Raw genomic sequence first — 202,749 nt, forward strand, 5'->3', positions numbered from 1 at the left:
GGGGGCGTCTGCAGAGCCTTGCGGTTGCGCAGGCCCCACCCCAACCCCTCCCCTGAAGGGGAGGGGCTTTTGGAGTGCCCCATCGATCGCCGCCTGCGCATCCTCATAGGCAATATTAGCCGCGAGCCTCACCAGCGCGCGGGTGAAGCGCCAGCTCTTGAGCTTACCCGCCTTGTCGATGACGAGGTGGCAGACCATCGCCGCGCGGTCCTGCCCCGCCTTCAGCGAGCACATATCCGCCGAAAGGACCTCAGGCAGCATCGGCACCACCCGGTCGGGGAAATAGACGCTGTTGCCGCGCTTGCGCGCCGCGCGGTCGATCGCGCCGCCGGGGCGGACATAATAGCTCACATCCGCGATCGCGACGATCGCACGATAGCCGCCTTCGTTGGCCGGATCGTCATCGGGCGTCGCCCAGATGGCATCATCGTGGTCGCGCGCATCGACCGGATCGATCGCAACGATCGGCAGATGGCGCAGGTCCTCGCGATGGTCGGCGGACAGCGGCAACTTCGCCGCGCGCTCGGCCTCTTCGATGGCGTCTGACGGAAAATCGTGCGGAATGCCGTATTTGTGAATCGCGATCAGGCTGAACGAGCGCGGCGCGAATGGTTCGCCCAGCACCTCGGTGACCTTGGCGCTGACCCGATCGCGCTGGCCATGCTGCTCGGCGAGCACGAGCTGGCCCGGCTCGGCATTCCCGGCATCGGAGATCGGCACCATACGGCGGATGCGCTTGTCGACGGGCTTGAGCCACAGCTTGCGCCCTTCGCCCCTCTCCACGACGCCGAGCAGCTGCTCGCTCGCGCGCTGCAGCTTCTTCATCACGAAGGCGCGATAGCCGCTGCCGGCCTCTTCGGTGCGCGCCAGCACCCGGTCGCCCACTGCCAGCGCGCCGGACCGCCCGCGCTCGGACAGGCGCACGCGCGGCATCGGCACGCCCTCGGCCTGCCAGTTGTCCGGGACCGCGATCAGCTCGCGGCCCTCCACCTCGATCACCTTGAGCACGGTGACCTTGGGCAGGCCGCCCATCTTGTGGAACGCGCGGCCCTTGCTGCTGTCGATCAGGCCTTCATCGGCCATGTCCTTGAGCAGCGCCTTGAGCGCAATCTTCTCCGCGCCCTTGAGCCGAAAATGCTTGGCGATCTCGCGCTTGCCCGCCTCGTCCTGGCTCTCGCTCAGGAATTTGAGGATATCGTCGCGGCTGGGCATGCCCGCTGCCGCGCGATCCGGTTTCCCCTTGCCTGAGCGAGCGCCCGCCACCCCGGGCTCAATAGGCCCGGGCGAGCAGCACGCGCTCGACCGCAGGACCACCGGTGAAGAAGCAGGTCGCGCCCGCCGGGGACGAACCCTCGGGCGTGTTGCGGATGGTGAGCTTCAGCGCCTTCAATTGTTCGACCACCTCGTCCAGAGCCTCGCCGGTCGGGCGGCACCAGTCGACCGCGACCCAGCCGGGATATTTGCTGCCCTCGAAATGCGCCTTGAGCCCATCGAGATCGGTGACGTCGTTGCGGATCTCGGCATCGAGCCGCTGCTTGGCTGAGCAGAACATCAGCGTCTGGATCTGGTCGAGAAGTGCCGGGGCCTGGCCGACGAACGATTCCCAGTGCATCGCCTGGTTGGCGAGCTTGCCGTCCTCGCCATAAAGCGAGTCGCGGCGCAGCATCGTCACCTGTTCGCCCGCCGCATCGCGTCCGCCGATCTCGAGGATGATCGGCGCGCCCTTCTTGACCCAGCCCCAGCGCTTGGGACCCGCCTTGCCCGGCTTCTTGTCGATCAGCACGCGCAAGGGCTCGCCGAAAGCCGAGGCGTCGATCAGCGCGTTGCGGATCCTGGTGCAATAGGCGAGCAGCGCTTCGTCCTCGGGCGCCTCGCGCAGCATCGGCACGATCACGATCTGGTGCGGCGCGATCTGCGGCGGCACCTTGAGGCCATCGTCATCGCCATGCGTCATGATGACCCCGCCGACCAGACGCGTCGATACGCCCCAGCTGGTGGTGTGCGCGAACTGGAACTGGCCCTCGCGGTCCTGGAAGCGGATGTTCTGCGCGTGCGCGAAATTCTGGCCGAGATAATGCGAGGTGCCGGCCTGCAGCGCCTTGCCGTCCTGCATCATCGCCTCGATCGAATAGGTCGCAACTGCACCGGGGAAGCGCTCGTTCTCCGGCTTTTCGCCTGCGATCACCGGCATGGCGAGCGGCCCTTGCGCGAAATCGCGGTACATCTGCAGGATGGTCAGCGTCTCGGCCATCGCATCCGTTTCGTTCTCGTGCGCGGTATGGCCTTCCTGCCAGAGGAATTCCGAGGTGCGCAGGAACATGCGGGTGCGCATTTCCCAGCGCACGACATTGGCCCATTGGTTGACCATGATCGGCAGGTCGCGCCAGCTCTGCAGCCAGCGTGAAAAAGCGGTGCCGATCACCGTTTCCGATGTGGGGCGCACGACCAGCGGTTCTTCGAGCTTGGCTTCAGGATCGACGACCAGCGCGCCGTCCTCCATCTTCAGCCGATGGTGCGTAACGACCGCCATCTCCTTGGCAAAGCCTTCGACATGCTCCGCCTCCTTGGCGAAATAGCTCAAGGGAATGAACAGCGGGAAATAGCAGTTCTCGTGGCCGCTTTCCTTGATCTTGCGGTCGAGAAGCATCTGGATGCGTTCCCAGATGCCATAGCCCCAGGGGCGCATGATCATGCAGCCGCGCACGCCCGATTCCTCGGCGAGATCGGCTTCCTGGATGACAGCCTGATACCAGGCGGCAAAATCTTCCTGCCGGGTGACGGGCAGCGCGTTCTTCTGGCTCACGTGAATTTCAGTCCTGCAATCAAGATAGGCCCGCGTGCCTAGGCTCTGCCGAGCCAACAGGCAATTGCCTGTTTCCGTTCCAGGCGGCCTATCGGTTATTTCTTGTCGACAAGATCGTCGATCTTGCGCTGCATGGCCGACAGCTGGGCCTTGAGCGCGGCGATTTCGTCATCGGACGACGCGGCGACCGGCTGGGCCGGGCTGGCCGGCTTGTCCTTGCGCGGAGTGAAGGCGCTAGATGCCGCTTCGAACATTGCCAGATTCTGCCGAGCGAGCTGGGCGAACGGGCTGTTCTTGATGCTGCCTTCCATCGCGCTCTGGAACTTTTCCTGGTTCTTGCGAAAGGCTTCCATCGAGGCTTCGAGATATTGCGGGATCATCGACTGCATCGAATTGCCGTACATCGAGATCAGTTCGCGCAGAAAGCCGACGGGCAGCATCTGCTGGCCGCTCGATTCTTCTTCCATGATGATTTGCGTGAGGATGTTATGGGTGATGTCGTCGCCGGTCTTGGCATCAACAACCTGGAAATCCTTGCCTTCGCGGGTCAGCTTGGCAAGGTAGTCCAGCGTGATATAGCTCGACGACCGGGTGTTGTAGAGGCGACGGTTGGCGTATTTTTTGATGATGATGACATCATCCGAATCCGAGGTGCCAGATTTGGCCATGCGTGCATCTCCCGTTCAATCCCATGAGACTGTAGCACCGCAGCATAGTGCACTGCAACATGCACCCCGCCCTTTACCACTTTTCCTGGCACTGGCACGCCAGCAGCTCGCGGACGATCCGCCGCGACTGATCCAGCTTTTGCAGGCGCTTGACCGCTATGGCCGCGCAGATCGCAGCTTTTTGCGCCAACCCGGGACAGTCTTGCTGCAACACGGCAAGGCCATGTTGCGCAGTGCAGCAGGCGAAACGGCGCAGGGCGATGCCGCGCCCCCGCAGATCGTGTTCGTCCCCTCTCCGATCAACGCGCCGCATGTGCTCGACATGGATGCCGATTGCTCGCTGATGGGCTGGCTGGGCGGGCATGGCCTGTCCTCGGCCCTGGTCGACTGGGGCACCACGACCCCCGAACACCGGGACCATGATCTCGATCATCTCGCCACCCGGCTGCTGCTGCCGATGCTGCAGAAGATCGGCCGCCCGGTGCATCTGGTGGGCTATTGCCTGGGCGGAATGATCGCCATGGCTGCAGCCTGCCATATCGAGGTGCGCAGCCTGACGATGATCGCAACGCCCTGGCATTTCAGCGGCTATCCTGCGAGGCGCCGGGCAGAGCTGACCGCGATGTGGCAACACCATCGCCCGGCGTGCGAAGCGATGGGGCTGGTGCCGATGGAGGTGATGCAGCATGGCTTCTGGACGCTTTCGCCTGCCAAGCTGATCGAGAAATATCTGAAATTCGGAGCCATGCCCGAGGACAGTTCCGCCGCGCGCCGCTTCGTCGCGGTCGAGGACTGGGCCAATGGCGGCGAGCCCCTGCCCTTCGCGCTGGGCGCGCAGTTGTTCGAGCAGCTCTATCGCGATGACCGAAGCGGCAGGGGCAAATGGGTGATCGAAGACGTAACCATCGCACCCGACAAGGTGCGCGGTCCCGTAATGGAATTCGCTTCGGCGAGCGATGCCATCGTTCCGCTGGCCTGCTCGCCGGATGTGCCGGGGCGCGAGGTGCTGGCTTCGGGCCATGTCGGCATGGTCATCGGCGGCAGCGCGCCGACCACGCTGTGGCCAATGGTCAGGCGGTGGATATTGTCACACGAAGCTTCTACATAACGAACACGATCGAACCTCCCCAGCCATTGGAGAACGCCCATCATGTCGAACATCGTCATCACCGCCGCCAAGCGCACCCCTGTGGGCAGCTTTCTGGGGGCCTATGCCGCGACCCCCGCACACGAACTGGGCCGCATCGCGATCGAGGCCGCGCTGGCGCAATCGGGGCTCTCGCCCGAGGAAGTTTCGGAAGTGATCCTCGGCCAGGTGCTCACCGCAGCCCAGGGCCAGAACCCGGCACGCCAGGCCTCGCTCAACGCGGGCGTGCCCAAGGAAGTCCCCGCCTATGGCGTCAACCAGGTCTGCGGATCGGGCCTGCGCGCGGTCGCGCTCGGGTTCCAGTCGATCGCCAATGGCGACGCGGATGTGGTGATTGCGGGCGGACAGGAAAACATGTCGATGTCGCCGCACGCGCAGATGCTGCGCTCGGGCCAGAAGATGGGCGACATGAAGCTGGTCGATACCATGGTCTATGATGGCCTCACCGACGTGTTCAACCAGTATCATATGGGCATCACTGCCGAGAACCTGGCCGAGAAATACCAGATCAGCCGCGAGGCGCAGGACCGCTTTGCGGTTCGCTCGCAGAACCTCGCCGAGGCCGCGCGCGCCGAGGGCCGCTTTGCCGACGAGATCGCGCCGGTCACGATCAAGGGCCGCAAGGGCGATACGATCGTCGACCAGGACGAATATATCCGCGCCGGCGCGACCTATGACAGCGTCGCTGGCCTCAAGCCCGCGTTCAAGAAGGACGGCACCGTCACTGCCGCCAATGCCTCCGGCCTCAACGACGGCGCGGCCGCGCTGGTGCTGATGCGCGAAGAGGACGCCGCCAAGCGCGGGCTCACCCCGCTGGCGCGGATTGCCAGCTGGGCGTCGATGGGAGTCGACCCGTCGATCATGGGCATCGGCCCGGTCTCGGCGAGCCGCCGCGCGCTCGCCAAGGCGGGCTGGAAGGTCGAGGACCTTGATCTCATCGAATCGAACGAGGCGTTCGCTGCGCAGGCGCTCTCCGTCACGCAGGAAATGGGCTGGGACCCCGAAAAGGTGAACGTCAATGGCGGCGCGATCGCCATCGGTCACCCGATCGGCGCCAGCGGCGCGCGCGTGCTCACCACTTTGCTCTACGAAATGGGCCGCCGCGACGCCAAGAAGGGCCTGGCAACCCTTTGCATCGGCGGCGGCATGGGCATTGCGCTGACGGTCGAGCGGTAAGGCCACGCCGTCGTCCGGCAACAGCCGGGCCCAGGCGCTCAATCTACCCAGATCCGGTCGAACCGTCGGCCGATCTGGGTGAGCCATTCATACTGGCTGATGCCGGTCGCCTGCTGTACTTCGGGAAGCACCACATCAGCGGCAATCCAGTCCCCCTCGCCCAGATAGGGTGCGGCGCTGAGGTCGATGCACGTCAGGTCCATCGACACACGCCCCAGGATCGGCAGGCGTGCATCGCCATGCCGGAACGCGCCGATCGACGACAAAGCCCGCTTGAAGCCATCGGCATAGCCCAGCGCCAGGGTCGCGGTGCGCATGTCATGCTGCGCGACAAAGGTTGCGCCATAGCCGATGCTGTCGCCCGCGCGGACATGACGCACCTGCAGGATTCGCGTCTCCAGCCGCATCACAGGCCGGATATGCTCAGCCAGCACATCGCAGGGCACGCCGCCATAGAGCGCCAGACCCGGCCGGGTGCTGTCGAAATGATAGGCATTCCCCAGCGCAATCCCTGCACTGTTGGCGAAGCTGTAGCGCAGCGCCTTCACACCATGCCGCACCTGCTCGAAGCGTTCGAGCTGCTGAGCGTTCTGCGCGCTGTCTTCGTCCGCCGATGCCAGATGGCTCATGCACAGATCGACATCGAGCCCGGCGCACAGGGCGGCAAGATCGTCGCGCCAGTCCAGCCCCAGTCGGCTCATGCCGGTATCGATCATCACATGACAGCGCCCGCCACCTGCGTCGCGCCAGCGGGCGATCTGTTCGGCGCTGTTGAGCACAGGCACCGCCCATCCGGCGAGCGCTGCGGCCTCCTCACCCGGCGCGATACCATGCAGCACGGCGACCCGCGCCGGATCGACCTTCCCGGCCAGCGCCTGCGCCTCGCCCCAATGCGCTACGAAGAAATCGCGGCATCCCGCGGCCGACAGCCGCCGCACGACCTCGGCCGCGCCCAGGCCATAGCCATCGGCCTTGACCGCTGCGCCCGCAGAGGCGCTTCCGCTCAATCGATCGAGCGCGCGCCAGTTGGCGACCAGCGCCCCGCCATCGAGCACCAGCCGCATGTTTGCCTGTGCTGAAACGGCCTCAGCCAATATCGTCCTGCCCCGAGGTTTCCGGCAGCCAGATCAGCGACACGGTGAACGCCATCACGACCACGGCAATGGTGTACCACAGCCCCGAATAGGCATCTCCCGTGCGCGCGACGATATATTGCGAGATATAGGGCAGGAATCCGCCAAAATAGCCGGTGCCGATATGATAGGGGATCGACATCGAGGTATAGCGGATCTTGGCCGGGAACAGTTCGACCATGATCGCGGCGACCTGACCATAGGTCATCGCCGACAGCGCCACCATCAACGCGACCGACAGGATGATCAGCAAGGGCTGGCGCGAGGCCGGATCGGACTTGTCGGGATAGCCCGCCTTTTCGAGCGCGGCGACATAGGCCTTTTCGTCATAGCCGCGCACGACCGTGCCGCCGACGCTCAGCGCCACGGCATCGCCATCGACCTTGGTATAGCTTATGCCGCGCTTGCTGAGGAAATTGAGCGCCTTGCCGCACTCGGTGGTCTGCGTGCGCTGCAACGCATTGAACGCGCATTCGGGCATGGCGAGCGTGACCGGCGAGGTCTTGGTCGCGGCTTCGAGCGCGGGATTAGCCGCTTGCGCCATCAGGTGGAACAGCGGGAACAACAGTACCACCGTCAGACCATAGCCGATCAGCAGCAACCGCTTGCGCCCCACCCGGTCGGACAGCCAACCGAAGAATACATAGAGCGGCGCGGCCAGCGTGGCGCCTGCGGCCATGTATAGCAACGCATCTTCCTCTGCGACGCGTGCGGTGCCGGTAAGAAAATAGAGCGTGCCGAACTGCGAGGTGTAGTAGATCACCGTCAGACCCGCGGCGACGCCGAACAGCGCGACCATCACCCGCTTGATATTGCCGGGATAGCGCAGGCTGTCCATGAACGGGTTCTTCGACGTGGAGCCTGCGGCCTTCATCGCCTGGAAGACCGGGCTTTCGGATAGCTTCATGCGGATATAGAGCGAGATCGCAAGCAGCAGGATCGAGATCAGGAACGGCACGCGCCAACCCCAGGCGTTGAAATCCTCAGGGGTCATCAGCTTGCGCGTCGCCAGCACGCAGATCACCGCGAGCAGGAAGCCGCCCGCGACCGATGCCTGGATCCAGCTGGTATATTGCCCGCGCTTGCCCGGCGGAGCGTGCTCGGCGACATAGATGGCAGCGCCCCCATATTCGCCGCCCAGTGCCAGCCCCTGCAGGCAGCGCAGCACCAGCAGCAGTGCCGCGGCCCAGACTCCTGCGGTGGCAAAGGTCGGCAGCAGACCGATCGAGGCGGTCGCGCCGCCCATCAGCGAAATGGTGACGAGGAACGTGTACTTGCGCCCCACCTTGTCGCCCAGATAGCCGAACAGCACCGCGCCCAGCGGACGCACACCGAAGCCCGCGCCGAAGATCGCCAGCGAGGCGAGCGTGGCGGCGGTAGGATTGTCCGACGGGAAGAACAGCTGGCCGATCAGCGTCGCCAGGATCCCGTAGACGAAGAAATCATACCATTCGAATACCGTGCCGAGCGAGGATGCGACGATCACCAGCCGGTCGCGGCTAGCGTCGAAATCCTGCCCGTCTGCTGCAGCCGTTGCGGCCATCCAGCGCTCTCCCCATCCAGTCCCTAGGGCGTCAGTCTATGGAGAGGATTTCGAGCGCAATCAACTGTCCAGCCCGTTCCCTGACCGGACAGCGATCACTTCCTCTATGGACCGCTTATTCCAGCTCCAGGATCACCGCGTCGACCGCCAGGCTGTCGCCTTCCGTCGCGCTGATCGTCTTGACCGTCGCGGCCTTTTCGGCGCGCAGGATGTTCTCCATCTTCATCGCTTCCACGATCGCGAGCGGTTGGCCGGGTTGCACCTTGTCGCCTTCGGCCACGTGCAGCTTCACCAGCAGGCCGGGCATCGGGCAGAGCAGGAAGCGCGACAGATCGGGCGGAACCTTCTCGATCATGTGCCGGGCGTGCGCGGCAACATGTGCGGGCAGCACCTCGAAACTGTGCGTCGCACCGCGGGCGGTCAGCGCAAAGCCGGTGCGGGTGCGCTGGACCTTGACCGCGAGCTCGTCGCTTTCTTCCTCGTCGCCGAAATCGGCCACCGCGAGCCGGTCGCCCGGGGTGTAGCCCATCGACAGGTCGACGACTTCACCATCGACGACGATGGCATCCTCGCTGACCGAGACCTCCATCGCGATATCGCCCTTGCGCACGCGCCATTCGGACGGCGGGGTCAGGCGGTTGCCGAGCTGATCGGAGACGCGCAGTGCACGATCGGCCTCTGCGGTGGCGATGAAAGCCGCCATCGCCGCCAGACGCCGCAGCAATTCAGGCGAGGCCGGCGCACCGTGGAAGCCATCGGGATATTCCTCGGCGATAAAGCCGGTGGTGATATTGCCCGAGCGGAAGCGCTCATGCTGCATCAGCGCCGAGACGAAATCGAGATTGTGCCCGGGCCCCTCGATCTCGAAGCGGTCGATCGCGGTGATCTGCCGGTCGATGGCGTCGAGCCGGGTTTCGCCATAGGTAATCAGCTTGGCGATCATCGGGTCGTAATGGATCGAGACCTCGCCGCCCTCTTCCACGCCATCGTCGACGCGCACGCCCTTTTTCTGCTTGGGCGGGTTGTAACGGACCAGACGCCCGATCGAGGGCAGGAAGCCGCGATAGGGGTCTTCGGCATAGACGCGGTTCTCGACCGCCCAGCCGGTCAGCTTGATGTCGTCCTGCGTGAAGGCCAGCGGCTCGCCCTGCGCGACGCGGATCATCTGTTCGACCAGATCGAGCCCGGTGACGAGCTCGGTCACGGGATGCTCGACCTGAAGCCGGGTGTTCATCTCGAGAAAGTAGAAGCTGTCGCCGGTGGTGTCCGCGCCCGAGACGATCAGTTCGACCGTGCCCGCGCTGTAATAGCCCACTGCGCGCGCGAGGGCCACGGCCTGTTCGCCCATCTTCTTGCGCATTTCGGGGCTGACGAAAGGCGATGGCGCTTCCTCCACCACCTTCTGGTGGCGGCGCTGGATCGAGCACTCGCGCTCGCCAAGATAGACGATATTGCCATGCTGGTCGCCGAGCACCTGGATCTCGATATGGCGCGGCTGTTCGATGAACTTTTCGATGAACACGCGGTCGTCGCCAAAACTGTTCAGGCCCTCGCGCTTGGTCGCCTCGAAGCCTTCGCGCACGTCCTGTTCGCTATAGGCCAGGCGCATGCCCTTGCCGCCACCGCCCGCCGAGGCCTTCATCATCACCGGATAGCCGATCTCGCTGGCGATGCGCACCGCATGCTCGGTATCCTCGATCTCGCCGACAAAGCCGGGGACGACATTGACGCCCGCCTGAAGCGCCAGCTTCTTGGATTCGATCTTGTCGCCCATGGCAGCGATCGCGCCAGGGGGCGGGCCGATAAAGGTGATGCCTGCCGCTTTCAGCGCCTCGGCAAAGCTGGTGCGTTCGGAGAGGAAACCATAGCCGGGATGTACCGCATCCGCGCCGGTCGCCTTGCATGCCTCGATAATCTTGTCCGCCAGCAGATAGGACTGCGCGGCGGGCGACGGCCCGATATGCACCGCCTCATCCGCCATCTCGACATGAGGGCTGCGCGCATCGGCATCCGAATAGACGGCGACGGTCTTGATGCCCATCTTGCGGGCCGTGCGGATAACGCGGCAGGCGATCTCGCCCCGGTTTGCGATCAGGATTTTGGTGATTGGCATATCAAGGCCCCGTTTGAGTATGACATGATTGACGTGTCATGGGTTGCATGAGATGAAGGCAAGGTGATCGTCAGCTTTGCCAATCGCGCCACGGAACGCTTTGCCCAAACGGGCAAATCCAAATTCGGCGGGTTGGATGTAGCCAAAGCCATGGCGCGTTTGCAGTTGCTGCATGCGGCAACCGCGCTGGAAGACATTCCGCCGTTGAAATCGGTGGGGTTGCACAGCCTTTCGGGTGACAGGCAAGGCCAATGGGCGATGACCATCAACGGCCCTTGGCGACTGGTCTTCCGATTTCGCGATGGCCATGCCGAAGATGTTGAGATTGTGGATTATCATTGAGGACGTGAGATGACCGACTTTGCCTTTACCCAGGTTCATCCCGGCGCGGTGCTCAAGGAAGAGCTGGAAGCGCGCGGCCTTTCTGCCAACGCCTTTGCGCTGAAACTGCGCGTACCGCCGCAGCGGATACAGGATATTGTCGCCGGAAGACGCGGCATCAGCCCCGAAACCGCATTGCGGTTGGAGGCTAGCCTCGGCACCCCGGCCCGGCTGTGGCTTAACATGCAGGCGGCCTACGATCTGCATCAGGCGCAGGCCAAATATGGCGAGGCGGTGAAGCGCGAGGTGGCAGCGGCGTAACCCATACTTACTCCGCCGCCTCCAGGTGCCCGTGCGGCTGAGCGGCCATCGGTTTCATGCCCAGCTTGGCGAGCAGCGCACCATCCTTGTCGTCGCCGGCATTGGGTGCGGTGAGCAGCTTGTCGCCGGTGAAGATGCTGTTCGCGCCAGCCATGAAGCACAGGGCCTGGCAGCTTTCCGACATGCTCTCGCGGCCCGCGCTCAGGCGCACCATCGAATGCGGCATGGTGATGCGCGCGACGGCGACGGTGCGGACGAACTCGATCTCATCGATCTTCGCCAGCGGCGTATCGGCGAGCATGTCGCCGAGCACCGTGCCCTTGACCGGGACCAGCGCGTTGATCGGCACGCTTTCCGGGTGCGGCATGGTGGCGAGCGCGTGGATGAAGCCGATACGGTCGGCGCGGGTCTCGCCCATGCCGACAATTCCGCCGCAGCACACGTTGATGCCCGCCGAGCGCACGTTTTCCAGCGTTTCCATCCGGTCCTCGAAGGTCCGGGTGGTGATGACATTGGCGTAGTTCTCGGGCGCGGTATCGATATTGTGGTTGTAGTAATCGAGCCCCGCATCGGCGAGCGCCTTGGCCTGCGACGGGGTGAGCATCCCCAGCGTCATGCAGGTTTCCATGCCCATTTCGCGCACGCCCTTGATCATCGCGGCAAGCTTGGGGATGTCCTTGTCCTTGGGGTTGCGCCAGGCCGCGCCCATGCAGAACCGGCCCGAGCCATGGTCCTTGGCTTGCGCCGCCGCCTGCAGCACCGCCTGCACGTCCATCAGCTTGGTCGCCTTGACGCCGCTATCGGCATCCTTGGACTGGCTGCAATAGCCGCAATCTTCCGGGCAACCGCCGGTCTTGATCGACAGGAGGGTGGAAAGCTGCACCTCGTTGCGCGGGAAATTCGCCCGATGCACGCTCTGCGCCTCGAACATCAGGTCGTTGAACGGCAGATCGAACAGCGCGGTGATTTCCTCGCGGGTCCAGTCGGTTCGGGCTATCATCATCAATTCTTCCATTTCATTCGAACACATTGACCCAATTGGACAGGAATGCCCCCGTCCCAAGCGTCAGCAACCACATACAGGCGCCACGCGACCAGCTTACCGTGCGATCGACCGGCTTGCCCTTCATCCGCAGCACGACAACCCGATCGGCGGCAACGATGGCGATCAAGGCTGCGGCCGCGACGACGAAGATCACGATCGCAAGGTTGCGCTTGGAGAAGCTGCTGTCGGAACCGGACAATGACAGGACAGCGCCGAGGATCAGCAGCGCCAGCGTCGCGAGATATTTGAGGAAATCGTAGAGCAGCAGCTCGGGATCCCCCTCGCCGGGCTTGACGCCTTCCGTTGGCGCATCATCGCTCATTCCGCAGCTTCCTGCAGCGGCGGCATATTGTGGCCGAGCAGGCGCAGCACGTCCGCCGCACACTCGACGACATTCGATCCCGGGCCATAAATGCCCTGCACCCCAGCATCGCGCAGATACTCGTAATCCTGCGGCGGAATCACCCCGCCCGCGATCACCTTGATGTCGTTGCGCCCGGCTTCCTTGAGGCCGCGAATGAGTTCGGGGATCAGCGTCTTGTGTCCGGCGGCAAGCGAGGATGCACCGACGACATCGACGCCGGTCTCGAGCGCCAGCACCACCGTTTCTTCCGGCGTCTGGAACAGCGGACCCGACACGACATCAAAGCCCATATCGCCAAAAGCCGAGGCGATCACGTTCGCGCCGCGATCATGCCCATCCTGGCCCATCTTGGCGACGAGCATCTTCGGCTTGCGCCCCAGGCGGCGCTCGACCGCCTTGACGCCATCGACCACCTGCGCCCAACGGCTGTCGTCCTCGTATGGCGCGGCGTACACGCCCTTGACCGGGGTCGGGCGCGTTGCATAGCGGCCGAACACGTCCTCCATCGCCGCGCTGATCTCGCCCAGCGTCGCGCGGGCGCGTGCGGCCTCGACCGCGAGTTCGAGCAGATTGCCCTTGGCTCTGGCACCTCCACGCAGCGCATCGAGCGCCGCCTGGCACGCGGCCTCGTCGCGCGCGGCCTTGACCGCGTTGATCCGCGCGATCTGGCCTTCGCGCACCTTGGCGTTATCGACCTCGAGCGTTTCGAGCAGGTCTTCGTTGGCAAGGCGGTATTTGTTCACCCCGACGATCACGTCATCGCCGCGGTCGACCCGCGCCTGACGGCCAGCGGCGGCTTCCTCGATCATCGCCTTGGGCCAGCCCGCTGCGACCGCCTTGGCCATGCCGCCTTCGCTCTCGACTCGCTCGATGATCTCCCAGGCCTTGTCGACCAGTTCCTGCGTCAGGCTCTCGATATAATAGCTGCCGCCCAGCGGATCGACGACCTTCGTCATCCCGGTCTCTTCCTGGATGACGATCTGCGTGTTGCGGGCGATGCGCGCGGAAAAATCGGTGGGCAGCGCGATCGCCTCATCCAGCGCATTGGTGTGCAGCGATTGCGTGCCGCCCAGCATCGCGGCCATCGCCTCGATCGTGGTGCGGATGACGTTGTTGTACGGATCCTGCTCGGTCAGCGATACGCCCGATGTCTGGCAGTGCGTGCGCAGCATCTTCGAGCGTTCGTCCTTGGCGCCCAGCTTGGTCATCACCCGATGCCACAGCACACGCGCGGCGCGCAGCTTGGCGATTTCCATGAAGAAGTTCATGCCGATGGCGAAGAAGAACGACAGCCGCCCGGCGAACTTGTCGATATCGAGGCCCGAGGCGACGCCGTATTTCACATATTCCATGCCGTCGGCGATGGTGAAGGCGAGCTCCTGCACCTGCGTCGCGCCGGCCTCCTGCATGTGGTAGCCGGAGATTGAGATGCTGTTGAACTTGGGCATCTCGCGGCTGGTATAGCCGAAAATATCCGAGATGATCCGCATCGAGGGCTCGGGCGGGTAGATGTACGTGTTGCGGACCATGAACTCCTTGAGGATGTCGTTCTGGATGGTCCCGTCGAGCAACCTGCGCTCGACCCCCTGCTCCTCGCCCGCGACGATGAAGAAGGCGAGGATCGGGATCACCGCGCCGTTCATCGTCATGCTGACCGACATCTGATCGAGCGGAATCCCGTCGAACAGGATCTTCATGTCCTCGACGGTATCGATCGCCACGCCCGCCTTGCCGACATCGCCGGTGACCCGCGGATGATCGCTGTCATAGCCGCGATGCGTGGCGAGGTCGAAGGCGACCGAAAGCCCCTTCTGCCCGGCGGCGAGGTTGCGGCGATAGAAGGCGTTCGATTCCTCGGCGGTCGAAAAACCGGCATATTGCCGGATCGTCCAGGGCCGACCCGCATACATGCTGGCGCGCACCCCGCGGGTGAACGGCGCGAAGCCGGGAAGGCCGGGATCGACCGATACGTCGTCCGCCGTGTAGAGCGGCTTGACCGCGATCCCCTCCGGCGTCTGCCAGGTAAGATCGCGCCCCTTGACCTCCTTTTCGGCCAGAGCCTGCCAGTCGGTGATATTGGGTGTATCGGTCATTCTATCGGTCCCGTGTGGTTAGGTTCAGCTGCCGGTGAAGTTCGGCTTGCGCTTTTGCAGGAAGGCGATCGCGCCTTCGCGTGCGTCGTTGGTGTCGCCCGCGATCCGCTGGCCCTCGGCCTCGCGTGCCAGCGCGGTATGGAAATCGCATTCGAGCGCCTCGACCAGGTTCTTGCGCATGATGCCGAGCGCGACGGTCGGCATCGCGGCGAGCCGCTTGGCCAGCGCCATGGCCTCGTCCATCAGGCTGTCATGCTCGACCACCTTGTAGACCATGCCCCAGTCATGCGCCTTGGCGGCGGGGATTTTCTCGCCCAGCATCATCATCTCGGTCGCGCGCGCCTTGCCGATCAGCCGGGTCAGCATCCAGCTCGCGCCGCCATCGGGCACCAGGCCGATATTGACGAACGCCTGCAGGAAATAGGCCTTGTCGCTGGCGATCACGAAATCGGGGGCCAGGCCGATCGAGCAGCCGACACCGGCGGCAGGGCCATTGACCGCACTGATCGTCGGGATGTGCAGCCGGTGCAGTTTGAGCAGCATCGGGTTGTAATGCTGGGTCAGCGCCTTGTAGCTGCCCTGCCCGCCCGAGATCGAGCTGTCCCGCCCGCCGGAGAGGTCCGCGCCCGAGCAGAAACCCTTGCCCGCGCCGGTGATGACCAGAGCGCGCGCATCGCCGAGCCGGTCGAGCGCATCGTTGATCTCACCCGCCATGGGGAGCGAACAGGCATTGAGCCGCTCGGGCACGTTGAGCGTGATCGTGGCAATCTGGTCGGCAATATCGAGCTTTATGGTTTCGTAGGTCATGGTCGCAACTCTCTCCTGTTATCCCCCTCCCCCTTGCCGGGAGAGACATCCCCACCCCTCTCCCTCGATGGGAGAGGGCTGCGAAGACTTGGTGCTCAAAGCACCTAGTCGAAGCTGGGTGAGGGTGAAAATGCGCCAATATCCGCGCCCATCACCCTCATCCAACTGCGCCTAGCCGGCTCCGCCGACAAGGCTCCGTATCCTTCTCCCTTCAAGGGAGAAGGTTTGATGCTCAATGCCCCTCGCCCTTGGGCGTCTCCATGATCTCGGTCAGCACCCCGCCCATGTCCTTCGGGTGCACGAAGAAGATCAGCGTCCCATGCGCGCCGATGCGCGGCTCGCCCAGCACGCGCTTGCCTAAGCCCTCGAACTCCGCCTTGGCCGCGTGAATATCGGGCACCTCATAGCAGACATGATGCTGCCCACCGCTCGGGTTCTTCTCAAGGAACGACGCAATCGAGGCATTGCCCGGCAGCGGCTCGATCAGCTCGATCTGCGTGCCATTCAGCGCGCCATCCGCTCCCGGCGTATCGACAAAGCAAACCTTCACCCCCTGTTCGGGCAGGTCGAAAGGTTCATGAATCTTGGTCGCGCCCATGACATCGCGGTAGAACACGATCGAGTCCGCTATGGAGGGCGTAGCAACCCCGATGTGGTTCAGTCTTCCCAGCTTCACTGGCGTATTCCTCTCTCAAATCCCGTCAAGCTGAACTTGTTTCAGCATCCAATCGGCTCCCCGTAACGTCGGCGCGTGGGGCGAGCTGGACCCTGAAACAAATTCAACCCGAAGCCTTGGGGCGCGGGTCATACACCGCATCGAAAAATTCGATCATGAATACCTGATGACCATGTAGACGATAGCGCCCACGGTGACCCCAAGGGCTAAAATTGCGACCTGAGTCGCATCTTTGCGTGAGGAGTTGTTGTTCACGCGCTGCTCCTAAAGCGGAATATTGTCATGCTTCTTCCACGGGTTCTCGAGGCTCTTGTTCCGCAGCTTGCGTAGCCCCAGCGCGATCCGCCGACGGGTCGAGTGCGGCATGATCACCTCGTCGATAAAGCCCTTGCTTGCCGCCACGAACGGGTTGGCGAAGCGCGCTTCGTATTCCTTCGTGCGCTCGGCGATCTCTTCGGGCGTACGCCCACGGAAAATAATCTCGACCGCGCCCTTGGCCCCCATCACCGCGATTTCCGCAGTCGGCCAGGCGTAGTTCAAGTCGCCACGCAGGTGCTTGGATGCCATCACGTCATACGCGCCGCCATAGGCCTTGCGGGTGATGACGGTGATCTTGGGCACGGTCGCCTCGGCATAGGCGAAGAGCAGCTTCGCGCCGTGCTTGATGATGCCCGAATGCTCCTGCGCGACACCGGGCAGGAAGCCTGGCACGTCGACAAACGTGATGATCGGAATGTCGAAGCAATCGCAAAACCGAACAAAACGCGCGGCCTTTTTGGACGAGTTGATGTCGAGACAGCCCGCCAGCACCATCGGCTGGTTGGCGACCACGCCTACGGTGCGGCCCTCGATGCGCCCGAAGCCGGTGATGATATTGCCCGCATGCGTGGGCTGAAGCTCGAAGAATTCGCCCTCGTCGAGCGTCTTTTTGATCAGCTCGTGCATGTCATAGGGCATGTTCGGATTGGCCGGGATCAGCGTGTCGAGGCTGTTCTCGATCCGGTCCCAGGGGTCGGCGGTCGGGCGCTCGGGCAATGCTTCGCGGTTCGACAGCGGCAGATAGTCGATCAGGTCGCGCGCGGCGAGCAGCGCCTCGATGTCATTATCGAACGCGACATCGGCGACGCCCGACTTGGCCGTATGCGTCACCGCCCCGCCCAGTTCCTCCTGCGTCACCACCTCGTTGGTCACCGTCTTCACCACATCGGGGCCGGTGACGAACATGTAACTCGAATCCTTCACCATGAAGATGAAGTCGGTCATCGCCGGGCTGTAGACCGCGCCGCCCGCGCAAGGCCCCATGATCACCGACAGCTGCGGCACCACGCCAGAGGCCAGCACGTTGCGCTGGAACACCTCGGCATAGCCGCTCAAGGACGCCACGCCTTCCTGGATGCGCGCACCGCCGGAATCGTTGAGGCCGATCACCGGCGCGCCGACCTTCATCGCCATGTCCATGATCTTGCAGATCTTCTGCGCGTGCCGTTCGGACAATGAGCCGCCGAACACGGTGAAATCCTGGCTGAACACGAAGACCAGGCGGCCATTGACCGTTCCCGATCCGGTGACCACGCCATCGCCGGGGATCACCGTGTCCTGCATGCCGAAATCGACGCAGTTATGCTCGACATACATGTCATATTCTTCGAAGCTGCCCGGATCGAGCAGCACGTCGATCCGCTCGCGGGCGGTGAGCTTGCCCTTGGCGTGCTGTGCCTCGATGCGCTTGGTGCCGCCACCCAGATGCGCCTTGTCGCGCCGGGCTGCCAGTTCTTCCAATATGGCCTGCATCGCATCCTCTTCAGCTGAAATCGGGACCCTTCCTTTCCAGCCTTTGACCCGACACGCAAATGTTAAATAGCGAACTTGCAAACCGCCAGTTTGCAAACTAGTCGATCGGCACGATGTCTCGCCGCAAACGCCTTTATGCCGGAGCCCGCGTCCGCGCCGTCCGCCGCCATTCCGGCCTCAACCAGGCCGCGATGGCCGAGGCCTTGGGTATTTCGACCAGTTACCTCAGCCAGATCGAAAATGACGAGCGGCCGATCACGCCGCAGGTGCTCACCCAATTGTCGCGGCACTTCGCGTTCGAGCTGGAGGACGCGCCCGAGGGTGCGCCGTCGCTCAACTGGCAGAGCCTGCTCGACGATCCGGTGCTGGGCGGGCTGGAGATCGATCCGGTGCGCTTTGCGCGGCTGCGCGACAGCCATCCCGAGATCGCGCACCTCATCACCAACCTCTATCAGGGCTATCGCCAGGCGCAGGAGCGCTCGGCGATGCTCGATGACAGCCTGGCGGCGACCGGGCAGCACAATGCGCGCCTGCCTTGGGAAGAGGTGCGCGACTGGTTTCATGAATCGGGCAACTATATCGACCAGCTCGATCGCAATGCGGAGCAGATTGCCGGGGAACTGGGCGAGGACCTCACCCCCGATGGCCTGATCGCCCGGCTGCACCGCGACCATGGCATCACAGTGAAGCCGCTGCGCGCCGCCGATCCCAATGCCCCGCTCAGCCAGTACGATGCCGCAAGCCGCACGCTCTATCTAGCGGAAGGGATCGCACCGGAATCGCGCTATTTCATGCTCGCGCACCGGCTGATGGCGCACGAGATGCGTTTTGCCATCGCGATCCTCGCCGCCAATGCCAAGCTCAAGAGCGAGCAGGCGCAGAAGCTGGTCTCGGTGGGCCTCGCCAATTATGCCGCCGGAGCGCTCGTCATGCCCTATGCGCGCTTTCGCGAGGCGGCGATGGCGTGCCGCCATGATATCGATCAGCTGACGCACCGCTTCGGTGTGAGCTTCGAACAGGCCTGCCACCGTCTATCGACGCTGCAGCGCCCCGGCGCGCGCGGGCTTCCGGTCTTCTTCTGCCGGGTGGACATGGCGGGCAACATTACCAAGCGGCACAGTGCCACCCGGCTGCAGTTCGCCCGCTTCGGTGGCGCGTGTCCGCTCTGGGTGGTGCACGAGGCCGCCGCCATCCCCGACCGTATCCTGGTGCAGATGGCCGAAACGCCTGACGGGCTGCGCTACGTGTCGATGGCCAAGGGGCTGGTCAAGCCGTCGGGCAGCTATGGCCGCAAGCCGCGCCGCTACGCGGTCGCGCTGGGCTGCGAGGTCGAGCATGCCCGCCATTTCATCTATGCCGACGGGCTCGATACCGCGGCCGCCGGGGCCGTGACCCCGATCGGCATCAGCTGCCGCACCTGCCCGCGCGACAATTGCGACCAGCGCGCCTTTCCGCCGACCGATCGCCCGCTGGTGATCGATCCCGACCGGCGCGGCATGGTGCCGTACCGGATCGGGTAACGATCAAAAGCGCAGCGGCGCTTACTTCATCAGCACAAGCTCTTCGGCCATGCTGGGGTGCAGGGCAACGGTATCGTCGAACGCCTGCTTGGTCAGCCCCGCCTTGACCGCGATCGCGGCGGCCTGAAGGATTTCCGGCGAATCCGGGCCGATCATGTGCAGCCCCAGGATCTTGCCCGAGGGCTCTTCGGTGATCATCTTGTAGAGGCCACGTTCGGCGCGGTGTGCGAAGACGTTGCGCATCGGGCGGAAATCCGCCGAATAGACGCGGATATTGCCATAGCGGTTGCGCGCCTCGCCTTCGGTCAGCCCGACCGAGGCGATCGGGGGCTGCGAGAACACGGCGGTCGGGATGCAATTGTAATCCACGGTCTTCGGCTTTCCGCCGAACACGGTGTCGGCGAACGCCTGGCCCTCGCGGATCGCCACCGGGGTCAGCTGCACCCGGTTGGTGACATCACCCACCGCATAGATGCTGTCGCACGCGGTCTTGCTGTATTCGTCGACAGGGATCGCGCCCTGATCGTCGGTCTCGATGCCGACATGCTCGAGCCCCAGCCCCTCGACCTTGGGCACGCGGCCCGTGGCGACCATCACGATATCGGTGTTGATCGGGTCATGCCCCTTCAGGAACACGTCCAGCGTGCCGTCCTCGCGCTTCTCGATCTTCTCGAACGGGGCCTTGAACTTGAACTCGATACCCTTGGTCATCGAAATCTGCAGCAGGCGATCGCGCAGCGATTCATCATAGCCGCGCAGGATCGTGTCGCCGCGATTGACCACGGTGACGCGGGTGCCGAGCCCGTTGAGGATGCCGGCGAACTCGTTGGCGATATAGCCACCGCCCGCGATCACCGCACGGCGCGGCAGTTCCTCGAGATGGAACATCTCGTTCGAGGTGAGACAATGTTCGGAGCCCGGGAATTCGGGCACATAGGGCCGCGCACCGACCGCGATCAGGATATATTTCGCGCTGATCTCCTGCCCGCTCGCCAGCTTCACCCGGTGCGGCGCGATGATCTCTGCGCGCTCCTCGATGATCGTGACATTGTGGTTGGTCAGCGTCGACTTGTATGCCGCATTGAGCCGGTCGACATCGCCCAGCACGCGGTCGCGCAGCACCTGCCAGCTGAACTTGGTGCCCTCGATGTCCCAGCCGTAATTCTGCGCATCTTCAAGGTCCTCGGCGAAGTGCGATCCATAGACCAGCAGCTTCTTGGGCACGCAACCGCGGATGACGCAGGTGCCACCGACGCGATATTCCTCGGCGACGGCGACCTTGGCGCCATAGGACGAGGCGATACGCGAGGCGCGCACCCCGCCGGACCCTGCTCCGATGACGAACAGGTCGTAGTCAAACTCACTCATGCGAAAAAACTCCTGGGTTCGTGTCCCTTACAGGCCCGCCGCCTCGATCAGCGCAGCGGTGGAGGGGTCGAAATCGCCGGACTGGCGGTTGCCCATGGATTTGGCGATTTCCTTGCCCAGTTCAACACCGAACTGATCAAAAGGATTGATCCCCAGCAGCATGGCATTGGCGAAGGTGCGGTGTTCGTAGAACGCGATCAGCGCACCCAGGCTTTGCGGATCGACATTGTCGAGCAGGATCGTCATCGAAGGCCGGTCGCCGGGATAGCTGCGCTGCGGATCGTCGCTGGCCTTGCCCTGCATCAGCGCCGCGCCCTGCGCGAAGCAGTTGGTCAGCAGCGCGCGGTGATGCGCCTCGTCGAATTCGTGCGCGCTGAGGCGCGACGCGATGAACTCGACCGGCACCAGATGCGTGCCCTGATGCAGCAGCTGGAACACCGCATGCTGCGCATCGGTGCCGACGCCACCCCAGGTGATCGGCGCGCTGGCGCGGCCGAGCGGCGATCCGTCGCGGCGCACGCCCTTGCCGTTGCTCTCCATTTCCAGCTGCTGGAGATAATCGGGGAGCAACCGCAGCCGCTCGTCATAGGCGAACACCGCACGCGTCTGGCAATGACGGACCTGCGCATAATAAAGGTCCGCAAAGGCCGCGAGCACGGGCATGTTGGCAGAGAGCGGCGCAGTCGCGAAATGCCGGTCCATCGCCAGCGCCCCGGCGCGGAACTCGGCAAAGCCGTTATTGCCCAGCGCCATCGCAACGGGAAAGCCGATGCTCGACCAGACCGAATAACGCCCGCCCACGGTCTCGGAAAAAGGCAGGATGCGCGTCTCGTCGATGCCGAATTCCATCGCCTTTTCGGGCGCGGCGGTCAGTGCGACGAGCTGGCCATAGGGATCTTCCACCCCGCCGCCGCGCAGCCAGTCGATCGCACTTTCCGCATTCATCAGCGTCTCGGTGGTGGTGAAGGTCTTGGACGCGATCGCGACCAGCGTCTTTGCGGGATCGAACCTGTCCACCGCCTCGGACAGCGCCTCGCCATCGACATTGGCAACGACCGCCACATCATAGCGGTCGCTGTCGCGGCACAGGGCATCGATGATCAGCTTGGGCCCAAGCGCCGAACCGCCGATGCCGATGTGCAGCACATGCTTGATCTCGCCGAACACGCCCTGGTCGATCGCTTCGACCAGCGCCGCCATGCGCTGGTGCAGCCGCTGCGCGTTCTCGACCGAATCCTCGGCGCCCATGCCACGCTCGGCCGGGTGCTCGGCGGCGCGATCCTCGCTGGTGTTGATCTTGGCGCCCGCGAGCAGCTGATCGCGCATGCCCGCCAGATGCATCGCTGCGGACAGTTCCTCGAACTTCTTGATCAGCGCGGCATCGAGATGCGTCTTGGAAAAATCGAACAGGATGTCGGTGCCCGCCAGCGGGATGCGGTGCGACAGGTTCGATACTCGCGCCGTATCATCGGCAAACAGCGTGGCGAGGGTCGGGCGCGGCATTTCTGCAATCGATTGCCAAATGGCATCGGCTTGGACGGACATCGTGTACCTTTCAGGCTGGGGGCGCTGGGGCGGGGTTTAGCGGGCCGATCCCGGCTTGGCGAGAGGCTTTGCCCGCTCGCGATGGGACTTGACGCCGGATTGCCGGGTCATCAAAGGGGAAAAATGACCGAAACCGCCGCCACATCGCCCAAGCCCAAGTCGGAAACGGCGGACTTTCTGCAATTTCTGGTCAAGCTTGCGATCTTCTTCTTCATTCTGCGTAGCTTCATCGTCTCGCCGTTCAATATCCCTTCGGAATCGATGCAGCCCCGGCTGGTGGTCGGCGACTATCTGCTCGTGTCGAAATGGTCCTATGGCTATTCGCGCTACAGCCTGCCGTTCAACCTGCCGCTGATCCCCGGACGCATCTTTGCCAGCCAGCCCGAGCGCGGCGACGTGGTGGTGTTCAAGGCGCCGCCGGGTGCCAGCGCGGACTATATCAAGCGCGTCATCGGGTTGCCTGGCGATACCATCCAGATGCGCGATGGCGTCGTGTGGCTCAACGGCAAACCGATTGCGAAGAAGCGTATTTCCGATTTCGTCATCCCCGTCTCGCCCAATACGCGCTGCTATGACCGCAGCTTCGAGCTTCCGCGGCCCGATGGCAGCGCCGTGTGCAGCTATCCGCGCTTTCAGGAAACGCTTCCCAACGGCAAGACCTACAATGTGCTCGACCTGATCGACGCGCCGCGCGACACGACCGAAGCGATCATCGTTCCGCAAGGTCACATGTTCCTGATGGGCGACAATCGCGACAACAGCCTCGACAGCCGTTTTCCCGCCGTCGAAGGCCAGGGCATCGGCATCGTACCGCAGAAATATCTGGTCGGCCGCGCGCTGGTCACGGTGTTCTCGACCGATGGCTCGGCGAGCTGGTTCCTGCCCTGGACCTGGTTCTCCGCCGCGCGCTGGGACCGCATCGGGGAAGGCTTTTGAGCGCTGAGCCAGACCTTGCGGCGCTGCTGCCCATCCTCGATTACAAGCCGCGCCAACCTGCCCTGTTCGTCCAGGCGCTGACCCATGGCAGTACGGGGGTGACTCCCGATTATCAGCGGCTCGAGTTTCTGGGCGATCGCGTCCTGGGCATGGTGATCGCGGAACTGCTCTACACGCGCTTTCCCAAGGCGGCCGAGGGGCAGATGTCGGCCTTTCTCAACCGGCTGGTCTCGCGCGAAAGCTGCGCGCAGATCGCCCGCGCGTGTAACCTCGGCCCGCTGATCCGGCTGGGCAAGCAGGCGCGCGACGATGGCGGCGCGGGCAGCACGAACATCCTGGGCGATGTGGTCGAGGCGCTGATCGGCGCGCTCTATATCGATGGGGGTCTTTCGGTCGCGCGCGCGTTTGTCGAGCGGCACTGGGCCGACCGGATCGGCGCGATCAGCGAAGCGCCGCGCCATCCCAAGTCCGAGCTGCAGGAATGGGCCGCCGCGCGCAATCGCAAGACCCCGGTCTATACGCTGTTGCGCAAGTCGGGGCCTGACCATGATTTGCGCTTTACCGTGCAGGTCGAGATCAAGGGGCTGGGCATCGCCGAGGCCACCGGCACCAGCAAGCAGGAGGCCGAAACGCTGGCCGCAAAACAGTTTCTCGCGGAGCATGGACGATGAGCGAAGATACCAATCCCACCCGCTGCGGCCTTGTCGCGGTGCTCGGTGCACCCAATGCGGGCAAATCGACCCTGGTGAATCAGCTGGTCGGGCAGAAGGTCGCGATCACCAGCCCCAAGGCGCAGACCACGCGCACCCGGCTGCTGGGCATCGCGCTGGCAGGCCCGGCGCAGATCATGCTGGTCGATACGCCCGGAATTTTCGATCCCGATCGCCGCTTCGATCGCGCGATGGTCAATGCCGCCTGGGAAGGATCGGACGGCGCAGACGTGATCGCACTGGTCGTCGATGCCAAGGCCAAGCGCTCCGACCGGCTCGAGCGACTGGTCGAGCAGGTCGCGATGCGGCCCGAGCGCAAGATCCTGGTGCTCAACAAGGTCGATATCGCCGCCAAGGACAAGCTGCTGGTCCAGGCGCAGCATCTGCACGCGGCGGGCGGGTTTGATGAAGTGTTCTTCATCAGCGCGCTGACCGGCGATGGGGTCGAGGAACTCAAGGCCTGGCTTGCCGCTGCGATGCCCGAAGGCCAGTGGCATTTCCCGGAAGACCAGGTTTCCGACGCCAGCGAGCGCCTGCTCGCCACCGAGATCACACGCGAGCAGCTGTTCAACCAGCTCCACGCCGAACTGCCTTATGCCAGCGCGGTGGTCCCCGAAAAGTATATCACCCGCAAGGACGGCTCGATCGAGATCCACCAGCAGATCCTCGTCGCGCGGGACACCCAGCGCGCGATCGTGCTGGGCAAGGGCGGTGCGCGGATCAAGGAAATCGGCGAACGCGCGCGCGCAGAGCTGTCAAAGGTGCTCGGCGTTCCCGTCCATCTGTTCCTGCACGTCAAGGTACAGGAAGGCTGGGACGAGGACCGCGAGATCTACGAGACGATCGGCCTGGGCTGGGTGAAGTAACCAAAGCTATGCGTTAGCCGCCCGAATCCCTATCTGGGATGGCATGATGACTCGCGTCCGCGTTCTCCTGTTCAACTCGGCGGTCGGCCCGTTCGATTACAGCGTGCCTGCGGGCATGGACCTCCCCGTCGGCAGCGTGGTGCAGGTGCCGCTGGGGCCGCGCCGGATCGATGGTATCGTCTGGGATGCTGGCGCTTTCGGCGCCGAGGAGATCGAGGCGAGCCGCTTGCGCCCGGTGCTCGCGCGCTATGACATGCCGCCATTGTCGCAAGCCCTGCGCCGCCTGATCGAATGGACCGCAGATTATTATCTTGCCAGCCCTGCCGCGGTCGCGCGAATGGCGCTGCCTAGCGGATCGCTGCTCGGGCCCGGCCGGTCGATCACCGAATATCGGCTGACCGGCGAGCCCCCTGCCCGCATGACGCCGCAGCGTCAGCAGGTCTATGACAGGCTGGCCGGAGAGCAGGCGACGGTACGCGAGCTGGCCGCGCTGGCGGAGGTGTCCGAAGGGGTGATCCGCTCGCTGGTGACCTCGGGCGCGTTCGAGGCGGTGGAGGTACCGAACGACCGCCCCTGGCCGCGCCCGGATCCTGACCATATCGTGCCTGCCCTCAACGATGAACAGCAGGCAGCTGCCGACCGGCTTGCCGAGGCAGTCCGCAACGCCGAACCGATGCCCTTCCTGCTCGACGGCGTTACCGGATCAGGCAAGACCGAGGTCTATTTCGAAGCTGTCGCCGAAGCGCTTCGACAGAACAAGCAGACACTGTTGCTGCTCCCCGAAATTGCGCTGACTCAGCCTTTCCTCACCCGCATCGAGGCGCGCTTCGGGGCCGCGCCGGTGCCATGGCATTCGGGCCTGAAGCAGACCGAACGGCGGCGCGCATGGAACGCGATCATCAGCGGCGACGCGAAGATCGTCGTCGGCGCACGCTCGGCGCTGTTCCTGCCTTATGCGAATCTCGGCGTCATCATCGTCGACGAGGCGCACGAGACCAGCTTCAAGCAGGAGGACGGCGTGCGCTACAATGCGCGCGATGTCGCGGTGATGCGCGGGCGGTTCGAGGGCTGCCCGGTCGTGCTTTCGAGCGCGACGCCTGCGCTCGAAAGCCGGGTGATGGCCGAGGCGGGACGCTATGAGCCGCTTACCCTTACCCACCGCTATGGCGGCGCGCAGCTGCCGCGCATCGGCTTGATCGACCTGACGCAGAACCCGCCGCCCCGCCACCAGTGGATCGCGCCGCCGCTGCTCGAGGCGATGCAGGAACGGTTGGCGCGGGGCGAACAGTCGCTGCTGTTCCTCAACCGGCGCGGCTATGCCCCGCTGACGTTGTGCCGCCATTGCGGCCACCGGTTCAAATGCCCCAATTGCAGCGCCTGGATGGTCGATCACCGCCTGTCCGGGCGGCTCGCCTGCCATCATTGCGGCCATGCCGAGCCCTCGCCCAGCGCCTGCCCCGAATGCGGCGAGACCGATTGCCTGGTCGCTTGCGGCCCTGGCGTCGAGCGGATCGCCGACGAGGTCGCCGCGCTGATGCCCGAGGCACGCCGGGCGATCGTGACATCGGATACCATCTGGTCGCCCGAAAAGGCCGCCGAGTTCGTCGCACAGGTCGAGGCAAGAGCGATCGACGTCATCATCGGCACCCAGCTGGTCACCAAGGGCTATCACTTTCCCGACCTGACACTGGTCGGGGTGATCGATGCGGACATCGGCCTGGAAGGCGGCGATCTGCGCGCGGGCGAGCGCACCTTCCAGCAGATCGCGCAGGTGGCCGGCCGCGCGGGCCGCGCCGCAAAGCCTGGCGAGGTCTTCATCCAGACCCGCCATCCCGAGGCGCCGGTAATCGACGCGCTCGTCCAGGGCGACCGCGAGGCCTTCTATGCCGCCGAAACCCAGGCGCGGCGCGATGCGAACGTGCCGCCGTTCGGCAGGCTGGCGGCCATCATCATCTCGTCCGAAGACCATGCCGAAGCCCACGAGGCGGCGCGCCAGGCCGGGGCCGTCGCGCCCGAGCACGATGGCTTTGCCGTCTATGGCCCCGCCCCTGCCCCGCTCTCGCTGCTGCGCGGACGGCATCGATTCCGGCTGCTCGTCCATGCCAGGCGCAATGTCGAGATGCAGCGGATCATCCGCGAGTGGCTGCAGCCGATGCGCTGGGCTCCGGGCGTGCGCGTGGCGGTGGACGTCGATCCCTATAGCTTTGTCTGACAGCAGCGCTATGAGGTTCTCCTCATGAACCCGATGCGCTTTATCGTCCTGCTGATCGCCGCATGTGCGGCGCTCGTCGCCGTGCCGCTCGCCGCCGATCCCGCCGATATCCAGGCCGCCAGCCGCTCTGTCGTGCGCGTCGTGCTGGTCGCGGAGGAAGATGGCGAGACCTTCTATGTCGGCCATGGCAGCGGCTTTGCCGTCGCGCCGGACAAGATCATCACCAATGCCCATCTGGTCGCCCCGCTGCGCGAGGATGCCAGCATCCGCATCGGCATCATCCCGTCCGAGGGCACCACCACCTATGGTGGCCGTCTCGTGGCATTATCGCCGCGCAACGACCTCGCGCTGATCCAGCTGGAACGCGGCCGCCTGCCTGCCCTCGCCTTGCTGCAGACGCCGCTCGACGATGGGGCTTCGGTGATGGCGATAGGCTATCCGGCAGCTGTGGACCGCGCGCAGGGGCTCGATGCGCGCGAGACGATCGCGCCCATGGCCCCGGTCAAGGCGCCAGGCGTGGTTTCCGGCGGCAGGACCACTCGGGATTTCGACACGATCCTGCATACCGCTGCGCTGGCCAAGGGCAATAGCGGCGGCCCGCTGGTCGATATGTGCGGCCGCGCGGTCGGGGTGAACAGCTTCGGCTCGCTGTCCGACGGCAATGATGCCGAATATGGCTTCGCCGTTTCCAACCGCGAGGTGCTCGGCTTCCTGCGTTCGGCCAAGGCCGATTATCAGCTGGCCGATTCCCCCTGCCGTTCGGTCGCCGAGTTGTCTGCGGAAGAGCGCGAGCGGTCGGCCGAGGCTGCCGAAGCGGCGCGCGAAAAGGCACTGACCGAGAAGGCCGAGCGGCGCGATCTGGAAGAGCGCGCACTGCGCGATGCCGAACATGCGGTAATCAGCGCGCGCGAGAACCATATCGCCTTTGCCGCTTTGTTCCTGGTTCTGGCCGGGCTGGCAAGCGGCGCGACCTGGGTGTTGCACGATCGCGGCGAGATGGAGCGGCGCAAGATCGCCGCCGGGGCCACGGGCGCGCTCGCGCTGACGGCAGTCCTGATCTTTGTGCTGCGGCCCGGCTTCAACAAGGCCGAAGATATTGCCCTTGCAATGGTGAAGAAGGAACTGGGAGGCAAGGACGAGCTCGCGGCCAGTCGCGACGGCACCTATATGTGCCGGATCGTTCCCGAGCGCAGCAAGATCACCACGTCCAGCCCCGATCCGGTCGAAATCGCCTGGACCGCGAGCGGCTGCGTCAACAATCGCACGCAGTACGGGCAGGATGTCGACGGCTGGACGCGGGTGTTCGTGCGCAACGAGGACCAGCTGGTCGCGATCAACCAGTTCAGCCCCGACACGCGCGAATTCCGCACCGAGAATTTCCAGCTCGGACTCGACGCGATGAACAACGCCCGCAAGATCCGTGCGCGCTATGCGGACAAGAGCTGCACCGCCGAGCCCGATCGCATGGCCGAGCTGGAGGACATGCAGAAGGCGCTGCGCCAAGCGCTGCCGGCACAGCCCAACGAGGTGCTGACCTATAGCTGCACGCTCAAGCCTGGGGCCAAGCCCAAGGAATGAGCTTGCGGCGGGTCACTCGCCTTCGCGCTTGAGCAGTTCGGTCTTGATGCCCAGGCCATAGGCATAGCCCCCCAGCGTGCCATCGGTGCGCAGCGCGCGGTGGCAGGGAATCAGCACCGCGACCGGGTTCGCCCCGCAGGCCGATCCCACCGCGCGCACCGCTGCGGGCTTGCCGATGCTGGCCGCAATCTGCGCATAGCTGCGTGTCTCGCCCGGCGGAATGTCGGACAGCGCCTTCCACACCGCTTCCTGGAACGCGGTACCGCGTACATCGACCGGTATCTCGGCGCCGGTGCGCGGGCTTTCCACCTCGGCGACGATCGCGGAGACGAATTGCGCCGCTTCCTCGCCCGCCGCTTTCAGCTCGGCCGCAGGAAAGCGCCTGGCCAGCGCCTCGGCCTCTTCCTCGAACGACAGGCGGCACACCCCCTTGTCGGTCCAGGCGACCAGCATGCGGCCCAGCGAGGTAGCCGCCTGGGTCCAGTGGATCAGCACCCCCTGCCCGCCATTCTTCCAGACGCTTGGTTCCATCCCCATCCGTCCCTTCATCGAATCGTAAAAGCGCGACGGCGCACTGAACCCTGCTTCGTAGATCGCATCGACCACCCGCTCGCTGCCGCTCAGCGCGTCGCGGGCGCGCTCGGTGCGCAGTGCTCGGGCATAGGCGCTGGGCGACAGGCCGGTATGCCGGGTAAACACGCGCTGGAAATGCGCGGGCGAATAACCGCATTCGGCCGCCAGCGACGCCAAGGCCAGTGGCTCCTCGCTCGCGCGGATCGCGCGGATCGCGGTGAGCACCGCCGTCTCATCGCGCGCGACATCATCGGGCAGGCAGCGCTTGCACGCGCGCAAGCCAGCGGCTCTGGCGGCAGCGCCATCGGCGAAGAAACGGACATTGGCGCGCGCAGGATGCCGCGCAGCGCATGATGGGCGGCAATAGATGCCGGTGCTGAGCACGCCGGTGACGAAGCGCCCGTCATGGCTGCGGTCGCGGCGCAGAACGGCAGCCCAGGCCGCATCCTCGTCCAGATCGATCAGCCCGCTCATGCCCGGTCCACCCTCGCCACAAAGCAGCCATGTGCCGCGTTGTGGGCGTGGATATAGGCGATCTCCGGATCGCCGAACAGATCGCGGATGCCCGCATCGGCCTCACCGGGGGGCGCGAGCCTGGCATCGCGCAGCATTCCCGCTGCATCGAACCCGCGCAGTCCCAAAGACCGCCCCTGCATCACCGGCGGAAGAACCTCCCGACAATCTGCCGCAATGTCGGCCTGACTGACATAGATCGCAAAGGCGCTGCGATAGGGCGTCGCGACATCATGGCTGACATGGTGGAGCAGGATCAGTTCCTCGCCCACCGGCGCATCGCGGAGCGTTACGCGGCAGGGATAGCCGGGATGCTGGCTCGCAGTGACGCGCACGGCGCGGTGCTGAGCAAGCTCGGCATCGGATAGCGCGAACAGCGGCAGGAAGTCGGCTGGCGGCAGGCCAGCTATGCGGTAGGTCATCGAACATCTCCGTGTGAATGGGATGTCTGCAGTCCTATCGAGAGCGGATTTTCGGCGCGTCCCGCTTCATGCGGTCAAAGCGGCGATCACGCCGCTCGCACTGCCTGAGCCAATTGCCGCATCTGTTCGCGCAACTCCTGCGATTGGCGCGCGACCGCTTCGGCTGTCTGGCTCAGCGCCTCGGCCGAGAGATTGGCATAAGCCGACTTGTCCGTCAGCTCGGCGATCTGATCCATCACCTCGTCCCCATTGGTCATCAGCGAGCGGAGCGCATCAAGGATATCCCGGCTGGCGTCATGCTGCTCGCTCACGGCCTCGTCGATCCGATCCGCATTGTGTCGGATCATGTCGACATGCCCGTCCACCGAATTGACCGCATGCGACACTTGCTGGGTCATCGCCGAAACGCTGCCGAGGCGTTGTTCGACCAGCGCCGCTGCTGCCTGAGTCTGGCTGGCAAGATTCTTCACCTCCTGCGCCACGACGGCAAAACCCCGACCGGCCTCGCCCGCACGCGCGGCCTCGATCGTCGCGTTCAGCGCCAGCAGGTTGGTCTGCTTGGCGATATGCGTGATCATCGCGAGAATACCAGAAATTTCGCCAGCGACCTCGTGAAGCTGGTCTGCCGTCTCGCGGCTCAGGCGGCTGGCATGATGCGCGTCATAGATGTTGCGCGAACTGTCGGCGACGAGTTCACGCACGCCCCCACCCGTCTGCTGCAGCCGGCGTCCATGGCGGTCTATGACCTTCATCGATTCGGCTGCGCGGGTTGCCCGGTCGGCGAAATTCTGGCTGAAGGTCTGATGCTGCGCAGCGTTGCGCTGCATGTCCTGCGCACCTTCGCGCATGCCGTTCGCCGCCTTGGCGAGCTGCTCGGACAATTCGGAGAGCTTGGCCTCGTAGCTCGCGAACAGCGCATCGATCGTCACCGCGCGGCGATGGCGTTCCTCCTGCCACTGAAGCTGCTCGCGCTGGAGCTTGAGTTCGGCCAGCCGTCGTTCCTGCTCGGCCTTGAGCGCCCGCTCGGCCTTGCCGTGCGAACGGTGAATGGCGCGGGCAATGGCGCCGATCTCATCGCGCCGGCGCAGCCCGAGATCATGGGCTTTCACGCTGTTGCGCCTTTCCGGCAGCGCATATTGCGCCAGCGCCACCAACGGCACCAGAAAATCGCGCATGGCATAGCCGATGCACCAGCGCACGAACAGCCCGGCACCCAGCATCAGCAGCGAACAGAAGATCAGCGCTGCGATCTGGATGACGTTCAGCCACACCAGGGTGGTCCGCGCAAGGCCGCGCATTTCGGTAACGGCGGCCTGGCTTTGGGCCAGCAGAGGATCGATCTGTCGATGCAGCGCTACCGGCGGATCGACACGCCTGCCGTGACGGTTGAAAGCCACGATCTGCCTGCGCAACTCGTCGATAGCGCCGTCAGCCGGCACCCTTGCGCGGCGCAGCTGGACAATCCTCTTCGGGAATTCATGGCCGAACGCACCGTCTTCTATCCGCTTCCAGTCGCCGGTAATCCGGCGCTTGCGCGCATCCAGCTCGATCAATGCCTCCTTGCCGCTTATTAGGCCCCAGCGCACCTTGGTCGCAAGGCGCATTGTCTCGCGATAGCCATCACCCAGGGACTGCATCTGCATCGTCGGCTGGATGCGAGCCGTTACCAGATGGCGCGTCGTATACTGGGTGACGCCAACCACACCGATCGCCACAAAGGCCAGCAGCGCGAGCATGGCAAGCATGGCCGTCAGGCTGAAGCGAACCTTGGCTTCCACGCCCATGCTCGCAAAGCCCTTGGACAGATCAGAGCGCAAATCTTGAATTTTCCGCATCGGCAAGGCGATTCCATGGTTGGCCTAAGACAAAATGCCATGCTGGCCTCATGCCCGCCCGATGCGAAAATTTGGTAAACGCCGCCTTCACGTTGAAGCAAAAAATCCCCATTTTTTGCGGGGGAAGACCGGCTGGACCCGATGTTTGCCGGGCGTCTTGCAATGCAGCAATATGAGTGCTAACCGCCGCGCCGACAGGTGAGGGAGGCTGGCGTCTCCCGCCCAGCGCCTGACGCAATATCATAACGGCAAGGGAAAGCATTCGCGTGGACATTTCCGGCGGGATACAGGCCAGTCTGGCAGGGCGTTACGCCTCGGCGCTCTTTTCGCTCGCGCGCGACGAAAAGCAGCTTGCCGAAGTCGAAACCAGCGTCGCGACGCTGCGCGCCGCGCTGAACGAGTCGGAAGATTTCGCTGCGCTGACCAAGAGCCAGACGATCAGCCGCGCCGCGGCCGAGAAGATCGTCGCCTCGCTCGCCGAAACGATCAAGCTCGACAAGATGACCGGCAACCTGCTCGGTGTGCTGGCGACCAACCGTCGCCTGGGCCAGCTTTCGTCGATCCTCGCCGCCTTCGACCAGCTCGTTGCCGCCCATCGCGGAGAAGTTACCGCCGAAGTCACATCGGCCTTCCCGCTTTCGGAAGCGCAGCTCGACGAAATCCGCAAGCAGCTGAAGGACCGCGCCGGTCGCAGCATCAAGATCACCGCGAAAGTCGATCCGTCCATCCTGGGCGGCCTGATTGTCCGCATGGGCAGCCAGATGATCGATTCCAGCATCAAGACCCGTCTCAACACGCTCAGCCAAGCGATGAAAGGCTAACATTCTCATGGACATTCGTGCCGCAGAAATCTCCAAGGTTATCAAGGATCAGATCGCCAATTTTGGCACGGATGCGCAAGTGTCCGAAGTGGGCAGCGTGCTGAGCGTCGGCGACGGCATCGCGCGCATCCACGGCCTCGACAACGTTCAGGCCGGTGAAATGGTCGAGTTCTCGAACGGCGTGCAGGGCATGGCGCTCAACCTCGAAGCCGACAATGTCGGCGTCGTGATCTTCGGCTCGGACGCCGAGATCAAGGAAGGCGATGTCGTCAAGCGCACCGGCACCATCGTGGACGTGCCCGTCGGCAAGGGCCTGCTGGGCCGCGTGGTCGATGGTCTCGGCAACCCGATCGACGGCAAGGGCCCGATCGTCGCCGAAAAGCGCATGCGCGTCGAAACCAAGGCACCGGGTATCATCCCGCGCACCTCGGTGCACGAACCCGTGCAGACCGGCCTCAAGGCGATCGACGCGCTCGTTCCCGTCGGCCGCGGCCAGCGCGAGCTGATCATCGGTGACCGTCAGACCGGCAAGACCGCCGTCGCGATCGACACCTTCATCAACCAGAAGGGCGCCAATGCCGGCGACGATGAAGGCAAGAAGCTGTACTGCATCTATGTCGCCATCGGCCAGAAGCGTTCGACCGTGGCGCAGATCGTGCGTCAGCTCGAGGAATCGGGCGCGATGGAATATACCATCGTCGTCGCCGCGACCGCTTCGGAACCGGCTCCGCTTCAGTTCCTGGCACCGTATACCGGCTGCACCATGGGCGAATATTTCCGCGACAACGGCATGCACGCGCTGATCGTCTATGACGATCTGTCGAAGCAGGCCGTTGCCTATCGCCAGATGTCGCTGCTGCTGCGTCGTCCTCCGGGCCGCGAAGCCTATCCCGGCGACGTGTTCTATCTCCACTCGCGCCTGCTGGAGCGCGCCGCGAAGATGAACTCGGCCAACGGCTCGGGCTCACTGACCGCGCTTCCGATCATCGAAACCCAGGCGGGCGACGTGTCGGCCTATATTCCGACCAACGTGATCTCAATCACCGACGGCCAGATCTTCCTTGAAACCAACCTGTTCTACCAGGGCATCCGTCCGGCCATCAACGTCGGCCTGTCGGTGTCGCGCGTGGGATCGGCGGCTCAGACCAAGGCGATGAAGAAGGTGTCGGGCTCGATCAAGCTCGAGCTCGCGCAGTATCGCGAAATGGCCGCGTTCGCCCAGTTCGGTTCGGACCTCGACGCTTCGACCCAGAAGCTGCTCAACCGCGGCCAGCGCCTGACCGAGCTGCTCAAGCAGCCGCAGTTCAGCCCGCTGCCGTTCGAAGAGCAGACTGCCTCGATCTTCGCCGGCACCAACGGCTATCTCGATGCGCTGCCGGTCAACCGGGTGAACGAATATGAAGCCGCGATGCTGAGCTTCCTGCGCACCGACCATGCCGACTTGCTCGCCACGATCCGCGAAACCAAGGATCTGGGCGACGATGCCAAGGCTGGCCTCAAGGCTGCGCTGGACGCGTTCGCGAAGACGTTTGCTTGATATCACATAGCCCTCTCTCCTTGAGGGGAGAGGGTTGGGAGAGGGGCTGCCGCGCCAGCGGTGCATGGTCCCCCCTCCCCGACCCTCCCCCCTGAAGGGGAGAGGGAGTGGAAGGACAAGAATGGCCAGTCTGAAAGAACTCAAGGGCCGGATCGCCTCGGTCAAGTCGACCCAGAAGATCACCAAGGCCAAGCAGATGGTGGCATCCGCCAAGCTGCGCAAGGCGCAGGCCGCGGCCGAAGCTGCGCGCCCGTATTCCGAGCGGCTTGAGCGCGTGATGGCCTCGCTGGCGTCGAAGATCTCGATCAGCGACTCGAGCCCGAAGCTGCTCGCCGGCACCGGCAAGGACCAGGTCCATCTGCTGATCGTGACCTCGTCGGATCGCGGTCTGTGCGGCGCGTTCAACTCGAACATCGTCAAGGCCGCCAAGCTGAAGGCGCGCGAGCTGGAAGCGGCGGGCAAGACCGTGCTGTTCTATCTCGTCGGTCGCAAGGGCCGCGGCATGATCATCCGCGAATATCCCAAGCAGATCGTGCGCTATTTCGACACCACCGCGCTGAAAAATCAGGGCTTTGCCGAAGCGCAGGCGATTTCGGCCGAACTGATCGCAATGTATGAAAAGGGCGAGTTCGACGTCGCCCATCTGTTCTACAGCAAGTTCCGTTCGGCGCTGCTGCAGGAGCCTGTCGGCCGTCAGATCATCCCCGTCGCCATTCCGGCGGGCGATGCTGTCGCCAGCGAAGCGGCTGTGGAATACGAGCCGGATGAGGAGGAAATCCTCGCCGAGCTGCTGCCGCGCAACGTCACGACGCAGATCTTCGGCGCGCTGCTCGAAAACGCCGCGTCGGAACAGGGTGCCTCGATGACCGCGATGGATAACGCGACGCGCAACGCGGGCGACCTCATCAACCGGCTCACCATCGAATATAACCGCAGCCGCCAGGCCGCGATCACCACCGAACTCGTTGAAATCATCTCGGGCGCCGAAGCCCTCTAACCGTCCGAAAGCAGGAAACAGCTCATGGCAACCACCAACAATATCGGCAAGATCAGCCAGGTTATCGGCGCGGTCGTCGACGTGACCTTTGACGGCGAAATCCCCGCCATTCTGAACGCGCTGGAAACCGAGAACAACGGCCAGCGTCTGGTGCTCGAAGTCGCCCAGCACCTGGGTGAAAACACCGTGCGCTGCATCGCCATGGACGGCACCGACGGCCTGGTTCGCGGCCAGAACGTCACTGATACCGGCGCGCAGATCCGCATGCCCGTGGGTCCCGAAACGCTCGGCCGCATCATGAACGTGGTCGGCGAGCCGATCGACGAGCGCGGTCCGATCAACGCGAAGGCCTCGGCCCCCATCCACGCCAAGGCTCCCGAATTCGTCGACCAGTCGACCGAATCGGAAATTCTGGTCACCGGCATCAAGGTCATCGACCTGCTCGCCCCCTATGCCAAGGGCGGCAAGATCGGCCTGTTCGGCGGTGCCGGCGTGGGCAAGACCGTGCTCATCCAGGAACTGATCAACAACATCGCCAAGGGCCATGGTGGTACCTCGGTGTTCGCCGGCGTGGGTGAGCGTACCCGCGAGGGCAACGACCTCTATCACGAATTCCTCGACGCCGGCGTTATCGCCAAGGACGCCGATGGCAACGCGATCAGCGAAGGTTCGAAGGTGGCGCTGGTCTATGGCCAGATGAACGAGCCCCCGGGTGCCCGCGCCCGCGTCGCGCTGTCGGGTCTGACCATCGCGGAATATTTCCGCGACCAGGAAGGCCAGGACGTGCTGTTCTTCGTCGACAACATCTTCCGCTTCACCCAGGCGGGTTCGGAAGTGTCAGCGCTGCTCGGCCGTATTCCTTCGGCCGTGGGCTATCAGCCGACCCTGTCGACCGACATGGGCGCGCTGCAGGAGCGCATCACTTCGACCAACAAGGGTTCGATCACCTCGGTGCAGGCGATCTACGTGCCCGCGGACGACTTGACCGACCCGGCGCCCGCCACCTCGTTCGCGCACCTTGACGCGACGACCGTGCTCAACCGCGCGATCTCGGAACTCGGCATCTATCCGGCGGTGGACCCGCTCGATTCGACCAGCCGCGTTCTCGAGCCCCGCGTCGTCGGCGTCGAGCATTACGAAACCGCCCGTGCGGTCCAGTCGACGCTGCAGAAGTACAAGTCGCTGCAGGACATCATCGCCATTCTGGGGATGGACGAGCTTTCGGAAGAGGACAAGCTCACCGTCGCCCGCGCGCGCAAGATCCAGAAGTTCCTGTCGCAGCCCTTCCACGTGGCCGAAGTGTTCACCGGCATCCCCGGCAAGTTCGTCTCGCTGGAAGACACCGTGAAGAGCTTCAAGGCCGTGGTCGATGGCGAATATGACCATCTGCCCGAAGCAGCCTTCTACATGGTCGGCGGCATCGACGAGGCCATCGAAAAGGCCAAGACGCTGGCAGAAGCGGCTTAATCTGCAAATGCTCTCTCCCCTTCAGGGGAGAGATACGGAGGCTTGCGAGCTTGCTCGCTAGCCGAAGTTGAGAGGGGCGGCACCCTTGCGCACCTCCCCTCTCCCAACCCTCTCCCCTCAAGGGGAGAGGGCTTAAAGGAAGTTGAAATGGCACTGCATTTTGAACTCGTCACCCCCGAAAAGCTGGTCCGCTCCGAAGCGGTCCACATGGTCGTCGTGCCCGGCGCTGAGGGCGAGTTCGGCGTGCTCGAAGGCCATGCGCCGCTGATGTCGATGGTCCGCGACGGCCTGGTCTCGATCTACAAGAGCGATGGCGCGCAGCCCGAGACGATCGCGATCGAGGGCGGCTTTGCCGAGGTCAACGAGAAGGGTCTGACGATCCTGGCCGAGCGCGTCTCGGGCTGATTTTAGACATTCAAACACAAAGCTTTACCGTCACCCCCGCGAAGGCGGGGGGTCCCGCTTCTGACGCGACGTTGAAGAAAGAGCGGGATTCCCGCTGGCGCGGGAATGACGAAGTCCGTGCCCGTCGCTACTTGATCCGCTTGTACCGCCAAGCCTGCGGTTTGCTGCCATCGCGCATGCTTGCCTCGGCCATCAGCATGTCGCCTTGCATCCAGTAGCGGATGCGTTGCGGATATTCGTGGTTGGCGTTGACGAACACGATCTCCGCCGGGCCACCCTTGACCGCGCGAAACGCTGCTGCCGGGTTGCCGAACGGCGCGCCGTAGAACATCAGGTCGCCATTCTCGTTGCGCGCGATGCGCATGAATTCATAGGTGGTGATCTCGCCACCACGTCCGCCGCGACCGGTACCGAGCATCGTCTCGGCGCGACAGCCGGTCCAGTTCTCCTCGGTCCAGCGTCCGTCCGCCTCTTCTGACACCCAGCGGCCCTCGATCCAGCAGGGCAGCGGCGGCGGAGCAGGCAGGCTTGCCATCTGCATCGCCAGCCCGATGATCCAACCCGTCAGCGCCATGATCGCCCTTCCCTATCTGCGTCCGTCGCGCAGCAGATAGATTCCGCTCGCGATGATCACCCCGGTACCGGCCAGTGCGACGAGATCGGGATAGTCGCGATAGAAGACCACGCCGATCGCGATGGCAACGATGATCTGGACATAGACCATCGGCGCCACGGTCGCCGCCGAGCTGCGCGCGGTGGCTAGATACACGAACATGTGGCTGAAGCTGGCCGATACGGCCACGGTGGCACAGACGATCACGACATACCAGCTCGGCCAGCCGATGTGCAGCGAGGGCATGCCCGACAGATGCCCCAGCACGGCGTAGAGGATAAGCAGCGGCGCGGCGACGGCGGCGACCAGAAACTGCATCAGCAGCACACTGCCCGATCCGGCAGCGCGCGCATTGCTCATCATCAGCCCGCTCATCCCGAACGCGGCGGCAAGCGGCAGCAGCGCCGCAGGGCCCAGATCGGCAAAGCTGGGCCTGAGCACGATCATCACGCCGACAAAGGCGATCAGCGTCGCCACCCATCTCCCCGGGCTCAAGCGTTCCTTGTAGAGGATCGAGGAGATCACCGCTGTGAGCAGCGGCGCCATGAACTGGATCGAGGTCGCAGTGGCGAGCGGCATCAGGAAGATGCTGGAGAAAAAGGTGACCGTCGCCCCGGCAAGAAAGAAGCCCCGCGCCAGCTGCACCTTGGGTCGCGGAAAACGGAAACCTTGCGGCCCCTCCCGGATCAGCAGCACCAGTCCCAGCCCGATCGCACCCAGCGTGAAGCGCAGTGCCGCCACCGCCATGCCCGGCCATTGGCCTGCGGTCGACTTGATCAGCCCATCGCCGCAGGAAAGCAGTGCAAAGCCGAGCAGCGCAAACAGCATTCCCGCGCCGCGATGGCGGCTTGCAGCATCGCTCTTCTCGGCGTTCGTCGTATTTTCGGCCAAGTCGTCGCGCCTGCTGGTGGGTTGTTAACTTTTGCCCGGCTTAATGCCCAATATTGGCACGGATGCAAGCACCAACGGGGCAGTCGCCCCAAGGCAAGGGTCCGACAGCGTCGCCTGTTAGGACATTGTCAAAGTTTCCGGGCTATTCACCATGAGATATCAGGCGGCTTCCGGCTGCCACCGACACAATCCGGGAAAATCGGTCACCATGAGCGCTTTTGGCAGAAAGAATGGGATTGGACAGATGGGGCCCGGCGCACGGCCGAGCTTTGGCGTCGCCCGCCCGATGAAGGGGGGTGCCCCCACCCCGCCGCCCGAAGCGCGGCTGGGCCTGTCGCTCGACATGGGTGGCGATCAGTTCCCCGACCTCGATAGCGTCGATCTGCCCGGTCTCGACATGATCGACATGACGCCGGAGAGCGCCGCACTGAACGACGCGATGACGCGCCTTTCGGATCGCGCCAACTCGGTCGCGGACACCGGCCCCAAGGTCGAAGGGTTCGAAGCGTCGGTCCACAAGATCAAGGAACAGGTGCTGCCGCGCCTGCTCGAACGCGTCGACCCGGAAGCTGCTGCCACGCTGACCAAGGACGAGCTGGCCGAGGAATTCCGCCCGATCATCCTCGAGGTGCTCGCCGAGCTCAAGCTCACCCTCAACCGGCGCGAGCAGTTCGCGCTGGAAAAGGTGCTGATCGACGAGTTGCTCGGCTTCGGGCCGCTCGAGGAACTGCTCAACGATCCCGAGATCACCGACATCATGGTGAACGGCCCCGAGCAGACCTATATCGAAAAGAAGGGCAAGCTGCAGATCGCGCCGATCCAGTTCCGCGACGAGGAACATCTGCTGCAGATCGCGCAGCGGATCGTCAACCAGGTCGGTCGCCGCATTGACCAGACGACGCCGCTCGCTGACGCCCGCCTCAAGGACGGCAGCCGCGTCAACGTCATCATCCCGCCCTTGTCGCTCCGCGGCACCGCGATCTCCATTCGTAAGTTCTCCGAAAAGCCGATCACGCTCGACAATCTGAAGGATTGGGGCGCGATGTCGGAAAAGATGGCGACCGCGCTCAAGATTGCGGGTGCCTGCCGTTTCAACATCGTCATCTCAGGCGGTACCGGTTCGGGTAAAACCACCATGCTCAACGCGCTGTCGAAGATGATCGATCCGGGCGAGCGCGTGCTGACCATCGAGGACGCGGCCGAACTGCGCTTGCAGCAGCCGCATTGGCTGCCGCTGGAAACGCGCCCGCCGAACCTCGAGGGCAAGGGCGCGATCAGCATCGGCGATCTCGTCAAGAACGCGCTGCGTATGCGCCCCGACCGGATCATCCTGGGCGAAATTCGTGGCGCGGAGTGCTTCGACCTGCTCGCCGCGATGAACACCGGTCACGACGGATCGATGTGTACGCTCCACGCCAACAGCCCGCGCGAGGCGCTCGGCCGTATGGAGAACATGATCCTGATGGGCGACATCAAGATTCCCAAGGAAGCCATCAGCCGCCAGATCGCCGAGTCGGTCGACATCATCGTCCAGGTCAAGCGTCTGCGCGACGGTTCCCGCCGCGTGACCAACGTTACCGAGGTGATCGGCATGGAGGGCGAGGTCATCGTCACCCAGGAACTGTTCAAGTTCGAATATCTGGACGAAGGCAGCGACGGCAAGATCATCGGCGAATATCGCTCGACGGGTCTGCGCCCCTATACGCTGGAAAAGGCGCGCCAGTTTGGCTTCGAACAGGCGTTTCTCGAGGCCTGTCTCTAATCAGAGACCCTTCAGCGCAAGGGCGGCCGAAATGATTGCGCCGGTGATCGCCAGCATCGAGATGCTGGTCCACGGCATGAAGCCAACTTGGTCGAAATTGGTGCGCCGCATGCGCCGCGCGTCTGCAAGTGCGGCGGTGCCGGCGAGTGCCGACATGGCAAGGGCCAGCTGAGCCCAGAGACTGTGAAACATGCGCGCTCCCTTTTGGTGCGCGTCATTTGGGGTGCGCCGCACCAATGTCCAGCCCGATTTGCCCAATCTGCCATTAATCTTGACGCTACGCGGCGTTGGGATCACCCTCACCTTCCGTAGCGTCTGCAGGGGGAGGCACGGCATATGCGCGGAACGGGTTTTGTCTGGGGACTGCTGGCCAAGGCCGCGCCCGATACCATCCATAAATCCGGGCCGGGGCTGGACCGACGGCAGGTGCTCGCCGGTATTGCCGCAATGGGCCTGCCCCCTTCCCTGGTCGAACCTGCAGAAGCCAGGATCAGCAAGCGCAGCCGCATCGCGATCATCGGAGCGGGGCTCGCCGGATTGGTCGCGCTCGATCGGCTGGTCGCCGCCGGTTTCGATGCGACCATCTACGAGGCGCGCGGGCGTGTCGGCGGACGCGTCCTGACATCAAGCGGACTGCCCGAACCGGGACTCTATGTCGAGGACGGCGCGCATCTGGTGAACACCAACCATGCCGATATCCTGGCGCTGGCCAAGCGCTTCGACATCGGTCTGATCGATCGCGGCGCGATGGTGACGCACGAGGTGTTCGTGGTCGATGGCAAGGCGGTGACCGAGGCCGATCTAATCGCCGAATTCCGCCCGCTGGCCACGCGCATCGCTGCAGACGCCGCGCTGGTGGACGAGGATTTCGACACCCATGGCGCGCGGTTCGACACGATGTCGGTGCGGCAGTATCTCGATGCCGCCGGGGCCGCGGCAAGCCCCCGCGCACGGGCGCTGATCGAGGCGACGATCCGCACCGAATTCGGATCGGAGCCGGACGATGTCTCGGCGCTCGAGCTGTTCTTCAACCTTCCCGCGATCGATACCGACCGTGTAGCCCTCATTTCGGGCAGCGACGAGCGCTACAGCCTCGCGGGCGGCTCCTCGACCATCCCGCGCGCGCTGGCTGCGCCGCTGATGGAACGGATAAGGACCGGCCATGCCCTGCTCAGCGTTCGGCGCGAGGGCAAGGCGGTGGAGCTGCGCTTTGCCAATGGCGCGGTGATCATCGCAGACCGCGTCATCGTCACCGTGCCCGCGCAGGTGCTGCGCAGCATCGATTTCGGCGACACGCTCCCCGCCCCCTGGCTGGCGCTGACGCGCGAGCTGAGCTGCGGGCGCAACGAGAAGATCAACGCCGGCTATGCCACGCGCCCATGGGAGCCGGTCACCGGGGCGGGCGGTGCAGCCTGGGCCGCACGTACCGGCGGCGATCCGGGGCTGTTCAGCGAATTCTGGGGCGCGAGCGCGGGGCAGGATGAAGTCCCGGCGGGCGTGCTCACCTGGTTCTTCGGCGGCAACCAGACCTCAGGCCTGGCCGACCTCTCGCCGGAAGCCATGGTCCGCGTTTGCGAACGCGAGATCGCGCCCGCCGTGCCCGGCCTATCCGCGCGAAGCGTCCGCCGCACCGCGTGGGCGATGGACCCGTTCGCGCAAGGTGCCTATTCGCGCTTCCTGCCGGGCCAGCTCACCCGTTTTGCCCGGCATTTCTGGGTGGAGGAAGAAGACGGCACGGTCACCCCGCCCCTGCCCTCCGGCCCGATCCTGTTTGCAGGCGAGCATCTTTCCGATGCGCACACTGGCTATATGAACGGCGCGGCGCAGACCGGGCGGCTGGCGGCGGAACAGCTGATCGGAGTGAGGCGCTAAGCTCAGTCCGCCTTGACTGACCCGAACAGCAGCCCGCGCCAGCCCGAGCGGTCGAAAGGCTGCCAGGCGTCCTCGGCCTGCGCCAGACGGTCGGCGATCGCGTACATCACCATCGGATTGACGCCGAGGCCGCAATGGCTGGCGAGAACCTTGATATTGTCGGTCTGCGGGCCGGGCTTCTGCACCGATCCGCGCCAGGCGACGATGCCGTCGGTCTTGCTCAGGATCGAGGTGGTCGGCACCGGCGGCGCTTCGTCGAGATTGCGGAAGCGACCGGCCTGCAGAGGCTCGGGCTCGGGACCATTCAGCCGCTCGAACAGGCGGCGCGCGTTGGTATGGCCGCGATCGTTCGAGATCGGACTGCCGAGCGAGATCACCTGTCGCACCTTGTCCGGCGCGTTCTTGGCGATCTCGCGCGCGAACACGCCGCCCAGGCTCCAGCCGATGATGGAGACCTTGCGGCCCGAGCTCGCATGGATGCGATCGAGCAGATCGTTCATCTGCGCCTCGCGCGCATTGTCGATCCGGATATTGCGGCCCATGTCCCAGCCATGCGCGTCATAGCCAAGGCTCTTCAGCAGATCGCGCATCGGCTTGGTCGACCGGTCGCTCGCGAGAAAGCCCGGAAGCACCAGCACGCTGTGCCCATCACCCCGCGGCAGCATCGCAAGCGGGCCGCGCAAGGCATAGAATGCGCCGAGTTCGACCAGGGCACGCCCCTCGCTGAGGGTCCAGAAAAGGTGCGGCGGCCTCGCGGCACTCGGATTGGCAGAAGCAGCGGTAGCGGTCATGAAGTCTCCGATCTGTCACACAATATGGAGCTGCGCTCCGCAAATGCCAGCGCAATCACGCTGACGCGGCTGCCTTGCTCTTCCCCTTGCGCTTCGCCGCAGGCTTCTCGGCCGCTTCGGACCCACCCGATGCCAAAGCCGCCATGAGCTCTTTGAACGAGGCCTGCAGGCATTGGGAGTAGAATTCGGGATCGGGCATCGCCTTGCGACAGGCGGTAAATCCGATCGTCGCCTGGTCGACATAGCTCTGCACGACATGGCCGAGCGCCAGACCGTCGGTGAGGCACAGCAGACCGTGCATGCTGATCATCTTTGCGCCGGTTGAATAGATCGGCACCGGCGGGCCGGGCACGTTGGTGACGACCGTGCTGAACGGCGGCTTGACGTAATTGGCGAGGCCCAGCCGGGTGTAGAGCTGCGCCCCCAGTGCCATGAACAGCGCCGGCGAGACTTTGCTCATCTCGGTCATCTGCCGCGCGCCAAGCGCATCGGTCATCGCCTTGGACTGGATCGTCTGCTCATGCACATAGGCAAGCCGAGCGACCGGATCGGCGATATGGCTGCCCAGCGGCACGACCATCGCCGACACCTGGTTGCCCATGGTGTTCTTTTCCTTCTCCGCGCGCACGGAGATTGGCGCCATGGCGGTCAGGCTCGCCTCGGGCAGTTCGTCATGCGCCTTGAGATAGCGGTGCAGGCCGCCGCCGATGATCGCGAGGAACACGTCATTGATCTTGCAGCCGGGCGACAGCGCTCGCAGCGCCTTGACGTCAGCCAGCGTGAACGTGCGTCCCTCGACCACCCGGTTGGGCGAAACCGGAACGTTGAAGCGCGTGCGCGGTGCGGAGATCGCCGGATTGAGGCTGAACTCGCTGGTCACCAGCCCCTTGGCGGCGCGGTACAGCCCCGGCGCCGCCTTGGCGATCACCCCGGTCTGCCGCCAGGGGTTGAGCCAGGCCCGCGCATAACCCTTGAGGAACAGCCCCAGCGGATCGGGCACGCGATCGGGTCGCCATGCCCTGGAGGCCGGCGGCGGCGGATCGCCGGGGCGCAGCGTGTGCAGCGCATCCATCAGATCGATCCCCGACATGCCGTCGATCGCGGCATGGTGCACTTTGGTGATCATCGCGAAGCTGCCCTTGGGCACGCCCTCGATATTGTCGAGCCCCTCGACCACGCAGAACTCCCAGGGCGGGCGCGTGAGATCGAGCGGGCGCGAGAAGATGCGCGCCGCCTGGATGCACAGCTGCCGCCAGTCGCCCGGCTTGGGCAGCGCGACATGGCGCACATGATATTCGAGATCGAAATCCGGGTCCTCGATCCAATAGGGATAATCGAGATTGAGCGGGACCTTGACCAGCCGTTGCCGCATCGTCTGCGACAGGTGCATGCGCGATTCAAAAAAGGCCAGGATATCCTTGAACCGGACGAACCCGCCGGGTGCTGTCGACGGATCGTAGATCAGGATCGATCCGATATGCATCGGCGCGTTGCGCTGCTCCAGCGCGACGAACGATGCGTCCATGCCCTGCAATTGCCGCATGACGTCCCCTCCCAAGGATGGCACGCCGGCTGTACCGGTCGCGCGATTGGGTAGAGGCTAACAGATTGCGGAGGGAGGACAAGCACCCCGAGGCCCGGCCTGCACCGGCGAGATAGGCGGGTGGCGCATCGGAGGCTAAGCTGCGACCTCGGCGGACCGATGCACCACCCTATCCGCAGCTTTGGGGTGTCCGTTCAAGCTGCGGCATCTTTCAAGCAGTTGGGTTGGAGCGGTTCGGGGAGGGGTTTGCTCCGCTGCTTGTTGTGCATGGTATATGGCACAACGTATCATTGTTTCCATTTGAAAGGACGACGATGATTCGATAGACATTCTCTATCGAACAGGGGGTCGCACATGCCTAGTCTTCGCCAATTGCAATATCTGGTCGCGCTGGACGACCACCGCCATTTCGGACGGGCGGCCTTTGCGGTCCATGTTTCGCAGCCGACGCTCAGCCAGCAGCTGCGCACGCTGGAGGCGCGGCTGGGTGCATCGCTGATCGACCGCAGCGGCCAGGACGTCCAGCTTACCCCATTGGGGCGCGACATAGCGGCACGCGCGCGCGGCATCCTTGTCCAGGTACGCGACCTTTCCGACCTCGCGCGGCGCGCAGGCAAGGGCATCGGCGGCACCTTGCGCTTCGGCGTGACCCCGACGCTTGGCCCCTATCTGATGCCCGCAATCGTGGCCGGGCTGCACCGCGAACAGCCCGACCTGCGCCTGCACATCCGCGAAGGCATTCCCGACGATCAGGTCCGGCAGGTGATGCGCGGCGAGCTCGACATGATGCTGTGTCCGATGCCGGTCGATGCGACGGGAATCGTGGTCGAGCCGCTGTTCAGCGAACGGATGTTCGTCATCGCGCCGCCCGATCACCGGTTGGCCGGGCAGAAGAATATCCCGGCGGAGGCACTCAAGGGCGAAGGTTTTCTGACGCTTGACCGGCGTCACCATTTCCACCGGCAGACGCGCGACATCTGCGAGCAGGTCGGCGCACACATCCTCCACGACTACGAAGGCACCAGCCTCGACAGCATCCGCCAGATGGTGGGCTCGGGCATCGGCCTGGCACTGCTGCCGGAACGCTATATGGCCGCCGAAACTCAGGCGGCGGAAGTCGTGGCAACGCTCGACATTGCCGGATGGAATGCACGCCGCTCGATCGCAGCCCTGTGGCGCACCGGCGCGGCATTCAGCGACGGTTTCCATGCCATCGCCGAATTCATCCGCAGCTATGTCAATGAGACCGGCTGACCAGGCACCTCACGCGTCCGCAGCGACCATCCTGCCCATCTGCCACATCAGGTTGTAGATGAGGTTGCGTGCATCCTCGCCGAGCATCTCGCGCGTCTGCCGGTCGAAGGCAGCGCGATTGCCGCGCGCGGCGCTGCGCACCATCGCGACAAACATTGTCTCATCGGGCGAGAGCCGTGCGCAGCACGGGCGAGAAACGCAGAACGGTTCTGGCCAGGCCTGGCCCATCGCCTCGACAACCAGCGACAGCTGGTTGGACAGCGCGGTACTGCCCAGCCTTGCCGCGACGTGCGGCGCGGGGTCGGTGCCGGACTTGTGCGCGAACACCGCAATTCTGAGCGCCACGACCAGCCTTGCCTCGACCAGCGTTGCAGATCCCAGTTCGGCTGGTCGATCCAGCATGTCTTGCCACCAAAAGCCCATGACCACTCCTTCGCTTTGCCGTCGCCGCGCTTCATCGCAGCGACTGGCTCAGGTTATTGCGACTCGCTCGCATTAGCAAGAATATTCGCATGGGCAGAAATTTTACCGTTCCAGCCATTGAAGTCGGCCAGCGATTGTCCTAGATTATGGGTGTCGGGATGCTTCCCCCCCTTTCGCATTCCGACAGGTGCACTAGTGCACCTCCTCCCTGAACCTTGGCCGCCTCGTGATCCGTCACGAGGCGGTTTTTTCATGAATTCAGCAGGTTATTCGGCGGCGATGGCGAGGTCGGGACCGCGATCGCTGCGCAGCAAATCCTGCGCCAGGGTGCCGACGAGATGCGCCAGCGCAGCGCTGACCCGGGCAAGACCCAGCCCTGGCTGCTTGAGATCCGCTGCAAGATAGAGGGTGCGGTCGATCTCGACCTGCAGCGCATGGATTCCCCTTGCAGGACGTCCGTGCCGATCGAGCACATAGCCGCCGGCATAGGGATGGTTGAGCGCGACCTCGAATCCCGACCGCGCCATGGTCCTCAGCGCCAGATCGCACAGAGCCCCGTCGGCCGATCGCCCGAACCGGTCACCAAGCACGATCTGCGGCGGTCTGGCCGGGCCTTCGGGCCGCAGCGGCGGCATGGAGTGAAGGTCGATCAGCAGCGCACAGCCGAATCGCGCCTTGAGGCTCGCCAGCGCCTGGCCGAGCGTGCGGTGATAGGGATCATGCAGCTGCGCGATCCGCCCGGCGATCGCCGATTGCGCAAAGGGCCGGCGCCAGAGTTCCCCATGGTCGGCCAGACGGCGCGGCACCAGCCCCAGGCCGCCGCGCACCTTGGCGCTAGGCTGGGCAAAGGCAGTACGTGGTGCGTCCGCGACCATCTGCGGATCGATTTCGCTCGGCGCGCGATTGAGGTCGATCCAGGCGCGCGCGGCATGCGCGACCAGGGTAGGACATCCCAGCTTCACAAGATCGGGCAGCAGCATGTCGGCATGCCGATCTTCGAGTCGCTCCAGGATCTCGGGTGCGACGCGCGAATTCTGCAAAATTTCGTCGGGATAGTCGCGCCCGGCATGCGGAACCGCGACCAGAACCGGCAGCCGCGCGCTTTCCACCCCTTCCAGGCTGAAATGGCGCGATGGCATCGCGGCTTGGCTGGGCGCGTCGTCCATGGCGCAAGGGCATGCGCCAAAGCGTCGGCCAAGTCAAAGGCGCAGGCCATGCAACGGCCGCTGCCAGCCTGCGTTTACTTCCGCTCCAGTCGCTGTCCTGCTTCGGGGCATCGTGCAAACAAGGTATCCGGTTGGCTGGAAAATCTTAACTGCCTGCGGCATACAAGGTCCGGACAGCTTCCATGGAGGACAGTGGCGATGTTGCGGATTTTGCTGGCGGAAGACGATGCAGCCATGCGGACCTATCTGCAGCGTGCACTGGAAAAGGCCGATTATGAGGTCGTCTCGGTAGATCGTGGCACGGCGGCACTGCCGCTGCTGCAGGACGAGCATTTCGATCTGCTGCTGACCGATATCGTGATGCCCGAAATGGACGGGATCGAACTGGCCCAGCATTGCGGGCGCATTTCACCCAACACCAAGGTCATGTTCATCACCGGATTCGCGGCGGTCACACTCAAGGCCGAGCAGGCCGCGCCGAGCGCGCGGGTGCTCTCCAAGCCCTTCCACCTCAAGGATCTGGTGCTGGAAGTCGACCGCGTCTTCTCGCGCGGTACCTTCGCGCAGAGCCTCTGAGGCAATAATCGGCGAGCGGCATCATTTACCGCTTGCACGAGTGCCAAGCTCTTTGTAATGGACCGCCCTTGCCGCGGCGCACAGCACCGGCAGCAAGGCTAAAGCGTGGGCGTATAGCTCAGTGGTAGAGCACTGTGTTGACATCGCAGGGGTCGGAAGTTCAATCCTTCCTACGCCCACCAGCCTTCCCCTTCCCTGACATCCAGCGATCCGTAGCGGCAGCCGATTATCGGCAAATTTCCGGTGGATTCGCGCCGGAATCTCTGGTCTTAATCGCGCGATGAATCTCGCTCAGACCCTCGCTTCGTTTGTCCGCGCCGACAATGGCTGGACCGTTTCCGTCGCTCCGTGCTGGATGCAGGGGCGGACCTGCTATGGCGGCCTGTCCTCCGCGCTCGCGCATCATGCCGCGCGGCTGACCGTGCCCGATGCACCGCCGCTGCGCTCTGCCCAGGTTGCGTTCGTTGGCCCGCTGGCAGGCGAACTGACGATCTCGACCGACCTCTTGCGCCGCGGGCGCAACACCGCCTTTGTCGAAGTAAAGATCCGCAGCGCCGAGGGCCTCGGCTTTATCGGCACCTTCATCTTCATGAGCAAGCGCGAGAGCAAGATCGAGTTCGAAGGCGTCCACCGCCCGGACGTCGCGCCACCGCCTGCAGAAGGCACGACGCGAAGCGGCCCGCCCGAATTCTTCACGTCGCAAATGGAATATCCCGAAAAGCGGCTCGAACTGGGCATGAACACGCCGCGCCTCGCCAACTGGCACCGCTTGGCCGAGCGCGACGGGCTCGATCCGATGACCGAATTGCTCGCCATCGGCGATGGACTGCCGCCCTCGGCCATGGGGCTGATGGATGTTGCGGGGCCGGTGAGCAGCATGAACTGGCAGGTCAACCTGCTCACCGACGCACCCGAGACCGTGAATGGCTGGTGGCTGCTCGAATCGGTCACACACCACGCGCATCATGGCGCGGCAAGCCAGTACATGACGGTATGGAACAGCAGGCTCGAACCGGTGATGACCGCGATGCAATCGGTCGCCCTGTTCGTCTGATCTGCCCCGAATCACAAAGATAAAGGAGAGAGCCTCATGAAGACCCGCATCACCGAGCTGTTCGGTATCGAGCATCCGATCATCCAGGGCGGCATGCACTATGTCGGCTTTGCCGAACTGGCCGCAGCGGTGTCGAACGCGGGCGGGCTCGGCATCATCACCGGGCTTACGCAGAAGACTCCGCAAGATCTCGATGCCGAGATCAAGAAGTGCAAGGCGATGACCGACAAGCCGTTCGGCGTGAACCTGACCTTCCTGCCCGTGCTCACCGCGCCCGATTATCCCGGTTATGTGCGCGTCATCATCGAGAACGGCGTCAAGGCGGTGGAGACCGCGGGCAACAATCCGCAATCGGTGCTGCCCTATCTCAAGGACGCGGGCGTCAAGGTGATCCACAAGTGCACCAGCGTGCGCCACGCGCTCAAGGCCCAGGCGATCGGCTGCGATGCGGTCTCGGTCGATGGCTTCGAATGCGGCGGCCATCCGGGCGAGGACGATGTGCCCAACATGATCCTGCTGCCCCGCGCCGCCGACGAGCTCGACATTCCCTTCGTCGCCTCGGGCGGCCAGGCCGATGCACGTTCGCTGGTCGCATCGCTCGCCATGGGCGCCGATGGGATCAACATGGGCACGCGCTTCATCGCCACCAAAGAAGCCCCGGTGCACGAAAACGTGAAACAGGCGATCGTGGCCGCATCCGAGCTCGACACCCGGCTGGTGATGCGCCCGCTGCGCAATACCGAGCGCGTGCTGACCAACGAGGCAGTCGAGAAGCTGCTGGTGATCGAGAAGGAAAAGGGCAAGGACCTTCAGTTCACCGACATCATCGAGCAGGTCGCGGGCGTCTACCCCCGGATCATGATGGAAGGCGATATGGATGCAGGCGCGTGGAGCTGCGGCATGGTCGCCGGCCTGATCCACGATATCCCCACCTGCAAGGAGCTGATCGACCGTATCATGGCCGAGGCCGAGCAGATCATTCGCGGGCGGCTCGAAGGCTTTCTCGCCGCCTGAGCTTCATCGCCCTCCGCGCCGCAAAGCCGGGGGGCGATTGCCGCCTCGCATCACTTGCAGGGGAATTTCTTCTTCATCAGGTCATAGACCGCGACCCGAAACGGCTTTTTCTGCGCCGACGGAGGAAGGCTGCTGAGATAGACGCGCAGTTCCTCGCCGGTCATCTTCGGGCGATCGCTGGCCGGTGGGCAGCTGTGCATCTTGCCGCCCGCCTTTTTCTGCCGGGTAATGTCGGCCACATACAGTTCGCGTACCCGGTCCGACTCTGCCCGCAAGGCGCGCACGTCGCTTGAGAGCAAGGCAGCCGGGCCCATGCTTTCGGCCTTTTTCATTCCCGCCAGAAACTCGCCCACGGTCATTTCCGATGCCGCTCCGGTCGACAGCATCACCACCGCTGCAAGAATGCCCGCCTGAATGCCCCGCTTCATGCCCATGCTCCCTCCATGATCTCGCAGCCTGTCTATCATTGCCTGATGAATGGCCAATGACCTCATTTCTGCGCCGCAGCGCAAGGATAACGCAAGGTCATGACCAGCGCAAAGGCGGTGGTGACGGGCATGTCGCGATTGGCGTCCGGGAAAGCCTGAAAGTCACCGATCAGATCGGGAATGGTAAGCTGTGCCTGGCCAGGCGGTGGAGGGCAACTGGGCGCCGCTTCGCCGCGGCTGGCGCTCTCCGCGAGCGCGGCACGATAGGCCCTGGCGGCGTCCTGCACGGCCTGCCGTACCGCGTCCGCTTCGGGAGTCCTTACCCCGTCTGCTCCTTTCGCCATAAGGGCCTCTGCTGCAGTGAGGAAATCGCGCACGGTCTCGATCGACGGGGTGGCCGGATGCAATGACGGCGCCGGTGCCTGAAGCGCCAGCGCCGTCATCAGAGTTCTAGCAATACCCACGCTGTCGGCCTTGCCCGACCCGCTCGGGCTCGATCAGGCGCCCTGCGGCTTGGGATCGTGGAACGGCCCCTTGCGCTTGCCTGCGCGGGGGATGACCGCACCGATACCCGGCGCGACATCGGGCTTGGCCTTGCTGCCATCGGGCCGGTCGAGCTTGCCGCTGTCGAGCAGTTCCTTGATCTCGTCGCCGCTCAGCGTCTCGTACTCGAGCAGAGCCTGGGCCAGCGTATGGAGCTGGTCGACATGGTCGCTCAGCACCTGCTTGGCGCGGTCATAGCCCTGATCGACGACCTTGCGGATTTCCGCATCGATCTTGCGAGCAGTCTCGTCCGACATCATCAGCCGCTGAGACTGACCATAGCCGAGATAGCCTTCCGACTGCTCTTCATACTGCAGAGGACCGAGTTCATCCGACATGCCCCATTTGGTGACCATGTCGCGCGCCAGCTTGGTCGCATACTGGATGTCGCCACTCGCGCCCGAAGAGACCTTGTCATAGCCAAAGATCACTTCCTCGGCGACGCGGCCGCCCATCGAGACAGCGAGGTTCGCATACATCTTGTCGCGATGATAGCTGTACACGTCGCGCTCGGGCAGACGCATGACCATGCCCAGCGCGCGACCGCGCGGGATGATGGTCGCCTTGTGGATCGGATCGGATGCGGGCTCGTGCACCGCGACGATCGCGTGGCCTGCCTCGTGATAGGCGGTCATGCGCTTTTCGTCCTCGGTCATCACCATGGACTTGCGCTCGGCACCCATCATGACCTTGTCCTTGGCAGCTTCGAACTCGCTCATCGCGACCAGGCGCTTGCCACGCCGCGCAGCCAGCAGCGCAGCCTCATTGACCAAATTCGCAAGGTCCGCGCCCGAAAAACCGGGCGTACCGCGCGCGATGACGCGCGCGTTGACATCGGGTGCCAGCGGCACCTTCTTCATGTGCACCTGCAGAATCTTCTCGCGGCCCTCGATATCGGGCACCGGCACAACGACCTGGCGGTCGAAGCGGCCTGGGCGCAGCAGCGCAGGGTCGAGCACATCGGGACGGTTGGTCGCCGCGATGATGATGATGCCCTCATTGGCCTCGAAACCGTCCATCTCGACCAGCAACTGGTTCAGCGTCTGCTCGCGCTCGTCGTTCGAATTGCCGAGGCCCGATCCGCGATGGCGGCCCACGGCGTCGATTTCGTCGATGAACACGATGCATGGCGCGTTCTTCTTGGCCTGTTCGAACATGTCGCGCACGCGGCTGGCGCCGACGCCGACGAACATTTCGACAAAGTCCGAGCCCGAAATAGTGAAGAAGGGAACGCCTGCCTCACCCGCGATCGCGCGTGCGAGCAGCGTCTTGCCGGTACCGGGCGAGCCGACCAGCAGCGCACCCTTGGGAATCTGTCCGCCGAGCCGCGCAAACTTGCTGGGATCGCGCAGGAACTCGACGATTTCCTGCAGTTCCTCGCGAGCTTCGTCGATACCGGCCACATCGGCAAAGGTGACCTTGCCGGCCTTTTCGGTGAGCAGCTTGGCCTTGGATTTGCCAAAGCCCATCGCGCCGCTCGCCCCGCCGCCCTTCTGCACCTGGCGCAGGACGAAAAACGCGATGGCGATGATCAGGATGAAGGGAAGCGACTGGAACAGGATCGCGACCAGCAGGCTGGGCTGTTCGATCGCCTTGCCGCTATAGTCGACGCCCTTTTCCTCGAGCAGCGGGATCAGCGTCGGGTCGTTCTCGACGCGAACTGCAGAGAAGGCCTCGTCGTTGACATAGGTGCCGGTCACGCGATCGGACGAGATCACGACATTCTTGACCTGACCATCGGCCACGCGGTCGCGGAAAGTCGAATAGCTGATCGAACTGCCGCGATCGGCCGAGCCGCGCGTATCGATGAGCGACACGACCACGAGCAGGCCGATGATGACCCCTGCCCAGATGAGCATGTTCTTCATCCAGCCGTTCTGGTTCGAACCGGGATCCTGATCGTCGTTCATCTCAAAGCCTTTGCAGCCATAAACCATGATCAAGATAGGCTGCTAATCCTGAATGACAATATAATCCGCCCGCGCTTTGGCGTGCGATCGACATTATTCTGGCGCAGAACCCCCGGTCGAAGCGCTGCGTGGCGGAGCGGGGCGCAAATGCCAGCCCCGGCCATCCGCCGCGGGCCCGCACAAGACATCGCCGATCATCCCCTGCCCTCCGCCTGTCAGCGTATCGAATAGCCGGTCGAGCGCGGGTCCGCGCACGGCAATTCCCGGTTGCACGCGGTCCAGCGCGATCAGCATCAGGCGGCGCAGCAGCGCAGGCGGGAAAGCGGTCTGCACCACCCGGATTCCGTTGAAATCGCCGACAATTACGGTCTCGGCCTCGCGCGACGCAATCCAATCGAGCGCCTCGCCTGCTTCGGCCAGCGCGCCCGCCGACCGCACCGCCATCAGCGGATCTATGACGTCAAGACCCTGCAGCGCTTCGCGCATCCTGACGCGGTCGAAATCGGGATTGGCGTTGCTGGGGTCGCAGGCAAAAGGAATCGCGTGACGCTCGCAATGCGCGACCAGCTCTGTCTTGCGAAAGCCCAGCAGCGGACGCACGGTCCGGGCGTTGCGCGCGCGCACCCCGGCCAGGCCATCCACCCCGCTGCCGCGGGCAAGCCGCATCAGCATGGTTTCGAGCTGGTCGTCGGCATGGTGCGCAGTGACGATAAAGGCCGCGCCGATCGCATCGGCATGCGCAGCGAGCAATGCATAGCGCGCAGCGCGCGCCGCCGATTGCAGGCTTCCCGTTATCGGCTGGTCGGGGCGGAGTACGGCATGCGTCATGCCGGTCGAGGCGCAAAACCGCGCCACCATCTCCGCCTCATCGGCGCTTTCGGGGCGCAGACCATGATCCACGGTCGCCGCACTGACCGGTCCGAGCCAGCCGCGCCGGACCAGATCGGTCAGCGCCATGCTGTCGGGCCCGCCAGAGACGGCGAGCAGCAGATGCGCCTTGCTGTCGCCCGTCAGCGCGGTGAGCGCCGCGCTGACGCGATTCAGGTCCGCGTCACTTGCATCCGGCATTGCGGCGCCCGGCAGCGAGCCGGTCCGACAGACGCCCTGCCGCCACTTCGGGATAGACTTCGGCCAGCTCGGTAAAGGCGACACAGGCCTTGGGTTTCTCGTTGAGCTTGATCAGCGATTCGCCGAGGAAATACAGGCTTTCCGGGGCGCGATCGCCCTTGGGTTCCTTTTCGTAATTCTCGGCGAACATCTTGGCGGCAGCGCTCGGCTTGCCGTCGTCGAGATAGGCCCGGCCGAGCAGGTTGCGGGTGTAGCTCGACCGCTTGTGCTTGGGATGTTTTTCCAGCGCGAAACGCAGCTGCGCCTGCGCTTCGGGGAAGAACTTCGCCTCCCATAGGCGATAACCGTAGAGATAGGCGTCCTCGCCCGCATCGGCGCTTTGCGGCTTCTCGATCTTGGCGACGGCGGCGACGCGTTCGGCGCTCGGGGCGGCAGCGGCAGCGCTCGCCGCCGCGGGCGTGGCCGGACGCGGTGTTGCGGCACCTGCTCCCGGAGCGCCGGGAGCGGCCGTCGGTGCGGGTGCTGCGGAGGCGGCAGCAGCGGCGGCCTTGGCCTGCTCCTCAAGCTGCAGGAGCCGCTTTTCGAGCTGACCGATCTTGAAGCCATTTTCCTCGGTCTGGGCGGTCAGCCGGGTGATCTGCGTTTCCAGCGTGTCCACGCGCTGCAGCAGGTCGGTCAGCGGCGCGCTCGCCGAAACACCGCTGGGGGTCGGCGTGGCGGTCGGCGCTGCGATTTCGGGCTCGAAGAACCGGTCCGAGGCCCCCGGGAAGACCTTGCGCTGCACGGCGCGCATTTCCGATTCCAGCTTCTTGACGCGCGGTTCCAGCGGAGCGGCCTGCGCCGCAGCGGGACTGGCGGTGGCGACCAGCGCTGCCATCACCGTGCCAGCGAGCATCCGGGCAGATAGGCCGATCCGGCGCGGAATTACGGGTGATAGGCGGGCGGTCGTCATGTCAGGCTCCAGATCGAACGGATGTCAGGCACAAAAGGTCTATAGGGCGATCGCCGCTTTCGTCAAAGCCGCGCGAGCACGAATTTGGATGGCATGACGTCACTGAACGCCAGTTGACCAGAGCGCTGATGCTGCTCAGCCCTCTGTACTGGCGCTGCGGCTTTCCTGGCTGGCTGTCGCTGCCGGAACAGCCGGGCGTGCCATCAGCGCGGCAGCCGTCACGGGCACGTCCTTGACCGCAACTTCGGAGGTACCGAGCGGTGCCACCGTGCGCCCGCCCACGGTGATCTCGAATGCATCGGGGCGACCGGTCCAGACCTGAGGATTCACTGCGTCGGTCGGCACCGTATATTGCTCGCCAAGCGCCATCTGCTTCTGCATCAGCTGCTTGCCCTCGCCATCATAGAATTTGATCCAGATATTGTCCTCGGTGGCGGTGAACACGACCTCTGCCTTGGGATCGACCGCAGGCGCGGACGGCGCCGTGCCTCCAGCCTTGCGCCTGGCAGGGGCGGCATCGCTCGCCGAGGCCGCATCGGCGGCCTGGGCAAGTTCCTCGACATTCGCCGCAGGGAACAGATAGCTGCGCCAGATCCCGAACCCGGCCAGCAGGATGACCGCGCCGGTCACCGCCGCAAGCAGCGCCAGCTTTGCCGACGGGACCTTGCTCGGCTCGTCGAGATCGAACTGGGTGACCTCGCGGGTCGGCACGTGCGATGCGCCACCCAGCGCTTCGCGAATCTGCTGGGCAATCTCTTCTTCGGGAAGTTCGACCGCGCGCGCATAGGCCTTGCCGAAGCCGATCGCATAGGTCCGTCCTGGCAGCGTTTCGAACTTTCCCGCCTCCATCGCTTCGAGATGGCGCATGGGAATGCGGGTGCGCGAGGCGATGTCGTTGAGTGTCAGGCTGCGCGCCACACGGGCAGAGGCCAGCCGCTCGCCGACATGCGCGGGCGGAAACAGATCCCCGGTGGTCGCGCCATCCTCGGATGACGCACCACCTGCGTTATAGGGCGTGTCAGACACGTTTGCGCTCCCGATCCGGGTCGTCCCGGTTATCCTGTTGGCTCCATATCGGGAGAACCATGAACCAACCCCGAAGTCAACGAAATTGGCGGAATCTTAACCCATTCGGGCTTGAAAACAGTTGTAACGATCGTGTCGCAAATGGCTGACCAAAAAGGGTTGCGTCAGCCGAGCTCCACACCCTGCGCCATTGCCCAATCCTGCAGCACCTCCCGCATGTTGGTAGGCGGATAAGCCAGCATTTCTTCCATCTTGGCCGTGGCGGTCTGCAGGTCGAGCGAGCGCACCATGGCCTTGATCGGGCCGACAGCAGCTGGGGTGATCGACAGCCGGCGAATGCCGACCGCGAGAAGTGCAAGCGCTTCAAGCTGCCGCCCGCCCATCTCGCCGCAGACGGTCAGGTCGATATTATAGGGCTCGACCGCTTTGACGACCCTGCGGATGAAGCGCAGGATGGCCGGCGAAATCCAGTCATAGCGCTGCGCCAGCTTGGGATGCGCACGGTCCGCCGCGAGCAGGAACTGCGTGAGATCGTTGGTGCCGATCGAGAGGAAATCGATCTTTGGCCCCAATATGTCGAGCGTTTCGGCCAGCGCAGGCACCTCGAGCATCGCCCCGAAGCGGATGCGATCAGGCAGCAGCTTCTTGCGCCCCTTGAGAAAGGCGAGCTGATCGTCGAACACCTGGCGCGCCGCGTCGAACTCCCAGGGTTCGGCGATCATGGGGAACATGACATTGAGCGTCTTGCCGGCCGCCGCCTCGATCAGAGCGCGCGCCTGGACCTTGAGCAATCCGTCGCGCTCCAGCGCCACGCGCACCGCGCGCCAGCCCATGGCAGGATTTTCCTCGCCCGGCCCGTCCTCGCGCAGATAGGGCAGCGACTTGTCACCTCCGATATCAACCGTGCGGAACACGACCGGCTTTTCGCCCGCGGCATCGAGCACGTCACGGTACAACCGCAATTGCCGCTCGCGCTGCGGCAGGGTTGCGGACACAAGGAACTGGAATTCGGTGCGGAACAGCCCCACCCCGTCCGCACCCGTCACCGCGAGATGGGCGATATCGTCACGCAGACCCGCATTGATCAGCACGTCGACCCGCGTCCCGTCCTTGGTACGTGGCTCGACATCGCGCAGCGCGGCATAGGCGGCCTGCTTCTCGCGACTGCGCAGGAACTTGGCCTCGAACGCCTCGATCACCTGAGGCGCGGGCCGGATCAGCACCGAATTCTCGTTGGTGTCGATCAGCAGATGGTCGTCTTGCCGCACCTGGTGGAGGATGTTCCGCATCCGGCCCATCACCGGGATGCCCATCGCGCGTGCGACGATGGTGACATGCGCGGTCAGCGACCCCTCTTCCAGGATCACGCCCTTCAGCCGCCGACGGTCATATTCGAGCAATTCGGCCGGGCCCAGATTGCGCGCGATCAGGATGGTGTCCTGGCGCAACCCCATCTGCGCCGCCGTGCCGATCTGGCCCGAGACGATGCGCAGCAGCCGGTTGGAGAGGTCCTCCAGATCGTGCATCCGGTCGGCGAGCAGCGGGTCGTCGATCTGCCGCATCCGCATCCGGGTACGCTGCTGAACGCGCTCGATCGCGGCCTCGGCGGTCAGGCCGCTGTCGATCGCCTCGTTGATCCGCCGCGACCACCCTTCGTCATAGGCGAACATCTTGTAGGTCTCGAGCACCTCGTCATGCTCGCCGCCTTTGCCGAACTCGGCCTGGCTCGCCATCTTGTCGATCTGCTCGCGCATCTTGATAAAGGCGGAATAGACGCGCTGGCGCTCGGCCTCGACATCCTCGGCGACGACATGTTCGATAGTGATGCGTGGCTGGTGGAAGACCGCCTTGCCGCTGGCGAGCCCCGCGACGAGCGGGAAGCCCATTTCACGCTGCGAATGGGTGAGCTCGGCGCCCCCATCGAGCGCTGCCTGCGCATCGACCAGCCCGGCATTGGCGATCAGTTCGGACAGCACCATCGCCACGGTCTGCATCGCCTCGATCTCGACCTCGAGATAGCGGCGCGGCTCGACATGCTGGATGCACAGCACGCCCACGGCCCGCTCCATCCGCACGATCGGCACACCCGCGAAACTGTGGAACTTTTCCTCGCCGGTTTCGGGGCGATACTGGAAGTCCGGATGGGCGGTCGCCTCGGCAAGGTTCAGCGTCTCGACATTCTTTGCGATTGTGCCCGTCAGCCCCTGGCCGAGCGCCAGCTTGGTGACGTGCACCGCTTCCTGGTTCAGACCGCGTGTCGCGAACAGCTCGAGCACGCCTTCGCGCAACAGATAGATCGAGCACACCTCGCTGTTGAGCGAATCCCCGATGATGTCGACCACTTGATTGAGCTTGGCCTGCGCGTTGGTGCGCGCGGCCATGACATCGTGAAGCCGGGTGAGAATGTTGCGGGCGGCGAGCGTGGCGTTGATCTGGGCTTCGGACATGCAAGGGGGTCTAGCACGCAGCGCGACGGCGCGCCATCCGGGCTTCCATCCGATTTGGGGGATGATTTGACGATGGACAGCGCGATTGGTGCAGTGTAGCAACACGGCAATACACAGCATTTCCGGGGGACATCTTGCCTTTTGCATTGCCATTCATTGCCGGCCTTGCACGGGCCGTGCCGATCGTCGCCGCGATGGGCCTGGCCGCGGCGCCGCTTGCCGCGCAGGATTATCGCCCGAGCTTCCGCCCTCATGAGCTCAAAGGGCCGCCGCAGGGCGCACCCAACGAGGTTCTCGTGCTCGGCACGCCGCATCTTTCCGGGTTGCCCGAGCAATACACGGCTGCTGCGCTCAACGCATTGCTCGCTCCCGTGCTTGATCGCCTCGCAGCATGGAAACCCATGGCGATCGCGACCGAAAACCTGTCAGGCCTGCAATGCGACAGCCTGCGCCGCTACCCGCAGCGCTATGCCGAGACGGTGAAGATCTATTGCTTCGACCCGGCAGCCGCTGCCGCAGCAACCGGGCTGGATGTGCCCGCTGCCAATGCCGAGGCTGAGCGGCTGCTGGCGGACTGGCCGGCCGCGCCAACGCCGGGCCAGCGGCGCCATCTTGCGGCGGTCTTTCTCGCGGCGGGAGAGCCGGGTTCGGCGGTCGTCCAGTGGCTGCGCCTGCCTCCCGAAGAACGCAAGGCGGGCGACGGGCTGACCGAGCCGCTGGCGCAATGGATCGAAAATCGGCTCACGCGAAAGGACGAGACCTGCCAGATCGCTGCTGCGCTGGCGGCAAGGCTTGGGCTGGAGCGGCTATGGAGCGTGGATGACCATTCGGCCGATACCCCGGGCCCCAACGACCCGGCGGAAAACAAGGCCTTCGAACAGGCGATTACCACAGCCTGGGACAATCCGGCCTCCAAGACTCGTCAGGACATGAGCACCGCGCTCGAAGCCAGGCTGGACCAGCCCGACGGTCTGCTGAATCTCTACCGCGCCTATAACGCTCCCGACGGCCCGATGCTGGTCTATCGGTCGGATTTCGGGGCCGCGCTGGCCGAACCCTCGCCGCAGGGCTTCGGCCGCCAGTATCTGGGCTATTGGGAAACGCGCAACCTGCGCATGGTCGCGAACATGCGCGATGTGTTGGGCCGCTATCCGGGCGCGCGGATGCTCACCGTGGTGGGCTTGTCCCACAAGGGCTATTACGAAGCCTATCTCGACCAGATGCACGATGTCCGACTGGTCGATCCGCTAAGCGTCCTGCGCTAGCGCGGATAGCGGGAGCCACCGTCGCCCGACGCGCGCTCTGCCCCCGGTCCATCAGGACCTTGCAGGCGCGCCGGGCGGTTTTGCGGACGTCAGGCCCCCCGGCCGACATCCGCGGTGATCAGATCAGCCTGGTCAATGCAGGCTGATTTCCTCCTTGATACGCAGTTTCTGCTTCTTGAGTTTGGCGATCAGCGCAGTGTCGGGTGCCGGCCTGCGCTCCTCGTCGTGGATCATCCGTTCGATACCAGCATGCTTGGCCTTGAGGGCTTCGGTATGGCTGTCGTTCAGCATGTATGTCTCCTTCGACTCGTTGCCTTCTCATCGTGGGCTGACAATCTAAACATAAAATTTCCGACCTGTCTTTGCGGTTATGCACAGGCGCGCTTGCATTGCGGCGAAACATTCCATAACCGCGATAACCGGCAGGCCTCGCGCCTGCGCTATGGCGATTCTGCGCCGTTTTCGGCGGCGGGCTGTGGTGGGGAAAGGGCGCGCGCGTGACAGAGGAAGAAGTCCGGCAGAAGCTGGCCTCATTGCGCATCGAACATCGCGATCTCGATCATGCCATCGTTGCGCTGAGCAACGGCGGCACTCCTGACATGCTGCAGCTTGCCCGGCTGAAGAAGCGCAAGCTGATGCTGCGCGACCAGATCGCCATGCTCGAAGACTATCTCATCCCCGACATCATTGCCTGAACCGGTTCACGCGCGACGAGGCGATTGTTCCGAGTTGACACACGAAGGTGTAACCGTGCGTTAACCAAGTCTTTGATCTGTGCATGTCCTTGCAGATTTGGCAGACAAGCCAAATGGAAAGCGTTCAATCCCCCTTCACGGCCAAGCTGGTCGAGTCGCTCTATGTCGAAGCGATGGTGCTCGCCGACGAGGCCCGCTCCTATTTCGAGCTCACCGTCGAACAGCAGGGCGTCGCCGATCAGGACGAAATCCGCATCGACATGTCGTGCGAGTCGCTGCGCGTGACCACGCGGCTGATGCATTCGATCGCGTGGCTGCTCAACCAGAAGGCGTTTTTCGCGGGCGAGCTTTCCGAGCACCAACTGCGCAGCCGCAGCCGCTCGCTGGGCAAATGCAGCAGCAGCGACCCGTTTGTCGTTGCCCGGCTCCCCGCCGAAGCGCAGCGGCTGGTCTATGAGACCCAGCACCTTCTCGATCGCCTGGTGCGACTGGAACGATCGCTCGAAGCCGATCGGCTCGGGTTTGCAGAGATCCAGGCAATGCACCCGATGGTGCACCAGATGCAGGCCCGGCTGGCGAGCGAACTCGCCTGACACCCCCCTGCACGCTCCCCCGTATTTGACGGATTGCAATTCGCCCTCGCTTGTTTAATCGTACGATTAAACAGACGCCGGACGCGATCCGGTGGAAAGGAGAGCGATGCCGGGATTTCCCACGCGAGCGGAAGAAATCAGCCGCGAGTGGCTGCAGGCCACGCTCGATGCGAGCGATGCGCTGCACGGCGCGCAAATCACCTCGATCGATATTGCGCCGATCGGCACCGGTCAGGTCGGCGATACCGTGCGCATCACTCTGGGCTATGATCGCCCTGCCCCGCACGCGCCGACATCCATTGCCGCAAAGCTGCCGTCGCGCGATGCCACCAGCCGCGCAACGGCAGCGCATTTCCGGCTCTATCTGCGTGAGGTCAATTTCTACGCGTGCGTCGCCCCGCACATCCCGATGCGGGTGCCAAGGGTCTATGCCGCGCTGATCGACGAGGCGGGATGCGATTTCATCCTGCTGTTCGAGGATCTCGGCCCCGCCCGGGTGGGCAACCAGCTCCATTCGTGCACGCTGGCGGAGGCCGAGGCAGCGGTGCGCGAGGCGGCCTTGCTCCACGCGTCCACCGATGGCCTGCCGCTGCTCGACGAGGACTGGCTGTTGCCTGACCTTGCGGCGCGCGACTGGATCATCTCCGCCTATCCCGGGGCCCAGGCCATTTTTCGCGAGCGCTATGCCGGACAGATCGAGCCCGAATATCTCGATATCTGCGAACAGCTGGCCACGCATTGCGCCGCGTGGTTCCATTTCACGCCATCGACGCGCTGCATCACCCATGGCGACTATCGGCTCGACAACATGCTGTTCGACATCCGCGGGGGTGCCGAGCCGCTGGCGGTGGTCGACTGGCAGACCTGCGTCACCGGCGGCGGGACCAGCGATCTCGGCTACTTTCTCGGAACCGGCATCGGCAGCGAGTTGCGACATGCGCATGAGACGCAGTTGATCGACCTGTATTGCGCCGAGATGACCCGGCTGGGCGTGCCGCGCCACCGCGCCCAGATCTGGGACGAATATCGCATCGGCGCGCTGTCGGGCCTTTCTACTGCGGTATTCAGTGCCGCCTTTGTCGAACGCACAGAGCGCGGCGACGCCAATTTCCTTTCCATGGCGCGCGGCGCGTGCAGCCTCGCGCTCGATCATGACAGCATCGGCGCCTTGCTGCGTTGGGCAGAAAACCATTCGGAGGCAAGCACATGCTGACCAAAGGTGATGATTTTCCTCTGCACCAGACGGCCGAGCCGATTGCCTATTCGGGAACCGACCGCAATTTCTACGACCGCTATTTCTTCAACGGCTATAACCCCGATGGCAGCGGATTTTTCGCGCTAGCGTTCGGCGTCTACCCGCATCTTGACATAGCAGATGCTAGTTTTTCCTGTATTCGCAACGGTATGCAGCACAATCTTCATGCTTCGCGCGAACTTGGCATGGAGCGGATGGACCTGGAGGTCGGCCCGATCCGGATCGAGGTGATCGAACCGCTCCGTGTGCTGCGCGTGCATGTCGATGGCGAAGGCATCAAGGCGGAACTGACCTTTACCGGTCGCGCCTTCCCGATCGAGGAGCCGCGCTTCACCTTTCGCAACGGCCCGCGCACCTTCATGGATTATACCCGGATGACGCAGAACGGCCATTATGCCGGCTGGATCGAGGTCGATGGCGAGCGGATCGCGCTCGCATCGGAGTGCAGCGGCACCCGCGATCGCAGTTGGGGGGTGCGGCCAGTGGGCGCCGCCGACATGCAACCGCATTCGGCCAGCCGCCAACCGTGCTTCTTCTGGCAATGGACGCCAGTCAATCTGGAGCGACGCAGCCTGTTCTTCCATGTGAACGCGCATCGCAGCGGCACGCCGTGGAACACCCGTGCGGCGATCGCACCCGATGGCGCGGCGCATGACGGCTTTGTCGAGACCCCCGCTGCGCGCATGACGACCCGTCATCATCCCGGCACCCGATGGCCGGCGGGCGGCGAGCTCAGCATCGATACCGATAGTGGGCCGCTCATGGTGACGTTCGAGCCGGTGCAGCGCTTCCAGATGCGCGGCCTTGGCTATACCTGCCCGCGCTGGGGCCATGGCCTCCATCATGGCGCGCTCGCGGTGGAGCGCGAGGATTTCGACCTCGCCGCGCTCGATCCGCTCGCCCCCGACATGGGCAATCTGCACGTGCAAATCCTCTGCCGCGTCACCACCAGCGACGGCGAGCGCGGCATGGGAACGTTCGAGCAGCTGGTGCTCGGCCCCTATGATCCCTGGGGACTGACCGGCTATGTCGACACGCCGGTCAGCAGCTGAGCCTCACTTGCGATAGACGCGCACGTTCTTGCTGCGGTGATGTACCACCGGAGCAGGGTGCGCGGGCGCCTCTTCGGTCACGACCACGGTCTCGTTGCAGTTGCAGCTGCCCGGGGTGATCGTGACCGTGGTGACGATCGGCGGCGGGTAATAGTAATAATAGCCCGGAGGCGGCGGCGGATAGCCACCCGGCTGGCCCGGTGCGACCGGCTGCTGCGCCAGCAGGCGCTTGCAGCGTTCGCGGTCCTCGGCCTTGTCGATCAGCATACCGGCGAGCGCGCCGACACCTGCGCCGATCAGGGTGCCTCCGGTACGATTGCCGCGCCCGGCTATGCGGTTACCCGCCAGACCGCCAAGCCCCGCGCCGATCGCAGCGCCGCCTACACCGTTGTCGCGCCGACAGATTTCCAGGAATGTCCTGTCATCGAGCTGCGCATAGCCGGTAGCGGCAGGCGGCGCATAAGCAGGGAGGCCCGGAGGTGGCGGCGGTGGCGCGTAGCGCACGGCATTGCCCCCGGCAGCTTCGGCCGCGAGCAGCCGCTTGCAGCGCTCGCGATCTTCGGCCTTGTCGATCACCATCCCTGCGATCGCACCGACGCCCGCGCCGATCAATGTGCCGCCCGTGCTATCACCGCGCCCGGCGATGCGATTGCCTGCCAGGCCGCCCACGGCAGCCCCGGCTGCTGCACCGCCCAGGCCATTGTCGCGGCGGCATGCCTCCAGAAACGCAGGCTCGTCCACCGGCGCATAGGCAGGTGGCGGTGGCGGCGGCTGGTCGGGATCGAAGTCGACACCGGCCGGTTCTTCCGAACTGCGCACCCAGTGCGTACCCTGAACGACGTCATCATTGCCCAGCAACAGGCTCTGATCGTAATTATAAGGGTCGTAATCGGGCGAATAGACCTGGCTTGTCACGGTCGTGGCTGCGGCACCCGGTGCCTGCTGCCAGTTGACGCCCTGCACGCTGTCATAAACCCGGCCGTTGCGATCGGTCAGCACCGCATCGTCATAATAGCGCGACCAACCGAAACCCTGGGCTGGGCGCGGCAGCCGGTAGCCCTGCCAGTTGGCGATATAATAGGTCGGCGCGATCCAGACTCGCGGCAGGATGAAGCCGCGGAACGGACGGACATAGGCCGGAGCGCCGACTGGAAACCGCGTGCCAAAGCCGGGGCGAACCACGGTCGCGCCATTGAGCGCGCTGGCCAGCCCCAGATCGACGTGGCTGGCGGCCGGTTTTTTCAGCGGCGATTCGGCGGCGTGGGCGCTGCTCGCGATGGCGCTCGCAGCCATCAGGCTGGCGGCAAGGACGGCATGACGCATCGAAGCAAAGACGCGGCTCTTCATGGTTAACTCCCCTTGGGCAAACACCAGGCGATCCAGCTCGGCAATGCGCAATATGGCGCGTTCCGGCAAAGAATTGTTAAGCCTTTGTTAGCATTTGCTTGCCGAGCGCACCATCGCGCGAATGTAAAACCGGCGCGCCGCCCTGTCCCTGTTTCAATAAGGGGCAGACCGGGATGTCAGGGTTAAGCGCGGATCAGATGCGCCCTGCCAGGCTACGGGCCAGCCGCTCGATCCCGGCCTGATCGTCGGCGTCAAACCGCCCAATCCGGGGGCTGTCGAGATCAATGACATGCGTGACCTTGCCCTCATGGAACACGGGCACGACCAGCTCCGATTGGCTCGCGGCATCGCAGGCGATATGGCCGGGAAACGCGTGGACATCCTTGACCAGCTGCGTTTCTCCACTGGCCGCGGCGGTGCCGCACACCCCGCTGGCCAGCGCGATGCGGATGCACGCAGGCTTGCCGACGAACGGGCCCAGCACCAGCTCGCCTTCGACCATGCGATAGAAGCCCGCCCAGTTGAGATCAGGCAGGAACTGCCAGATCAGCGCCGCGACATTGGCCATGTTCGCCACCCCGTCGGGCTCGCCATCGACCAGTGCCATGGCGGCAGAATGCAGGTCGTCATAAAGCTGCGCCTTGGGAGCGTTGGGATCAATATCGAATGCATACATGTTGTTAGGTCCAGTTTATGAGATTCAATCGAAGGAGACCCTACCCCGGTTCTTCTTGATGGTGGAGCGGTTCTTCTTTCCTGCAAGCCGCTCGGTCTTGCCGACCCGGTTGAGGCGTGACTTGGCACGGACGGCGGGGAGGTCATGCGCTTCGGCGAGCAAGGCGGCAAGCCGTTCGCGCGCCTCGCGGCGGTTCGCCTCCTGCGTCCTGTGACTGCGCGCCTGGATGACGAGTTCGCCATCCTGGTTGATCCGGCTGCCAGCCAGCGCACGCAACCGGCTGTACACCAGCGGCGGCAGGCCAAGCGCGAAGATGTTGACGTGCAACTGCACCGCCGTCGCCACCTTGTTGACATTCTGTCCGCCAGGTCCGGAAGCGGTGATAAATCGCTCCGAAACAATGGCATGATCCGGAATATTGATATCAGCCATCAGCATTCGCCGGTTCGGCAAAACCCAGTTTGCGAAAACGGTCCGGCATGCGAGCGTGCGCGACAATCGGCGGTTTGCCATCGCGCGGAACCGTCAGATGCGCCGCGTGGAGCATCAAGCCGGCGGGATCGGCGCGACCATAGACCGGATCTCCAACGAGCGCATGACCCAGCCCATGGAGTGCATGCACGCGGATCTGATGGGTGCGGCCTGTCTCGGGGCGGAATTCGACCAGGGTCTTGCCACCAACCACCGCTACTTGCCGCCAGTGCGTCACGGCGCGCTTGCCTTGGGGAGACGGAACAATCCGCCATCCGTCTGCTGCGCTGCTTGTCTTGGTCAGCGCAAGCTCGATGGTTCCTTGCCCCTGCGCCAATACCCCTTCGATCAGCCCCCAATAGAGTTTGCTCACCTGCCCGCTCTCGAACGCGGCACCAAAGCGCTTGAGCGCCTTGGCATGCCGCGCCAGTAACAGGCAGCCGGATGTGTCCTGGTCCAGCCGGTGCACAGGTTGCGGTTCGCGCTGGAACCCGAAGCGCAGCTGGGGAAGGAAATCCTCGAGGCTGCGTCCGCCCTTTCTCGGGCGGCTGACGGGCAGGCCGGCGGGCTTGTCGATGACCAGCGCCTCGCCATCGCTGAACGGCAACGCACTTTCGGCACAGAAATCGGGAAAGACTGGCGGCATGGGTTCAGGCCGCCTCGGCCAGCGCCATGCTCTGCGCGAACAGTTCGATCGCGCGCAGCCGGTCGTGCTGGTGGTAGGCATTGCACGAGATCATGACTTCGTCCGCGCCAAAGGCCTCGGCCAGCGCCAGCACCTTGCTCCGCACCGCATCGGGCGTACCGAAGGCCGCGATCCGCGCCTGTGCGCCGATGATCATCGCCTCGCGCTCGGTAAAGCCCATGTCGAGGCTCTCTTCGGGCGAGACCGCCGGCTGCGTCCCGCCGCCGAGAAGGCGCGCGATATTGAGGAAATAGTTCTTGCGCAGCAGCTCGGCGCGCTCGGCATCGTCGCAGGCAAAGGCGGTGGTCGCGAGCATCACATAGGGCTCTGCCAACTGCGCGCTGGGCCGGAAATTGCGTCGATACAGATCGGTAAGCTCAGGACTGGCCTGCGGGTTGATGAACAGCGCCAGCGCATAGGGCAGGCCCAGGGCACCCGCCAGCATCGCGCTGTCCGGGCTGGTGCCGAGAATCCAGACCGGCACGTCACCCGCCGGCTCGGGGCTCAACCTTGGTTCGGTCAGGCTCCCGTGCATATAGCCAACCAGATCAGCGACTTGTCTCGGAAACTCGCGAAACGATGGAGGGTGCGGGGCGGACAGGGCCGCGGCAACGCGCATCTCGCCGCCCGGCGCGCGGCCGACGCCCAGATCGATACGGCCCGGATAGAGATTGCTCAGCACCGCAAATTGCTCGGCCACCTTGTAGGCACTGTAATGCGGCAGCATGACGCCGCCCGATCCCAAGCGGATGCGCCGAGTATGCGCACCCATCGCCGCGATCAGGATCTCGGGCGCGCTGCCGCACAGAAAGCGGCTGGCATGATGTTCGGACACCCATAGGCGGTGATAGCCCAGCCGGTCGGCCAGCCGCGCCGCCTCGAGCGTCGCCTCCAGGGCATCGCTGGCAGAGACGTCGGCAAAGCGCACCGACTGATCGAGAAGCGAGAAAAGCGTCATGCCCTCAAGAATAGGGCTTTCGGGGCGGGTCACAAGCCCGGCTGTCACCCGCCCATGCGAAAACGGTCAATCCTCGCGAACGTCCTGGGGTCGAACCCCGCCGCTATCGGACACTCCGCCGGGGCCCCGCGGGCGAGAGCGTTCGATGATCTGGGGCGGGCGTTCCTGACGCTGCGGCCGCTCTGCCCGCGGCGGACGTTCGGCGCGCGGTGGCGGAGTGAAGCCCGGCTGAGCGCCCGGTTGCGGCTGGCGCATCTCCGGCCGCGCGCAACCTTCCCCCCTGCCCTGCCAATCGCCCCTGCCCTGGCGGTCACCACGGCCCTGCCAGTTGCGCCCGCCTTGGCCGTCCGGGAGCATCTGGCCGTCGCCACGGCGGGGACGGTCGCCTCGACCCTGCCAGTCACGCCCCGGCGTCTGAGGTTGCCCTATCTGATCCTGCTGGCGCTGCTGCCAGCGCTCCAGGCGCCGCTGGCGGTCTTCCGGGGTCAGCCCGCCCATCCGTTCGCGCTCGCCGCGCCGCGTACGTGGGAATTCGGGATTGTCGGCCTGCTGTTCGCGCCGCCAGTCGCGGCGGTCGTCAAGCGTCTCGCGGCGGTCGCGCCGCCAATCGCGCCGATCATCCCTCCGGTCACCGCGGCGATCATCGCGAAATTCGCGCCGATCGGCTCGGCGCTGCTGGTAATATTGCCAGCGCTGTTGCCCCCAGTAGCGGCGATGCCTGTCCTGCATCGCGAAGCGGCGGCCGCCGGGGCGATCGTAGATCCAGGTGCCATAGCCGGGATAATAGAAATTGTCCCAATATCCGCCGCCAAAGCCGATCTGACCGAAGCCATAGCCATAGTCGCAGCCATACCAGCTGTCCCAGGCGGAGAAGCCATCGCAATAGGGATTGAAGCCGCCGGCATAGCCGCTGCCGACCCCCACCGAGACGCCGCCATAGCCATCATAGCCGTCCAGCCCATAGACACAGCCCGAAAGCGAGACCGCTCCAAGCGCCAGCGCAATCATCCGCGCCGCGCGGGCACGGGTTTTCTGCAAGAAGGAAACAGGGTTCAACGCATCATCCCCTAAGCCGCAAGCCAGGCGCGGCGGGCCGCCGGAGCGGGGCTCCGATTTTCCGTTCATACAAACTGCCAGTTGAATTAACGATGAATGGCATTTCGAAAGCGACGGATCGCTTGCTAACATAGGTGTCAGTTGGTATTTAATGGATCGATTAAACCAGAGCAGAGGATTCCCCCATGGCCACCGTGATTGCTCCGCCGCGCGAGATGTTTCCCGACCACACCATCCAGCGTGACAGCGGCAATCCGCACTGGACGCGGATGCCCGGTCCCGGATCGCTCGATCATATTCCGGGCGAGGATGGCCTGCCGATCGTCGGTGTCACCTTCAAGATGCTCGCCGATCCCGAGAAGTTCGGCAACGAGATGCGCGAGAAATATGGTCCGGTCTATCGGACGAATGCCTTTGGCCGCCGTCAGGTCGCGCTGTTCGGTGCCGATGCCAACGAGTTGGTGCTGTTCGACCGCGACAAGCTGTTCTCTTCCGAGCAGGGCTGGGGCCCGGTGCTCAACCTGCTGTTCCCGCGCGGACTGATGCTGATGGATTTCGACCATCACCGTGCCGATCGCCGCGCATTGTCGATCGCGTTCAAGCCCGGCCCGATGCGGCACTATTCGGAAAAGTTGAACGAGGGCATTGCCGCGCGCGTTGCCGAATGGTCGAACCGTGACATTCTGTTCTACAGTGAAATCAAGAAGTTGACGCTCGATCTTGCGGCAACCTCTTTCCTCGGCATTCCCTGGGGGCCTGAGGCGGACCGGATCAACAAGGCCTTTGTCGATATGGTCCAGGCGTCGATCGGCGTGGTGCGCCGCCCCCTCCCCTTTACCAAGATGGGGCGCGGCGTGGCCGGCCGGAAATTCCTGGTCGATTATTTCACCCCCGAGGTGCAGAAACGCCGCGAGCAGCAGGGACCGGACATGTTCAGCCAGTTCTGCCGCGCCACACGCGACGATGGCAGCCTGCTCACCACCGACGAGGTGGTCGATCACATGAACTTCCTGATGATGGCGGCGCACGATACCATCACCTCGTCGGCAAGCTCGCTGATCTGGCTGCTGGCGCGCCATCCCGAATGGCAGGATCGCATCCGTGCCGAACTGCTCGAGCACGCGCCTGCCGGCACGCCGATGCCTTATGATTCGCTGCCCAATCTCGAGCTCACCGAAATGGCGTTCAAGGAAGCGCTGCGGATGATCCCGCCCGTGCCCTCGACCCCGCGCCGCGCGCTGCGCGATTTCGAATTCGGCGGTTATCGCATTCCTGCAGGGACCCCGGTCAGCATCAGCGCGGCCTTCACCCACAAGCAGGAAGAGCATTGGCCCGAACCGCACCGGTTCGATCCGATGCGTTTCACCGCGGAAGCCACGCGCAACCGGCACAAATATGCCTGGGTGCCGTTCGGCGGCGGAGCGCATATGTGCCTGGGGCTGCACTTTGCCTATATGCAGATCAAGGTGCTGCTGCATCATGTGCTCAGCCAGCACCGGATCGTTACCGAGCCCGGCTATGCCCCCGAATGGCAAGCCTGGCCGATCCCGCAGCCGCGCGATGGGCTCAAGGTGCGCTTCGAGCGGATCTGACCGGCCGCAGCACACAAAACACTTCGTCACCCCCGCGAAGGCGGGGGTCCCGCTTCTGCGCGACGGTCGGTGAAGGTAGCGGGATTCCCGCGTTCGCGGGAATGACGATGAAGAAAACGGGGTTGCCTGTCGTGACCTCTGCGCTAAACGCGCACGCAATCGCAACAGGAGACGCCCGAAATGCCGCAGCTTGTCCTTATCCGTCACGGCCAGTCGCAATGGAATCTGGAGAACCGCTTCACCGGCTGGTGGGATGTCGACGTGACCGAAAAGGGCGCGGAAGAGGCGCGTGCGGCCGGTCGGCTGATGCGCGACAAGGGGCTCGATTTCGATATCGCCTTCACCTCGCTGCAGACCCGCGCGATCAAGACGCTGAACCTGGCGCTTGAAGAGATGCAGCGGCTGTGGCTGCCGGTCGAGAAGGACTGGCGGCTGAACGAGCGCCATTATGGCGGGTTGACCGGGCTCGACAAGGCCGAGACCGCGGCCAAGCATGGCGACGAGCAGGTCCATATCTGGCGCCGCAGCTTCGATATTCCGCCGCCGCCGCTCGATGCCGGATCGGAATTCGACCTGTCCAGGGATCGTCGCTATGCCGGGATTGCCATCCCCAATACCGAGAGCCTCAAGGACACGATCGCACGCGTGCTGCCCTATTGGGAAAGCCGCATCGCGCCCGAGCTCAAGGCAGGCAAGCGCGTGATCATCTCGGCGCATGGCAATTCGCTGCGCGCGCTGGTCAAGCACCTGTCGGGCATTGCCGATGATGCGATCACGGGCCTCGAAATCCCGACCGGCCAGCCGATCGTCTATCAGCTCGACGACAATCTGGCCGAGGTCGAGCGCTATTATCTCAGCGAGCGCTGAGGCCTACGATCAGGCGAAATGCGCATCATAAAGGTCGATCTCGGCCAGCAGATGCGCTTTCGCCGCCTCGTCGAGGAATGACCCGCGGAAGCTGTTCGCAGCGAGCGTGCGCAGCTCGTCGCGGCTAAGGTCAAGCGCTGAGGCGATCGCACGGTAATTCTCGTTCACATAGCCGCCGAAATAGGCGGGATCGTCCGAATTGACGGTTGCGCTGATCCCCGCGTCGAGCATGCGCTTGACCGGGCTCTGGGCGATGTCGTCGATCACGCACAGCTTGAGGTTCGACAGCGGGCAGACGGTCAGCGTCATGCCTTGGTCCGCGATCCGCTGGACCAGCCCTGCATCCTCGAGCGCGCGGTTGCCATGGTCGATCCGGTCGACGTTCAGGATGTCGAGCGCTTCGTGGACATATTCGGGCGGGCCTTCCTCACCGGCATGCGCGACGACCTTGAGCCCCAGCGAGCGAGCGCGGGCGAAGACGTTGCGGAATTTGGACGGCGGATGGCCAACTTCGGAGGAATCGAGCCCCACCCCCGCGATCCTGTCGAGATAGGGAATCGCCTCGTCGAGCGTCGCCTCGGCGCTCGCTTCATCCAGATGGCGCAGAAAGCATAGGATGAGGCGCGACGTGATTCCCCATTGCTTCTCCCCATCGGCCAAAGCGTCAGAAATGCCGGTGATGACGTCAGCGAACGGCACGCCGCGTTCGGTATGCCCCTGCGGATCGAAGAAGATCTCGACATGGCGGACATGGTCGGCATGCGCGCGCTCGAGATAGGCCCAGGTCAGGTCATAAAAATCCTGCTGCTTGAGCAGCACGCCCATACCTTGATAATAGATGTCAAGAAAGTCCTGCAAATTACTGAAATTATAGGCCTGTCGGATCTCCTCGACGCTGCCGAACGGGATGGCGACGCCATTGCGCTGCGCCAGATCGAACAGCATTTCGGGCTCGAGCGAACCTTCGATATGCAGGTGGAGTTCGGCCTTGGGCAGGCGGGCGATATAGGCGTCACGCTGATCGGGTGTCATGCGATGAGGTTATGCCAAGTGGTGTGAAAGGGCGCAATTCCCATCGCCAACTTTCGTCACCCCTGCGCAGGCGGGGGTCCCGCTATTCCCACCACCGCCGACAGGAAGCGGGATTTTCGCGTTCGCGAAAATGACGATTGGATGAGCGCCCTTCATTCCCCCAAGATGATCCCCGCCCCCGGCTTGTGTGCGCGGATTTCTTCGACGCTGAGGCCAACGATCTCGTGCGGGAAGACCAGCCACTGCTCGGTCTCGTGGACGAAATAATCGGGGGTCATGTCGGTCTGGTTGCGCGAGGGCTTGTAATAGACCGTCGCGATCCGCCAGTCATGCGGCATGTTGTAGCGGCACTTGGCGGCGAGTTCGTGGATGAAGGCCTGGATCGATTTGCCGCTGTCGAAAACGTCATCGACCACGAGCAGCCGGTCCTCGGGGCTCAGCGTGTCGACCAGATAGCCGAGCGCATAGACGCGCACGTCCTTGCTCTGCTGGTCTATGCCGTAATAGCTCGCGGTGCGGATGGCGATATGGTCCGCGTCGACGCCATGATATTCGAGCAGCTCCTGCACCGCGATGCCGACCGGCGCACCGCCGCGCCAGATGCCGACGATATGCGTCGGCTGGTACCCACTCTCGATCACCTGCATCGCCAAGCGATAGCTGTCCTCGAGCAGGCTATTGGCGCTGATATAGTGTTTCTGGGTAGTCATGATTGCGGGCCCCGGTCGCGAGATGCGTCCCGCCTTCATGCCAGCCGCCCCGCCCCGGTCAAGCCCTGCCAGCGCGGGTGATCACGACAGCCGCGATGGCGAGCAACAGGATCGCACCCGCCTCGAACAGGATCTTGTCGGGCGCCATGTCCTTGCCCTGGAGCACGATCAGCCGCGCGAGCGCGGTGATGGCGATGAAGATCGGATAGACGAAGGGTGATCCGCGCCCGGTGTAGAAGACCGCGATCATGCCGATAACCTCGGTATAGAGGAACATCAGCAGGATGTCGGCGAGCGAGATCGTTCGAGCAGCAATGATGCCGCCGACCTCGATCCCAGCCGCCGCCATGGTCATCAGCGCGATCAGCACCAGCAGCAGATGCTCGATCAGATGGAAGCCGCGCACCGCCAGGGTGTCATCGCCAAGCCGCGGGTTGTTCCCGTCGGGGCCAGATGGATCGGCCGGTTCCGTCATGCCGAAGCGTAACATGCGCGCGCTGCTGCGTCAGGCGTTAATCCACCATCGGATGGCATAGGCGACCGTCCCGACCACTCCGACCGAGATCAGCCAAAGCGCAGCCATCCATCCGAGCTTCTGGGTGAGCGGGCGGGCATCGCCGCGATCGGGATCGTCGCTGTTGCCGAGCATCAATGATAGCCCTCGTCCCCCACCTTGCCACGGAACACCCAATAGGCCCAAGCGGTATAGCCGATGATCAGCGGCACGATGAACAGCGTGCCGACCAGCATGAAGGCCTGGCTGCTGGGGTGCGTCGCCGCGTCCCAGATCGTCACCTCGTCGGGCACGACATAGGGGAACATGCTGATGCCGAGGCCAATCATGCCGAGCAGGAACAGCCCCAGCGTCAGCAGGAACGGCGCATAATCGTGCCGCTTCTGCAGCGAGCGGAACAGCAGGAAGCTGATGACAGCGACGAGCAGCGGCACCTGCGCCGAGAACAGCACGCTGGGAAAGGTGAACCAGCGCGCGAAATACTCGGCCTCCAGAAACGGCGTGTAGAGGCTGACCGCGCCCAAAGCGACGAGCGTTGCCGGGAACAGCTTCCAGCTCATCCGGAAGGCATGGTCCTGCACCGCACCTTCGGTCTTCATGAGCAGCCAGGTCGAGCCGAGCAGGCCATAGCCGATCACTGTGCCGATGCCGGTCAGCACCGAATAGGCGCTCAACCAGTCGAGCCAGCCGCCCGCATAGGCGCGCCCCTCGACCTCGACCCCCTGCAGCAGCGCGCCCAGCGTCACGCCTTGCGCAAAGGCGGCGACGAACGAGCCCGCAGTGAAAGCGAAATCCCAGAAAGGCTGGTGATTGGGGTCGCGCCAGCGGCCCTCGAATGCGACCCCGCGCAGGACAAGTCCCAGCAGCATCGCGATGATCGGCGGATAGATCGCGGGCAGGATGATCGCATAGGCGAGCGGGAACGCGGCGAGCAGCCCTCCCCCGCCCAGCACCAGCCAGGTCTCGTTACCATCCCAGACCGGCGCGACAGAGTTCATCGCCTTGTCGCGCTCCGCCCCGCGCCCAAGCGCCGGAAAGATGATACCGATGCCGAGATCGAAACCGTCCATCACGACATAAGCGAACACGGCGAAGGCGATGACGAACGCCCAGACGATGGTGAGGTCGATATTCATGCGCCCTCCTCCATCATCGTGCCGCTTCGGCCGCGTTGTGTGCTGTCGGCCGAGGCAGGCGTGATTCCGGCGCTACGCAGCGGGCCGGAGGCGGCCGCTTCCTCGTGCCCGGTGGCGGGTTTGCTCATCAACTTCAGGATATAGGCGGTGCCTGCGCCGAACATGATGAAATAGGTCAGGATGAACGCAACCAGCGAGGCGCCGACCGCCGGTGCGGCAAGCGGTGAGACGCTGTCCGCAGTCGTCAGCAGGCCATAGACGGTATAGGGCTGGCGTCCGACCTCGGTCGTGATCCAGCCCGCGATGACCGCGACGAAACCCGATGGTCCCATCAGAATCGCCAGCCGGTGCAGCCACGGCCAGTCGTAGAGCCTGCCCCGAACCCGCGCGAGCAGGCTGAACAATCCGATGCCGAGCATGGCAAAGCCGATGCCGACCATCACCCGGAACGACCAGAACACCATGCCGACCGGCGGGCGCTCGGCTTCGGGCACGGTATCGAGCCCGTTGAGCGGCGCATTCAGATCATGCTTGAGGATCAGCGAAGAGGCCTTGGGAATTTCAATCGCATAATCAACGCGCTGCTCCGCACTGTTGGGAATACCGAACAGGATCAGCGGCGCGCCATCGGGATGGCTCTGATAATGGCCCTCCATCGCCATGACCTTGGCAGGCTGATGCTCGAGCGTGTTGAGCCCGTGCATGTCGCCCGCAAAAATCTGCAAGGGGGCGACCAAAGCGGCCATCCACATCGCCATCGAGAACATCCGCTGCGCGCGATGATCGGCCTTGTTCTTGAGCAGGTGGTAGGCGCCGACCGCGCCGACGACGAACGCGGTGGTGAGGTACGCCGCCATCACCGTATGGACGAGCCGATAGGGAAAGCTGGGGTTGAAGATTATCGCCAGCCAGCTTTCGCCCGGCACAAACTGGCCGTTGGCCGCGATTTCATAGCCGGTCGGCGTCTGCATCCAGCTGTTGACGCTCAAGATCCAGAAGGCCGAGATGAACGTCCCGACCGCGACCATCAATGTCGCGGTGAAATGCAGCTTGCGCCCGACCTTGTCCATGCCGAACAGCATGACGCCGAGGAACCCGGCCTCGAGGAAGAAGGCGGTGAGCACCTCATAGGCCATCAGCGGGCCGATCACCGGGCCTGTCTTGTCCGAAAAGACCGACCAGTTGGTCCCGAACTGATAGGACATGACGATGCCCGAGACGACGCCCATGGCAAAAGCGATCGCGAAGATCTTGCGCCAGTATTTGAACAGGTCGAGATAGGTGCTGTCGTTCGTCTTCAGCCACAGACCTTCCAGCACCGCGAGATAGCTGGCGAGCCCGATCGAAAAGGCCGGGAAGATGAAATGGAAGCTCACCGTGAAGGCGAACTGGATCCGCGCCAGCAATAGCGCGTCAAAACCGTCGAACATCGGCGCGATCTCCCGTCTCGCTCCGCCGCCGAACCTGTGGCGGGGCTAGCCGACCAAAGACTGGCCGGTCCCTGTCACATGCCTATGACAAGGGGCAGGATGCCACAATGCGACAGATTGTCCAAGCGCGCGCCGGCGCGCCGGCTCAGGCTTTCAGATATTTGGCGAAATGCGCCAGCGTCCGCTCCCAGGCGAGTTTGGCCGCCGCCTCGTCGTAACGCGGGGTGGTGTCGTTGTGGAAGCCATGGCTGGTGCCGGGATAGAAATGCGCCTCATAGACCTTGTTGTTTGCCTTGAGCGCCGCTTCGCAGGCGGGCCAGGTGGCGTTCACCCGCTCGTCATTCTCGGCGAAATGGATGAGCAGCGGTGCCTTGATCGCGGGGACCTCCTCGGGCTTGGCCTGGCGTCCGTAGAACGGTGCGGCCGCTGCCAGATCAGGATAGGCGACGGCCAGCGCATGGCAGACGCCGCCGCCATAGCAGAAGCCGGTGACGCCGACCTTGCCCGTGCTCTGCTTGTGATCGCGCAGGAATTCGAAGCCGGCGAAAAAATCCTCCATCAGCTTCGCAGGATCGAGCGAGGCCTGCATCGTGCGGCCCTCGTCGTCGGTGCCAGGATAGCCGCCCAATGACGTCAAGCCGTCAGGACCGAGCGCGAGATAGCCCGCCTTGGCCAGCCGCCGCACGACATCCTCGATATAGGGGTTGAGCCCGCGATTTTCGTGCACCACCAGCACGGCAGGCAGCTTGCCCCTGGCATCGGAAGGCCAGGCCATCAGACCTTTTACGGTGCCATGACCCTCGGGGCTCTTGTACTCGACCCGCTCGGTGCGGATCGCCGGATCATCGGGCGCGACCTGCTGCGCCAGCGCGTAATCCGGGCTCAACTGGCTCAGGATCATCGCACCCGTCACGCCCGCAGCCGCATAACGCCCCGCTTGCCGGATGAATTCGCGCTTGGTCAGCTTGCCGTGCACATAGCCGTCGAAAATCTCGAGAATGTGCGGGTGAAAATCGCTGGCACGCATCCGGCGGGGGCTGACGGTGTCGGTCATGGAAATCCTCTCTCGATCAGGCAGGTGGCAGGTCGCCAAAGGCTGCAAGCGCGGCGCGGGCGATTTGTTCCCCCCATTCCTGCACGAAATGGCCGCCATCGGGAATGATCATCGGTTCGGGGCAGCCGCGAATGATCGAACGCAGCCGCGCCATCGGCTCGGTGCCCAGCACGGGATCCGCCGCGCCAACGGCCATGAAGCTTTCGCCCGACCATCGCTCGGACCAGAAATGGGCGGCCGCCTGGCCATGTTCGACGCCCGGCATGTCGGGACTGATGGGCACCAGCGCGGGGAAGATCTGCGCGCCTGCCTTGTATTCCGGCCCCGGATAGGGCGCGTCATAGGCAGCGATTTCCTGCTCGGTCAGATGCGGCGTGCCGCGCGCGATGATCCGCCCCACCGGAAGATCGGGGGTCGAGAGCGCGTAATTCTTCCACGCATCGAACCCCGGACCAGGGCTTGTTCCCTGCCCGATCCCGGTGTTCATCACGATCAGCCGCGACAGGCGCGTCGCAAAACCGTCATCGACCGGCAGCGTCAGCCCCAACAGCCCGCCCCAGTCCTGTACCACCAGCGTGATGTCCCGGAGGTCGAGCCGCTCGACCAGCCGCAACAGATAGTTGCGGTGAAAGTCGAAGCTGTAATCTTCTTGCCGCACCGGCTTGTCCGACCGTCCAAAGCCGAACAGGTCGGGCGCGACCACCCTCGCCCCGCTTTCGAGAAACACCGGGATCATACGGCGGTAGAGGAAGGACCAGCTCGGCTCGCCATGCAGGCACAGGAACGTGCGGCCCGCATCCGCAGGTCCGGCGTCGATCCAGGCGGCGCGCAGGCCCTCATAGCCGGGCAGATCATCAGCATAATGCACGGGATAATCGAAATCCGGCACATCGGCGAAGGCCTCATCCGGGGTGCGCAATGCTTCGATTGTCATGATCGCTCTCCTTCAGCTTGTCTGTCCGTCCTGTTTCGCGCCCCGATGCCGCGGCGTTACCGATCGGCGGAGTGGATGCTAGACCGACCGGATTTGGCAGTAGACCGATCCGTCTATGCACAAAAAACCCCGAAAAGTCAGGCTATCCGCGATCGACCATGGTGCAGAGCATATCCGTGACCAGTGTGACGGGCGCCGCATCGTGACGGCTGCGGGCGAGCACCAGCGCCCCTTCCTGCGCCGCGATGATCGTCGCGGCCATGTCCCGCGCCCGCGCCACCGCGACACCTTCGGCCATCAGCCAGCGCGCTAGGCGCATCTCGATCCGCTGATAGGCGATGCGCACCGCCTCGCTGAGCGGTCCATTGGCCCCGCCCTGTTCCTGCCCGATCACCGCCAGCAGCGAGCCATCCAGCCAGTCGGTCCGCTGCAGCCAGGCTGCCGTGACCTCGGAAAGACGGCGCAAAAACCCAATCATATCAAGCCCGCTGCCGGATAGCCGATCGATCGCGGCAAGCGAGGATTCCGCTATCCGGGTGACACAAGCCTCGGCCAGTTCGGGTTTTCCGCCCGGGAAATGATGGTAGAGCGAACCCTTGGGCGTTTCCGACAGCGCCAGAATCTCGGCCAGGCCGATCGCATGATAGCCGCGCTGCTGGAAAAGGCGGGTCGCGACGCTGATCAGCCGCTGACGCGTGGGGTGCATGTCGGATGCCCCGTCGGCAGGGCCGGAAAGGGCGGCAGGATCGAGCAAAAAGGCCAGCATAGACCGACCAGTCTAGCGGCGGCTGCATGCCTGTCAAGCGTAGCCCTTTCTGGCCCTCATCGCAGCACTCGAACCGCCTCGCTCTAGCTCTCAGAACCTGCCAAAATGCGTGCATATTCCGTTAACCTTTGCTCTTGGCGCGTTTACTTTTCGGTAATTTGTTGGCGACCCGTGGTCACAGATCGGTAAGCCCAGGTTAAAATCAGAATAATGGGGCGACCGGTCCAAGACCGCCGGGATAAGCAATCAGGGGTCTTTCCAATGACTGACCTAGAAGCCAACTCAGGGAGCGGGCGCAAGACTCTGTTTTTACATACCTATTTTCAGGCTGCCGAGAAGTTAACAAAAGATAAATCCAGCCATTCTATCTGTTAACCTAGGTTTCCGGCTCCTTGACGAGTTTGGCTGGACCGAGCGTTCCGGCGCAAGCGGCTCGCAAACCGGATTTTCTGGTCCACCTGGTCCATTAACCTTTTGTCCATCGACCGGACGGTCCATTTGCCCGCTTTCCGGGTCCAAAATGGGCTCTGCTGACACCCGACACCCCCTTTGCGAGACCGGAATCGGTCCTTGGGACCGTGCATTTCGGCAGGTCGGGCTGGACCGTCCGGTTTGCCGCCCGACCGGACGGTCTCCGGAGAGCGCCACAATTGGACCGGTCGGTCCACCAGCCGTGTCTTTCGGTCGCCACCGCCAATCGGCCCAACGTCGCAGCCAGCCGCCCCACCCGTTCGGCCATTGCAGCGGGCCGTCAGCATGATACACCCAAAGCAGGACCCGGGGCGCCGACAGGGTCCACAACCAGGGGGCCACAGCATGACGCAATCCGATCGCCACATCACACTCGACGCCATTCGCGGCTTTGCGGTCATGGGCATCCTGCTGCTCAACATCGTCGGCTTTTCGATGCCCGACGCGGCCTATGTGAACCCGGCGGCCTGGGGCGGCACCGATCCGCTCAATGCGGGGGTCTGGGCGGTCAATTTCGTGCTGTTCGACGGCAAGATGCGCGGATTGTTCAGCGTCCTGTTCGGTGCGAGCATGCTGCTGGTGATGCAGCGCGCCGAGGCGGCAGGGCAGAACCCGCGCAGCGTCCACCTTAACCGCATGGCCTGGCTGTTCGTGATCGGAGCCGCCCATTTCATCCTGCTATGGTGGGGCGATATTCTGGTGCCTTATGCGATCTGCGGCACGCTCGCGCTGTTCTTCGTGAACAAGGACGTGAAGCAGCTGCTGCGCTGGGCCATCATCCTCTACGTGCTCTATTTTCTGCTGAGCCTGGTGATGGCTGGCGGCGGCTGGACGCAGGCGATGCGGGCAGCCGCACCGGGTGCGGATGCCGAACTGGTCAAGGCCTCGCAAGAGATGCTGGCAAGCTTCGGCAAGCCCGGCACCGAGCAGATCGCCGAGAGCCTCGACATCTATCGCAGCGGCTGGGCGGAGATCATGCGCGAGCACCTCTCGATGTTCCCGGAATCGCTGATCAACACGCTGTTCTTCTTCACGATGGATACGCTGGCCATGATGCTGCTGGGGATGGCGATGCTCAAGAGCGGCTTCATCCTGGGTCTCTGGCTGCCCGCGCCCTACAAGAAGATAGCCCTGCGCGCCTTTGCCATCGGCATCCCTCCCATGATCGCGCTGGCCGTCTGGGTGATGCTCAGCGGCTACGATACCGTCATCACCTTTGCCGCCTTTTTCAGCCTCTCCTTCCCCTTCCGCGTGGTCATGACCGTGGGATGGGCCGCAGGCCTGCTCTGGCTGGTGGTGACGCACCGTGACAGTCCGTTGATCGCCCGCGTCGCGGCGGCGGGACGCGCGGCGTTCAGCAATTATCTCGGCACCAGCCTGGTCATGACGTTCATCTTCTACGGCTGGGGTCTTGGCCTTTTTGGCCAGATCGACCGCGCCACCGCGATGCTGTTCGTTTTCGCCGCCTGGGGAATCATGCTCATTTGGTCGAAGCCGTGGCTCGAGCGCTACCGGTTCGGGCCGGCCGAATGGCTCTGGCGGTCACTGGCCCGCAGAAAGCTGCAGCCGATGCGTTTGCGATAGAATCGCAAAAAGACTGTTGCGATGCGTTCTCAATATCGCTATCTCGGCGATCACAGGAGAGACGCATGGTTGTTTGCATCTGCAATGCGATTCGGGAACAGGACTTGAAGGACGCTCTGCGCGATGGCGCGGCCCGCCCGGCAGAGGTTTACGCCCGGCTCGGTCGGCGTCCCAAATGCGGCCAGTGCCTCTCGTTTGCGCAAAGCATTATCAGCCGGGAAACTGCGACCGCCTAGCAATAGCCCGCTAAATTTTGGTGGAAATTCAAGTATTTCCCGCGACGCAGCGGCTTCCCTTCCCTAAAAAACGGCGCTATTGTGCGCTCCTGAAATCACCATATCGGCATGGCCCGGGACGAGCCACGCGATTACAGGAGCATCACCATGAAGGGCGACCCCAAGGTCATCGAATTTCTTAACGACGCGCTCAAGAACGAGCTGACCGCGATCAACCAGTATTTCCTGCATTCGAAGATGCTGGCCAACTGGGGCATTACCAAGCTCGCCAAATACGAGTATGAGGAATCGATCGACGAGATGAAGCACGCCGACAAGCTGGCGGACCGCATCCTGTTCCTCGATGGCCTGCCCAATTTTCAGCTGCTCGGTCGCCTCAAGATCGGTGAGACGGTCGAGGAAATCCTGAAAGCCGACCTGGCGCTCGAGAACGAGGCGATCCCGCTGCTCAAGGAAGGCATCGCCTATTGCGAGAGCGTCCGTGATTACGGCACGCGCGACCTGCTCGCATATATCCTGAAGAGCGAGGAAGAGCATGTCGACACGATCGAGGCGCAGTTCGACCTGATCGAGCGCATGGGCATCCACAATTATATCCAGCTTCAGTCGAGCCCGGTCGAGGATTGACGAAAACGCGCGCTGCGCGGCGGCTCAGACCCCGCCCGCAGCGCCTTCGCGGCGAGCCAGGCCCTGGAGCCGATCGGTCGCCCGATGGACTCCGCCTTGCGCAACGCAGCATAGCTCATCGCTTCATCAAAGGGCTCGCCCAGAAACGCCGCGAAATCACCCACTCGTTCGAGCGCAGGCGCGACCTTGATGACGTGGTCGTCCACACCCGCCAGATGCGCATAAGTGCTGGACCAGCGCCAGCCTTCCGCCCGCTCGACCAGTCGCGCGCGCACCGGGTTGAAGGCGATGTAGCGGAAAGCATGGTGCAGATGCTCTTCATCCATGGCGACGGATGAAAACCGGCCCTGCCACAGATGCCCGGTCGTGCGCAGGCGCGCGTTGATATAGCCGGTATAATGGCGATGCACGAACCGGAAGGTCCGCCGCAATCCGTCCACATCTTCAGGCACGGCGATGATGTGGACATGGTTGGGCATCAGGCAATAGGACCAGATTTCGACCCGAGCCTGCCCAGCGGCTTGTGCCAGCAGATCGAGATACAGCGCATAGTCGCCATCCTCAAAGAACGTCCGTTCGCGCCGGTTGCCCCGCTGCGTGATGTGATGCGGGATGCCCGGCAGGATGAGGCGAGGAAGGCGGGCCATGGTGCAGTGACGTTACCTCAGGTTGTGGGGCCGATCAATTTGGGGGTTATTGCACGTGTCACCGTAATTCCTTCGCCACGCACTCCGCGCCCACCCAACCACCTGTTATAAAACGCAAATATCGCTGCAGCAGACTACCGCTTCGCGGTGTTCGGTGTGCGCATAAAAAAGGGACTGCACCTGCTCGCCTTGTCCGGCTCAAGCATCAAGCCAACAACTTATGCGATGGGCCTCCCGATGGAACTGGACCGGCTATGCACGCCGTCAGCCAGCAACGCTTATTCCGCTGGTGGCATGGGACGATTTGGGGGGCGTTGCACCTGTCACGGGAATTCCGGCATTCGAGTGCACTTCTCGAGTTGATGCCCATCTTCGGCATCCCGATACCACAGAGGGCCAAAAGCTTGTTCTAAATCTAAAAAACTTGCTAAATCAAAAAATCCCAAGACCCTTTCCGTTATCAAAAATTTTCGGTTCGCCTGCAACTCGATGCCGATTTCATCAAATAACGATGGAACTCTTAAAACCTTGAAATTCTGAATATCAGCTTTCTTGAAAGAAAATCTACGCAAGAGGGTGAACACGAGAACCTTGTCACCATCAATTTTCACCTTTCTTGCTTTTATATCATTCATCGGAGTTCCAATCCAAAATACTGCTAACAGCTTCCTCGCCAGCGAACCCTCCGACAATACCGCCAGCAATCCCTCCAGCGGCTGCTCCCCAAGGACCTCCTAGCGACCCGATCGCCGCTCCGGCTTCGGCTCCAGCTAAGGCCCCAGCGATCCCCCCACCAACGCGCGCGGCTTCTTTCCCGGGGGTGTCGGAAGTCGCAACTCGGGCAACACCGACAGCAAGGCCGGCAGCACCTGCTACTCGACCAGCGGTTCCCAGTCGACCGGCCAGTCTGTCCGCCCCAGAATTGGTCCGGTTTGCCGTACCCCCTGACCCAGCTTTTGGACCTAAGCCAGGCCGAAGCCCTTGGATAACACCTCGCGTAATTGGGGGGGGCGGCCCTTGCAGTTTCCTTGGCAGCAGAGCGTCCAGCACTATCGTTGGGAGCAAGTTTCCCCGTCGCGTTTTTATATTGAGAACGTGCACGCTCGGCTCCGATGCCTTCCCTTGCCGCAACAGCTGTGGCCGCAGTGGCTGTTGTTTCGGTTGGCCGACAAATGAGGCTGCCGGTGGGCGTTTCACATGATCGAGTGCCCGTCGGATCGCTCCGATTGACCGGATCGTTCCCGACATAAGCGTAGAGATTGATCTGATCCTCATAGCCGATCGGGTCGGTCTGCAGGAACCGGCCCAATGTCGGCGAATAGATGCGAGCCTTGTAATGGTACATGCCCAGATCCTCAAGCCAGGCTTGGCCCGTATACTGGAACCGCCCGATATTGCCCGTGCCAGGGATGCCGTATTCATCATAGCGGTTGATCGCGATGGTATTGCCCCAGCCATCGGCAATCGCGGTGACCGATCCCTGGTGGTTGGTGAACAGGAAGCGGCGTTCGGATGCGCTGATCCCTGCGCCCTCGAACCACACCTGCGGCGTATCTGCGCCCTGCCCATGCACATAGCGCTTGAGCATATTGCCCCACTGGTCATATTCCGCGACCAGCGCATCGCCGTCGTAAAGGAACCTGCGGAACTCCTTTACCCCGTTGACCTCCCACAGGCGGCCGAGCGGGTCATACGCCCGTCTCCCGCGCAAATTCGCGATGGACCCGCTGCGCATCGCCGGTTAACCTCACGGTTAAACAGAACCGAGAGGGATTTGCCAGAATGACCGAAGCCGCTGAGATCGAACGCGAAACCACGAACGCGGATGCCCCGTTCGTCCGCCCGGACGTGGCGATGATGCTGGCGATGATGTCGGCAGCAGGCGCGCCTGCGATGAGCGAAATGGTGCCCGCTGACGCGCGCGAAGCCTATCGGATGATGCGGTTCATGGGCGATGCCGATCCCACGCCGCTGGCCATCATCCGCGACCTGACCTGCCCCGGACCACAGGGCGATATTCCGCTGCGCTATTACGACGCGCGCGAAACCCGCGAGGCGGGGCCGGCGATCATGTTCTTCCATGGCGGCGGCTTCGTCATCGGCGACCTCGAAACACATCACCCCTATTGCACCGAGCTCGCCGCCAAACTGGACTTGCCAGTGATCGCGGTCGACTACCGCCTCGCCCCCGAACACCCCTTCCCTGCAGCACCCGAGGATTGCGAGGCGGCGGCGCGCTGGTTGGCGGAAAACGGCAAGGCGCTGGGCCTCGATATCACGGGCCTGGTGTTTACCGGCGACAGTGCGGGCGGAAATCTGACGATCGTGGTTACCCAGGCGCTGGTCGCTCGGCCCGCGGCCGTGCCGGTGATTGCCCAGGCCCCGCTCTATCCGGTCGTGGATTCGAGCCAGACCGGCGGGTCGTTTACCCAGTTTGCCGAGGGTTATCTGCTGACTGCAGACACGATGAACTGGTTCACAGACAATTACGCCGCGACGCCGGGCGATGTTCGCAACGACTGCATTCTGGGCGATCTGGCGACCCTCCCGCCGACGCTGCTGGTGACCGCCGGGCTCGATCCTCTGCGCGATCAGGGCCGTGATTTCGCTGCACGCTGCATCAAGGCGGGTGTCGATGTCACCTATATGGAGATGCGCGGAACGATCCACGGCTTCATCTGCCTGCGCAAGGGCATTCCCTCGGCGCAGGACGATTGTGATGCCATCTTCCGCGGCATGAAGGCGATGCTGAACCGGTGAAACAGCGGCGCGCGATGGCCAGACGGACACTCCTCGCGGCGATTGCGCTGCTCGCCCTGCCCTTTGCCTTGCCGGATTCCGCAATTTCGCAAACTGCTCCACAGGTTCGCAACGCGCCCGACTTTGCAGACATCATCGGTGCCTATCGCGCACAGCGGACGACCGATCCGGAAAGCTGCTGTACCTATTCGGCCTCGGTATTCGGGCGCGAGGTGCAATTTCACGTCTTCGATACGTTCGAGCCCGCGTATGAGGCGAAGAACGACCGACAGATGATCGTGGAATTCGTGCCCAAGGGCGAAACGGTGGAGACCTGGACCCGGATGATCACCTTTTCAGCGTTCAAGGGTCCGGGCAGCGCCCCGGTTTCCACTGCCGAAATGCAGCAGCGCTTCTTCAACACCGGCCGGGGTTGCGAAGTTGCGAACTTCTCGCGCGTGATCGCCAGCGGAAGACTGGCCAACGGCGCCGAATACAACCTTTCCAGCAATGGCTGCGGCTCGACCGCCGCCGGCGGCTATCCCGGTGCCGTATCAGGGCGTGGCGAGCAGTTCATCGCGCTGTTGCTGCGGGACGATCAGAATGTCGCCGTACTCCAATATGCCGAGCGCGGCGCTGGATTTGACGCCGACAAGCCGCCGATCGGCGATGCTGCGGTCGAGGCGCTGATGAGCCGCTTTCGCTCCATCGCATTTTGCCGCAGCAAGGCGGTCAGCGGCGATTGCTCCATTGCCTTTTCCGCCCGCTGACAGCTAAGGCTGGACGCATGAGCGAATTTGACAGCCTTCCCTATCGTCCGTGCGCGGGCATCATGCTGGTGAACCAGGGCGGCAAGGTGTTTGTCGGCCAGCGGCTCGACAGCATGGTCGAGGCCTGGCAGATGCCGCAGGGCGGTATCGATCCGGGGGAAGAGCCGGAAGCAGCCGCCTATCGCGAGCTCAGCGAGGAAACCGGCATCGCCCCGCATCTGGTCGAGGTCATCGCGCGTTCGCGCGACGAGCATCTCTATGATCTTCCGCCCGAACTGATGGGCAAGATTTGGGGCGGAAAATACCGCGGCCAGCGGCAGATGTGGTTCCTGATGCGATTCATGGGGACCGACGCGGACATCAATATCGAAACGTCGCACCAGGAATTCCGCAGCTGGCGCTGGGCCGATCCGGACAGCCTTGAGGGACTGATCGTGCCTTTCAAGCGACGGTTGTATCGCGCGGTGGTGGAAGAGTTCCGTCCGCTGATCTAGGCTCTCGGCTCGTTCTATCGACGGGAGGTCCCAAACAGATGCTGTTGCGCAGCGCCCCGACCAGCGCTTTTGTGCTGTGCGCCTGCGCGGCGCTTCCGCTGGCAGCGCAAACGCCCGAGCCGGTTGCAAAGCTGATCGATACCGCGTTGCAATCGGGCGATGCCGCAGGGCTGGACGCCGTCGTGCGCTATGCCAAGCAGGCCTATCCCCAATCTGCCGAGGCGATCGATGCCCAGGTGGCAGCCTTTCGCGCCGCCAATGCAGCCCCCGCGCCGACTCCAGCTCCAGCCCCTGCCCCGGCGCCCGTCGTGACTGCCGCTGCCGAGCCCAAGACCGAACAGGCCAAGGTCGAGCAGGCAGCCGCCGTCAAATATTCGGGCGAAGGCGAGCTGGGCGCGTTCACCACTACCGGCAACGCCCCGGGAATCGGGCTGGCGGCGGGGCTCAAGCTGGTGGCCGAGGGTGAGGATTGGCGGCTGGGGCTGCTCGGCCGCGCCGACTATCAGGAAACCAGCAACGTCGTGGTGCGCGAGCAATATCGCGTGAGCGCCGAGCCCAATTACAAGTTCAACCAGCGCGGTTACGTCTATGGCCTGGGCCAGTACGAGCAGGATCGCTTCCAAGGCTTTCACGCGCGCTACAGCCTGTCCGGCGGCGTCGGCTACAGCATCCTGACCGGCGAAAATGCGCAACTGAGCGTGAAGGCCGGCCCCGCCTGGCGCTTCACGCGGCTGGTTACCGGAATGGATGAGTCGGTGCTGGCGGGTCTGGCCTCGGTCGATATCAAGCTCAAGCTGACCCCGACGATCCAGCTGACCGAAGCCGCCAGCGCCTATGTCGACGAGGAGCGCAGCACGCTCTTTTCGGTCGCCGCGCTCGATTCGCAGCTGATCGGCAAGCTCAAGGCGCGGCTATCCTACACCATCCAGTATGAATCGAACCCGGCGCTGGGCCGCGCGCCTACCGATACGACGAGCCGGCTGACGCTGGTCTATGGATTCTGATCGCGATCAGCGGCCGCCGCTGGCGACGATATCGACTTCGGTTCCGCCATTGGCCATGGGCTTGAGGAACAGCACATAGGCTGCATTGCCCTTGGTCCCTCCGAGAACATGATCGCCGCCGTGCAGCTGATATTCCGCAGAATAGCCACCGCGCTTCGCCTTGGTCCAATAGAAGTCGACGACATTCCTGACTGCCGCGGGCGTAGTGAAATTGACTACCCGGATGTTGCACTGGCCGTTGGCGACGCCGGCGGCTTCCTTGACGTTGGCGCGCGGATAGACCGCGAAATCGGCGGGCATGCGGCTCGCCCAGGTCATCGCGTAATCGAGCTTGCCCTGACATACGCCATTCTGCTGGCCGGCCTTGGCACCCAGCGTGCTGCCCTGATTGCAATCCTTGCAATCTTCGGTGGCCACCTTGGTCGGTTCGGGCGCCTTGATCAGCCCGCGCGGACCGATAGCCGCTGCGACAGCCCTTTCGGTCGCCGCGAGCTGGCCCTTGGCCGCCCCTGCCGACGGAACCGAACCATCGCTACCTTCGCCGAGCACGGCATTGCGATTGGATTTGTCGACCAGATCGGGGTCCACCAGGATCTGGTCTTCCAGCGCGCCCTTCATCGCCGGGTCGGCGGCATCGGCCAGCAGCGCTGCGTCCTCGTTTTCCGCTGCCTTGTCACCGGCATTCTGGCACGCGGCCAGCGTCAGCGCGGCAGCGCCCAGCGCCAGCAGGTTGCGCGTCGTCGCGAAGGAAAGTCGGGCCATGGCTGATATCCTGTACAAGATCGGCTTCATGCCTCTCCATGCCAGAGAAGGCGTTAGCGTTACGTTAGCCATGCCTTGCGGCGTGCGAAACTGTCCCGCGCAAAGAGGGTTAACCCGCGCGCTTTGGCATGCCAGACCGTCCCAAATCGGGATTCATCGTTAAGTCGTTTCAAAACCGGACAAATTTCTTCCGGTTTTCCTGCCACTCAGCCTTGGTCTGACCATAGCGGTCGACCGGATGGTCCTGATAAGGCTCCGGCAACCGGGTTGGCCCCTGATTGTAAGAGCCCAGACGTTCGGCAAGCGCGATCGAGCCCTTGTTGTCGGGATCGATCGTGTGAATGATGCTGTCCCAGCCGAGCAGATCAAAGGCGTAATCGATCGTGGCGACGGCGGCCTCCAGCGCATAGCCCTTGCCGGCATGGCTGCGCAGGACGCCCCAGCCGACCTCCTCGCCGGGCCAGCCATCGGGATACCAGGGGCCGACGCGGCCGATCCATTCGCCGGTGTCGCGCGTGATCAGCGAGAACATCGCATATCCACGGATGTGCCAGGCACCCGCCATCGAGCAGAGACCGCGCCAGGCGACTGCGCGCGGCTGAACCCCGCCCAGAAAGCGCATCGTCTCCTCGTCCGCGCAGAATTCGGCCCAGCGCTCGAAATCCTCCGGACCCGGTGGGCGCAGGATCAGGCGTTGGGTTACCAATATCGGTCCGTTTATCATCGCGCCCTCCCGTTTTGTCCGTCTGCCGGGATAGGCAGGGGCTGACAGCTTGGCAAGCGCGGCGCACAAGCGAAACCCCTCCCCGCCTCGCGGCAAGAAGGGGTCTCCCCGTTCACCCTGCCGCGAACATGCGGCAGGAGCGACACCTCTTAGCGGCAGCGGAAGCCGTTGCCGCTGTTGCGATCGATCGAGCGACCCAGCAGCGCTCCGGCGATGCCGCCGATAACCGCACCCGTGGTGCGATCACCGCGGCCCGCAATCTCGCTACCGGCCAGAGCGCCCGCTGCGCCACCGATCAGCAGACCCGTGGTGCCGTTATCGCGGCGGCAATAATAGCGGCCATCATCGCCGCGCCAGGCCCGGCCGTTCCAGCCGCGCGCCTGGCGGCGGTCGAAACGACGGTCATAGCGGTCATCCCAGCGGTCGTTGCGGCCATAGCCACGGTCGTAGCCACGACGGTTCCAGTCATCGTCATAACCGCGCCACTGATGGGCAACCGGCGCGCGATAATCGACGCCATAAGACTGGGAAGCGCTGGGCGCGTAGCTGGCGACCGGCGCTGCCATGGCAGGGGCGGCCGAAATGGTGACTGCACCGGCGGCGGCAGCAGCAAGAATGAACTTCTTCATGATCTGTCTCCCTTGAGACCGGGACAGCGCCGATTCGCCATCCGTTGTGTTCATATTTAAGGGAGTGAAACTGAACGGACCGTGGGAAGGCTGTTCATCTGCCAGCAGGTTTTGATGAAGGGTGCGCCAGTGCATGCAATGTAAGGGCGGATCCATATTTCGTCACCCCCGCGAAGGCGGGGGTTCCGCTTCAGCTGCCCAAAGCTCGGAAAAAGCGGGATTCCCGCGTTCGCGGGAATGACGTGGAAGGGCGAGGAAGGCTGGTGCCCCCTCGCCCCGCTCGCTCACTTCTGCGGGCAGATCAGGAATTTCTCGCCGGTCGCCTTGGCATAATAGCGTGCCACGACATCCGCCTGCAGCGCCTCTTCCAGCGAAAGCTCATCGGTATAATGGCTCGCAAAGGTGGTCTTCAGCTCGTCGGCGACGCGCGCGCGAAGCCGCATGGCGACCTCGACACCTGCCTTGGCGAGGAAATTGGGAAGCAGCCAGCCACCGACGCCCCAGGCCATGCCATAGCCGCGGCTGAGCACCGTCGGCGACGTGTCGAGCCCGCCGTAAAGATAGACCTGCTTGTGATGCACCGAACCGTAGATGCTGTAAGCGCCGGGCGTCCGCGCCGCTGCGCCCTCCATCGCGGTCAGGATGTTCGAGGCGAGATTGCCGCCGCCGGTCGCATCGAAGGCCAAAGTCGCGCCGGTGGCGTGAATGGCATCGGTCAGGTCGGCCATGAAGCTATCGCTGCTGGAATCGACGATATGCTTCGCGCCCATGCCGCGCAGCAGCTCGGCCTGTTCGGGCTTGCGCACCACATTGACCAGCTCGACGCCATCAGCCTGGCAGATACGGTTGAGCATCTGACCGAGGTTGGAGGCGGCCGCAGTGTGGACCAGCGCACTATGCCCTTCCATCCGCATCGTCTCGATCATCGACAGCGCGGTGAGCGGGTTGACGAAACACGATGCGCCGTCGCGCGCGGTGTGGCCGTCCTGCAGCACCAGGCACATCATGGCAGAAGCCTTGCGATATTCGGCATACATGCCGCCGCCCATCACCGCGACGACCCTGCCGATCAGGCTTTGCGCATACTCTCCCGATCCTGCGGCGACCACGGTGCCCGCGCCTTCATTGCCGACGGTGAGCGCCTGACCGATGCGCGCCTTCATCACGCCCATGCCCTGAGGCGAGACCGGCGCCGTCAACTTCGTATCCTTGCCGCTACCGCTGCTCGTCGCCTTGGCCATGCTGGCCCAGCCGAACATCACGCCCTGGTCCGACGGATTGATCGGCGTCGCCTCGACGCGGATCAGCACCTCGTCCTCGCCCAGCTCGGGCATGGGCTTGTCGACCAGTTCCATGGTCAGCTCGCCCTCGGCGCTGACGGTCGAGATCATCTGCTTGTAGGTTGACGGAAGCGTCATGGCACGGCCTCTCTCTAAAGGGGTTGTTGTGTGATGCTCCCATGTGCCAAGCCTTGGACGACAAAGCCACCCATGACGCGCAGAAAGTGCCTTTTCCTTGCCCCGGCTGATCCTGTTCAACAAACCCTATGGCGTGATCTGCCAGTTCAGCGGCGATGGATCGCGGCCGACCCTGGCCGATTTCATCGACGTGCCCGGCGTCTACCCCGCCGGTAGGCTCGATCAGGACAGCGAGGGGCTGGTGCTGCTCACCGATGACGGCAGGTTGCAGGCAAGGATCGCCGATCCCCGCCACAAGCTCGCCAAGACCTATTGGGTGCAGGTCGAAGGGGCGATCAGCGACGAGGCACTTGCGAAATTGCGAAGCGGCGTGGCGCTCAAGGATGGCATAACGCGCTCTGCCCTCGCCCATCGGCTCGATCCGCCCGATCTGTGGCCCCGCGACCCGCCGGTGCGCTTTCGCAAGACTGTGCCCGATGGCTGGATCGCGCTCACGCTGCGCGAGGGGAAGAACCGCCAGGTGCGGCGGATGACGGCGGCAGTCGGCTTTCCGACGCTGCGGCTGGTGCGCTGGCAGGTGGGCGACTGGACGCTTGAAGACCTCACGCCCGGGGCATGGCGGGCGCTCGACGTCCGCTGATCGACGGCTCAGTCGTCCTCCTCAAAGGCGATAGCACCACGATTGGCTAGGTCGAGCAACAGCGCCACCACTGCGTCATCGATCTCGCCGACCTCGATTTCATGATTGGCGCACAAGGCCTCGGCAAAGCGTGCTGCCGCGCCGGTGCAGGGATAGGATTCGCCATCGACGAACAGCAGCAACCCGTCGTCTTCACGCACGAACACGAACCGGCTTGCGAAGTTGCGAAGCACACGGCCCCGCTTGGCCGCCTCGCGCACCTCCGCCACGGTCAGGGACCGCTCTGGGCTCCAATCCATGTCCGGATATTTGGGGGCGCTGTTGAAAGCGCCGAACCAGCGGGCAAATTCGGTGCGATCGGCGAGCTTTTCGAGCACCATCGCCTGCAATCGCTCCAGCGCCTCGCCGGTGATCTCCCCGGGGTGCGCCTGTAACGGTAACATGGGATCGGAATAGCGGTCGTCCTCGCCCAGCCCGTCGAGCACATGATCGCTCCATCCGGTGATCAGCTCGGCGCACGATGGCGCACGGAAGCCGATCGACAGCGTCATGCAGTCATCGTCCAAAGCCACGCCGTCATGCGCGACACCCGGCGGCACATAAAGGATATCGCCCGGCCCGAGATCATAAACCGCCTGCTCGTCGAACTCAGCCAGCAGTTTCAGGTCGTCATACGGGCGCAGCGTCGTGTTGTCGTCGCAACGCTGCCCGACCCGCCAGCGACGCCGCCCTCGCCCCTGGATCAGGAACACGTCATACTGGTCGAAATGCGGCCCCACCCCGCCACCCGTAGTGGCGAAACTGATCATCACATCGTCGATGCGCCAATCGGGCACGAAGCGAAATTGCGAAAGCAGCGCGGCGACTTCGGGCACATGGTGGTTCACAGCCTGCACCAGTAGCGTCCAGGGCACCGACCCCAGCCCGGCAAAGCGCTCAGCATCGAACGGCCCCTGCTCCAGCGCCCAGTTTTCCGGGCCCTGCTGCACGATGAGCCGCGATTCCACCTCGGGCTCGCACGCCAGCCCCGCGAGCTCGTCCGGATCGATCGGGCATTCCCATTCATTCCACGGATTGCAAATCAGCAAAGGCGCCTGTTGCCAGTGCGAGGCAAGAAAGACGGCGGCATCGAAGCGAACGAGTTTCATGGCGCCCCCCTTTCAGGCTTGCCGCGAGCCGTCCAGCAGAATCACCCCAGCAGATCGTGCTTTTTCAGGCAGTGGCGCAGCTGGTCATAGCTAAGGCCGAGCGCCTTGGCGGTCTGGCGCTGGTTGTAGCGGTGGCGGGCGAGCGCGGCCTGCAATATCCGCTTCTCATGCGCATCGACCGCGCCGCGCAGATCGTCGATCGCGTCAAAATTGAGCGTGTGCTCCATCGTCGCGCGCACGCCTGGATCGGACAAGGCGGCGTCGATCACCTCGTTGCAGGGCGATTCCCCGCCTGAAGGCGCGCCCGAGCGCGTCATCGGCTTGGGTTTCCACGGCGATTCGAACGGATCGAACACGATATGGTCGACCGGCCGCTCGAAATCGTCCCAGCGATAGACCGCACGCTCGACGACATTGCGCAGCTCGCGAACGTTGCCGGGCCAGTCGTGCCGCTGCATCGCCTCGGTCGCCATCGGGCCGAACCCGGGCCAGCGGTCCCAGTCGAGCTCTGCGGCCATGCGCCGCCCGAAGAAATCGGCGAGCACCATCACATCGCCTTCGCGCGCGCGCAGCGGCGGCAGGGTCACCACCTCGAACGACAGCCGGTCGAGCAAATCGGCGCGAAAGCGGCCCTTGTCCACCAGCTCGGGCAGATGCTCGTTGGTGGCCGCGACGATGCGCACATCGACCTTGATCGAGCGCGACGAGCCGATGCGCGTCACCTCGCCATATTCGACCGCGCGCAGCAGACGCTCCTGCGCGCCCATGCTGAGCGTCGCGAGCTCGTCGAGAAACAATGTGCCGCCATCGGCCTCCTCGAACCGGCCCTGGCGCGCGCGCGTCGCGCCGGTGAACGCACCGGCCTCGTGCCCGAACAGCTCGGCCTCGATCAGCGTCTCGGGCAGCGCGGCGCAATTCAGCGTGATCAGCGGGCCATCCCAGCGCGACGACAGGCGGTGGAGGCGCTCGGCAATCAGTTCCTTGCCCGTGCCGCGCTCGCCGATGACCAGCACCGGACGGTTGAGCATCGCCGCGCGGCTGGCGCGTTCGACCGCGTCCAGAAACGCCCCTGATTCCCCGATGAACTGACTGCCCCGTTCCATGCACCAAGAGATAGTGCAAATTCCCAACTGGTGGCAATCCTAACCAACAGCTTTGTTCATGAAAATTTTCAAATCATTGATATTCAATTGTTTTTCAGTTTGGCACGCTCTCTGCAACGCTTTGGACAACACCGACACAAGGCGGTCCAAGGGAGAAAGACAGTGAAAACCACCAACGCTTCGAACGCGAACAGCCAGGATCAGGACAATGTCCTCAAGTCCACGCTGATCACCACGGTCGCAGCACTGGCGCTGATCACCACGCTGTTTCTCACCGCCTTTGCGAGCATCGAGGCTGCCGCCTCGCCCGTCCATCATGATGGAGATGCCCGCGCACTCGTTTCCGTCCGGTACCTTGCCTGACGGATTTGGCCGGGACGCTTACCCCCCCCCCTTGCCCCGTCCCGGCCAATCACTTTCCACTAGAATGCAAAAGGGGGTAAGGTGGACGCCGGATCCAGTCCGCCTGAATTTACGAAACGGAGTTTTGGCCATGGGAATTTTCTCTCGCACCCGCGATATCATCGCAGCGAACGTTACCGAACTGCTCGACAAGGCCGAAGACCCGGCAAAGATGATCCGCATGATCATCCTGGAAATGGAAGAGACGCTGGTCGAAGTCCGCGCTTCGGCTGCCCGCACCATTGCCGATCAGAAGGAAATGAAGCGGCATGTGAACAAGCTGGAGCAGCTGCAGGCCGACTGGACCGACAAGGCGGAACTCGCGCTGTCCAAGGACCGCGAAGACCTGGCCCGCGCCGCTCTGCTCGAGAAGAAGAAGGCTGCCGATATGGCCGATCAGCTCAATGTCGAAATCGCGGTGCTCGATGACGCGCTGCGCGCTTCGGAACAGGATATCGCCAAGCTGCAGGCCAAGCTGCGCGAGGCGCGGATGCGCCAGAACAACATCATGAGCCGCCTGGAAAGCGCCGAGAACCGCGTCAAGCTGCGCACCATGTACAATGGCGACAAGGTCCGCGAGGCTTTCAGCCGCTTCGACCTGCTCGAGCGCCGCGTCGACATGGCCGAGGGCCGCGCCGATGCGCTGGGCATGGCCGAGGATGAGCGGAGCGAACGCAAGGCGCTCGGCCAGCGCAGCCTGGACGACGAATTCGCCGCGCTCGCCGACAGCGACAAGGTCGACGAGGAGCTCGAAGCCATGAAGCGCGCGCTGAAGAAGGAGGGCTGAGGCGATGGAAGATATTCTGGTTCCCATCTTCGTCGTCGGCATGTTGTTCATCGGCCTGCCCTGGCTGATTTTCCACTATATCACGAAATGGAAGACCGCCGCGACATTGACCAATTCGGACGAGCACCTGCTTGAAGAACTGCATGCGATGGCCCGCCGTCTGGACGATCGCATGGACACGGTCGAGCGGATCATTTCCGCCGACAATCCCGACTGGCGCCCGGCGCGGCTGACCAGCTCGGACGACCAGGACGACTATGGCCTGGAACAGGTTGAGCGCCTGCTGAAGGAAAGGGTGAGGAAATGAGCCGGCTGGACAAGTATAAGTATGACGCCCCTGCTCCGCGCAAGACGAAATTCTATCGCGACAAGCAGAACGGCAAGTTCATGGGCGTGTGCGCCGGGATTGCCGACTATACCGGGATCGATGTGGTCTGGATCCGCGTTGCGGCGGTCCTGCTGACGCTGATGACCGGCTGGGCACTGGTGGGCTATTTCGCCATGGGCATGTTCGCCGACAAGAAGCCCGCGCATCTCTATGCCGACGACCTGGATCGCAAGTTCTGGCAGGGCGTGCGCCAGTCGCCCACCCGCACCGCGCGCGACGTCAAGGCCCGGTTCCGCGAGATCGACCGCCGCCTGGCCGATGTCGAGCTGTTCTACACTGCCAAAAACACGCGTCTGGCCGACGAGATCGAAAGCCTGCGCTGATCAAGGCCGGGCACAACCAAAAGGTATCAGGAGAATATCATGAGCTGGGGTGGACCGGGTTTCGTCCTTACGATCATCATGCTGTCCATGGGAGCCTGGGTCATCACCACCTGGATCCGCGCCAAGCATGGCTATCCGCTCGAAGATCAGTGGACGGGCAAAGTCATTGAACGAAGCGATCCCGACGCTGATCGAAAAATATCGCTGCTCACCAATGAAAACGAGCAACTGACAGGCAAGATCGGACGGCTGGAAGAGCGGATCGCGGTGCTGGAACGCATCGCCACCGACGCCAACAGCTCCAGTGTTCGCCTGGCCGATGAAATCGAACGCCTGCGCATCGAGAAGGACCCCGCATGACCGAGAAGATGATGTTGTTCCAGACGCTGGGCCCGATCATTTCGATCGTGGTGGCCATCGGCACCGCCGGATGGGTTGCCAATACCTGGCTGCGGATCAAGAATGGCTATCCGCTGGAAAGCAGCTGGGGCAAGCCGATCTATCCCAAGGCGGACCTGGAATCGGTCGAGCGGATCAAGCTGCTGAGCCAGGAAAACGCGCAGCTGCGCGCCGAACTGGGATCGATCAAGGACCGTCTGGGCAATGTCGAGCGCATCGTCACCGATGATGCGCACCGCCTGACGCACGAGATCGAAGCGCTTCGCGACAAGCGGGCCAATTGAGCAACACTCGAGGATAACGGGAGGTCATCATGCCGGACTGGGTTGTGTTTTTCATGATTGTCGTCGGCCTGCCGGTTCTGGTTGGCACGATGGGCGATGCCTATAAGCGGCACCTGAAGTTCAAGGAAAAGCAGCTCGAGGCGTTCAACAAGGAAACCGCGGAAAAGGCGGCACGCTATGCGGCCCAGACCGAGCGGCTCGAGCAACGGGTGCGGACGCTCGAACGGATCATCACCGATGGCCGCAGCGACCTTGCCCAGCAGATCGAGGATCTGCGCGACGCTCCGCTGAACTGACAGAATATACGGGGGTTTTTGAAATGTTCGATCTTGATGCGCTGCTGGTCCTCATTCCGCTGGCTCCGTTCATGCTGGGCGGGCTTGCGATCTGGACCAAGCATCAGCGCAAGACATTGGAATTGCAGATCGAACTGGCCAAGGCACAGGCCGCAGTCCGACCGCCTGTCGATGACCGAACGGAGCAGCGCTTGCGCACGCTCGAGCGGATCATCACCGATGGTCGGGGCCGCGACGACCTATCCCAGCAGATCGAAAATCTTCGCGCCAAACAGCTGAGCTGACAGCAAGGGATCACAGAATGTTCGACAATCCTTTTTCCATGGTCGTCGCGATCGTCTTCATCGTGATGATCGCGAGCGTGCTGAAGGCCCGGTACAAGGCGCAGCACGGCATCGTCGAGGACGCGATGGGCAACCAGAAGCGCACCACCCTGGCGGACAATGCCGAAACGCAGCGGCTACGCGAAGACGTCCGCGCTTTGAAGGAGCGCGTTCAGGTGCTGGAGCGCGTGATTACCGATCAGCGTCAGACCAGCGATTTGAGCCTTGAAATCGAGAAGCTGCGCGACCGCTGAGGCGGACACGCACATCACCAACCGGGCGGCGGGGGCCGTAAAGGGAAGAAGATGGAAAGCGCCTATCTGTACATGACCGTGGCAATGTCGGCCTTGCTTGGGGTTGCCCTGGTATCATCGACCATGCTGCGCGGCTGGCGCGAATGGCTGGCGTTCAAGCGCCACGAAATGGAGGCGCATGCGCCGCGCCATGACGGCGGTTCGCCCTCCACCCATTCGCGGATCGAGATTGCCGATCTCAAGGAACGCATCCGCAAGCTTGAAGCGATCGCCGCCGGCGTGGAATTGTAATTTGTGCGCGGCGGGGTGACTTTGCCCCGCCGCCTCGCTATCTGCGCGGCCATGACGAGCGCACCTGCAAGCATTGCCGATCTGGCGGAAGAATACGAATTTCTCGATGCGGATGACCGCTATCGGCTGATCATCGATCTGGGCCGCACGCTCGATCCGATGCCCGATGCGCTCAAGACCGACGCGACGCTGGTCCGGGGCTGCTCGGCCTCGGTCTGGGTCTATCCCACAAGGCTCGACGACGGCCGACTGCATTTCCTTGCCGATAGCAACGCCGCGATCACCAAGGGCATTATCGCACTCGTGCTGCTCACCGTTCAGGACAAGTCACCGGATGCCGTCGCGAGCGCGGATATCGAAGCCGCGCTCGCCCCGTTCGATCTCAGGAACCAGCTTTCGTCCAACCGAACGCAGGGCATCCCCAACATGATCGCCCTGATCCGCGAGACGGCGGGACGTTATACGGGTTAGCCTGTGGCCTGCCCCTCCGTCACCCTGAACTTGTTTCAGGGTCCATTCATCGTCTTGGAGCTTCGGCTGATGGGGCAAGATGGATCCTGAAACAAGTTCAGGATGACGGGTGGTGGCCGAGTGCAGTTTGACGCCTCGACATCTCGACACCATATAGCCGCCCATGAGCACCGCCTTCGACACTCCGCCCGTCCATTTCACCCTTCCCGGCCAGGATGCGCGCGGGCGGTTTGTGCGGCTGGACAGCGTGCTGCGCGAGATCCTCGCTGCGCACGATTACCCCACCTGTATCAAGCTCGTCCTCGCCGAGGCGATCACCATCTGCGCGCTGATCGGGTCGCTGATGAAGCAGGATGGCGGTCAGGTGACCATCCAGGCGCAGACCGAGGGCGGCATCGTCGAGCTGCTGGTCGTCGATTATCGCGGCGGCGAGCTGCGTGGCCATGTGCGGTTCGATGCCGAGCGACTGGCACGGCTGGGAGCAAACCCTTCGCTGTTCGCGCTGTTCGGCAAGGGCTATCTCGCGCTCACCTTCGACCAGAGCTTTGGCAAGGGCCGCTATCAGGGGATCGTGCCATTGGACGGGGATTCGCTCGCGCAGGCGTGCGAGAGCTATTTCACCCAGTCCGAACAGGTGCCGACGATGATCCGTATCGCGATCGAGAGCGATGCCACCGGCTGCCGCAGCGCCGGGTTCTTGGTCCAGCATCTGCCCGAGGGCGAGGAAGGCCGCGAGCGGCTGCACGTGCGGCTCGACCACCCCCAATGGGAGCATGTCTCGATCCTTGCGGGGACGCTCAGCCATGGCGAGATGCTCGACCCCAACTTGAGCGGTCGCGATATCCTGTGGCGGCTATTCCACGAGGAGGACGAGGTCCGCACGGTCGATGGCGCGCCGCTGGTCAAGGGCTGCCGCTGCAATATCGACCATATCCGCGATGTCATCGGCCGTTTCCCGGCTGAGGAACAGGCCGAGATGGTCGGCGAGAGCGGCACGATCGCGGTCGATTGCGCGTTTTGTTCGCGCATCTTCCATATCGAGCCGGTCACGCCTGCAGGCTGATCGACGCATCATCTGCGTCGCAAACCCGCCACAATTATCGGATGATTTTGCCATCATCGCGGGCTAAGACTGTTGCATTGCCTGGGGCAAGAAACCTGAATCGGGTCGCACGCCATTGACTGTGCCTGCCGCGCTGAACGGCAGGAGCCAACGACAGGGTTTACCCGAATGAATGCTTCCCCCACCCTTTTCAAACTGCTTGTCGTGCCCGCCATCGCGCTGGGGCTTGCCTCGGTTTCCACGCGCGCCGAAGCGCCCGAACTGGCGATGCTCGGCAAGCTGCAACCGGGCTTGTGGAACCTGAAGGAACGTGGCAGCACCGATGCCAGCGACAAGCTGTGCGTGCGCGATCTGCGCAAGCTGCTGCAGCTGCGGCACCGCGACCAGCAATGCAGCCGCTTCGTCGTTTCGGACCTTCCCGATGAGGTAACCGTGACCTATCGCTGCCCCGGCGGCGGATCGGGCCGCACCACGATCAAATATGAAGGCCGCGGGCTGATCCAGATCGACTCGCAGGGTATTGCGCAGAACTCGCCCTTCGCCTTCGCCATGGAAGGCCGTTATGCCGGCGCCTGTGACGGCTGATCGTTAGCGCGGCTGCACCATTTCTTAACCATCGCCGGGTTATGACCGTCGCGTGCCGGACTCGGTACGCTTTCCTCCATTCAGGTCGAGAGACCTCACTGGGCCGCCGGACCTGTCCGCGCGGCCCGATTTTTTTTGAATTGCCCGCACCGCGGCGGCGCAATATGCGCGAGGCATGACTGATCTGCGAAAAACCGCTGTCGTGCTGCTTTCCGGCGGCCTGGACTCCATGGTCTCTGCCGCCCGAGCCAAGGAGCAGGGCTTTGACGTCGCTGCGCTGACCATCGATTACAACCAGCGTCATCGGGTGGAAATCGAAGCTGCGCGCACGATTGCGGCACATATCGGCGCGGTACGGCATATCGTGCTGCCGCTCGATCTGCGCCAGTTCGGTGGATCGGCGCTTACCGACGATATCGACGTGCCGAAGACGGGCGTGGGCCAGGACATTCCGGTGACCTACGTGCCCGCGCGCAACCTCATCTTCCTCTCGCTGACGCTCGGCTGGGCCGAGGCGCTGGGTGCGCGCGACATCTTCATCGGCGTCAACGCGCTCGACTATTCGGGCTATCCCGATTGCCGTCCCGAATTCATCCAGGGCTTCGAACGGCTGGCGGACCTTGCCACCAAGGCGGGCGATCAGGGCGAACCGTTCACCATCCATGCGCCGCTGCAATATCTGGGCAAGGCCGAGATCGCGGCCGAAGCGGTGCGACTGGGGCTCGATCCGGCGATGAGCTGGTCCTGCTACGACCCGCTGCCCGATGGCCGCGCCTGCGGCTTGTGCGACAGTTGCCGCCTGCGCAAACAGGGTTTTGCCGATGCCGGGCTGACCGACGGAACCGTGTACGCGGCTTGAAGCACCGTGCATTCCCGCGCTCGCGGGGATTCCGCTTTTGCGCAGTCGCTGACACAGTAGCGGGCCCCCCGCCTGCGCGGGGGTGACGGCAAAACGTCGCGGATTTACTCCGCGATCGAGCCTTCGAGCTCCGGTTCGGCAGGCCTGGGCGCCGGTGGTGCTGGCCTGGGTCTCTCGGCAGGCTCAGCTTCCGCATCCACCGCCGCCGGTGCGACCGGCGCGGCAACACCCGGAACCGGTGGCAGGTCCGATGGATCGGCGAGCGGCGCGTCGTTGGGCAGCAGATCCAGATCGGGCAGCTCGTCGCTGATCGTGCCTTCGGGCGTGCTGCCCTGCGCGACGGCCGTCTTGTCGGCCGTTTTCTGGTCGCAGGCCGTCAGCGCGAGCGCTGCCAGCACGATACCGATGATTGCAGGCTTCAGCGTCATTCCCTACCCTTTCCTTCGGCACCGCTTTGGCACGCGCCGCCCAGTCCTGCAAGGAACGCCTCTGTGTGGCGCGCGAGCGCGGCGTCCAGATCGGCCATCGATGCATCGACGCCCAGATCAGCCAGGCTAGTCACCGGATATTCGGCGATTCCGCACGGTACGATCCCGCCGAAATGCGCGAGATCCGGGTTCACGTTGACCGCGAAGCCGTGCATCGTCACCCAGCGGCGCACGCGGACGCCGATCGCGCCGATCTTGGCCTCCTGCCCAAGCCGATTGTCGGTCCAGATGCCGACGCGCCCCTCGGCCCGGCGCGCCGACACGCCCAGATCCGCCAGCGCCGCGATCACCCAGCCCTCGACCGCATGGACGAAACAGCGCACGTCCTTGCCGCGCCGACGCAGATCAAGCAGCACATAGCCGACGCGCTGGCCCGGCCCGTGATACGTATAGCGCCCGCCGCGCCCCGTATCGAAGACCGGGAATTGCCGGCTCAGCAGCTCGGCCGGATCGGCACTGGTGCCTGCCGTGTAGAGCGGCGGGTGCTCCAGCAGCCAGAGCAGTTCGCCCGCCTCGCCGCGCTCGATCGCCTGGTTGCGCGCCTCCATCTCGGCCAACGCTTCGGGATAAGGCGTCAGCCCGGACGACACGCGCCATTCGGGGGCTGCGATCGCCCCGGTTTCGACATCGCTCAAGCCTGGTGCCATATGTCCTGCCCATTGACGCGACGGATGGTGCGGCAAATGCCTTGCGCAGCATCCGTACGGCGTTTAGCGCAGGCCTTTAGTCGCTTTAGCCAGTGAGGCCAATCCCGCCATGACACGCAAGCTCGATCTTTCCGGCTGCTGGAACGACGTGATGCAGCTTTTCCGGACGCATCGCGAACTCCTGCTCAGCGTGGCGGGGGTGTTCATCCTGCTGCCCGGCCTGGCTTTTGCCATGTTCGTGCCGCCGCCGCAAAGCCCGCCCGATGCGGATCTGACGACGATCTATGCGAACATGCAAAGTTTCTACCAGGAGAATTTCGGCTGGATCATCCTTATCGGGCTGTTGAACGGTTTTGCCACCATCGTCATGCTGGTGCTGATGCTCGATCCCAGTCGCCCCAGCGTCAGCGAGGCGATGCGGCGCGGATTTTCGATCATCCTGCCCTATTATGCGATGGGCGTGCTGAGCGGCGTGCTGACGTTTCTCGGCTCGCTGGCATTCATTCTGCCGGGGATCTACATCTTCGTGAAGCTGATCGTCGCAGGACCGGTGATGGTGGCCGAGCGCGCCCACACGATCATCGCGCCGATGCGCCGATCCTGGGCGCTCACCAAGAACAATAGCGGGCGCATCTTGGTCTTCCTGCTGGTCGTCGCGGTGACAGCATTCTTCGTCTATATCACCAGCGTCACGGTGTTCGGCATCGTCATCCGGCTGGCTCTTGACGGCGAAATTGCCGGGACGCTGGTCACCCTGGTCGACGCGGTGATCAGCATGCTGCTGACCGTGCTGATGGTGTGCGTCTATGCCGGCATCTATCGCCAGCTCGCCGGCCCGGGTCCCGAGGATATTGCACGCGAATTTGCCTGACCGGGTGGAAACTCGGCACATGCTCCCTAAGTTGCCGCCATCACGATCAAAGGGGTTTTTCAACATGCGCGCATTTGCAATTTCGCTTTCCGCTCTTGCCCTCGCCACCGGCTCTGCTGCGATACTGGCCGAGGCCCCTGCCCTGGCTGCGGACGCCGGCAAGATCGCGATCGGCGGCAAGGCCCCGATGTTCACCACTACCGGGGCAAAAGCGGGCAAGGCCTACAAGCTCAGCCTCGCCAGCGAGCTGAAAAAGGGCCCGGTTGTCCTGTATTTCTTCCCCAAGGCCTTCACCAGCGGCTGCACCGCCGAGGCGCATGAGTTCGCCACGCGCATGGCGGACTTCAAGAAGGCGGGCGCGACCGTGATTGGCCTGTCGGCGGACGGGATCGACGAGCTCAAGAAATTCTCGACCGAGGCCTGCCAGAGCAAGTTCACCGTCGCCCAGGCCACGCCCGCGATGATCCAGGCCTATGGCGTCGGACTTGCGGGTCGCCCGAACATGACCGGACGCACCAGCATGGTCGTGGCTCCCAACGGCCGTGTCACCTTCGTGCACGACGACATGGACTATCGCGATCATGTCAAACTGACGCTCGGCGCGGTCCAGTCGATGGCCAAGAAAAAGGGCTGATATTCGTGCGTGACCGGCGGGAGCTGCCGCGCTAGCGTCGGCCCCATGAGTTGGCAGGAAGAGATCGACGAGCTTGCCCGGCGCCGTGCGCTGGCCGAGAAAATGGGCGGGGAAGACAAGGTCGCGCGGCAGCATGCGCGCGGCAAGATGGACGCGCGGGCGCGGATCGACGCACTGCTCGACCCGGGTAGTTTTCGCGAGATCGGCAAGATCGCCGGGCGCGGCAGCTATGATGAAAAGGGCGATCTGGTCGATCTCGCTCCCTCCAATTTCATCTTCGGGCGCGGCGATGTCGAAGGCCGTCCTATCGTCGCCAGCGCCGATGATTTCACGGTGCGCGGCGGTGCCGCCGATGCGGCGCTGCACCGCAAGTTCGTCCAGTGCGAGGCGATGGCGCACGAACTGCGCCTGCCGCTGGTGCGCATGATCGATGGCACCGGCGGCGGCGGATCGGTCAAGACGCTCGAGACGATGGGTTATACCTATGTGCCGATGGTGCCGGGTTGGGAGCATATCGTCACCAATCTGGAAACGGTGCCGGTGGTCGCACTGGCGCTCGGCCCGACCGCTGGCCTGGGCGCGGCGCGGACGGTGGCGAGCCATTATTCGGTGATGGTCAAGGGGCTGTCGCAGCTGTTTGCCGCCGGTCCCGCCGTCGCTGCCGCGATCGGCGAGACGGTCGACAAGGAGCAGCTGGGCGGCACGGAGATCCATTGCCGCAACGGCGTGGTCGACGAGGAGGTGGCGAGCGAGGCCGAAGCCTTTGCTGTCGCGCGGCGTTTCCTCAGCTATCTTCCTTCCTCGATCGACAGTCTGGCAGCGCGCACGCCTTGCGACGATCCTGCGGACCGGTGCGAGGAGGCGCTGCTTTCCGCCGTGCCGCGCGATCCGGGCCAGGTCTATGCTATGCGCCGCGTGCTGGCCCAGGTGTTCGATCACGGCAGCGTGTTCGAGATGGGCCGCCGCTGGGGCCGCGCGGTCATTACCGCATTCGCGCGCCTCAATGGCTGGCCGGTCGCCGTACTGGCGAGCGACCCCAGCTATCTGGGCGGCTCGTGGGAGGCGAAAACCAGCGAAAAGGCCGAACGCTTCGTCAAGCTCGCCGATCAGTTCCGCCTTCCGATCATCCATCTGGTCGACAATCCCGGCTTCATGATCGGCGCCGATGCCGAGCGCGCGGGCACGATCCGCTATGGCGTCAACGCGATGAACGCAATCTATCGTGCCAGGGTGCCGCTGGCCTCGGTCATCGTCCGGCGCGCCTATGGCATCGCGGGTTCGGCCATGTCGAATGCCGAACGCTTCCAGTATCGCTTTGCCTGGCCCAGCGGCGACTGGGGATCGCTGCCGATCGAGGGCGGGGTGGAGGTTGCCTACAAGTCCGAGCTTGAAGCGAGCGCCGATCCTCAGGCGCATCTTGCGGCGATCCGCGCCCGGCTCAACAAGGTGCGCAGCCCGTTCCGCAGCGCCGAGCATTTTTCTGTCGAGGATATCATTGATCCGCGCGACACGCGGCCGTTATTATGCGAGTTCGCGGACCTAGCCTGGGCAAGACTCTCGGCAGGTCGGGCATAGCCACCAGGCTTTGCGATATGCTTAACGCGGCGCATGCCAGTTTCTTCAAGCCCGCCTTAACGCCGGCCATGGCATCTTCAGCCTGAAAAACTATCAGGACCCCCGTGCCATGATCAACAATTCAGACCCCCCAGGCTCGCCGACGATGCGGACGGTCTATATCCGTCCGAACTATCAGGCGAATGATGTCGCGCCGCGCAATACCGACCCTGCCCCCGCACGGCCGGTGAACGACGGCGTCATCAATCTCATCAACCGCCCCACGGCGCCCAGCGGCGCGATGGAGAGCCTTGCCAAGGCCGCAGCGGCTGCCGAGCTTCCGCAAAAGCTTGACGATTTCGCACGTCAGGTCGCCAAGTCGATGCTGGGCGATCCCGAACAGGCGATGCGGACCTTGCGCCCGCCTACGGCAGAGCAGGTCACCGGATTGCTCGGCGCCGCCTGACACCTGCACTGCATCAGCTGTTCTTGTCCGCGCGCCTTCGGCCGAAACGCATGCCGCGTTCCAGCCGGGCGCGCAATTGCGTGTAATAGGCCTCCAGAAACGCGCGCTCGTCGCCGACCGGCGCTGTCCAGCCGATCTTGCTGCAAATCGTCGTCGCCACCGCCTGCATCGACTCGGCATTGGCCGTCCGCAGAACCTGTTCCAGCGTCTGCAGTTCGTATTCGCCATAGACCGCAAGCTCGGCTTCGGTGAACCGGTAGCGATCGGAAGGAAGCGCTGCGATCAGGTCATTTTCGGGCACCCCTGTCGCCACCAGTCCCGCCAGCTGCGCCTTTGGCGCCTGCACCACCCAGGTTCCCGCGATTAGGTCGCCGCAGCGCAGCCGATCCTTGTTGAGCAGCGGGAACAGCGCGAAACTGCCGACCCAGAACAGGCCCGCCCAGGCCGCGAACTCGCTGAGCGAGCCCTGAATTCCGCTCGACGTCATGAACATCACCGGCAGGAACAGCTCGATATCGCGAAGCAGGTTGCGCGCGATCACCGCCTCAGCGGTCAGCCGCCCGCCATCACGCACAGCGACGCGAATGCCTAGTGCGCGCTTGCCCCAGGTCGCCGCGCGCTGGCCCAGCTCAAAATACAGGAAATAGGCGTTCCGCGCGAGAAACGTGCCGATGATGAACAGCACCACGAGAAAGCCGCCGATGCTGTCGGGTATGGATGGCAGATTGGCGCGTTCGAACATCCAGACAGTCAGCACGAGTGCCAGGATGAAGGCGATATACATGCCGAACAGAGCGGCCAGATCGATGAGCAGCGCACCCGCACGCGCGCTCGCCGATGCCACCTGGACATCGAGCGCGACGCCCTCGGGCGTGATCAGGGTGCGCTGAAGCCTCGCATCCCTGCCCCGCGTCCGGCCTAGATCGGCAGCGCCCGCCATCAGGCCCGCCTCGGGCGGAAAGCGAAGAAATAGGCGAGCCACAACGCCAGGATGCCATAGCCGATGGCATAACGGATCGCCGTCGACTGAATCAGCTGGCGGCCAAAGCCCTCGAGCAAGCCGGCGCAGATCAGCATCACGACAACACCCGCCATGACTTGCGCAGCAGTCCGCCCCGCCTGGCTGAGCGCGACCATATGGCTGCGCTGCCCGGGAAATCCGAGGGCACGGCCGATATGCAAGCCCGCCGCCCCGGCGAGCAGGATCGCAAGCAATTCGGTCGTGCCGTGGATCGACAGCCAGCCGATGAACTCGACCGCAAGCCCGCGCGAGGCGAACAGCCAGACCATCGCGCCGAGCCCGATCATGTTGTAGACGAGCAACAGGATCGACGGTACCCCGAAGGCGAAACCTAGCGCGAAGGCCATGATGGCCACCTGCGCGTTATTGCTGAACAGATAGGCGGCAAACACCCCCAGGCCATCGCCATCGGTCTCGCCGAACAGCGTGCTCAGCAGCGCCTCGCGCGAGGCGCCAGGCACACGGACATCGCTGAACTGCGCCGGGACGAGCCGGAAATACCAGTCGGTCTCGGCATCGACGAGGAAGAAGCCGAGTACGGCACCTGCCATCATCGCTGCCAGCGCAACCAGCAGATCGGGCCAGATGGCACGCACAGCGCGGCTGAGCCCGCCGCCGAAAAAGCTGCGGCACCAACCGCCAAGGCTGGTGCGGGTGCCATAGACCATGAAATAGGCGCGCAGCGTCAGCGATTCGAGATAGGCGATCAGCCCGGCGTCGAGCGAGCTTTCGCGGGCAATCGACAGGCTGGACAGCAGGTTGCGGTAGAGCACCGGCAGCGCCAGCACGTCGTCATCGGACAGCTTGCGGAGCTTGCCTTTCTCCATGGCGGTGACCATCGCATCGAGCCGCTGCCAGTCGCCCTCGCGTTCCAGCCGGAAGCGGTCGCTGCGCAGCGCGGCGGCCGCGACCGCCTTTTCGCCCGGGAATTTCATCACCGCCTCGCTCACAGCTGCCCGCGGCGCTTGATCTTGAGATAGGCGTTCATCAGCCGCGTGCCGATCTCGTCATGCCGCCCCTCGATCACATCGATGCCCATGTGCCGCAGCCGCGTGATGACCAGTCGCCGCTGCGCCAGCAAGCTGGCAGCGGCAACGCTTTCGGCCACCTTCTCGCTCGTCGCGGGCGCCTGATCGACGATCGACAGCAGTTCCTCATCCTCCATCGCGACGAACAGCAGCAGATGCCGGTCGATCAGCCGCCCGACCGATTCAAGCATCAGTTCGGCGCTGGTGGGGTCGGTGAAATCGGTGAACACCACGATCAGCGACCGGCGCTGCAACTGCGCCGCGAGCGTGGACAAGGCGAGCGTGTAATTGCTTTCCTCGAACCGGTAGTCGATCCCTGCCGCCTCGGACTGCAGGCGGAAGAAATTGCGGCTCCCGGAAATGAACGGTGTCGCGCGCTCGGGCTGGGCAGCAAAGGAAAACAGCCGCACCTGATCACCCGCCTTGAGCGCGACATAGCTGGTCAGCAATGCTGCGGAAACAGCACGATCGATGCGCGGCAGGCCCGCGACCGGCTCGCACATGTCCGATCCGCTATCGAGCGCGAAAACGATCTGGTTGTTGCGCTCGGTATCATATTCGCGCGCGAGCAGCTTAGAATGGCGCGCCGAACTTTTCCAGTCGATCGAACGGCGGTCGAAGCCGGGCTGATATTCGACCAGAGCCTCGAACTCGCTCCCCTCGCCGCGGATCTGGCGCGCCAGGATGCCGTAGATCGCCTCCTTGATGAAAACCTGCAAAGCGGGCGCGCGCACCGCCGCGATATCGGGCAGGATGGCGATGGTCTCTCCGCTCGGGCGCACGTCCTGCCGCCAGCCCAGACCCAGCGGCCCCTGCCAGCGCAGCCATAGCCGCTCGATCTCCAGCGCGCCGCGCCGCACCGGCGACAGCGCGAATTCGCCGCGCAGCGCGGCCTCCGGTCCCGATCTTTGCAAACTTGCAAAGCCCCTGCCGCCGGGCACGATCCGGCTGGTCACCGCCAGGCTCGCCTCGGCGCGCGCGATCGGCACCTGCGCGGCCAGTTCGGCCTCGATCGCGATCCGCACCTCGCTCCCCAGTTCGCTGCTGGCCGGCACGATCAGTTCGACATGCCGTGCCTTGCCCGCGATCAGCGCATCGAGCAGCGCGAGCAGCAGCACCGCGCCCGACCAGGCCGGGCCGAGCGGCCACAACCCGGGCGCGAACGCCGCCAGCAGAATCGCCAGCGGCGCCCCGCCCGCGATCAGCAGGCCCGCGCGCAAGGTGGGATAGGCTCCGATCAACGCGGCGCCTCGGTGCGTTCGACCAGATCGGCGACGATGGTCTCCACCCGGCGACCTTCGATCTCGGCGGCGGGCGACAGCAAGGTGCGATGACGCAGCACCGAGGCAGCGAGCTGCTTGACGTCATCGGGGATCACATAATCGCGCCCCTGCAGCGCTGCCCGCGCGCGCGCCGCATTGGCAAGCATGATCGCCGCGCGCGGAGAAGCGCCGCTCTCGAAATCGGCGGTTTCGCGCGTCGCGCGCACCAGCCGCACGATATAGGCGACGACCTCTTCGACCAGCTTGACCTCGCTGACGGCGGCGCGCGCTGCACTCAACGCATCGGGCGTCACCTGAGGCTGGATGGCAAAGGCATCGGGCCGCTGCACGCCGCTGCGCTTGCCATATTCGGCGACGATCCGCGCCTCTTCGTCCGCATCGGGATAGCCGACCAGCAGCTTGAACAGGAAGCGATCGAGCTGCGCTTCGGGCAGCGGGTAGACGCCCTGCTGCTCGATCGGGTTTTGCGTCGCCACCACCATGAAATGCGAGGACAGCGGGTGCCGCGTACCGTCGAGCGTGACGCTGCGTTCCTGCATCGCTTCCAGAAGCGCCGCCTGGGTCTTGGGCGGGGTGCGGTTGATTTCGTCGGCCAGCAGCAGATCGGTGAAGATCGGCCCGCGCGTCAGCGTGAACTGGCTGGTCTGGAAGTTGAACAGGTTGGAGCCGACAATATCCCCCGGCATCAGATCGGGCGTAAACTGGATGCGCCCGTAATCGAGCGACAAGCACGCGGCAAAGCACTGCGCCATGAAGGTCTTGGCGGTCCCCGGCGGGCCTTCGAGCAGAACATGGCCGTTCGAGAGCAGCGCGATCAGCAGATGATCGATAATCTCGTCCTGGCCGATGATCGCCTTGGCCATCTCTGCGCGGATACGATCCCCCAATGCGTTGATATCGGCCAGGTTCATCCCATTCTTTCCTTTTTCCAGCGATAGAAGGCGCGCGCTGCGGCCGCGATGGCCGGACGGTCGCGCGCGCTTCGCAAATTTGCAATGAGGGTCTCGTAATCGCGCCCGTCGCTATCCGCGGGCACGAGGGACAGTCGCGCATCGACCTGCTCCGCCGGCAGCGCCGACGGCAGACCCAGCGCGCGCGCCGCCCTGTCGCGCAGCAGATCGGCATAGGCCGGTCCGATAAGGTGATCGCGCCCCAGCCTGCGCACCAGAGACGCGCTGCCCTTGACGAGCGCCGTCTTGCCAAAGCCGAACGGCCGTTCTTCGGAGAGCGACGGGCCGAAGCGGAAGAACGCCATCCAGGCAAAGGCGATCGCCGCCAACACCAGGCTCGCCACCGCGCCGACAAAGGGCGGACGAAACGCGACCGAAAGCAGGTTCTCCGAGGCGCCGAGGCCGTTCTGGGTCAGGTCGAACACCACGCCCTCCCCGCCGCCGGACCAGGCCGAATCGATGATGTTCAGCGCCTGTTCGGCCGTCTTGCGGTTGGCGAGGCCCAGATTGTTCATCAGGTCCGCATCGGCGACGATGACCACCGGATAGCGGCCCTGCTGGATGCCGGGCGCTTGCGGCGCCTCATCGGGCGCATCGGGATCGAGCGAGGGATACCAGCCGCCATCGTCGATCACCGCCACCCGCGCCGCGCCCGTCTCAGCATCGGCGAGCACGGTCTTGAGCTTGTCGCCGCTGATCGTGACGCGCGACTTGAGCGCCTGTTGGAGCATCGCGTTCTTCTGATCGGCACTGTCGGGCTGGACGAACAGCATCGAAGCAAATCGACTGTCGACGCCTTCGATCCGGGTCTTCACGGCGACCAGCCGAGCCAGCACCTGCGGCGCCTGAAGCGCTGGGAAAGGCGAATCAAGCTGGACCCAGCCCCGCTGCATCCCATCGAGCGGCGTCACCTGCCATTTGGGCAGGATGATGATCGTCGGCCCGGTGAAGGCGCGCTGTTCCACCATGGCCTGCAATTCTTCAGGCTCGCTGCTCAGCTGCGGCGTGACGATCAGCAAATCCTGCTGCGAGAGCGCGGCAGGGTTGCGGCCATAGCTGACCCTGGTCCCGGTCTCTTCAAGCAGATGCGCCAGCGCCGAATAGCCTACCAGGCTCGACGAAGCGCCATGCGCCTGGCCGTTATTGCCCGATCTGAGCGCACCGCCCGCGCCCAGCGCGTAGAGCAGCGCGATGAAGGCAGCGAAACCGATCGCGAACATCAGCAGCACCGTGCCGCGTGCAAAAGGGTTGGCGCTGGTTTCTGTCGCCATTTCAGCCGCCGTCCAGCGCAAAGGCGCGATAGGCTTCGCGCGAACTATCCCATGCGCTGCGATCGAGCGGGCGGCGCGCGAAGAAGCTCGCTTCGACATGGCCTGCGATCACGCCGAACGCCTGGCGCGCGCGCTGCGACAGCGCATCGAACGCGCCGATCTCGCGCGTGGTCGTGGATGGGCGCAACAGCTCGGGACAGCGGGCGGCAATATCCTCGATGGATCGGTACAGCAGCAGATGCGCCGCCTCACCAAAGCGCCCTTGCGCCGCCAACGCATCGGCTTCTTCCAGCAACTGTCGCGCCACTGCCTGATCGGGCACCCAATCGGGCTGGGCCGCGCCGCGCCGCTCGCGCCAGTCGGCGATATAGGGGGCGAGGATCACCCACAGCAACGCCAGCACGCCGACGACCAGCGCCACCAGAAGCAGCTTGCTGAGCCACGGCCAGGCGGCAGCCAGAGCCTGGGCAATCGGTTCGAGTAACTTGGCTAGCCAGCGCGAGACATCCTCCCACCATTGCGGCGGCGGATCGGCGGGCTTTGCGAATTCGGGGGCGAACTGAATGCTGGCGTCCCCGCGCACCTGCTCATAGGCCGCATCAAAGCCTTCGCGGCGGGGTGCATCAAGGATGGGGCCAGCGGTCACGTATCCGGTGATTGCAGATGCCGGGAAACGGAGCAAGGCGATTTGGCAGTGTCGCACTGGGTTTCGCGCATTAACGCTGTTTTATGCCCAGAACTGGTATAACGCCCCTACAACACAGAATTCGGATGCATGAAATATGGACAGCCAGCGCCGCAATTTCAGTATGGGCAATGTAATTTCCAGCACATTCCGTCTGATTTTCCACAATTTAGGGCTCGTATTCGGCGCTTCGCTAGTTTTCTTTGGCTTGCCACTGGCAGCGATCAAGGTTTTTGGGCGCAACGGATCGAGCGATATCGCAGCGGTGCCCGCTCAGGAAATGCTGTGGATGGGCATCACGGCGATCGTGGTCATCGTCCTGTTCGCCCCTTTGCAGGCGCTGGTGGCGATCATCGCGATGCGAACGGCGACGGGGGGCTCCGCCGATCTTCGCTATACCGTAAAGGGTGCGGTCAGGCAGGTTCCTGGAAGCATTGCACTGGCCGGAACCTTAGCTTTGGTGCTGCTGGCGGTCATTGCCATCCTGATTCCCGGAACCGGTATCTTCCTGCCGTGGGCCTTTGGTGCCGAGAGGCAAGAAGAATGGGCCTGGGGTTTTGGGTTTGGGGTGATCCTGGGCTTGGGCGTCGCCGTAATTGTCCTGCACGTTCTGTACGTCCTCTGGATTGTAGCTCTTCCCGCCAAGGCCATAGAAAAAGTCAGCGTTCTGGGAGCCTTGCGTCGAAGCAGGCAACTGACATGCGATGCGCGGTCCAAGATCACAGTACTCATCTGGGTCTATTGGATTTTCTCGGGCATCGTCACCCTTTTCAGCGGGCTCTTGATGATGCTCGGCGGGCTTGGCGAATTTATCGCCACAGGGGTTACCTTCGCGATCAACGCGGCAATGGCCGCTGCTGGTAGTGCGGCGATTTATGCAGAGTTGAGGGGGACGAAAGAAGGCCCTGATACTGACGAACTCGCCAGCGTCTTCGCCTGATGATTTGTCCGGGCTCTGCCGCCAGAGCCCGGACGCGGGACGTCAGCCAAACAGCCCTGCCAGGTCCTTCTTCAGGATCTTGCCGTTCGCGTTACGCGGCAGCGTCTCCTTGCAGAATACGATCCGCACCGGCACCTTGAACGCGGCGAGCCGCTCGCGCACCCAGGCCTGGAGCTCCGCCTCGCTCGCCTCGGCACCGGGGGCGAGATGCACCACCGCGGCCGGCTCCTCACCCAGGGTACGATGCGGCAGGCCGATCAGCGCTGCGTCGGTCACCGCAGGGTGGTCATAGAGCACGTTCTCGACCTCGGACGAGTAGATATTCTCGCCGCCGCGGATGATCATGTCCTTGGCGCGATCGACGATATAGCAAAAGCCCTCCTCGTCCAGCCGCGCCAGGTCGCCGGTGCGCACCCAGCCATCGACAAAGGTCGCCGCTGTCGCCTCGGGCTTGTTCCAATAGCCTTTCACGATCTGAGGGCCCCGCGCCCAGAGCTCGCCCACCTGCCCCACGGGCAGTTCGGTCTGGCCATCGGCGTCCATGATCTTCAGGTCGCTTACCGGCACTGCAGGGCCGCAGCTGTCAGGACGGTTGAGATAATCCTCGGCCGTGTGGCTGGTCACGGTCGCCATCGTCTCGGTCATGCCCCAGCCATTGCCGGGCAGTGCGCCGAACACCTCGCGAATCTTGCGCACCAGCTCGGGCGCGGACGGCGCGCCGCCATAGGAAATCGACTTGAGCGAGGACAGATCGTACTTGTCGCGTTCCGGGTGCTCGATCAGCTGCCAGGCGATGGTCGGCACGCCGCCGGTCGCGGTGACCTTCTCGCGCTCGATAATCTCCAGCGCGCGCGTCGCATCCCATTTGTGCATGAACACAAGGGTCGATCCGGCGAACATTACCCCGGTCATGCCCGCGCTGCACGCGGTGACGTGGAAGAGCGGGATGACGGTGAGCATCACCGCAGGCTCGGGCGCGGGCGGCGCCTCGCCCCGGCGCAGCGAGGATCGTACCCCGGCATAGGCCGTGGTCATGATATTGGTTGTCATGTTGCGATGGCTGCCGAGCGCACCCTTGGGATTGCCGGTGGTGCCCGAAGTGTAGAAGATCGTCGCCGCATCGTCGGGCGCGATTTCGACTGGCGGAAGCTCGGCCGGGGCCAGCTCGGCATAGGCGGGCGGCGCGCCGATCACGTCCTCCAGCGCCTTGGCCCCATGCCCCAGTTCGCCCTGGCTCCGGCTGATCAGCATCGCTTGGAGCGCGTCCAGTTCAGCGAGATGCGGCGCGATGCGATCCAGCCGCTCGGCATCGGCGATCAGCAGCTTTGCGCCCGAGTCCTTGAGGCCGTACGCCAGTTCCTGCCCGGTCCACCAGGCATTGAGCGGCACCGCGATTGCGCCGATGCTGACGATCGCGAAAAAGGCCACCGGCCATTCGGGCAGGTTGCGCATCGCCAGCGCTACACGGTCTCCCTTGCCGATGCCTGCCGACTGCAGATGCTGCGCGAGCGTAGCGGTCGCGCGGAACCAGGCGTCATAGCTGACCCGCTCGCCCTCATAGACCAGGAAGGTCTTGTCGCCATGGCTGCGCGCGATCTGCGCCAGCGCGGCCAGGCTTGGCGGCGCGTTCTTCCAGCAACGCGTGGGCACGCCCTCGACCTCAACCGTCTCCATCTCGAACGGCTGGCCGGGCGCGCACAGCATCGCCTCGATCTGTTTCAGCGACAGGGCGGGCCAGCCTTCCGGCGCGCTCCAGCTTTGGCTGGCGGCGACGGGGCTGGTCGGGCTCTCGGTGAGCATGGGCAAGCGATCCTCTCGTTTCTGAATTTACGTTTGCGTCAAGTCTATGGAATTGGCCGCGACACGCAATGGCTGATTTTCAGGATCATTTACCCTGCTGGCGCGTACCTGGTTTTTGCGGGAGTCATCGCAAATATAACATATGTTAATAACTTGATTTTGCTGGATATTTGTAGCTGCACGCCTAAAAGCACGCGTGCCGAGTATGAGACCAGGTTGAATTGACGGGGCGGTTCGGCGGGTCGGCTGGACGCCCCTATCTGCAGGAGCCCGACCATGTCAGACAGTTGTTTCGTTGTCCGGCTGAACCGTTATCTTGACCTTACCCCCACCGAGAAAAAGGCTGTCGCCAGCCTCGAGCGCGAGCCTCGCGACTATCCGTCGGGCAGCATGCTTTGGCAGGAAGGCGATGATCTTTCCGAGCTGCTGATCGTGCATCAAGGCTGGGCGCTTTCGGAAAGCAGGCTGCCCGCGGGCAAGCGACAGATCCTGCGCTTTCACTTTTCGGGGGACATGATCGGCGCGTCCGGCATCGCGTTTCGCGATGCGCCGTCGAGCATCGTCGCGGCGACCGACATGGTGGCATGCCGCTTCCCGCGCCGCGCGCTGGGCGAGACGTTCATCGAGCATCCGCGCCTTGCCGCCTTGTTCTTCTCGATCAGCCAGATGGAAAGCATTGACCTGTACGACCGGTTGCGCGCCCTGGGGCGCAGCGAGGGCAAGGCGCGGCTTGCCAACCTGTTCCTGTCGATCGCCGCGCGGATGCGCGCCGTCAGCGGGCAGCACAATTCGGTAATCCGCATTCCGCTGACCCAGAGCGATCTCGGCGATGCGGTCGGACTGACCCAGGTGCACGTCAATCGGCTGATCCGGCAAATGACCGAAGAAAAACTGATCACACGGAACCGCAGCACCGTCACATTGGTTGACGAGCCGAAGCTGATCGAGCTCGCCCGGTTCGTAGATCGCTTTAGTGCGCTCGATTCCAGCTGGTTCCCATCGCCTCGAGGATAGTCGAGGCACCCAAATTGCACTTTGGCGGGTCGGTCCGCTAGAAAGCTGATCGATGTCTGAACTCGACTTTCTCGCCCACGCCTTCAAGGTTACTCGCGCCAACGGCGCTGACAACGGAGAGAACGGGGTCGTCGATGCCCGCGACACGCTGCAACGGATGAACTCCGCGTTCCGCATCCTGACCGACGCGATGCCGCAGATGGTGTGGTCGACCCTGCCCGATGGCTATCACGACTATTATAACGCTCGCTGGTACGAGTTCACCGGCGTTCCCGCCGGATCGACCGACGGCGAGGGCTGGAACGGTATGTTCCATCCCGACGACCAGGACCATGCGTGGAGCATCTGGCGGCATTCGCTGGCCACCGGCGAACCTTATGAGGTGAACTATAGGCTGCGCCACCATAGCGGCGAATATCGCTGGACGCTGGGCCGCGCGCTCCCGTTGCGCAATGCCAAGGGCGAGATCGTCCGCTGGATCGGAACCTGCACCGATATCCATCAATCCAAGATGATCGCCGAGGAAAACGAGGTGCTCAGCCGGGAACTGAGCCACCGGATCAAGAATATCTTTGCGGTCATCAACGGCCTGATCGGCATGTCGGCGCGGCAGAACCCGGAATTGCGACCGATGGCTTCGGAATTGCAGGATCGAATCGCCGCGCTGGGGCGCGCGCACGAATTCGCCCGGCCCCACAGCGAACAGTCGCGCCCTGTCACCATCGAATCCTCGCTCAGCGGCTTGCTCACCGAAATCCTGGCGGCCTATCCCGCCCTGGGCGAAGGACGGCTGACAATCTGCGGCGACGACCCTCAAATCGACGACCGCAGCGCCACCCCCATCGCGCTGGTATTCCATGAGCTCGCCACCAATTCCGCGAAATACGGCGCCTTGTCATCAGTCACAGGTTCGGTTGCGATCCAGGTCGCGCAGGATGACGATATGGTCTCGATCAACTGGATCGAGACGGATGGCCCCGCAGTGGCGGGAGAGCCGGCAGCGACCGGGTTCGGTACGCGCCTCGTTCAGCTTGCGATCACGCAGCAGCTTGCGGGCTCAATCGAGCGTCATTGGCTGCCACAGGGGCTGCGCGTCGACATGCGCGTTTCGGCTGGCAGGCTGAAGCGCGCCGAGGGAGCGCCGGTCTGACTTGCGACGCCTGGTACGCCGATCCCGACGGATATCAGTGTGAAAGCAGCGTCAGCCCCGCAGGCGGCGTCGGCGTCGGCCCGCCATCGCGCGCGGCCAGCGCAAAATCGACGGCTTCAACGACCTGGCGGCTGTCCGCGGGCTTGATCATCACGCCCAGCGCGCCGGGGATCGGGACATCGATCTGGCGCGGGTTGGCCGTCACGAAAATCACCGTGCAGCCGATCTCCTTGCCGAGCCAGGCACCGATCGAAGGGCCGGTCGCGCCATCGCACAGGTTGATATCGACCAGGGCGACAGTCGGCGCCCGTTCAGCCAGGCGCATCGCCGATTTCCAGTCATCGCCGACGCCAACGACCTCATAACCTGCATCCTCGAGCCCGACCTGCATGTCGAGCGCGACGAGGAATTCGTCTTCAATGATGAGGATACGGGCAGTCATGGTGATAGCGTTGTCATCTTCCTGGGGACCGGGCCAATCCGGTCGGCTTCTGGGACATCAAACCATTGGCGTGGCATAAAGTTTCATCGATAAGTTGATCCATGTTAATCGAGCGCATCAATTCATCGCGCTTTTCCGTGCTGGCTTTCCACGAACGCTAGCTCCGGTTCGACCAGCGGATAACGGCACGATTGCCGCACGGTTAATCGCGTGTTAGCGGCATCGTATACGCTCCCGTCCCAAGTCAGGGGCCGATGGCGCGCTCATACAAACGGGGAATTTCTTCACATGCCATCCTTCCGCCAGACCATGCTGTTGCTGGCCAGTGCCGCGCTTGCCGCGCCGCTCGCAACCACGCCCGTGCTCGCGCAAAACGCGACCCAGGCTGCCCCGCAATCGGAGGATGCGCGGCTGACCGCGCTGTTTGCCGCCGACGACGAAGCGAGCCTGAAGCGCAACCCGCTCAACGGCCTCTTCCGCGGCGATACCCGCTATGCCGATCGGCTCGGCGATTATGTCACCGACGCTTATTTCGATGGCGAACGCAAGGCGGCCGAGGACAATCTGGCAGCGCTGGCGAAGATCGATCGGGCCAAGCTGACCGCAACCAATCAGCTGGCCTATGACATTTTCGAGCGCAACCAGAAGGATACGATCAAGGGTCTGTCCGCCGACTATCTGCCGCTGACGGTGGTCCGGCCGATCAACCACTTTTTCGGCTTTCACACATTCTACCCGAATTTCGCATCGGGCACCGGAACTGCGCCGTTCAAGACCGTCGCCGATTACGAGAACAACCTGAAGCGTCACAAGGAGTTCGTGACCCTGCTCGATCGCTCGATCGAGCGGTTCAGGCAGGGCCAGGCCTCGGGCGTGGTCGAGACCAAGCTCACCATCCGCAACGTGATCGAGCAGCTCGACACGCAGCTCGCGCAGAAGCCCGAGGAATCCCCCTATTTCGGCCCGGTGAAGCAGTTTCCGGCCGATTTCAGCGAGGCGGACAAGGCGCGTTTCACCGAAGCCTATGCCAAGACGATCACCGACGACATCTATCCGGCCTACAAGCGGCTGCGCGATTATCTCGCCAACGAGTATCTGAAGGATGCACGCGAGGGCGTCGGCCTCAAGTACATGAAGGGCGGCGACAAGCTTTACGCCTATCTGATCGAGCAGACCACCACCCTGCCCCTGACTGCAGATGAGGTCCACAATCTGGGGCTGAGCGAAGTCAAGCGCATCCTGACCGAGATGGAAGCGATCAAGACCGAGGTCGGTTTCAAGGGCACGCTGCCGGAATTCTTCAACTATCTGCGCACCGACCCGAAGTTCAAGATGCCGACCCGCGAGGCGCTGACCCAGGGCTATTACGATATCGGCAAGAAGGTCGATGCGGTCATTTCGACCCAGTTCAAGGTGCTGCCCAAGACCCCGCTGGAAATCCGCCCCTATGAGGAATTCCGCGAGAAGTTCGAGGCGGGCGGCAGCTATCAGTCGGGCAATCCCGATGGGTCCCGCCCGGGCATTTTCTATTTCAACGCCTATGACCTGCCCAGCCGCACCACCCCGGGCATGACCACCTTGTACCTGCACGAGGGCGCGCCGGGTCATCATTTCCAGATCAGCCTGGCACAGGAAAACGAGGCGCTACCCGCGTTCATGCGCTTCGGCGGCAACACCGCCTATGCCGAAGGCTGGGCGCTCTATGCGGAGAAGCTGGGCTATCCGATGGGGCTGTTCACCGATCCGTATCAGCGCTTCGGTCATCTCGACGACGAGATGCTGCGCGCGATGCGGCTGGTGGTCGACAGCGGCATCCATTCAAAGGGATGGACCCGCGAACAGGCGATCAAGTACATGCTCGACAATTCGTCAATGGGCGAGACCGACGCGACCGCCGAGGTCGAACGCTATATCGCGATCCCCAGCCAGGCGCTGGCCTACAAGATCGGCGCGCTGACCATCCAGCGGCTGAAGGCCAAGGCCGAAAAGGAACTGGGCCCGAAATTCGACCCGCGCGAGTTCCACGACCAGGTGCTCAACACCGGTGCACTGCCGATGAGCGTATTGGAAGCGAAGATCGACCGCTGGATCGCCGCAACCAAGGGCTGACATCCCCTGCCTGCGTCACAAGCTTCGCAAGATCACAAGGCCCCGCCCTGGCGCACCGTGCCGGGCGGGGTCTTGCTGTTTGTGCGAGCGACGCCGCGCGCCAGCCGCAGCATGGTGGCGGGCGTCGGTCAGGACGCCGATGGGCGGCCGGTCTTGCAGCTTCGGATCGCCGCGCCGCCCGTCGATGGAGCCGCCAATGCAGAATTGATCGCGCTGATCAGCACGGCTTTGCAAGTTCGCAAACGCGATGTGACGGTGCAATCCGGCGCTACCGGCCGCGCCAAGCAATTGGTCGTGCAAGGCGACAGTGCCAGGCTGATTGCGCGATTGGAGGACTTGATTCGGGATGACGCCGCCAGATCAGCGCAATAACATTTGCCAGCCTGCCGCATCTTATGCAGTGTTTGCCCCGTAGCTGGCACAGGTTCAGCACTGGGGGCAGGCACATACGATCATGGACATCCAGCACGACGCTTGGCCACCGCGCACCGATGACCGTCCGCCTACGTTTCTTTCCCGCATCGTGCGCCGGTTGCTGCTGCTGCTCTATCGCAGCCATGGCTGGCGCGCCGAGGGCGTGGTGCCCGAGCCGCGCCGCTTCGTCATCATCGCCGCGCCGCATACGAGCAACTGGGATTTCCTCTACTTCCTCGGCTTGACCGGCGATCTCGGCATCAAGGCGCATTTCATGGCCAAGACCTCGCTGTTCCGCTGGCCGCTCGGTCGGTTCATGCGCGACATGGGGGGCGTGCCGGTCGAGCGCAGCTACAATCGCGGCCAGGTGCAGCAGATGGTCGAGGAATTCGCGCGGCGCGACGAATTCATGCTGACCATCGCACCCGAGGGCACGCGCGGCAGTGTCCGCCAGTGGCGCACCGGCTTCTACCAGATCGCGCTCGCCGCGCGCGTGCCGCTGGTCTGCGGGCTGATGGACTATGGCCGCAAGGTCGGCGGACTGGGCCCCGCGATCATGCCCACCGGCGATTATGCCGAGGACATGAAGAAGATCATGGAATTCTACAAGAGCGTGACCCCGCGCCACCCCGATCGCGCGGGCACCGACATCATCAAGGACAGCCGCCTGTGAGCCCCGTGACCGACGCCATTCCGCTGTTGCTGCACAATCTGGTGCTGATTTTCGGCGTCATGATCGTGCTGTGGGGCGTTGCCGTCGCGATCAAGGACGTATCGTTCATCGATGCCGTGTGGCCGATGGGTATGGTGCTGCTCGCGGCCACCACCTTCTGGCTGAGCGGCGCGGCCTCGCCGGTGGCGGTGATGCTGCTTGCCCTGACCGCGATCTGGGGACTGCGGTTGGGGCTTCACCTGTTCGTGCGCTGGCGGCGCAATGGCGTCGATCCGCGCTATGCCAAGATCATCGCTTCGGCGAAGGATAAAAAGGGCTGGAGCTTTGCCAAGACCGCGCTGCTGCAGGTCTTCCTGCTTCAGGGACCGCTGCTGTTCATGGTCTGCCTGCCCGCGCAGGTCGGGATCTGGCGCGGAGGCGAGCTGGGACCTCTGGCGCTGCTCGGATGCCTGATCGCGCTTGTCGGCATCGCGTTCGAGACCATCGGCGATGCGCAGCTCGAGACATTCCGTGCAAACCCGGCCAACAAGGGCAAGGTGCTCAACACCGGCCTGTGGCGCTACACGCGCCATCCCAATTATTTCGGCGACGCGTGCACCTGGTGGGGCATCTGGCTGGTCGCCGCCTCGACCGGCTGGGACGTGGCGCTCGCCAGCCTGATCGGGCCGCTGTTCCTCAATTTCACCCTGGTCAAATGGAGCGGCGCCGCGATGCTGGAACGCGGCCTGAAGAAGACGCGCCCCGATTATGCCGACTATATCGCGCGCACCTCGTCCTTCTTTCCGATGCCGCCACGCGGAGAGTGAAATCGCCCTGCTGATTACCCACTCTTAAGCCTTGTGCGATAGTGTCTGTCGCGAAGCGAAATTGCAGGCAGCGCCAATCCATGACCAGACCGCTCGACGATGTATCCGCGATGATCGCCCAGAGCCGCGCGCTTGGGCCGGACGAGACGCTCGCACTGCGCCGCGTGGTGTGGCCCGATGGCCGGATCAGCGCGAACGAGGCCGCCATCCTGTTCGAACTCAACCGTGCCAGCAGCGCGCCGAGCAGCGAATGGGTCGATTTCTTTGTCGAGGCCATCACGGCCTATGTCGTCGAGCAGGCCGAGCCACGCGGCTATGTCAGCGATGAGAATGCCGACTGGCTGATCGCGGCGATCGATCAGGACGGCCGGGTCGATACGCTGGCCGAGCTCGAACTGCTGGTGAAGGTGTTGGAAAAGGCCGAGAACGCACCCGAACGCCTGAAGCGCTATGCGCTCGACCAGATCCGCTTCGCCGTCCTGAACGGCGAAGGTCCGACGCGCTGCGGCGGAGGTCTGACGCCGGGCAGCATCGGCACCACCGAGGTGCGGTTGCTCCGCCGCGTGCTCTACGCGACCGGAGGCCAGGCGCCTGCGCATATCAGCCGCGAAGAGGCCGAACTGCTGTTTGCGATCAAGGACGCCACGCTTGCCGGCCAGAACGCGCCCGAATGGCAGACGCTGTTCGTCCAAGCGATGCGGCTGCATCTGATGACCGACCAGCGCTTCCGTGCGCTGAGCCGCGAGGATGCGATGCGCCTCCATGCGTTCATGGCCGATACCAAGGCCGGAATGGGCAGCTTTTTCGGGCGCATGTTCCAGTCGCTCGGCGATGCCCCTGCCCGGCCCGCGGCAACGACGCCATTGCCGGTCATGGAGGAAGGCATCAGCGCAGAAGAGGACAGCTGGCTGCAGGCGATGGTCGAGGCCGACGGCGCGCTCGATCCGCTCGAACGCGCGCTTCTCAAGGCTCTGGCCGAGGATTGACGCCATCGCTCTTGCGCTGAGCGCCCGCTGCTGACAGTTTGGACGGACAAGCCGGAAAGCATATCCGGCAAAACCCCTGTCATCTGCGGAACTGTCGCCATGCATCACGATGCCGCGCTCGAGAAACTGACGCACGATCATGTCTTTGCCGGGGCCCGCGCCGACGAGAGCGAGCGCCGCACCTGGTATGTCGTTGCGCTGACCGCTGTCACCATGATCGCCGAGATTGCTGGCGGCTGGTGGACCGGATCGATGGCGCTGCTTGCCGATGGCTGGCACATGGGCAGCCATGTCGCGGCGCTGGGTCTTGCAGGTTATGCCTATCATTTTGCGCGCACCCATGCCGATGACCGGCGCTTCTCGATGGGCACGGGCAAGGTCGGATCGCTCACCGGGTTCAGCAGCGCACTGCTGCTGGGCGTGGTCGCGCTGCTTATGGTCTGGGAATCGGGGCACCGGCTGCTCGATCCGGTCGCGATCGACTATCGCGCCGCCATCATCGTCACGGTGATCGGCCTGGCGGTCAATGTGGCCAGCGCCTTCCTGCTTGGCGGGCACGAGCACCATCATGGCCACGAACATGGCCATGAAAACGGGCATTACGATCATGACCATGACCATGATCACGGCCATCACGATCACGGCCATCACGATCACGCACATCATGCCCATCATCATGACCACAACCTTCGCGCTGCCTATGTCCACGTGCTGACCGACGCACTGACCTCGGTGCTGGCGCTGGTCGCACTGGGCGGCGGCTTGTGGCTGGGCCTGGCCTGGCTCGACCCGCTGATGGGGATCGTCGGCGCAGCCGTCATCCTGTGGTGGGCGGCAGGGCTGGTGCGCCAGTCGTCGCGCGTGCTGCTCGACATGGAAGCCAACCCGGCGATCGCGCAGCAGATCCGTCAGCGGATAGAGGCCGATGCCGACAATCGCGTCGTCGATCTGCACCTATGGCAGGTCGGCACCGGGCACCTTGCGCTGATCGTCTCGCTCGCCACGCATTTCCCGCGTCCGCCCGCGCATTATCGCGCGCTGCTGGGCGACATGCCCGCATTGTCGCACTGCACGTTCGAGATCATCCCTTGCGACGATGCGCGCTGCTCGCCCGCACCGGGGTGACAAGCATCCTTTTCGCCTGCCTTTATCGATGCTAAGCGCGCCGCCATCATGAACCAATATTCCTCCGATCTGCTCCGCCTGCTCGATGCGCGCGGCTATATCCACCAGCTGACCGATGCAGCCGCGCTCGACGCGCTGGCGACAAAGCAGGTCGTGCCCGGCTATATCGGGTTCGATCCGACCGCGCCGTCGCTGCATGTCGGGTCGCTGGTGCAGATCATGCTGCTGCGCCGCCTGCAGCAGACCGGGCACAAGCCGATCGTCGTCATGGGCGGTGGCACCGGCAAGATCGGCGATCCCAGCTTCAAGGACGAAGCGCGGCGGCTGCTGACCACCGACACGATCGCGTCGAATGTCGCGTCGATCAAGCGCGTATTCGAGCGCTTCCTGACCTTTGGCGACGGTCCCACCGACGCGATCATGGTCGACAATGCCGAATGGCTCGACAAGCTCGAATACATCCCGTTCCTGCGCGACATCGGCCAGCATTTCTCGATCAACCGGATGCTGAGCTTCGACTCGGTAAAGCTCAGACTCGACCGCGAGCAATCGCTGAGCTTTCTCGAGTTCAACTACATGATCTTTCAGGCCTATGATTTTCTGGAGCTGTCGCGCCGCGTCGGTTGCCGGTTGCAGATGGGCGGGTCGGATCAATGGGGAAATATCGTTAACGGCATCGAGCTGGCGCGCCGTGTCGACGGCACCGAGGTCTATGGTGTGACCACGCCGCTGATCACACTCGCCGATGGCGGCAAGATGGGCAAGACCGAGAAGGGTGCGGTCTGGCTCAACGAGGATGCGCTGCCCGCTTATGATTACTGGCAGTTCTGGCGCAACACCCAGGATGCCGATGTCGGCAGGTTCCTGCGGCTTTTCACCGACCTGCCGCTCGACGAGATCGCAAGGCTTGAAGCGCTGCAAGGTTCGGAAATCAACGAAGCCAAGAAGGTGCTCGCGGATGCGGCGACCGCTATGTGCCGCGGGTCCGAAGCTGCGAAAGCTGCAGCGGAAACCGCACGCGCGACGTTCGAACAGGGTCAGGCAGGCGGCGATCTGCCCAGCATCCGCGTTCCCGCCGAAGGGATGTCGATCGTTCAGGCGAACACCGCGCTCGGCTTCACCGCATCGAACAAGGAAGCCAAGCGCAAGATCGAGGAGGGCGCCGTCAGGGTTAATGGCGAGAAGGTGCAATCCTTTGAATTCATGGTTAAAGCCGGTGACAAGGTGAGCCTGGGCCAGAAGAAGCATGGACTTGTGCTGGCCGAGGATTGACATGCCGAGCCCCAAGTAACCGGTGGCACCATTTACACTTTGTTGGTAAATTTGCTCGAAGGTGACCTTCAGCAAACATGCTTCAACGGGTGGAAAATATGTCCAGGGGTGCGAAACTAGCCGTCGTCGAAAAACGCCAGGCGGCGCGACATGTCGTCAGTCATCCGACGATCGCGGAGCATCGGCATCTGGGCGATATCAAGACGCATATCGTCAACATTTCCGCGAACGGTTTCATGACCGAAGGCGAAATGCCGCTGGCCAAGGGCGAGCGCATCACTGTCCGACTTCCCGTCATCGGGCGGATCGAAGCGCACCTCATCTGGTCGCTCGGCGGTCGTGCCGGCTTCCAGCTCGAACGCGTCATCCGCTTGAACGAGTTCAACCAGATGGTCGAGCAGCTGGGCGGTAGCCCGCCGCCGTTCGGGCGCCGTTAAAGGCTATTTCCGGCCGAAAAGCCGTTCGATATCGCCATGCGCCAGCTTGACCCAGGTCGGGCGGCCATGGTTGCACTGGCCCGAATGCGGGGTGACCTCCATCTCGCGCAGCAGCGCGTTCATTTCCGCGACCGATAGCACGCGCCCGGCGCGCACCGACCCGTGACAGGCCATGGTCGAGGCGACCAGATCGAGCCGCTCCTTGAGCGACAGCGCAGCATCGAAGCTCGCGAGTTCGTCGGCCACATCCTGCACCAGGCCGTGCACATCGCCGCCCCCCAGCAGCGCAGGCGTGGCGCGGACCAGCACCGCAGCCGGACCGAAACGTTCGACCTCCAGCCCGAATTCGGCAAGCTCGGCCGCGCGCTCCTCGATCCGGTCGCAGGCGGTCTCGTCCATCTCGACCACTTCGGGGATCAGCAGCGCCTGCGCCGCCACCCTGCCCCCGTCCGCCGCCTTGCGCATCCGTTCGAGCACCAGCCGCTCGTGCGCGGCATGCTGGTCGACGATCACCAGCCCGTCCTCGGCCTCGGCGACGATATAGGTCTTGGCGATCTGCCCGCGCGCGATGCCCAGCGGATAACGCTCGGCCATTGGCACCGGCTGCGCGGCCGGCTCGGCGCGTCCCATCGGCGCGGCCGCCATGAACGGCTGGCTGCGCTCGGCGAAGCCCGATGCCGCGAGCCAGACAGGTTCCTGCTGGGGGGCAGCCGCCATCATTGGCGCAGGCGCGCTGAACATGTCCGGATCGCGCAGCGGCGGCGGCGCGACCGGCTCGCTCTGCCAGCGCGAAAGGGCACCTTCGGCCGGACGCTGCACCGCGCGAAAACCGCCCTCGTCGAGCGCGCGCCTCAACCCTGAGACGATCATCCCGCGCACCATCGCCGCATCGCGAAAGCGCACCTCGGTCTTGGCGGGATGGACGTTGACATCGACATCCTGCGGCGCAACCTCGAGGAACAGCGCGACCACCGGGTGCCGGTCGCGCGCGAGCATCTCGGCATAGGCGGCGCGCACCGCGCCGATGAGCAGCCGGTCGCGCACGGGCCGGGCGTTGACGAACAGGAACTGGTGGTCGGCCACCCCGCGATTATAGGTCGGCAGCCCTGCCACGCCGGTGAGCCTGACGCCCTCGCGCTCGAAGTCGAGCAGTACCGCATTATCCGCCAAGGTCCGCGCGGTGAGCGAAGCGATGCGCGTCAGCCGCGCCTCGCCCGGCTGGACCGAGAACACCCGCCGTCCATCCGATTCGAGGCTGAAAGCGATGTCGGGTCGCGCCATGGCCAGCCGCTTCACCACATCGCTGCACGCGGCATATTCGCTGCGCGCAGACCGCAGGAACTTGCGCCGCGCGGGCACGCGCGCGAACAGGCTGTCGACGCGGATGCGCGTGCCGGGCGGCAGCGATGCGGGGCCATCTTCCACCACATCGCCATGATCGACCACGCGCCGCCAGCCATCGCCTGTGGCGGTGCGGCTGGCGATCGAGAGGCGCGCGACGCTGGCGATGCTGGGCAAAGCCTCGCCGCGAAAGCCCATGGTGGTCACGAGCTCGATCGCATCATCGGGCAGCTTCGACGTGGCATGCCGTTCGAGCGCCAGCGCGATCTCGTCCGCCGCCATGCCACAACCATTGTCGATCACCTCGATCCCGGCCAGTCCGCCATCGGTCAGCGCGATGGAAATGCGGTCCGCGCCGGCGTCGATCGCGTTCTCGACCAGCTCCTTCAACGCACTGGCTGGTCTTTCCACCACTTCGCCTGCTGCGATCCGGTTTATCAGGGCGTTTGGCAGCCTTCGTATTGACATGGACACGCCTCTAGCCCAAGCGCGGCTTGGACGCGACTCCCGAGTTCCCAGCATTTTTCTGCCTTGGTCTGGCCGGGCGCACGGGTTAGCCTCCGCCCCGGGATATCTGCACACATCACGGTCCGTCAGCCGCTCCCTCCATTTAGTTCTGGAAAGTCTGCATGTCGTTCATCTCCAAACTCTTCCGGTTCGGTTCGCACAACATGGCGATCGATCTGGGCACCGCGAATACGCTTGTCTATGTCCAGGATCAGGGCATCGTGCTGAACGAGCCTTCGGTGGTGGCACTGGAAACGCTGAACGGCATCAAGCGAGTCAAGGCCGTGGGCGTCGATGCCAAGATGATGATGGGCAAGACCCCGGATTCGATCGAAGCCATCCGCCCGTTGCGCGATGGCGTCATCGCCGACATCGAAGTCGCCGAGCACATGATCAAGCACTTCATCCAGAAGGTGCACGGCAAGCGCAGCATGTTCAGCTATCCCGAAATCGTGATCTGCGTTCCCTCGGGCTCCACCTCGGTCGAGCGCCGCGCGATCCGTGATGCCGCGTCGAACGCGGGCGCGAGCCAGGTGATGCTGATCGTCGAGCCGATGGCCGCTGCGATCGGTGCCGACATGCCGGTAACCGAACCGGTCGGATCGATGGTCGTGGATATCGGCGGCGGCACCACCGAAGTCGCGGTTCTCTCGCTGCGTGGCCTTGCCTATACCACCTCGGTGCGCACCGGCGGCGACAAGATGGACGAAGCGATCGTCTCTTACGTGCGCCGTCACCACAATCTGCTGATCGGTGAAACAACCGCCGAGCGGATCAAGAAGGATTTCGGCATCGCGGTCGCTCCGCCCGACGGCATCGGCCACACCATCCAGATCAAGGGCCGCGACCTCGTCAACGGCGTGCCCAAGGAAATCTCGATCAACCAGGGCCAGATCGCCGAGGCGCTGTCCGAACCGATCAGCACCATCGTCGAGGGCGTGCGCATCGCGCTGGAAAACACCGCGCCCGAACTGGCCGCCGATATCGTCGACCAGGGCATCGTGCTCACCGGCGGCGGCGCGCTGATCGCGGGCCTCGATGCGCATCTGCGCGAAGAGACCGGCCTGCCGGTTTCGGTGGCGGAGGATCCGCTGACCTGCGTTGCCATCGGCACCGGTCGCGCCATGGAAGACCCCATCTTCCGCGGCGTGCTGATGACCGCCTGACGGGCGACTAAAGCATGGCGCCGCCCCGCAATCGGCGCCCCGGGTTCTCCCGCAAGGCGCAGCTGCAGATTTTCACCGGGTATTTGCTCGCCTTCACGGGAGCATTTGCCGGCTTGTTGCTGCTCGCGCTGTCGCATTTCGACCCCGCCGCCTTTTCCGCCGTGCGTTCGGTCGCAGCAGAACTCGGCGCGCCGCCCGCGCGCCTGTTCACCGGCATGCGCGTTGGCGTGCAGGACGGTTGGCGCGAAGTTGCGGCCTATTTCAACGCTGGGTCCAAGAATGCCGAGCTGCAGCGCGAGGTCGAGCGCAACCGCATCCGCCTGATCGAGGCCCGCGCGCTCAAGCAGGAAAATCGCGAACTGCGCCGTCTGCTCGGACTGATCAAGCAGGAGGGTCGCCCGGTTGCCACCGCACGCCTGATCAATTCGAGCGCCTCGAGCAGCCGCCGCTTCGCCACGCTCGATGTCGGATCGCGCCAGGGCGTGCAGCGCGGCCAGCCGGTGCGCGCGCAGCGCGGGCTGATCGGCCGCGTGCTCGAGACCGGGCCCAATACCTCGCGCGTACTGCTGCTCAGCGATGCCGAAAATGTCGTGCCCGTCCGCCGTGCGCGTGACGGCATCGTCGCCTTTTCGCAAGGCCGCGGCGATGGCCGGGTGGATATCAAGCTGATCGATATCGGCATCAACCCGTTCAAGGTCGGTGATGTCATGGTCACATCTGGCAATGGCGGGATCTATCCGCCAAACGTGCCCGTCGCGATCATCGAGAAGCTGACCGGCGATGGCGCGATCGGCAAGCTGCTTGCCAACCCGGCGGGCACCGATTTCGTCATCGTGCAGGAAATGTACGAACCCGAGCTGGTCGATCCCGAGGCGAGCGGCCTGCCGCCTGCGAACACCGAGGCCGCCGCGCCGCTATCCGCGCCGCGCAAGAGCGAGCCGGTGAAAAAGCCGGCAGCCAAGGTGCCAGAGCCGGCCGCACCAGCGACGACGCCCGCGCCCGGCGCATCGACGACGCCAGCCCAGCCCGCAGGCCAGGTCCAGCCATGAACGCGCCGTATCGCGCGCGGCTGAACCGCGAGCCCTCCGCCTTTCGCAAGGCCGGCGTCCCGATCGCCTCGGTGCTGATCGGGTCGATGACCCCGTTGCTGCCGATCGTCGCATCCGCGCCGGTGCTGCCGCCCTTCGGGCTGGTCGTGCTGATCTGCTGGCAGTTGCTGCGCCCCGGCATCTGGCCGGTCTGGGCGGGCGTTCCGTTCGGCATGTTCGACGATATCATGAGCGGCCAGCCGGTGGGCAGCGCAGTGCTGCTCTGGTCGATCATCCTCATTGCGCTCGATCTAATCGAGCAGCGCTATATCTGGCGCAATTACTGGCAGGACTGGTTCATCGCCGCGCTGTGCCTTATATTCGGGCTGGCAGGAGGCCTTGCGATCAACAATTTTCTTGTCAGCGACACGCGCCTTTCGGTGCTGTACCCCCAGATGATCCTGGCGATCTTCACCTATCCGCTGGTGCTGCGCCTCGTCGCGCGGCTCGATCATATCCGCCTCAAGCGTTGAGGACGGAGCAGCCATGATACGTCCGGGCAAGCTGATCACCCGCAACTCGCTGAACATCACGTTCAACCGTCGCACCATGCTGATCGGCGGGGCGCAGGGGCTGGTCGGTGCGATCCTGGCGGCGCGCATGGCCTATATCTCGGTGGTCGAGAACGAGCGCTACAAGATGCTGTCGGAGAGCAACCGGGTCAACCTGACGCTCATTCCGCCGCGCCGGGGCTGGATCATCGACCGCAACGGCAAGCCGCTCGCCAACAACAAGGCCGATTTTCGCGTCGACCTGATCCCGCAACGCGTGCGCGATGTCGATGGCACCATCGACCAGCTGGCCACCATCCTGAAGATGACGCCCGACAAGGTCGATGATCTGCGCGCAGCGATGAAGGACGCGCGCGGGCTGCAGCCGGTGCCGGTCGCGGCGGGGCTGAGCTACGAGGATTTCGCCGCGCTCTCGGTGCGCCTGCCCGACCTGCCCGGGGTCGCGCCGCAGCGCGGCTTCTCGCGCCAATATCCCACGGGCGCGGCGGTCGGCCATCTGCTTGGCTATGTCGGCATCGCCAATGCCGAGGAATATGAAGAAAACAAGAACCCGCTGCTGATCACGCCGGGCTTCAAGATCGGCAAGGACGGGCTGGAGAAATATTTCGAGCCGCAGCTTCAGGGCAAGCCGGGCGCGCGTAAGGTCGAGGTGACCGCGCGCGGCAAGATCGTGCGCGAACTGGGCGTGCAGGAGGACGTGCCCGGCAAGCCGCTGAAACTCACCATCGATGGTGGGCTGCAGGAATTCGTCGCGCGCCGCATGGGACGCGAATCGGGCGCGGCGGTGGTGATCGACTGCCAGACCGGCGGCATCCTCGCCTTCTCGTCGATGCCCTGCTTCGACCCCAACAGCTTTTCCGACGGCATCGGGCGGCTCGAATATTCGATGCTGTCGCAGGACGAGCGCGTGCCGCTGCTCAACAAGGCGACGCGCGGGCTCTATCCGCCCGGATCGACGCTGAAACCCATGGCCGCTGTCGCGTGCCTGCAGCATGGCGTCGATCCCGAAGAGACGGTCAACTGCCCCGGTGGCTATCGGCTCGGCAACCGCTTCTACCAGTGCCTGGGCCGCCACGGCCCGGTCAACATGGTCCGCGCGATCGAGAAGAGCTGTAATACCTATTTCTACGCACAGGCGCACAGGCTTGGGTACGACAAGATCGCGATGGTCGCGCGCGAAATGGGTCTGGGCGAGGATTTCAACCTCGCCGGGCTCAATCAGCGCTATGGCACCATTCCCGACAGCGAATGGAAGATGCGCAAGTTCAAGCAGGCGTGGACGGCATCGGACTCGCTCAATGCGATCATCGGCCAGGGCTATGTGATCTGCAATCCGCTGCAATTGGCAGTGATGGTCGCGCGGCTCGCCTCGGGTCGCAAGCTCTATCCGCATCTCATCCCGGACAACAAGGTCGCCCCCACCCTGCCCTATCCGCCCGAGCATCTCGCGGTCGCGCACCAGGGCATGGCGCAGGTGGTAAGCCAGGGGACGGCGGCACGCTCGAAACTGCCGCTCGAGGGAATCGCGATGGCGGGCAAGACCGGCACCGCGCAGGTGCGTGGGCTCGGCTCTGGCAGCAGAGGCGGCGCGGGCGTGCCGTGGAAATATCGCGACCACGGCCTGTTCGTCTGCTTCGCGCCGGTCGAGCAACCGCTTTATGCCGCTGCCGTGGTCATCGAGCACGGCCTGGGCGGATCGCGCGCCGCAGCCCCGGTCGCCAAGGATTTCATGACCTATATGTTCGATCCGCAAAAGGCGATGGATAGCCTTCTCTCGATGGAGGCCGGTTGGGGCGGCAACATCCAGGAGCGGATGGCGGCGGAATTCGCCTCGTTCCGCGCACGCGCCGAGGGCCGCGTGCCCGAGCCACCGCCGCAAGAGGCCGCCGACTGATGCTCGCCTTTGTTCCCCGCCCGGTGGCGGAGCTGCCATGGCAGATCATCTTCATTACCGTCGCCATTGCCGGATTCGGCGTGATCGTGCTCTATTCGGCAGCCGGGGGCAGTGTCTCGCCCTGGGCAGGCATCCATGCGCTGCGCTTCGTGGTGTTCCTCGCAATGGCGCTGGTCATCCGGCTGTTCAGCGAGAATTTCGTCAAATGGGGCACCTTCCCTGCCTATACGCTGTTCGCGGTACTGCTGCTGCTCGTCGAGTTGGCAGGCGCGGTGAAGGGCGGCAGCCAGCGCTGGATCGAACTGGGCTTCATCCGATTGCAGCCATCCGAATTCATGAAACCGCTGGTGGTGCTGGCGATCGCGCGCTTCTACGAGATGCTGCCTATTGGCCAGGCGCGCAGTTGGTCGGCGATCTGGCCGCCGCTGGTGCTGATCGGCGTGCCCTGGTTCCTCGTCATGACCCAGCCTGACCTTGGCACCTCGATCGCGGTGATGACCGGGGGCGTTACCGTGATGTTCCTTGCCGGCGTCCCCTTGCGCCTGTTCATCGGTGCGGGCCTCGCGGGCGCGGCCTTCGTGCCCTTCGCCTTCTTCTTCCTGCTCAAGGAATATCAGCAGAACCGCGTGCTCATCTTCCTCGATCCGGAAAGCGATCCGCTGGGCACCGGCTATCATATCAGTCAGTCCAAGATTGCGATCGGATCGGGCGGCATCGGCGGCAAGGGCTATCTGCAGGGCTCGCAGAGCCATCTCGACTATCTGCCCGAGGGCCATACCGATTTCGTCTTCGCGACGATGGCGGAGGAATGGGGCTTGATCGGCGGATTGTTCGTGATCGTGATGTTCGCCCTGCTGCTGCGCTGGTCGACCGCCGTTTCGCTCAACGCGCCCAGCCGCTTCGGCAAGCTGGCCGGCGGCGGCCTCACGATGGTCATCTTCTTCTATATTGCCATCAACATGCTGATGGTGATGGGCCTTGCCCCCGTGGTCGGCATCCCCCTGCCGTTCCTGAGCTATGGCGGGTCGTCGATGATGACGATCATGATCTGTATCGGCCTGCTGATGGGCATCGAACGCAACACCAGGCAGGGCGGCGGCGGCGGTCGACTGCTCGCTTGAGCGACGAAGAAAGGGCCCTGCGTCCCAGGCTCTCGAGTCGTCGCTGCGCCCACCACAAAATTCTGCAAAAAAGCCAAAAAAGCTCTTTCCATCCCCGTCCGATCCTATATAGGCAGCGCTCTCCCGGCGGTCGCTGATTCGAGCGAACCTGCCAAGGATGGATGGACGCATAGCTCAGTTGGTAGAGCAGCTGACTCTTAATCAGCGGGTCCTAGGTTCGAGCCCTAGTGCGTCCACCAAACTTTTCAGACATTTAGCCACAATAAGCTCCTCCATAGGTTCGGCCGTGGCTGTCGCGTGGCTATCCGGTCGAGGAACAATAGGCTACATGCTTCGCCGGTTTCTGGCCTGAAGCTGCATTGCGCCGTTCAACGCAAGCGGCCGCGGGCTCCACCTCAAGCTGACGCATCACTTCGGCGCCTGGCTGGACGGCGCAACCAGCGGCATGAGGCTGAAATCAGCACAGCCGAGTGGATGTGATCTGACCAATTCGAGGGTCGACGCAGCCTGTCATCTGCAGTCGTATGGCCGCCTTGCCGCATGGAGCAACCATCAACCGATTGCGCAAATCTTCAAATTTTGTCGGCTTACCCAGAATTTCGCGATGCTTGGACGGGTCTATGCCCGAAGCAAGGCGGAAGCGTCGGCGATCGCCTGTGCCTCCGCTTTTCAGGTTGACACCCTCGTGGCGATCGTATTTGGTCTAACCAATAATCAGGGAGTGGTGCAATGACTAGGGAACGCCGCATGGGACCGTGCGCGATGCATCGCTTGGCTGGCGCAGCACTGGCCGTGGCGGCAATGTGCATCTCCGCCCCTTCCCTTGCACAAGACGCAGCCCCGAGTGGCACCGTGCCCCATCCAGTTCGTACGGCTGCGGGCACCACCCGATCGGTGACGCCGCTCAGTGATGGCTGGCGCTTCCAGTTCAGCGAGGCACCGGATGGCGTGACCGGCGCGGACTTCGATGACCGTGAGTGGCAGCCCGTGCGCCTTCCGCACAGCTGGAACCGCATGGGCAATTACACAGCCCAGCGCGCCGAAGACACGGACGTGCGTCAGGGCACGGGCTGGTACAGGCTGCGGCTGGACAAGCTTGTGCCTACCAAGGGCAAGCGCGCGATCCTGCAGTTCGACGGCGTCGGTGCGATCGCGGATCTCTGGGTCAATGGCCAGCATGTCGGCCAGCACAAGGGCGCGTTCTCGCGCTTCCGGTTCGATATCACCGATGTGCTCAAACCGGGTCGGTCGAACATCATCGTCGTGCGCGCGGACAACAGCAAGCCCGAGCAAGGCAGCAGCACCGAGCATGTCATTCCGCTGGGCGGCGACTTTTTCGTCCATGGAGGGCTGTATCGCGGCGTTTCGCTGATCGAGGTCGATGCCGCGTCGGTCGACCTGATGGATCATGGCGGACCCGGCATTTATGTTTCGACGCCTAGCGTCACCGCGGAAAAGGCCGAGGTCGCGGTACTGGCGCGACTGCGCAACTCGGGGACGAAGCCGCGCAAACTGGCAATGGTTACACGCATTGCCGATGCCGATGGCCGCACCGTGGCAAGTGCGACTGCGCCCGTCCGCCTCGCGGCTGGCCAGGCGAGCGAGCTGACCACGCCACTTTCCCTCGCCAACCCCCGTCTCTGGCAGGGCCGCGCCGACCCCTATCTCTATTCCGTGACGGTCGAGCTGCGCGAGGGCAGCAGGGTGATCGACAGCGTGACCGAGCCGCTCGGCGTACGCAGCTTCGCCTGGGATGCAGACCAGGGCTTCATCCTCAACGGCAAGCCGATGCGGCTGCAAGGCGCATCGCGGCATCAGGACTGGCAGGGCAAGGGCTGGGCGCTGAGCCCGGAGGATCATGCCACCGACATGGCGATCATGGCCGAAATGGGCGTCAACACCGTTCGCCACGCGCATTACCAGCACGCGCAGGAATGGAGCGATCTGGCCGACCGCAACGGCATGGTGGTGAAGGCCGAACTGCCCTTCGTCCACCAGTCCGCGTTTGACGAATCGCTGCCCGCGCCCGAACTGGTCGCCAATGCGCGCGCGCAGCTTACCGAACTGATCCGGCAGAATTACAACCATCCTTCGATCATGCTGTGGTCGGTGGGCAACGAGATCGATATCGGCGCGGCGATCATGGCGCTCCAAAAGGGCGGCAAGGGCGCGCCGGCCAAGTCGCGCGACATGCTGGTCGAGCTTAATGCGCTGGCGAAGCGCGAAGACCCGAGCCGCCCGACGCTCTATGCCGATTGCTGCGAGGGCACGCCTTCGCCCCTCGTCCGGCCCGGCGCGCAGGTGCTGAACAACGTAACCGATGTCGTCGGGCTCAACCGCTATTTCGGCTGGTATTATGGTCAGCCCGAGGACCTGTCGCGTGCGCTGACCAACCTGCATGCGCGCTATCCCGGGCGGGCCATGACCGTCACCGAATATGGCGCAGGCGGGGCATTCACCCAGCATACCGACAACCCGCTCGGCGGTCCGGTCAATGCCAATGGCCGCCCCCATCCCGAGGAATTCCAGGCCTGGGTGCATGAGGAGAACTGGAAGGCGCTGCAAAAGGCCCCGTTTCTCTCGGCAAGCTGGATCTGGAACATGTTCGATTTCGCCTCGACGTCGCGCGAGGAAGGCGAGGCCTATGACCTCAACGACAAGGGTCTGGTCAGCCATGACCGCAAGACGCGCAAGGACGCCTTCTACTTCTACAAGGCGCAATGGTCCGATGAGCCGGTGCTGTATCTGACCGGCAGGCGCTATGTCGACCGCGCCTATCCGGTGTTGGACGTACGCGCCTATAGCAATGCGCCGCGCGCCAGCCTGACGGTCAATGGCCAGTCGGTTGGCACGGTGGACTGCCCCGATCGCATCTGCGTCTGGCCCGGAGTGCGGCTGCGCGCCGGCGACAATCAGGTCACCGCCTCGGCCGAGCGGAACGGCAAGGCGCTGACCGACAGCCTCAGCTGGACCGCGCCCGATGCCGCGAAGGGCCTGCATGTGCGGGCCGGGCATCTCACCGGCCTGACGACGTCTGCCGGGCTGCGCTTCGGCTCGGACAATTTCTTCACCGGCGGCAAGGCGTCAGAGTTGCGCATGGCGGGCCGCACCAGGGTCGCGCCGAGCAACGTCACCGGCAGCAGCGATCCCGAGCTTTACGCCTCCTACCGTCAGGGTGCCTTCACGTACGACCTGCCGCTGCCCGACGGCCGCTGGACGGTGACCCTGCACATGTTCGAGCCCGAAGCCGATACTGCCAAGGCCGCTGCGCGCAGCATCACGGTGCTCGCCGATGGCAAGCCGGTGCTGACCGGCTTCAACCCGGCCAAGGCTGCGGGCGGATCGCTCAAGGCGGTAACGCACAGCTTCGATGCGATATCGCGCGGCGGGCTGAAGCTCGATTTCAGCGGTGGCGAGGGTGGCGCGGTGGTCTCGGCCATTTCCGTTAGCCCGGCGCGCTGACGGCCGGGAGGACAGGGCCATGGTTTCGAGACGCGGCCTGATCAAGGCCCTGGCGGCCAGCGGCATGGCGGCGTCGGCGCCAGCGCTCGCGCGCGGCACAGACACGAGCCGCGCGCTGCCCAATATCCTGTGGCTGGTGAGCGAGGATCACAGCCCGTTCCTGGGCTGTTATGGCGATCCGATCGCGCATTCGCCCAATATCGATGCGCTGGCGCGCAAGGGCATTCTCTACACCCGTGCCTATGCCAATGCGCCGGTCTGCGCGCCGTCGCGCTTCGGCATCCTGACTGGCTGTCATCCGGAAAGCAACGCCCCTGCCCAGCACATGCGCGCGATGGCGAACCTGCCGATGGTGATGCGCACCTATCCCGAATATCTGCGCAGCCTCGGCTATTATTGCACCAACAACGACAAGACCGATTACAATTGCGCTGTCGAGCCCGAGCGCATCTGGAACGAGTCGAGCGCGACAGCGCATTGGCGCAGTCGCCCGGAAGGCGCGCCGTTCATGGCGGTGTTCAACCACATGACGACGCATGAATCGCGGCTGTTCGGCCCCAAGCTGGTCGAAGGCCCGGTCTCGCCCGATCAAATCCGCATTCCGCCCTATCTGCCCGACACCCCGGCGATGCGGACCGATTTTGCCAGCTATTACAACCTCATCGCGCGCATGGATGGCGAGATCGGCGCACGGCTGAAGGAGCTTGAAGCCGACGGTCTCGCCGAGGATACAATCGTTTTCTACTATTCCGACCATGGCGGGGTGCTGCCGCGCAGCAAGCGCTATTGTTACGAGGAAGGGCTGCGCGTCGCGCTGATCGCGCATTTCCCACCGAAGTGGCAGCATCTTGCTCCCGTGCCGATGGGCAGCACTGTGGCCGATCCGGTCAGCCTGGTCGATCTTGCGCCCACACTCCTTTCGCTGGCTGGGGCGGCAAAACCGACGCAGATGCATGGGCAGGCGTTTCTGGGCAGCGAGATCGGCAAGCGTTCCGCCTATGCCTTCGGCATGCGCGACCGCATGGACGAGCGCTACGACATGGTGCGCACCGCCTGTGACGGGCGCTATCGCTATATCCGCAACTACATGCCCCACCGCCCCTGGGGCGTCTATTCGTCGTTCGAATGGATCGCGAAGGGCTATCAGTCGTGGGACGAGGCGCGGATCGCCGGAACGCTGACGGCGGAGCAATCGCGCTTTTTCGGGCGCAAGCCGTATGAGGAGCTCTACGACCTTGAGACCGATCCCTATCAGCTGAGCAATCTGGCGGGGCTGGCCGTACATGGCGCGAGGCTGGCGCGTTTTCGCAAGGCGCTCGACGCACATATGCTGCGTATCCGCGACAACGGTTTCATTCCCGAAGGCGAGCCGGGCGAAGGCTATGAGGCGACCCAGAGCGAGGCGAATTACCCGCTGCGCCGGATCATGACCGTGGCTACGAGCGCCGCACGCGGAAAGACGCGCGACGCCAAGCGGCTGGCTGCGCTGTTGCGGCACAGCAATGCGGTGATCCGCTATTGGGCGGCAACCGGATTGGTGGTTCTGGGTGAAGGTGCGATGCCTGCCAAGGCCGCGCTGGCAGACGCAGCGACGCGCGACGCTTCGGCTGCTGTGCGTATCGCGGCCGCCGAAGCGCTTGCGGCTATCGGCGATGCATCGATCGCCCTGCCGGTGATGGAGCAGGCCATCGCATCGAGCAGGCCTATCCCCGAGCGGCTGATGGCGCTGAACGCGCTTGATGCGCTCGACGAGCGCGCGCGCCCGGTGCTGCCCGCGATCAAGGCGATCGTCGATGACGAGAACGATTATGTCATCCGCGCCGCGCGCTATCTGGTCGCCGTGCTCGAAGGCAGTTTCCGCCCTTCCCTGCCGACCGGACGGCCGCGTGCCGCCGGCGCACCGGTCGGCTGACGATGGCCAAGCAACTCCCCTGGGCCGGGCCATGCGCCCGGCCGCGTTTTCCGTGAAGGCAGAACGATGAACACAATTCGGACCGGGCGCTTGCGCTGGTGGATCATCGGACTGGTGACCCTGGGGACGATCCTCAACTATCTCGCGCGCTCGACGCTCTCGGTCGCCGCCCCCACGCTCAAGACCGAATTCGCGATGACGACCGAACAATATAGCTGGGTCGTGCTCGCGTTTCAGGCGAGTTATACGGTGATGCAGACCGTCGCAGGCACCGTGCTCGATGCGCTGGGCACCCGGCTCGGCTTCTTCCTGTTCGCGATCGGCTGGGCGCTGTCCAACATGGCGCACGCCTTTGCCACCGGTTGGGCCAGCCTCGCCTTTTTCCGCACGCTGCTCGGGGCGACCGAGGCGGCGGCGATTCCCGCCGGCGCGAAAACGGTCGCCACCTGGTTTCCGCCGCGCGAGCGATCGCTGGCCACCAGCCTGTTCCAGATGGGTACCAGTGTCGGCAACATGATCGCGCCACCGCTGGTCGCCTTCTGCATTCTTGCGTGGAACTGGGAGGCAGCGTTCGTGGTCACCGGCGTGCTCAGCCTGGTCTGGGCGGGGCTCTGGTGGTTCGGCTATCGCGATCCGGCCGAGCATCCACGGCTGTCGGAAGGCGAGAAAGCGCTGATCGAGGCGGGGCGCGCCGAGGATGTCATATCCAAGCCCGCGACCAAGCGCGACGTACTGCGCAGCCGTTCGTTCTGGGCGATCGCGACGCCCCGCTTTCTTTCGGAACCGGCGTGGCAGACGTTCAACTTCTTCATCCCGCTCTATCTGGTCTCGGCCTGGAATCTCGACCTCAAGGCGATCGCGCTCTGGGCCTGGCTGCCGTTCCTCGCGGCGGATTTCGGCAGTCTTGCCGCAGGCGTGCTACCCGGCTGGCTGATGAAGCGTGGCACGGGGCTGATCGCCAGCCGCAAGATCACGATGACGATCGGCGCGCTCTGCATGGTGGGCCCGGCCTGCATCGGCCTCGCAACCTCACCCGGCATGGCGATCGCACTGTTCTGCATCGGCGGCTTTGCGCATCAAATGCTCAATGGCGCGCTGATCACCCTGTGCGCCGATGTGTTCGACAGGAAGACCGTGGGCACCGCGAGCGGAATGGCCGGGACGTCGGCCTGGATCGGCGGGATGCTGTTCACGCTGTTGATCGGGCAGAGTGCGGATACGTTCGGTTACGATCCGCTGTTCGCCGCGCTGGCCGGGCTCGATCTGATCGCGGCAGTGGTGCTCTGGGCGCTGCTGAAGCACTCCGGTCGGAAAGTGCCTTCAGCAGCGTGAGCGCTAGCTCTCACCAGTTCCACATCGTCCCGTCCTCGAGCCGCGCGACGGGCAGATAGGCGGGCTTGTAGGGATATTTCGCCGCCAGCGCCTCGTCGATATCGACGCCATGGCCGGGGGCCTCGCCGCAATACATCATTCCCGCCTCGAACCGGTAGTCGTGCGGGAAAACCGCGTCGGTCGCTTCGGTATGGCGCATATATTCCTGGATGCCGAAATTGGGCACCCAGCTGTCGAAATGCAGCGCGCAGCCCATGGTGACCGGCGACAGGTCGGTCGCCCCGTGGCAACCGGTGCGGACCTGATAAAGGCTCGCGAGATCGGCGATGCGGCGCAGATGCGTCAGGCCGCCCGCGCCGACGACGGTCGCGCGGATATAGTCGATCAGCTGGTTCTGGATCAGGTCCTTGCAGTCCCAGATGGTGTTGAAAATCTCGCCCACCGCCAGCGGCGTGACGGTGTGCTGGCGCACCAGCCTGAACGCCTCCTGGTTTTCCGCAGGCGTGCAATCTTCCAGCCAGAACAGCTGATAGGGCTCGAGCATCTTGCCCAGGTTCGCGGCCTCCTGCGGGGTATAGCGATGGTGGCCGTCGTGCAGCAGATGATGGTCGAAACCATAGGTCTTGCGCAATTCCTCGAACAGCTTGGGCACATAGTTCAGCGCCCTGCGCGTGTCCCAGCCGGTGACCGAGGGCAGACTGGCGTCCGCCGGTTCGTAATAGAGCTTGCCGCGTCCGACCCCATAGGCGTCCTTGATGCCGGGCACGCCGGTCTGTGCGCGGATCGCCTTGTAGCCCATGTCGATATAATGGCCGACCGCGTCGACCGTTTCGGCAATGTCGCTGCCATTGGCATGGCCATAGACCAGCACGCCGTCGCGGCTGCGTCCGCCCAGCATCTGGTAAAGCGGCATGCCCGCCATCTTCGCCTTGATGTCCCACAACGCCATGTCGACCGCCGCGATCGCGCGCATCGTCACCGGGCCGCGCCGCCAATAGGCGCCGCGATAGAGATATTGCCAGATATCTTCTATCCGCTGCGGGTCCATGCCGATCAGACAGGGGATGACATGGTCTTCCAGATAGGAGACGACCGATAGCTCGCGTCCGTTCAGCGTCGCATCGCCGATGCCGTACACGCCCTGATCGGTCTCGATCTTCAACGTCACGAAATTGCGCCCGGGACACGTCACGATCACCTTGGCCGATTGTATCTTCATGAGATACGCCTCTCCCTTTCTGGATGTCATCTGCCGTCATTGGTAACGCACGGCACACCAAATGCAACATAATTGGTCATACCTATTTTTGTTAATCTGTTAGAAAATCCTCAGCCACCGTTGTCTCTCGGCTTCGACCAGAGCCGAAGCCGGACGCTGCGGCGCAAACTCCAAGCCGCGCTTTAGGCCTTGTCGTTTTATTGGCGGCTGTGGCATGGGTTGTTCGCGGCCGATTGTTCCCAATTGGTCAGGCCTTTGATCAGGAGCTGCTGCGCATGGCGCGACCCAGAAAGAACGCCCCCACCATCGAGGCGGCGCCGCCGCCCGAGCGGCTCTACCAGAAGCTGGCCAAGGATCTCTTTTCCGACCTGGTCGCGGGCCGCTATGCCGTGGGCGACCGCCTGCCCGCCGAGCGCGAGCTTTCGGTCCAGTACAATGTCTCGCGTCCCGCAGTTCGGGAAGCGATGATCGCACTCGAAGTCCAGGGGCTGATCGAAGTGCGCATCGGCTCAGGCGCCTATGTGCGCAAGCTGCCGGGCGAAACCGACGCACCGGGCTTCACCGTGACCGCCTTCGAGCTGATGGAGGCACGGCTGCTGATCGAGGGCGAAGCGGCGGCGCTTGCCGCGGTGCACATCCGTGAAGATGAACTGGACGAGCTCGAACGCCTGGTCGCCGAGATCGAGCGCGAGAACCTGATGCCCGGCGGCAGCACCCATGCCGACCAGGCCTTTCACATGCTGATCGCCACCGCGACGCGCAATGCGGTGATCCGCAACCAGATCGAGGAAATGTGGCGGTTGCGTTCGACCTCCCCCAATTGCGCGCTGCTGCTCGAAAAGGCACGCACCGCCAATGTCCAGCCGGTGGTCGAAGAGCACAAGGCCGTGCTCGATGCATTGCGCGCGCGCGATCCTGCAGCGGCGCGGGCGGCAATGCGCGGCCATATGTCCGCCGTTATCAATCACCTGCTGTTCGCGACCGAGGAAGAGGCTATTGAAGCCGCGCGGCGCAATGTCGCCTCTACCCGCGAACGCTATGCAAGGGCAGCGCAACTCTGACATGACCACAAGACCGTTACAGCTTCACCCCGACCGCCTCTTTCCCGTCGATCCCGATGTCCGCAGCATCACCCGGCGGCTTTACGAAAGCGTGCGCGATCTGCCGATCATCAGCCCGCACGGCCATACCGACCCGGCCTGGTTCGCCAGCGATGCGCCGTTCGAGAACGCGACCGCGCTTCTGCTGCAGCCGGACCATTATGTCTTCCGCATGCTTTACAGCCAGGGGATCGCTTTGGAGTCTCTTGGGCTGACACCGGTGTCTAAACCCGATGCCCCTGCTGTCGATCCGCGCGAGGCCTGGCGCATCCTGGCAAGCCACTATCACCTGTTCCGTGGCACGCCGTCGCGCATGTGGCTCGACTGGGTGTTTGCCGAAGCCTTCGGCCTCGATGTCCAGCTCGACGCCGGAACGGCCGATCACTATTACGACCATATCACCGAGCAGCTCGCGACGCCGGCCTTCCGTCCGCGCGCGCTGTTCGAGCGGTACCGGATCGAGGTGATCACGACGACCGAATCGCCGATCGACACGCTCGAGCATCACCAGGCCATCGCAGCGAGCGGCTGGCAGGGCCGAGTGCTCACTGCCTATCGCCCCGACCCGGTGATCGATCCCGAATTCGAGGGTTTTCTGGACAATCTGGCACGGTTCGGCGAACTGACCGGCGAGGATGTGTTCAGCTGGTCGGGCTATCTCGCCGCGCACCGCAAGCGCCGCACATTCTTCGCGCAGCACGGCGCGACCTCGACAGACCACGGCCACCCGACCGCGCAGACGGCAGACCTGCCGCGCGACGAAGCCAAGGCGCTGTTCGCCCGCGTGATTCGCCCCGATGTCACCCCCGGCGAGGCCGAGCTGTTCCGCGCGCAGATGCTCACCGAAATGGCGACGATGAGCGCCGAGGACGGCCTCGTGATGCAGATCCATCCCGGCGCCTTCCGTAACCACAATCCGGCGGTGTTCGCGCGCTTCGGGCGCGACAAGGGCGCCGACATGCCCAGCCGCACCGATTATGTGAATGCGCTGCGACCGCTGCTGGCGCGGCACGGCAACAATCCGGACCTGACGATCATTCTCTTCACGCTCGACGAATCGGTCTATGCGCGCGAGCTGGCACCGCTGGCAGGCCATTATCCGGCGCTCAAGCTCGGCCCGGCCTGGTGGTTCCACGACAGCCCCGAGGGCATGCGCCGTTTCCGCCATGCGATGACCGAGACCGCCGGCTTCTACAATACCGTCGGTTTCAACGACGATACCCGCGCGTTCCTCTCGATCCCGGCGCGGCACGATGTCGCGCGGCGGATCGATTGCGGCTTCTTGGCGCAGCTGGTCGCGGAGCACCGCATCGAGGAATGGGAGGCGGCGGAGCTGGCCCAGGAGCTCAGCTACAATCTCGCCAAAAAGGCCTACAAGCTGTGAGGCTGGGCCGCGAAACCGCAGCGCAGCTGGCCGCGAGTGTCGCGCGCCCCGGCTTTGACCCGGCGGCGCAGGCCTGCGGCATCGTCCATTTCGGCATCGGCGCGTTCCACCGCGCGCATCAGGCGGCCTATACCGATGCGGCGATGGCGGCAGGCGATCGCGACTGGCGCATCATCGGCGTGTCGCTGCGCTCGGGCGATGTGGCAGCGCAGCTCAACCCGCAGGACGGGCTTTACACGCTGGTCGAGCGGTCATCCGATGCGGTGGCGATGCGGCTGATCGGCTCGGTCGCCCGGGTCATCGTTGCGCCCAAAGCGCCGGATGACGTCATCGCCGCGATTGCGAGCCCGGACACGCACATCGTCAGCTTTACCGTGACCGAGAAAGGCTATGTCCGCCGTGCCGACGGGTCGCTCGATACCGACAATTCCGCTTTGGCATCCGATCTGTCCGGCAGCGTTCCGCGCACGATCTACGGCTTTATCGCGGCCGGGCTCGCCATGCGCAAGGCGGCTGGGCTGCCCGGTCTGACATTGCTTAGCTGCGATAATCTCGCCGATAATGGTCGTCAGCTCAGGCTGTTGATGCGCGCCTTTCTCGAGGCGACCAACCCAGTGCTGGCCGACTGGTTCGACACGCATTGCCGCTGCCCCGCAACGATGATCGACCGGATCGTCCCCGCGATGACGGTGGAGGACCGGGCCTGGGTCGCCGATCAGATCGGTCTCGAGGACGACGGCGCGATCATCACCGAGCCGTTCACCCAATGGGTAATCGAGGACGATTTCGCCGGCCCGCGCCCGCGCTGGGAGGCGGTCGGTGCGCAGCTGGTTGCAGACGTGCGGCCCTACGAGGCGGCCAAGCTCAGAATGCTCAACGGCGCGCATTCGGCGCTCGCCTATCTGGGGCTCGATGCGGGGCATGAATTCGTCCACCAGGCCGTCGCCGATCCGGAGATCCGCCCGGTGATCGAGACGATCATGCGCGAAGAAGCAGCTGCAACGCTCGATCCGGCGAGCGGCATCGATACCGTCGTCTATGCAGGCAGCCTGCTCGAGCGTTTCGCCAATAGCGCATTGCAGCACCGGTTGATGCAGATCGCGATGGACGGCTCGCAAAAGATTCCACAGCGCTGGCTCGAGCCGCTGGCGGTCAACCAGGCGGCGGGACGTTCGTGCCCGGCCACGCTTCAGGCTCTAGCGGCCTGGGTTCGCCATGTCCGGGGCGATGTCCGTTCCGTGGACGATCCGCAGGCCCAGGCGCTAGCGCAACTTTGGCAGGCGCATGGTGCAAACGGCATAATCGAGGCACTGTTCGGATCACAGGGCCTGTTTGCGTCCACCTGGGTCGCCAGCGAGGCCGATCAGGTGCAAATCAAGGCTGCGCTTTTCCCCTGAAAAAAGAAATGCCGGACCGGCACCTTCCCCTCGGCACCGATCCGGGACCAGGCCCCCCGGCCTTTCGTCAAACCTCAGGGCGTACGCGCGCCCGGCAGCAGGTTGCCATATTTCTTCTCGAGTTCGCGGGTGAATTCGTCGCGCTTCCGCAACGCGCCCAGCATGCCCAGCGCGTCGAAAGACGCCACCTGCGCTTCGATCATCGCCGCGCCTTCCCTGCCCCACTCGGCGCGCTGCGCCTCGGTGATCGGCTCGACAAAGCCGCCATGTTCGGCAGGATCGGCATAGAAGCTGCCTGCGGGCGTGCCGTTATACGGCGGCACGAAGCGTGACAGGTTGCTCGGATCGCGGATGATCTCGTGTTTCGGCTGGCTGAGGCCGACCGGAATATCGTTCAGTCGCCCCACCAACTGATAGGCGCCGAAGATCGTGAGATTGCGGCCATTGGGCGGGCCACCGCCAAAGCCGGGGCGCGCCTCGCCCGGCTCGACCTTGCGCACCATGCCGGTGTCCATCCACAGCACCGGAACGTGCATCTCGTCGAACGTTTCGCGCACCAGCGGCAGCAGGGTCGCGGGCGATGGACCGTGCGATGTCAGGAAGACGATGCGACGGAAGCCCTGGCGGATCAACGAGCGGGTCAGGACCTTGAGATAGGCAAGACCTTCCGAAGGGCTGACCTGGACCGTCGCCGGGCTGGTGGTGGTACCGCCCGGATAGAAATAGGCAAGATAGGGCATCACCAGCCCGTCCGATTTCTCGGCGAGCTTGATCGCATAGGCGAGCGGGATGACATATTCGACATCGGTCGGCGCGCCACCGTTCACCTCGGTCGGACCGACGGGTACATAGAGCACGTCGTTGCGCTTGAGATATTCGCTGACCTCATAGCCGGTGAGCGAGGTCAGCAGCCGGGTGCGCATCTGGGGAATGGCGGGAGCCGCCGCACCAGCGACAGGGGCATCGGCGGCATGGGCACTGGGCACCAGGGTTGCGAGGGCCAGACCGATGGCGGTTGCAGCGCGGATCGACCGCGATGTGCAATGGAACATGAGAAGACACATCCAAAAAAATGGGCGGAGGCATGACAGCCTCCGCCCGCCCAGGGGGGAAATCAGAACTCAAAGCGGACGCCCACGCGATAGGAAAGGCCGAGCAGGTCGTACCAGGCGTTGTTGTTGATCGCGGGCAGCGGCGGCGCCTTGTTGAACAGGTTGTTGACGACGAAATAGAGCTGCTGCTTGGTGCCTTCTTTGCCAAAATTATAGCTCGCACCGATGTTCACATACCCCACGGCCGGAATGATGTTATTGCTGATGCTGTTGACCAGCGCCGGGCTATAGGCGGGATCGTCGGGGCCAACCTGTGCATTGTTCTGGCGGCTGCGGCTGATCCAGCGATACTGGACATTCGCCTCGAACCGGCTGTCGCGATAGCCCAGATTGGCATTGACCGCCCAATCGGGCAGGCCAGGGCTGCCGCCGAACAGCGCACCGGTCTGGCCCGCGCGGTTGACGCCATTGGGGAAGAGCGGCGAGATATCGAAGCTCGACCGATATTCGATGACATGCGTCGCCTGGGCCGAAAGGACCAGACGTCCCGGCAAGCTCGCGGCAAAGTCGCTGAGCGGCTGGATGTAGGACAGACCGAAATCGAGCCCCTTGGTGCGGAACTGCGCAAAATTGGCATTCTGTGCGACGACCGACTGGACCGCCCCGGTAGTGATGTTGTTGTTGGCGAAGGTGATCAGCTGGCAGAACGGATTGGCCGGATCGCCGACGCCGGTGCCGAGGCAGTTGGTCAGCACCGATGCCGCCGCATTCGCGCCGATCGCCTCACGGATCTTGATCTGGTAGTAATCGACCGAGAATTGCAGGCGGCTGAGGAAACGCGGATTGAATACCGCGCCCAGCGTCGTGGTCCGCGCGATTTCGGGCTTCAAGTTGACATTGCCGCCGGTAACCACGTCGTACTGATATTGCGGCTGGCCGGCAAAGGCCGGGCGCAAATCGGCATAAAGCGGCCGCGGCACGGTCTGCACCGCCGCCGTGAACAGCTCTGGCAGGCTGGGCGCACGGATATCGCGCGACAGCGTGCCGCGCAGCAGGATGTCGGGGATCGGCTTCCAGGTCAGCCCCGCCTTCCAGGTCGTGACCGAGCCCGATGTGCTGTAATCGGTCAGGCGGACCGCACCGTTGAGGTCGAGCGCGCCGGTGAACCAGTCTTCGCTCAGCAGCGGCACGATCGCCTCCAGATAGGCTTCCTTGACCGACTGATCGGCCTTGGGGAAATTCCGCGGAGCGCGGGCCATGAACCCGCCGGCCTGGCTGATCGGATCGACCCGGGTGAGGAAGCTCTCCTCGCGATATTCGACGCCCGCGCCCAGCGAGACCGGGCCAGCCCAGATCGAAAAGGCCTCGCCATTGACGTTCGCCGCCGCCTCGAACAGCGTGGTGATGGCGACCGCGTCCGACGTGCCGAACGCATAGGCATAGGCCTCAGGCGAATAGCTGGCCCGGCCCAGAACGTTGATCGGCTGGCAGCCAGCCGCGCGAGCAGCCGCATTGGCGCAGACGATCTGACCGTTCAGGCTGATCGCGTTGACGGCATTGAGGAAATTGGCGGTGATTGCGGTGTTGGACTGGATCTGCTCGCTGCGGTTGCGGCCATAGGCCAGCGTCGCATCCCAGCGCCAGCTCGATCCGATGGTGCCCTTGAGGCCGCCGGCAAAGCTGTACAGCCGCCCTTGGTTCTTGATGCGCGGCGGGCCGAAATCGTTGCCGAGATAGCCGATGGTCAACGACCCGTTGGCCGGGATCAACGCCAGCTGCGCCGGCGTCAGCGCCGCCTGCAGATAGGGATTGTTGCGACTGAGCGAGAGGAAACCGGTGGTTCCGCCCGTGGCCGCGCGGATCTGGGCGCTGATGTTCTCGGCCTCGGTCTCGGCATAGATGCCGCGCACCCAGGCGGTGACATTGTCGCTGAAATCGAATTCCAGATTGCCCACCAGATTGTAGCGCTGCGTCGCTGCGCGCAGCACCTGATAGGGCAGAACGTTGGTGCCGCCGACCATGTTGGTGCCGATCTGGCCCTGATAGAGCCCGGCATTGAACAGGGCGGTCGTCGGCTGGCCATTGGGGCCGATCACGAACTGCAGGTTGCGCAAGCCCGCAGGATTGCCCGCGGCGGTCGGCGTGATCAGGCCGCCGGGGGTCAGCGTGCCGAACAGCACGTTGTCGGTGACAAGATTGGCTGGCAGTCCCGCCGCCCGGCCCGCGCCGAATGTGACCGTGCTGACATTGCGCAGGCCCCAGGGCCGTCTGTCGTTGAACAGCGCGGTGCCGTCGTTGATGCTGACCTCGCCGCCCAGAATGAAACGACCGCGACCATCGGCGAACTTCGTCCCGAACGCGGCCGAGACGAAAAAGTCTTCCGCATCGCTGTATCTGGTCTGTCCACCCTGGATATTGAACTTGAAGCCTTCAAGCCCGGTATTCAGCTTGAGATTGACCACGCCCGCGACAGCGTCCGAACCATAGGCAGCCGATGCGCCGCCGCTGACGACATCGATGCTGCCGATGAGAGCGGTAGGAATGACGTTGAGATCGGTCGCACCTGCCACCGTCGATCCCGGCTGGTTCACCGGGGGCAAGCGCATGCGATCGAGCAGCACCAGCGTGCGCACCGGCGTCAGGCCGCGAAGATCGATATTGTTGCCGCCGGGATTGCCGATACCGCCGCTTTCGGGCGATTGGGTACGACGAAAGCTGGGAATTTCGTTGATGACGTCAGCCACGTTCACGGCAGCGCGATTTTCCAGCGTGGCAGCGGTGACCACGACCGTCGGCGTCGGGGCAGTGAAGCCGGCGCGATCGATGCGCGACCCGGTCACGACGATTGCCTGGACCTCGCCAGAATCTTCCTGGTCCGCTGTTTGGGTTTGATCGGCAGGCTGTTCCGCCGTCTGGGCTACAGCCGGTATGGCCAATCCTTGCGCGCCAACGCTAGCCAGCAGCCATAATGCCTTGCGCATCACTCTCTCCCCGATATGCTTATTGGTCATGCCACTTTGCACATTTGGCTATGCCATACAAATTTATAAGTCCTATCGAAAAGCATTGATGCAGCTTATCGGTTCATGACAAACGAGCGGTTCAGGGGCTGAGGCCACGGGTCTGACACGCTCCGGGCGCGGCACGTGAAGCACAAAAAAAGGGGCCGGACTTCTGCAAGCCCGGCCCCTCCTCCCGTTTTTTTCTAGCGCCTTTCAGACGTTCGTCAGAACTCGCTCCAGTCGTCGTCATCGACCGCAGGGCTGAGCGCGAGATTGCCACTCGTGCGCGGAACCGGGCGCGGCTTGGCGACCGGGCGGCTGAAGCCACCCGAGCTTGCCGGCGCCGCCGCGCGGCCGTGCGAGGTCTTCAGGCGGAAGCGGCCGACCAACGAGGCGAGCTCGTCAGCTTCCGATGCCAGCGTACGTGCAGCAGCGGTGGTTTCCTCCACCATTGCGGCGTTCTGCTGGGTCATCTTGTCCATGTCGCCGACCGAGGTGTTGACGCTGCGCAGGTTCGACGACTGGGTTTCGGCCCCGTCGGCGATTTCTGCGACCATGCGGCTCACATCGCCGATGCGGCCCATGATGCGGTCGAACATCTTGCCGGTCTCCGCGACCAGGCTGACGCCTTCCTGTACCTGCTCGCTCGACGCGGTGATCAGCGCCTTGATGTCCTTGGCGGCATCGGCGGAGCGCTGGGCGAGGCTGCGAACCTCGTTGGCGACGACCGCAAAGCCCTTGCCCGATTCACCCGCGCGCGCAGCCTCGACCCCGGCATTGAGCGCCAGCAGATTGGTCTGGAAAGCAATGCTGTCGATGACGTTGATGATCTGGCCGATCTCTTGCGAGCTGCGCTCGATCGCATCCATCGCGCTGACCGCCTTGTCGACGACCTGCCCGCCTTCATTGGCATCCTTGTGCACGGTGTCGATTTCGATCCGTGCCGTCTTGGCGCTGCTGGCGGACTCGCTGACCATGCCGGTCACCTTGTCCATCGCGCTGGCCGCACCTTCGAGGCTGGCCGCCTGCTGTTCGGTGCGCTGCGACAGATCCTCGGACGCCGCACGGATTTCGCCGGCGCCGTTGTGGACGCTCTGCGCCGAGCTGGCGACGCTCGACAGGCTGGTTTCCAGCCCCTCGACCGTGCGGTTGAAGGTCATGCGCAGGCCGTCGTAATTGGCAGCAAAAGGCTCGGTGATCTGATAGGTCATGTCGCCCGATGCGAGCGCCTCCAGCCCCTTGCCGAGCGCGGTCACGACATTGGCCTGATCCTGGTCAGCGCGCGCCTTGGCGACAGCGGCATCGCGGAACACGACCACGGCACGGGCCATGTCACCCAGCTCGTCCGCGCGGTTCACGTCGACGTTGATCTCGTTCTTGCCCGCAGCCAGGCTCGCCATGGCGTCGGTCAGGCGGGTGATCGGCAGAGCGATGGCGCGGCTCAGCGCAACGGCAAGACCGATCGCGATACCGATCAGCGCGATGCCGCCCAGCACCAGCGCGACAATGGCCGAGGTCAGCGCCGAATCCTGCCGCGCGGAGTTCCGCTCGATCGAAGCCAGTTCGGCGTCGCGAATGTCGCGCAGCGGCAGCACCGCCTTGCTCACCAGCACAGCCTTGCCGGCATTGCGCACCGCTTCGACCGCAGCCTCGCCGCGGCCCTGCTGGGTCCACTTGATGAGCTTGTCGCCCCAGTTCTTGCGCCAGGCGAGCGTTTCGTTGCGCGCCTCTTCCAGCAGCTTCAGATGCGCCGGGTTGACGATCAGCGTTTCCAGTTCCTTGGCGGCGGCGTCATATTCGTCGCGGCCCTCGTAATAGGATTTCAGATAGCTCTCGTCGCCCGTCACCAGAAAGCCGCGAAACTGGCTGTTCTGGCGGAGCAGCGAGGTCTCAAGCACCTGGACCTTGCCGTAGATGAGCTGCGAATGATTGTTCTGCTCCGTCGATGACTGGATCATCCACAGATTGACGGCGAAGACGATCATCATCAGCGCAGCCGAGCTGCAGATCATCAGGAAGGACAGGCTGAGCTTCCGTGGAATGTTCAGTTTGTTCAGCATGATCAAGCCTTTGTGGTCCAGGTGGTATGGGCGCCCGCCCCGGGGCGCCGGAACAGCCGGAATGCGGCTGGTGCGATGTCCCGAGGCAGGCCGCGCATCAGAAGAAGAACCTTGCAGATGCCGACACGGTGCGGCCGTACATGGTGCGTCCCATCACGACCCCCGCTGCCGGAATGGCGCCTTCGGACACGCCGGTAATCGCGCGCTCGTTCAGCAGGTTGCTGGCGTTCACGCTGAATTCCAGCCGCTCCATCGGACGGAACTGGGCAAACGCGCCCACGGTGGTGAAGGCAGGCAGACGGAGCAGGTTGACGTCCTGCGCGAAGCTGCCGGTCTGTCCGATCACGTTGAATCCGACCGAGAACATGTCGCTGTCGAATTGCGGACGGATTCCGTAGAGCAGCTTGGGCTGACCGCGCGGGATGTTGCCGACCAGCGCCGGGTTTTCTGCCGCATCGATCTCCGCCTCGGTATAGGTGGCGTGCGCCGTCACGCTGAACGGACCGCGGCGGATGCCGCCCTCGAACTCCAGACCATAGGCCTTGTACGAACGGGCGACCGTGGCGAGTTCCGCCAGACCGGTAGTTGCATTCGTGCGCAGCTGCGAGTTGGTCTCGTCGGTCAGCGCATAGAAGCCGGTCAGGTTGAGGAAGATGCCGTCCTTGCGATATTTCAGGCCCAGTTCTGCCTGGCGCAGCACGTCATGTCCTGCGACGCTGTTGACGAGCGCGCCCGTCACGGTGCTGACCGCCGGCGTGAACAGGATCTTGTCCGCCCCTGCGCGACCGCCGCGGCTGTAGCGCGCGAAGATCGAGAACGGCTCGGACACGCGATAGTTGGTGCTCAGCGAGTACGAGACATAATCGTGGTTGTAGTTGACCGGGAAGGTCACGTTATTGGGAATGAACGCAACGCGGCTTTCCGGCACGGAAATCACGCCATTGCCGTTCATGTCGAACGGACGCGTTCCGGCATCGTTGATGATGTTGCCGCGAACGCGGACATTGTCCCAGCGGATCGAACCGCCGATGGCAATCTTGCCCTTGGCGAAGTTGAACGATCCGAACGGTGCGGTCACCTGATAGTTGAGATCGGTGTTCTTCGAATTGCCGGCGCCGCCTGCGCTGCCATAGACCAGGATGCCGCCGTCAGTGACGGGGATGCCGGTAGCGGTGCGCAGGTTGACCGCGACCGACCGACCGCCGCCAACGATGTCCTGCAGGAAGGTGGTGAAGCCGATTTCCGAGACATATTCCTGGCTCGAACGGTACAGGCCCGCCGTCGTGGTCAGATCACCGCCGCCGACATTCCATACCCGGCTGACGCGCAGGTCATTGGTCATGTTGCTGACATCGGGAACATCGGAGTCGACAATGAACGAGACGTTGAGCAGGCCGTTACCCGACGGGTCGAAGGGCTGGCCGGCGCGCGGACCCGCCGCATAGCTGGCGGTCGCACCCGGGCCGGCGAAACGGGTGGCAAATGCTGCCGCCGGCGCTGCTGCCGAGGGAAACAGGATCAGGCTGCGCAACGACTGGTCGGCATAGCGGAACCGGTTGGTGACCGACCATTCGCCCAGGCTGAACTGCGCGTCGAAGCCCAGCGACTTGGACTTGGAGTGCGTACCTTCTGCCAGGGTCTGGCGCGTCGGCGTGCCCGAGGTGCCCAGACGCAGCGAGTTGGGCAGCAACGGCGAGACCAGCGAGTCGGTGCGGGTGTCGAGACCGGGGACGTCCGAATAGGACGGATCGGCATTGGTGCCGGTAACGCGCAGCGGCGTGTTGATGAAGCTGGGCGCCCGATCATCGAGCAGCTTGGCATAAACGCGGATATAGCCGCCATCGAACTGCTTGGTGACGTTGAACTTGACCTGTCCGCCGCGCATCGAGTTCATGCCGGTTTCGCGCGGACCTTCGCCTTCGCGGTAGAAACCGCCAACATGGAAGCGCCAGCCATCGCCGAGACGCGCGCCATAATCGAAATCGGTGCGATAGCTTTCGAAATCGATGCCGACCGTGCCCATCACCGATCCGCCTTCGACTTCGCCGGTCTTGGAGATCAGGTTGATCACGCCGCCCGGCGCATTCGAGGCGAAGGTCGATGCCGATCCGCCACGGATCGATTCCACCTGCGCGACATTGAGGTCGGCGCGGATGAAGATGTCCGGCGTGAGGGTGAGCAGGTCACCGAATTCGAGCACCGGCAGGCCGTCTTCCTGCAGCTGGATGTATTTTGCGCCGTCGTTGACCAGCGGCAGACCGCGCACGGTGTAGCTGTTGCCGCCCTCACCCGTCGCGGCGTTGACGCGGATGCCGGGAATGTTGCGGAACAGTTCGGCCAGCGATCGCGGCGCGATGGAGATGATGTCGTTTTCCTTGATTGCGCTGGTCGAGGTCGCGCTGTTCAGACGGTCACGGCCGCGTGCCACGCCAGTGGTGACCATATCGCCTTCATCGACGGTACGGCTCGCCTCCCAAGCCGTCATCGGCTTGTCTTCCTGCGCCAAGGCCGGCGTGGCCATGGCGACCATCGCGATGGCCACGGCGGCCGTGCAAGTCGAACCGTGATATTTGAAGAAATTCATGAATTGCCCCTGCTGTAAAACACTTTCCCAACCGGCCTATTTGATTCCAATTAAAGCGTGGTTAACGCCGATTGACCAAGTTGCCGGGAAATGACGCCTGACGCGAAACGCCCGAAAATCAGGGGTTTCCGCAAGGCCCTTGCGCGCCTGACACAGTGCGGCGCCCGCGACGCTGAACAGCCCCGCGAGCGCCGCAAACTTGTCGCCGGTGGCCCCCTGCCACTGGCAGTGTACCAGCAGACAAGGGGCGAGCCGTTAGCGCACCGATCAGAAGAAGAAGCGCGCCGATGCGGAGATCGAACGGCCGAACAGCGGCCGCGCCATCACCACGCCGGATGCCGGGATCGCTCCTTCGGAAATTCCGGTGATGGCGCGCTCGTTCAGCACGTTGTTGGCGTTGATGCTGAGCTCAAGCCGCTCCATCGGACGGACCTGTGCGAACAGGCCAACCGTGGTATAGCCCGGCATGCGCAGCTGGTTGACGTCCTGGCTGAAGCTGTCGGTCACCCCGATGATGTTGGCACCGACGGTGAACAGGTCGGTGTCGAATTGCGGCGTCAGCCCGAAGAGCAGCTTGGGCTGGTTGCGCGGGATGTTGCCCACCAGCGCCGGATTCTCGGCGCTCTTGATTTCCGCTTCGGTATAGGTCGCGTGCGCCGTGATGCTGAACGGACCGCGGCGGAAACCGCCCTCGAATTCGAGACCATAGGCTTCATAGCCGCGCGTGACCGAGAGCAGCTCGAGCTGGCCCGTGGCGGGATTGGTCAGAATCTGCGAGTTCGTGTCATCGGTCTTGGCATGGAAACCGGTCAGATTGAGGACCAGGCCATCCTTGCGGTATTTCAGTCCGATTTCTGCCTGGCGCACGCTGTCGTCGCCTGCCGCCGGATTCAGCAGGGCGCCCGTGGTCGGGCTGATTGCCGAGGTGAAGAGAATCTTGTCGGCTGCGGCGCGACCGCCGAGGCTGTAGCGGGCAAACATCGCAAAGGGTTCGGCGATGCGATAGTTCACGCTGACCGAGTAGGACAGATAATCGTGGCTGTAACGGACCGGCTGGGTCACGCCGACAGGGACGAAAGACACCTGACGTTCGGGTGCAGAAATGACGCCGTTGCCGTTCATGTCGAAGGTGCGGACGCCGCTGTCGTTCATCGCATTGCCCCGCGCCCGGCTGTTATCCCAGCGCACCGAGGCACCGATGGCGATCTTGCCCTTGGCAAAGTTGACCGAGGCAAAGGGTGCGGTGGTCTGATAGGTCACGGCATTGTCGCGGATGTTGCCCGCAGCGCCCGGGCCGCCGAAATTGCGATAGCCGCCATCGGTGACCAGAGCGCCTGCCGCAGTAACGAGGTCGAGCGGCACCGCCTGGCCTCCCCCCACAACGTCCTGGAAGAACGTGGCAAAGCCGATTTCGGAGATGAACTTCTGGTTCGAACGATACAGGCCCGCGGTGGTCGTCAGATCGCCACCGGCGACGGGCCATACCCGGCTGATGCGCAGATCGTTGGTCATGTTGCTCACATCGGGCGCGTCATTGTCCGAGAAGAACGACAGGGCGACCAGGCCATTGCCGCCCGCAGCGCTGAACGGCTGCCCGGCACGCGGTCCGGATGCATAGCGGAACGCTCCGCCCGCGCCGCCGAAGCGCGAGGCAAACTGCGCAGCCGGCGCTGCCGACGAGACGACAAGCGTGGTGTTGCGCGTCGATTGGTCGGCGTAACGGAAGCGGTTGGTGACGGTCCAGTCACCCAGGCTGAACTGCGCCTCGAAGCCGAGCGTCTTGGCATTCGCCTCGACACCGTTGGTGAAATTGCGGCGACGGACCTGGCCCGACGAACCGAGCGTCAGCACGACCGGCAGCGTCGGCGAAAGCAGCGAATCGGTGCGGCTGCTGACCCCGGCAGGATCGCGGAACGACGGATCGGCATTGGTGCCGGTCACCAGCAGCGGCGTGCCAGTAAAGGTCGGCACGCGGTCGTCGAGCAGCTTGCCATAAACGCGGATATAGCCGCCGTCGAACTGCTTGGTGACGTTGAACTTCACCTGACCGCCGCGCGCGGCGTTGAACCCGGTTTCACGGATTCCCTCGCCCTCGCGGTAGAAGCCGCCGACGTGGAAGCGCCAGCCATCGCCCAGCTGGCCACCATAGTCGAAATCGGTGCGATAGCTTTCAAAGTCGACGCCCACCGTCGCCATCACCGATCCGCCTTCGACCTCTCCGGTCTTCGAGATGAGGTTGATGACGCCGCCCGGCGCGTTCGAGGCGAAGGTCGAGGCCGATCCGCCACGGATCGATTCGACCTGGCCGACATTGAAATCGGCGCGGACGAAGATATCGGGCGTCAGGCGCATCAGATCGCCGAATTCCATCACCGGAAGGCCATCTTCCTGGATCTGGATATACTTGCTGGCACCATTGACCATCGGCAGCCCGCGAACGGTATAGTTGTTCTGCGCCTCACCGGCCGCCGCCTCGACGCGGATCCCCGGTATGTTGCGGAAAAGTTCGGCCAGCGACCGCGGCGCCAGGCGAACGATGTCGTTCTCCTTGATCGCGCTGGTCGAGGTCGCGCTGTTCAGCCGGTCGCGGCCGCGTGCCACACCGGTGGTAACGACATCGCCTTCATCGACCGTGCGGCTTGCCTCCCAGGCAGTTTGCGGCTTGTCTTCCTGCGCCGCCACCGGCGCTGCAAAGGCGGAAACGATCGCGACAGTCGATGCACAGCTATAGATTGCAGTTGTAAGAGATTTCACTTTGAGCCCCCCAAAACTATTGGATGGGGCAGCGGTTAAGTTTGCATGCTTAAAGCAAAGTTAAACGCACTGCGCTCAGCGAATACTTGGCCCCTCGCTCTTTTTAAGCTTGAACCATAGCCCAGAAATGGGGGGAAAGTGGCTCAAATCCAACGGTTCTCTCGATACTGGCGCTCCGATCGCTCGCCCCGCAATGTTCGCCTGCGAACCTTTGCATAAAACTTAACATGTTGATTTTCCAATATTTGCAATTGTTGCAATCATAATTGCAAAATTAGCAAGCATCAGCGATTCGGCGCCGCTTTATCAGTGTCGATGCCCTTGTTCTGCTCCGCGCGCTCCGATTCGCCGGACCTTGACCAGCCAATCAGCGATTCGCATGATGCCGAACAGGTCAAGTCATGACGCGCCATCCCGACTTTGTTAACCACTTGTTTACGCTGATTACCTAGCCAGTTGGACGGGGGTCGGGAGTGTTTGCCGACTTGTTCGTTGGCGAGAATCATGTCTGCACTCATTTCCAAAGAGAATATCGCCGGAACGACGCACCCGCCGCGGGCCAAGGCATCTCCGATAACACCGATCGCGCCCTTTGCCCTGGCGCCCGTACATGCAGAGCTGTCGCGTCAGGCTGCCGTCTGCCGGAACCTGGGGTCGGACTTCGTCGCCCGCGTGCTCGAGGCCGCCGAACGCCAGCTTTCCCACGCCCCGATGACCGAAGCGGTGATCGCGACCTGGCCGGGCGACCGCGCCGCAGCAGCGCTCGCCATGCGGTTGAACGGCGCGCTCCATGCCGTTGCCCGGCGCGGCACCGTTCCTGAACTCAGCGCGTTGTACCGGGGCGAGCATGCCGATTTCGATCGCGCCCTGGCGATTGCGCTGGCGCATTCCGACGCATTCATTCTGCAATGGCTGCGCGATCCCACCCAGACCAACGAAGTCGGCCGGTCCGCCGCCCTGATGGCGGCGCTGATGGTGGCCGCAGACCGCTTTGCCCTGCCGTTCGAACTGCTGGAACTTGGCACCAGTTGCGGCCTCAACCTCAATCTTGGTCGTTACGGATTCGATCTTGGCGGAGTGAAGGCGGGCGACCCTGCGTCAGCGCTGCAAATCACCCCCGAATGGCGCGGCCCGCAACCGGTCGCCGCGCCGGTCAGCATTGCATCGGCCAGCGGGGCGGATCTGCACCCGCTCAACGCCCGCGATGCCGATAGCTGCGAAAGACTGCTGGCGTTCATCTGGGCCGACCAGCACCACCGCATCGCGCGGCTCGAGCATGCGCTCGATATCGCCCGCGCACATCCGCCCCAGATCGACGAGGCCGAGGCTCTGGAGTGGATCGCGCAGAAGCTGGCGGCACCGCAATCGGCCGACACCTGCCGTGTCGTCGTCCATTCGATGTTCCGCCAATATCTGCCCGAGCCGCAGCGCGCACGCCTCGCGGAGATCATCGTGCAGTCGGGCCAGTTCGCGACCGAGCGTAAGCCGCTCGCGTGGATCAGCCTCGAATGGACGCCTGATCGCAGCGAGGTGCGGCTGTCGCTGACCTGCTGGCCGAGCGGCGAGCAGCGGTTCCTGGCGACCTGCCATCCTTATGGCGAATGGATTCATTGGCGCTGATCGCCGGGCCGCTTGCAATCACCCGCGCCGACCGTCACAGCTTGGCAGATGGCGGACCCCGACGATCTTGAGACCCTGTTGCTGGGCCCGGTCCTGGCCGATCGCGATTGCGGCGGCTGCACCGCGTGCTGCGTCACGCTGAAGGTCGATACGCCCGACCTTCAAAAACCTGCCGGAACCCCATGCCCGCAGCTTTGCCCGACAGGCTGCAGCATCCATGCCGAGCGCCCGACCATCTGCCGGACCTGGTTCTGCGCCTGGCGCAGGATTGCCGCCTTGCCCGACGAAGCGCGCCCCGATCGATCGGGTCTGATCGTTTCGGTGAGCTTTCACCGCGAGGCGCGCCACCCGTTCGAAGCCATTGCGCTCACCGTGCTGGCGCTGCCCGGCAGCGACGCGATCGCCAGCGGCATGGCCGCGCGCGTGCTTGACGCCATTTGCGATCGGCCGGTGGCGGTGTGGTTCAGCGACAGCAAGCGCAAGATGCTGATGCACCCGGAAAACGACGTCGCAGAACTGGTGCTGTCGGGCAGCGCGCCACCCATGCACCTTGCCGATGAAGTCGCGGCCTGGCGGGCGCAATATGCCGCCTTTCTTGCCTGACCGGCATTTTCTGACTAACGCTGGACAGACGCGTCGCGCGGCGCGCCAGAATGACGATAGGGGAGCGGGAATGAGCGGAATCGACCGGAGGCTTTTCGTGGCAGGCGCAGGTGCGGCTCTGCTGGGCGCGGTCGGCAAGTCTTCGGGCGGCACGATCACCCTGCCCTTTGCCAATGGCACGCGCCCGCTGGTGCAACTGCCCGGCAAGCGCGAGATGATCCTGCTGACCAGCCGCCCCCCGCAGCTGGAAACGCCGTTTTCCGTTTTCGACCAAAGCCTGCTCACGCCCAATGACGCGTTTTTCGTGCGCTATCACCTGTCCGGCCTGCCGACCGAGATCGATCCGCGCAGCTTCCGCCTCGCGATCGGCGGGCATGTCGAAACGCCGCTGAAACTGACGCTCGAGTCGCTGCGCCGCGATTTTCCGGTGAGCGAGATCGTTGCAGTCAACCAGTGTTCGGGGAACAGTCGCGGCTTCGTGACGCCGCGCGTCGCGGGCGGCCAGCTGGGCCATGGCGCGATGGGCAATGCGCGCTGGCAGGGCGTGGCACTGAAGCATCTGCTCGCCAAGGCCGGAGTGCGCGCGGGCGCTGCCCAGGTCACCTTCAACGGCCTCGACAATCCGCCCGCCGACGGGATCGCCGATTTCGTCAAGGCGCTCGATATCGACCATGCGCGCGATGGCGAGGTGATGGTCGCGTTCGCGATGAACGGCGAGGAACTGCCTTTCCTCAACGGCTATCCGCTGCGCCTGATCGTGCCCGGCCATTTCGGCACCTATTGGGTCAAGCATCTCAGCGAGATCAATGTCGTCGACAAGGAATTCGACGGCTATTGGATGAAGACCGCCTATCGCATCCCGGACAATGACTGCCGGTGCGTCGAGCCGGGCACCAAGCCCGACAAGACCGTGCCGATCGCCCGGTTCAACGTCCGTTCGTTCCTGACCAGCCACCCGGATGGCGCGAAGGTCAGCGCAGGCCAGACGACCGAGCTGCGCGGTATCGCCTTCAGCGGCGGCGATCCGATCAAGCGCGTGCTCGTTTCGCCCGATAACGGCCGGGACTGGCAGGAGGCAAAACTGGGTGAGGATCTGGGCCGCTATTCGTTCCGCGAATGGAAGCTGGGGCTGACGCTCGCGTCAGGGCGGCATGCCTTGCGCATGCGCGCCGAGACGGCGGGCGGCGAGACCCAGCCGATGGAGCCGCGCTGGCAGCCTGCGGGCTATATGCGCAACGTCGTCGAGACGATCAACGTGGAGGCCGTGTGATGCGCACGGGAGTGATCATCGGGCTCGGCCTGCTTGCAGTGGCCGCTGGCGGCGTGAACTGGGCGCTGATGGATCGCGACGCAGGGCCGGATATCGTTGCCGCGCGGATGGAGCCGGTCAGCTATCAGCTGCCCGAAGAGGCAATTCCCGCGGAACTGTCGGACGCGGGTGCCGAGATCGTGGTCAACAACTGCACCGCGTGCCACAGCCTCGAATATGTCACCACCCAGCCGCGCGGCATGGGCGAAAAATTCTGGCACGACGAGGTGACCAAGATGGTCAAGGTCTATGGCGCACCGGTCGAACCCGGCGATGCCGAGGCGATCGCGAAGCTGCTCGCCGAGCGGTTCGGCTAGAACAGCAGGATGACGACTGCGAACGAGGCCGCGAGGCTCGTCAGCGTTGCGATCAGCACCGGGATGGCGGGGCGGACGCCGGTTTCCATCAGCAGGTCCATGCGGCTGCGCATCGCGGTCGCGATCACCGCGATCAGCAGCAGCCCCTTGGACAGGCTGAGTGCCGAATCGCGCACCGGATCGGGCATCGCGACGAGCGAATTCACCAGCACGACGGCGAAGAAGGCGACGATGAACCAGGGCAAAGCCAGCCGCTTCCACAAGGGGCTGCCCTCGGCCTGATCCGCATTGCCGATGGCAAGGCCGGTGATGATGACAACGGGCGCGAGCATCGCGACGCGCGAGAGCTTCACAATCGCAGCATAGCTCCCCGCGCTTTCGGAAAACGCATAGCCGCCGCCGATCGCCTGCGCGACATCATGGATCGACGCGCCAATCAGGAACCCGGCCTGCTGGTCGGTGAGCTCAAGATATTCAGCCAGGATCGGGTAGAGCGACATCGCTAGCGCGCTGAAGAGCGAAACCACCACCAGGGTGATCGCGAATTGCGACTGGTTCAATCGCTCGCGGCCAATGATGCCATAGAGCGCCATTGCTGCGCTGGCGCCGCAGATCGCGGTCGCCCCGCCCGCCAGGATGCCGGTGTAATTGGACTGGCCGACCAGCCGCGCGCCGAGGATACCTGCCAGGAACGTGACGGTCATGATCGCAGCCAGCGCGGCAAAGGGCTGCACGCCCAATGAGCCGATCTGTTCGAACGTCACCTGCAGGCCCAATAGCACCACCCCGAAGCGCAGGCAGGTGCGCGACGCGAAATCGAGCCCCTTGTGACTGCGCGGATCGCGCGCGACGAAGCTCAACGACAGGCCGATCAGAAGCCCGAGCAGAATGATCGGGAAATTATAATGTTCGGACAGCCAGGCCGCGGCCCCGGCGGCAATCGCGCAGATCGCCAGGCCTTGGAAGATCGTGTCGCGCGGTTTTTCGGCATGGGGCTTGGGCGCGGCTTCGGCCAGATACATTTCACCGAACAGGTCGCCCGCTGCGGGGAGCGAATCCCAGTCGATATCCTGCCGCTTGCCGTTCATTGCCGCTCCCCTCGCCCCCGATATATGTCCTTCGGTGTCATATTGGGCTTTCCTTACGCGCGCGAGCGGCTATCGTGCAAGCCCGAAGCGTCGTAGACAGGCGCGCATATGGGAGGATCGGCGATGGACGAGGCACGGCATCAGGGCATGGCACGCGGCGCAGCGATCGCGCTCGTCGTGCTGCTCTTCCTGGGCAACGCTCTCAACTATGTCGATCGGCAGGTGCTGGCGCTATTGAAGCCCACGCTCGAGGCCGAATTTGGCTGGTCCGACGCCGATTATGCGCATCTCGGCTCGTCCTTCCAGATCGCCGCTGCAGGCACGCTGCTGTTCGTCGGCTGGTTTGTCGATCGCCTCGGCGTGCGCGTCGCCTATGCCATCGCGGTGACCGTCTGGAGCGCGGCGGGCATGGCACATGCGCTGGCACAGACCGTACAGCAGTTCGTCGCCGCGCGTGTCATTCTGGCAGCGGGCGAATCGGTGAGCACGCCTGCGGGGCTCAAGGCAGCCGCGACCTATCTGCCGGTGAAGCAGCGCAGCATCGCCATTGGCCTTATCAATACCGCGCCCAATATCGGCGCGATCCTCACCCCGCTGCTAATCCCGCCCTTCGCCCTCGCCTTCGGCTGGCAGGCGGCCTTCTGGGTGACGGGTGCGCTCGGCTTTGTCTGGCTCGCCGGATGGTGGTGGGGCACCCGCAATTTGAAGCCGCTGGGCGACATTCCAGAGCGCGCCCGCGTGCCCTGGGGCACCCTGCTGGCCGACCGCAAGACCTGGACCGTGATCGGCGCGAAATTCTGCATCGATGCGGTCTGGTGGTTCGTGCTGTTCTGGATGCCCGATTTCTTCAACCGCCAGTTCGGCCTTTCGCAAGGCGAGCTCGGCTGGCCGATCGCGATCATCTTCACCCTCGCGGCGCTGGGCGCGATCACCTCGGGCGGGCTCTATCCGATCCTGCTCAGCCGGGGCATGAGCGTGAACGGCGCGCGCAAGACATCGATGCTGTTCTACGCGCTGGTCGTGCTCGCCATGCCCCTGTCCCTCCAGACCGGCAATCCGTGGATCGCCGCGGTGCTGATCGGCCTGGGGCTGTTCGCGCATCAGGGCTTTTCGACCAATGTCTTCGGCATGACCGCCGACATCATCCCCGCCACCCGCGTCGCGAGCGTGATCGCGCTGGGCGCGGTGGCAGGCAACCTCTCGGGCACCGCGATCATCGAGTTTGCGGGCTATTCGCTGGGCAGCGGCATGGGCTATGTGCCCTTGTTCGCGATCTGCGGCAGCGCCTATCTGGTCGCGCTGGCGTTCATCCAGGTAATGATCCCGCGGCTCAGGCTCGCGGAGGAAGCGGAAGCTGGCGTTGCGGGCTGACGCTCAACCCAGAGGCTGGCCGATCTCGAACAGCTCGTAGATCGGCCCGGACAAGGTCTGCGTCCCCGTGCCGACCAGCGTCAGTGCATTGAGCCAGGCATAGCGCGCATCCCCGCTTTCCAGCCGCGCCTGGACGACGATGCTGTATTCGTCTGGTTCGAGCAGCGCCCCCTTGGCAAAGCGTGCCATGGCGTCACCCTTGCCGCGCATCGCTCCTTGGTAGCTCAGATAGATCGGCACGCCATCGTCACTGGTCAGGTTCAGCCGAACATTGATCAGCAGCGTGCCATCAGGCTGGATGACATACCAGTCCGCCCCGCCTTCGACTGCACCGCTCAGCCGCTCGCCGGAGAACGACCCGCCGGTCACCTGCGCGATACCCCGATAGCCTGATGCAATGGCCCCGATGCGCCGGGTGCGGGCAATGTCGACCTCGAGTTGCAAGGTCATCAGATGGCGGTGGACGAGCTGCTTCATGGGAGAAGGCCTAACATTCGACCAGCATGCAGCAAAGATCGAAAGCCAATGCCACGGAAGCTTCGCATCGTTGCGCACTGAAGGCGAAGCCGCGCCCCCCGCTTTTAGCGGTCATCTTCAGGACGTGGCGACGGTTTCGACGATGCGGTTGCCTTGTCGTACGGTGCGATGACCTTGGGCTTGATCAAGCCCTCCCAAAGCGCCCATCGGCAGATGCTGGTCACGATCGCCAGCCACAGCGGGATATAGATAAGCACCGGAAGATCGATGAAACCGGCATAATCTGCTGTCACCAGCGCGAAGCCGATCCAGCCCGCCAACGTGATGGCAGGCTTCAGCCGTTCGACATGAACGGCCACGCGCGATGCCTGTTCCAGGAGGCGGTTCATAGAAGCACCATCTCATCTTCCGTCCCATTGGACAACAATGCGTTTCGAGTTGCGCCCACGAGCTCGCGGCGTTGCGCCGGGCAGGAAAAAGGCCCCGGACTTGCGTCCGAGGCCCTTTTTCGTTTCGCTTGACGATCGATCGATCAGCGCAGGCGTGCGCGCAGGCTGATGCCGAAATAGCGGTCCGCGTCGCGCGGGATCTGCAGGCGCTGGCCGGCGCTGACGTTGAGCAGCGCATAGGCCTTGTCGGTGATGTTGCGCGCGAGGAAGCTCACGCGGTAATTGTCGTCCGGATCGGAGAAGCCGATGCTGCCATTCCAGATGCCATAGGCCGCGATCGGGCCCTGTTCGCCAAGGTCGGAGAACTGGCGGCTGACATGGCGGAAATCGGTATCGAGGTACATCTTGAACCCGCCCAGATCGCGCTCGTAGCTGGTGCCGATGGTCCAGGTGAACTTCGGCGCCAAGGGCAGCTGGGTGCCGTTGCGGGCGTCCGGAGCGTTGGTCGCGGGGTTCGGGTTGAACCGCTTGACCGTGGCATCGGCATAGGCGCCGCTCGCGCGCAGCGTCCAGCCGTCGACCGGCACCGCGAGCAGATCGACCTCGAAGCCCTCGCTCTTCACCGAACCGGCATTGGTCAGGTTCGAGACGACCGCGCCGTTCAAGAGCACGAAATTGTTCGCCTGGAACCCGTCATAGGTGACGGTGAACGCGGACAGGTTGAACTGCACGCGGTTGTCGAGAAACTGCGACTTCAGACCGATTTCGAACGCGTCGGAGGTTTCCTCGTCGATGGGGATCGCGTTGGTCGGCGCGGTGTGGTTGAAGAACACGTTGAACGCCGGGCCCTTGTAGCCGCGGGTGTAGCTGCCATAGAGCATCACGTCCTCGCTCGGCGTGAACTGCAGCACCGCACGGCCCGAAAGATTGCCGTTCGAGCTGTCGCCGCGCGAGGTGTTGGTGCCGTTGCCGCCCGAAGCGATCGTGCCGCCCGCAGGTGCGCCCGAGACGCCGGGTCCGGTCGCAGGCAGGCCGGTCGTGGCATTGACGCCTGGTGCGCGGGTGTGGATGAAGCTCAGATCATCCCAGGTGTAGCGAAGGCCGCCGGTCAGCGCGAACATGTCGCTCAGGCGATAGGTTGCCTGGCCGAAGATCGCATAGTTGCGCGATTCCACCGCACTGAACGAGGTCGCGGTCGGGAAGATGGTGTTTACCCGATCGTTGACGTTGCACGGACGACCGCCGGTGATCGGATCGACCGGCAGGGTCGAGCTGGCGCAGGTGATATTGCGGCGGGTGAAGTCCTGCTCGTTGTCCGAGCCCCAGATGAAGCCGCCGATCTGGTAGAAGAACGGCTTGCTCTGGTCCGATGCCAGACGCACTTCGAGCGAAAGCTGCTCGGTGCGGACCTGGCCATTGTCGTGCAGTTCGCCGGTACCGACGATCGCGCGCGGCAGGAAGTCGCCTTCCCGGATTTCGGTGTTCTCCCAGTTGCGATAGCCGACGATCGCGCTCAGCACATGGTCGGTCAGCACGTCGAAATCTGCGCTGGCGGTCAGGCTCCACTGCTTGTCGAGCGTGCGCGTGACCAGATTGTGGTTGACGAAGCGCTGGTTGACCCCGCGCGCCACGCCGCCCGGCAGGCCGAGCTCGGCATCGAGCACTGCGCCGCGGCTGACGCCCGTCACATCGGCGCAGCAATCGTCATCGGCCTCGAAATAATCGGCGATGAAGCGGAAGCGCGTGCCGCCGTTGTTGTAATCGAGAATACCGCGCGCGCCATAATGCTCATAGCCGTTGATAGTGTTGCGGCGGCCGCCGTTGATATTGGTGATATTGCCGTCATAGCTGCCGTAAAAGGCGGTGATGCGACCGGTCAGGTTCTCGGCGAGCGGGCCGGAAATTGCACCGCGCAGGCGATATTCGTCATCGTCGAACGCTTCGAGCCGGGCTTCGGCCTGCAGGGTATCGGTGCCGCCCTTGGAAACGATATTGACCAGACCAGCGGACGCGTTCTTGCCGAACAGCGTACCCTGCGGCCCGCGCAGCACCTCGAGACGCTCGGCATCAACCAGGTCCATGAATGCCTGCCCCGAACGGCTGAGCACGACGCCGTCGACCACGGTCGAGACGCTGGGTTCGGCCGCGATCGAGAAGGTGATGGTGCCGACGCCGCGCATCACGATCGCGCTGTTGGCGCTGGTCGTGCCCTTGCGGAACGAAACCGAGGGGACAAGCTGGGTCAGCCCTTCAAGGCTGGTAACGCCGGTGGTCTCGAGCCGTTCAGAGGTGATCGCGGTGATCGCGATCGGCACGTCCTGCACATTTTCGGCAACCTTCTGCGCGGTCACGACGATTTCGGCAATGCCGCCCTGATTGTCCTCGGCGGCAGTATCCTGCGCGTGTGCGGGCATCGCGAAGGCGAGCGAAAGCGCGGTCGCGGACAGCGCGGCGGCACGAACAGAAAGATAATTGGTGAGCTTCATGGTAACCCCTCCCTGCGAGATAGCGGTCGTAGCGGGGGCTTGTTGCCCCTTGATATGGTCGCCGCGATTGATGCTTGATCTGCTATGACCGGCTCGATATGTCAAGCGGTGTCAGAAAAACGGACAGTGGCTGCGACCATTTCGCCACACTGGCGACCAAGGGTGAGGAAAAGCGCGTTGAAACTGCGGGTGCACGCCCAGAATGACGGGTTCGATCTCCTGTTAGGAGGCCGGATCGTGATCTCGCACCGCACGGCCTGTCCTGCGGTGGCCATGGCGCGCGGCAATCCCGATATCACGATGTTTCGCGGCAATTTCCGGATCTCCGACTCGCCGAGCGGAGAACTCGCACCAGCGAACTGGAACGAGACCGATGCCGGTATCGAACTGCTCCACGACGGCACACCTGTCGCCCGCCTTTCGAGCAAAGGCAACCGGCTGACGATCAACGCGCTGCTCCCGGGCTACGATCGCCTTCGCGTGCGCCTCCATGCGGAACCGGGCGAATGCGCCTGGGGCGGCGGCGAGCAGATGAGCTATCTGGCGCTGAATGGCCGCGCCTTCCCCATCTGGACCAGCGAGCCCGGCGTCGGCCGCGACAAGTCGACCGCACTTACCCGCATCATGGACGCCGAGGGCATGGCGGGCGGCGACTTTTGGAACACCAATTACCCGCAGCCGACCTTCCTCACTTCGCGCTGGATCGCGGTGCACCTCGACGCCAGTTGCTACAGCGTGCTCGACTTCACCGATCCAGGCTTCCACGCGGTGGACGTGTGGAGCGACACCGCGAATTTCGAACTTTTCGCCGCCGATGGTCCGCTCGAGCTCGTCTCGGTGCTGTCGAAGCGCTTCGGTCGCCAGCCCGAATTGCCAGACTGGGCGATCGGCGGCGCGATCCTGGGCCTCAAGTCTGGCGCATCGAGCTTCGATCGGATGGAGCGTTTCATCGAAGCGGGCACCGCCGTCTCTGCCCTGTGGTGCGAGGATTGGGCGGGCATCCGCGAAACCAGCTTTGGCCGTCGCCTGTTCTGGGATTGGCATAACGGAGAGCGCAGTGCCCAGCGCTATCCGGACCTGAAGGCGCGCATTGCAGACCTGCACCAGCGCGGCATCCGGTTCATGGCCTATGCCAATCCCTATATATCCGTGGATGGCGAGCTTTTCGCCGAAGCGGCAGGCGGCGGCCATTTTTGTCTGCGTACCGACAGCGACGACGTGCATCTGGTCGATTTCGGCGAGTTCGATTGCGGCGTGGTCGATTTTACCCGCGAGGAAACCCGCGCCTGGTTCGCCGAGCGCGTGCTGGGCCGCGAGATGCTGGATATCGGCATCGACGGCTGGATGGCCGATTTCGGCGAGTATCTGCCCACCGACCTTCGCCTAGCCGATGGTTCCGATCCAATGGAGACGCACAACCGCTGGCCGGTGCTGTGGGCCGAGGTCAACGCGCGCGCAGTCGCAAGCCGGGGCCGCACCGGCGATGCAGTCTTCTTCATGCGTGCGGGCTTTTCGGGCGTGCAGGCGCATTGCCCGCTGCTCTGGGCAGGCGACCAGTCGGTCGATTTCACCCGGCACGACGGCATCGGCACGGTGATCACCGGCGCGCTCTCCGCAGGCCTGGTCGGCAATGCGTACAGCCATTCGGATTGCGGCGGCTATACCTCGCTGCACGGCAATGTCCGCACCGAAGAGCTGATGCAGCGCTGGTGCGAGCTCGCCGCCTTTGCGCCGGTCATGCGCAGCCATGAAGGCAACCGGCCCGATGACAATCTGCAATATGACTCGACGCCCGAACTGATGGCCTGCTTTGCGCGATGGAGCCGGGTGCACGCGCATCTCGCCCCTTACGTCCGCCACCTGTGCGGCGAAGCGAGTGCGCAAGGCCTGCCCGCGCAACGGCCGCTCTTCCTGCATTACCCGCACGACCCTGCCCTCTTTACGGTGCAGGACCAGTTTCTCTACGGTGCCGATCTTCTGGTGGCCCCGGTGATCGAACAGGGTCTCGATACGCGCGAAGTGATCCTGCCCGGTGCGGGACAATGGCGTCATGTGTGGAGCGGCCTGGACTACGCGCCAGGCACGCACCGCATCGCCGCGCCGATCGGCCAGCCACCGGTCTTCTATCGCCCCGACAGCGCCTTTGCCGCGCTGTTCGCGGGCCTGAACGAGGTGCTGGAGCGATGAGCGAACGGGCGAACATCCGCGATGTCGCGGCCAAGGCGGGCGTGGCGGTCAAGACCGTCAGCCGGGTTCTGAACGGCCACCCCTATGTCAGCCAGGCGACACGCGACCGGGTGGAAGAGGCGATGCGCGACCTCGATTTCCGCCCCAGCGTCGCCGCGCGCATCCTGTCGGGCGGCAAATCGAACCAGATCGCGCTGATCTACGACAATCACAGCCCCTATTACATGTTCCAGATCCAGACCGGCTGCTGGGATTTCTGCCGCGCCAACCGCATCCGCCTGCTTGCCCAGCCGGTCGATGTCGCCGACCCGCAGGTGGGCGAACAGGTGCGCGGGCTGGTCACCGAAACGCATGTCGATGGCATCATCCTCTCCTCGCCAGTGACCGATTGCGATCCGGTACTGCGCGCGCTCGAGGCATTGGACGTGCCGTTCGTGCGCATCTCGCCGGGCACCAACCACGCGCTGACGAGTTCGGTGTTCATGGACGATGCCCAGGCAGCCGACGACATGACCACCCACCTGATCAATGCCGGGCACCGCCGCATCGGCTTCATCAAGGGCCACCCCAATCACATGGCATCGGACGACCGGCTGTTCGGCTATCGCCGCGCACTCGACCGCGCCGGCCTGCCTTATGATCCGGTGCTGGTCTGCGATGGAGAGTTCGATTTCGATTCGGGCGTGCGCGGCGGTCGCGCGCTGCTCGATCTGCCGCAGCGGCCGAGCGCCATCTTCGCCTCGAATGACGACATGGCCGCCGGCGTGCTCGCGGTGGCGCACGACCGCGGCATGGACGTGCCCGCCGAGCTTTCGGTCGCAGGCTTCGACGATACCACGCTCGCGCGCACCGTCTGGCCGCCGCTGACGACCATCCACCAGCCGATGGCGGAACTCGCGCGTACGGCCACCGAAATCCTCATCGCAGGCGGCGACATCACCCATCGCCGCCTTCCCCACCAACTTGTCGAACGCGCCTCGGTAGCGCCCCCAAACAGGACCTTTTCATGAGCGAACTGCCTTTGCCACCCGAATTCCGCCAACTCGGGCGAAGCGATATTGCCGTGTCTCCCATCGCCTGGGGCATGTGGCGCCTCGCTGAAAACGGCCGCAGCGTAGCCGACGCGACGCGGCTGGTGCACGCGGCGCTCGATGCCGGAATCAACTTTCTGGACACGGCGGACATCTACGGCTTTGACGGCCAGGGCGGCTTTGGTGATGCCGAGGCGCTGCTGGGCGAGGTGCTCGCCGCTGATCCCGCCCTGCGCAGCCGCATGGTGCTCGCGACCAAGGGCGGCATCCTGCCCCCCCTGCCCTATGACCAGAGCGCGGACTATCTGCGCACCGCGATCGACAATTCGCTGCGGCGCCTCAAGGTCGATATGGTCGATCTGTGGCAAATCCACCGCCCGGACATTCTTGCGCACCCTCAGGAGGTTGCGCGCGTGCTCGACGATGCAGTGAGCGCAGGCAAGATCCGCAGCATCGGGGTGTCGAACTTCACCGTGCACCAGATTGCGGCGCTCGATCATTTCCTAAGCCACAAGCTGGTCACCACCCAGCCCGAGATCAGCCCCTTGCGCATCACGTGCTTCGAAAATGGCGAGCTCGATCAGGCAATGATGATGGGGCTGACTCCGATGGCCTGGTCGCCCTTGGGCGGTGGTCGTCTGGCAGCGGCGGAGACCGCGCGCGACCGGCTCGTGGCGGCGGCGCTCGACGCGGTGGCCGAGGCGCAGGGCGTCTCGCGCAGCGTCGCGGCCTATAGCTGGCTGATGGCGCACCCAGCGGGCATCGTGCCGATCATCGGATCGCAACAGGCCGAGCGCATCGCCGAAGGGGCAGCTGCGCTCAAGGTCCGCTGGACGCGGCAGGACTGGTACGCGGTGCTGGTCGCCGCGCGCGGCGAGCCCCTGCCCTGATGATGCGCAGGATGCTTCGACAGGCTCAGCATGAGCGGGGTTGGAGCTTCCATTGAACTACCATCCGCTCAGCCTGAGCCTGTCGAAGGCCCCGCGCCAGACCGAAGGACCCGAACGATGACCCAAACACCTGACCAACAATGCGAAATCGCCTGGTTTTCGGCGCTGTGCGACGACGATTATGAGTTCCTCGGCGTGCCCGATCCCTATCTGCAGTCAAGCTGGGAGCATTGCCGCAACATCGTGCTGCGCGCCGAAGAAGGCGGGTTCGACAATATCCTGCTGCCCTCTGGCTATTCGCTCGGGCTCGACACCACCGCCTTTGCTGCGGCCGTCGCCACGCAGGTGCGCCGCATGAAGCTGCTCTGGGCGACGCGCATGGGCGAGGACTGGCCGCCGCAGCTCGCGCGCCGCATCGCGACGCTCGACCGCATTCTCGGCCCCAATGCATCGGGCACCGGCGGACGGCTGAACGTCAACATCATCTCGTCCGACATGCCGGGCGAGAAGATCGAATCCGGCCCCCGCTATGCCCGCGCGACCGAGATCATGAAGATCGTGCGTACCCTGCTCAACGGCGAAGCGCTCGACTTCCAGGGCGATTTCTACAATCTGAAGCTCGACCCGCCGCGCATCACCACCTTGTCGGGCAAATGCCCTGCCTTCTATTTCGGCGGCCTCAGCCACGAGGCGCGCGAGTGTGCGGCCGAAGCATGCGACGTGTACCTGATGTGGCCCGACACGATGGACAAGGTGCGCGAGAATATCGCCGACCTGATGGCGCGTGCGGCAAAATACGGGCGCACGCTCAAGTTCGGCTACCGGGTCCATGTCATCGTCCGCGAGACCGAGGACGAGGCGCGCGCCTATGCCGACCGGCTGCTGAGCAAGCTCGATGACGAGGCCGGGAAGGCGATCCGCGAAAAGTCGCTCGACGCCAAGAATTATGGCGTCCAGCGCCAGCAGGAACTGCGCGGCGCGGCGGATGGCGACGGCTTTGTCGAGGAGAATCTTTGGACGGGCATCGGTCGTGCGCGCTCGGGCTGCGGTGCGGCGATCGTCGGCACGCCCGATCAGGTGCTCGCCAAGCTGCGCGCCTATCAGGCCGAGGGCATCGAGGCGTTCATCCTCTCGGGCTATCCGCATGTGCAGGAAGCCGATATGTTCGCGCGCTACGTATTGCCGCACATCCAGCACGGGCCGCTCGAGATCTGATGAACCAGTCGCCGCATCCTGAGGCCGCAATGTTCGACGTCGCCGTGATCGGCGGCGGCGTCAACGGCACCGGCATTGCCCGCGATGCCGCCGGGCGCGGCGCGCGGGTGCTGCTGCTCGAGGCGCAGGATCTGGCGAGCGGCACCTCGTCCAATTCGAGCAAGCTGATCCATGGTGGCCTCCGCTATCTGGAGCATTACGAATTCGGCCTGGTGCGCGAGGCCCTGGGCGAGCGCGAGATCCTCTGGGGCATCGCGCCGCACATCATCTGGCCGATGCGGTTCGTGCTGCCCTGGGTCAAGGGACTGCGCCCGCGCTGGCTGCTGCGGCTCGGGCTGTTCCTCTATGACCATATCGGCGCGCGCAAGCTGCTGCCCGCGACCGAGACGATCCGGCTCGACCGGCACCCGGCCGGCAAGCCGCTCAAGCCCGAGTTCGTGCACGGTTTCGTCTATTCGGATGGCTGGGTCGATGATGCGCGGCTCGTCGTGCTCAATGCGCGCGATGCCGCCGATCACGGCGCTAAGGTGCATACGCGCTGCCCGGTGACGAAGCTGGAGCGCGTCGGCGAGCATTGGCGGATCGAGACGCCGCAGTGCGATTTTACTGCACGTTCGATCATCAACGCCGCCGGCCCCTCGGTGCTCGGCATTCTGGGCAAGTCGGGCGAGCAGCCCAAACAGTCGATCCGCCTCGTGCGCGGCTCGCATATCGTCGTGCGCAAGCTGTTCGATCATCCGCACCCCTATTTCTTCCAGCTGCCCGATGGCCGCATCTTCTTCGCCATCCCCTATGAGCAGGATTTCACGCTGATCGGCACCACCGATCGCGACCAGCAGCCGGGCGAACCGATTGTCGCGAGCGAAGAGGAAATCGCCTATCTGTGCGAGGGCGCGAGCCGCTTCTTTGCGAAGCCAGTGACCCTCGCCGATGTCGTGTGGACCTATTCGGGCGTGCGACCGCTGGTCGACGACGGGTCGGGCAAGCCCGAAGCGGCGACGCGCGGCTATCGCTTCGATCTCACCGAGGAGCATGAAGGCGCACCGATGCTCTCTGTCTTCGGCGGCAAGATCACCACCTTCCGCACCCTGAGCCAGGAAGCCGTGGACAAGCTCGCGAGCCGTGTACCCGCATTGCGCGGCGACCATTGGACTCACGCCAGGCCCCTGCCCGGCGGCAATTTCGGCGTGCACGATGTTGCGCAGCAAATCGCTGGTCTGCGGGCGCGCTATCCGTTTCTCGAAGGCGGATGGGCCGAGCGACTCATTCGCACCTATGGCACGGTCGCCGCGCGCTTCCTGGGCGAAGCCAAAACCCTTGCTGATTGCGGCGAACATTTCGGCCATGGCCTGACCGAGGCCGAAATTCGGCATCTTGTCGCCAACGAATGGGCATTCACCGCCGAGGACATTCTCTGGCGTCGCACCAAGCTCGGCCTGCATCTTTCATCCGAGCAACAAGCCGCGCTCGAACGCTTTTTCCAGAAGGAACCCGTAGCATGACACCCCGCATCGTCGCGATCGGCGGCACCGTTTCGATCGGCAGCACCACCGAACTGGCGCTGCGCACCGCGATGGCCAGCGCCGCAGCCCAGGGCGCAGAGGTGCAGCTGTTCGACGGGGCCTATCTCGCCGCGCTGCCGCATTATCGCTCCTCCGCGCATGCCGGTGCCGAAGGGCGCGAGATGGTCGACGCGGTGCGCGCCGCCGATGGCGTGCTGCTCGCCGCACCCGGCTATCACGGCACGATCTCGGGGCTGGTCAAGAATGCGCTCGATTATCTCGAAGACCTGGCGAAGGACACGCGTCCCTATCTCGATGGCCGCGCGGTCGGGCTGATTGCCACGGCTTATGGCGACCAGGCGACGATGAGCACGATGCAGACGTTGCGCAGCATCGTCCACGCGCTGCGCGGCTGGCCGACGCCCATGGGCGCGACGATCCGCACCTATCCGGGCCTCTATTCGCCCGATGGCGAATGCCTGGACGATCGCGCGCGGATGCAGCTCGACATGGTCGGCCAGCAGGTCGTGCAGGGCGCGACCAGCCTGAGTGCGATGGCAAGGCCCGCCGCATGAGCATCGCAGGCGCGGTGGAGGCCCTCAAAGCGGGCAAGGTCATCATCATCACCGGCGACCGCTTCCGCCGGGGCGACATGGATTTCGCCGTCGCCGCGCAGCATGCGAGCGCCGAGGCGATCAATTTCATGGCGACGCACGGGCGCGGGCTGATCTGCCTTGCGATGCAGCAGGACCGCGCGATGCGGCTGGGCATCGGCCTGATGAACCCCGGCAAGGACCGGCAATCGGGAAGGCCCCTGGGCCGCTCGATCGAGGCGGCCGAGGGCGTCACTACCGGCATTTCCGCCGCCGACCGCGCGCAGACCGTCCGGGTCGCGGTCTCGCCGGATGCGACCGCCGAAGACATCGTCTCGCCCGGCCATATCTTTCCGCTGATCTGCTCGCCTGGCGGAGTTCAGGAACGCCCAGCCGCCGCCGAGGCCGCGATCGAGCTGACGCGCCGGGCCGGTTGCGGCGATGCGGCGGTGATCTGCTCGATCATGCGCGACGATGGCGAGATGGCGCGCCCCGGCGACATTGCCGATCTGGTCGAACGCTTCGGGCTAGAGATAGCGGATATCGGCGAACTGCTGGACGAAGGGGCCGAAACGGAGGCTGTGAATGGCTGACGAGCTGATCCTGGTACTCGACGAGGGCACCACCTCGACCCGCGCGATGCTCTACACGCTGGCGGGTGAATGGATCGCGACCGAGCAGCGCGACATCACGCAATATTACCCGCAGCCTGGCTGGGTCGAGCATGATGCGACCGAAATCTGGGAGCGCACGCTCGCCTGTGCGCAGGCAATGGTCGCGCGCGCAGGCGGAGCCGAGCGGATCGCCGCGATCGGCGTCACCAACCAGCGCGAAACCGTGGTGGCCTGGGACAAGACGACCGGCCAGCCGCTCGGCAAGGCGATCGTGTGGCAGGACCGGCGCACCGACGAACAATGCCAGCGCTTGCGCGCCGACGGGCACGAAGCGGCGGTGCAATCGACGACGGGCCTGCTGCTTGATCCGTATTTCTCCGCGACCAAGATGGCGTGGATGCTGCGCAATATCGACGGCGCTGACGCTTTGGGCGACCGCCTCGCCTTCGGCACGATCGAAAGCTGGCTGGTGTGGAACCTCACCGGCGGCTTGCACATTTCCGATGTGTCGAACGCCAGCCGCACCAGCCTGCTCGCACTGACCGGGCAGAGCTGGGACGATGGCCTGTGCGACCTGTTCGGCGTTCCACGCGCGGCGCTTCCGGAAGTGGTGGCCAGCACCGGCGCGTTCGGAAAGACCAAGCCCGAGCTGTTCGGCACCCCTATCCCGATCACGGGTCTGGCGGGCGACCAGCAATCGGCGACCATCGGCCAGGGCTGTTTCGATGTCGGGCAGACCAAGGCGACGCTCGGCACCGGCGCCTTCATCCTGGCGAACATGGGCCAGACCCCGCCCAAGTCGGAGCATCGCCTGCTCGGCACCGTATTGTGCGAGGTGAACGGCACGCGCAGCTTCGCGCTCGAGGGATCGGTCTTCGTCGCGGGCAGTCTGGTCAAATGGCTGCGCGACAGCATCGGCCTGCTCGGCAATGCCGCGGAGAGCGAGGCGCTCGCCCGTTCGGTTCCCGATAGCGGCGGCGTGGTCGTAGTCCCCGCCCTGTCCGGCCTCGGCGCGCCCTATTGGCTGCCCGATGCGCGCGGTTCGATCACAGGACTCTCGTTCGCGACGACGCGCGCGCATATCATCCGCGCATCGCTCGAATCGGTCGCCAATGTGTTCCACGATCTCGGCCGCGCCTTTGCCGCCGATGGCGCGCCCTGGTCGGTGTTGCGGCTCGACGGCGGGATGAGCGCCAATGACTGGATCGCGCAGGACATTGCCGATGTGCTCGGCATTCCGTGCGAGCGCCCGAGCGATGTCGAGACGACCGCGCGCGGTGCGGCGATCCTCGCGGCAATCGGTGCGGGCCATTATGGCTCGCTGGAAGCGGCGCGCGCTATGGTCGCGCCGATCCAGACCTTCGATCCGCAGATGGAGAGCACGGCGCGCGACCAGCGCCTCGGCCAGTGGACCAAGGCGCTGCGCTGCTGAAGGATCAGACCTTCGCTGGAGCGAGCCTGGGGCTCAGCAGGTGCACGACCAGCAGCGCGGCGAGATAGGCGCTCGCGCAGATCGCGAACAGAATCTCGTAGCTGCCCGTGCTGTCGAGGATATAGCCGGTGAACAGCGCCATGCCCATGCCGCCGAGCGCACCGATAGTGCCGCCGATACCCACGACCGAACCCACAGCACCGCGCGGGAACACGTCCGACGGCAGCGTGTAGAGGTTCGCAGAGAACGCCTGATGCGCCGCTGTCGCAAGGCCAATGATCAGCACCGCGCCCCATACGCTTTCGATGCCTTGCGCGAACCAGATCGGCGTGACGGCAAGCGCACAGACCAGCATCGTCGCCTTGCGCGCGAAATTGGGCGTCTTGCCCGCCTTGATCAGCCGCGAGGACATCCAGCCGCCGAAGATCGAACCACCATCCGAGATCAGATAGATCGCGGCGAGCGGCAGACCGAAGGTCTTGAGGTCCATGTCGTAGCGCTCGAACAGATAACCGGGCAGCCAGAACAGGAAGAACCACCAGATCGGATCGATCAGGAACTTGCCGAGTGCATAGGCCCAGGTCTCGCGCACGGTGAGCAGCTTGGCCCAGCCGATCTTTTCCACCGGGTCTGCCGGGTCCTGCTGGATCCAGGCGAGTTCTCCCGCCGAAACGCTCTTGTGCTCGGTCGGGTGGCGGTAGATGGCCCACCACGCGGCGAGCCAAACCAGGCCAAAAATGCCTGTGATATAGAAGGCTTCGCGCCAGCCGAACCAAAGGACCAGCGCGGGCACAAGCAACGGGGTGATGATCGCGCCGACATTGGCCCCGGCATTGAACAGCCCGATCGCAAAGGCGCGTTCGCGCTGCGGGAACCAGTCGGTCACCGCCTTGATCCCGGCGGGGAAGTTGCCGCTCTCGCCGATACCGAGCCCGAAGCGCGCAGCAGCAAAGCTGGTCACGCCGGTGGCCAGACCATGCGCCATATGCCCGGCGGTCCAGATGACGATCGCAACCGCATAGCCTAGCCGCGCTCCGATCACGTCGACGATGCGTCCAAAGCCGATATAGCCGATCGCATAGGCGACCTGGAACCAGAAGACGATCGCGGCAAAGTCGGTCTCGGTCCAGCCGAACTCGGCGACCAGCGTGGGCTTGAGTACGCCGATCATCTGCCGGTCGATATAGTTGATCGCGGTGGCCGCAAACAATAGCCCGACGATCACCCAGCGATAGCGCCCTGCCCTGCCCGCAGCGGCGTCGAGCGCCTGGGGCCGTGTCGCAGTTGCGGCGGATTCAACCATGTTCAGCTCTCCCAAAGCAGCGCCCGGCCGTTACCGATCCGCCAGCATCCCGTTTCTTTGGCGTCCTGCCCCGTCAGCGCGGTCGCGCCGCCACCACGCGGCAGTGCACGTCGCCATGTCCGACAAATTCGGCGCGGAAACTCTGCCCGACTGCAATCTCGTGCACGCCGGTGATCGCACCGGTCGAAACCCATAGCCCCTGCGAAACGTCAAATCCGCGCTGGATCAGGTTCGCCAGCAGAAAGCGCACCGCGCCATAGGGGCCGTCAAGCATCGTGGCCGCAGTCGCCTGGCCGACCTCTGCGCCATCGATCTCGCTGCGCACCAGAATGGCGCACAGATCCACCTCGCGCCAACCGGTCAGCTCTGCGCCGAGCACCACGCCGGCATTGTTGCCGAAATCGGACACGGTGACCGCCGGTCCATCGAGATTGATCCGCGCATAAGGCGAACTGGCAATCTCGATGCCGAGCCGCACATCGTCGAGGATTGCGCGGGTGCCATCGTCATCGGTCGGCACCGGGCCGGCAAATCCGGGCGCAACATGCAGCAGGATTTCCGCCTCGCCCGCCGCAAAGCCGCCCTCGAACACCGGCATCTCGGGCGCAGCGCCCGAGGCGGCATCGACGATGCTGTCGGCAAAGATCGGTCCTGAAAGACGGTTTGCGCCCAGTGTGCCATCGAGCGGGGGATTGATCCGCCCGACCTTCCAGCCCGCCACCGCGCGGCCATCGAAGTGGATGGCACGGTCCTGAATGGAATAGGCTGTGTCCAGCGCGGCGGGGGCGACGCCCGGATAATCGCTCAGCGCCCTCGCCTCGCGCCGAGCGCTGACAAAGGCCTGCGCTACTGCGTCCACCTGTGCACTGACCTGCAATTCCATCCCCATCCTGTCGTCCTTCTCTAATCGCGATGCCTAGAGGAAACCGGTGTCATCCGCAAGGGGCGGCGTTCCCGCTACCCTTTCCCTTAGAGCGTCACACCCTTTTTCCAGATAGCGATCGCCCGCTGCCCCGCGCGCTCAGCCGCCGTCCGTTCTCCGCTGGCGATGGCGAGCAACCTGTCCAGAAACGCGCGATCGACCGTCTCCAATGTGTCTTCGAGCGCGGCCGAAGCATCGAAATCGATCCAGTGTTGCTTGTTGGTCGCCAGCGCCCGGTTCGATGCGATCTTGACCGTCGGCGCGGGAAAGCCGAGCGGCGTGCCCCGCCCGGTCGTGAACAGTACCAAAGTCGCCCCGGCGGCGGTCAGCGCGGTCGAAGACACAGCGTCATTGCCCGGCGCCTCGAGCAACGCGAGCCCGGGCCTGTCTGCCTGCGCGCCATATGCTACCACGCTGGCGAGTGCCGCGGTTCCGGCCTTCTGCACCGCGCCTGCCGACTTTTCCTCGAGCGTGGTAATGCCGCCAGCGATATTGCCGGGCGACGGGTTCTCCGAGACGGGCAGGCCCTGATCCAGATAATAACGTTTGAAGCGGTTCACGAGGTCGGCGGCCTCAGCGAAGGTCTCAGCATCGACCGCGCGGTCGAGCAGCGCCTGCTCTGCGCCGAAAATCTCGGGGATCTCGGTCAAAATCGGTGTACCGCCCGCCGCAGCGAGCGTCTCGCTGAACCGGCCGAGCAATGGATTGGCGGTAAGCCCGGAAAAGCCGTCGGACCCGCCGCATTTGAGCCCCACGACCAATGCACCCAGCGGTAGCGGTTCTCTCTTTGCCAAGGCCGCCTCGACCACCATCGCATCGATGATCGCGCCCGCTTCGGCCAGTTCGTCGCCCGCCGCCTGCGACGAGAGGCTCCGCACCTTGGCTCGTGCGGACGGCGGGATCGCATCGATCAGCGCCGCCAACTGGTTCGATTCGCAGCCCAGTCCCAGCAGAAGCACGCCCGCAGCATTGGGATGCGCCGCCAGCCCGGCGAGCAGCGCGCGCGTGCCCGCCAGATCGTCGCCGAGCTGCGAACATCCGTGCGGATGCGGATAGGCGATGATGCCGTCGATCTTTCCGGCGCTGATCAGCGCGGCATGACGCTGCTCCGCCGAGCGCGCGATCTGCTCCGCCGTCAAAGCGACACAGCCGACCGTGGGCAAAATCCAGATCTCGTTGCGCGTGCCTGCGCGCCCGTCGGTGCGGCGATAGCCCTGCCAGACCGAGTCTTCAGCAAACGGCGCAACCGCTGCCGCAACCGGGGCGTCGCCCGGCACATAATGCTCCTCACCCACGAGCGCGGTCACCAGATTGTGGCTGTGGACATGCGCGCCCGGCGCGATCGCCGCCGACGCGCGGCCGATCGGCAGACCGTATTTCACCACACGCTCGTCAGCCTCATGCGCCTTCAAGGCAAATTTGTGCCCCTGAGGAATGTCTTCGACCACCAGGCTGGTAGATTTGCCGAGCGACACCTGTTCACCCGCCTGCAAGGGACGCAAGGCCACCGCAACCGTATCTGCTGCATGCACCTGCATCGCATCGGGCATGTGATGTTTCCCCTCGCGTCGCGACTCTGGGACGGTCGCTCGGGCACAGGCATAGCGCTATGGTAACCGGTGTCAATCCCGCCGGGATTGCGTTTGGCGCAAACATGTGGCTAGGAAGTCCCATGCACTGACACCGGTGTAGCATCGCGAATGGGGGCAAGACGGACGTGGCCAGGGCAAAGGACGGCAAGCCGACGATCAACGACGTGGCCCGCCTCGCCGGGGTGTCGAAAAAGACGGTGAGCCGTGTCATCAACCGCTCGCCGCTCCTGAATGCGCAGACGCGCGAAAAGGTCGAGGCGGTGATCGCCGAGCTCGGCTATGTGCCCAATCCGCAGGCGCGCGCGCTGGCGCTGCGCCGCAATTTCCTGATCGGGCTGATCCACGACAACCCCAATGCGCAGATGGTGCTGGGCGTGCAGGAAGGCATATTGTCGGCGATCCGCGATACCGAATTCGCGCTGGTCGTGCGCCCGGTCAACCGCCGTTCGCCCGACATGCTCGACGATGTGCGCACGTTTCTCGACCAGCAGCGGCTGTTCGGCGTGCTGCTGCTGCCGCCGATTTCGGAAAATGATGCGCTCGCCCAACTGTGCGACGAACTTGGCGTCACCTATGTCCGGATGGGATCGGTGCGGCTGGACGAGGACGTGCACATGGTCGCGTCGAACGACCGCGAGGCAGTCGCCAAGGCCGTGGGTTATCTGATTGGCCAAGGGCATCGCCGCATCGGCTTTGTAGCCGGACCCGAAGGTTTCAGATCCGCTGCGGAACGCGCGCTGGGCTATCGCGACGCGCTCGACAGCGCAGGCTTGGCCATCGACGAGACGATCATGGCCGAGGGCAACTATACCTTCGAGACCGGCATCGCCGCGGGAGAGAAACTGCTCGCCGCCTCGCCTCGCCCCAGCGCGATTTTCGCCAGCAACGACGAGATGGCCGCCGGCGTGCTGCACGCCGCGCGCAGCATCGGCATGTCGGTGCCCGAGGACCTGTCGATCATCGGCTTCGACGATACGGCGATCGCCGCGCACATCTGGCCGCCGCTGACCACGGTGCGCTGGCCGATCCAGGCGATGGCCAAGGCCGCCGCGATCAAGCTGATCGATCCGGTCGAGGCGCGCGATCAGCCATCCCATTTCCTCTCCGACCTGATCGAGCGCGCCTCCGTCGCACCGGTCTGAACCGATCCTACCACCCCGCAATAGAGCTTGCACCGATCAATGACACCGGTTACCAAGCGAGCCAATATTCCCCCGAACCCAATCGGGCCGGACTCGCCGAGCACCGCTGCCCGGACAGGAGAGACATGATGAAGATCGCCCTGATCACCGAGAACAGCCAGGCCGCCAAGAACGGCATCATCCACGAGGCGCTGACCGATGTCGCAGTGCCGCTGGGGCATGAGGTGTTCAACTACGGGATGTATACCGCCGAGGATTCGGCTTCGCTGACCTATGTCATGAACGGGCTGCTCGCGGGCATCCTACTCAATTCGGGCGCGGCGGATTTCGTCGTCACCGGTTGCGGCACCGGCATGGGATCGATGCTCGCGTGCAACGCCATGCCGGGCGTTTTCTGCGGGCTTGTCATCGACCCGACCGATGCGTTCCTGTTCGGCCAGATCAACGACGGCAACGCGATCTCGATGCCCTATGCCAAGGGCTTTGGCTGGGCGGCCGAGCTCAACCTGCGCGATTGCTATGCCAAGCTGTTCGACGGCGAGCGGGGCCTGGGCTATCCCAAGGAGCGCGCCGCGATCATGGCCAAGAACCGCGGCATCCTGAAGGAGCTGAAGGCTGCGACCTGCCACGACATGCTGACCGTGCTGAAGACGGTCGACCAGGATCTGCTCAAGGCGGCGATCGCTGGTGAGAAGTTCGCCGAACTGTTCTATGCCAATTGCCAGGACGAGGCGATCGCCGACTATCTGCGCGGCCTTTCGGCCTGATCGACCCGGCCGACAGGGGAGCGGAACCATGAGCCTATTCGACCTTTCGGGCCGCGTCGCGGTGGTGACTGGCGCCAACACCGGCATCGGCCAGGGCATCGCACTGGCGCTGGCCGAGGCGGGCGCTGACATCGCAGCGGTTGGCCGCACGCCGGCGGAGGAGACCGCGAGCAAGGTTCGCGCACTGGGCCGCCGGTGCGAACTCGTCGCCGCCGATCTCGGCACCATCGCTCCGGTCCAGGCCGTGGTCGACCAGGTGCTTGAAGCGCTGGGCGGGCTCGACATCCTGATCAACAATGCCGGCATCATCCGCCGCGCCGATGCTGTCGACTTTACCGAGGAAGATTGGGACGCGGTGGTCGACACCAACCTCAAGTCGGTCTTCTTCCTGAGCCAGGCGGCAGGCCGTCACATGATCGCGCAGCGCGAAGCAACGGGGCGGCGCGGCAAGATCGTCAACATCGCCTCAATGCTGAGCTTCCAGGGCGGCATTCGCGTGCCGAGCTATACCGCGAGCAAGAGCGGCGTTGCGGGCCTTACCAAGCTGCTCGCGTGCGAATGGGCGGCCAAGGGCGTGAACGTCAATGCGATCGCACCAGGCTATATCGCCACCAACAACACTGCCGCATTGCAGGCCGATGGGACGCGCAACCGTCAGATCATGGAGCGCATCCCCGAAGGCCGCTGGGGCGATCCTGCGGATATCGGCGGTGCGGCGGTGTTCCTGGCGAGCAGCGCTGCGGATTATGTCCAGGGCCATGTGCTAGCGGTTGATGGCGGATGGCTGGCGCGGTGACGGGTCCGGTCGTCTGCTTCGGCGAGATGCTGCTGCGCCTTGCGCCCACGGGCGCACGGATGATGGTCCAGGCGCAGAGCCTCGACATGGTCGTGGGCGGGGCGGAGGCCAATGTCGCCGCCGCGCTCGCGTCGCTGGGGCACGAGGCGCGGATGGTGACGCTGCTGCCCAGCTCGCCGCTGGGTGACAAGGCAAAGGCGGAGCTTGGCGCGGCGGGCGTGGATACGCGCTTCATCGCGCGCGCCGGCGGACGCATCGGGCTGTATTTCCTCGAACCCGGTGCGGGCCTGCGGCCATCGTCGATCACCTATGACCGGGCAGGATCGGCCTTTGCGCTCGCCTCGCCTGATGCCCTGAACCTGAAGGGAGCGCTCGAGGGCGCAGCCTTGCTGCATATGTCGGGCATCACGCCTGCGCTCGGCCCGGGCGGCGTCGCACTTGCCGAGGCGGCAATCGCTGCCGCGCAGGAGTCAGGCGTGCCGATCTGCTTCGACGGCAATTACCGTGCGCTGCTCTGGGACGCGTGGGACAGCGATCCGCGCGCGATCCTGACCCGTCTGGTGGGCGCCGCGACGGTGCTGATCGGCAACCATCGCGACATATCGCTGCTGCTCGGCAAGACCTTCTCCGGCGATGGCGCCGAACGACGCCGCGAGGCAGTCGAGGCCGCTTTCGATGCCTTTCCGAATCTCGAGCTGGTTGCCTCGACCGCACGTCATGTCGTCAGCAGCGACCATCACCGCATCGCTGCACGCGTCGACACCCGCGCATCCAAGCACCAGACCGCCGAGATCGACGTCACCGGGATCGTCGACCGCATCGGTACGGGCGATGCCTTTGCTGCAGGCGTGCTGCATCGCTATCTGCACGGCGGCGATGCGCAGTCCATGGCCGAATGCGGGCTAGCGCTCGCTGCGCTCAAGCACAGCCTGCCCGGCGATTTCTGCCTGATCGGCCCTGCGGAGCTTGCCGCCTTCTCGGCCAGCGGCGGCGATGTCCGGCGTTGAACTTACCCGCCGTGCGCTGATCGGCAGCGGCGCGGCGCTGATCGCGGCCCCTGGCCTCGCCCGCTCAGCCGACCCGCGCGTCGGTCGCTATACTGGCCTGCGCGAGAATGGTGTGCTCGCGTTCAAGGGCATCCGCTATGGCCGCGCCGAACGCTTTGCGCCGCCCTCGCCCGAGCCCTGGGACGGCCCCGCCCTTCGCGCGCAGCACTTCGGGCCGATCGCGCCGCAGCGCGGCAATCCTGAGCTTGCCCAGTCCGAAGACTGCCTGTTGCTCAACGTCTGGACGCCCGAAGCGAAACCGAACGCGAAGCGTGCTGTCATGGTCTATTTCCATGGCGGCGCATACAGCAACGGAACCGTCACCGATCCGCTGACCCACGGCCACCGGCTTGCAGCGCAAGGCGATGTCGTGGTGGTGACGGTCAACCAGCGGCTCAACGCGTTCGGCTATGCCTGGCTCAAACCCTTCGGGCCGCGCTTTGCCGATAGCGGCAATCTCGGCCAGCTCGACCTTGTCCTCGCGCTGCGCTGGGTGCGCGACCATATCGCCGATTTCGGCGGCGATCCGGCCCGGGTGATGGTGTTTGGCCAGTCGGGCGGCGGAGCGAAGATCGCGACATTGATGGCGATGCCGGCGGCGCGCGGCCTGTTCCATAGCGCAGCGACGATGAGCGGGCAGCAGGTCACCGCGAGCGGCCCGGGCAATGCGTGGAAGCGCACCCAGGCGCTGATGGCGGCGATGAAGCTCGCGTCCGGCGATGTCGAAGGCCTGCGCAACGCGCCTGCCAGGGCCATTGTCGAGGCGCTCGTGGCCACCGATCCGGTGATCGGCGGGCCGGTCTATTTCGGGCCGGTGCTCGACATGACCAACCTGCCGCGCCACCCGTTCTGGCCCGATGCCGCGCCGCAATCGCTCGCCATCCCGATGATCCTCGGCAACACCGCTCAGGAAACGCGCGCGTTCATCGATCCAAAGGGGCCGAAGCTCGAGGGGCTCGACTGGAGCAATATCGCACCACGCATCGCCGCCGAGGTGAAGATCGATCTCGACCCCGAATGGGTCGTCGCCCGCTATCGCGCGCAATTTCCGGAGTGGAGCCCCGAGCGGCTGTTCTACGCCGCGACCACCGCCGGGCGATCCTGGCCCGGCCAGGTGATCGAGGCGGATGAGCGTGCCAAGGCAGGCGCGAAAGCGACCTGGGTCTATCAGCTCGATCGTCCTTCGCCGATCGATACTGCGCGCGGCGCCGCGCATACCGACGACATTCCCTATGTCTTCGGCACATTGGACGCGCCTGGCAGCTATAGCGGTACCGATGAACGCGCGCAGGCGACGCGCGATCTGATGATGGAGGCCTTCACGGGCCTGGCCAAGACCGGCAAGCCAGGGCTGGTTAGCTGGTCGCCCTACACCCTGCCCGACCGTGCGACGCTGGTGGTCGGCGATGGCTCGGCAGTGGTGGTCAACGATCCGCGCCGGTTCGAGCGGGAGCTGTGGGCGACGGGGCCGTACATTCAGCCGGGCAGCTGACCGGTTCCTTGACCGGATAGGCGATGATCAGCGCAAGCGGCTTGTCGCCCTTCTGCCAGATGCCGACCACCGCGCCATCGTAAAGATAAGCGGTCATGCCGGGCCTGAGGGTCGCACGCTGGCCGTCGGAGACGACCTCGCCTTCGCCCTCGAGCACATAATAGACCTCGTCATGCGCGATCGGGTGTTCGCCGATCGCCGCGCCGATATCGAGCGTGCGGCGGCGGAACTCCATGCGGCGCGGCTGCGGCACATGGTCGCTGATCCGCCACGCGGTGCTCATGCCGATATTCCCATGCGGCGGCGGCTCGCGCTTCACCGTATCGAGCTCGTCTACGATCGCCATCGGCGGCGCGGCAGTGAGCAGCAGCGCGACGAGGACGCTCATGGCTGGGTCGCCCGCATCTGCGCATCGCGCGTCGAAAGACGCTCCTGCGCACCGCCCTTCTGGCCCGGATAGCGGCCCGATTTCGGCGTCATGGTGTCGAGATTCCAGTCGGCCTCGTTGAACGGGGCAAAGGTCGCTACCGGCGCGGGGTAACCGCCGACCTCGCTCTCGTCGTCGATAATGTCGCCGCGTCCCTCGGCGACGAAGAACAGCACGCGAATGTCATCGGGCGCCCGGTCCCAGGGGCGGGAACCGGCGGTCTGCAGCAGCGAGGTCTCGACCTCGCCCGAAGGCAGCACGGCATAGGCGTCGATGCGCGCCAGGGGTGCCTTGGCGGTGATGAGCTTCGCGCGCGTCTCGCCATAGCGGCCGAACTGGGGCAACGGATTGCCATGCCGGTCGACCGCCCGATTGTCCTTGCCGAAATAGGCCAGATCGCCATCGCCGCCCAGCATCAGGAAAGGCAACCCCTCGTTGGTATCGTTGCCGCCGCGCATGACATTGCCGATCGCGGTGATCTCGCCGGTGACATATTCATGGCCCTGCCATTCGAGATTCATGAGGTTGTAGTGCACCGCGCGGTGGCCCGGATTGTAGATCAGGTTGTTGACCATCGCCACCTGCGCCCCGCCCTTGACCAGCGGCGACCGCTCGACATTATGCGCCCAGACATTGCGGTAAAACATTATATTCGTTGCATTATCGTGGATGAGCGAGCCTTTGCTATGCTCGCCCTTGGGGTGGCTTGAATTGGCCAGCCCCTCTGCCGCCAGATTGTCGCGGAACACGATATGGTGGCTGGTGCCCGCGCGCCATTGGTCGACCGTGTTGCCGGTGAAACGCGGGCCGGAAGCGGACATGTTCTCGTCCACGCCCCAGAGGAAGCTGCAATGCTCGACCACGACATTGTGCGCGGCGACGGTGGAAAACGAATCCGCCTCCCAACCCGACATGCGCGCCTGGCCGTCCGCGCCGGTCATCACCCGGATGTGCGATACGACGACATCGTGCGTGCGCAGATCGATGCCGCCCTTGACGATCGTGATACCGGGCGATGGCGCGGTCTGACCCGCGATGGTAAGATAGGGCTCGGTGATTTCCAGCGTGCTGCGCCCCAGATCGATCACGCCGCCGACTTCGAACACCACCGTGCGAGGCCCCTTTGCAGCCAGCGCCTCGGCCAGCGATCCCGGACCCGATTTGGCGAGCGTGGTGACGCGAATGATTCGCCCCCCTGCGCCGCCTCTCGTGGGATCGCCCGGATGCGGCTCGGCGGCGGCATGGGTCAGGCTGGCCAGGGCGAAAGCCCCGATTATCGCGGCTTTCTGCAAGGTCTTGCGCATGATGTCTCTCCCGTTGCCATGGTTATTGACAGAGCCGCAGCGAGAGGGCAATACATAATGACACCGGTTACCTTGGACGGTCAGCCTCACTGACACGCTCCATGGATCATCGGGAAGAACAGCGATGCCCGCTCCGGCGAGGCCTCGGAAGTCGGGAGTCAGGGTGTCAGGGCGTATCGGATGCATACTGCATCTTCTCCTTTGACACCGGTAGCAATTGCCTGAAATAAGGCGATCAGGAGGGGACAGACATGCGCCGTCAGAACACGCACCGGGCAACCGGCCATTCCATTTTCAAGGCGGCACTGCTCGCAGGGTGCGCGCTGGCCGCGACCGGCACCGCGCAGGCGCAGGTCGCCGAGGGCGAGCAACCGACCACGGTCGAGGACGAAGCGCCGGCTGCGGACGAGATCGTCGTCACCGGCTTTCGCCAGTCGCTCGAAGCCGCGATCAACCTGAAGCGCACCTCGGTCGGTGCGATCGACGCGATCGTCGCCGAGGACATCGCCAAGTTCCCCGACCAGAACCTCGCGGAATCGCTGCAGCGCATCCCCGGCATCTCGATCACCCGTGACGCCGGCGAAGGCCGCGCGATCACCGTGCGCGGTCTGTCGAGCCAGTTCACCCGCGTCCGCGTCAACGGTCTCGAAACCGTCGCGACCTCGACCGATGGCGCCTCCGCCAACCGCGACCGAGCGTTCGACTTCAACGTGTTCGCCTCCGAACTGTTCAGCTCGATCGTCGTGCACAAGACCGCCGAAGCCAGTCTCGACGAAGGTTCGCTGGGTGCGGTGGTCGATCTCAACACCGGCAACCCGCTCGCAGCCAAGGCGGGCTTTACCGCCGTCGGCTCGGCCGTGGTCAGCTATAACGACCTGTCCGAATATGCCGGCCCGCGCCTCGCAGGCCTGCTGAGCTGGCGCAATGATGCCGGCACCTTCGGCGTGTCGCTTTCGGCGGCCTATCAGAAGACCCAGGTGCTCGAGCTCGGCAACAACACCGTACGCTGGGCGCAAGCGCGCTTCGACTCGGTCAACGGCACCCCCTGCTTCCAGCAGAGTGCGACGAACACGACCCCGGTCCGGAACGCCGGAGGCGTCTATGTGAATGGCCGCAACGCGGCTTGCGATCAGGCGGCGCTGTCCTTCCACCCGCGCATCCCGCGCTATGGCGAGGTCAAGCACGATCGCGAGCGTCTGGGCATTACCGGATCGATCCAGTTCGCGCCGACCGACATGACCAAGTTCTCGATCGACGGTCTGTATTCGCGCTTCAACAGCGACCGGCGCGAGCGCTGGGGCGAGGTGCTGTTCCGCTCGAACGAGCGCTCGATCGACGTCATAAACCCGGTTTACGACGCCAATAACAACATGATCAGCGGCACGTTCAACGATGCCTGGGTCCGCACCGAGCATTATCTGCGCGAAAGCACGACCGAATTCTATCAGGTCGGCGGCACCTGGGATCAGGACCTGTCGGACAGCTTCCGCTTCACCCTGCTCGGCGGGATTTCAAAGTCGACGGCCGACATTCCGGTGGAAACGACGGTCGTGTTCGATGACCGCGACGCGCAGGGCTATAGCTACGACTATACCGACATGAAGCGTCCGAAGCTGACCTTCGGCACCAGCGTTACCGATCCGGCCGTGTTCCAGCTCGCCGAAATCCGCGACCGTCCCTCCGAGATCGTCAACCAGTTCAAGACCGCGCAGCTGCGCACCGAATGGGACGTCACCGAGGACTTCACGATCAAGGCGGGCGTGATGTGGCGCCGGTTCGAGTTCGATACCGTGGCGTTCACCCGTGATACCGCGGTCTGCGGCAATGGCGGTCTGGACCGGGTGCTGGGCACCATCACCTGCTCGCCCACCAGCCTGTTCGGCCCGACCGCTGTCTATGGCTTCCCGGTAACGGCGCAGCTTGCCGAGCTGTTCCAGCTGGGCAATGCCGGTCAACCGGCGGGCAATACGAACAGCTGGCTGGTCCCCAATCTCGACGCCACGACCGAATTCACCAAGCTGTACAGCCGCCCGCTGGCGCTGGACGCAGGCAACAATCGCGGCGTGCAGGAAACCACCAAGGGCGGCTATCTGCAGTTCGACGCCAAGGGCGACATTTTCGGCCTGGAATATGCGTTCAACGGCGGCATCCGCTATGTGAAGACGGAGCAGTCGTCCTACGGCCTGGTCGGCGCGGTCGAAGCGACGATCGAGCGCAGCTATGACGACTGGCTGCCCTCGGCCAATATCGCCTTCTTCCCGACGCAGAAACTGATCATCCGCGCGGCAGCGGCCGAGGTGATCACACGCCCGACGCTCGGCTCGCTGACCCCCGGCGGTTCGGCGGACGGCTTCAACTTCCGCGTCAACAGCGGCAACCCGTTCCTCGAGCCGTTCCGCGCGACGAACTATGATCTTGCGATCGAATGGTATTTCGCACCGCAGGCCCTACTGTCGGTCGCCGGCTTCATCAAAAATGTCGGCAGCTTCACCCAGTCGGCAGCGATTACTGAGGCAACCTTTGCTCAAACCGGGCTACCAGTCTCCGTGCTCAACCCATCTTCGCCAGCTGCGCTGAACCCGGCGCTGCTCAGCCAGCCGATCTGGACGTTGACCACCACGGTCAACGGTCAGGGTGCAAAGCTGAAGGGTGTCGAAATTGCTGCCCAAATCCCGTTCAGCGCTTTCACGGATGGATTCTTCGGCAACTTCGGTATTCTAGCCAACGCGACGTTCATTGACAGCAGTGCTAACTTTACACTGCAGGGCCCTGCAGTTGCACCGGGAGGCGCGCTGCAGCCCGTTACCCGCCGCGCGGCTCTCGCCAACGTGTCGAAGCGGTCGTACAACGGCACCTTCTATTATGACGACGGCAAGTTTTCGGCCCGTATCATGGGCACCTATCGCAGCCGCTGGCACGAAGGCGCGAGCGGCACCGGCAACATTCTCGAAGGCTTTGGCAGCCAGTTCAACCTCGACGCCTCGATCCGCTACAAGTTCACCGAGTGGCTCGAAGTCTCGCTGGAAGGCAACAACCTGACCGACACCTATCGCTATCGCTTCACCGATTTCGATGCGGACCGGAACTACGAGAACAACCATTTCGGCCGCACCTTCTTCCTGGGTGCGCGCTTCAAATACTGATCACAACCGGGGCGGCGGTTCGCCGCTGCCCGACCGAACGCAAGAGGAGCCGCCATGCCGATCGATCGCCGATCCCTCATGGCGGCTCCGCTCGTTCTGGGCCTTGCCGGCCTGGCAAAGGCGCAGACGCCAGTGCCGCAGGTGCCAGGTGGCGCATTGCCCCCTGGCCTGCCCCAGCCCAATGAGACGATCGACCTGTGGCCAAGTGGCGCACCGGGTGCTCCCGCCAAGCCGCTCGTCGAAACCGTGCAGGAGCGCTCGACCGACCGGCTGGTCACCGACCGCGCGGTGTTCGGCATTTCCAGACCCCGCATGGCGGTGTTCCAGCCCGACCGGCCCAATGGCGCAGCGGTGCTGATCACGCCGGGCGGCGGCTATCGCTGGGTGGTGGTCGACAAGGAAGGCTATGAGATGGGCCGCTGGCTGGCGGCGCGCGGCTTCACCGCCTTCGTGCTGTTCTATCGCCTGCCGGGTGAAGGCTGGGCGGCGGGCCCCGATGTCGCGCTAGCCGATGCGCAGCGCGCGATGCGGCTGATACGCGCGCGCGCTCGCGATTTTGCGATCGACCCGGAGCGCGTTTCGGCTATGGGTTTTTCTGCGGGTGGGCATCTGTGCGCGGACCTTTCCACGCGCTTCGACGCGAAAGTCTATGATCCGGGCGATGCCGCCGACCGTCTTTCTGCCAGGCCGCATAGCGCCGCGCCGATCTATCCGGTGGTCTCGATGACCGCGCCCGATGCCCATCCCGGTTCGCGCGACCTGCTGCTCGGCAAGGCGCCGACGCCCGCGCTCGAGGCCGCCCATGCGCCGCATCGCAACGTTCCCGCCGACGCGCCGCCCTTCTTTCTGCTGCATGCCGAGGATGACGAGGTGGTACCCGTCAACAACGCATTGCTGCTGCGCGCCGCGCTCAAGGACAAGGGCGTGCGGGTCGAGACACATCTGTTCGAACATGGCGGCCATGGCTTTGGGCTGCGCAAGGCGATCGGCAAGCCGGTCGAGGTCTGGCCCGAACTGTGGCGCGCCTGGGCGCGGACCACGGGGCTAGCCCTGTGACGCGCCGCTCGCCGCTCTTCACCCGCCGAGGTGCGATCGCCTCGGCTGGGCTGACCACCTTGGGGCTTGCAACATCTCTGCCCGCAAGCCCCTCCCCGGCGCCGATACCCTCCCCAGGCTGGCGCCGGGGCCTGGACAATCAGCGGATCGCCGATCTCGGCGATGGCCGCTTCCTCAACCCCGTGCTCTCGGGCGACCGGCCCGATCCGGCAATCCTCAAGGATGGCAAGGACTACTATCTCACCTTTTCGAGCTTCGAATCCTATCCCGGCCTGCTCATCTGGCATTCGCGCGATCTGGTGAACTGGCAACCGCGCAAGGCCGCGCTCACGCGCAATATCGGTTCGGTCTGGGCGGTGAGCCTGGAAAAGCACAAGAGCCGCTATTTCCTCTACATTCCCGTCAAGGCGAGCCCGCAGAACGACATCTATGTGATCTGGGCCGACCATATCGACGGGCCCTGGTCCGACCCTGTGCCGCTCGGCCTCCACAAGCATATCGACCCCTGCCATGCCGTGGGTGAGGATGGATCGCGCTGGCTGTTCCTGTCGGGCGGAGACCGGGTGCGGTTGTCCGATGACGGCATGCGGGTGACCGGCGAGGTCGAGCATGTCTACGACCCCTGGCGATACCCGGACGAATGGGATGTCGAGGGCTTTGCGCCCGAAGGCCCCAAGATCCATCGCATCGGCAAATGGTTCTACATGCTTACCGCCGTGGGGGGCACGGCGGGGCCTCCCACGGGCCATATGGTCATCGCAGCCCGTTCGCGATCGATCCATGGTCCGTGGGAGCAGCATCCCGGCAACCCGCTGGTGCGGACTCAAAGCGCGCGCGAAGCCTGGTGGTCGCGCGGCCATGCCAGCCTGGTCGAAGCGCCCGACGGCAGCTGGTGGAGCCTCTATCACGGGTTCGAGAACGGTTACTGGACGCTGGGCAGGCAATGCCTGCTCGATCCGGTGGAGTTCACGCCCGATGGCTGGTTCCGCATGACCGGCGGCGACCTTTCCAGCCCCTTGCCAAAGTCGAAGGGCGGCGAGGCGCTGCCGCACGGCATGGCGCTGTCCGACAATTTCGCTACGCTCGCACTCGGCACCAAATGGTCATTCTTCCGCCCCGATTCCGATGAGGCGACGCGGGTGCGCGTCAAGGACAACACGCTGTTCCTCAAGGGCAAGGGCCTCGCCCCCTCGACCGGATCGCCGCTGCTGGTCACGGCGGGCGACACATCCTACCGTTTCGAATGCGATATCGAACTCGCTCCCGGCGGTACGGCAGGCCTGGTGCTGTTCTATGACGACAAGCTCTATGCGGGCCTGGGCTTCGATGCCGAGCGTTTCGTTACGCACCAGTACGGCATCGAGCGCGGCCGCCCTGCCAACCCGCACGGCAGCCGCATGCGCATCCGCGTGATTAACCGGAAGCATATCGTCAGCTTCCACACATCGGGGGATGGCGGGAAGACCTGGCTGAAATTCGATCGCGGCATGGAAGTCTCGGGCTATCACCACAATGTCCGCGGCGGGTTCCTGATGCTGCGACCGGGGCTCTATGCCGCCGGCCCGGGTGAAGCGAAATTCCGCGACTTCCGCTTCACCGCACTGGCGGATTAACCAATCTCGGCAACCGCATCCGCCAGCCAGTCGGCGAACAGCCGCGCGCGCGGGCGGACGCGCCGGCCTTCGGGAAAGATCACCCAGATATCGTTTGTCCCCAAAGTCCAGTCGGCCAGCAGCGGGACCAGTTCACCGCGCGCCAGATGGGCCCCCACCATGCGATCGGTGACCATCGCGATACCCATCCCCGCCAGAACCGCAGCCCGCAGCCCTTCGGCCGCGTTGACGCGCAGCACGGGATCGCCGGGGACCACCGTCTGGCGCGCACCACCCTGCTCGAACGTCCAGGCCTCGCGATTCTCGAAGCTCGTGAAACTGACGATGCGGTGGCGGCGCAGATCGTCAGGCTGGACGGGCGCGCCCATGTCGGACAGATAGTCCGGCGTTGCCACCAGCATCCGGCTCGCCCTGTCGATCCGCCGCGCAAGCAGGCTGCTGTCGCCCAGCGCGCCCGTGCGCAGCCCCAGATCCACCCCCTCCTCGACCAGATCGATCCGCCGGTCATCAAGGACCAGTTCGATGCGGATATCGGGATGCAGCGCCTGAAAATCGGGCAGCAGCGGTATCACGACCTGGCTGGCATAGACCGGCGGCGCGGCGATGCGCAGGCTGCCGCTCAGCGAACCGGCCTCGTCGCGCGCGGCGGCCTCGGCGGCATCGGCCTCGTCCAGCGCCAGACAAGCGCCGTCATAGAAACGCTGGCCCGCTTCGGTGAGGCTGTGGCTTCGGGTGTTGCGGACGATGAGCCTTACGCCCAGCCGCTCTTCCAGCTGGGCGACCGACTTGGACAATGCGGGCTGGCCGATGCGCAGCTGGCGCGCGGCGGCCGAGAACGAGCCGCAATCGACCACTGTCACGAAATGTCGCATTGCCTGAAGCCGATCCATAATTCATTCCTCTCAGGAATGATTGATAGCTCTTCTGCCGATCTACTGCAATTATCAGGCATGGCCTAATTCCTCCTTGACCGCAGCCACCGACGGCCCGGCCAGAAGGAGACAGGACATGACCGCTTTCACCATCCACAGCATCGATACCGCCCCCGAAGGATCGAAGGACCGCCTGGCTGCGGTCAAGAAAGGTTGGGGCTTCATCCCCAAGCTGCAGGCGACGCTCGCCGAAAGCCCGTTGGCGTTGAAGGCCTATGACGATCTGTTCGGCCTGATCGCGGCGGAGGCCAGCCTGAGCCCGGCCGAACAGCAGGTCGTCTATCAGGCCATCAACGTCTTTCACGGCTGCGAATATTGCGCCTCGGGCCACACCTTCCTGTCGCGCAAGGCGGGGGTTCCCGAAGACGTGATCCAGGCAATCCGCTCCCTCCAGCCGATTGCCGATCCCCGTCTGCAGGCGCTGCGCGTCTTTGCCGAGACGGTGGCGGAGCAGCGCGGCTTTGCCGGAGACGCGGCGGTCGAGGCGTTTCTCGCCGCCGGGTTCAGCAAGGCGCAGCTGCTCGAGGTGGTGACGATCATCGCCACCAAGGTGATCAGCAATTACACCAACCACCTCACCCACACGCCGCTCGAGGATTTCATGAACGATCCCGCGCTGCGCTGGCACGACCCCAAGGGCCGCACCCCCAGGCGCGGCTGAGCCGCCGGTCCGCACAAAGAGGTCATGTCCTCCCCGGTGGTCCTGCGATCACCGGGGCTTGGCCTGTCAGGGAAGCGCGACCGTCTGCACCTCGTCGCCGCCGAAGCGCAGAGTCCGCGCGAACGTGCCGCGCTTGACCTCGACCTGGTTGACCTGACGCGGATAGATGTCGCGCAAGATGGTTGTCTGGATCGCGACCGCCTTGGGACGGCCCTTTATCGAACCGGCGTAATTCATCCGCACCTCGCGCACGCCGATATCGACCGAGGCGACCGAAAGCGGCACCTCCTGTCCATCGGCGCGCAGATGGAAATGCGCGAGCAGATAGGTCTTGAGTTCGGCAATCGCGTCGGGATCGTCGAGGCTGGTCTGCGCGTTCGGGGCAATCTCGGCGAGCGCGGGTTCCAGATCATGCGCCTCGAACCGGTGCGACACGGTTACCTTGCCATCAGGATCGAGCGTCACGACGCTCATTGCATCATGCCCGCGATGCGCGGCAGCCTGCGGTGCCAGAGCCAGGCCAGCCACCGCACACGCCAGGGTCAGAACAAGACGCGTCATTTCGGCGCATCATAGGTGCGCAGCGAATCGGGCAGCACCTTCATGTCCGAATCCTTCATCCGGTTCTTGCCCTCCTCCGGCGTGTCGATACCCAGCGTCTTGGGGTCGATCTGGCCGGTATAGACGTTGTTCGACCGGTCGGCATCGGCGGTCTCCCAGAGCGGATCGACCTCGGCACGCGTGAGCGTCTTGGGGGTCACGAACTGCCAGGTCACCGCCTTCTGGTTGTAGCGCCAGACCTCTGCCGGTATGCGCGCGGTCTCGCTCGACCCGTCGGAGAAATCCATCTTCAGGATCACCGGCATCACCAACCCACCGCGATTGGAAAAGCTGAAGCGATAGAAATTGTCGGTCACCTGGCGCGCCACCTTTTCCTCCGCCGTCAGATCGGCAAAGGCTTCCGCCGCCTTGCGCTTGTCGGCGGCGGTGGCGTCGAGCGGGTCGATGCTGTCATAGAAATCGCGCGTCGCAGGATCGCGCTCGACCACGGTCTGCTGCCCGGCATTGCGTGCGGCGGTGAGCGATCCGGGCTCGGCATCGCGGCGCTTCTTGCGCTCGGCGGCAGCAGCGGTGGCATCGGCGGGTTCGAGCGTGGCGCGCACCACCTTGTCGAGCGCGATATCGACATGGTCGGTCGAATAGAACCAACCGCGCCAGAACCAGTCGAGATCGACGCCCGAGCTTTCCTCCATCGTGCGGAAGAAGTCGTACGGCGTGGGATGCTTGAACCGCCAGCGCTCGGCATATTCGCGAAAGGCGCGGTCGAACAGCTCGCGGCCCAGCACCGTCTCGCGCAGGATCGTCAGCGCGGTGGCGGGCTTGCCATAGCCGTTGGCGCCGAATTGCAGCACCGAATCCGATTGCGTCATCAGCGGCATCTGGTTGGTGGACAGCATGTATTCGGCAATGTCCTTGGGCTCGCCGCGCCGCGCCGGATAATCCTTGTCCCACAGCCGTTCGGCCTGGAACTGCAGGAAGGTGTTCAGCCCCTCGTCCATCCAGGTCCATTGCCGCTCGTCCGAATTGACGATCATCGGGAACCAGTTGTGGCCGATCTCGTGGATCACCACGCCGATCAGCCCGTATTTGGCGCGCTCGGTATAAGTGAGGTTGCCTGTCTTCTTGTCCTTCACCGGGCGCGGGCCGTTGAAGGTGATCATCGGATATTCCATCCCGCCCACCGGCCCGTTGACCGACTGCGCCACGGGATAGGGATAGGGAAAGGCAAACTTGCCATAGACGTCGATGGTGTGTGCGATCGCCTTGGTCGAATAGGCATCCCATAGCGGCCGTGCTTCCTTGGGGAAGAAGCTCATCGCCATGACCAGCGGCTGATCGGCATAATCCTGTTTTACGCCCATCGCGTCCCAGGCGAACTTGCGCGAACTTGCCCAGCCGAAATCGCGGACATTGGTGGCGGAGAATATCCAGGTCTTCTCGCCCGAGGCCTTGCCGCGTTCTGCCGCCTCCGCCTCTTGCGGAGTGACCACATAGACAGGGCTGGTGGCGCTCTTGGCCTGTTCCAGCCGCTGGCGCTGCGCTGCGGTCAGCGCCTGGTCGGGGTTCTGCAGCACGCCGGTCGCCGCGACGACATGGTCAGCGGGCACGGTCAGCGCGACGCGATAGTCGCCGAACTCCAACGTGAATTCGCCCGACCCCAGGAATGCCTTGTTGTGCCAGCCTTCATAGTCCGAATAGACCGCAAGCCGCGGGAACCATTGCGCGCCTTCGAAGATGCAATTGCCGTCCTCGCCGGGCTGGGTGAAGCATTCGTAGCCCGAACGCCCGCCAACCACCTTGTTCTCGGCCATCGGGAACGACCATTCGATCGACAAGCTCGTCTCGCCGCCATTGGGAGCGACCGCCTGGGACAGATCGATACGCAGCAGGCTGTCGACCACGGTGAAGGGCAGCGCCTTGCCGTTGGCATCGCGCACCGCAGCGATGGTGAAGCCGCCCTCCCATTCCTTGAGGCGCTTGAGCCGGCGCACTTCGGCGAGGCTGATCTTGTCACCCGAGACAGTCTCGGTCATCGCCTCGATCGAATCGCGCTTGTACTGGTTCTGGTCGAGCAGCAGCCACAGATAGGGCAGCGCATCGGGCGAATTGTTGACATAGCGCACCGTCTGGCTGCCGCTGACCGTGCGCCTGGCCTCGTCGAGCCGCGCCTTGACGTCGTAGTCGACCTTCTGCTGCCAGTAGCGATAGCCCGGCGCGCCAGAGGCATTGCGATAATCGGTCGGGGTCGGCCATTCCTCGCCCTCGAGCTGGCGGAACTTGTCCTGATAGCCGCTCTTGGTCTGTTCGACCGGGCTGGCGAATGCCGGCGTGGCGACGGCCCCAATGGCGAGCGCGAACAGCGAAGCGGAAAGTCCGGAAAAACGACGCAAGGCGACCCCCTTTTTCGGGGCATTGTTGCCCCTGAAATGATCAGGGTGCTTGCATGTGATACTATCGCATGCCGGTCAATGCCCCCCATTGCCGATTTGCGATAAATTGCAGCGCCTTATCTGCCTTGCGCGCTCAGCTCAGCGCCAGCACGCTGGTCATCACCACACGGACCAGTTCGGCATGGCCGCTCGCGCCGGTCTTGGCGTAAATTTTCTTCGAATAATTGCGCGCGGTTTCCTCGCTCAGCCCGAGCGCCGCGGCGGCGTCCCTGATGCTGGTCGCCTGAGCGAGCAGCCAGGCCAGCCGCGCCTCGCTGGGCAACAGGCCGAACATGTCGACCAGTTGCTCGCAGCGATCCGCCTGACTGCGCCGGTCGCCGCTGACATAGACGATGACGCTCGCCGAACGATGGCCCGATATCGTCTCGCCCTGGAGCGGCGCGACCAGCATGTCGAGCCAGGGATCACGGCTGAGATTGATCGCCAGCGGGCGCACCGTCTTCCCGGCGGCAACTTGCTTCAGATAGCCGGTGAGCTGCCGGTCCACAGCCGGGTCGGCGGGCACCAGCCGGTCATAGCGCCCACGCCGGATCAGGCTGCCCCATTGGAACATCTGTCCGGCATTCTCGCTCGCCTCGACGATCCGCCCCTGGGCATCGAGCGTCAGCCAGCCGATGTTCAGCCGATTGAACGCCTCACCGGTCACCGCCGAGCGGAAGCGCTCGCGCTCGAGTGCTGCGAAGCTCCGTAGCGCGATCTTCAGGTGGGGCGCCAGCGCCAGCACCAGCGCGCCCGCAGCCGAGCCCAGATCTCTCTCCCCAGCACAGGCGAGCCAGCCGTCGACGCCGCTCGGTTCGGTCACCCGCACAGCGCGCAGCGCCTTGATCCGCGCGGCTGCCAGTGCCTCGCGATCGGTGGCACGGGCCAGATCGATCAACTCTTCCAGCGCATAACTTCGGCCCTCCCGCATCGCGGCGCTCACCAGCAGGCGTCGTAGCGCGCCCGCTGGTCCCTCGCCCGCCACGAGCTCTGCAACATCGCTCTGCCCCGTCGGACGGATCGCCAGCAGCGTCAAGGCAGCCCCCGTGCTGGCGCGAAGACGGTGCAGAAATCCGTCCCAGAGCGGTGCCTGGAACATGCCCTCATGGAGAGATTCGAGCAGACCGGGATCGAAACGCATGAATTTTCTATACCCTCCCAAATGGGAGGTTCAAGACAGATGTTGGCGTGCCATCTGCGCGGCATCCCAGCACGGAGCTCTGCCGATGACCCGCACCCTCACCCATATCGAGCGCCTCGAGGCGGAAGCGATCCACATCATGCGCGAGGTGGTGGCGCAGGCGGAAAAGCCGGTGATGCTCTATTCGGTGGGCAAGGACAGCGCGGTGATGCTGCATCTGGCGCGCAAGGCCTTCTTCCCCTCGCCCCCGCCCTTCCCGCTGCTGCATGTCGACACCACCTGGAAGTTCCAGGATATGTACAAGCTGCGCGACACCATGGCGCGCGAGAGTGGCATGGAACTGCTGGTCTATCAGAACCCCGAAGCCGCCGAGCGCGGGATCAACCCCTTTGACCATGGCCCGCTGCACACCGACATGTGGAAGACCGAGGGGCTGAAACAGGCGCTCGACCTGCACGGCTTCGATGCGGCGTTCGGCGGCGCGCGGCGCGACGAGGAGAAGAGCCGCGCCAAGGAGCGCATCTTCTCGTTCCGCACCGCCAGCCATGGCTGGGACCCCAAGAACCAGCGCCCGGAGCTCTGGAACCTGTATAACGCCCGCAAGAACAAGGGCGAGAGCATCCGCGTCTTCCCGATCAGCAACTGGACCGAGCTCGATATCTGGCAGTACATTCAGCTGAACGACGTGCCGATCGTGCCTCTGTATTTCGCGGCGATCCGCCCGACCTTCGAATGGGAGGGCCAGTTGTTCATGGCCGATGACATCCCTCGATTGGAAAAGGTGCTGGGCTACACGCCCGAGATCACCAACCGCTCGATCCGCTTCCGTACCCTGGGCTGCTTCCCGCTGACCGGCGCTGTCGAAAGCACGGCCAGCACCCTGCCCGAGGTGATCCAGGAAACCTTGCTCACCACCACGTCCGAACGCCAGGGCCGCGTGATCGACAAGGACGCGGGCGGTGCGGGGATGGAGAAGAAGAAGCAGGAGGGCTATTTCTGATGGAAACCGCCGACCAGACCCCCGTCTACCAGACAGACGCCCTGATCGCCGAGGACATCCTCGCCTATCTCGACAAGCACCAGCACAAGACGATGCTCCGCTTCATCACCTGCGGGTCGGTGGACGACGGCAAGTCGACGCTGATCGGGCGGCTGCTCTATGACAGCAAGATGATCTTCGAGGATCAGCTGGCCGCGCTGGAAGCCGACAGCAAGCGCGTCGGCACGCAAGGGCAGGAGATCGATTTCGCGCTGCTCGTCGACGGCCTTGCTGCAGAGCGCGAACAGGGCATCACCATCGATGTCGCCTATCGCTTCTTCTCGACCGAAAAGCGCAAGTTCATCGTCGCCGACACGCCGGGGCACGAACAGTATACGCGCAACATGGTCACCGGCGCCTCGACGGCAGACCTTGCCGTCATCCTGATCGACGCGCGCAAGGGGGTGCTGACGCAGACGCGGCGGCACAGCTATCTCGCGCACCTGATCGGCATCCGCCACATCGTGCTGGCCGTGAACAAGATGGACCTGATCGGCTACAGCCAGGCGCGGTTCGACGAGATCGTCGCAGAATATCGCGAGTTTGCAGCATCCATCGGCATCGGCGATTTCGTGGCGATGCCGATCAGCGGCTTCAAGGGCGACAATATCACCGCGCCCTCGCCCAACACGCCCTGGTATTCAGGGCCCAGCCTGGTCGAGCATCTGGAAACGGTCGAGGTCGACAGCGCCACCGATCAGGCAAAGCCTTTCCGCATGCCGGTGCAATGGGTCAACCGTCCGAACCTCGATTTCCGGGGCTTTTCCGGCCTGATCGCGGGCGGCACGGTGAAGCCAGGCGATGCGGTGCGGGTTTTGCCCTCGGGCAAGACCAGCACGGTCAGCCGCATAGTCACGCTTGATGGCGATCTCGACGGTGCCGTCGCAGGCCAGTCGGTGACGATCTGCCTCGCCGACGAGATCGACTGTTCGCGCGGCGATGTGATTGCGACCGCCGACCAGCCGCCTCAGGCCGCCGACCAGTTCGAGGCGACCATCGTGTGGATGGATGACGACGCCATGCTCGTCGGGCGGTCCTATTGGCTCAAGCTCGGCACGCAGACCGTGTCGGTGACGGTGCAGCAGCCCAAATATACCGTGAACGTCAACACGTTGGAGCATCTGGCGTGCAAAACGCTGGAGCTCAACGCGATCGGTGTCGCCGAGATCGCGACCGACAAGCCCTTGGTGTTCGAACCCTATGCCGAAAGCCGGACGCTGGGCGGCTTCATCCTGATCGACAAGCTGACCAACCGGACCGTCGGCGCAGGGATGCTGCACTTTGCGCTGCGCCGCGCGCAGAACGTGCACTGGCAGGCGACCGACATCACCCGCGAGGTGCATGCGTCGTTGAAGAACCAGAAGCCCAAGGTGCTGTGGTTCACCGGGCTGTCGGGTTCGGGCAAGTCGACCATCGCCAACGAGGTGGAAAAGCGGCTCAACCTTATGAACCGCCACACCTTCCTGCTCGATGGCGACAATGTCCGCCACGGCCTGAACCGCGATCTCGGCTTTACCGAGGCCGACCGGATCGAGAATATCCGCCGCGTCGGCGAGGTTGCCAAGCTGATGGCCGATGCCGGGCTGATCGTGCTGACTGCCTTCATCAGCCCGTTCCGCGCCGAGCGCGAGATGGTGCGCAAGATGCTGCCCGAGGGCGAATTCGTCGAGATTTTCGTCGATACGCCATTGGAGGTCGCCGAGGCGCGCGATGTGAAGGGGCTGTACAAGAAGGCCCGTTCGGGCACGCTCAAGAATTTCACCGGCATCGACAGCCCGTACGAGCCGCCCGAGGATCCGGACATCCGCGTCAACACGGTCGAGATGACGCCGGAGGAAGCCGCCGAACATATCGTCCGCCAGCTGATGCCGCTCAAATGAGCATGACCGACGCCGAACTTGCCGCGCATCTGGCGCATGCTGCGGGGCAGACGCTGCTGGCGGTACGCATGTCGAGCGGGCTGGAAGGCCAGTCGCTCGGCAAGGCGGGTGATGCTGCCGCCAATGCCTTTCTGTGCGAGGCGCTGCGACGTGAACGCCCCGATGACGGGCTGTTGAGCGAGGAGGAGAAGGACAATCCCGCGCGGTTGGACAAGAGCCGCGTGTGGATCGTCGATCCGGTCGACGGCACCCGCGAATATGGCGAGGCGCGCGCCGACTGGGCGGTGCATGTCGCGCTCGCAGTCGATGGCGTGGCGACGATCGGCGCGGTGGCCCTGCCGGGGCTCGATCTGGTCCTGCGATCCGACCAGCCGCAGCCCCTGCCCCCCGGCGCGCCGATCCCGCGCATGTTGGTCAGCCGCAGCCGCCCGGCCAGGGAAGCATTGGCGGTGGCGGAAATCCTGGGCGCGGAACTCGTGCCGATGGGCAGCGCCGGCGCCAAGGCGATGGCCGTGGTGCGCGGCGAGGCGGAAATCTATCTCCACACCGGCGGGCAATATGAATGGGACAGCTGCGCCCCTGTCGCTGTCGCTGCCGCGCACGGTTTGCACGTCAGCCGCGCCGATGGCGCGCCGTTGGTCTACAACCAGGCGGACACTTACATGCCCGACCTGCTGGTCTGTCGGCCGGAATGGGCCGAGCGCGTCCTCGCGGCCATGCGTTCGCTGCCGGGCTGACCGTCAGGCGGGCTGAGGATTGCCGAGCAGATTATACGGATCGATGCCGCGCGCGCGCAGCCGCTCGTGCGCCAGGGCGTAATATCGCGGTTCATCGATGTTCAGCCGCTTGCGCGCCGCGGCCAGCGGCTCGGCGAGCAGCGACAGCATCGGCTGTTCGGCAATGCGCGGGCAGGCCCTGCCCAGCCTTTTGGCTTCGCCGACCGCCTTCAGCACCGGGGCATCGCTGCCGATCGTGCGCCGGATATTGAGCGCGGCCATATAGGCGATGAAGATATTGCCGGGCGACGGGTTCTGGCCATAGGTGAAGGCCAGCACCGACGCTTCGCCCAGCGCGTCGCGGCCATAGCCGGTCAGCACATGCAGCAGGTCATGCGTGTCGCGCAGCCGGTTGACATACCATTCGACCATGTCGCCATAACGGCGATTGCCCTGGAACCGGTCATATTCAGCGACCAGCCCGGCAGCCGACAGCCCCTCGCGCTCCATGAAATCGACATAGGCATGCGCGACGCTGCCCTTGGGCATGGCGCGCAGCCGAGCATGATCGTCGAGAATGTCGGGAAGATAAGGCTCGCTGATCCGCAGCTGCCGCCCGAAATCGCTGTACACGAAGGCCCGGATCTCATCGACCAGCTTCAACCGCGGCAGGCACTGGAAGATGTGGAAGACCTGCTCGGTATCTTCCTTGTCCGCAATCAGCTTGCGAAAATGGTGCATGGCCCGGAACGGGCGGAACTTCGGCACGGGCCGCTCGGGATGACGGAATATCGGCTCGGACATGGTCAACCTTTCTCGCCCTCTCACTGACAATCGTGTCAATAGCATGCGGCGCAAAGGTTGAAAAGTCGTGTCATCGCCGGTGACACATCATCAGAAGTCGATCGCGATACCCTTGTGCTCCCAGTCGCCGAAACGGGTCGGCCCCTTGGCGGCCTCCTCGGCATCGCCCTCGGCGATCGGCTGGGGCACGGGCACGGGCGGCGATTTGCCCCAATGCGCGGGCGGCTTGACATGATCGGGGCGGCGCGTCGCGCGGGGGGTATCTGGCATGCTGCGTCCCTTGGGCTGGGCCGCCCGATCGATTGAAAACCGGCGCGGCATTCCTACATTTCTTGCGGGCATATGGGGCGTGCCGGGCGCGATGTGAAGCACCGGGCATGCAATGTCAGACAAGGATTTTGAACCGAGATGAACGGACTTAAGACCACCATGCTGCTGGCAGCGCTGACCGCGCTGTTCATGGCCTTGGGCTATACGCTGGGTGGATCGGTTGGCGCGGTGATCGCGCTGCTGGTCGCGGCGGGCATGAACCTGTTCACCTTCTGGAATGCCGACAAGATCGTGCTGAAAATGCACAATGCCGTCGAGGTGAGCGCTGAGAGCCACCCGGATTTCTACAATCTGGTCGCCCGTCTGGCCGAGCGCGGCGGACTGCCGATGCCGCGCGTCTATATCATCGATCAGGCTGCGCCCAACGCCTTCGCCACGGGGCGGAATCCTGAAAACGCCGCTGTGGCTGCGACCACGGGCCTGCTGCAGATGCTGAGCCGCGACGAGGTGGAAGGCGTGATGGCGCACGAACTGGCGCATGTGAAGAACCGCGACACGCTGATCATGACCATGGTCGCGACGATCGCCGGCGCGGTGTCGATGCTCGCCAATTTCGGGCTGTTCTTCCGCGACGACAATCGCAACCCCTGGGCGGCGATGCTGGCGGTCTTCGTCGCGCCCTTTGCCGCGATGATCGTGCAGATGGCGATCAGCCGGACGCGCGAATTCGGCGCGGATCGCGGCGGTGCGGAGATCAGTGGCAAGCCGCTTGCGCTCGCCTCGGCGCTGGCGCAGATTTCGAACCAGGCGCAGCGAATTCCCAACCCGGTGGTCGAGCGCAACCCGGCGGCGGCGCAATTGTACATCGTGCCCTCGGGGGTGCGCGCGCTGTTCTCGACGCATCCCGATACCGGCGACCGCATCGCCGCGCTGGAGGCGATCGCGCGCGAACAGGGCAGCGCCCCGCCTCCCCCCCGCCGGGGCAGCGCGCTTGATCCGCTGGGCAGGCGGTGAGCCCATCCAAAATCCTGCCCGAGCTCGTCTCGGGGAGGGGGACCGCTGACCGCAGGTCAGTGGTGGAGGGGTAGCGGGATGGCACAATGGTCCATCGCGGCAACATCCCGCTGCCCCTCCACCACCCGCTTCGCGGGCGGTCCCCCTCCCCCAGCAAGCTGTGGGAGGATTTGA

General features: G+C 64.3%; 190 protein-coding genes, 2 tRNA genes and 3 pseudogenes. 105 read left to right on the plus strand and 90 right to left on the minus strand.

Translation table 11 applies throughout. The annotated features are described in order from the left end of the window. The 3 genes from AX725_RS11885 to phaR form a co-directional block, all read right to left on the minus strand. Positions 1-1,212 (minus strand): RNB domain-containing ribonuclease (locus AX725_RS11885; RefSeq protein ID WP_156458498.1); only part of this gene is annotated, 1,212 nt, incomplete at its 3' end. A 58-nt stretch (positions 1,213-1,270) separates the two neighbouring features. Continuing rightward, a complete protein-coding gene (gene proS, locus AX725_RS11890; RefSeq protein WP_060977367.1) occupies positions 1,271-2,803 on the minus strand; it encodes a proline--tRNA ligase in 1,533 nt (510 codons plus the stop codon). A gap of 95 nt (positions 2,804-2,898) precedes the next feature. Next, a complete protein-coding gene (phaR, locus tag AX725_RS11895; protein WP_060977368.1) occupies positions 2,899-3,471 on the minus strand; it encodes a polyhydroxyalkanoate synthesis repressor PhaR in 573 nt (190 codons plus the stop codon). 223 nt (positions 3,472-3,694) lie between these two features. Here phaR and AX725_RS11900 point away from each other — a divergent pair, with 223 nt between their 5' ends. Beyond that, complete coding sequence (locus AX725_RS11900) at positions 3,695-4,579, plus strand: alpha/beta fold hydrolase (protein WP_066117521.1); 885 nt, start codon at positions 3,695-3,697, stop codon at positions 4,577-4,579. A gap of 42 nt (positions 4,580-4,621) precedes the next feature. Beyond that, positions 4,622-5,794 (plus strand): acetyl-CoA C-acetyltransferase, encoded by a 1,173-nt coding sequence (locus AX725_RS11905; RefSeq protein ID WP_060977370.1) that lies wholly within the window; start codon positions 4,622-4,624, stop codon positions 5,792-5,794. Positions 5,795-5,832: 38 nt separating this feature from the next. Here the strand turns inward: AX725_RS11905 and alr are convergent, their stop codons facing one another. The 3 genes from alr to AX725_RS11920 form a co-directional block, all read right to left on the minus strand. Then, a complete protein-coding gene (gene alr, locus AX725_RS11910) occupies positions 5,833-6,858 on the minus strand; it encodes an alanine racemase (RefSeq protein ID WP_060977371.1) in 1,026 nt (341 codons plus the stop codon). Between the two features lie 22 nt (positions 6,859-6,880). Continuing rightward, positions 6,881-8,470: an MFS transporter gene (locus AX725_RS11915; protein WP_060977372.1), complete on the minus strand. Its 1,590-nt coding sequence runs from the start codon at positions 8,468-8,470 to the stop codon at positions 6,881-6,883. 115 nt (positions 8,471-8,585) lie between these two features. Further along, on the minus strand, positions 8,586-10,583 hold the full coding sequence (locus AX725_RS11920) for an acetyl-CoA carboxylase biotin carboxylase subunit (protein WP_060977373.1): 1,998 nt from the start codon (positions 10,581-10,583) through the stop codon (positions 8,586-8,588). 63 nt (positions 10,584-10,646) lie between these two features. Between AX725_RS11920 and AX725_RS11925 the strand changes: the two genes are divergently transcribed. After that, a complete protein-coding gene (locus AX725_RS11925) occupies positions 10,647-10,925 on the plus strand; it encodes a type II toxin-antitoxin system RelE/ParE family toxin (protein WP_060977374.1) in 279 nt (92 codons plus the stop codon). Between the two features lie 9 nt (positions 10,926-10,934). Continuing rightward, complete coding sequence (locus tag AX725_RS11930) at positions 10,935-11,225, plus strand: HigA family addiction module antitoxin (RefSeq protein ID WP_060977375.1); 291 nt, start codon at positions 10,935-10,937, stop codon at positions 11,223-11,225. Positions 11,226-11,232: 7 nt separating this feature from the next. Here the strand turns inward: AX725_RS11930 and bioB are convergent, their stop codons facing one another. From bioB to AX725_RS11960, 6 genes are all read right to left on the minus strand, one after another. Continuing rightward, positions 11,233-12,228 (minus strand): biotin synthase BioB, encoded by a 996-nt coding sequence (bioB, locus tag AX725_RS11935; RefSeq protein ID WP_230962488.1) that lies wholly within the window; start codon positions 12,226-12,228, stop codon positions 11,233-11,235. Between the two features lie 13 nt (positions 12,229-12,241). Beyond that, a complete protein-coding gene (locus AX725_RS11940; protein WP_060977377.1) occupies positions 12,242-12,592 on the minus strand; it encodes a hypothetical protein in 351 nt (116 codons plus the stop codon). Continuing rightward, positions 12,589-14,727, minus strand: coding sequence for a methylmalonyl-CoA mutase (gene scpA, locus AX725_RS11945; RefSeq protein ID WP_060977378.1), 2,139 nt, complete (start codon positions 14,725-14,727; stop codon positions 12,589-12,591). The genes AX725_RS11940 and scpA overlap by 4 nt, the downstream gene beginning before the upstream one ends. A 24-nt stretch (positions 14,728-14,751) precedes the next feature. Then, positions 14,752-15,534, minus strand: a complete 783-nt coding sequence (locus tag AX725_RS11950) for an enoyl-CoA hydratase-related protein (protein ID WP_066046083.1) — start codon at positions 15,532-15,534, stop codon at positions 14,752-14,754. Between the two features lie 232 nt (positions 15,535-15,766). After that, complete coding sequence (gene mce / locus AX725_RS11955) at positions 15,767-16,210, minus strand: methylmalonyl-CoA epimerase (RefSeq protein WP_060978111.1); 444 nt, start codon at positions 16,208-16,210, stop codon at positions 15,767-15,769. A 264-nt stretch (positions 16,211-16,474) separates the two neighbouring features. Then, positions 16,475-18,001: an acyl-CoA carboxylase subunit beta gene (locus AX725_RS11960; protein ID WP_066115015.1), complete on the minus strand. Its 1,527-nt coding sequence runs from the start codon at positions 17,999-18,001 to the stop codon at positions 16,475-16,477. A 113-nt stretch (positions 18,002-18,114) separates the two neighbouring features. Here AX725_RS11960 and AX725_RS11965 point away from each other — a divergent pair, with 113 nt between their 5' ends. Beyond that, the gene (locus AX725_RS11965; RefSeq protein ID WP_060978109.1) at positions 18,115-19,521 is read left to right on the plus strand and encodes a helix-turn-helix domain-containing protein; all 1,407 of its coding nucleotides are present in this window, start codon (positions 18,115-18,117) and stop codon (positions 19,519-19,521) included. A 21-nt stretch (positions 19,522-19,542) separates the two neighbouring features. Here the strand turns inward: AX725_RS11965 and gor are convergent, their stop codons facing one another. Both gor and pgi read right to left on the minus strand, forming a co-directional pair. Next, on the minus strand, positions 19,543-20,889 hold the full coding sequence (gor, locus tag AX725_RS11970) for a glutathione-disulfide reductase (protein ID WP_060978108.1): 1,347 nt from the start codon (positions 20,887-20,889) through the stop codon (positions 19,543-19,545). Positions 20,890-20,916: 27 nt separating this feature from the next. After that, on the minus strand, positions 20,917-22,434 hold the full coding sequence (gene pgi, locus AX725_RS11975) for a glucose-6-phosphate isomerase (protein WP_060978107.1): 1,518 nt from the start codon (positions 22,432-22,434) through the stop codon (positions 20,917-20,919). 123 nt (positions 22,435-22,557) lie between these two features. Here pgi and lepB point away from each other — a divergent pair, with 123 nt between their 5' ends. Genes lepB through AX725_RS12000 form a run of 5 tightly spaced genes read left to right on the plus strand, consistent with a single transcriptional unit; the run spans position 22,558 to position 28,736 of the window. Next, entirely contained in the window at positions 22,558-23,370 is an 813-nt protein-coding gene (lepB, locus tag AX725_RS11980; RefSeq protein WP_060978106.1) for a signal peptidase I, read from the plus strand. Further along, positions 23,367-24,041 (plus strand): ribonuclease III, encoded by a 675-nt coding sequence (gene rnc / locus AX725_RS11985; RefSeq protein ID WP_099046494.1) that lies wholly within the window; start codon positions 23,367-23,369, stop codon positions 24,039-24,041. The genes lepB and rnc overlap by 4 nt, the downstream gene beginning before the upstream one ends. Then, complete coding sequence (gene era, locus AX725_RS11990; protein WP_060978105.1) at positions 24,038-24,946, plus strand: GTPase Era; 909 nt, start codon at positions 24,038-24,040, stop codon at positions 24,944-24,946. Before rnc ends, era begins: the two co-directional genes overlap by 4 nt. Positions 24,947-24,992: 46 nt before the next feature. Continuing rightward, positions 24,993-27,158 (plus strand): primosomal protein N', encoded by a 2,166-nt coding sequence (locus AX725_RS11995; RefSeq protein ID WP_196490401.1) that lies wholly within the window; start codon positions 24,993-24,995, stop codon positions 27,156-27,158. 24 nt (positions 27,159-27,182) lie between these two features. Then, the gene (locus AX725_RS12000) at positions 27,183-28,736 is read left to right on the plus strand and encodes a S1C family serine protease (RefSeq protein WP_060978103.1); all 1,554 of its coding nucleotides are present in this window, start codon (positions 27,183-27,185) and stop codon (positions 28,734-28,736) included. Between the two features lie 12 nt (positions 28,737-28,748). On the opposite strand, the gene ada is transcribed toward AX725_RS12000, so the two are convergent. The 3 genes from ada to AX725_RS12015 all read right to left on the minus strand — a co-directional run bounded on the left by ada (position 28,749) and on the right by AX725_RS12015 (position 32,061). Then, positions 28,749-29,783 carry a bifunctional DNA-binding transcriptional regulator/O6-methylguanine-DNA methyltransferase Ada gene (gene ada, locus AX725_RS12005; protein WP_060978102.1) on the minus strand — a complete coding sequence of 345 codons (1,035 nt, stop codon included), beginning with the start codon at positions 29,781-29,783 and terminating at the stop codon, positions 28,749-28,751. After that, entirely contained in the window at positions 29,780-30,244 is a 465-nt protein-coding gene (locus AX725_RS12010) for a DUF1203 domain-containing protein (RefSeq protein WP_060978101.1), read from the minus strand. Before AX725_RS12010 ends, ada begins: the two co-directional genes overlap by 4 nt. Positions 30,245-30,330: 86 nt before the next feature. Continuing rightward, positions 30,331-32,061: a methyl-accepting chemotaxis protein gene (locus AX725_RS12015; protein WP_196490631.1), complete on the minus strand. Its 1,731-nt coding sequence runs from the start codon at positions 32,059-32,061 to the stop codon at positions 30,331-30,333. Between the two features lie 284 nt (positions 32,062-32,345). Here AX725_RS12015 and AX725_RS12020 point away from each other — a divergent pair, with 284 nt between their 5' ends. From AX725_RS12020 to AX725_RS12040, 5 genes are all read left to right on the plus strand, one after another. After that, on the plus strand, positions 32,346-32,900 hold the full coding sequence (locus AX725_RS12020; RefSeq protein ID WP_060978099.1) for a F0F1 ATP synthase subunit delta: 555 nt from the start codon (positions 32,346-32,348) through the stop codon (positions 32,898-32,900). A gap of 7 nt (positions 32,901-32,907) precedes the next feature. Then, positions 32,908-34,437 carry a F0F1 ATP synthase subunit alpha gene (gene atpA / locus AX725_RS12025; RefSeq protein ID WP_060978098.1) on the plus strand — a complete coding sequence of 510 codons (1,530 nt, stop codon included), beginning with the start codon at positions 32,908-32,910 and terminating at the stop codon, positions 34,435-34,437. A 121-nt stretch (positions 34,438-34,558) separates the two neighbouring features. Then, a complete protein-coding gene (locus AX725_RS12030; RefSeq protein ID WP_060978879.1) occupies positions 34,559-35,434 on the plus strand; it encodes a F0F1 ATP synthase subunit gamma in 876 nt (291 codons plus the stop codon). A gap of 24 nt (positions 35,435-35,458) precedes the next feature. Then, positions 35,459-36,901 (plus strand): F0F1 ATP synthase subunit beta, encoded by a 1,443-nt coding sequence (gene atpD / locus AX725_RS12035; protein WP_060978878.1) that lies wholly within the window; start codon positions 35,459-35,461, stop codon positions 36,899-36,901. Positions 36,902-37,048: 147 nt separating this feature from the next. Then, a complete protein-coding gene (locus tag AX725_RS12040) occupies positions 37,049-37,306 on the plus strand; it encodes an ATP synthase F1 subunit epsilon (RefSeq protein WP_060978877.1) in 258 nt (85 codons plus the stop codon). 127 nt (positions 37,307-37,433) lie between these two features. On the opposite strand, the gene AX725_RS12045 is transcribed toward AX725_RS12040, so the two are convergent. Continuing rightward, positions 37,434-37,880: a DUF6265 family protein gene (locus AX725_RS12045; protein WP_081097141.1), complete on the minus strand. Its 447-nt coding sequence runs from the start codon at positions 37,878-37,880 to the stop codon at positions 37,434-37,436. A 12-nt stretch (positions 37,881-37,892) separates the two neighbouring features. Continuing rightward, a complete protein-coding gene (locus AX725_RS12050; protein WP_208597973.1) occupies positions 37,893-38,810 on the minus strand; it encodes a DMT family transporter in 918 nt (305 codons plus the stop codon). Between the two features lie 208 nt (positions 38,811-39,018). On the opposite strand from AX725_RS12050, the gene AX725_RS12055 reads away from it, so the two are divergent. Then, on the plus strand, positions 39,019-40,572 hold the full coding sequence (locus AX725_RS12055; RefSeq protein ID WP_060978876.1) for a TadA family conjugal transfer-associated ATPase: 1,554 nt from the start codon (positions 39,019-39,021) through the stop codon (positions 40,570-40,572). On the opposite strand, the gene AX725_RS20935 is transcribed toward AX725_RS12055, so the two are convergent. Beyond that, entirely contained in the window at positions 40,573-40,764 is a 192-nt protein-coding gene (locus AX725_RS20935) for a hypothetical protein (RefSeq protein ID WP_155645976.1), read from the minus strand. A 144-nt stretch (positions 40,765-40,908) separates the two neighbouring features. Between AX725_RS20935 and AX725_RS12060 the strand changes: the two genes are divergently transcribed. After that, positions 40,909-42,444, plus strand: coding sequence for a flavin monoamine oxidase family protein (locus AX725_RS12060; RefSeq protein ID WP_060978875.1), 1,536 nt, complete (start codon positions 40,909-40,911; stop codon positions 42,442-42,444). 2 nt (positions 42,445-42,446) lie between these two features. On the opposite strand, the gene AX725_RS12065 is transcribed toward AX725_RS12060, so the two are convergent. Then, complete coding sequence (locus AX725_RS12065) at positions 42,447-43,235, minus strand: lipase family alpha/beta hydrolase (RefSeq protein ID WP_060978874.1); 789 nt, start codon at positions 43,233-43,235, stop codon at positions 42,447-42,449. Positions 43,236-43,290: 55 nt separating this feature from the next. Then, positions 43,291-44,778, minus strand: coding sequence for a WS/DGAT/MGAT family O-acyltransferase (locus AX725_RS12070; protein WP_208597971.1), 1,488 nt, complete (start codon positions 44,776-44,778; stop codon positions 43,291-43,293). Between the two features lie 354 nt (positions 44,779-45,132). On the opposite strand from AX725_RS12070, the gene AX725_RS12075 reads away from it, so the two are divergent. After that, positions 45,133-46,032, plus strand: a complete 900-nt coding sequence (locus AX725_RS12075) for a hydrogen peroxide-inducible genes activator (RefSeq protein ID WP_060978872.1) — start codon at positions 45,133-45,135, stop codon at positions 46,030-46,032. A gap of 9 nt (positions 46,033-46,041) precedes the next feature. On the opposite strand, the gene AX725_RS12080 is transcribed toward AX725_RS12075, so the two are convergent. Next, the gene (locus AX725_RS12080) at positions 46,042-46,434 is read right to left on the minus strand and encodes a hypothetical protein (RefSeq protein ID WP_060978871.1); all 393 of its coding nucleotides are present in this window, start codon (positions 46,432-46,434) and stop codon (positions 46,042-46,044) included. Positions 46,435-46,721: 287 nt separating this feature from the next. Beyond that, positions 46,722-47,621: an N-formylglutamate amidohydrolase gene (locus AX725_RS12085; protein WP_081096848.1), complete on the minus strand. Its 900-nt coding sequence runs from the start codon at positions 47,619-47,621 to the stop codon at positions 46,722-46,724. Positions 47,622-47,819: 198 nt separating this feature from the next. Between AX725_RS12085 and cpdR the strand changes: the two genes are divergently transcribed. From cpdR to AX725_RS12105, 4 genes are all read left to right on the plus strand, one after another. Continuing rightward, positions 47,820-48,197 carry a cell cycle two-component system response regulator CpdR gene (gene cpdR / locus AX725_RS12090; RefSeq protein ID WP_060978870.1) on the plus strand — a complete coding sequence of 126 codons (378 nt, stop codon included), beginning with the start codon at positions 47,820-47,822 and terminating at the stop codon, positions 48,195-48,197. Positions 48,198-48,304: 107 nt separating this feature from the next. Continuing rightward, positions 48,305-48,379, plus strand: a tRNA-Val gene (locus tag AX725_RS12095). A 98-nt stretch (positions 48,380-48,477) separates the two neighbouring features. Further along, positions 48,478-49,251 carry a thioesterase family protein gene (locus AX725_RS12100; RefSeq protein WP_060978869.1) on the plus strand — a complete coding sequence of 258 codons (774 nt, stop codon included), beginning with the start codon at positions 48,478-48,480 and terminating at the stop codon, positions 49,249-49,251. 36 nt (positions 49,252-49,287) lie between these two features. Then, positions 49,288-50,265, plus strand: coding sequence for an NAD(P)H-dependent flavin oxidoreductase (locus AX725_RS12105; protein ID WP_060978868.1), 978 nt, complete (start codon positions 49,288-49,290; stop codon positions 50,263-50,265). Positions 50,266-50,315: 50 nt separating this feature from the next. Here the strand turns inward: AX725_RS12105 and AX725_RS12110 are convergent, their stop codons facing one another. The 7 genes from AX725_RS12110 to ptsP form a co-directional block, all read right to left on the minus strand. After that, positions 50,316-50,693: a hypothetical protein gene (locus AX725_RS12110; protein ID WP_060978867.1), complete on the minus strand. Its 378-nt coding sequence runs from the start codon at positions 50,691-50,693 to the stop codon at positions 50,316-50,318. 62 nt (positions 50,694-50,755) lie between these two features. Then, complete coding sequence (locus tag AX725_RS12115; RefSeq protein ID WP_060978866.1) at positions 50,756-51,136, minus strand: hypothetical protein; 381 nt, start codon at positions 51,134-51,136, stop codon at positions 50,756-50,758. Between the two features lie 54 nt (positions 51,137-51,190). Continuing rightward, entirely contained in the window at positions 51,191-53,146 is a 1,956-nt protein-coding gene (gene ftsH, locus AX725_RS12120; RefSeq protein ID WP_060978917.1) for an ATP-dependent zinc metalloprotease FtsH, read from the minus strand. A gap of 93 nt (positions 53,147-53,239) precedes the next feature. Continuing rightward, positions 53,240-54,214, minus strand: coding sequence for a tRNA lysidine(34) synthetase TilS (gene tilS / locus AX725_RS12125; RefSeq protein WP_060978865.1), 975 nt, complete (start codon positions 54,212-54,214; stop codon positions 53,240-53,242). After that, a complete protein-coding gene (locus tag AX725_RS12130; RefSeq protein ID WP_060978864.1) occupies positions 54,198-55,166 on the minus strand; it encodes a tetratricopeptide repeat protein in 969 nt (322 codons plus the stop codon). Before AX725_RS12130 ends, tilS begins: the two co-directional genes overlap by 17 nt. 135 nt (positions 55,167-55,301) lie before the next feature. Then, positions 55,302-56,192 carry a helix-turn-helix domain-containing protein gene (locus AX725_RS12135; protein WP_060978863.1) on the minus strand — a complete coding sequence of 297 codons (891 nt, stop codon included), beginning with the start codon at positions 56,190-56,192 and terminating at the stop codon, positions 55,302-55,304. Between the two features lie 164 nt (positions 56,193-56,356). Further along, positions 56,357-58,639, minus strand: a complete 2,283-nt coding sequence (gene ptsP, locus AX725_RS12140) for a phosphoenolpyruvate--protein phosphotransferase (RefSeq protein ID WP_066115025.1) — start codon at positions 58,637-58,639, stop codon at positions 56,357-56,359. 134 nt (positions 58,640-58,773) lie between these two features. Between ptsP and AX725_RS12145 the strand changes: the two genes are divergently transcribed. After that, the gene (locus AX725_RS12145) at positions 58,774-59,904 is read left to right on the plus strand and encodes a DUF5694 domain-containing protein (RefSeq protein WP_231725746.1); all 1,131 of its coding nucleotides are present in this window, start codon (positions 58,774-58,776) and stop codon (positions 59,902-59,904) included. Positions 59,905-60,036: 132 nt separating this feature from the next. Here AX725_RS12145 and AX725_RS20575 read toward each other — a convergent pair whose 3' ends face one another. After that, positions 60,037-60,195, minus strand: a complete 159-nt coding sequence (locus AX725_RS20575; RefSeq protein ID WP_023838338.1) for a YdcH family protein — start codon at positions 60,193-60,195, stop codon at positions 60,037-60,039. A gap of 206 nt (positions 60,196-60,401) precedes the next feature. Here AX725_RS20575 and AX725_RS12150 point away from each other — a divergent pair, with 206 nt between their 5' ends. The 4 genes from AX725_RS12150 to AX725_RS12165 all read left to right on the plus strand — a co-directional run bounded on the left by AX725_RS12150 (position 60,402) and on the right by AX725_RS12165 (position 63,499). Then, positions 60,402-60,599: a YdcH family protein gene (locus AX725_RS12150; protein WP_060978861.1), complete on the plus strand. Its 198-nt coding sequence runs from the start codon at positions 60,402-60,404 to the stop codon at positions 60,597-60,599. Between the two features lie 113 nt (positions 60,600-60,712). Continuing rightward, on the plus strand, positions 60,713-61,192 hold the full coding sequence (locus AX725_RS12155) for a DUF1465 family protein (RefSeq protein WP_060978860.1): 480 nt from the start codon (positions 60,713-60,715) through the stop codon (positions 61,190-61,192). Between the two features lie 106 nt (positions 61,193-61,298). Continuing rightward, positions 61,299-62,405: a phosphotransferase family protein gene (locus AX725_RS12160; RefSeq protein ID WP_060978859.1), complete on the plus strand. Its 1,107-nt coding sequence runs from the start codon at positions 61,299-61,301 to the stop codon at positions 62,403-62,405. Then, positions 62,399-63,499, plus strand: a complete 1,101-nt coding sequence (locus AX725_RS12165) for an Rv3169 family protein (RefSeq protein ID WP_060978858.1) — start codon at positions 62,399-62,401, stop codon at positions 63,497-63,499. The genes AX725_RS12160 and AX725_RS12165 overlap by 7 nt, the downstream gene beginning before the upstream one ends. A gap of 3 nt (positions 63,500-63,502) precedes the next feature. On the opposite strand, the gene AX725_RS21530 is transcribed toward AX725_RS12165, so the two are convergent. The 6 genes from AX725_RS21530 to AX725_RS12195 form a co-directional block, all read right to left on the minus strand. Continuing rightward, positions 63,503-64,846 carry an RcnB family protein gene (locus AX725_RS21530; protein WP_066115028.1) on the minus strand — a complete coding sequence of 448 codons (1,344 nt, stop codon included), beginning with the start codon at positions 64,844-64,846 and terminating at the stop codon, positions 63,503-63,505. Positions 64,847-65,039: 193 nt separating this feature from the next. Continuing rightward, a complete protein-coding gene (msrC, locus tag AX725_RS12175) occupies positions 65,040-65,522 on the minus strand; it encodes a free L-methionine (R)-S-oxide reductase MsrC (protein ID WP_060978856.1) in 483 nt (160 codons plus the stop codon). Between the two features lie 24 nt (positions 65,523-65,546). Beyond that, positions 65,547-65,954, minus strand: a complete 408-nt coding sequence (gene arfB / locus AX725_RS12180; RefSeq protein ID WP_060978855.1) for an alternative ribosome rescue aminoacyl-tRNA hydrolase ArfB — start codon at positions 65,952-65,954, stop codon at positions 65,547-65,549. Next, positions 65,947-66,639 carry an RluA family pseudouridine synthase gene (locus AX725_RS12185; protein WP_060978854.1) on the minus strand — a complete coding sequence of 231 codons (693 nt, stop codon included), beginning with the start codon at positions 66,637-66,639 and terminating at the stop codon, positions 65,947-65,949. The genes arfB and AX725_RS12185 overlap by 8 nt, the downstream gene beginning before the upstream one ends. Before the next feature lie 4 nt (positions 66,640-66,643). Next, complete coding sequence (locus AX725_RS12190; RefSeq protein WP_060978853.1) at positions 66,644-67,636, minus strand: LLM class flavin-dependent oxidoreductase; 993 nt, start codon at positions 67,634-67,636, stop codon at positions 66,644-66,646. Positions 67,637-67,702: 66 nt separating this feature from the next. Then, positions 67,703-68,692, minus strand: coding sequence for a hypothetical protein (locus AX725_RS12195; RefSeq protein ID WP_156440444.1), 990 nt, complete (start codon positions 68,690-68,692; stop codon positions 67,703-67,705). A gap of 185 nt (positions 68,693-68,877) precedes the next feature. Between AX725_RS12195 and AX725_RS12200 the strand changes: the two genes are divergently transcribed. Both AX725_RS12200 and gpmA read left to right on the plus strand, forming a co-directional pair. Then, positions 68,878-70,284 carry a cytochrome P450 gene (locus tag AX725_RS12200; protein WP_060978851.1) on the plus strand — a complete coding sequence of 469 codons (1,407 nt, stop codon included), beginning with the start codon at positions 68,878-68,880 and terminating at the stop codon, positions 70,282-70,284. A 180-nt stretch (positions 70,285-70,464) separates the two neighbouring features. Next, a complete protein-coding gene (gene gpmA / locus AX725_RS12205) occupies positions 70,465-71,151 on the plus strand; it encodes a 2,3-diphosphoglycerate-dependent phosphoglycerate mutase (RefSeq protein ID WP_060978850.1) in 687 nt (228 codons plus the stop codon). A gap of 9 nt (positions 71,152-71,160) precedes the next feature. Here gpmA and AX725_RS12210 read toward each other — a convergent pair whose 3' ends face one another. From AX725_RS12210 to AX725_RS12245, 9 genes are all read right to left on the minus strand, one after another. Continuing rightward, positions 71,161-72,183, minus strand: a complete 1,023-nt coding sequence (locus AX725_RS12210; protein WP_060978849.1) for an adenosine deaminase — start codon at positions 72,181-72,183, stop codon at positions 71,161-71,163. A 152-nt stretch (positions 72,184-72,335) separates the two neighbouring features. Further along, positions 72,336-72,893, minus strand: a complete 558-nt coding sequence (locus AX725_RS12215; protein ID WP_060978915.1) for a phosphoribosyltransferase — start codon at positions 72,891-72,893, stop codon at positions 72,336-72,338. 58 nt (positions 72,894-72,951) lie between these two features. Further along, positions 72,952-73,383: a phosphate-starvation-inducible protein PsiE gene (locus AX725_RS12220; RefSeq protein WP_060978848.1), complete on the minus strand. Its 432-nt coding sequence runs from the start codon at positions 73,381-73,383 to the stop codon at positions 72,952-72,954. 15 nt (positions 73,384-73,398) lie between these two features. Further along, positions 73,399-73,542 (minus strand): DUF2474 domain-containing protein, encoded by a 144-nt coding sequence (locus AX725_RS20940; RefSeq protein WP_099046524.1) that lies wholly within the window; start codon positions 73,540-73,542, stop codon positions 73,399-73,401. Next, the gene (gene cydB / locus AX725_RS12225; RefSeq protein WP_060978847.1) at positions 73,542-74,543 is read right to left on the minus strand and encodes a cytochrome d ubiquinol oxidase subunit II; all 1,002 of its coding nucleotides are present in this window, start codon (positions 74,541-74,543) and stop codon (positions 73,542-73,544) included. Before cydB ends, AX725_RS20940 begins: the two co-directional genes overlap by 1 nt. Beyond that, the gene (locus AX725_RS12230) at positions 74,540-75,973 is read right to left on the minus strand and encodes a cytochrome ubiquinol oxidase subunit I (protein ID WP_060978846.1); all 1,434 of its coding nucleotides are present in this window, start codon (positions 75,971-75,973) and stop codon (positions 74,540-74,542) included. Before AX725_RS12230 ends, cydB begins: the two co-directional genes overlap by 4 nt. A 145-nt stretch (positions 75,974-76,118) precedes the next feature. Beyond that, positions 76,119-77,027 carry a YghX family hydrolase gene (gene yghX, locus AX725_RS12235; RefSeq protein WP_060978845.1) on the minus strand — a complete coding sequence of 303 codons (909 nt, stop codon included), beginning with the start codon at positions 77,025-77,027 and terminating at the stop codon, positions 76,119-76,121. 16 nt (positions 77,028-77,043) lie between these two features. Next, positions 77,044-77,961 carry a haloalkane dehalogenase gene (locus tag AX725_RS12240; RefSeq protein WP_060978844.1) on the minus strand — a complete coding sequence of 306 codons (918 nt, stop codon included), beginning with the start codon at positions 77,959-77,961 and terminating at the stop codon, positions 77,044-77,046. Positions 77,962-78,103: 142 nt separating this feature from the next. Further along, on the minus strand, positions 78,104-78,727 hold the full coding sequence (locus AX725_RS12245; protein ID WP_060978843.1) for a TetR/AcrR family transcriptional regulator: 624 nt from the start codon (positions 78,725-78,727) through the stop codon (positions 78,104-78,106). 816 nt (positions 78,728-79,543) lie between these two features. Here AX725_RS12245 and AX725_RS12250 point away from each other — a divergent pair. From AX725_RS12250 to bfr, 3 genes are all read left to right on the plus strand, one after another. Next, positions 79,544-80,782, plus strand: a complete 1,239-nt coding sequence (locus AX725_RS12250) for a DUF418 domain-containing protein (RefSeq protein ID WP_060978842.1) — start codon at positions 79,544-79,546, stop codon at positions 80,780-80,782. A 65-nt stretch (positions 80,783-80,847) separates the two neighbouring features. Continuing rightward, complete coding sequence (locus AX725_RS20595; RefSeq protein ID WP_066271165.1) at positions 80,848-81,018, plus strand: (2Fe-2S)-binding protein; 171 nt, start codon at positions 80,848-80,850, stop codon at positions 81,016-81,018. Positions 81,019-81,165: 147 nt separating this feature from the next. Continuing rightward, on the plus strand, positions 81,166-81,645 hold the full coding sequence (bfr, locus tag AX725_RS12255; protein WP_060978841.1) for a bacterioferritin: 480 nt from the start codon (positions 81,166-81,168) through the stop codon (positions 81,643-81,645). Here the strand turns inward: bfr and AX725_RS12260 are convergent. The 3 genes from AX725_RS12260 to AX725_RS21305 all read right to left on the minus strand — a co-directional run bounded on the left by AX725_RS12260 (position 81,621) and on the right by AX725_RS21305 (position 84,027). Further along, complete coding sequence (locus AX725_RS12260; protein WP_060978840.1) at positions 81,621-82,292, minus strand: transposase; 672 nt, start codon at positions 82,290-82,292, stop codon at positions 81,621-81,623. The genes bfr and AX725_RS12260 overlap by 25 nt on opposite strands. 323 nt (positions 82,293-82,615) lie before the next feature. Further along, positions 82,616-82,996, minus strand: a complete 381-nt coding sequence (locus AX725_RS12265) for a hypothetical protein (RefSeq protein ID WP_155645614.1) — start codon at positions 82,994-82,996, stop codon at positions 82,616-82,618. Next, positions 82,951-84,027: an RHS repeat-associated core domain-containing protein gene (locus AX725_RS21305; protein WP_196490310.1), complete on the minus strand. Its 1,077-nt coding sequence runs from the start codon at positions 84,025-84,027 to the stop codon at positions 82,951-82,953. The genes AX725_RS12265 and AX725_RS21305 overlap by 46 nt, the downstream gene beginning before the upstream one ends. A 47-nt stretch (positions 84,028-84,074) precedes the next feature. Here AX725_RS21305 and AX725_RS12275 point away from each other — a divergent pair, with 47 nt between their 5' ends. Genes AX725_RS12275 through AX725_RS12290 form a run of 4 tightly spaced genes read left to right on the plus strand, consistent with a single transcriptional unit; the run spans position 84,075 to position 87,299 of the window. Then, positions 84,075-85,052 carry an alpha/beta hydrolase gene (locus tag AX725_RS12275; protein ID WP_060978264.1) on the plus strand — a complete coding sequence of 326 codons (978 nt, stop codon included), beginning with the start codon at positions 84,075-84,077 and terminating at the stop codon, positions 85,050-85,052. A 14-nt stretch (positions 85,053-85,066) separates the two neighbouring features. After that, positions 85,067-85,801: an HI_0983 family protein gene (locus AX725_RS12280; protein WP_060978263.1), complete on the plus strand. Its 735-nt coding sequence runs from the start codon at positions 85,067-85,069 to the stop codon at positions 85,799-85,801. A gap of 17 nt (positions 85,802-85,818) precedes the next feature. Then, a complete protein-coding gene (locus AX725_RS12285) occupies positions 85,819-86,295 on the plus strand; it encodes an RNA pyrophosphohydrolase (RefSeq protein WP_060978262.1) in 477 nt (158 codons plus the stop codon). Positions 86,296-86,333: 38 nt separating this feature from the next. Further along, a complete protein-coding gene (locus AX725_RS12290) occupies positions 86,334-87,299 on the plus strand; it encodes a DUF481 domain-containing protein (protein WP_067512438.1) in 966 nt (321 codons plus the stop codon). Between the two features lie 6 nt (positions 87,300-87,305). On the opposite strand, the gene AX725_RS12295 is transcribed toward AX725_RS12290, so the two are convergent. The 4 genes from AX725_RS12295 to AX725_RS12310 form a co-directional block, all read right to left on the minus strand. Beyond that, on the minus strand, positions 87,306-88,061 hold the full coding sequence (locus AX725_RS12295; protein ID WP_060978261.1) for a hypothetical protein: 756 nt from the start codon (positions 88,059-88,061) through the stop codon (positions 87,306-87,308). Between the two features lie 169 nt (positions 88,062-88,230). Beyond that, the gene (locus AX725_RS12300) at positions 88,231-88,785 is read right to left on the minus strand and encodes a GNAT family N-acetyltransferase (RefSeq protein ID WP_060978260.1); all 555 of its coding nucleotides are present in this window, start codon (positions 88,783-88,785) and stop codon (positions 88,231-88,233) included. 149 nt (positions 88,786-88,934) lie between these two features. Further along, complete coding sequence (locus AX725_RS12305) at positions 88,935-89,414, minus strand: glycine zipper 2TM domain-containing protein (RefSeq protein ID WP_060978259.1); 480 nt, start codon at positions 89,412-89,414, stop codon at positions 88,935-88,937. Positions 89,415-89,698: 284 nt separating this feature from the next. Continuing rightward, complete coding sequence (locus AX725_RS12310; RefSeq protein ID WP_060978258.1) at positions 89,699-90,832, minus strand: zinc-binding dehydrogenase; 1,134 nt, start codon at positions 90,830-90,832, stop codon at positions 89,699-89,701. A gap of 97 nt (positions 90,833-90,929) precedes the next feature. Between AX725_RS12310 and AX725_RS12315 the strand changes: the two genes are divergently transcribed. Further along, positions 90,930-91,472, plus strand: coding sequence for a pseudouridine synthase (locus AX725_RS12315; protein WP_060978257.1), 543 nt, complete (start codon positions 90,930-90,932; stop codon positions 91,470-91,472). An 8-nt stretch (positions 91,473-91,480) separates the two neighbouring features. Here the strand turns inward: AX725_RS12315 and AX725_RS12320 are convergent, their stop codons facing one another. Beyond that, positions 91,481-92,620 (minus strand): JmjC domain-containing protein, encoded by a 1,140-nt coding sequence (locus AX725_RS12320; protein ID WP_060978256.1) that lies wholly within the window; start codon positions 92,618-92,620, stop codon positions 91,481-91,483. A gap of 41 nt (positions 92,621-92,661) precedes the next feature. Beyond that, complete coding sequence (gene pspF, locus AX725_RS12325; protein WP_060978255.1) at positions 92,662-93,723, minus strand: phage shock protein operon transcriptional activator; 1,062 nt, start codon at positions 93,721-93,723, stop codon at positions 92,662-92,664. A 162-nt stretch (positions 93,724-93,885) separates the two neighbouring features. Here pspF and AX725_RS12330 point away from each other — a divergent pair, with 162 nt between their 5' ends. The 14 genes from AX725_RS12330 to queC all read left to right on the plus strand — a co-directional run bounded on the left by AX725_RS12330 (position 93,886) and on the right by queC (position 100,448). After that, entirely contained in the window at positions 93,886-94,086 is a 201-nt protein-coding gene (locus AX725_RS12330) for a hypothetical protein (protein WP_060978254.1), read from the plus strand. A 130-nt stretch (positions 94,087-94,216) separates the two neighbouring features. Beyond that, on the plus strand, positions 94,217-94,912 hold the full coding sequence (pspA, locus tag AX725_RS12335) for a phage shock protein PspA (protein WP_060978253.1): 696 nt from the start codon (positions 94,217-94,219) through the stop codon (positions 94,910-94,912). A 4-nt stretch (positions 94,913-94,916) separates the two neighbouring features. Further along, positions 94,917-95,219, plus strand: a complete 303-nt coding sequence (pspB, locus tag AX725_RS12340) for an envelope stress response membrane protein PspB (protein ID WP_060978252.1) — start codon at positions 94,917-94,919, stop codon at positions 95,217-95,219. After that, the gene (gene pspC, locus AX725_RS12345) at positions 95,216-95,623 is read left to right on the plus strand and encodes an envelope stress response membrane protein PspC (RefSeq protein ID WP_060978251.1); all 408 of its coding nucleotides are present in this window, start codon (positions 95,216-95,218) and stop codon (positions 95,621-95,623) included. Before pspB ends, pspC begins: the two co-directional genes overlap by 4 nt. Positions 95,624-95,662: 39 nt before the next feature. Next, positions 95,663-95,983, plus strand: coding sequence for a hypothetical protein (locus AX725_RS12350; RefSeq protein WP_060978250.1), 321 nt, complete (start codon positions 95,663-95,665; stop codon positions 95,981-95,983). Continuing rightward, positions 95,980-96,306, plus strand: coding sequence for a hypothetical protein (locus AX725_RS12355; RefSeq protein ID WP_208597918.1), 327 nt, complete (start codon positions 95,980-95,982; stop codon positions 96,304-96,306). The genes AX725_RS12350 and AX725_RS12355 overlap by 4 nt, the downstream gene beginning before the upstream one ends. 29 nt (positions 96,307-96,335) lie before the next feature. Further along, on the plus strand, positions 96,336-96,602 hold the full coding sequence (locus AX725_RS12360) for a hypothetical protein (RefSeq protein WP_060978249.1): 267 nt from the start codon (positions 96,336-96,338) through the stop codon (positions 96,600-96,602). Between the two features lie 23 nt (positions 96,603-96,625). Beyond that, positions 96,626-96,886 carry a hypothetical protein gene (locus AX725_RS12365; protein WP_060978248.1) on the plus strand — a complete coding sequence of 87 codons (261 nt, stop codon included), beginning with the start codon at positions 96,626-96,628 and terminating at the stop codon, positions 96,884-96,886. A gap of 17 nt (positions 96,887-96,903) precedes the next feature. Further along, positions 96,904-97,179 carry a hypothetical protein gene (locus AX725_RS12370; RefSeq protein ID WP_066043630.1) on the plus strand — a complete coding sequence of 92 codons (276 nt, stop codon included), beginning with the start codon at positions 96,904-96,906 and terminating at the stop codon, positions 97,177-97,179. 51 nt (positions 97,180-97,230) lie between these two features. Next, complete coding sequence (locus AX725_RS12375) at positions 97,231-97,470, plus strand: hypothetical protein (RefSeq protein WP_060978247.1); 240 nt, start codon at positions 97,231-97,233, stop codon at positions 97,468-97,470. 51 nt (positions 97,471-97,521) lie between these two features. Then, a complete protein-coding gene (locus AX725_RS12380) occupies positions 97,522-97,941 on the plus strand; it encodes a SufE family protein (protein ID WP_060978246.1) in 420 nt (139 codons plus the stop codon). Between the two features lie 163 nt (positions 97,942-98,104). Next, positions 98,105-99,004 (plus strand): Hsp33 family molecular chaperone HslO, encoded by a 900-nt coding sequence (gene hslO / locus AX725_RS12385; RefSeq protein WP_060978245.1) that lies wholly within the window; start codon positions 98,105-98,107, stop codon positions 99,002-99,004. A gap of 168 nt (positions 99,005-99,172) precedes the next feature. Further along, positions 99,173-99,589: a DUF3617 domain-containing protein gene (locus AX725_RS12390; protein ID WP_060978244.1), complete on the plus strand. Its 417-nt coding sequence runs from the start codon at positions 99,173-99,175 to the stop codon at positions 99,587-99,589. Between the two features lie 175 nt (positions 99,590-99,764). After that, positions 99,765-100,448 (plus strand): 7-cyano-7-deazaguanine synthase QueC, encoded by a 684-nt coding sequence (gene queC / locus AX725_RS12395; protein ID WP_060978243.1) that lies wholly within the window; start codon positions 99,765-99,767, stop codon positions 100,446-100,448. Positions 100,449-100,552: 104 nt separating this feature from the next. On the opposite strand, the gene AX725_RS12400 is transcribed toward queC, so the two are convergent. Further along, on the minus strand, positions 100,553-100,876 hold the full coding sequence (locus AX725_RS12400; protein WP_060978242.1) for a hypothetical protein: 324 nt from the start codon (positions 100,874-100,876) through the stop codon (positions 100,553-100,555). Beyond that, the gene (gene lipB / locus AX725_RS12405; protein ID WP_060978241.1) at positions 100,873-101,583 is read right to left on the minus strand and encodes a lipoyl(octanoyl) transferase LipB; all 711 of its coding nucleotides are present in this window, start codon (positions 101,581-101,583) and stop codon (positions 100,873-100,875) included. The genes AX725_RS12400 and lipB overlap by 4 nt, the downstream gene beginning before the upstream one ends. Before the next feature lie 109 nt (positions 101,584-101,692). Here lipB and AX725_RS12410 point away from each other — a divergent pair, with 109 nt between their 5' ends. The 4 genes from AX725_RS12410 (at position 101,693) to AX725_RS12425 (ending at position 105,108) form a co-directional block, all read left to right on the plus strand. Then, the gene (locus tag AX725_RS12410; protein ID WP_060978240.1) at positions 101,693-102,454 is read left to right on the plus strand and encodes a glycerophosphoryl diester phosphodiesterase membrane domain-containing protein; all 762 of its coding nucleotides are present in this window, start codon (positions 101,693-101,695) and stop codon (positions 102,452-102,454) included. A 64-nt stretch (positions 102,455-102,518) separates the two neighbouring features. Beyond that, the gene (locus tag AX725_RS12415; protein ID WP_060978239.1) at positions 102,519-103,088 is read left to right on the plus strand and encodes a peroxiredoxin; all 570 of its coding nucleotides are present in this window, start codon (positions 102,519-102,521) and stop codon (positions 103,086-103,088) included. A gap of 45 nt (positions 103,089-103,133) precedes the next feature. Next, positions 103,134-104,663 (plus strand): acyl-CoA carboxylase subunit beta, encoded by a 1,530-nt coding sequence (locus tag AX725_RS12420; protein ID WP_060978238.1) that lies wholly within the window; start codon positions 103,134-103,136, stop codon positions 104,661-104,663. 109 nt (positions 104,664-104,772) lie between these two features. Beyond that, the gene (locus tag AX725_RS12425) at positions 104,773-105,108 is read left to right on the plus strand and encodes a hypothetical protein (protein ID WP_060978237.1); all 336 of its coding nucleotides are present in this window, start codon (positions 104,773-104,775) and stop codon (positions 105,106-105,108) included. Positions 105,109-105,121: 13 nt separating this feature from the next. Here the strand turns inward: AX725_RS12425 and AX725_RS12430 are convergent, their stop codons facing one another. Genes AX725_RS12430 through AX725_RS12455 form a run of 6 tightly spaced genes read right to left on the minus strand, consistent with a single transcriptional unit; the run spans position 105,122 to position 111,307 of the window. After that, positions 105,122-106,048, minus strand: a complete 927-nt coding sequence (locus AX725_RS12430; RefSeq protein ID WP_060978236.1) for an RDD family protein — start codon at positions 106,046-106,048, stop codon at positions 105,122-105,124. After that, positions 106,048-107,064 (minus strand): stage II sporulation protein M, encoded by a 1,017-nt coding sequence (locus tag AX725_RS12435; RefSeq protein ID WP_066115041.1) that lies wholly within the window; start codon positions 107,062-107,064, stop codon positions 106,048-106,050. Before AX725_RS12435 ends, AX725_RS12430 begins: the two co-directional genes overlap by 1 nt. 11 nt (positions 107,065-107,075) lie before the next feature. Next, positions 107,076-108,398, minus strand: coding sequence for a DUF58 domain-containing protein (locus tag AX725_RS12440; protein WP_060978235.1), 1,323 nt, complete (start codon positions 108,396-108,398; stop codon positions 107,076-107,078). Next, the gene (locus AX725_RS12445) at positions 108,395-109,351 is read right to left on the minus strand and encodes an AAA family ATPase (protein WP_060978234.1); all 957 of its coding nucleotides are present in this window, start codon (positions 109,349-109,351) and stop codon (positions 108,395-108,397) included. Before AX725_RS12445 ends, AX725_RS12440 begins: the two co-directional genes overlap by 4 nt. Next, positions 109,348-110,661, minus strand: a complete 1,314-nt coding sequence (locus AX725_RS12450) for a DUF4350 domain-containing protein (RefSeq protein ID WP_066115030.1) — start codon at positions 110,659-110,661, stop codon at positions 109,348-109,350. Before AX725_RS12450 ends, AX725_RS12445 begins: the two co-directional genes overlap by 4 nt. 1 nt (position 110,662) lies before the next feature. After that, positions 110,663-111,307 carry a hypothetical protein gene (locus AX725_RS12455; protein ID WP_060978232.1) on the minus strand — a complete coding sequence of 215 codons (645 nt, stop codon included), beginning with the start codon at positions 111,305-111,307 and terminating at the stop codon, positions 110,663-110,665. A gap of 136 nt (positions 111,308-111,443) precedes the next feature. On the opposite strand from AX725_RS12455, the gene AX725_RS12460 reads away from it, so the two are divergent. Continuing rightward, positions 111,444-112,286, plus strand: coding sequence for a hypothetical protein (locus AX725_RS12460; protein ID WP_060978231.1), 843 nt, complete (start codon positions 111,444-111,446; stop codon positions 112,284-112,286). A 42-nt stretch (positions 112,287-112,328) separates the two neighbouring features. On the opposite strand, the gene AX725_RS12465 is transcribed toward AX725_RS12460, so the two are convergent. Beyond that, positions 112,329-114,086 carry a class I adenylate-forming enzyme family protein gene (locus tag AX725_RS12465; protein ID WP_060978230.1) on the minus strand — a complete coding sequence of 586 codons (1,758 nt, stop codon included), beginning with the start codon at positions 114,084-114,086 and terminating at the stop codon, positions 112,329-112,331. Between the two features lie 276 nt (positions 114,087-114,362). Here AX725_RS12465 and AX725_RS12470 point away from each other — a divergent pair, with 276 nt between their 5' ends. Continuing rightward, on the plus strand, positions 114,363-115,100 hold the full coding sequence (locus AX725_RS12470; RefSeq protein ID WP_060978229.1) for a Crp/Fnr family transcriptional regulator: 738 nt from the start codon (positions 114,363-114,365) through the stop codon (positions 115,098-115,100). A gap of 169 nt (positions 115,101-115,269) precedes the next feature. Further along, positions 115,270-116,250: pseudogene (locus AX725_RS12475) on the plus strand (sensor histidine kinase); the annotation flags it as partial. Positions 116,251-116,284: 34 nt separating this feature from the next. Here AX725_RS12475 and AX725_RS12480 read toward each other — a convergent pair. Next, entirely contained in the window at positions 116,285-116,692 is a 408-nt protein-coding gene (locus AX725_RS12480; protein ID WP_060978227.1) for a response regulator, read from the minus strand. Between the two features lie 288 nt (positions 116,693-116,980). On the opposite strand from AX725_RS12480, the gene AX725_RS12485 reads away from it, so the two are divergent. From AX725_RS12485 to AX725_RS12520, 8 genes are all read left to right on the plus strand, one after another. After that, positions 116,981-118,801, plus strand: coding sequence for a DUF885 domain-containing protein (locus tag AX725_RS12485; protein ID WP_060978226.1), 1,821 nt, complete (start codon positions 116,981-116,983; stop codon positions 118,799-118,801). Between the two features lie 72 nt (positions 118,802-118,873). Continuing rightward, entirely contained in the window at positions 118,874-119,173 is a 300-nt protein-coding gene (locus AX725_RS12490) for a DUF167 domain-containing protein (RefSeq protein ID WP_208597917.1), read from the plus strand. An 82-nt stretch (positions 119,174-119,255) separates the two neighbouring features. After that, positions 119,256-119,888, plus strand: coding sequence for a lysophospholipid acyltransferase family protein (locus AX725_RS12495; RefSeq protein WP_060978224.1), 633 nt, complete (start codon positions 119,256-119,258; stop codon positions 119,886-119,888). Further along, positions 119,885-120,694 (plus strand): DUF1295 domain-containing protein, encoded by an 810-nt coding sequence (locus AX725_RS12500; RefSeq protein ID WP_208597916.1) that lies wholly within the window; start codon positions 119,885-119,887, stop codon positions 120,692-120,694. Before AX725_RS12495 ends, AX725_RS12500 begins: the two co-directional genes overlap by 4 nt. An 80-nt stretch (positions 120,695-120,774) precedes the next feature. Continuing rightward, positions 120,775-121,680, plus strand: a complete 906-nt coding sequence (locus AX725_RS12505) for a hypothetical protein (protein WP_060978223.1) — start codon at positions 120,775-120,777, stop codon at positions 121,678-121,680. Positions 121,681-121,779: 99 nt separating this feature from the next. Then, positions 121,780-122,805 (plus strand): CDF family Co(II)/Ni(II) efflux transporter DmeF, encoded by a 1,026-nt coding sequence (gene dmeF, locus AX725_RS12510; RefSeq protein ID WP_060978222.1) that lies wholly within the window; start codon positions 121,780-121,782, stop codon positions 122,803-122,805. A 48-nt stretch (positions 122,806-122,853) separates the two neighbouring features. Further along, positions 122,854-124,077 carry a tyrosine--tRNA ligase gene (tyrS, locus tag AX725_RS12515; RefSeq protein WP_060978221.1) on the plus strand — a complete coding sequence of 408 codons (1,224 nt, stop codon included), beginning with the start codon at positions 122,854-122,856 and terminating at the stop codon, positions 124,075-124,077. 98 nt (positions 124,078-124,175) lie between these two features. Then, positions 124,176-124,514 carry a PilZ domain-containing protein gene (locus AX725_RS12520; protein WP_060978220.1) on the plus strand — a complete coding sequence of 113 codons (339 nt, stop codon included), beginning with the start codon at positions 124,176-124,178 and terminating at the stop codon, positions 124,512-124,514. A 3-nt stretch (positions 124,515-124,517) separates the two neighbouring features. Here AX725_RS12520 and mutL read toward each other — a convergent pair whose 3' ends face one another. Continuing rightward, entirely contained in the window at positions 124,518-126,323 is a 1,806-nt protein-coding gene (gene mutL, locus AX725_RS12525; protein ID WP_060978219.1) for a DNA mismatch repair endonuclease MutL, read from the minus strand. Positions 126,324-126,484: 161 nt separating this feature from the next. Between mutL and AX725_RS12530 the strand changes: the two genes are divergently transcribed. From AX725_RS12530 to AX725_RS12570, 9 genes are all read left to right on the plus strand, one after another. Next, positions 126,485-127,528, plus strand: coding sequence for a rod shape-determining protein (locus tag AX725_RS12530; RefSeq protein ID WP_023837440.1), 1,044 nt, complete (start codon positions 126,485-126,487; stop codon positions 127,526-127,528). 14 nt (positions 127,529-127,542) lie between these two features. After that, a complete protein-coding gene (gene mreC, locus AX725_RS12535; RefSeq protein WP_060978218.1) occupies positions 127,543-128,577 on the plus strand; it encodes a rod shape-determining protein MreC in 1,035 nt (344 codons plus the stop codon). Continuing rightward, a complete protein-coding gene (mreD, locus tag AX725_RS12540) occupies positions 128,574-129,089 on the plus strand; it encodes a rod shape-determining protein MreD (RefSeq protein ID WP_060978217.1) in 516 nt (171 codons plus the stop codon). Before mreC ends, mreD begins: the two co-directional genes overlap by 4 nt. 13 nt (positions 129,090-129,102) lie before the next feature. Further along, positions 129,103-131,022: a penicillin-binding protein 2 gene (mrdA, locus tag AX725_RS12545; RefSeq protein WP_060978216.1), complete on the plus strand. Its 1,920-nt coding sequence runs from the start codon at positions 129,103-129,105 to the stop codon at positions 131,020-131,022. Beyond that, complete coding sequence (gene rodA / locus AX725_RS12550) at positions 131,022-132,143, plus strand: rod shape-determining protein RodA (protein ID WP_060978215.1); 1,122 nt, start codon at positions 131,022-131,024, stop codon at positions 132,141-132,143. Before mrdA ends, rodA begins: the two co-directional genes overlap by 1 nt. A gap of 163 nt (positions 132,144-132,306) precedes the next feature. Further along, positions 132,307-132,382: transfer RNA gene (locus AX725_RS12555), tRNA-Lys, on the plus strand. Positions 132,383-132,995: 613 nt separating this feature from the next. Beyond that, positions 132,996-135,605, plus strand: a complete 2,610-nt coding sequence (locus AX725_RS12560; RefSeq protein ID WP_208597956.1) for a glycoside hydrolase family 2 TIM barrel-domain containing protein — start codon at positions 132,996-132,998, stop codon at positions 135,603-135,605. 19 nt (positions 135,606-135,624) lie between these two features. Beyond that, positions 135,625-137,517 (plus strand): sulfatase family protein, encoded by a 1,893-nt coding sequence (locus tag AX725_RS12565; protein ID WP_060978700.1) that lies wholly within the window; start codon positions 135,625-135,627, stop codon positions 137,515-137,517. A gap of 66 nt (positions 137,518-137,583) precedes the next feature. Next, positions 137,584-138,849 (plus strand): MFS transporter, encoded by a 1,266-nt coding sequence (locus AX725_RS12570; protein WP_167348214.1) that lies wholly within the window; start codon positions 137,584-137,586, stop codon positions 138,847-138,849. Between the two features lie 10 nt (positions 138,850-138,859). On the opposite strand, the gene manD is transcribed toward AX725_RS12570, so the two are convergent. Further along, the gene (gene manD, locus AX725_RS12575) at positions 138,860-140,068 is read right to left on the minus strand and encodes a D-mannonate dehydratase ManD (RefSeq protein ID WP_066115032.1); all 1,209 of its coding nucleotides are present in this window, start codon (positions 140,066-140,068) and stop codon (positions 138,860-138,862) included. Positions 140,069-140,343: 275 nt separating this feature from the next. Here manD and AX725_RS12580 point away from each other — a divergent pair, with 275 nt between their 5' ends. From AX725_RS12580 to AX725_RS12590, 3 genes are read left to right on the plus strand one after another with little or no spacing between them, the layout of a single operon-like run. After that, positions 140,344-141,129 carry a FadR/GntR family transcriptional regulator gene (locus AX725_RS12580; RefSeq protein ID WP_060978710.1) on the plus strand — a complete coding sequence of 262 codons (786 nt, stop codon included), beginning with the start codon at positions 140,344-140,346 and terminating at the stop codon, positions 141,127-141,129. A gap of 1 nt (position 141,130) precedes the next feature. After that, positions 141,131-142,552, plus strand: coding sequence for a glucuronate isomerase (gene uxaC / locus AX725_RS12585; protein WP_060978698.1), 1,422 nt, complete (start codon positions 141,131-141,133; stop codon positions 142,550-142,552). After that, positions 142,549-143,949 (plus strand): mannitol dehydrogenase family protein, encoded by a 1,401-nt coding sequence (locus AX725_RS12590; RefSeq protein ID WP_060978697.1) that lies wholly within the window; start codon positions 142,549-142,551, stop codon positions 143,947-143,949. The genes uxaC and AX725_RS12590 overlap by 4 nt, the downstream gene beginning before the upstream one ends. Before the next feature lie 74 nt (positions 143,950-144,023). Here AX725_RS12590 and AX725_RS12595 read toward each other — a convergent pair whose 3' ends face one another. The 6 genes from AX725_RS12595 to AX725_RS20950 form a co-directional block, all read right to left on the minus strand. Continuing rightward, the gene (locus AX725_RS12595; protein WP_060978696.1) at positions 144,024-145,001 is read right to left on the minus strand and encodes a creatininase family protein; all 978 of its coding nucleotides are present in this window, start codon (positions 144,999-145,001) and stop codon (positions 144,024-144,026) included. 62 nt (positions 145,002-145,063) lie between these two features. Beyond that, positions 145,064-147,841, minus strand: a complete 2,778-nt coding sequence (locus AX725_RS12600; protein ID WP_066215490.1) for a TonB-dependent receptor domain-containing protein — start codon at positions 147,839-147,841, stop codon at positions 145,064-145,066. A 386-nt stretch (positions 147,842-148,227) separates the two neighbouring features. Further along, entirely contained in the window at positions 148,228-150,063 is a 1,836-nt protein-coding gene (locus tag AX725_RS12605) for a methyl-accepting chemotaxis protein (protein ID WP_060978694.1), read from the minus strand. A 97-nt stretch (positions 150,064-150,160) separates the two neighbouring features. After that, a complete protein-coding gene (locus tag AX725_RS12610; protein WP_208597955.1) occupies positions 150,161-152,647 on the minus strand; it encodes a TonB-dependent receptor domain-containing protein in 2,487 nt (828 codons plus the stop codon). Positions 152,648-152,914: 267 nt separating this feature from the next. Further along, positions 152,915-155,401: a TonB-dependent receptor domain-containing protein gene (locus AX725_RS12615; RefSeq protein ID WP_208597954.1), complete on the minus strand. Its 2,487-nt coding sequence runs from the start codon at positions 155,399-155,401 to the stop codon at positions 152,915-152,917. A gap of 284 nt (positions 155,402-155,685) precedes the next feature. Further along, on the minus strand, positions 155,686-155,907 hold the full coding sequence (locus tag AX725_RS20950; protein ID WP_155646040.1) for a hypothetical protein: 222 nt from the start codon (positions 155,905-155,907) through the stop codon (positions 155,686-155,688). On the opposite strand from AX725_RS20950, the gene AX725_RS12620 reads away from it, so the two are divergent. The 4 genes from AX725_RS12620 to sorB all read left to right on the plus strand — a co-directional run bounded on the left by AX725_RS12620 (position 155,906) and on the right by sorB (position 159,250). Continuing rightward, complete coding sequence (locus AX725_RS12620; RefSeq protein WP_081097186.1) at positions 155,906-157,021, plus strand: DUF2332 domain-containing protein; 1,116 nt, start codon at positions 155,906-155,908, stop codon at positions 157,019-157,021. The two genes, AX725_RS20950 and AX725_RS12620, sit on opposite strands and share 2 nt — an antisense overlap. Before the next feature lie 48 nt (positions 157,022-157,069). Next, positions 157,070-157,624: a CxxCxxCC domain-containing protein gene (locus tag AX725_RS12625; RefSeq protein ID WP_060978693.1), complete on the plus strand. Its 555-nt coding sequence runs from the start codon at positions 157,070-157,072 to the stop codon at positions 157,622-157,624. A gap of 70 nt (positions 157,625-157,694) precedes the next feature. Beyond that, entirely contained in the window at positions 157,695-158,894 is a 1,200-nt protein-coding gene (sorA, locus tag AX725_RS12630; RefSeq protein WP_060978692.1) for a SorA family sulfite dehydrogenase catalytic subunit, read from the plus strand. Further along, positions 158,894-159,250, plus strand: coding sequence for a SorB family sulfite dehydrogenase c-type cytochrome subunit (gene sorB / locus AX725_RS12635; RefSeq protein WP_099046515.1), 357 nt, complete (start codon positions 158,894-158,896; stop codon positions 159,248-159,250). Before sorA ends, sorB begins: the two co-directional genes overlap by 1 nt. On the opposite strand, the gene AX725_RS12640 is transcribed toward sorB, so the two are convergent. Further along, positions 159,247-160,338, minus strand: a complete 1,092-nt coding sequence (locus tag AX725_RS12640; RefSeq protein ID WP_060978691.1) for a YeiH family protein — start codon at positions 160,336-160,338, stop codon at positions 159,247-159,249. The two genes, sorB and AX725_RS12640, sit on opposite strands and share 4 nt — an antisense overlap. A 123-nt stretch (positions 160,339-160,461) precedes the next feature. Here AX725_RS12640 and AX725_RS12645 point away from each other — a divergent pair, with 123 nt between their 5' ends. Next, positions 160,462-161,709: an MFS transporter gene (locus AX725_RS12645; RefSeq protein WP_060978690.1), complete on the plus strand. Its 1,248-nt coding sequence runs from the start codon at positions 160,462-160,464 to the stop codon at positions 161,707-161,709. A 3-nt stretch (positions 161,710-161,712) separates the two neighbouring features. Here the strand turns inward: AX725_RS12645 and AX725_RS12650 are convergent, their stop codons facing one another. The 3 genes from AX725_RS12650 to AX725_RS12660 all read right to left on the minus strand — a co-directional run bounded on the left by AX725_RS12650 (position 161,713) and on the right by AX725_RS12660 (position 165,061). After that, positions 161,713-162,186, minus strand: coding sequence for a DUF3237 domain-containing protein (locus tag AX725_RS12650; RefSeq protein WP_060978689.1), 474 nt, complete (start codon positions 162,184-162,186; stop codon positions 161,713-161,715). Positions 162,187-162,290: 104 nt separating this feature from the next. Next, positions 162,291-162,575 (minus strand): hypothetical protein, encoded by a 285-nt coding sequence (locus AX725_RS12655; protein ID WP_060978688.1) that lies wholly within the window; start codon positions 162,573-162,575, stop codon positions 162,291-162,293. Positions 162,576-162,718: 143 nt separating this feature from the next. Beyond that, the gene (locus AX725_RS12660) at positions 162,719-165,061 is read right to left on the minus strand and encodes a TonB-dependent receptor (RefSeq protein WP_060978687.1); all 2,343 of its coding nucleotides are present in this window, start codon (positions 165,059-165,061) and stop codon (positions 162,719-162,721) included. 177 nt (positions 165,062-165,238) lie between these two features. Here AX725_RS12660 and AX725_RS12665 point away from each other — a divergent pair, with 177 nt between their 5' ends. From AX725_RS12665 to AX725_RS12700, 8 genes are all read left to right on the plus strand, one after another. Next, positions 165,239-167,248 carry an alpha-glucosidase gene (locus AX725_RS12665; RefSeq protein ID WP_060978686.1) on the plus strand — a complete coding sequence of 670 codons (2,010 nt, stop codon included), beginning with the start codon at positions 165,239-165,241 and terminating at the stop codon, positions 167,246-167,248. Next, positions 167,245-168,258, plus strand: coding sequence for a LacI family DNA-binding transcriptional regulator (locus AX725_RS12670; protein WP_023837423.1), 1,014 nt, complete (start codon positions 167,245-167,247; stop codon positions 168,256-168,258). The genes AX725_RS12665 and AX725_RS12670 overlap by 4 nt, the downstream gene beginning before the upstream one ends. After that, positions 168,255-169,169, plus strand: coding sequence for an aldo/keto reductase (locus AX725_RS12675; protein ID WP_060978685.1), 915 nt, complete (start codon positions 168,255-168,257; stop codon positions 169,167-169,169). Before AX725_RS12670 ends, AX725_RS12675 begins: the two co-directional genes overlap by 4 nt. Before the next feature lie 117 nt (positions 169,170-169,286). Next, a complete protein-coding gene (locus AX725_RS12680; protein WP_060978684.1) occupies positions 169,287-170,384 on the plus strand; it encodes an LLM class flavin-dependent oxidoreductase in 1,098 nt (365 codons plus the stop codon). Further along, complete coding sequence (glpD, locus tag AX725_RS12685; protein WP_060978683.1) at positions 170,384-171,886, plus strand: glycerol-3-phosphate dehydrogenase; 1,503 nt, start codon at positions 170,384-170,386, stop codon at positions 171,884-171,886. Before AX725_RS12680 ends, glpD begins: the two co-directional genes overlap by 1 nt. Next, the gene (locus AX725_RS12690; protein WP_060978682.1) at positions 171,883-172,461 is read left to right on the plus strand and encodes an NADPH-dependent FMN reductase; all 579 of its coding nucleotides are present in this window, start codon (positions 171,883-171,885) and stop codon (positions 172,459-172,461) included. The genes glpD and AX725_RS12690 overlap by 4 nt, the downstream gene beginning before the upstream one ends. After that, a complete protein-coding gene (locus tag AX725_RS12695) occupies positions 172,458-173,072 on the plus strand; it encodes a 3,4-dihydroxy-2-butanone-4-phosphate synthase (RefSeq protein WP_060978681.1) in 615 nt (204 codons plus the stop codon). Before AX725_RS12690 ends, AX725_RS12695 begins: the two co-directional genes overlap by 4 nt. Continuing rightward, positions 173,065-174,525, plus strand: coding sequence for a glycerol kinase (locus tag AX725_RS12700; protein WP_066115037.1), 1,461 nt, complete (start codon positions 173,065-173,067; stop codon positions 174,523-174,525). The genes AX725_RS12695 and AX725_RS12700 overlap by 8 nt, the downstream gene beginning before the upstream one ends. A 4-nt stretch (positions 174,526-174,529) precedes the next feature. Here the strand turns inward: AX725_RS12700 and AX725_RS12705 are convergent, their stop codons facing one another. The 3 genes from AX725_RS12705 to AX725_RS12715 all read right to left on the minus strand — a co-directional run bounded on the left by AX725_RS12705 (position 174,530) and on the right by AX725_RS12715 (position 178,300). Then, a complete protein-coding gene (locus AX725_RS12705; RefSeq protein WP_060978679.1) occupies positions 174,530-175,828 on the minus strand; it encodes an MFS transporter in 1,299 nt (432 codons plus the stop codon). 73 nt (positions 175,829-175,901) lie between these two features. Continuing rightward, complete coding sequence (locus tag AX725_RS12710) at positions 175,902-176,717, minus strand: 2-keto-4-pentenoate hydratase (protein WP_060978678.1); 816 nt, start codon at positions 176,715-176,717, stop codon at positions 175,902-175,904. An 80-nt stretch (positions 176,718-176,797) separates the two neighbouring features. Further along, the gene (locus AX725_RS12715) at positions 176,798-178,300 is read right to left on the minus strand and encodes a UxaA family hydrolase (RefSeq protein ID WP_060978677.1); all 1,503 of its coding nucleotides are present in this window, start codon (positions 178,298-178,300) and stop codon (positions 176,798-176,800) included. Positions 178,301-178,506: 206 nt separating this feature from the next. Here AX725_RS12715 and AX725_RS21715 point away from each other — a divergent pair. Further along, a pseudogene (locus tag AX725_RS21715) lies at positions 178,507-178,620 on the plus strand (LacI family DNA-binding transcriptional regulator); the annotation flags it as partial. Positions 178,621-178,698: 78 nt separating this feature from the next. Here AX725_RS21715 and AX725_RS21720 read toward each other — a convergent pair. Then, positions 178,699-178,749: pseudogene (locus AX725_RS21720) on the minus strand (hypothetical protein); the annotation flags it as partial. On the opposite strand from AX725_RS21720, the gene AX725_RS12720 reads away from it, so the two are divergent. The 5 genes from AX725_RS12720 to AX725_RS12740 all read left to right on the plus strand — a co-directional run bounded on the left by AX725_RS12720 (position 178,729) and on the right by AX725_RS12740 (position 183,585). Next, positions 178,729-179,484 (plus strand): substrate-binding domain-containing protein, encoded by a 756-nt coding sequence (locus AX725_RS12720; protein WP_353611426.1) that lies wholly within the window; start codon positions 178,729-178,731, stop codon positions 179,482-179,484. The pseudogene AX725_RS21720 and the gene AX725_RS12720 sit on opposite strands and share 21 nt — an antisense overlap. 128 nt (positions 179,485-179,612) lie before the next feature. Beyond that, a complete protein-coding gene (locus AX725_RS12725; RefSeq protein WP_060978705.1) occupies positions 179,613-180,251 on the plus strand; it encodes an RpiB/LacA/LacB family sugar-phosphate isomerase in 639 nt (212 codons plus the stop codon). 28 nt (positions 180,252-180,279) lie between these two features. Then, the gene (kduD, locus tag AX725_RS12730; protein WP_060978675.1) at positions 180,280-181,047 is read left to right on the plus strand and encodes a 2-dehydro-3-deoxy-D-gluconate 5-dehydrogenase KduD; all 768 of its coding nucleotides are present in this window, start codon (positions 180,280-180,282) and stop codon (positions 181,045-181,047) included. Then, a complete protein-coding gene (locus tag AX725_RS12735) occupies positions 181,032-182,054 on the plus strand; it encodes a sugar kinase (protein ID WP_060978674.1) in 1,023 nt (340 codons plus the stop codon). Before kduD ends, AX725_RS12735 begins: the two co-directional genes overlap by 16 nt. After that, positions 182,041-183,585 (plus strand): carboxylesterase/lipase family protein, encoded by a 1,545-nt coding sequence (locus AX725_RS12740; RefSeq protein WP_060978673.1) that lies wholly within the window; start codon positions 182,041-182,043, stop codon positions 183,583-183,585. The genes AX725_RS12735 and AX725_RS12740 overlap by 14 nt, the downstream gene beginning before the upstream one ends. Here AX725_RS12740 and AX725_RS12745 read toward each other — a convergent pair. Continuing rightward, complete coding sequence (locus AX725_RS12745; RefSeq protein WP_060978672.1) at positions 183,518-183,973, minus strand: cupin domain-containing protein; 456 nt, start codon at positions 183,971-183,973, stop codon at positions 183,518-183,520. The two genes, AX725_RS12740 and AX725_RS12745, sit on opposite strands and share 68 nt — an antisense overlap. Then, on the minus strand, positions 183,970-185,316 hold the full coding sequence (locus AX725_RS12750) for a pectate lyase family protein (RefSeq protein WP_060978671.1): 1,347 nt from the start codon (positions 185,314-185,316) through the stop codon (positions 183,970-183,972). Before AX725_RS12750 ends, AX725_RS12745 begins: the two co-directional genes overlap by 4 nt. Before the next feature lie 251 nt (positions 185,317-185,567). Here AX725_RS12750 and AX725_RS12755 point away from each other — a divergent pair, with 251 nt between their 5' ends. Genes AX725_RS12755 through AX725_RS12765 form a run of 3 tightly spaced genes read left to right on the plus strand, consistent with a single transcriptional unit; the run spans position 185,568 to position 191,128 of the window. Continuing rightward, positions 185,568-188,459, plus strand: coding sequence for a TonB-dependent receptor (locus AX725_RS12755; RefSeq protein WP_081096870.1), 2,892 nt, complete (start codon positions 185,568-185,570; stop codon positions 188,457-188,459). A 54-nt stretch (positions 188,460-188,513) separates the two neighbouring features. Continuing rightward, entirely contained in the window at positions 188,514-189,515 is a 1,002-nt protein-coding gene (locus AX725_RS12760) for an alpha/beta hydrolase (RefSeq protein ID WP_060978670.1), read from the plus strand. Next, positions 189,512-191,128, plus strand: coding sequence for a family 43 glycosylhydrolase (locus AX725_RS12765; RefSeq protein WP_060978703.1), 1,617 nt, complete (start codon positions 189,512-189,514; stop codon positions 191,126-191,128). Before AX725_RS12760 ends, AX725_RS12765 begins: the two co-directional genes overlap by 4 nt. On the opposite strand, the gene AX725_RS12770 is transcribed toward AX725_RS12765, so the two are convergent. After that, complete coding sequence (locus AX725_RS12770) at positions 191,125-192,018, minus strand: LysR family transcriptional regulator (protein ID WP_060978669.1); 894 nt, start codon at positions 192,016-192,018, stop codon at positions 191,125-191,127. The two genes, AX725_RS12765 and AX725_RS12770, sit on opposite strands and share 4 nt — an antisense overlap. A 118-nt stretch (positions 192,019-192,136) precedes the next feature. On the opposite strand from AX725_RS12770, the gene AX725_RS12775 reads away from it, so the two are divergent. Further along, entirely contained in the window at positions 192,137-192,721 is a 585-nt protein-coding gene (locus tag AX725_RS12775) for a carboxymuconolactone decarboxylase family protein (RefSeq protein WP_060978668.1), read from the plus strand. A gap of 66 nt (positions 192,722-192,787) precedes the next feature. Here AX725_RS12775 and AX725_RS12780 read toward each other — a convergent pair whose 3' ends face one another. From AX725_RS12780 to AX725_RS12790, 3 genes are all read right to left on the minus strand, one after another. Next, positions 192,788-193,282, minus strand: coding sequence for a DUF6702 family protein (locus tag AX725_RS12780; RefSeq protein WP_060978667.1), 495 nt, complete (start codon positions 193,280-193,282; stop codon positions 192,788-192,790). After that, on the minus strand, positions 193,279-195,672 hold the full coding sequence (locus tag AX725_RS12785; protein ID WP_060978666.1) for a M1 family metallopeptidase: 2,394 nt from the start codon (positions 195,670-195,672) through the stop codon (positions 193,279-193,281). Before AX725_RS12785 ends, AX725_RS12780 begins: the two co-directional genes overlap by 4 nt. Before the next feature lie 133 nt (positions 195,673-195,805). Continuing rightward, a complete protein-coding gene (locus AX725_RS12790) occupies positions 195,806-196,852 on the minus strand; it encodes a helix-turn-helix transcriptional regulator (protein WP_060978665.1) in 1,047 nt (348 codons plus the stop codon). On the opposite strand from AX725_RS12790, the gene cysD reads away from it, so the two are divergent. Genes cysD through AX725_RS12805 form a run of 3 tightly spaced genes read left to right on the plus strand, consistent with a single transcriptional unit; the run spans position 196,851 to position 200,508 of the window. Then, positions 196,851-197,852: a sulfate adenylyltransferase subunit CysD gene (gene cysD, locus AX725_RS12795; RefSeq protein ID WP_208597953.1), complete on the plus strand. Its 1,002-nt coding sequence runs from the start codon at positions 196,851-196,853 to the stop codon at positions 197,850-197,852. The two genes, AX725_RS12790 and cysD, sit on opposite strands and share 2 nt — an antisense overlap. After that, positions 197,852-199,771 (plus strand): sulfate adenylyltransferase subunit CysN, encoded by a 1,920-nt coding sequence (cysN, locus tag AX725_RS12800; protein ID WP_060978663.1) that lies wholly within the window; start codon positions 197,852-197,854, stop codon positions 199,769-199,771. Before cysD ends, cysN begins: the two co-directional genes overlap by 1 nt. Next, the gene (locus tag AX725_RS12805) at positions 199,768-200,508 is read left to right on the plus strand and encodes a 3'(2'),5'-bisphosphate nucleotidase CysQ (protein ID WP_060978662.1); all 741 of its coding nucleotides are present in this window, start codon (positions 199,768-199,770) and stop codon (positions 200,506-200,508) included. The genes cysN and AX725_RS12805 overlap by 4 nt, the downstream gene beginning before the upstream one ends. A gap of 3 nt (positions 200,509-200,511) precedes the next feature. Here the strand turns inward: AX725_RS12805 and AX725_RS12810 are convergent, their stop codons facing one another. Both AX725_RS12810 and AX725_RS12815 read right to left on the minus strand, forming a co-directional pair. Beyond that, positions 200,512-201,291 carry a Coq4 family protein gene (locus tag AX725_RS12810; protein ID WP_060978661.1) on the minus strand — a complete coding sequence of 260 codons (780 nt, stop codon included), beginning with the start codon at positions 201,289-201,291 and terminating at the stop codon, positions 200,512-200,514. 90 nt (positions 201,292-201,381) lie between these two features. Next, positions 201,382-201,561 carry a DUF1674 domain-containing protein gene (locus tag AX725_RS12815; RefSeq protein WP_060978702.1) on the minus strand — a complete coding sequence of 60 codons (180 nt, stop codon included), beginning with the start codon at positions 201,559-201,561 and terminating at the stop codon, positions 201,382-201,384. A gap of 138 nt (positions 201,562-201,699) precedes the next feature. Here AX725_RS12815 and AX725_RS12820 point away from each other — a divergent pair, with 138 nt between their 5' ends. Next, the gene (locus AX725_RS12820; RefSeq protein WP_060978660.1) at positions 201,700-202,575 is read left to right on the plus strand and encodes a M48 family metalloprotease; all 876 of its coding nucleotides are present in this window, start codon (positions 201,700-201,702) and stop codon (positions 202,573-202,575) included. Positions 202,576-202,749 lie beyond the last annotated feature (174 nt).

This window comes from Blastomonas sp. CCH9-A1, from assembly GCF_001557175.1.
Classification (GTDB): Bacteria; Pseudomonadota; Alphaproteobacteria; order Sphingomonadales; family Sphingomonadaceae; genus Blastomonas; species Blastomonas delafieldii_A.

Coding starts and splice junctions, on each gene's coding strand:
- phaR (WP_060977368.1), bottom strand. CDS start 3,471: ATGGCCAAATCTGGCACCTCGGATTCGGATGATGTCATCATCATCAAA.
- AX725_RS11900 (WP_066117521.1), top strand. CDS start 3,695: ATGTTGCGCAGTGCAGCAGGCGAAACGGCGCAGGGCGATGCCGCGCCC.
- AX725_RS11905 (WP_060977370.1), top strand. CDS start 4,622: ATGTCGAACATCGTCATCACCGCCGCCAAGCGCACCCCTGTGGGCAGC.
- alr (WP_060977371.1), bottom strand. CDS start 6,858: ATGCGGCTGGTGCTCGATGGCGGGGCGCTGGTCGCCAACTGGCGCGCG.
- AX725_RS11915 (WP_060977372.1), bottom strand. CDS start 8,470: ATGGCCGCAACGGCTGCAGCAGACGGGCAGGATTTCGACGCTAGCCGC.
- AX725_RS11920 (WP_060977373.1), bottom strand. CDS start 10,583: ATGCCAATCACCAAAATCCTGATCGCAAACCGGGGCGAGATCGCCTGC.
- AX725_RS11930 (WP_060977375.1), top strand. CDS start 10,935: ATGACCGACTTTGCCTTTACCCAGGTTCATCCCGGCGCGGTGCTCAAG.
- bioB (WP_230962488.1), bottom strand. CDS start 12,228: ATGATGATAGCCCGAACCGACTGGACCCGCGAGGAAATCACCGCGCTG.
- AX725_RS11940 (WP_060977377.1), bottom strand. CDS start 12,592: ATGAGCGATGATGCGCCAACGGAAGGCGTCAAGCCCGGCGAGGGGGAT.
- scpA (WP_060977378.1), bottom strand. CDS start 14,727: ATGACCGATACACCCAATATCACCGACTGGCAGGCTCTGGCCGAAAAG.
- AX725_RS11950 (WP_066046083.1), bottom strand. CDS start 15,534: ATGACCTACGAAACCATAAAGCTCGATATTGCCGACCAGATTGCCACG.
- AX725_RS11960 (WP_066115015.1), bottom strand. CDS start 18,001: ATGCAGGCCATATTGGAAGAACTGGCAGCCCGGCGCGACAAGGCGCAT.
- AX725_RS11965 (WP_060978109.1), top strand. CDS start 18,115: ATGTCTCGCCGCAAACGCCTTTATGCCGGAGCCCGCGTCCGCGCCGTC.
- gor (WP_060978108.1), bottom strand. CDS start 20,889: ATGAGTGAGTTTGACTACGACCTGTTCGTCATCGGAGCAGGGTCCGGC.
- pgi (WP_060978107.1), bottom strand. CDS start 22,434: ATGTCCGTCCAAGCCGATGCCATTTGGCAATCGATTGCAGAAATGCCG.
- lepB (WP_060978106.1), top strand. CDS start 22,558: ATGACCGAAACCGCCGCCACATCGCCCAAGCCCAAGTCGGAAACGGCG.
- era (WP_060978105.1), top strand. CDS start 24,038: ATGAGCGAAGATACCAATCCCACCCGCTGCGGCCTTGTCGCGGTGCTC.
- AX725_RS11995 (WP_196490401.1), top strand. CDS start 24,993: ATGACTCGCGTCCGCGTTCTCCTGTTCAACTCGGCGGTCGGCCCGTTC.
- AX725_RS12000 (WP_060978103.1), top strand. CDS start 27,183: ATGAACCCGATGCGCTTTATCGTCCTGCTGATCGCCGCATGTGCGGCG.
- ada (WP_060978102.1), bottom strand. CDS start 29,783: ATGAGCGGGCTGATCGATCTGGACGAGGATGCGGCCTGGGCTGCCGTT.
- AX725_RS12010 (WP_060978101.1), bottom strand. CDS start 30,244: ATGACCTACCGCATAGCTGGCCTGCCGCCAGCCGACTTCCTGCCGCTG.
- atpA (WP_060978098.1), top strand. CDS start 32,908: ATGGACATTCGTGCCGCAGAAATCTCCAAGGTTATCAAGGATCAGATC.
- AX725_RS12030 (WP_060978879.1), top strand. CDS start 34,559: ATGGCCAGTCTGAAAGAACTCAAGGGCCGGATCGCCTCGGTCAAGTCG.
- atpD (WP_060978878.1), top strand. CDS start 35,459: ATGGCAACCACCAACAATATCGGCAAGATCAGCCAGGTTATCGGCGCG.
- AX725_RS12040 (WP_060978877.1), top strand. CDS start 37,049: ATGGCACTGCATTTTGAACTCGTCACCCCCGAAAAGCTGGTCCGCTCC.
- AX725_RS12045 (WP_081097141.1), bottom strand. CDS start 37,880: ATGGCGCTGACGGGTTGGATCATCGGGCTGGCGATGCAGATGGCAAGC.
- AX725_RS12055 (WP_060978876.1), top strand. CDS start 39,019: ATGAGCGCTTTTGGCAGAAAGAATGGGATTGGACAGATGGGGCCCGGC.
- AX725_RS20935 (WP_155645976.1), bottom strand. CDS start 40,764: ATGTTTCACAGTCTCTGGGCTCAGCTGGCCCTTGCCATGTCGGCACTC.
- AX725_RS12060 (WP_060978875.1), top strand. CDS start 40,909: ATGCGCGGAACGGGTTTTGTCTGGGGACTGCTGGCCAAGGCCGCGCCC.
- AX725_RS12065 (WP_060978874.1), bottom strand. CDS start 43,235: ATGACCGCTACCGCTGCTTCTGCCAATCCGAGTGCCGCGAGGCCGCCG.
- AX725_RS12070 (WP_208597971.1), bottom strand. CDS start 44,778: ATGCGGCAATTGCAGGGCATGGACGCATCGTTCGTCGCGCTGGAGCAG.
- AX725_RS12075 (WP_060978872.1), top strand. CDS start 45,133: ATGCCTAGTCTTCGCCAATTGCAATATCTGGTCGCGCTGGACGACCAC.
- AX725_RS12080 (WP_060978871.1), bottom strand. CDS start 46,434: ATGCTGGATCGACCAGCCGAACTGGGATCTGCAACGCTGGTCGAGGCA.
- AX725_RS12085 (WP_081096848.1), bottom strand. CDS start 47,621: ATGGACGACGCGCCCAGCCAAGCCGCGATGCCATCGCGCCATTTCAGC.
- cpdR (WP_060978870.1), top strand. CDS start 47,820: ATGTTGCGGATTTTGCTGGCGGAAGACGATGCAGCCATGCGGACCTAT.
- AX725_RS12100 (WP_060978869.1), top strand. CDS start 48,478: ATGAATCTCGCTCAGACCCTCGCTTCGTTTGTCCGCGCCGACAATGGC.
- AX725_RS12105 (WP_060978868.1), top strand. CDS start 49,288: ATGAAGACCCGCATCACCGAGCTGTTCGGTATCGAGCATCCGATCATC.
- AX725_RS12110 (WP_060978867.1), bottom strand. CDS start 50,693: ATGAAGCGGGGCATTCAGGCGGGCATTCTTGCAGCGGTGGTGATGCTG.
- AX725_RS12115 (WP_060978866.1), bottom strand. CDS start 51,136: ATGACGGCGCTGGCGCTTCAGGCACCGGCGCCGTCATTGCATCCGGCC.
- ftsH (WP_060978917.1), bottom strand. CDS start 53,146: ATGAACGACGATCAGGATCCCGGTTCGAACCAGAACGGCTGGATGAAG.
- tilS (WP_060978865.1), bottom strand. CDS start 54,214: ATGCCGGATGCAAGTGACGCGGACCTGAATCGCGTCAGCGCGGCGCTC.
- AX725_RS12130 (WP_060978864.1), bottom strand. CDS start 55,166: ATGACGACCGCCCGCCTATCACCCGTAATTCCGCGCCGGATCGGCCTA.
- ptsP (WP_066115025.1), bottom strand. CDS start 58,639: ATGTCCGAAGCCCAGATCAACGCCACGCTCGCCGCCCGCAACATTCTC.
- AX725_RS20575 (WP_023838338.1), bottom strand. CDS start 60,195: ATGCTGAACGACAGCCATACCGAAGCCCTCAAGGCCAAGCATGCTGGT.
- AX725_RS12155 (WP_060978860.1), top strand. CDS start 60,713: ATGGAAAGCGTTCAATCCCCCTTCACGGCCAAGCTGGTCGAGTCGCTC.
- AX725_RS12160 (WP_060978859.1), top strand. CDS start 61,299: ATGCCGGGATTTCCCACGCGAGCGGAAGAAATCAGCCGCGAGTGGCTG.
- AX725_RS12165 (WP_060978858.1), top strand. CDS start 62,399: ATGCTGACCAAAGGTGATGATTTTCCTCTGCACCAGACGGCCGAGCCG.
- AX725_RS21530 (WP_066115028.1), bottom strand. CDS start 64,846: ATGAAGAGCCGCGTCTTTGCTTCGATGCGTCATGCCGTCCTTGCCGCC.
- msrC (WP_060978856.1), bottom strand. CDS start 65,522: ATGTATGCATTCGATATTGATCCCAACGCTCCCAAGGCGCAGCTTTAT.
- arfB (WP_060978855.1), bottom strand. CDS start 65,954: ATGGCTGATATCAATATTCCGGATCATGCCATTGTTTCGGAGCGATTT.
- AX725_RS12185 (WP_060978854.1), bottom strand. CDS start 66,639: ATGCCGCCAGTCTTTCCCGATTTCTGTGCCGAAAGTGCGTTGCCGTTC.
- AX725_RS12190 (WP_060978853.1), bottom strand. CDS start 67,636: ATGACGCTTTTCTCGCTTCTCGATCAGTCGGTGCGCTTTGCCGACGTC.
- AX725_RS12200 (WP_060978851.1), top strand. CDS start 68,878: ATGGCCACCGTGATTGCTCCGCCGCGCGAGATGTTTCCCGACCACACC.
- gpmA (WP_060978850.1), top strand. CDS start 70,465: ATGCCGCAGCTTGTCCTTATCCGTCACGGCCAGTCGCAATGGAATCTG.
- AX725_RS12210 (WP_060978849.1), bottom strand. CDS start 72,183: ATGACACCCGATCAGCGTGACGCCTATATCGCCCGCCTGCCCAAGGCC.
- AX725_RS12215 (WP_060978915.1), bottom strand. CDS start 72,893: ATGACTACCCAGAAACACTATATCAGCGCCAATAGCCTGCTCGAGGAC.
- AX725_RS12220 (WP_060978848.1), bottom strand. CDS start 73,383: ATGTTACGCTTCGGCATGACGGAACCGGCCGATCCATCTGGCCCCGAC.
- AX725_RS20940 (WP_099046524.1), bottom strand. CDS start 73,542: ATGCTCGGCAACAGCGACGATCCCGATCGCGGCGATGCCCGCCCGCTC.
- cydB (WP_060978847.1), bottom strand. CDS start 74,543: ATGAATATCGACCTCACCATCGTCTGGGCGTTCGTCATCGCCTTCGCC.
- AX725_RS12230 (WP_060978846.1), bottom strand. CDS start 75,973: ATGTTCGACGGTTTTGACGCGCTATTGCTGGCGCGGATCCAGTTCGCC.
- yghX (WP_060978845.1), bottom strand. CDS start 77,027: ATGACCGACACCGTCAGCCCCCGCCGGATGCGTGCCAGCGATTTTCAC.
- AX725_RS12240 (WP_060978844.1), bottom strand. CDS start 77,961: ATGACAATCGAAGCATTGCGCACCCCGGATGAGGCCTTCGCCGATGTG.
- AX725_RS12245 (WP_060978843.1), bottom strand. CDS start 78,727: ATGCTGGCCTTTTTGCTCGATCCTGCCGCCCTTTCCGGCCCTGCCGAC.
- AX725_RS12250 (WP_060978842.1), top strand. CDS start 79,544: ATGACGCAATCCGATCGCCACATCACACTCGACGCCATTCGCGGCTTT.
- AX725_RS20595 (WP_066271165.1), top strand. CDS start 80,848: ATGGTTGTTTGCATCTGCAATGCGATTCGGGAACAGGACTTGAAGGAC.
- bfr (WP_060978841.1), top strand. CDS start 81,166: ATGAAGGGCGACCCCAAGGTCATCGAATTTCTTAACGACGCGCTCAAG.
- AX725_RS12260 (WP_060978840.1), bottom strand. CDS start 82,292: ATGGCCCGCCTTCCTCGCCTCATCCTGCCGGGCATCCCGCATCACATC.
- AX725_RS21305 (WP_196490310.1), bottom strand. CDS start 84,027: ATGCGCAGCGGGTCCATCGCGAATTTGCGCGGGAGACGGGCGTATGAC.
- AX725_RS12275 (WP_060978264.1), top strand. CDS start 84,075: ATGACCGAAGCCGCTGAGATCGAACGCGAAACCACGAACGCGGATGCC.
- AX725_RS12280 (WP_060978263.1), top strand. CDS start 85,067: ATGGCCAGACGGACACTCCTCGCGGCGATTGCGCTGCTCGCCCTGCCC.
- AX725_RS12285 (WP_060978262.1), top strand. CDS start 85,819: ATGAGCGAATTTGACAGCCTTCCCTATCGTCCGTGCGCGGGCATCATG.
- AX725_RS12290 (WP_067512438.1), top strand. CDS start 86,334: ATGCTGTTGCGCAGCGCCCCGACCAGCGCTTTTGTGCTGTGCGCCTGC.
- AX725_RS12295 (WP_060978261.1), bottom strand. CDS start 88,061: ATGGCCCGACTTTCCTTCGCGACGACGCGCAACCTGCTGGCGCTGGGC.
- AX725_RS12300 (WP_060978260.1), bottom strand. CDS start 88,785: ATGATAAACGGACCGATATTGGTAACCCAACGCCTGATCCTGCGCCCA.
- AX725_RS12305 (WP_060978259.1), bottom strand. CDS start 89,414: ATGAAGAAGTTCATTCTTGCTGCTGCCGCCGCCGGTGCAGTCACCATT.
- AX725_RS12310 (WP_060978258.1), bottom strand. CDS start 90,832: ATGACGCTTCCGTCAACCTACAAGCAGATGATCTCGACCGTCAGCGCC.
- AX725_RS12320 (WP_060978256.1), bottom strand. CDS start 92,620: ATGAAACTCGTTCGCTTCGATGCCGCCGTCTTTCTTGCCTCGCACTGG.
- pspF (WP_060978255.1), bottom strand. CDS start 93,723: ATGGAACGGGGCAGTCAGTTCATCGGGGAATCAGGGGCGTTTCTGGAC.
- pspA (WP_060978253.1), top strand. CDS start 94,217: ATGGGAATTTTCTCTCGCACCCGCGATATCATCGCAGCGAACGTTACC.
- pspB (WP_060978252.1), top strand. CDS start 94,917: ATGGAAGATATTCTGGTTCCCATCTTCGTCGTCGGCATGTTGTTCATC.
- pspC (WP_060978251.1), top strand. CDS start 95,216: ATGAGCCGGCTGGACAAGTATAAGTATGACGCCCCTGCTCCGCGCAAG.
- AX725_RS12350 (WP_060978250.1), top strand. CDS start 95,663: ATGAGCTGGGGTGGACCGGGTTTCGTCCTTACGATCATCATGCTGTCC.
- AX725_RS12355 (WP_208597918.1), top strand. CDS start 95,980: ATGACCGAGAAGATGATGTTGTTCCAGACGCTGGGCCCGATCATTTCG.
- AX725_RS12360 (WP_060978249.1), top strand. CDS start 96,336: ATGCCGGACTGGGTTGTGTTTTTCATGATTGTCGTCGGCCTGCCGGTT.
- AX725_RS12365 (WP_060978248.1), top strand. CDS start 96,626: ATGTTCGATCTTGATGCGCTGCTGGTCCTCATTCCGCTGGCTCCGTTC.
- AX725_RS12370 (WP_066043630.1), top strand. CDS start 96,904: ATGTTCGACAATCCTTTTTCCATGGTCGTCGCGATCGTCTTCATCGTG.
- AX725_RS12375 (WP_060978247.1), top strand. CDS start 97,231: ATGGAAAGCGCCTATCTGTACATGACCGTGGCAATGTCGGCCTTGCTT.
- AX725_RS12380 (WP_060978246.1), top strand. CDS start 97,522: ATGACGAGCGCACCTGCAAGCATTGCCGATCTGGCGGAAGAATACGAA.
- hslO (WP_060978245.1), top strand. CDS start 98,105: ATGAGCACCGCCTTCGACACTCCGCCCGTCCATTTCACCCTTCCCGGC.
- AX725_RS12390 (WP_060978244.1), top strand. CDS start 99,173: ATGAATGCTTCCCCCACCCTTTTCAAACTGCTTGTCGTGCCCGCCATC.
- queC (WP_060978243.1), top strand. CDS start 99,765: ATGACTGATCTGCGAAAAACCGCTGTCGTGCTGCTTTCCGGCGGCCTG.
- AX725_RS12400 (WP_060978242.1), bottom strand. CDS start 100,876: ATGACGCTGAAGCCTGCAATCATCGGTATCGTGCTGGCAGCGCTCGCG.
- lipB (WP_060978241.1), bottom strand. CDS start 101,583: ATGGCACCAGGCTTGAGCGATGTCGAAACCGGGGCGATCGCAGCCCCC.
- AX725_RS12410 (WP_060978240.1), top strand. CDS start 101,693: ATGACACGCAAGCTCGATCTTTCCGGCTGCTGGAACGACGTGATGCAG.
- AX725_RS12415 (WP_060978239.1), top strand. CDS start 102,519: ATGCGCGCATTTGCAATTTCGCTTTCCGCTCTTGCCCTCGCCACCGGC.
- AX725_RS12420 (WP_060978238.1), top strand. CDS start 103,134: ATGAGTTGGCAGGAAGAGATCGACGAGCTTGCCCGGCGCCGTGCGCTG.
- AX725_RS12425 (WP_060978237.1), top strand. CDS start 104,773: ATGATCAACAATTCAGACCCCCCAGGCTCGCCGACGATGCGGACGGTC.
- AX725_RS12430 (WP_060978236.1), bottom strand. CDS start 106,048: ATGGCGGGCGCTGCCGATCTAGGCCGGACGCGGGGCAGGGATGCGAGG.
- AX725_RS12435 (WP_066115041.1), bottom strand. CDS start 107,064: ATGAAATTCCCGGGCGAAAAGGCGGTCGCGGCCGCCGCGCTGCGCAGC.
- AX725_RS12445 (WP_060978234.1), bottom strand. CDS start 109,351: ATGAACCTGGCCGATATCAACGCATTGGGGGATCGTATCCGCGCAGAG.
- AX725_RS12450 (WP_066115030.1), bottom strand. CDS start 110,661: ATGGCGACAGAAACCAGCGCCAACCCTTTTGCACGCGGCACGGTGCTG.
- AX725_RS12460 (WP_060978231.1), top strand. CDS start 111,444: ATGGACAGCCAGCGCCGCAATTTCAGTATGGGCAATGTAATTTCCAGC.
- AX725_RS12465 (WP_060978230.1), bottom strand. CDS start 114,086: ATGCTCACCGAGAGCCCGACCAGCCCCGTCGCCGCCAGCCAAAGCTGG.
- AX725_RS12470 (WP_060978229.1), top strand. CDS start 114,363: ATGTCAGACAGTTGTTTCGTTGTCCGGCTGAACCGTTATCTTGACCTT.
- AX725_RS12480 (WP_060978227.1), bottom strand. CDS start 116,692: ATGACTGCCCGTATCCTCATCATTGAAGACGAATTCCTCGTCGCGCTC.
- AX725_RS12485 (WP_060978226.1), top strand. CDS start 116,981: ATGCCATCCTTCCGCCAGACCATGCTGTTGCTGGCCAGTGCCGCGCTT.
- AX725_RS12495 (WP_060978224.1), top strand. CDS start 119,256: ATGGACATCCAGCACGACGCTTGGCCACCGCGCACCGATGACCGTCCG.
- AX725_RS12505 (WP_060978223.1), top strand. CDS start 120,775: ATGACCAGACCGCTCGACGATGTATCCGCGATGATCGCCCAGAGCCGC.
- dmeF (WP_060978222.1), top strand. CDS start 121,780: ATGCATCACGATGCCGCGCTCGAGAAACTGACGCACGATCATGTCTTT.
- tyrS (WP_060978221.1), top strand. CDS start 122,854: ATGAACCAATATTCCTCCGATCTGCTCCGCCTGCTCGATGCGCGCGGC.
- AX725_RS12520 (WP_060978220.1), top strand. CDS start 124,176: ATGTCCAGGGGTGCGAAACTAGCCGTCGTCGAAAAACGCCAGGCGGCG.
- mutL (WP_060978219.1), bottom strand. CDS start 126,323: ATGTCAATACGAAGGCTGCCAAACGCCCTGATAAACCGGATCGCAGCA.
- AX725_RS12530 (WP_023837440.1), top strand. CDS start 126,485: ATGTCGTTCATCTCCAAACTCTTCCGGTTCGGTTCGCACAACATGGCG.
- mreC (WP_060978218.1), top strand. CDS start 127,543: ATGGCGCCGCCCCGCAATCGGCGCCCCGGGTTCTCCCGCAAGGCGCAG.
- mreD (WP_060978217.1), top strand. CDS start 128,574: ATGAACGCGCCGTATCGCGCGCGGCTGAACCGCGAGCCCTCCGCCTTT.
- mrdA (WP_060978216.1), top strand. CDS start 129,103: ATGATACGTCCGGGCAAGCTGATCACCCGCAACTCGCTGAACATCACG.
- rodA (WP_060978215.1), top strand. CDS start 131,022: ATGCTCGCCTTTGTTCCCCGCCCGGTGGCGGAGCTGCCATGGCAGATC.
- AX725_RS12565 (WP_060978700.1), top strand. CDS start 135,625: ATGGTTTCGAGACGCGGCCTGATCAAGGCCCTGGCGGCCAGCGGCATG.
- AX725_RS12570 (WP_167348214.1), top strand. CDS start 137,584: ATGAACACAATTCGGACCGGGCGCTTGCGCTGGTGGATCATCGGACTG.
- manD (WP_066115032.1), bottom strand. CDS start 140,068: ATGAAGATACAATCGGCCAAGGTGATCGTGACGTGTCCCGGGCGCAAT.
- AX725_RS12580 (WP_060978710.1), top strand. CDS start 140,344: ATGGCGCGACCCAGAAAGAACGCCCCCACCATCGAGGCGGCGCCGCCG.
- uxaC (WP_060978698.1), top strand. CDS start 141,131: ATGACCACAAGACCGTTACAGCTTCACCCCGACCGCCTCTTTCCCGTC.
- AX725_RS12595 (WP_060978696.1), bottom strand. CDS start 145,001: ATGTTCCATTGCACATCGCGGTCGATCCGCGCTGCAACCGCCATCGGT.
- AX725_RS12605 (WP_060978694.1), bottom strand. CDS start 150,063: ATGCTGAACAAACTGAACATTCCACGGAAGCTCAGCCTGTCCTTCCTG.
- AX725_RS12610 (WP_208597955.1), bottom strand. CDS start 152,647: ATGAATTTCTTCAAATATCACGGTTCGACTTGCACGGCCGCCGTGGCC.
- AX725_RS12620 (WP_081097186.1), top strand. CDS start 155,906: ATGTCTGCACTCATTTCCAAAGAGAATATCGCCGGAACGACGCACCCG.
- AX725_RS20950 (WP_155646040.1), bottom strand. CDS start 155,907: ATGATTCTCGCCAACGAACAAGTCGGCAAACACTCCCGACCCCCGTCC.
- AX725_RS12625 (WP_060978693.1), top strand. CDS start 157,070: ATGGCGGACCCCGACGATCTTGAGACCCTGTTGCTGGGCCCGGTCCTG.
- sorA (WP_060978692.1), top strand. CDS start 157,695: ATGAGCGGAATCGACCGGAGGCTTTTCGTGGCAGGCGCAGGTGCGGCT.
- sorB (WP_099046515.1), top strand. CDS start 158,894: ATGCGCACGGGAGTGATCATCGGGCTCGGCCTGCTTGCAGTGGCCGCT.
- AX725_RS12640 (WP_060978691.1), bottom strand. CDS start 160,338: ATGAACGGCAAGCGGCAGGATATCGACTGGGATTCGCTCCCCGCAGCG.
- AX725_RS12645 (WP_060978690.1), top strand. CDS start 160,462: ATGGACGAGGCACGGCATCAGGGCATGGCACGCGGCGCAGCGATCGCG.
- AX725_RS12650 (WP_060978689.1), bottom strand. CDS start 162,186: ATGAAGCAGCTCGTCCACCGCCATCTGATGACCTTGCAACTCGAGGTC.
- AX725_RS12655 (WP_060978688.1), bottom strand. CDS start 162,575: ATGAACCGCCTCCTGGAACAGGCATCGCGCGTGGCCGTTCATGTCGAA.
- AX725_RS12660 (WP_060978687.1), bottom strand. CDS start 165,061: ATGAAGCTCACCAATTATCTTTCTGTTCGTGCCGCCGCGCTGTCCGCG.
- AX725_RS12670 (WP_023837423.1), top strand. CDS start 167,245: ATGAGCGAACGGGCGAACATCCGCGATGTCGCGGCCAAGGCGGGCGTG.
- AX725_RS12675 (WP_060978685.1), top strand. CDS start 168,255: ATGAGCGAACTGCCTTTGCCACCCGAATTCCGCCAACTCGGGCGAAGC.
- AX725_RS12680 (WP_060978684.1), top strand. CDS start 169,287: ATGACCCAAACACCTGACCAACAATGCGAAATCGCCTGGTTTTCGGCG.
- glpD (WP_060978683.1), top strand. CDS start 170,384: ATGAACCAGTCGCCGCATCCTGAGGCCGCAATGTTCGACGTCGCCGTG.
- AX725_RS12690 (WP_060978682.1), top strand. CDS start 171,883: ATGACACCCCGCATCGTCGCGATCGGCGGCACCGTTTCGATCGGCAGC.
- AX725_RS12695 (WP_060978681.1), top strand. CDS start 172,458: ATGAGCATCGCAGGCGCGGTGGAGGCCCTCAAAGCGGGCAAGGTCATC.
- AX725_RS12700 (WP_066115037.1), top strand. CDS start 173,065: ATGGCTGACGAGCTGATCCTGGTACTCGACGAGGGCACCACCTCGACC.
- AX725_RS12705 (WP_060978679.1), bottom strand. CDS start 175,828: ATGGTTGAATCCGCCGCAACTGCGACACGGCCCCAGGCGCTCGACGCC.
- AX725_RS12710 (WP_060978678.1), bottom strand. CDS start 176,717: ATGGGGATGGAATTGCAGGTCAGTGCACAGGTGGACGCAGTAGCGCAG.
- AX725_RS12715 (WP_060978677.1), bottom strand. CDS start 178,300: ATGCCCGATGCGATGCAGGTGCATGCAGCAGATACGGTTGCGGTGGCC.
- AX725_RS12725 (WP_060978705.1), top strand. CDS start 179,613: ATGAAGATCGCCCTGATCACCGAGAACAGCCAGGCCGCCAAGAACGGC.
- kduD (WP_060978675.1), top strand. CDS start 180,280: ATGAGCCTATTCGACCTTTCGGGCCGCGTCGCGGTGGTGACTGGCGCC.
- AX725_RS12735 (WP_060978674.1), top strand. CDS start 181,032: ATGGCTGGCGCGGTGACGGGTCCGGTCGTCTGCTTCGGCGAGATGCTG.
- AX725_RS12740 (WP_060978673.1), top strand. CDS start 182,041: ATGTCCGGCGTTGAACTTACCCGCCGTGCGCTGATCGGCAGCGGCGCG.
- AX725_RS12745 (WP_060978672.1), bottom strand. CDS start 183,973: ATGAGCGTCCTCGTCGCGCTGCTGCTCACTGCCGCGCCGCCGATGGCG.
- AX725_RS12750 (WP_060978671.1), bottom strand. CDS start 185,316: ATGCGCAAGACCTTGCAGAAAGCCGCGATAATCGGGGCTTTCGCCCTG.
- AX725_RS12755 (WP_081096870.1), top strand. CDS start 185,568: ATGCGCCGTCAGAACACGCACCGGGCAACCGGCCATTCCATTTTCAAG.
- AX725_RS12760 (WP_060978670.1), top strand. CDS start 188,514: ATGCCGATCGATCGCCGATCCCTCATGGCGGCTCCGCTCGTTCTGGGC.
- AX725_RS12770 (WP_060978669.1), bottom strand. CDS start 192,018: ATGGATCGGCTTCAGGCAATGCGACATTTCGTGACAGTGGTCGATTGC.
- AX725_RS12775 (WP_060978668.1), top strand. CDS start 192,137: ATGACCGCTTTCACCATCCACAGCATCGATACCGCCCCCGAAGGATCG.
- AX725_RS12780 (WP_060978667.1), bottom strand. CDS start 193,282: ATGACGCGTCTTGTTCTGACCCTGGCGTGTGCGGTGGCTGGCCTGGCT.
- cysD (WP_208597953.1), top strand. CDS start 196,851: ATGAATTTTCTATACCCTCCCAAATGGGAGGTTCAAGACAGATGTTGG.
- AX725_RS12790 (WP_060978665.1), bottom strand. CDS start 196,852: ATGCGTTTCGATCCCGGTCTGCTCGAATCTCTCCATGAGGGCATGTTC.
- cysN (WP_060978663.1), top strand. CDS start 197,852: ATGGAAACCGCCGACCAGACCCCCGTCTACCAGACAGACGCCCTGATC.
- AX725_RS12805 (WP_060978662.1), top strand. CDS start 199,768: ATGAGCATGACCGACGCCGAACTTGCCGCGCATCTGGCGCATGCTGCG.
- AX725_RS12810 (WP_060978661.1), bottom strand. CDS start 201,291: ATGTCCGAGCCGATATTCCGTCATCCCGAGCGGCCCGTGCCGAAGTTC.
- AX725_RS12815 (WP_060978702.1), bottom strand. CDS start 201,561: ATGCCAGATACCCCCCGCGCGACGCGCCGCCCCGATCATGTCAAGCCG.
- AX725_RS12820 (WP_060978660.1), top strand. CDS start 201,700: ATGAACGGACTTAAGACCACCATGCTGCTGGCAGCGCTGACCGCGCTG.